We start from the raw sequence: 230,686 nt of genomic DNA on the forward strand, positions 1-230,686 counted from the left end.
TAACGAAGTTTGATGCAAATGTCAGATCGTATGCGCCTGTTAGGGCGCGGCTGGTAAGAGAGCCTTACAGGCGCATCTGAAAAACCTCCGGCTATGCCGGAGGATATTTATTATGGCTGTTTGCCGGAATGCGGCATCAATGCCTTATCGACCGCCGCCTTGTTTCGTTTACAGCGGATCTGCCATGTCTGGCATCTGAATCCGTACTCTTTGTTTCTGGGTTTATTCAGCATCTGTGCGAGTTTTTTGTAAGCAGAAAAAGGATGATGCAGCATATAATCACGCCATAAACGACAATAAGGATAGTTGTATGCGTTTTTCATCAATTTTAAAAATAATAATATTAAATATATTTATTTCAAAAATGGCTCACGCTGCTGTCTGCGAGGAGCGCTATCCCCCCGACTCGGAAGAATGCCAGTACGTTCAGGAATTAGAGCAAAAAGCGGAACAAGGAGATGAAAGCGCGCAGTTTTCGCTTGGAAGCTGGTATGCGGAGGGGCGATATGTTACGCCTGATTATAAGCTAGCCATTAAATGGCTGGAGAAAGCGGGTAAACAAGGTTCTGATTTTTCCTATTTCATCATTGGTTATCATTACAACTATGGTGAAAATTTTCCACTTAGTCGACAAAAAGCGCTGGAGTGGTATCGCAAGGCGGCAGAGCTAGGGGATAGTAGTACGCAAGAAATCCTCGGTGACGCCTATATGTATGGCGATGGGTTTCCCCAAAATACCCAGCTAGCGCTGGAGTGGTATCGAAAAGCCGCCTCGCCAACCAACGATGCTGGCGTTGTCCGCGGCCAGGGTTCAGCTTCGTCAGCACAATTTAAGCTTGGAGTAATGTACGCCCACGGTCAGGGCGTTCCTCAGGATTATCAGCAAACGGCGATCTTGATGCGTAAAGCGGCGGAAAATATGTACCACCCTGCGCAACTTTATCTCGGCGTTGCCTATTTTTATGGTGAAGGCGTGCCTCAGGATTATCGTCAGGCAGTTTACTGGCTTAATGAAGGTATACCAAGCAGCTATACGCCAGGCCACATTCCGCTGAATGCGCTCTATGATAAAGCGCATCCCGCTGACCGGGTTCACTCTCAGACGTGGTATCGAAAAACAGCGCAACGCGTGATGGCAAAGGTACAGTACAATTTTGGCGTATGGTATTACAACGGTTATCACTTATTGAAAGATCACAACCTGGCGCTGGAGTGGTATCGCAGAGCCGCAGCGCAGGGATTGGCCGAGGCGCAGGATGCGATCGGCGTGATGTTTATGCAGGGTGAGGGCGTTTCTCAGGACTACCAACAGGCGCTGGCGTGGTATCGCAAAGCCGCTCGCCAGGGGCTGCCTGCTGCGCAAACGCATCTGGGCATCATGTCTGCATTTGGTCGCGGCGTCGCGCAAAGCGACAGACAGGCTATCGCATGGTATCGAAAAGCAGCAAAACAGGATTTTGCGAAAGCGCAATATCAGCTTGGCGTAGCATATAGCACGGGAAGAGGCGTGCCTGAAAATAGCCGGAATGCGCTGAAGTGGTACCTCAAAGCGGCAGAGCAGGGGTTTACTCCGGCACAATCAGCGCTTGGGGAAATTTATGCTCATGGGCGCCAGGGTGTGCCTAAAGATAATAAGCAGGCCTATATTTGGTATTACATGGCAAGTATATATACGGAAAAATCTAAGGATGATTGTTCAGCGCTCATTGCCGAAAGAAACCGACTCAAGGGAACGCTCACCCCAGATCAACTTAGCGAGACATATGCCGCCTTTGATCTCATCAGGCGAAAAATCAACCAGTCAAAGGAGGCGAAAAAGATTGCCAGGAAGAAGTATTGATAAGATAGCCAATAAGCTATGGCGCCATGGTGTGAAGTCTGCCTGTGGGGTAAGGATATGGGGCATTGCTGATTGATTTGAAATTGGTGCTTTATGAAGTAATGGTGGTGGGGGAAGGATGACTCAGCGCTGCGCGCTTCGCCCTTCGGGTCGTTGCCTGCGGCAACGCTTTCTCGCTGCGCTCGAATCGAACCTTAGTCGAAGCTTCTCATCCTTCCCCGTACGGAGAGATATGAGACAGTGTGCTTAACGGGAATAAGATACGCGACGGAAGTGATGGTGGTGGGGGAAGGATTCGAACCTTCGAAGTCTGTGACGGCAGATTTACAGTCTGCTCCCTTTGGCCGCTCGGGAACCCCACCAGGGGTAATTCAAATTGTAGGTAAAGCTTGAAGATGGTGGTGGGGGAAGGATTATTCGTCGCTTCGCTCCTCACCCTACGGGCCGTTGCCGTTGGCAACGTTCTCTCGCTTTCGCTCGAGTCGAACCTTAATCGAAGGTTCTCACCCTTCCCCGACAAGTGCAAACATCTGCATTGCTCATCGAGTTAACTACATCGCTGTAGTGAATAATGGTGGTGGGGGAAGGATTCGAACCTTCGAAGTCGATGACGGCAGATTTACAGTCTGCTCCCTTTGGCCGCTCGGGAACCCCACCACGGGATAAATTCATTATGCTGCTTGCATTCTATAGCGGGAAGGATTATTCGGAGCTAAAGCTCCTCACCCTTCGGGCCGTTGCCTGCGGCAACGTTCTCTCACTATTGCTCGAGTCGAACCTTGAAGTCGATGACGGCAGATTTGCAGTCAGCTCCCTTATGATCGCTCGGGAACCCCACCACGGGGTAATGCTTAATACTGGCCCGCTTCCTTTCGGGAAGCGGGGCGCATCATATCAAATGACACGCCGCTGTAAAGTATTCCTTTGCCTGAAATGAACTGTTTGCGTACTTTTCATCCGTAACGGATTAAAGCTAATCAATTCATATTACTGACGATTAAAGAATAATCGTCCGATTGCCGTAAACAAAGACCCGCTGCGCCAGAACCTGATACAGCGCGCGGCTTAATACGTTTTTCTCAACGTCGCGCCCGGCACGCATCATATCTTCTGCGGTGTAAGTGTGATCGACATGAATCACGTCCTGCATAATGATTGGGCCTTCATCCAGATTATCATTCACATAGTGCGCGGTAGCGCCGATGATTTTCACGCCGCGCTCATAGGCCTGATGATAAGGGCGCGCGCCGATAAACGCCGGCAGGAATGAGTGGTGGATATTGATAATTTTGTTCGGGAAGCGCGCCACAAAACCTGGCGTCAAAACACGCATATACTTGGCCAGCACCACATAGTCCGGTTGATGGGCATCAATGGCGTCCGCCATCTTCGTGTCATGCTCTTCACGCGTTAATCCCTCATGGCTGACCAGTTCGAAAGGGATCTCAAAACGTTCAACCAGCGAGCGTAACGTTTCATGGTTGCCAATGACCGCGGCGATTTCAACATCCAGCCCGCCATAGTTGGCTTTCATTAGCAGGTCGCCCAGACAATGCGCCTCTTTGGTAACCAGAATCACTACCCGACGGCGTCCGGCGGGATTGAGTTCACGAACAGAGCCTTCCGGTAAGGCGCTGTCCAGATCGGCCAGAAGAGTGGAATCATTGAAGATGCCTTCCAGCTCGGTCCGCATAAAAAAGCGTCCGGTGCGATGGTCCACAAATTCATTGTTTTGCACAATATTAAGCTCGTGCTTATAGCAAATGTTGGTAATCCGCGCGATAAGGCCTTTTTGATCGGGACAAATAGTACGCAGAACTTTACGTTGTAGTGATTGCATTGCCGGAAAAATCCTGTTGAGAGTGTTTGCTGTATCGATACTGTCAGGCGTCACTGGCCGCAGCACTTTTTAAATTTTTTGCCTGAACCGCACGGGCAGGGATCATTTCGACCCAACTGCGGGCGGGTACCGTCAATATAATACCACTGACCGTTTTCTTTGATAAAACGAGAACGTTCGATAATCGCCCCGGTTTTCCCTTGTTCGGAAAAACGCGCGATAAAACTAACATACCCTGTATTTTCTGCTTCTGACCAGGTATGTTCAAAAATAGTCAGGCCGAGCCACCTGGTATTGGCAAATCCGGCGATGATATCATCACGAAACGCGGCCGCATTGCAGGTTGGATGCCAGCTCTTAATTAAGTAATCTGCGTCTTTCATCACAAAAGCGCAGTAACGAGAGCGCATGAGATGTGACGGATCGGGTGCTACTCGTTCTCCGGACACAATACGACCACAACATAGGCTATACTCGTCAGCGCTACCACAGGGACAAGGCTGAGACACAATAATCTCCCTGAATATAAAAAACGGCGTTGAACGCCAGGGTGGCATTATGTTAACTGAGCAGTGGCGATGTTGCTACGTCTTGAAGCCAGGGGAAGTCGTTAAGTACGATGAGAAAAATGAAAATAGGGCTGGCGCTGGGATCTGGCGCAGCGAGAGGATGGTCTCATATTGGGGTCATCAAAGCCCTCAAGCAAACAGGCATTGATATTGATATCGTTGCAGGATGCTCAATAGGTTCACTGGTCGGCGCCGCGTATGCCTGTAATAAATTATCGGCGCTTGAACAGTGGGTATGTTCATTCCGCTACTGGGATGTTTTACGCCTGATGGATGTATCCTGGGGCAGAGGAGGGTTGCTTCGCGGCGAACGCGTATTTAATCACTATCGGGATATTATGCCCGTCACGGATTTTGACCACTGTTCAAGACGTTTTGGCGCGGTCGCGACGAATCTTAGCACGGGACGAGAGCTATGGTTTACTGAAGGCGATCTACACCTTGCCGTACGCGCGTCGTGCAGTATGCCAGGGCTGATGTCTCCGGTTGAACATAACGGTTACTGGCTGGTAGATGGCGCAGTCGTTAATCCGGTACCTGTTTCGTTAACCAGGGCGCTGGGGGCTGATATCGTTATTGCGGTAGACCTGCAACATGATGCCCACCTCATGCAGCAAGATTTGCTCTCTGTAAATGTCGGGAATATCAATGAAGAGAGCGATGATGCGCTGCCCTGGCATAAGCGTTTAAAAGAACGTTTCAGTAGCCTGACTTCACGCCGTGGCGTGAGTTCGCCTGGGGCAATGGAAATCATGACAACCTCCATCCAGGTGTTGGAAAATCGTCTTAAACGTAACCGTATGGCTGGCGATCCGCCTGATATTCTCATTCAACCATTCTGTCCGCAAATCTCAACGCTGGATTTTCATCGCGCCCATGCCGCTATTGCGGCGGGTCAGTTAGCCGTAGAGAAAAAGATGGACGAACTTATACCCTTGGTGCGTACCGACGTTTAATGTACCTTTTACGATCACTTAAGCAAATTCTGACAGGCGCAAGCGGCAATACCATGCCACTATTGATTAAAGCCAGTCAGGGGAGAGAACATGACGCAGCCATTGGTCGGAAAACAGATTCTTATTGTTGAAGACGAGCCTGTATTTCGCTCGCTTCTGGATTCGTGGTTTTCCTCTTTGGGAGCGACAACGGCATTGGCAGGCGACGGGGTGGATGCCCTGGAGTTGATGGGGCGTTTTACCCCTGATCTCATGATATGTGATATCGCTATGCCGAGAATGAACGGTCTCAAACTGGTAGAAAACTTACGTAATCGCGGAGACCAGACGCCTATTCTGGTTATTTCCGCAACAGAAAATATGGCGGATATCGCCAAAGCGTTACGCCTTGGGGTTGAAGATGTCTTGCTGAAGCCGGTAAAAGATCTCAACCGCTTGCGGGAAACCGTATTCGCTTGCTTATACCCTAATATGTTTAACTCGCGGGTTGAAGAAGAAGAACGCCTGTTTCGTGACTGGGATGCAATGGTGAGTAATCCAACCGCCGCAGCGCAATTGTTGCAGGAATTGCAGCCCCCGGTACAGCAGGTGATTTCTCATTGCCGCATTAATTACCGGCAGCTCGTCTCCGCCGATCAGCCTGGACTGGTGCTGGATATTGCGCCGCTATCTGATAACGAACTGGCATTTTATTGCCTGGATGTCACCCGGGCGGGCGATAACGGCGTGTTAGCCGCATTGTTACTGCGGGCGCTATTTAACGGCTTATTGCAGGATCAGCTCGGCCAACAAAAGCACCGTTTACCGGAGTTAGGCGCGCTATTAAAACAGGTAAATCATCTGCTCAGACAAGCCAATTTACCTGGGCAATTCCCGCTATTTGTCGGCTACTATCACAGTGAGCTCAAAAATTTGATTCTCGTCTCCGCCGGATTGAACGCCACCTTAAATACGGGCGCTCATCAGGTTCAAATTAGCAGCGGCGTGCCGCTAGGAACATTGGGTAACGCCTACCTTAACCAATTAAGCCAGCGTTGCGACTCATGGCAGTGTCAAATATGGGGCGCAGGAGGGCGTCTGCGATTGATGTTGTCTGCGGAATGACCAAACGGAAGAGTGAGCGGAAATTGCTTTACCGGCCTTTCCCGACGAGTGTTACTATCTGCGGCAGATTTATAAGTATTTGTCTTAATTATACCAATATAAGTCCTTTTTGGACCTGAGGCTTGTTCTGGTACTGATATACTGGAACACGATACAGATTAATGAACACGTTCAATACATGAACAGTCCAGGAGAATTTTAAATGGCTGCCCTTAATTCGAAAGTCAAAAAAGCCGTTATCCCGGTCGCGGGATTGGGAACCAGGATGCTGCCAGCGACCAAAGCTATCCCGAAAGAGATGCTGCCGCTGGTTGATAAGCCATTAATTCAGTACGTCGTGAACGAATGTATCGCTGCTGGCATTACTGAAATCGTGCTTGTTACGCACTCGTCTAAAAACTCTATTGAAAACCACTTTGATACCAGTTTTGAGCTGGAAGCGATGCTGGAAAAACGCGTTAAGCGTCAGCTTCTGGAGGAGGTTCAGTCTATTTGCCCTCCGCATGTCACTATTATGCAGGTACGTCAAGGGCTGGCAAAAGGCCTGGGCCATGCCGTATTGTGCGCGCATCCCGTTGTCGGAAACGAACCTGTTGCTGTTATTCTGCCAGACGTTATTCTTGACGAATATGAGTCCGACCTGTCTCAGGATAACCTGGCTGAAATGATCCGCCGTTTCGATGAAACCGGCAATAGCCAGATTATGGTTGAGCCAGTAGAAGATGTGACTGCATACGGCGTGGTCGATTGTAAAGGCGTTGAGCTGGCGCCGGGCGAAAGTGTGCCGATGGTTGGCGTGGTTGAAAAACCAAAAGCGGATGTCGCGCCGTCTAACCTTGCGATTGTCGGGCGTTATGTGTTGAGCGCGGATATCTGGGCGTTGCTGGCGAAAACCCCTCCGGGCGCCGGGGATGAAATTCAGTTGACCGATGCTATCGATATGCTGATCGAAAAAGAAACGGTTGAAGCCTACCACATGAAGGGTAAAAGCCATGACTGTGGTAATAAGTTAGGATATATGCAGGCATTCGTTGAATATGGCATCCGTCATAATTCGCTGGGTGCTGAATTTAAAGCCTGGCTTGAAGAAGAAATGGGTATTAAGAAGTAACGATACGTTATAAATTTTTTAACAGAAGCGCTGGTAAATCCGGCGCTTTTTTTATGCCTGGGGTCGTCAGCGGAGAACTCAGGCAAAAAAAATCCCGCCAGCGGCGGGATTTTAAGCATCCAGGAAGTAAATTATTCCTTGATCAGGAAATCTTCCAGTTGCTTACCTTGTTCTTCCATTGCTTTTTTGATTACAGCCGGTGTACGACCCTGGCCAGTCCAGGTTTTAGTTTCACCGTTTTCGTCAACGTAGCTATATTTAGCCGGACGAGCTGCGCGTTTAGCTTTGGTGCCGGATTTAGCGGCAGCCATGCTATTCAGCAGTTCATTCGGGTCAATGCCGTCGGCAATTAACATTTCACGATACTGTTGCAGTTTACGAGTGCGTTCTTCCACTTCAGCAGCAGCAGCGCTTTCTTCTTCACGACGCTCATTAACGACAACTTCTAATTTTTCCAGCATTTCTTCAAGCGTTTCCAGAGTACATTCTCTTGCCTGCGCACGAAGAGTACGGATGTTGTTCAGAATTTTAAGTGCTTCGCTCATTGTAGTAATCTCAAACTTATATTGGGGTGGTTTGTTGAGCTAATAATAGAGCGATAAATTCAGTTGTGCAATAGCCAGGAATGTAAGGAATTCAAAATTACGCTTTATTAAGCACACGTTTTAATTATCTCAACTTAAATTTTCCTTGAGGCGCCGCACAAAAAAGAGCTTATTGGCAGGGGGGATACTCACCGTCTGTCGCTAAAAATTTAGGAGTCAGGTCACATTTTATCATGATGAAATACGATCTCATTGCTGAGATATCAATCTCTTGTATTAGATTTCCTTACAAGAAAACCCTATTACTTTGCACCGGGTATGAGTAACGGTAACAATAAGTACAAGGTTTTCATATTGGCGGGTGATGATAAGCATTGTTGATGAATTTTAACGGCATAATTTGTGAAGGAATGTGTATATACCCTTCATACTTCAAGTTGCTTATGCGTTGGCTACGCTCGCTCACTCCAGTCACATAGTTATCTATGCTCCTGGGGACTCACTCCCTTGCCGCCTTTAAGCAACGCGAATTATTTTGGGTATAGTGAGCGATGTTTGTACAATTCTTAATACTCACCGGAGCGCGAGCCGCGCCGTCGCGTCGGTAAATTATGGTACAATCCCGCCAATCTTTATTTCACTCAGGTGAGGTCCTGCGACCAATGGCACAGCTATATTTCTACTATTCGGCAATGAATGCGGGTAAGTCGACTGCACTGCTGCAATCTTCATACAATTATCAGGAACGCGGGATGCGTACCGTCGTATATACGGCGGAAATCGACGATCGTTTCGGCGCAGGCAAAGTCAGCTCTCGTATCGGTTTGTCGTCGCCGGCAAAATTGTTTAACCAAAATACATCCTTGTTTGAAGAGATTCGTGCCGAGAGCGCGCGGCAGACAATACATTGCGTGTTAGTCGACGAAAGCCAGTTTTTGACTCGCCAGCAGGTTTATCAATTATCCGAGGTTGTCGACAAATTAGATATTCCAGTACTTTGCTATGGGCTACGAACAGACTTTCGTGGGGAGCTCTTTGTCGGCAGCCAATACTTGCTGGCATGGTCAGATAAGCTGGTGGAATTAAAAACTATCTGTTTCTGCGGTCGTAAAGCCAGTATGGTTCTGCGCCTTGATCAGGACGGCAGGCCTTATAACGAAGGCGAACAGGTGGTTATTGGCGGGAATGAACGCTACGTTTCAGTTTGCCGTAAGCATTATAAGGACGCGCTGGAGGAGGGCTCACTGACGGCGATTCAGGAGCGCCATCGGCACATATGATACCTGAGGTAAAGATCGGCTTATAAAACGCCCTGTAGCGCTTTGGAGGTCATTATTCAGGCCTCCTGACGAAGGGCGTGCCGTGAGCGCGTAGGCCAGATGGTAAGCATAGCGCCTTCAGGCATCAGATAAACAGGTAAAACAAAAAAACGGCCTCAATTGAGGCCGTTATTGTCATGCTAAAACAGATAACGAATTAAGCGGATTTTTTCGCTTTTTTCTCTGCTTTCGGTGCGGCAACGACGTCTTTCTTCGCTGCAACTTCACCTTCGGTGAAATCACGACCGTAGTAGGTATCCAGCAGAATCTGTTTCAGTTCGGAGATCAGTGGATAACGCGGGTTAGCGCCGGTGCACTGGTCATCGAAGGCATCTTCAGACAGTTTGTCAACGTGTGCCAGGAAGTCAGCTTCCTGTACGCCTGCTTCACGGATAGACTTAGGAATACCCAACTCAGCTTTAATGCTTTCCAGCCATGCCAGCAGTTTTTCAATCTTAGCGGCGGTACGGTCGCCCGGCGCGCTCAGGCCCAGGTGGTCAGCAATTTCAGCGTAACGACGGCGTGCCTGCGGACGATCGTACTGGCTGAAAGCGGTCTGCTTGGTCGGGTTGTCATTCGCGTTGTAACGGATAACGTTACAAATCAGCAGGGCGTTCGCCAGACCGTGCGGAATGTGGAACTGAGAGCCCAGTTTGTGCGCCATGGAGTGACATACACCGAGGAAGGCGTTGGCAAACGCGATACCGGCGATAGTCGCTGCACTGTGAACACGTTCACGCGCAACCGGGTTCTTAGACCCTTCGTGGTAAGACGCCGGCAGGTTTTCTTTCAGCAGTTTCAGAGCCTGCAGAGCCTGACCGTCAGAGAACTCAGAAGCCAGTACGGAAACATAAGCTTCCAGAGCGTGAGTTACCGCATCCAGACCACCGAACGCACACAGGGACTTCGGCATATCCATCACCAGGTTGGCATCGACAATCGCCATATCCGGGGTCAGGGCGTAGTCAGCCAGCGGATATTTCTGACCGGTTGCATCGTCGGTCACAACCGCAAACGGTGTGACTTCAGAACCGGTACCGGAAGTGGTGGTGACGGCGATCATTTTCGCTTTCACGCCCATTTTCGGGAACTTGTAGATACGTTTACGGATGTCCATAAAGCGCAGCGCCAGTTCTTCGAAGTGAGTTTCCGGATGTTCGTACATGACCCACATGATTTTCGCGGCGTCCATCGGGGAACCGCCGCCCAGCGCGATGATCACGTCCGGTTTGAAGGAGTTAGCCAGCTCAGCGCCTTTGCGAACAACGGAAAGCGTCGGGTCTGCTTCAACTTCGAAGAAGACTTCGGTTTCAACGCCAGCCGCTTTCAGCACAGAGGTGATCTGGTCTGCATAGCCGTTGTTGAACAGGAAGCGGTCAGTCACGATGAGCGCACGTTTGTGGCCATCAGTAATCACTTCATCCAGCGCGATGGGCAGAGAGCCACGGCGGAAGTAGATAGATTTCGGAAGTTTGTGCCACAACATGTTTTCAGCTCGCTTAGCAACGGTTTTCTTGTTGATCAGGTGTTTCGGACCAACGTTTTCAGAGATGGAGTTACCACCCCAGGAACCACAACCCAACGTCAGGGAAGGTGCGAGTTTGAAGTTGTACAGGTCACCGATACCACCCTGAGAGGCCGGGGTGTTGATCAGGATACGCGCGGTTTTCATCATCTGACCGAAGTAAGCAACGCGTTCTGGCTGGTTATCCTGGTCAGTGTACAGGCAGGAGGTGTGACCGATACCGCCCATAGCGACCAGTTTTTCTGCTTTTTCTACCGCTTCTTCGAAATCTTTCGCACGATACATCGCCAGAGTCGGAGACAGTTTTTCGTGTGCGAACGGTTCGCTTTCGTCAACGACTGTAACTTCACCGATCAGAATCTTGGTGGTTTCTGGTACGGAGAAGCCTGCCAGTTCAGCGATTTTGTAGGCTGGCTGGCCGACGATGGCGGCGTTCAGAGCGCCATTTTTCAGGATAACGTTTTGAACCGCTTTCAGCTCCTGGCCCTGCAGCATGTAGCCGCCGTGGCTGGCGAAACGTTCGCGAACGGCATCATAGACGGAATCAACAACGACAACAGACTGTTCAGAAGCACAGATTACGCCGTTATCGAAGGTTTTAGACATCAGAACAGACGCCACAGCGCGTTTGATATCCGCGGTTTCATCAATGACAACCGGGGTGTTGCCTGCGCCTACGCCGATAGCAGGTTTACCGGAGCTGTATGCTGCTTTAACCATGCCTGGACCGCCAGTGGCGAGGATCAGGTTGATATCCGGGTGGTGCATCAGCGCATTAGACAGTTCTACGGAAGGTTGATCGATCCAGCCAATCAGATCTTTCGGCGCGCCGGCAGCGATAGCCGCTTGCAGAACGATGTCTGCCGCTTTGTTGGTTGCTTCTTTAGCGCGCGGATGCGGAGAAAAGATGATGGCGTTACGGGTCTTCAGGCTAATCAGCGATTTGAAGATCGCGGTAGAGGTCGGGTTAGTGGTTGGAACGATACCGCAAATAATGCCGATAGGTTCAGCAATGGTGATGGTTCCGAAGGTGTCGTCTTCAGACAGCACGCCGCAGGTTTTTTCATCTTTATAGGCATTGTAAATATATTCAGAAGCGAAGTGGTTTTTAATCACTTTGTCTTCCACGATACCCATACCAGATTCGGCGACGGCCATTTTGGCCAGCGGAATGCGGGCGTCAGCGGCTGCCAGAGCGGCGGCGCGGAAGATTTTGTCGACCTGTTCTTGAGTGAAACTGGCATATTCACGCTGGGCTTTTTTTACACGCTCTACGAGTGCGTTAAGTTCAGCGACATTAGTAACAGCCATAATGCTCTCCTGATAATGTTAAACTTTTTTAGTAAATCATCTGCGCGATACGTGAGTATAGACAGATCGACGATACTTTGTATAAATGCCTGAAATTCAGGTGGTTACTTAACGTCCGTTTCGCTCTGATTTACTAAAAGAGCTTCTGCGTTAGTATCATTTAACTCTAACGCGTTACGTCCAGGTGGCGTAAGCAAGATTACTCACTTCTGAGTAGCGATTGTGTGATCTAAATCAAGATTACGCAAAGCTGACACCTTTCAGCAGGCCATTTTAGCCTTTTATGTAAATTGTTAAGAGATCGTTGTCATGAAGAGTAAGTGGATTAGCATAACGAGTACATATAAATAACAGCGATGAATGGATGAAATTAGGTGTAGATAAGAGGTGAACTATGCGAATAAAAGGCGTATCTTCTGCGCGTTTTGATCATTAACGAACATTGACTTCATCCGGCTAACGCTTCGGAGCTAACCGTGATTCAACCGCTTTTTGATTTTCCTGTTTACTTTAAGTTCTTTATCGGGCTCTTTGCGCTGGTTAACCCGGTGGGGATTATCCCCGTTTTCATCAGCATGACCAGCTACCAGACGGCCACGGCGCGTAATAAAACTAACCTCACCGCGAATCTGTCGGTTGCGATTATCTTGTGGAGTTCCTTATTCCTCGGCGATGGCATCCTGCAGCTGTTTGGTATTTCTATTGACTCGTTCAGAATTGCGGGCGGTATCCTGGTTGTCACTATTGCAATGTCGATGATCAGCGGGAAGCTGGGGGAAGATAAACAAAACAAGCAAGAAAAGTCAGAGACGGCCATACGCGAGAGCATTGGCGTTGTGCCGTTAGCGCTACCGTTAATGGCGGGGCCAGGGGCGATTAGCTCCACTATCGTCTGGGGGACGCGTTATCACAGCATCGCGCATTTGCTTGGTTTTTCAGTTGCCATTGCGCTTTTTGCGCTTTGCTGCTGGGGCGTGTTCCGTATGGCGCCGTGGCTGGTTCGTTTGCTGGGGCAAACCGGTATCAACGTTATTACCCGAATCATGGGGTTGTTGTTAATGGCGCTCGGCATCGAATTTATTGTCACAGGAATAAAAGGCATTTTCCCCGGCTTGCTCAACTAAACTCCCACCTGCTGATTTACAGGCGGCGCCCTAAGGGGCCGCCTTGTGACATTCCCACGTAACACTTCTTACTTTGATAAGCATTCAGCGTTTAAATGATAAAAAATACTAATATAATCTAACGCTATTTATTTTTATTAATCAAACTATTATCAACATTACTGAGACCGTGAGAAGCGGTAGGTCTGTTATTTTATTCACACCATACTCTGGGGCTTGATGAAGGATTATTGAAATGTTATTAGTTGTTTCAGCTCCATCGTAGATGAATGTGCTAAATAATGAGCATTTGTTAAATTTGTGTGTGTTTTCTGGCGCAGGCATAACCTACGATGCGACAGAGAGATATTTTTCTTTCAACTTATTGATTATAAAGAATAAATCAAAGATTTTTAACATTGTTTAACTGTTTTTTTGGGCAGGGATTTTTCCATAAAAGAGAATTGGTTAACAAAATTGTAAAATGAATTGGCGGTTCAGAAACGCATTTGATACTTTTCGGCCAAACATTTTTGTAGAAGATTTCACATTGTTGATAACTATTTTCATTTAGATGGTTGTCAGAAATAACGTGCGACGTGGGCAGGTACGTCGTATACCGAATCGACGAAAGGCGATCGAACGAATCGTCAGAATAAATAAAGTCGGTGATAGCAAAAGCAGTGACAGACCTGGCAGTACACCACCAGTGCTGTACAGGAACCCTGACGGGATTAAACAGGCTGGTAAAAACCAGTAATTATAATGAGTGGAGTACAAACACAATGTCTAACATCACGAAAAAAAGTTTGATTGCAGCGGGAATACTCACTGCGCTCATCGCCGCCAGCGCCGCGACTGCGGCAGACGTGCCCGCCGGCGTTCAGTTAGCCGACAAGCAAACGTTGGTACGTAACAATGGATCAGAAGTGCAGTCTCTCGACCCGCATAAAATTGAAGGCGTGCCGGAATCGAACGTCAGCCGTGACCTCTTCGAAGGCTTATTAATTAGTGATGTTGAGGGGCATCCTTCACCGGGCGTCGCGGAAAAATGGGAAAATAAAGATTTTAAAGTCTGGACATTCCATCTACGTGAGAATGCGAAATGGTCAGATGGTACGCCCGTCACCGCCCATGATTTCGTTTATAGCTGGCAACGCCTGGCCGATCCTAATACGGCATCGCCGTACGCCAGCTATCTGCAATACGGTCATATCGCTAATATCGATGACATTATCGCCGGTAAAAAACCCGCCACCGATCTGGGGGTAAAAGCGCTTGATGATCACACCTTTGAAGTGACCTTAAGTGAGCCGGTGCCTTATTTCTACAAATTGTTGGTCCACCCTTCAGTGTCTCCTGTACCGAAATCAGCGGTCGAAAAATTTGGCGATAAGTGGACACAACCGGCCAATATTGTCACTAACGGCGCTTATAAGTTAAAAAACTGGGTGGTGAACGAACGTATCGTGCTGGAGCGTAACCCGCAATACTGGGATAACGCCAAAACCGTCATCAATCAGGTAACTTATTTGCCTATCTCTTCGGAGGTGACGGATGTGAACCGCTACCGCAGCGGCGAGATCGATATGACTTATAACAATATGCCGATCGAATTATTCCAGAAACTGAAGAAAGAGATCCCGAATGAAGTCCGCGTAGACCCTTATTTGTGTACCTATTATTACGAAATTAATAATCAAAAAGCGCCGTTTAACGATGTCCGCGTGCGTACCGCGCTGAAACTGGCGTTAGATCGCGACATTATTGTTAATAAGGTTAAAAATCAGGGCGATTTACCCGCTTATAGCTATACGCCGCCGTATACCGATGGCGCAAAACTGGTAGAGCCTGAGTGGTTCAAATGGTCCCAGCAAAAGCGTAATGAAGAAGCGAAGAAATTGTTAGCTGAAGCCGGCTTTACGGCGGATAAGCCCTTAACATTCGACCTGCTGTATAACACCTCCGATCTGCATAAAAAACTGGCCATTGCCGTGGCGTCTATCTGGAAGAAAAATCTGGGCGTCAATGTGAATCTGGAGAATCAGGAATGGAAAACCTTCCTGGATACCCGTCATCAGGGCACCTTTGATGTCGCCAGAGCCGGGTGGTGCGCAGATTATAATGAACCGACCTCGTTCCTGAATACCATGTTGTCCGACAGTTCAAATAACACCGCGCATTATAAGAGCCCGGCGTTTGATAAGCTGATTGCCGACACGCTGAAAGTGGCGGACGATACGCAGCGCAGCGAACTCTACGCTAAAGCGGAGCAGCAGTTAGATAAAGACTCGGCTATTGTGCCGGTGTATTACTACGTTAACGCGCGCCTGGTGAAACCCTGGGTGGGCGGGTATACCGGTAAAGACCCGCTGGATAATATTTATGTGAAAAACTTATATATTATCAAACATTAATGGCAAGACATGGGACAACTGCGGTTGTCCCATGGTGTCTTTTTTCATCGCACTATAACTTTCCCTGGCGGATCTTTTGTCACGTCCGGGAAGTAAAGGCACAGGCCAGAAGGTACGGGCAATGTTGAAATTTATTTTACGCCGCTGTCTGGAAGCGATTCCGACGCTGTTTATTCTTATTACCATCTCTTTCTTTATGATGCGCCTCGCGCCGGGTAGCCCTTTTACTGGCGAGCGCGCATTGCCGCCGGAAGTGCTGGCCAATATTGAAGCAAAATATCATCTGAACGATCCCATCATGACGCAGTACTTCAGCTACCTGAAGCAGCTGGCGCATGGCGATTTTGGACCATCGTTTAAATACAAAGATTACACGGTCAACGATCTGGTTGCCGCCAGCTTCCCCGTTTCGGCGAAACTTGGCGCTGCCGCTTTTTTGCTGGCGGTCATTATTGGTGTCAGTGCTGGCGTGATTGCCGCGCTAAAGCAAAATACGCGATGGGATTATACGGTGATGGGATTTGCCATGACCGGCGTCGTTATCCCCAGTTTTGTGGTGGCGCCGCTACTGGTGATGGTCTTTGCGATAACCTTGCAATGGCTGCCTGGCGGCGGCTGGAACGGCGGGGCGTTAAAATTTATGATCCTGCCGATGGTTGCGCTTTCACTGGCCTATATTGCCAGCATCGCTCGTATTACGCGCGGCTCAATGATTGAAGTTCTGCATTCGAACTTTATTCGTACCGCGCGGGCAAAAGGATTACCGATGCGCAGAATTATCTTCCGCCATGCGTTAAAACCTGCGCTGCTGCCGGTTTTATCCTATATGGGGCCAGCCTTTGTCGGCATTATTACCGGCTCAATGGTGATTGAAACTATTTATGGCTTACCGGGCATTGGGCAGCTTTTCGTTAATGGCGCGCTCAACCGCGATTACTCGCTGGTGTTAAGTTTGACCATTTTAGTCGGGGCGCTGACCATATTATTTAACGCCATTGTCGATGTGCTCTATGCCGTTATCGACCCGAAAATTCGCTATTGATACTGGAGCTCGCGATGATGTTAAGTAAGAAAAACAGCGAGACGCTGGAAAATTTCAGTGAAAAGCTAGAGGTGGAAGGTCGCAGCCTTTGGCAAGATGCCCGTCGGCGCTTTATGCATAACCGTGCGGCGGTGGCCAGTCTTATTGTCCTGTTTCTGATAGCCCTGTTCGTGACAGTGGCGCCTATGCTGTCGCAATTTACCTATTTCGATACCGACTGGGGCATGATGTCCAGCGCGCCGGATATGGCGTCCGGCCACTATTTCGGCACTGACTCTTCCGGGCGCGATCTGTTGGTGCGCGTTGCCATCGGCGGGCGTATCTCATTGATGGTCGGGATTGCCGCCGCGCTGGTGGCGGTCATTGTCGGAACGCTGTATGGCTCGCTGTCCGGGTATCTGGGCGGCAAAATTGATTCTGTGATGATGCGTTTGTTGGAGATCCTCAACTCGTTCCCGTTTATGTTCTTTGTGATTTTGCTGGTGACGTTTTTTGGGCAGAACATTCTGTTGATTTTCGTCGCCATCGGCATGGTCTCCTGGCTTGATATGGCGCGTATCGTGCGTGGCCAAACCCTAAGTCTTAAACGTAAAGAGTTCATCGAAGCCGCGCAGGTGGGTGGTGTGTCGACCGCCAGCATTGTGATCCGCCATATTGTGCCTAACGTCCTGGGCGTAGTGGTAGTGTATGCATCGTTGCTGGTGCCCAGCATGATTCTGTTTGAGTCTTTCCTCAGTTTCCTGGGGCTTGGGACGCAGGAACCGTTAAGCAGTTGGGGAGCGTTGTTGAGCGATGGCGCAAATTCAATGGAAGTCTCACCGTGGCTGCTGCTGTTTCCGGCTGGCTTTCTCGTGGTGACGTTATTCTGTTTTAACTTTATTGGCGATGGCCTGCGTGATGCCCTCGACCCAAAAGATCGTTAAGGAGTACAGCCATGAGCTTATCAGAAACCGCAACTCAGTCGCCGCAACCGGCGAATGTACTGCTGGAGGTAAACGATCTTCGTGTTACGTTCGCTACGCCTGATGGCGATGTGACGGCGGTCAACGATCTGAACTTTACGCTTCGCGCTGGAGAAACGTTAGGCATTGTTGGCGAGTCTGGATCGGGGAAATCGCAAACGGCGTTCGCATTAATGGGACTGCTGGCGACGAATGGTCGAATCGGCGGTTCCGCGACCTTTAACGGACGTGAAATTCTTAATCTACCTGAGCGCGAACTGAATACGCTGCGCGCAGAACAGATTTCGATGATTTTTCAGGATCCGATGACCTCGCTAAATCCTTATATGCGCGTTGGGGAGCAGTTAATGGAAGTCCTGATGCTGCATAAAGGAATGAGCAAAGCGGAAGCTTTTGAAGAGTCCGTCAGAATGCTGGATGCCGTAAAAATGCCGGAAGCGCGCAAACGGATGAAAATGTACCCGCACGAATTTTCCGGCGGAATGCGTCAACGTGTGATGATTGCGATGGCGCTGTTGTGCAGGCCGAAACTGCTTATTGCCGATGAGCCTACCACCGCGCTTGATGTTACCGTGCAGGCGCAGATTATGACCTTGCTTAATGAGCTAAAGCGCGAATTTAATACCGCCATTATCATGATTACCCACGATCTGGGCGTGGTCGCGGGTATTTGCGATAAGGTCCTGGTAATGTATGCCGGGCGTACCATGGAATACGGTAAGGCGCGCGATGTCTTTTATCAGCCCGTTCATCCGTATTCGATAGGCCTGCTTAATGCGGTGCCGCGTCTGGATAGCGAGGGGGCGGAAATGCTGACGATTCCGGGCAATCCTCCCAATTTATTGCGTTTGCCTAAAGGGTGTCCGTTCCAGCCGCGTTGTCCTCATGCGATGGAGATCTGCAATAATGCGCCGCCACTTGAAGCGTTCAGTCCTGGTCGCTTGCGCGCCTGTTTTAAACCGGTGGAGGAACTGCTATGAATGCTGTGATTGAACAACGTAAAGTTCTCCTCGAAATCGCCGATCTGAAAGTACATTTTGATATCAAAGAAGGGAAGCAGTGGTTCTGGCAACCGCCGAAAACCCTGAAAGCGGTGGACGGCGTTACGCTACGCCTGTATGAAGGCGAAACGCTGGGCGTGGTGGGCGAATCCGGCTGCGGCAAGTCGACGTTTGCGCGCGCCATTATTGGTCTGGTGAAGGCGACAGACGGTAAAGTCGCCTGGCTGGGAAAAGATCTGCTGGGCATGAAAGCGGATGAGTGGCGCGAGGTGCGCAGCGATATCCAGATGATTTTCCAGGACCCGCTGGCGTCACTCAACCCGCGAATGACGATTGGCGAAATTATCGCGGAACCGCTGCGCACTTATCATCCTAAACTTTCGCGCCAGGACGTGCGTGACCGCGTGAAAGCCATGATGCTGAAAGTGGGGCTGCTGCCGAACCTCATCAACCGTTATCCCCATGAATTTTCCGGGGGGCAGTGCCAGCGCATCGGTATCGCCCGGGCATTGATCCTGGAACCTAAGCTCATTATTTGCGATGAGCCGGTGTCGGCGCTGGACGTTTCTATTCAGGCGCAGGTGGTGAATTTGCTCCAGCAGTTACAGCGAGAGATGGGGCTGTCGTTGATTTTTATTGCGCACGATCTGGCGGTCGTAAAGCACATATCCGATCGTGTCCTGGTGATGTATCTCGGTCATGCGGTAGAATTGGGCACCTATGATGAGGTGTACCATAATCCACTGCATCCTTATACCAAAGCGCTGATGTCGGCGGTACCGATTCCCGATCCCGATCTGGAGCGAAATAAGAAGATACAATTGCTGGAGGGCGAATTACCTTCGCCCATTAACCCGCCTTCCGGCTGCGTGTTCCGTACACGCTGTCCGCTAGCCGGGCCAGAATGCGCGCAAACGCGACCAGTGCTGGAAGGGAGTTTTCGCCATGCCGTTTCCTGCCTTAAAGTAGACCCGTTATAATCGCAAGGGCTGACAATTCGTCAGCCCTTCTTTTAGGTGAGGTTACCGTGTCACTTTCTTTGTCGTCGGTTCGCCGTCGTCTTTATCATAATCTGTTCGATTTGACTACGCGCTCAGGTCGCCGTTTTGAAGGGTTATGCGCGCTGTTTGCGCTGCTTAGCGTACTGGTCATTTTTGTTGAATCAGGCGTAGGAACGGAATATCACCTGACATTTGATGAATGGCATATTTTTGTCTGGCTGGAGCTCTGCGTTACCCTGATATTTACCGGTGAATACTTGCTCAGACTGTTTAGCTGGCCCGAACCGGCAAAATACGTTTTTAGTTTCTGGGGATTTATTGATCTGGTGACGATTTTGCCGCTGTACGTCATGTGGCTGTGGCCGGAAATTAGCCTGAACTATATGTTTGCCTGGCGCGCTATGCGAGCGATTCGCGTGCTGCGTATTCTTAAACTGCTACGCTTTATGCCATCCCTGCGCGTATTCTGGAGCGCCATTATTAGCGCGCGTCATCAGCTTATTCTGTTCTATTCATTTATTGCGATCGTGATGATTATTTTCGGTGCCCTGATGTATCTTATTGAAGGACCGAAATATGGCTTCACGACGCTTAATGCCTCGGTGTATTGGGCGATAGTGACAGTCACAACCGTGGGGTACGGTGATATTACGCCGCATACGCCGCTGGGACGTATTGTCGCGTCGGTGCTTATTTTGATTGGTTATTCGGTGATTGCGATTCCTACAGGACTGATTACCACGCACATGAGCAGCGCGTTTCAAAAACGTCACTGGCAGCGAAAATGTCCGCAGTGCCAGCAAAGCCAGCATGAACATAGCGCGCAATATTGTAACCGATGCGGCAGTAAGCTACCGGATTAAACAGGCTTGCCGGAGGGCGCTATCAGACGCCATCCGGCCTGAACCGCTTATTCGCGCCAGAGAATATGGCACAGCTTGTGGTCCTTTTCCCGGCACAGCAGAACGCGGGCGAAAATGTCGTTAATTTCGCCGTCTTCGGTATCCGCCAGGCCAATTACCACCTCGGCAAAAAAGTCTGGATTCAGGTCAAAATCGACGTGCTCTTGCCAGTCTTCAGCGGGATCAAACAACTCCGCGCCGCCGCGCTCCTCGAATTGCAAATTGAACAGAATGATATCAGCCGGATCAAGATTATCCGCCGCCAGCTCAAGAAAAATATCGTAAGCCTGCTCAAGCGTTTCGTCTTCAGTCAGGCGATTGTTCAGATCCATTTCCATAGTGACTACCTGTTTACTCATGTTGGTCACGTTTTACAGCAATGGACTAAAGAAGTAAAACAATCGCTCGGTAATACGCTGCCATAACGGACGTTTTACCCACAAACGCGCATCTAAGAGACGGGAGCGCGAAATATAATCGTCCTGTACCGCAGCCAGATCGGCGCCGAAACCCGTATCATCAATGACCAGCGTAATCTCGAAATTAAGCCACAGGCTACGCATGTCGAGATTCACGGTACCGACCAGGCTCAGTTCGCCATCGACCAGCACGCTTTTAGTATGCAACAGCCCGCCTTCGAACTGATAGATTTTCACGCCCGCCGCCAGTAACTCGCTGAAAAAGGCGCGACTGGCCCAGCCGACGAGCAGTGAATCATTTTTACGGGGCAGGATAATACTGACATCCACGCCGCGCTGCGCAGCGGTACAAATGGCGTGCAGCAGATCGTCGCTGGGGACGAAATATGGCGTGGTCATAATTAAATATTCGCGCGCAGCATAGGTGGCGGTTAATAGTGCCTGGTGAATGAGATCTTCCGGAAAACCAGGACCGGAAGCAATGGTATGAATGGTATGCCCGCTGGCCTGCTCAAACGGCATAATATTCACATCCGGCGGGGGAGGCAGAATGCGTTTACCCGTCTCGATTTCCCAATCGCAGGAGTAAACAATCCCCATTGCTGTCGCCACGGGGCCTTCCATCCGCGCCATCAAATCGACCCATTGTCCAACGCCGGCATCCTGTTTGAAAAAACGCGGGTCCACCATATTCATACTACCGGTATAGGCGATGTAATTGTCAATCATCACCATTTTACGGTGCTGGCGAAGATCCATACGGCGTAAAAAGACGCGCATCAGATTCACCTTCAGCGCCTCTACGACTTCAATGCCAGCGTTACGCATCATGGCCGCCCAGGGGCTGCGGAAGAAAGCGACGCTACCCGCGGAGTCCAGCATAAGCCGGCAGTGGATGCCGCGGCGGGCGGCGGCCATTAGCGATTCAGCGACCTGATCCGCCATGCCGCCTGGCTGCCAGATGTAAAACACCATTTCGATATTATGCCGCGCCAGTTGGATATCGCGAATAAGCGCCTGCATGACATCATCGGAGTCGGTAAGCAATTGCAACTGGTTGCCTTTGACGCCCGCAATCCCCTGACGTCGTTCGCACAGCTTAAACAAGGACGATGCGACGCTACTGTTTTCTTGCGCGAAAATGTGTTTGCAGGCTTTGAGGTCATTCAACCATTTGGCGGTAGACGGCCACATGGCGCGGGCACGCTCGGCGCGACGTTTGCCTAAATGCAATTCGCCCACGGACAAATAGGCGATGATCCCGACCAGCGGAAGGATATAGATGATTAACAACCAGGCCATTGCGGAGGGAACTGCGCGCCGTTTCATTAGAATACGTAATGTGACGCCGGCAATGAGAACCCAGTATCCCAAAATGACCAGCCAACTCACCACGGTGTAGAAGGTTGTCATAACTTTAAAAATCCTTTAGAAAGCGTGTTGTTAAGAGTTTACGCGTCAGGATTCACATGGCAAATAAAAACACGGGAAAAGCGCTGGTCTGCATCCGGCGAGGGGGTATAATGGCGCTTCTGTTACAGTGAGAGTCGTAAACATGAAGCGTAGTAGAACGGAAGTGGGGCGCTGGCGAATGCTACGTCAGGCGAGCCGCCGTAAAGCGCGTTGGCTTGAAGGGCAATCACGCCGTAATATGCGTATCCATACCATCAGGAAATGCATCTTTAATCGTCAGCGTAATTCATTACTCTTTGCGATTCACGGTGTGTGAGCCAGAAAGGGCACCGTATGCGGTGCCCAACAGGCCATCCTTTTCAAAAGATCTTCTTATATGGTTTGACCGAAACCTGCGCATAGACGCCCGCTGCGACGTAGGGGTCCGCATCAGCCCAGGATTGCGCCGCTTCTAAAGATTCAAATTCAGCAATCACCGTTGACCCGGTAAATCCGGCTACCCCAGGATCGTTACTGTCCACTGCGGGCATCGGCCCGGCAGTTAATAATCGCCCTTCATCATGCAGAAGTTGCAGGCGCGCCAGATGCGCGGGCCGTACCGAGAGGCGTTTTTCAAGCGAGTTGGCATTGTCCTGAGCGTAAATAACATACAGCACGGGTAGAGCTCCTTAATCGGTAAAAGTTGCTGATTACGTTATTGGAAAGGGCATTTAACTGCAATGTAAAGATACCGACTTTGTTAAACATGCACATTTTGTGTGGTGTTTTTGCGCGATATCATCTTTTAAATGCCGCTATCGGCAATGCCTTATTGAATATGATTGCTATTTGCATTTAAAATTCAGCTCTGGTTTTTCAACTGAAACGATTATGACTTCAATGACCCTTGATTTACCTCGTCGCTTTCCCTGGCCGACATTCCTTTCCGTAGGCATTCATGGTGCTGTAGTGGCAGGTTTGCTCTATACCTCGGTACATCAGGTTATTGAATTGCCTGCGCCAGCGCAGCCTATCACGGTGACAATGGTTTCACCCGCCGACCTGGAGCCGCCCCAGGCGGTTCAGCCGCCGCCGGAGCCGGTGGTTGAACCCGAACCGGAGCCAGAGCCGATCCCTGAACCGCCTAAAGAAGCGCCCGTGGTGATTGAGAAACCCAAACCTAAGCCAAAACCCAAGCCGAAACCGAAACCGGTGAAAAAGGTTGAAGAGCAGCCGAAGCGCGAAGTCAAACCAGCCGCGCCGCGTCCTGCCTCACCGTTTGAAAATAGCGCCCCGGCGCGGCCAACAAGCAGCACCGCATCGGCGACCAGCAAGCCGGCGGTGAGCGTGCCCACTGGACCTCGCGCTCTGAGCCGTAACCAGCCGCAGTATCCGGCGCGAGCACAGGCGTTACGTATTGAAGGCCGCGTAAAGGTGAAGTTTGACGTGACCTCTGCTGGGCGAGTGGAAAATGTACAGATTCTGTCCGCGCAGCCAGCCAATATGTTTGAGCGTGAAGTTAAGAATGCGATGCGCAAATGGCGCTATGAAGCAGGCAAGCCGGGTTCCGGGCTGGTGGTCAATATTATCTTCCGTCTGAACGGCACGGCGCAGATTGAGTAATCTCTGGCGCCGCCAGCCAGGAATATACCATCACCTGCTGGCGGCGTAAGCGGGTATACTTAACCCTGAACCGGGAGCGGGCGAGGCTTACCGTCTGGATCGACGGCAACATAAATAAACAGCGCCTCGGTGGCCTTGTAGCGCTGTCCAATCGGTTCTGACGCGACTTTTTTCACCCAGACTTCAATATTGATGCTAATAGACGTCGTACCGCGTTTAACGCAGCGCGCGTAGCAACATACGACATCGCCAACCGCGACGGGGCGCAGAAATGTCATTCCTTCCACGCGTACGGTTACAACCCGACCGTGCGCGATCTCTTTGGCCAGTATCGCGCCGCCAATATCCATTTGCGACATCAGCCAGCCGCCAAAAATATCGCCGTTCGCATTGGTATCGGCAGGCATGGCCAATGTACGTAAAACCAGCTCGCCCTGAGGAGTATTATCCATTGTTGTCATTGTAAAACCGACTATCAGAAAAAATTACAGCCGCGATGCTACTATGAATTTTGTGTGGAGAATAGTGGGAATAAAGGTACTGACGGGAAAGCGCAGGGCGTAAAGGCGAAGAAAATATCGCCAGGCGTTCGCAGTCTGGCGATGATAAGTCACGGGAGGGTTATGATTTATCTTCCTGTGGCAGATGCCGGTAGATATAGACGCCGCTCAGCAGGGTAAAAATGAGCGTCAGCGCCGTGAGTCCAAAGACCTTAAAGTTGACCCAGATATTTTGCGGCAACCAGAAGGCGATATAAATGTTAGCCAGACCGCACGCAATAAAAAACAGCGCCCACGCCAGGTTCAGCTTTGACCAGACCTGCTGCGGCAACGCCAGTTCTTTACCTAACATACGTTGGATTAACGGTTTTTTCATCACCCACTGGCTTATTAACAGCGCGCCGGCGAACAGCGCATAAATAACCGTCACCTTCCATTTAATAAATTCATCGTTATGGAAGAAGAGCGTCAGACCGCCGAAGACGGCAACCAGAACAAAGGTAATCAGCGCCATCTTCTCTATTTTCCGATAGCGCACCCAGCTATAAATCAGCACGATTGCCGTCGCGACAATCAGTGCGGAGGTCGCCGCATAGATGTCATAAAGTTTATAAAACGCAAAAAAGACAACCAGCGGTAAAAAATCCAGAAACTGCTTCATTCTTCGATTCCATCATCAACGAGCGTCGAATGCGCCGCGTAACGGCGCATTGCGGATTATTGGCGAATCAACATATACAGGCGGAATAAGTAGATAAGCAATACTGCGGAAATCAGATTGCTCAACGTATTCGCCAGTACAGCGCCTACATTTGGGGTCAGTACAGCGAAGCTGGGCGCGAACAGCAATAGCAATGTTTTAGCCAGTAACCAGCCTATCACCGCGGGCGCGACCAGTCTCATGTTAGCCCAGGCTAAACGCATACTGCTGCGCATTGCGGCAAACACGCCCATTTTCTCTTCAACCAACATCACTGGCGCAAGCGCCAGCACAATGGCCATAATAATCCCCGGAACGACAATCAGCATTATACCGATTTGCACTAACAGGGTAGTCAGAAAAATGAGAATAAACAGTTTAGGCAATGCAGGGGCGCTGGCGCCGATAGCGCGCAGCGCGCTAACCCGATGTCCCGCTGAAACTAACTGAATCATCAGGATGATACCGCCGGCCAGAATAGCGTTGCCGATAAGCCCGGAAAACGTCGAGGCGGCAGAGGCGCGCAACAGGATCTGCTGCTGCTCCGGCGTCATATTTTGTACCAGCTCAAACAGGCCAGCGCTGCCTGCCAGATGTTCTCCTTCACTGAGTTGCGCGATTTGCGCATCGCTGGGTGAAAAGGCATGACCTAAGACCACCGTGATAAATGCGCACAGCAACGAAACCAGCAAGATAGTAATAAATTGATTTCGGAAAAAATTTCCGGCGTCACGGTAAACGGACTTCGCCGTGATAGACATGCACTCTCCTTGAGTTTTGCAGGTGTTAATTTGCGGGCAATTGTACCCTGGATAACTCTACAGTGGCAGCATCAGCAGTTGTATGGAAAAGCATATCTTTGTAAAGCGGCGGTAATCCGTATCGCGCGCGGGCGCGATTGCACGCCTCATTCACTTCGCCTCCTTCGCCCGATATCGAAAATTCGCGACAGGTTGAAGGGCGGTTTTCATAAATAGCGCAACTGACGTTTTCACCCGGCGTGCCAATTAGCGCTTTACAGTGCGGCTGTTTTTGGTTGGTACCGGCCATACAACGTAAAAAAGGGGTAACGGGCTCGGTTAATGACGCCGGAACGCGTCCGCTGGCGTCGTCGCCTTCAGCCCAATAAAAGGAGACACGAAAATAGGCACAACAGGCACCGCATGTCATGCATGGGTTAAGAACGCTCATGATTCACCTGCAAAAACTCACGTATCAATAGATTACAACGGAAATTAATCTGTCCCGCAGTGTTCGCGAATCTTAACGCCACGCGCCATTGCGGGACATTGATTACCTTAGCCAGCCTTTATCGCCAGGGCAACAGGAGCAGACAAATATTTGCATAGCGTGAATATGTCAAAATTGATCTGAATTCCTATAACCAGGATTTTCAATACAAGTTCTAAATTAATCTGGATCAATAAATGTTAAATTATAAGAACAAATGTGATCTGTGTTAGATCACTTATTACTTCATTGTGGGTATATTCATCACGCTTTTATAACCATAACGATGGAGCGGGTATGAAAAAATTTACAGTGGCGGCACTGGCGTTAACAACTCTTCTCTCAGGCAGCGCGTTCGCGCACGAAGCCGGAGAATTCTTTATGCGTGCAGGTCCGGCAACCGTCAGACCTACAGAAGGGGCGGGTGGTACGCTGGGGCATTTAAACGGGTTTGATGTGAGTAATAACACGCAACTCGGCCTGACATTCACTTACATGGCGACGGACAATATCGGGGTTGAATTGCTGGCGGCCACGCCGTTCCGCCATAAGGTGGGTACGGGCGCGACGGGTGATATCGCCACGGTCCACCTGTTACCGCCAACGTTAATGGCGCAGTGGTATTTCGGCGATTCCAGCAGCAAAGTGCGTCCTTATGTCGGCGTGGGGGTGAACTACACCACCTTCTTCGATAACGACTTTAACGATAATGGTAAAAATGCCGGGCTGTCCGATCTGAGCTTTAAGGATTCCTGGGGCGCGGCAGGGCAAGTTGGGGTAGATTACCTGATTAACCGCGACTGGTTAATTGGCGCCTCTGTCTGGTACATGGATATTGATACTACCGCCAATTATAAAATGGGCGGCGTTCAGCATCATGACAGCGTGCGTCTGGACCCATGGGTATTTATGTTCTCGGCAGGCTATCGTTTCTAATCGCCTGATGTTGTGACGAAAAAAGACCCCGCTATGCGGGGTCAAAAAAGGACATGACACACGGATTTTACTTGTCGGAACTCACTTGTCTTCTTTCGGTTCGCCGCAGCCTAGTTCTGCGCCAGTGAGAGGATCAACGGTGGGGTCCGATTTCGTTCTTTCTGCCATCGCTTTGAGCAGCGCCAACTGCTCGCGCGGCAATTTCACTGTCGCCAGGCCATCGCCGCCATCAACAGCAGGCATCGGTTCTGCGACATAGTTGAAGTTCTCATCACTATTCCAGCTACCTCGCGGATCGTCGCCTTGCGACATGTTGTAGTACACGTCGGTATACTGTTCTACCGGCGGTAATTTACCCGGCGGGAAGTTGTTACGAATCGAATACAGCGCCTTTTCAAAAGAGAGCTGGTGCGCGACTTCACGGGTCATTAAGAAACTGAGCGTGTCTTTTACGCCAGGATCGTCGGTCAGATTAATCAGGCGTTCATAAATAATCTTCGCTCGCGCCTCGGCCGCGATGTTTGAGCGTAGATCGGCTGTGACTTCGCCGATAGTATCAATATAAGCCGCGGTCCACGGTACGCCGCCGGAGTTCGTCAACGCAGGGCCGCCGCCATACAGCAGAGAGGTGATATGGCTGTCATTACCATTCTGCGTCAGCGAGCGATAAAGTTCCGCTTCGCTTTCGGTGCCTTCCGCCAGCTCGCCTTTAGCGCCTTTATTAAGCATTCCTACCAGTGAGCCGATAATTTCCAGATGACTCAGCTCCTCGGTGGCGATGTCCATTAACATCTCTCTACGACCGGCATCATCATCGCTTAAACCTTGCGTGAAGTAGCGGCAGGCGGCCGCCAGTTCGCCCTGAGGGCCGCCAAACTGTTCCAGCAGCAGGTTCGCTAATCCAGGATTAGGTTCGCTCACTCGCACAGTATATTGAAGTTGTTTTACGTGTCGAAACATATTGCCTCCTGCTTATTATTTATTTTTTGGCTTCAACGCCATCTGCTTCAGATCGCAGCAAAAATTGTTCCGTTGTCTGCGGAATATGTTTGATAAGCCAGTCAGCCATTTGCATTTCTTCTTTCAGAATGGCTTCAATCGTCGGAATTGAGGCAGTGTCGCCAGCTTTTTTTGCCGCCGCCAGCAGGGAGGTATAACAAGCAATTTCGAACTGCTCGAAAACATAACCGCTAATTGAGCCTTTGACAATTTCATCGGAAGGGAACATGCCACCGATAGATTGCCCCATCGCAGCCATTTTGCTCATGGAGTCTTTCAACACCGAACGGGAAATACCATTACGGTCCAACACTTCCTCGAGCATGGTAATTTGATGTTTGGTTTCACTAATATGTTGTTCAATTCTGGCTTTTATATCAGGATAATTTTCAATACGGCTGGCCATAGATTCAAGCATCGATTCTGCCTGTTTTTCCATGGCATGGGCGTCACGAAGCCAGTCATGATAATGTTCAGTATAATTCATTGTACATTCCTCAATGCGTGATAATCTGCTCCGATAATAAAATCGGAATCATGCAAGCTGATAATTAAAAATATTATTTCGATTTGCGTTCAGCACTTTTATTAACATTGCTGACTGCTAAATCGGTAAGTTTTAAATCAGTTTGTTTTTCCTCGTCGAGGGTTTCTTTGAGCAGTTTTAATGCCTTGCTATAGCCGAGCTGCTCGGCCAGGGTGGCTAGCGTGCCGTAGCTGGCGATTTCGTAATGCTCGACTTTTTGCGCCGCGGCGATAAGCGCTGCATCGCGTACTTCGTTTTTCTCCGTACTTTCGATGACTTCATTGGCTTCTTCAATCAGCCCTTCCATAGCGACGCATTTCATTCTTTTCAGTTTAATGCCAGATTCAGATTCGACGATCTGATCAATACGTTCAATCTGACCCTGGGTTTCTTCAAGATGAGATTGAAAGGCCTGGCTTAATTTTTCATTGGACGTGGCTCTGGCTAGTTTAGAAAGAGCCTTGGTTAATTGTTTTTCTGCACTATAGGTATCTGAAAGTAGATGGATAAAAAGGTCTTCAACGGTTTTGATATTCATAAATCTAATTCTCCTGGGCAAAATACTGCGAGCCAGAAGACTCGCAGATTGCTTGATAAAAGCATGTGTTGTATTTACATTACAGTAAATCAGGAATTATCGGATTTACGTCCGCCGTGACTATTCTGACCACCTTTTTTACCGGCTTCAGAAGCTCGTTGCGGATCGTTTTTGAAATTCCCACCGCTATGCTGACCGCCTTTGCGGCCCGCTTCAGATGCTTTTTCACGATTCTCGGCGAAATTTCCTGAACCACCACGATGTTCGGCCATATTATTTCTCCTGTCTCGTTGCTTGCTGAAAAAATCGGTTTTAACCGTGTCGACACCCTATTAAAATTAGTTGGTTAAACCGATTAGTCAAATTGACGGAAATAGTTGTGATTTACCGCGTAAATAACGCACAAAAAATGGTTTAGAGATAATATATTCTATATTTTCTTTTAGAATAAGCGATTTAACAGAAAATGCTTTGCATTGTTATTAATAACAAGAGTCACTATCTGCGGCCCTGGAAACGTTAATGCATTGTTTGTTGACATTTCTTTACATAAAGGCGGGGGAAATTGACGTGAAAACGCTAAATTTTTCGGCGTGATTAGGAGTTTTCTTAGCAAAAATTGACTTCAGACTTTTTGAAAGCTGGACGGGGAATAACACCAAAAAGATTGATGATGTACGCCTGAATCGTGATTCTGGTTTGGTGCCAACCTCTCATTAAGCCGCCAGCGTTATGCTGACGGCTTAACCCGTTATGCGCGGCTGGCGGCTTTCATCGCTGAGACAAAGGACCTGAGCTCCGCCAACATCTGTTCGGGAGACGCGAGGTTTTTCTCGATAATCTTGACAATGGCTGAGCCGGAGATAGCGCCAGCCGCCCCGGCACGCACGGCCGCAGACACCTGTTCCGGCGAGGAGATACCGAAGCCCTGTAACGCAGGCGCGGCATGGTACTCTTTAAGCTTCTCAATGAGATGATGCAACGGCAATGCGCCACGGTTTTCCGCGCCGGTGACGCCCGAACGCGAAAGCAGGTAGGTGTAACCGCGGCCGTAAGATGCGACCTGGCGCAGAAGATCGTCATCCGCATTTGGCGGGCAGATGAAGATCGGCGCGATATTATGCCGTAACGCCGCCTGGCGGAAGGGGGCCGATTCTTCAACCGGGACATCTGCGACCAGCACGGAATCTACGCCAACCTGTTCACAACGGGCATAGAACGCATCTATGCCGTTATTGAACACCAGATTCGCGTACATTAGCAGGCCAATCGGAATGGTTGGGTGTTTTTCACGAATCAGCGCCAGCATTTCAAAACACTGAGCCGGCGTGACGCCAGCGGCGAAGGCGCGTAAGTTCGCATTCTGGATGGTAGGGCCATCGGCCAGCGGATCGGAGAAGGGAACCCCCAGCTCCAGAGCGTCGGCGCCAGCGTCAATCAGTGTGTCGATAATTTTCAGTGACTGTTCAATGCCAGGGTCGCCCAGGGTCACGAAGGGGACAAAAGCGCCTTCCCGGCGATCGTTGAGCTGTGCAAATAAATTTTCGTAGCGTTCCATCAGATTTCCCCTCGCGCTTTCAGGATATCGTGTACGGTAAAGATGTCTTTATCTCCGCGGCCAGAGAGATTGACCACCAGCAGTTGCTCTTTTTCCGGCTGCTCGCGCATCATTTTCAGAGCGTGCGCCAACGCGTGGGAGGATTCCAGCGCCGGGATAATTCCCTCATGGCGGCACAACGTTTTGAAGGCTTCCAGCGCCTCATCATCGGTAATGGAGACATAATCCGCGCGTCCGATGCTGTTCAGGTACGCATGTTGCGGCCCAACGGATGGGAAATCGAGCCCGGCGGAAATGGAATAGGACTCTTCAATTTGCCCGTCCGCTGTTTGCATCATCGGCGCTTTCATCCCGAAATAGATGCCAACGCGACCATGTTTAAGCGGCGCGCCATGCTCGCCGGTTTCAATACCATGACCGCCAGGTTCAACGCCTATTAGCCCGACGCTGGTATCATTAATAAAATCCGCAAACATCCCGATAGCGTTTGAGCCGCCACCGACGCAAGCGATAACGGCATCTGGCAGACGGCCCTCTTTGTCAAGGATTTGCGCTTTCGTCTCTTCGCCAATCATGCGTTGGAACTCGCGAACGATGGTGGGATAGGGATGCGGTCCTGCCGCCGTGCCGAGCATATAGTGCGCGGTTTCGTAACTACCGGACCAGTCGCGCAGCGCCTCGTTACAGGCATCTTTTAGCGTAGCGGAGCCGCTATGAACCGGGATGACCTCAGCGCCCATCAGACGCATACGGAAAACGTTCGGCGACTGGCGCTCAACGTCTTTGGCACCCATATAGATACGGCATTTCAGACCCAGCAGGGCGCTGGCGAGCGCAGAGGCGACGCCGTGCTGACCGGCGCCGGTTTCAGCGATAATCTCGCTTTTCCCCATCCGTTTGGCCAGCAGCGCCTGCCCCAGTACCTGATTAGTTTTGTGCGCGCCGCCGTGCAGTAAATCTTCGCGCTTTAAATACAACGTGGTACGCGTACCGGCGGTAATGTTCTGGCATTTCGTCAGCGCGGTGGGGCGTCCCGCGTAGTTTTTTAGCAGATCGGCGAATTGCGCCTGAAATTCAGGATCTTTTTGCGCGCTGACGAAGGCCTCTTCAAGCTGGTTCAGCGCAGGCATCAGGATCTGCGGCACATACATGCCGCCGAATTCACCAAAGTAGGGGTTGAGAAGTGTTGTCATGTTTTTTCCTTAATATGCGCGCAGTGTCTGAAAAACCGAGGCCAGAAGACGAGCATCTTTGATGCCCGGCTGTGACTCCACACCTGAATTAAAATCGAGACCGGCACAGCCGACTTGCGCCGCCTGGACGCAGTTATCGGCCGCCAGCCCGCCCGCCAGTAACACATTATCCAGCGGTTGCCTCTGTAGCAGTGACCAGTCGAAGCGCTGCCCGCTGCCGCCTTGCCCATTGTCGAAAATGTATTTATCGACATGGTGATAATCGCGTGCGGGAAGGGCATCGCTAACGCTCAGCGCCTTCCAGATTTGCACCTGTTTGGGCAACGCCTCGCGCAGCGCGTTGACATACGCCTGGTCTTCGCTGCCATGTAGCTGTACGGCAGAAAGCGGCAGGACGGCAGCTTTCTGGCAAACATCGGCGATATCAGCGTCCTGGAAAACGCCGACGTACTGCAATGGCGCGGCGCTTATCACTTCTCGCGCCTGCTCAACGCTAACCGCGCGCGGAGATGAGGGCACAAAAATCAACCCGCCATATATTGCACCAGCGTCACAGGCAGCTTTAGCGTCCTGGGCGCGGGTCAGGCCGCAGACTTTATTCTCGCCAAGCAGCACGCGACGGACGGCGGCGTTAAGATCGTCATGCGCCATTAACGCCGAGCCAATTAAAAAACCGTTGGCGAAGTGGCTCAGTTCGCGTACCTGACCATAGGTGTTAATCCCGGACTCGCTGATGACAGTCACGCCGTGGCCCAGTTTTGGCGCCAGCTGGCGGGTGCGATTCAAATCAATCGACAGATCGCGCAGATCGCGATTGTTGATACCTACCACTTTTGCGCCTAACGCTATCGCGCGCTCCCGTTCTTCATCATTACTGACCTCCGTGAGCACGCCCATTTTCAGACTGTGCGCGACGGCGGAGAGTTGGCGATACTGTTCGTCATCCAGAACCGAGAGCATCAGTAAACAGGCATCGGCCTGATAGTAACGGGCAAGGTAGATCTGATAGGGATCGATAATAAAATCCTTACACAGAATCGGCTGCGGCGCGCTTTGGCTAACGACCGGCAGAAAATCGAAGCTCCCCTGAAAATATTTTTCGTCGGTGAGCACCGAGATCGCCGAGGCGTAATGTTGATAAATACTGGCAATACGCGTCGGATCGAAATCATCGCGAATCACGCCTTTTGATGGCGATGCTTTCTTACACTCCAGAATAAAGGCGGTACGCGCGCCCTGGAGCGCATCATAAAAATGGCGTGTACTTGGCTGGATCTCATTTTGAAAACTGGCCAGCGGCTGTTGCTGTTTGCGGGCTTCTACCCAAATCGCCTTGTCTGCGACGATTTTCGCTAAAACGGTTTGCATTATTTACCCTCTTGCCGCCAGTGCGGTGACTCTGTCATATGCGGTGCCGTTGCGCAGAACATCAAGCACGGTTTGCGCGTTGGCCTTGAGATCTTCCTGACCATGCAGACGCATCAGCATCGCCACGTTGGCGGCGACGGCGGCCTCATGCGCGGCATCGCCTTTACCTTGTAATAACCGCGTCAGAATGTCACGGTTTTCTTCCGGCGTGCCGCCAGCCAACTGATCCTGATGGTAAGGCGTCAGGCCAAAATCCTCCGCCGTCAGTTGATAGCTTTTAATTTCGCCGTCATGCAGCTCCGCGACAATCGTCGGCGCATGGAGCGAAACCTCATCCATGCCGCCGCTATGTACCACCGCCGCGCGCTGATAGCCCAGTACCCGTAAGGTTTCCGCAATCGGCAGCACCAGTTCCGGGCTATAGACGCCAATCAACGCCAGCGGCGGATGCGCCGGGTTGATCAGCGGGCCGAGTACGTTGAACAGGGTTCGCGTTTTTAACTGTTGGCGAACCGGCATCGCGTGACGGAATCCGGTGTGATATTTCGGCGCAAACAGGAAACAGACGCCCAGTTCATCTAACGCCTGACGTGATTTATCGGCGTTCATATCCAGATTAATACCGAACGCCGCCAGCAGATCGGATGACCCCGATTTGCTGGACACGCTACGGTTGCCGTGTTTCGCCACTTTCAGTCCACAGGCCGCCGCGACAAAGGCGCTGGCGGTAGAGATATTGATACTGTTGCTGCCATCGCCGCCGGTACCAACGATATCCGCAAACAGATACTCCGGGCGCGGGAACGGGGCGGCATTTTCCAGCAACGCAGTGGCGGCGCCGGCAATTTCATTGGGATGCTCGCCGCGAATTTTCATGCTCACCAGCGCGGCGGCGAGCTGTTCAGGCTTAAGTTCGCCGCGGACGACCGCCGAAAACAACTGATGGCTCTCTTGTTGCGTCAGTGTTTGCGCCTGATAGAGTTTCTCCAGAATCGGCTGTAGGGTGTTGGTCGGTTCCAGCTTTTGCTGCGCCCAGGCTAATGTTTGCTCCAGTAGACGCGCGCCCTGTGTCGTCAGGATGGACTCAGGATGAAATTGAAAACCGCAAACGCGATCCGCATCATGACGTACCGCCATCACCATGCCGTTGAAATGGGCGTTAATGGTCAGCCCGGCAGGAACATTACTGCCGACCAGCGAATGATAACGCGCGACCGGTAGCGGATTCGCCAGCCCGGCGAACATCGCCTGACCGTCATGCTCAATGCTGGAGGCTTTGCCATGCAGGATTTCTCCCGCCTGACCGACATAACCGCCGTAAGCTTCGACAATCGCCTGATGCCCCAGACAAATGCCGATGATCGGTAACTTGCCGCGTAGCCGGGTCAGCAGCTCCGGCATACAGCCTGCCTCGCTGGGAACGCCCGGACCGGGGGAGAGCATTAGCACCGGATTTTTCATTGTCGCCAGGCGATCGATAAGCGTCTGCGCCGGAATATGGTTACGGTAAATCACCACGTTATGACCGTTGGTCCGTAGCTGATCTGCCAGGTTCCAGGTAAACGAGTCGATGTTATCGAGCAGCAGAATATCAGCCATCAGAAGGTCTCCTGTGCATGATGCGCGGTGGCGATAGCACGCAATACGGCGCGCGCTTTATTACGGGTTTCATCGGCTTCAGACTGCGGAACCGAGTCCAGCACAATTCCGGCGCCCGCCTGTACGGTGGCGATACCGTTCTCCACCAGCGCGGAGCGGATAACAATACAGGTGTCCAGATCGCCGTGGGCGGTGAAGTAACCGACCGCGCCGCCATAGCTGCCGCGGCGCTGTCCTTCCGCATCGGCAATCAACTGCATGGCGCGTACTTTCGGCGCGCCGCTCAGGGTGCCCATGTTCATGCAGGCGCGATAGGCGTGCAGCGCGTCGAGATCGTGACGCAGTTCGCCCACTACCCGGGAAACCAGATGCATCACGTACGAATAGCGGTCAACTTTGGTCAGATCGGCAACGTAGCGACTGCCCGGCGTACAGATGCGCGCCAGGTCATTGCGCGCCAGATCGACCAGCATCAGATGTTCGGAAAGCTCTTTATGGTCGGTACGCATGTCCAGCTCAATACGGCTGTCGAGATCTCTGTCCAGCGTACCATCGGCGCGGCGACCGCGTGGACGGGTACCCGCGATGGGGTAAATCTCAATCTGACGGCTGGCGGCGTCATATTTCAGCGAGCTTTCCGGCGACGCGCCGAAAAGCGTGAAATCATTATCCTGCATAAAGAACATATACGGGCTGGGGTTGCTCTTTTTCAGCACGTAGTAGGCAGCCAACGGCGACGGGCAGGGCAGTGAAAAGCGGCGCGACGGCACCACCTGAAATATCTCCCCCGCGCGGATGGCTTTTTGCAACTGGCGTACCACCGCGCCGAACGCGTCATCGCTCTGATTACATTCGCAGCGCATGTCCGGCACCGGCGTCACCGGCAACGGCGGAGCAGGCTGGGTTAACTGTTGGCTAAGGTACGCCAGGCGGGCGTTCAGGCGCTGTTTTTCCCGGTCGCTGGCGGTGAACAGACTGGCCTGAATACGGGTGCTTTTTTTCTGATGATCTATCACCATCAGCGTTTCCGCTAAATAAAAGCAGTAGTCCGGGCAGTTATTGCCAGCCTCAAGGTGTGGCAGCGCTTCAAAGCCAGCGACCAGGTCGTAGGCAAACAGACCGCCGAAAAACATAGCCTCCCGCTCGTGCGTCGGTATGTTCACCACCCCCTGTAACAGGCGGAACGCATCAAATACCGATAGAGAGCATAAACGGGCGTCTTCATCTAATAATGGGCTGACGGGCGGGAAGCGTAGAACGCGACCGGCAGGCAGGGCTTCGTTCTCCACGCCAGCGGGCAGGGCGGTATCCAGTAGCGGCAATAACGAGGCGCCATTATCAGATAACGCCTGAATAGTGACAGTGTCACCTAAAGCGGTAATGCGCAGCGCGCTATCCACCAGCAGCAGGCTTTTTAAATCGTCTTTACTGTCGATATCCGCGGATTCCAGCAGCAGCGTTGCCGGGCGATCACCGCAGACCTGATGAAAAAGCGCCGTTGGGTTTTCCCGGTAGGCGGCATCGCAGGTCAATAGTTCGAGCGTGGGTTTTGGTGTTTGCATGGTTATTCTCATTATTTTGTTCAAAAAAAAGCCCGCTTAACAGGCGGGCCGGGTCTCGTTTGGCTGATTACAGCTGTTCATACACCGCCCGCTATCAGGAAGTGCGCCACCAACCGTGTAATGCAAATGTCGCTGCCATTTTAGATACCCTCTTCATGTGAACTTTCGTACTAGTTAACTAGTTCGATGGAATAATGTCAACACCTATTTCAGTATATTTGCCGGAACCGTTATGATGTACATGACATACCTTTATCTCTATGGGAGCCGCCTTGAGCGACACGAATTACGCAGTGATTTACGATCTGCACAGTCATACCACGGCGTCCGATGGACTGTTGACGCCAGAAACATTAGTACACCGTGCGGTAGAGATGCGAGTCGGCACGCTGGCGATTACCGATCATGACACCACAGCCGCGATTCCTGCGGCAAGAGAAGAAATTTCACGTTGCGGGCTGGCCCTGAATCTTATTCCCGGCGTGGAGATTTCAACGGTCTGGGAGAATCATGAGATTCACATTGTGGGTCTGAATATTGATATTGCGCACCCGGCAATGCGCGATTTTCTGGCGCAGCAGACAGAGCGGCGTCAGGCGCGCGGTCGGCTCATTGCGGAGCGTCTGGAAAAAGCCCATATTCCCGGCGCGTGGGAAGGGGCATTGAGACTGGCCAATGGCGGCGCGGTGACGCGCGGCCACTTCGCCCGCTTTCTGGTGGAGTGCGGCAAAGCCACGACCATGGCGGATGTTTTTAAAAAATATCTCGCGCGTGGGAAAACCGGTTACGTTCCGCCGCAGTGGTGTACAATAGAACAAGCTATTGATGTCATTCATCATTCTGGCGGTAAGGCGGTGTTGGCCCATCCGGGACGCTACGACCTTAGCGCTAAGTGGCTGAAAAGATTAGTGGCATATTTTGCCGACCATCACGGCGACGCGATGGAAGTGGCGCAGTGCCAACAATCGCCCAATGAACGCACCCAACTGGCGACGCTTGCGCGCCAGCATCATTTATGGGCATCGCTTGGATCTGATTTCCATCAGCCCTGCCCGTGGATTGAATTGGGGCGTAAACTCTGGCTGCCCGCTGGCGTTGAAGGCGTATGGCAGACATGGGAACAGCCGCAAATATCACAGTGAGGGAAGTATGAGCCAGTTTTTTTATATCCATCCGGATAACCCACAGCAACGGCTGATTAATCAGGCCGTCGACATTGTGCGTAAAGGCGGTGTTATTGTTTATCCAACCGATTCCGGCTATGCCCTTGGTTGTAAAATTGAAGACAAAGGCGCAATGGAGCGCATTTGCCGCATCCGTCATCTGCCGGACGGCCACAACTTCACGCTGATGTGCCGCGATTTGTCCGAGTTGTCGACTTACTCCTACGTCGACAACGTGGCGTTTCGTCTGATGAAAAACAATACGCCGGGTAACTACACCTTTATCCTGAAGGGGACAAAAGAGGTGCCGCGCCGTCTGTTGCAGGAAAAGCGTAAAACTATCGGCCTGCGCGTACCGTCAAACCCGATTGCGCTGGCGTTGTTGGATACGCTGGGCGAACCAATGCTCTCGACGTCGTTGATGCTGCCTGGCAGCGATTTTACCGAGTCGGACCCGGAGGAGATTAAAGATCGGCTGGAGAAGCAGGTGGATCTGATCATCCACGGCGGTTACCTCGGTCAACAGCCTACCACGGTAATCGATTTGACCAATGACTCCCCGGTGGTGCTGCGCGAAGGCGTCGGCGACGTTACACCTTTCTTATAAGGGCGTAAGCCTGTATACTACGCGGCCTTAAAATGGCGCGGCAACGCGCCGTTCATTCTCCTGTTCGACGCCTGTGAAGGCGACACCTGAAGGAAGCTCTATGAGCGAAAAGTTACAAAAAGTGCTGGCGCGCGCTGGCCACGGCTCTCGCCGTGAAATCGAATCCATTATTGAAGCGGGACGTGTCAGCGTTGACGGTAAAATCGCCACGCTTGGCGATCGTGTTGAAGTCACTCCCGGTTTGAAAATCCGTATCGACGGTCACCTGATTTCGGTGAAAGAGTCGGCGGAACAAATTTGCCGCGTTCTGGCCTATTACAAACCAGAAGGTGAACTGTGTACCCGCAATGACCCTGAAGGGCGACCAACCGTTTTTGATCGCTTACCGAAACTGCGCGGCGCGCGGTGGATTGCGGTAGGACGTCTGGATGTCAACACCTGCGGGCTATTGTTATTTACCACCGACGGTGAACTGGCGAACCGCCTGATGCACCCTAGTCGTGAAGTTGAACGTGAATATGCCGTGCGCGTGTTCGGTCAGGTGGATGAATCGAAACTGCGTGATTTAAGCCGTGGCGTACAGTTGGAAGATGGTCCGGCGGCATTTAAGACCATTAAATTCAGCGGCGGCGAAGGCATTAACCAGTGGTATAACGTGACGCTGACGGAAGGGCGCAACCGCGAAGTTCGCCGACTGTGGGAAGCGGTAGGCGTTCAGGTCAGCCGTCTGATCCGCGTTCGTTACGGCGATATCCCGCTGCCGAAAGGCCTGCCGCGCGGCGGCTGGACTGAGCTCGACCTCGCGCAAACGAACTATCTGCGTGGTCTGGTAGAGCTCCCGCCGGAAACCTCGTCGAAGGTTGCCGTCGAAAAAGACCGTCGTCGTATGAAAGCGAACCAGATCCGTCGGGCGGTAAAACGCCACAGCCAGATAGCTGGCGGACGCCGCTCCGGTGGGCGTAATAACAACGGGTAATCTCTACCGCGGTCTATAGGCCGAGAATCATCAGACAAGAGGGTTTGTGCCGGATGGCGGCGCAAACGCCTTAATCCGGCCTACGGTTAATAATCAATTCCCATCTGGGCTTTTACGCCCGCGTCGAAAGCATGTTTAACCGGACGCAGTTCGCTGACGGTATCCGCAAGATCAAGAATATCCCGGTGACAGCCGCGACCTGTAATAATCACCGTCTGGTGACCAGGGCGCGCGTTTAGCGCGCTTATGACCTCTTCCAGCGGCAAATAGTCATACGCCACCATATAGGTCAGCTCATCCAGTACCACCATATCAAGCAGCGGATCGGCCAGCATCCGTTTCCCATGCTGCCAAACGGCCATACATGCTGCGGTGTCTGCCTCGCGATTTTGCGTCTCCCAGGTAAATCCCGTTGCCATCACCTGAAATTCGACGCCATGCGGTTCCAGCAGATTACGCTCGCCGTTGGGCCAGGTGCCCTTAATAAATTGCACCACGCCTACGTTTTTACCGTGTCCTACGGCGCGGGCGGCAGTCCCGAAAGCCGCCGTAGTTTTGCCCTTACCATTGCCAGTAAACACGATAATAATACCGCGCTCTTCCTGTGCCTGGGCGACACGGGCGTCAACCCGATCTTTTACCTTCTGCTGGCGCTGCTGATAACGTTCATCACTCATTGGGCGATTCCTGGTTTACGGCCCGGTTGGGCGTCAAAGGTCATACCGGTTTTACGGCGACTGTCGTCGCCCATAAGCCACAGGTAAAGCGGCATAATATCGGCAGGCGTTTTTAATTTCTGTGGATCTTCCGTCGGAAAGGCGCTGGCGCGCATACTGGTGCGCGTGCCGCCCGGGTTAATGCAGTTAACACGCAGAGAACGGTTCTGGTATTCGTCCGCCAGCACCTGCATCATTCCTTCAGTAGCAAACTTCGAGGTGGCATAGGCGCCCCAGTTGGCGCGTCCCTGACGGCCAACGCTTGATGACGTAAAGACCAGCGAGCCGGCATCGGACTTCAATAATAACGGTAACAGCGCCTGGGTGAGCATAAAGGTGGCGTTAACGTTTACCTGCATGACATCCTGCCAGATCTGCGGATCTTGTTCGCTCATTGGACCGATTTCCCCCAGTAACCCGGCATTGTGCAGGACGCCATCCAGGCGGGGATAGTGTGCGGCGATGCGGTCGGCCACTTGCCGGCACTCTTCAGCGGTGCAGGTCAGCAGATCGAGCGTAAACCACTGTGGTTGGACATGTTGCTCGTCAGCAATGTGCTGCGCGACCCGACGCAGTTTCTCTTCGTTACGTCCCAGCAGAATCACCGTTGCGCCGTAACGCGCATACGTAAGCGCGGCTTCCCGCCCAATGCCATCGCTGGCGCCAGTGACCAGAATAATGCGGTTTTGCAATAGATCTTGTTTCGGTTGGTAATGCATGGCTACTCCTCAACGGTGTGGTGCACCGTCCTGCCAGGTTGTCTTATCTTCGCGTTAACTTTTCGGGTTTATGCCTGAAAGCGCCTTTTTTTTCAATCAGACAGGGGCGATAACGCCGTAAAATGAACGTCTTGTCATACTTTTTCTTCCTCAACAGGCACACGGATGAAGAGAGACTGACTTCGATGCCTGTTGTACACTGAGCGTAAGTCGCGTTATTTAATCAAGGTGGGAGTCGTGGAATTGTTGTCTGAATATGGCTTATTTTTGGCAAAAATCGTCACCGTTGTGGTGGCCATTGCCGTCATTGTGCTGCTGATCGTGAATGCTACGCAACGCAAACGTCAGCGCGGCGAGCTGCGCGTGACCAATTTGAGTGAGCAGTATCAGGAGATGAAGGATGACCTTGCTGCGGCGTTGATGGATGGCCATCAGCAAAAACTGTGGCATAAGGCGCAGAAAAAAAAGCATAAGCAGGAGGCGAAAGCCGCCAAAGCAAAAGCGAAGCTGGGGGACATTGCGACATCGGACAAACCGCGCGTATGGGTGATAGATTTCAAAGGCAGTATGGATGCTCACGAAGTTAATGCGTTACGCGAAGAGGTCACGGCGGTGCTGGCAGTGGCGAAACCCGGCGATCGGGCGGTTGTGCGTCTGGAAAGCCCCGGTGGCGTTGTGCATGGCTATGGCCTGGCGGCATCGCAATTGCAGCGCCTGCGCGATAAAAATATTCCGCTGACCGTGACGGTGGATAAAGTCGCGGCAAGCGGAGGCTACATGATGGCCTGCGTGGCGGAAAAAATTATCGCGGCGCCGTTCGCTATTGTGGGGTCAATTGGTGTTGTCGCGCAAATCCCGAACTTTAACCGCTTTCTCAAAAGTAAAGACATTGATATTGAACTGCATACCGCAGGGCAGTACAAACGTACCCTGACCTTGTTGGGCGAGAATACGGAAGAAGGGCGGCAGAAGTTTCGTGAAGATCTCAACGAAACGCACCATCTGTTCAAAGAGTTTGTGCAGCGGATGCGTCCGGCTCTGGACATTGAACAGGTCGCCACGGGCGAACACTGGTACGGTCAGCAGGCGCTGGAGAAGGGACTGGTTGATGAGATTAACACCAGCGATGAGGTTATCCTCGGCCTGATGGAAGGGCGCGAGGTGCTGAATGTGCGCTATATGCAGCGTAAAAAACTGATCGATCGTGTTACCGGCAGCGCGGCGGAAAGCGCGGATCGGCTGCTGCTGCGCTGGTGGCAGCGTGGACAAAAGCCGTTGATGTAAACCGCTATTGCCGGATGGCATTCAGCGCCATCCGGCATGGATTAATCAACCAGGTGATACTTCTCAGACAGCACATGCGCCAGGTGTTTAAACATGTTAAACACCGCGGTGCTTTTAGGGGTCGGTAACCCTTGCTCGTCTAAAAAGTAATCGCCGCTGAAAACCAGCACGCCATTTCTCTGCGTTACGCCGGTGGCGACAATACCTGCCATCGTGTCTTCATGTTCCCGAATAATTTTGTTGGCTTCAAGCAACAGTGTTTCGCGATCGATAGGTTGCGTCTCTTTATGCATTTTTTACTCCTTAAACAAGGAGATTAGTCTACGCTGAGCACTTCTGATGGGCAAATATTCTCACAGGAAATTGATGGATTTGTCATGTTGCGTTCACTGGCAAGATTTGTTTTTGCATGCTAATAAAGTTGCGTATCGAATTTTATCAGGTACAGTGTGACGCTTTCGTCAATCTGGCAACAGAATTGCTTGACATTCGACCAAAATTCCGTCGTGCTATAGCGCGTGTGTGCAAAAAAGCCTGTTAACTCAGTCACCTGAGGGTTACATTTCGTACACAAAGCCAGTACAAGGGGTTGATATCCGCAGACGCAGAGACCATATATCGTTGTCTCGTCGCCAGTGGAAGGTGAATCAACGTGCGACGCATTCCTGGAAGAATCAACTTAGGTAAAGGTGAATATGGGTAAAGCTCTTGTCATCGTTGAGTCCCCGGCAAAAGCCAAAACGATCAACAAGTATCTGGGTAATGACTACGTGGTGAAATCCAGCGTGGGTCATATCCGTGATTTGCCGACCAGTGGCTCAGCAGCTAAAAAGAGCGCCGACTCTACCTCCACCAAAACGGCTAAAAAGCCCAAAAAGGATGAACGTGGCGCTCTCGTCAACCGTATGGGGGTTGACCCGTGGCACAACTGGGATGCGCACTATGAAGTGCTGCCCGGTAAAGAGAAGGTCGTCTCTGAACTGAAACAGTTGGCGGAAAAAGCCGACCACATCTATCTCGCAACCGACCTTGACCGCGAAGGGGAAGCCATTGCATGGCACCTGCGGGAAGTGATCGGCGGCGATGACGCGCGCTACAGTCGCGTAGTCTTTAACGAAATAACCAAAAATGCCATTCGCCAGGCGTTTGAACAGCCGGGCGAGCTGAACATTAACAGGGTTAACGCCCAGCAAGCGCGCCGCTTTATGGACCGCGTGGTAGGCTATATGGTCTCGCCGCTGCTGTGGAAAAAGATCGCCCGTGGTTTGTCGGCAGGTCGCGTTCAGTCTGTCGCGGTCCGTCTGGTCGTTGAACGCGAGCGCGAGATTAAAGCGTTTGTTCCGGAAGAGTTCTGGGAAATTGACGCTAATACGACGACGCCGTCTGGCGAGGCGCTACCGCTACAGGTCACGCATCAGAACGACAAGCCATTCCGGCCGGTAAATCGCGAGCAGACGCTTGCCGCCGTCAGCTTGTTGGAAAAAGCGCGCTATAGCGTATTGGAGCGTGAAGACAAACCGACCAGCAGCAAACCTGGCGCGCCGTTTATCACCTCCACGCTACAACAGGCGGCCAGCACCCGGCTGGGCTTTGGCGTGAAGAAAACCATGATGATGGCGCAGCGTCTGTATGAGGCGGGCTACATCACCTACATGCGTACAGACTCCACCAACCTGAGTCAGGATGCGGTCAACATGGTGCGCGGTTATATTGGCGATAATTTCGGCAAGAAATACCTGCCGGATAACCCGAACCAGTACGCCAGCAAAGAAAACTCTCAGGAAGCGCACGAAGCGATCCGTCCTTCCGACGTTGCAGTCATGGCGGAATCGCTGAAAGACATGGAGGCTGACGCGCAGAAGTTGTATCAACTAATTTGGCGTCAGTTTGTCGCCTGTCAGATGACGCCAGCACAATATGACTCCACTACGCTTACCGTTGGCGCAGGCGAATTCCGTCTGAAAGCGCGTGGGCGTATTTTGCGCTTTGACGGCTGGACAAAAGTGATGCCGGCGCTGCGTAAAGGCGATGAAGATCGCACATTGCCTGCCGTGAATAAGGGCGATGCGCTGACGCTACTTGAATTGACGCCTGCTCAGCACTTTACTAAACCGCCAGCCCGTTTCAGCGAGGCTTCTCTGGTTAAAGAACTTGAGAAGCGCGGTATTGGTCGTCCGTCTACCTATGCGTCGATTATCTCGACCATTCAGGATCGCGGCTATGTTCGCGTTGAAAACCGTCGCTTCTATGCGGAAAAAATGGGTGAAATCGTCACCGACCGGCTGGAAGAAAACTTCCGCGAATTGATGAACTACGATTTTACCGCGCAGATGGAAGATAGTCTGGATCAGGTTGCGAATCACCAGGCCGAGTGGAAAGCGGTACTGGATAACTTCTTCAGCGATTTTACTCAGCAGCTCGATAAAGCCGAGAAAGATCCGGAAGAAGGGGGGATGCGTCCTAACCAGATGGTGCTGACCAGCATCGACTGTCCAACCTGTGGCCGTAAAATGGGAATTCGTACTGCCAGTACGGGAGTTTTCCTTGGATGTTCAGGTTATGCGCTTTCGCCGAAAGAGCGTTGTAAAACGACCATTAACTTGGTGCCGGAAAATGAAGTTCTGAACGTGCTGGAGGGCGACGACGCCGAAACCAACGCCCTGCGCGCCAAGCGGCGCTGTCAGAAGTGCGGTACGGCGATGGACAGCTATCTGATCGATCCGAAGCGTAAATTGCATGTGTGTGGTAATAACCCGACCTGTGACGGCTACGAGATTGAAGAAGGCGAGTTCCGCATCAAAGGGTATGACGGCCCGATCGTTGAGTGTGAGAAATGTGGTTCCGAAATGCACCTTAAAATGGGGCGTTTTGGTAAGTACATGGCCTGTACTAACGACGAATGTAAAAATACCCGTAAGATCTTGCGTAACGGCGAAGTTGCGCCGCCGAAGGAAGATCCTGTTCCATTGCCGGAACTGCCGTGTGAAAAATCGGACGCGTACTTTGTGCTGCGCGATGGCGCCGCAGGGATATTCCTGGCGGCCAATACGTTCCCGAAATCACGCGAAACGCGCGCGCCATTAGTCGAGGAGCTATACCGGTTCCGCGATCGCCTGCCGGAAAAACTGCGTTATCTGGCGGATGCGCCGCAGCAGGACCCGGAAGGTAATAAAACCGTTGTTCGCTTTAGCCGCAAAACAAAACAGCAGTACGTTGCGGCGGAAAAAGACGGGAAGGCGACGGGATGGTCAGCGTTCTTCGTCGACGGCAAGTGGGTTGAAGGCAAGAAATAACCCCTGCCTGTCGTCACTATAGTCAAGCGGGCCGCGTAAGCGGCCCTTTTTTATATACCCTTCATATTTAAAGTGGCTTATGTGTTGGCTACGGATTACCCGGCCCATCCATGGGCTTCGTCCTGACGGGCCGTCGCACGCGACGTTCAAATCTGCTCCCGGCAGATTTGTCGCTCACCCCAGTCACACCGTTATCTATGCTCCTGGGAACTCACTCCCTTGCCGCCTTTAAGCAACTCGAATTATTTTGGGTATAGCGGTCTTATTATTTTATCGCGCTGGCTATACAGTTCAGATATAAATGATATAGTGGTTATAGTTAACACCTTTTTTATTATTAAATCGTATTAGCAGCCCAATGATGTCTGCAGATAAACGATGGCCTGATGGCGCTAATCTGGATGATGTATTATGAAATTGCAGCAGCTTCGTTACATTGTTGAAGTGGTTAATCATAACCTTAACGTCTCCTCTACCGCTGAGGGGTTGTATACTTCCCAGCCGGGGATCAGCAAGCAGGTTAGGATGCTGGAAGATGAGCTTGGCATCCAGATTTTCGCCCGCAGCGGTAAGCATCTGACTCAGGTGACGCCCGCAGGCCAGGAGATTATTCGTATTGCGCGTGAGGTGCTTTCCAAAGTCGATGCCATTAAGTCGGTCGCCGGCGAGCACACCTGGCCGGATAAAGGCTCGCTCTATATTGCCACTACCCATACTCAGGCGCGTTACGCATTGCCAGGCGTGATTAAAGGCTTCATCGAGCGTTACCCGCGCGTTTCGCTGCATATGCACCAGGGGTCGCCAACGCAGATTGCGGAAGCGGTATCGAAAGGGAACGCCGATTTCGCGATTGCCACGGAAGCGCTGCATTTATATGACGATCTGGTGATGTTGCCATGCTATCACTGGAACCGTTCGATAGTGGTGACGCCGGATCATCCATTGGCGGCAACGTCTTCCATAACGATCGAAGCGCTGGCGCAGTATCCGCTGGTGACGTATACCTTCGGCTTTACCGGGCGTTCCGAACTGGATACCGCTTTTAATCGCGCAGGGTTAACGCCGCGGATCGTCTTTACTGCAACCGATGCGGATGTGATTAAAACGTATGTCAGGTTGGGGCTGGGCGTTGGCGTCATTGCCAGCATGGCGGTCGATCCGCTTACCGATCCTGATTTAGTGCGGATTGACGCGCACGATATTTTTAGCCACAGCACCACAAAAATTGGTTTTCGCCGTAGTACTTTTTTACGCAGCTATATGTATGATTTTATCCAGCGTTTTGCGCCACATCTGACGCGTGATGTGGTGGATACGGCGGTGGCGTTGCGTTCTAATGAAGAAATTGAAGCGATGTTTCAGGATATAAAGCTGCCTGAAAAGTAATATCACCGTGGGTTTGTGTCGTAGTGGCATGGCAGACAAAGCCGCCTTTTGCAATATCCCTCGAAGTATTACGGGTAATGATCAGCAAAATAGTGTTGAATTACCCGTCCCGCCAGTTTCTTTTTCCAAATAGTTATCTTGAGTCAAAAGATTGATTTATTCACTGGCAACGATTCGTAAATTGACTGGATTTTTGACTAAAGTTTATTTAGGATTTGTCTCATCTGATGATTAATTGTACCGATTGTTTGGTGCTGAAATGATAAGTGATACCGATAGCATGAGGTTAGTAATGCCTTCTGAAAACCAGGAACCGCGCCGCGACCCTGAGCTCAAACGTAAAGCATGGCTGGCGGTTTTTGTGGGTTCTGCGTTGTTCTGGGTAGTGGTAGCGCTTGTTATCTGGCATTGGTGGGGCTAAGTGAGCATTACGTCGGAACGCGAGCGCGTGGTCGCGCCCCCGATTCAACCTTGTGACGATGATAACACCCCGGATACGACCGTTTTTCGGTCTGTTCCGCAACACTGGACGCTCACACCGCAGCAGCGGGCATTTATTGATGCTTTTGCTGACGAGGTGTCACAAAAATAATATTCGTCTTTTTATTGGCGTTACTGTTTTATTAACGCTGTCTTATTACACCGCAGCAACCGTGTGCTGAGCGCTTCTCAGTATTGATTAAACACAGTTGGTGTCGCCTATGTTAACGTCAAATATAAAGTATTGGTCATGGACTGGCGCGTTTATATTATCGCTACTGTTCTGGGCCGAGTTAATCTGGATTGCCGTCTAATCTCGTCAAAGCCCGATAATGCGTTATTTATCGGGCTTTTTCATCTTCGTTCCTCGCCTGTTAGGTTTCTCCTCTTTTAGCAATTTGGGTTGTTATCAAAACGTTACATTTTGTTTGTGTTATCTTTAATACAACCCTGTGGAGAATCAGGGTAACGCAACCCTGTCATTTAAGGAGGAGCTATGTCGTCAACCCTACGAGAAGCCAGTAAGGATACATTGCAGGCCAAAGATAAAACGTATCATTACTACAGTCTGCCGCTGGCTGCCAAATCCCTGGGCGATATCGCCCGTTTGCCCAAATCACTTAAAGTGTTACTGGAAAACCTGTTGCGCTGGCAGGACGGCGAATCTGTGACTGATGAAGATATTCAGGCGCTGGCCGGTTGGCTTAAAAATGCCCATGCCGATCGTGAAATTGCCTGGCGGCCCGCCCGTGTCCTGATGCAGGACTTTACCGGCGTGCCTGCCGTTGTCGACCTGGCGGCGATGCGTGAAGCCGTTAAACGCCTCGGCGGCGATACGTCGAAAGTGAACCCGTTATCGCCGGTTGATCTGGTTATTGACCACTCTGTGACGGTCGATCATTTCGGCGATGATGATGCGTTTGAAGAAAACGTGCGGCTGGAAATGGAACGTAACCATGAGCGTTATATGTTCCTGAAATGGGGAAAGCAGGCATTCAGCCGTTTCAGCGTGGTGCCGCCCGGCACCGGCATTTGCCATCAGGTTAACCTGGAATACCTGGGTAAAGCCGTCTGGAGCGAATTACAGGACGGGGAGTGGATTGCTTACCCGGACTCGCTGGTGGGGACTGACTCCCATACGACCATGATTAATGGTCTGGGCGTATTGGGGTGGGGTGTGGGTGGTATTGAAGCGGAAGCGGCGATGCTTGGTCAGCCCGTGTCGATGCTTATCCCGGATGTCGTCGGCTTTAAGTTAACCGGTAAGCTTCGGGAGGGGATCACCGCCACTGACCTGGTGCTCACCGTCACGCAAATGCTGCGTAAGCATGGCGTCGTGGGTAAATTTGTTGAATTTTATGGTGATGGTCTGGATTCGCTGCCGTTGGCGGATCGCGCGACCATCGCTAATATGTCGCCGGAATATGGCGCCACCTGTGGTTTTTTCCCCATTGACGCCATCACCCTGGAATATATGCGATTAAGCGGGCGTAGCGACGATCTGGTCGAGCTGGTTGAAGCCTACGCGAAGGCGCAGGGAATGTGGCGCAATCCCGGAGACGAACCGGTATTTACCAGTACGCTGGAACTGGATATGGGCGATGTCGAAGCCAGTCTGGCCGGGCCGAAACGCCCGCAGGATCGCGTGGCGTTAGGCGATGTGCCGAAAGCCTTTGCCGCCAGCGCCGAGCTGGAGCTGAATACCGCGCAAAGAGATCGCCAGCCGGTTGACTATACGATGAACGGACAGCCATATCAGCTTCCGGATGGCGCTGTCGTCATTGCCGCCATCACCTCCTGCACGAATACCTCGAATCCCAGCGTGCTGATGGCGGCGGGATTACTGGCGAAAAAAGCAGTAACGCTGGGGTTGAAGCGTCAACCGTGGGTCAAGGCTTCTCTGGCGCCGGGGTCAAAAGTGGTATCTGACTATCTGGCGCAGGCCAAACTTACGCCTTATCTGGATGAGCTCGGTTTTAACCTGGTCGGTTATGGCTGTACGACCTGTATCGGGAACTCTGGTCCGTTGCCGGAGCCTATTGAGACCGCGATTAAAAAAGGCGATCTGACGGTAGGGGCCGTGCTTTCCGGTAACCGAAATTTTGAAGGGCGTATCCATCCGCTGGTGAAAACGAACTGGCTGGCGTCGCCGCCGCTGGTGGTCGCGTATGCGCTGGCCGGAAACATGAATATTAACCTCGCGACAGACCCGCTGGGGTACGATCGTAAAGGCGATCCGGTATACCTGAAGGATATCTGGCCTTCGGCGCAGGAAATTGCCCGCGCCGTTGAACTGGTATCATCGGATATGTTCCGTAAAGAGTATGCGGAAGTGTTTGAGGGCACGGAAGAATGGAAATCGATTCAGGTTGAATCGTCCGATACCTACGGCTGGCAGTCGGATTCAACCTATATTCGCCTGTCGCCTTTCTTTGATGAAATGCAGGCCCAGCCTGCGCCAGTCAAAGATATCCACGGCGCGCGTATCCTGGCGATGCTGGGGGATTCGGTAACGACCGATCATATTTCTCCGGCCGGCAGTATCAAGCCGGACAGTCCCGCCGGACGTTATCTGCAAAACCACGGCGTTGAGCGGAAGGATTTTAACTCTTATGGATCACGGCGCGGCAACCATGAAGTGATGATGCGCGGTACGTTCGCCAATATTCGTATTCGCAACGAAATGCTGCCCGGCGTCGAAGGTGGCATGACGCGGCATTTGCCGGGTACGGAAGCGATGTCGATTTATGATGCCGCGATGCTCTACCAGCAGGAAAAAACGCCGCTGGCGGTAATTGCCGGGAAAGAGTATGGGTCGGGATCGAGCCGTGACTGGGCGGCAAAAGGTCCGCGGCTGTTAGGTATTCGCGTGGTGATCGCCGAGTCGTTCGAACGTATCCACCGCTCAAACCTGATTGGGGTGGGGATCCTGCCGCTGGAGTTACCACAGGGCGTAACGCGTAAAACGCTGGGACTGACCGGGGAAGAGGTGATTGATGTCGCGGATCTGCAAAACCTGCGCCCTGGCGCGACCATTCCGGTGACGTTAACGAGATCGGACGGCAGCAAAGAAACGGTGCCTTGCCGCTGTCGCATTGATACCGCCACCGAGCTGACTTACTACCAGAATGACGGCATATTGCACTATGTCATTAGAAATATGCTGAACTAAAGCCGTTTATCGGGCCTGCCGTAAACAGGCAGGCCCGCGCTTTAATACAGGTGGCTTACTTGCTTAGCAGGTGGCCCATTTTGGCCGCTTTAGTATCGAGATAATGCTCATTATTTGGATTACGACCCACAATGAGCGGAACGCGTTCCACGATATTAATTCCCGCCTCGGTCAGTATTTCGACTTTCTTCGGATTATTGGTCAGCAGGCGAACTTCATCCACGCCGAGTAATTTGAACATATCCGCGCACAGGGTGAAATCACGCTCATCGGCGGCAAAGCCGAGCTGATGATTGGCCTCCACCGTGTCATAGCCTTGATCCTGTAACGCATAAGCGCGAATTTTATTAAGCAGGCCGATATTGCGGCCTTCCTGGCGGTGATAAATCAGAATACCGCGGCCTTCTTCCGCAATATGCGTCAGCGCGGCTTCCAGTTGAAAACCACAATCACAGCGCAGACTAAAAAGCGCGTCCCCGGTAAGACATTCGGAATGAACGCGAGCCAGTACTGGCGTTTTACCTGAAATATCGCCAAAAACCAGCGCGGCATGGTCGTGTCCGGTTGCCAGTTCTTCAAATCCCACCATCAGAAAGTCACCCAATGGGGTTGGCAGTTTGGCTTCTGCCACACGTTTAAGCTGCATGTATTTCTCCAGATTATGCTGACGCCTGCGGTGTCGTCGCCTGTTGGCCTGTATCCCGCTATTTTGCCATAAGGCAGCGGTCATCACCTAATCACTACCACGTAATTGCTCAGGAATGGCACAAATTTGTCAATTTTCCAGTCCGGCGAGAATTTTCAGTTATGATTGTGATACTTACTTATAAAAGGAGCATCCATGCTTTCAATTGCGAGGCGCACCGCGGCAGGCGCCGCCCTGTTGCTTATCATGCCGCTTGCCGTATGGGTATCAGGCTGGCAGTGGCAGCCAGGACATCAGGTCTGGTGGCTAAAAACGCTATTCTGGATAACGGAAACCGTGACCAAACCCTGGGGCGTTATCACGCATGTGATTCTTTGTGGATGGTTCTTATGGTGCCTGCGATTTCGCCTGCGCGCCGCCATTATGCTGTTTGCGATCCTCGGCGGGGCGATTATCGTCGGGCAGGGCGTGAAGTCATGGGTAAAGGAGCGCGTACAGGAGCCGCGGCCATTTGTGGTCTGGCTTGAAAAAACGCACCATATTCCCGTCGATGAGTTCTACACTTTAAAGCGTACAGAACGCGGACATTTAGTGAAAGAGCAGTTGGCCGGGCAACAGAACATCCCCGTTTTCCTGCGTCAGCACTGGCAAAAAGAGACGGGCTTTGCGTTTCCCTCCGGACACACCATGTTTGCAGCGAGCTGGGCGCTTTTGGCCGTGGGTCTGTTATGGCCGCGCAGACGGACTTTCACCATCGCGTTTTTGTTAGTCTGGGCGACCGGCGTAATGGGCAGCCGTTTGCTTCTGGGAATGCACTGGCCGCGAGATTTAGTGGTCGCCACGCTCATCTCCTGGCTATTAGTTACCCTGGCGACCTGGCTGGCGCAGCGAATTTGCGGGCCGCTTATGCCGCCTCGCGAAGAAGCGCAAGAAATTGCTGAACGCGAGCAGGAAAGCTGACAACGGTTGATTTTCTGACTATTGCCCTTAAATCATCTGATGGTGGGCGCATTTCCATTTCGCGCGAGGCGGGAAAATGGTAATTTAGAAGGCTGGATGCGGTAAGTTGGACACGATTTATTCGCGCAAACCACATAACGGGAAGTAATGTGAAATATTTACTCATTTTCTTACTGGTATTGGCGATTTTTGTTATTTCGGTGACGCTGGGCGCGCAGAATGATCAACAGGTGACGTTTAACTACCTGCTGGCGCAAGGGGAGTATCGTATCTCCACGTTGCTTGCTGTGCTGTTCGCCGTCGGTTTTGCGATTGGCTGGCTGATTTGCGGCCTGTTCTGGCTGCGGGTCCGCGTTTCCCTTGCCCGCGCTGAACGTAAAATTAAACGACTGGAAAACAAGCTCTCGCCAGCAACCGACGTTGCGGTCCCTGCCGATTCGTCGGTTGTAAAGGAATAATCATTTATGTTGGAGTTGTTATTTCTGTTGTTGCCTGTAGCCGCTGCCTATGGGTGGTATATGGGTCGCAGAAGTGCGCAACAAACAAAACAGGATGAAGCTAACCGCCTGTCGCGCGATTATGTCGCAGGGGTTAACTTCCTGCTGAGTAACCAACAAGATAAAGCGGTGGATCTGTTCCTCGATATGCTTAAAGAGGATACGGGCACCGTTGAGGCTCATCTCACTCTCGGTAATCTGTTTCGCTCACGCGGCGAAGTCGATCGCGCCATTCGTATTCATCAAACGCTCATGGAAAGCGCTTCATTGACCTATGAACAGCGTTTACTGGCTGTTCAGCAACTGGGGCGCGACTATATGGCCGCCGGTTTATATGACCGCGCGGAAGATATGTTTAACCAACTTACCGACGAAACGGAATTTCGCGTAGGCGCGTTACAGCAGCTCTTGCAAATCTATCAGCTAACCAGCGACTGGCAAAAGGCGATCGAAGTAGCAGAACGGCTGGTGAAACTGGGCAAAGATAAACAGCGTATCGAAATCGCCCATTTTTACTGTGAGTTAGCTTTACAGCAGATGGGCAACGACGACATGGATCGCGCGATGGCGTTGCTGAAAAAAGGTGCCGCCGCAGATAAAAATAGCGCCCGGGTGTCTATCATGATGGGGCGCGTTTATATGGCGAGAGGGGATTACGCCAAAGCGGTCGAAAGCCTGCAACGTGTGATCGTTCAGGATAAAGAGCTGGTCAGCGAAACGCTGGAGATGTTGCAAACCTGTTATCAACAGCTCGGTAAAAATGCCGAGTGGGCGGAGTTTTTACGTCGCGCCGTTGAGGAGAATACCGGTGCTGGCGCTGAGTTAATGCTTGCCGATATTCTGGAAGCACGTGAAGGTAGTGACGCAGCTCAAGTCTATATCACGCGTCAGCTACAGCGACATCCTACCATGCGGGTGTTCCATAAGCTGATGGATTACCATCTCAACGAGGCGGAAGAAGGGCGAGCGAAAGAAAGCTTGATGGTACTGCGTGATATGGTTGGCGAGCAGGTGCGCAGTAAACCGCGGTATCGTTGTCAGAAATGCGGTTTTACCGCCTATACCTTGTACTGGCACTGTCCGTCCTGCCGGGCATGGTCGACCATTAAACCTATTCGCGGACTTGATGGGCAGTAGTATATAAAAAAAGCTTCACTTTAGTTACAACATACTTAATGGCGTAAAGCTAGGAACGACGCTGGCATCGGCAGGCAGGGCTTATCAGGTTGTCAATCGAACCTGTTAATTTCCCTGCGCCGCAGGTAGAATGCACGCCGTTTATCCAATTTGCGCCACTTTCGGTGCCCATCATCAAGAAGGTCTGGTCATGACGTTTACTGCTTCATCTTCTTCCCGCGCTATTACTGAATCGCCTGTCGTTGTGGCGTTGGATTACCATGAACGCGATAAAGCCCTGGCGTTTGTCGATAAAATCGATCCTCGCGATTGTCGCTTAAAAGTGGGCAAAGAGATGTTCACGCTGTTTGGTCCACAGCTCGTTCGGGATCTCCAGCAACGTGGGTTTGATGTCTTTCTTGATCTAAAATTTCATGATATTCCCAACACCACGGCCCGGGCAGTCGCCGCAGCGGCAGACCTGGGCGTCTGGATGGTAAACGTTCACGCGTCTGGCGGGGCGAGAATGATGGCCGCAGCGCGCGACGCGCTGGCGCCATTCGGTAAAGATGCGCCGTTGCTCATTGCCGTGACCGTGTTGACCAGTATGGAAACCAGCGATCTACACGATATTGGCGTGACGTTGTCACCGGCGGAACATGCGGAGCGGCTGGCGCGCCTGACGCAGCAATGCGGGCTGGATGGCGTGGTCTGTTCCGCTCAGGAAGCGGTCAGATTTAAACAGGCCTTTGGCGCTGCATTTAAGCTGGTGACGCCGGGCATTCGGCCCGCAGGCAGCGAGGCAGGCGACCAACGACGCATTATGACGCCCGAACAGGCATTATCCGCCGGCGTCGACTATATGGTGATTGGCCGCCCGGTTACGCAATCGGTAGATCCGGCGCAAACGCTGAAGGATATTAACGCGTCACTGAAACGGGAGGCATAATGAGCGATTCCAATAGTCGTCTGGTTTATTCAACACAGACGGGGCGCATTGAAGAACCTAAAACGGCGCCGGTTCGTCCCAAAGGGGATGGTATCGTTCGCATTCAGCGTCAAACCAGTGGCCGTAAGGGTAAAGGCGTATGTTTGATTACCGGTATCGAGATGAATGATGCGGAATTAACCAAACTGGCGGCTGAATTGAAGAAAAAATGCGGCTGTGGCGGGGCAGTAAAAGAAGGAATTATTGAAATTCAGGGTGATAAACGCGACTTGATAAAATCATTGCTGGAAGCTAAAGGAATGAAAGTAAAATTAGCTGGCGGCTAATGAAAACGCCACGGTTGTAAATTACCGTGGCGTAAAAGTCAACTTTGTCTATTTTTGTAATCCAGACCTGAAAAGAATAAACGTATTATTTTGAGCCGTTCAATATTTAAACGTCTGGATTATTTTCCAACCTGGTGACCAATCACGCCGCCGACCGCCGCGCCGCCCAGGGTGCCTAATGTACTGCCGTCCGTTAACACTGCGCCGCCTAACGCCCCCGCACCTGCGCCAATAGCCGTGTTGCGATCGCGCTTGGACCAGTTTGAGCAGGCGCTCAGAGACATTGCTACGGTGATTGCCAGCACAGCAGCGGCCATTTTTTTGCTCGTCATAAACATAATACTCTCTCCTGAATTAACGATTCACGGAATTAAGCTCACTATAACTATAGTTAAAATAAAACCTGTTAAGAGATTTTCCGTAAAACCTGATTGCGCAGGGGTATATCACGCAGGTGATAGTCACTTCCTGTTATTTCGCTAATATTAATTTTACGACGTTACGCTCGTTACAACAGGTAAATAGTCTTAATTGGGATGTCAGAAAAGTCTTAGAGAGAGGATGATTTGCCATAGGGCAAACCATCGGGAAATATTTTAAACGGATGAGCCAATAACATTGACTAGCAGCCCCGCATGTTCTAACTGCATTTGAGCGCTGGCGGAAATTCTGGAATCCGTAATGACACGATGGAAGCGAGAAAGCGGGCCCAGGGGATAGGGATGCACACAGCCAAATTTGGAGCTGTCGGTGAGGACAATCGCTTCTGAACCTTTTTCCAGAACAGCGTTAACCACATCCGATCGCATCATATCGCGTCCGGTAAAGCCGGTATCAGCCTGCCAGCCATCAATACCGATAAATGCTTTGCTGAAATGCACTTGATGGATAAACTGTCGCGTCAACGGCCCTACCATGCTTTCACTTTTTTTCTGATAGATTCCACCGAGGAGAATGACTTCGCAAGGGGTTTCTTTCAGCAGGTGCGCGATATAACTGCTCACGGTGATGATCGTGACATCTTTTTGTTCCGCCAGCGTCCGGGCCAATAGCGCATTGCTACTGCCATTTTCAATAAAAACGGATTCCCCTGGACTGACCAGCGAGGCGGCGAACTCCGCCAGTCGGCGTTTTAGCGTGTAGTTCGTCATCATGCGAGTCTCTACGTCATCGCTCTCAAGCGAAACGGCGAAACCGTGCGCACGGCGTAAATAGCTCTGTTTTTCCAGGGTATTCAGATCCTGACGAATCGTGACTTCAGATACGCCGGTAATTTTCGCCAGTTCAGCAACGCTCATCTGGCCTTTATCAACCACCATTTGCAAAATTGATTGTTGTCGGGAGTTCATAGCATTAATTTTATACGTTAAGAGGAGTCAACAGACAGTCAGAGAGCCGGGAAGGGCTAACGGCCATCCCGGACAAATAATCGCTATCAGATTTCCCAGGGCGACCCGGGAGCCTGAGATGGCGAGATACCGTCTTTAACCTGATCTAACAGCTCTGCTCTCAATATTTCAAGGTTATTGATGGCCGAGTGGTAATCGCCAGCAACAAGGATATCCAGCACGGTATCAATGCGTGCGGCAATTCGTTGTGCTTCGATATCAGACATGTTTGTCATCCTTAATGTCAGAAAAGGTTTCAATTCATGATGCAGAAATTAATCTGAAAAGAGAAGGGAAAAATAGGGCTATGCCTGTCTGCACAGGCAGTTCTCCCTATTATCGCCGCCATTAACGCATTTTTTTCGTCTGATAACGTTTGTACCAGCGTTCAAAAGAAACGGCGGGCATAGGTTTGGCGAATAAAAAGCCCTGTCGTTCATTGACGCCGTTTTTTGTCAGGAAGGCATCTTCTTTAGCATTTTCTACGCCTTCGGCAATCACTTGTAAATTTAGCGCCTGAGCCACCGCGACAATCGCCCGAACCAGAGATTGCGACAGCGGTTGCTTATGGATATCTCTGACGAAAGCCTGATCCAGTTTAACGGCATCAATAGGGAACCGGGCGAGTTGAGAAAGCGAAGAATACCCGGTGCCAAAATCATCCAGATGAATCTGAGCGCCGAGCTGGCTAAATTGCTGGATAACCGATAGCGCCAGCGTGTCGTTTTCGATCAGGCAGCTTTCCGTTAGCTCGACATCGATCGGGCAATACTCAAAATTCAGATCGTACAAAGCCTGTTTAAGCGCAGTAAAAAGCGTCTGGTCGGCCAGTTGTCGCGCCGAAAAGTTAACGGCGACGCGCAAGTTAATCCCCTTATCGCGCCATTTCGCAATCTGGCGAACCACATCCAGAATCACCCAGCGGCCCAGCGGGACGATGAGTCCTGACTCTTCGGCATATGAGATGAACTCCAGCGGCGGAATTAATCCGCGTTCCGGCGATTGCCAGCGTACCAGCGCTTCCAGGCTACGTACTTCGCCGCGCCAGGTAATTTTGGGCTGATAGTGAATAAGTAACTGGTCGTTTTCCAGCGCTTTTCGCAGGTTTGTATCCAGCCAGTGATAGTCAAATACGCGCTGATTCATTTCCGGTGAAAAAACGCAGAACTGACCGCGGCCGCCTTCTTTGGCGTTATACATTGCGGTATCGGCAGTGCGAATGAGACTTTCGCTGTCCTGTCCGTGCCGGGGGGCCAACGAAATGCCAATGGCGCATCCCGTGTAAACTTCAATAAGTCCAATACGAAACGGTTGCCGCAGACGGGTAAGGATTCGTGAGGCTACTGCTTCCAGCGCGGCCTGAGACGTATGGGCAGCGAGGACAATGAATTCATCTCCCCCCAGTCTGGCCAGCAATTGATCTTCTTCCAGACAACTCAACAGCGCCAGCGAAACGGCCTGTAAGAGCTGATCGCCAAACATATGCCCATAGGCGTCATTAATTTTCTTGAAGTTATCCAGATCGAGATAAACGATACCCACCTGCGACTCGCCAGCCGAGGCAATAGCATGATTAATAAATTCATGGATAGCATTGCGATTGGGCAGGCCGGTGACGGTGTCTGTATTCGCCAGTATGCGTAAACGCTCCTGAGCCCGCCTCTCTTCGGTGATATCCGTGCCTGCGCAGATCAGGAAAATTTCGTTTTTTCCGCTACCGTTATGGACAAATTTATTACGAAATAAGAACAGGCGTTGGCCTTTACGGGTCTTTATCCAGCGTTCGATTTCATAGGCATTGCCATTGCGAAAAAAATTCTCAATGTAGTGCCGGGAGGCAACCGCCTCCCGGCGACTCATAAATAATTTAAAGACGCTTTGACCAATTACATCTCGCTCTTTTAAGCCCGTGTACTCTTCGCATAACCGATTAAATCGACAGATTTTTCCCCGACTATCCAGTATCGCAATGACTGAGTTGGCTTCTGATACGATTTGCTCGGCAAAAGAGAGCTCCTGCGCCTGCGTTGGCGAGACGGCAGGCGTATCAGGCCAGGTTGCCAGGCTGCCAGCCCATTCACGGTTATTAATCTTACGGCCTACCAGGTGCACAGCGGTAACCTGTTTTTCTATCAACAACGTTATCAGCAGACTGGACGTAATCGCCGTTATTTCCCGGATACGCCCGGCTTGTTCCGGCGATAGCTCAACCGTTTTTTCTGCATCCGTTTCACCTGTCGGGGAGAGATACAGCACGTTGCGGTCATCAGCCAGACGCCAGTGAGAGTGAAGGGGATTTAGCGCCGTTTGTTCCTGAATCTGTTTCATCATGCGTACCATCCCATTTAAGCGCCAGGTGCCCGAAAAGAAAGGTTAGCCATGTTATAAATAAGGGTAATTATGGCTGAACGTATTGTTTTATCTATGTATTCATATGTAATCCAGATTCTGGAAAAAGCATAGTCGCCAGCTAAAAATAACAAGAAATGGGGGCGCTTGAATAAGATTAAACTTAGAGCATGACGGAAGGGAGAAGAAGAAAAGAAACGGCCTTTGCCTTCTCAGCAAAGGCCGTTGAGCGAGCTAAGCGTGGTTACGCTGCCGGTCGGGCAATAATGCTGCGGGTTTCCATGCGAACTTCCGCAATAGTGACATCAATGACATCCGTCACTTTATAAACCGTCTCACCTTTAATCTGTACCGTACCGTTTTCCTGGCTGCATACCAGTTCATCGCGAACGGCGTGCAGGAACGGGGCAGGGATAAAGGCGATAGCGCCGTTATCGACCAGTCGCACACGCATACCACCGCGGCTGACGTCAATAATTTCTGCCGCGAAACGGGTATTTGTCCCCGCCTTATCGTTAAGGAAGCGTGCATATAACCAGTCGCCGACATCGCGCTCCGCCATGCGGTTCAGGCGACGGCGTTCCGCCATTTGCTGGGTGATATCTTCCTGCGGACGCGCAATAGCCTCCCCCTTGATGACCGCTTTCAGCAGGCGATGGTTAATCATATCGCCATACTTACGGATGGGAGAGGTCCAGGTGGCATAAGCCTCAAGACCAAGACCGAAATGCGGCCCCGGCTCGGTGCTGATTTCCGCAAAAGACTGGAAGCGACGAATGCGGCTGTCAAGGAAACCGGAGGGCTGCGCATCCAGTTCGCGACGCAGTTTACAGAAGCCTTCCAGCGTCAGCACCTCTTCGGCATCGACATGCAGACCATGCGTTTTCAGCAGCGCGGCCAGCGCGTCGGCATTCGCGGGATCGAAGCCCGTATGTACGTTGTAAATACCGAAACCGAGCTTATCGCGCAGTACGCGCGCGGCGCAAAGGTTAGCGGCGATCATCGATTCTTCTACGATACGGTTAGCGATACGGCGCGGTTCCGCCACAATATCCAGTACTTCGCCTTTTTCGCCAAGCACAAAGCGGTAATCCGGGCGGTCTTTAAAGACTAACGCATGATGATGACGCCACTCACTGCGGCTTAGACAAATACGGTGCAACAGACGAATCTGCTGGGCAATGCCTTCGCTATCCGGCTGCCAGGTGCCGTTATTTTCCAGCCAGTCGGAGACATTGTCGTACGCCAGCTTGGCCTTCGATTCGATGGTGGCCGCAAAAAAGGCGATATCATCGTCAATGGTGCCGTCTGCGGCGATGATCATGCGACAGGCGAGCGCCGGACGCACTTCGTTGGCGCGCAGTGAGCACAGATCGTCAGACAGCTCACGTGGCAGCATAGGAATATTGAAGCCCGGCAGGTAGTTGGTGAAGGCGCGAATTTTCGCGGCGTTATCCAGCTTACTGCCTTCGGCAATCCAGGCGGTAGGATCGGCGATAGCCACCGTAAGCTGGAGTCTGCCGTCCGCTAATTCCTCAGCATAAAGCGCGTCATCCATATCTTCAGTGCTGGCGCTATCGATAGTGACGAAATTCAGCGCGGTCAGATCCTGGCGCTCCAGCCCTTCGTCCAGCATCTCCGTCGCTACGCCGTTCGGCGCTTCTTTTTCCAGGTTGTGGCGGGCAAGCGTAACCCACCAGGGAACAAAGTGATCGTCGGCAAAGGTGATGTACTGCGTTAAATCAGCGTAAAACGAACGGTCGCCTTTAAGCGGATGGCGGCGCATTTCGGCAACCGCCCAGTCACCTTCTTTGAACTCATGCTGAACGCCGCGCGCGGCGCGGCAGGGAATCGCGTCTTTCAGCAACGGATGATCCGGCACGATGGACAGGCGGTCATTTTTACCCTGAACTTTTCCCACAAAACGCGTCAGGAATGGTTCGATCAGTTCTTCCGGCTCGGCAGACTCCCGTTCTTTTTCCGTGTGGATGACCGCGACGATACGATCGCCATGCATCACTTTTTTCATCTGCGGCGGAGGAATGAAGTAGCTTTTTTGCGCGTCAACCTCAAGGAAGCCAAAGCCTTTTTCCGTGGCTTTTACGACCCCTTCAGCGCGCGGCGTCTGGGAATGCAGTTGCTGTTTAAGCTGCGCTAGCAGCGGGTTGTCCTGAAACATATTCGTCTATTTTCGTAGCCAAAAGAGCGGCTGACAGTTTTACGCGATTCTGCCTGGCGCAGCAAGCGCTCTTTCAGTAATGGATGAGTTAATAGGTTTCGCCCAACGCGATTTTTAAACGATTTAACCATCCGCACACGCCACACCAGCCTAACATATTAATGGCCTGCTCCGATGAAACTCCCCTGGTGAGTAGCGGGAAAAAATGCGCGGCGCTAAAGCGATCGGGCGCTCTGGTGAGCCATTGTATCGCCTGTGTCAGCGCGGGCTCAAGTTCACAACGAGCGATGTCGTCGTCTTCCTGGCGTAACGTGATGACAGCACGGCGCCACGCGCCAGGTTGGGTTGCCTGTTCGTTAAAGCAGGCGGCGCTGCCGTTGATACGTGATGTGAGGAGCGTGATAAGTGGAAGTAAAGAAGGGGGCGACGCAGTGTGTAATGTGCTGGTCAGTATGCGTTCGAGTAACGCGAATGAAGACGGATCGCGCATGAGTACCGGCGCCATTATTTGGCATTGTGAAGACGAATATTGCCGCCGAACTTTGGTATGGGCTGGAGGATATTCTACCAGACTGGCGGCGGGCCGCCATGTCGTCTGGGGGTTTTGAAACCGCGCGGCCCTGGCAAAGCGCTGCATCTCCTGGCCGGGCAGCTCGCGCACGGGCAGACGGCAAAACGCCTGAAATATCGCCGCTACCCGCGCCTGAAAACCGATAAACCCAATGATCTGATTGATGAGTACGGTATCCCGGGCGGTTAATCCCACCTCTGCAAGCTGTTCGCGGGCCCGCGTATTGATAACGGAGGGGGAGCCGGCAAGCTGACGAGCGTATTGCGTAATTTGCGCCAGCCGTTGATTGCTCTCTCTTGAGGCGTCAGGGCCAGGTAGCGGCGCCAGACGCGCGGCATAATGGCGGCACAAACGCTGAACCCCAAATACCTGAGCGGCGGTCAGCGCGGTGCTCATACGTTCATAGGTGCTAAACGTATGAAGCCGGTCGTTGAGAACCGTGCGGGGAAATAAGACATCCGCCAACTGGCGAGCGGGCTTTAACCATGACTCAAAAGGCGTCAACGCGGTTTCTGCTACCGTTAAATCCAGTAAAAAACGATCGTTAACATACGCGGCTTCCGGCATCAGCGAAAGCGGGGTTTGTGACGACATAGTGGATTGTGTTTCATGATACCAGTGGCTTTTACCCGCTTTTCGGCATTGTTCCATAGGGTTTCCCGAGGATGAAATGGCGATCGATAATGATTCGGCGTCGGATCGTTTATGCTGGATTATCCTGGCGTATGCGGGAAAGGGATGAAAGATTGTTAGGTGATAACAAATATCAGAACGCTATATAACGAGATGAGCGGTGAGTGAGGGGAATGGGGCAGCACAGCCGTGCCGCCCGCTAATAAACTTAATGCGCTTACTTCAGTTCCAGTTCATTCATTGCCGCAATGCTGAACCCGCCGTCAACATGGACGACTTCGCCAGAAATGCCTGCCGAGAGATCGGAACACAGAAACGCCGCTGAGTTACCCACATCTTCAATGGTCACGGTGCGACGAATTGGCGTAACGGCTTCACAATGCGCCAGCATTTTACGGAAGTCTTTAATACCGGACGCCGCCAGCGTGCGGATTGGGCCCGCAGAGATGGCGTTGACGCGAACCCCTTCCGGTCCCATAGCGTTTGCCATATAACGCACGTTGGCTTCCAGAGAGGCTTTCGCCAGACCCATGACATTGTAGTTCGGGATGGCGCGCTCCGCTCCCAGATAAGACAAGGTCAACAGCGCAGAACCCGGATTCAGCATGGTGCGGCAGGCTTTCGCCATGGCAACAAAGCTGTAAGAGCTAATATCGTGAGCGATTTTAAAGCCTTCGCGGGTAACCGCATTAACATAATCGCCGTCCAGCTGATCGCCAGGCGCGAAACCAATCGAGTGTACAAAACCGTCAAATTTCGGCCAAACGTTACCCAGCTCCGCAAACATAGCGTCAATGCTGGCATCTTCAGCGACATCACACGGTAAAACGATGCTGGAACCCAGCTGGGCAGCAAATTCTTCTACGCGGCCTTTCAGTTTGTCGTTCTGGTAGGTGAACGCCAGTTCAGCTCCTTCGCGGTGCATCGCCTGTGCGATACCGTAGGCGATGGACAGTTTACTGGCCACGCCAGTGACCAGAATGCGCTTACCGGAAAGAAAACCCATAGCTTTAATCCTTATAGTCATTGCTTATTTTTTGCTTTTACGAACAATGGTTAACAGCAACTTTTCAACATTATTCGAAATTAGTCTGAAATTATATCCCACTCCTGGCCCCGTGTGTCACGCTATTTTTCCGCCGCTATCACCGGCAGGTGACGTTCTAAAACCACACGGTAACAAAGTCCTTGAGGATTTTGAGCACTCCCCAGGGCCAAACTGGCAAATCAAAGAGTCTAATGGGACAGGCCCTACGGTGCAGTATACCAGCTGGTGTAAGGTTCGCCTCATCCAACCAGAGATACCGGGACGGATAGCAAGTACGATAGCGATGCGCCTTCCACCAGACAAATAAAGGTTCTGTAGGAAGCCAGAATATTCATCCGAATGGTTTACCTCACCTATTAGCGATGTTATGGACATGTAATTTTAACCAGCAAATGCTTAACAAAAATAATTTCTTTTTTAGGCGCTGAAGGTTTTCTCTATTTATTGATGCAGAGTAATACTGAATATGAAAAATTTTGGAAATCAGGTGATTACAGTAGTTACAAATCAGGTTTTTATATGTTTGCATGTATATTATAATAAATTTCAGAGGATGAGACATATGCCGTTTACATTTCAGATCGGAAATCATAGTTGCCAGATATCAGAAAGGTATTTAAGAGATATCATTGATAATAAAAGAGAGCATGTTTTTTCAACGTATGAGAAATTCATAGATTTTTTCAGGAATATATTCACCAGGCGAAGTTTAATTTCTGACTATAGAGAAATATATAATCTACTGTGCCAAAAAAACGAGCATCCCGATATTAAAGGGCCTTTCTCTCCAGGACCATTTTCGAAGCGAGATGAAGACTGTACACGATGGCGCCCCCTTCTTGGATATATTAAACTTATTGATGCCTCCAGGCCTGAAACAAGAGATAAATACACTGTAGAGGTATTAGCACAACAAGAAAATATGTTACTACTACAGATGTTTTACGATGGAGTATTAGTGACCGAGACGGAGTGTTCTGAACATTGCGTCGATTTTTTAAAAGAAACGATGTTTAATTATAATAACGGGGAAATTACGCTTGCCGCTTTGGATAATGATCATCTGACGCCGAGCGAGGCAGGTAGTAATGGAATCTATGAGGCTTTTGAGCAACGTTTGATAGACTTCCTGACCACGCCCGCCACGGCGTCTGGTGATGAGAGCGGCGCTATTGATCAGACGGATGCATCACAACCAGCGGCAATAGAGGCGTTTATTAACTCGCCGGAGTTTCAGAAAAATATTCGCATGCGTGATATTGAAAAAAATAAAATAGGTAGCGGAAGTTATGGGACAGTCTATCGGTTACATGATGACTTTGTTGTTAAGATTCCAATTAATGAGCGGGGGATAAAAGTGGATGTTAACTCTCCAGAACATCGTAATTGTCATCCTGAGCGTGTCAGTAAGTATTTGAATATGGCCAATGACGACAAGAATTTTTCTCGTTCGGCCTCCATGAATATTAATGGTAAAGACGTTACAGTTTTAGTTTCAAAATATATTCAAGGTCAGGAGTTCGATATTGAAGATGAAGATAACTATCGAATGGCGGAGGCGCTTCTTGAATCCCGGGGGGTTTATATGCATGATATAGATAACGTAGGTAATATTCTGGTTAAAGAGGGGGTACTTTTCTTTGTCGATGGCGATCAAATCGTGCTGTCACAAGAATCCCGGCAACAGCGAAGCGTTTCTCTTGCAACAAGGCAACTGGAAGAGCAAATTAAGGCCCGTTACCTGGTAAAATTAAAGCAGTCCGAGACCGAAGGAAATACTGAAGATATTGAATATTATAAGTCACTTATTACAGAGCTTGATGAGTTAATCGGAGAGGAAGAACAGGCACCTGCGCCAGGAAGACGTTTTAAACTAGCCGCGCCTGAGGAGGGGACTCTTGTGGCTAAAGTATTAAAGAATGAATTAAAAAAATAGCATTTAGTTCCGTTCTTTTCTGCGAATCGCCGGGGGCACATTCGCTACAGATTTACCGATCAATTATTGAGAGTTGCTATTCGTTTAAAGGTCGTTCGGGGGATCTGGACAGCCTGCAGCGGAGATGCAACTCGCCATTAGGGTTGGCGATGCCGCGCTGCCATAGTGGGTGAAATGCCACGCGATGGTGCAACACCATTAACTCGCCTTGATTTTTCCCCTCTGCCTGACAAGAAAAACCTGGCTTTACGGATGGTCTCATGCCGTCGTATTAGCGTTGTTCGGCGTAGTATGTAAATTTCCTTATAGCAATAGAAGAACATTCTCAAAACATAAAATTAGCAAGTTATCATGAAGTTAACATATATTGTTTTTTTCGATCATTTTTTATATATTGATCGTTTTTATTGATTGATTTGCGTTAAAAGCGCATTATCAGGGAGTTAAGATCAAGTGGAGTGGTCACATGCGCTATTTTTTTATGGCAGAGCCGATAAGGGCAATGGAGGGGGATTTACTGGGTGTCGAAATCACTACCCATTTTGCATCGTCGCCCGCTCGTCCGCTACACCCTGAGTTTGTTATCTCGTCATGGGACAATTCGCAGAAGCGCCGTTTTCTGCTTGATCTGTTGCGGACAATCGCGGCCAAACATGGCTGGTTTCTACGCCACGGCCTGTTCTGTATCGTAAATATTGATCGGGGTATGGCGCAGCTTGTCCTTCAGGATAAAGATATTCGCGCATTACTACACGCCATGCTATTTGTGGAGCTGCAGGTCGCTGAACATTTTTCATGTCAAGATAACGTCTTAGTCGATCCTTTAATACACGCGCTTCATAAACAACCTAATCCATTATGGCTGGGCGACCTGGGCGTAGGGAATGCAACTGCTGCGCCATTAGTTTGCGGGTGTTTTAGCGGCGTAAAACTTGATCGCAGCTTTTTTGTCTCACAAATTGAAAAAATGACGTTTCCGCTGCTTGTCAAACATATCCGGCGTTATTGTGACAAGATCGTGGTGGGGGGCCAGGAAAACACACGCTATTTGCCGGTGTTAAAAACGGCAGGCATTTGGGCAACCCAGGGCTCGTTATTTCCTTCCGTTGCGTTAGAAGAGGTTGAAACATTGCTGTTGGGCAGTCGCATGAACACCCTCAGAGAATCGAACTGAGGGTATTTGTTTCGCTTAGCGATCCTTTCGCCATGCGTCAGCGGTCAGCGCCTCGCCAAAATGGCCTGCGATTAAACGGCGGGTAAGCTCATGTAGCGGAGAGGCGAGCACATCGGCGGTGCTGCCGCGTTCAACCACTTCCCCCTGATGCATCACTAATACCTGATCGCTAATATGTTTCATCATGCCGATATGCTGCGTGACATAGATATAGGAGATGCCTTGCTTTTCCTGCAATTCAAGCATCAGATTGATGAGCTGCGAGCGCATGGACATATCAAGCGAAGCCAGCGCTTCGTCCGCGATAATGACTTTAGGGCGTAAAATCAGCGCGCGGGCCAGGCCCAGACGCTGTTTCTGCCCCGGCGCCAGCATATGCGGGTAGTAGCTCACGTGATCGGGCAATAGCCCCACCATACGCATCGTCTCGACAATCTGTTTGCGCCGCTGTTCCGGCTCCAGATCGGTATTAAGGCGCAGGGGGAAGTCAAGAATCTGTGAAATACGTTGACGTGGATTCAGTGACGTTGAGGGGTCCTGAAAAATCATTCGAATACGTTGGCTTCGAAACGAATAGTCGCCGTAATGCAGGGGATGATCGTCAATAAGAAGCTCGCCGCTGGTGGGTTCAATCATGCCGGCCAGCATCTTTGCCAGCGTGGATTTGCCGGAACCGTTTTCGCCGATAATGGCCAGAGTCTGACGCTCACGAAGCGTAAAGCTTAATGGTTTCACGGCGTCGACGGTCTGGCGGCGAAACCATCCTGTCCGGTAGCGAAAGGTTTTACTCAGGTTGCGCACTTCAAGCAGAGTTTCCACCATATCACTCTCTCTCCATATTCAGCGGAAAATGACAGGCATAGAGATGATTTTTCGCGCCGGTTAAGCGTGGCGTGATAATGCATTCTCGTTGCGCGTAAGGGCAACGCGGCCCCAGACGACAGCCTATCGGTAACTGCTCCAGTAGCGGGATCGCGCCCGGCAGCGTATTGAGACGGCTTTTATGCGGCATCGCGCTGCCAAAATCCGGAATCGCACGGATAAGCGCCTGCGTATAAGGATGATGTGGCGTCGTCACCAGATCTTTACTTGGCGCGGTTTCTACCGTCTGGCCGCAGTATAAAACGTTGATTTTGTCAGCCCACTGACTCAGCATTTGCAGGTCGTGGCTAATCAACAGAATGGTGGTATTACTGTTTTGATTCAGTCGGGTCAGCAGGCGAAAAATTTGCGCCTGCGTCGTCGGTTCCATTGAGTTGGTGGGTTCATCAGCGATCAGGAGTCGCGGTTGATTCGCCAGCGCGATAGCGATCATAACTTTCTGACACTCGCCATCGGTCAGTTCATAGGGAAAACTGCGCATCGCGTCTTTATGATCTTTAATTCCCACCCGGTGCAGTAATTCAATTGCACGCCGTTTACGCCAGCCTAAACGCTGCCACCAGCGGCCTTTATAGGTCCAGGCGGGAATATTTTGCATTAACTGGCGGCCGACGCGTTCGGAAGGATCAAGGCACGACTGCGGCTCCTGGAAGATCATCGACACATTATGCCCGACCAGCTTACGCCGTTCACGAGAGGAGAGGCGCAGCAGATCGATATCATCAAAACGCATACGGTCGGCAGTGACTCGCCAGTTGTCTTTCGCGACGCCGCAAATAGCTTTAGCAATCAAGCTCTTTCCGGAACCCGATTCACCTACCAGGCCGCGAATTTCACCTTCGCTTAATGTCATACTGACGCGATCGACCGCTTTTACCCAACCTTCGCTGGTTTTAAATTCAATGGTGAGATTGCGGATATCCAGTAACGGCATTATTCCACCCCCGCAATAATCGCACGACGAATCCCATCTCCGAGCAGGTTTACCAGTAAAACACTGAGCGTTATCGCCGCGCCGGGTAGCATAACGGTCCACGGCGCGACATAGATTAGCTCCAGCGCATCCCCCAACATGGCCCCCCATTCAGGAGAGGGAAGCTGCGCGCCGAGATCTAAAAATCCCAGCGCGGCGATGTCCAGAATCGCCATCGACAGCGCCCGGGTAATTTCGGTGACCAGACCGGCGGTAATATTCGGTAAAATGGCGAACCACAGAATATTCAGCGTTGTCGCGCCATCCAGACGGGCGGCAATGACGTACTCTTTTTCCAGTTCATCATGCACCATGCTATAGACGGAACGTACCATTCGCGGCAACAGAGCCAGCCAGACGGCAAACATCGCGTGTGACAGATGTGGGCCGGCAAATGCCACGACGATAATCGCCAGCAAGAGCGAAGGGATGGAAAGCAGCGTGTCCAGAATATGGTTCAGTACGGCAGAGCGTAAACCGTGGGTCGCGCCTGCCACTACGCCGAGGACTAATCCACATAGCGTAGCCGCCAGCGTTACGATAAACGCGCCGCCGACCGTGGGCGCCGCGCCGCTTAACAGGCGGCTCAGCACATCGCGCCCCAGATCGTCAGTCCCCAGAAAAAAGGAGACTTCGCCATAGCGTGACCAGGAGGGTGGCAGTAGCTGATAGCCCAGAAATTGCTGATCGATACCATAGGGCGCGATCCAGCCGCCAAAAATACACAGCAACGCCAGACCGGCGCATCCATACAGACCCACCATCGCAGGCGCGTCGCTATAAAATTTACGCCAGGCAGTGCGCAGGGTGCCTGGCGGGCGCTTTTCGCTGTAGACGCTATCGTAAGGCATACCATTCCTTATGTTTCAGAGGGTTAGCCATAGCACCCAAAATATCGGAAATCACATTGACCACAATAACCAGCGACCCAATGACCATCACGCCAGCGGAAATAGCGGCATAGTCCTGCTGACGAATGGCGTGAATTAACCATCGTCCCAGTCCTGGCCAGCTGAAAACCATTTCGGTAATCATCGCCAGCGTTAACATGGTTGAAAACTGCAGACCAAGACGGGGAATGACCGGCGGCAGCGCATTATGCAACACGTGACGGCGTAAAATCGTAAAGCGCGACAAGCCGCGCGTGGCCGCCGCTTTAACGTAGTTCTGATCGTAGACCTCAATAGTGCTGATTCGCATCAGGCGGATCACTTCTGTGGTCGGCGCGACGGAAAGCGTGAGCACCGGTAAAACCATATGCCGTATGGCGCTCATTACCATTTCATCGCGCCACGGCGAATCTGAAATCCAGGCGTCAATGATGGCGAAACCGGTAACCGGTTTAACTTCATAAAGCAAGTCAAATCGCCCGGATACCGGCAGCCACCCCAGCGTGAGCGAAAAGAACAGTGTGAGTAGAAGGGCCAGCCAGAAAACCGGAATTGAGAAACCTAATAGCGCCAGCGCGCTGATAAAACGATCCGGCCATTTGCTACGCGTCACGCCAGCCAGCATCCCGACCGGGATGCCGACCATCAGCGCAAAACCAAAGGCGAGAATGCACAGCTCCATCGTGGCGGGAAACACCTCTTTAAGCTGCTCGGAGATCAGTTGGCCGTTAATGCTGGACACGCCAAAGTCCCAGTGCAGCAGACCGTTGAACCAGAAAACCCAGGCATTCCATAATGATGCGCCTTGTAGCGGCGCGTGCGGCGTAAAATAGCTCAGGCTAAAGCCGATAAAGGTCAGGAAGAATAGCGTCACCAGCAACAGCAATAACCGACGCAGGGTGAAGATAATCATGGTTTTTTCACCTCTTCGTGTTTTTCGCGGGAGACGCCGGCAAAAGACGCATTGCCGAACGGGCTTAACACCAGCCCTTTAATATCGTAGCGGTAAGCCTGCAGGCGTAGTGATGATGCCAGCGGCAGTATCGGCAGCTCTTTCTCCAGGATATTCTGCGCTTCCTCATATGCTTCTATGCGCGAAGCCAACTGCTGCGACGACAGTGCTTTACGCAGCACGCTGTCAAATTCAGGGTTACACCAGTGGGCGAAATTGGTTTGCGAATTGATGGCCGCACAGCTTAACAGCGGTCTGAAAAAGCTATCCGGATCGTTGCTGTCCGTGGCCCAGCCGGATAAGGTCAGATCGTGATTCATATCCATCAGGCGCGCCTCCTGAAAACGACCGTCAACCGGCACAATGACCACTTTTACGCCAACCTGCGCCATATCCGCCTGAATAAGCTCCGCCGTTTTTAGCGGACTTGGGTTCCAGGCCTGAGAACTGGTCGGCACCCAGAGATGCAGCGTAAGATTCTCAATGCCCAGCGCTTTTAGCTGTTCGCGCGATTTTTGCGGATTGTACTCCGTAATTTTGGCATCGTTATCGTAAGCCCATGAGGCTCTCGGTAAAATGGAGGCTGCGGTTTCCGCCGTGCCGTAATAAATCGACTGCATCAGACGCTGGTTGTTGATCGATAAGGCCAGCGCATGGCGCACTGCGGGATTATTCAACGGCGGCTTATCGGTGTTAAAGGCCAGATAGGCGATATTCATCCCCGGGCGCAACGTCAGACGTAAACGCGGATCGTCGCGTAAAATAGTTAGCTGGCTGGCGGCGGGCCAGGCCAGAACATCGCATTCACCGGTCAGTAATTTCGATAAACGCCCGGTACCGCCGGAGCCTAAATCCACCACCACTTGCGGCATCAGCGGTTTGCCGCGCCAAAACCCATCGTGGCGCTGGAGACGAATAAACTGCCCGGCACGGTACTCCGAAAGCTGGAAAGGACCGGTGCCGACCGGTTGCCGGTCTAGCAGTTCCTGACGATCTTTTCGGCTAAGCTGCGCGGCGTACTCAGCGGACATGACGGAAGCGTAGTGTGTGGCCAGATGCCATAAAAAGGAGGCGTCTGGCTGCGTCAGGCGAAACTCAACGGTGTTATTGTCCAGCTTACGCACGCTTTTTACATTGTCGGCGAACTGTAGGCTATCAAAGTAGGGGAAGCTACTGCCGTTGATGTTATGCCACGGATGCCGACGATCAAAAATCCGCTGAAAGGTAAAGACGACATCATCAGCATTGAGTTTTCGGGTCGGCGTAAACCAGGCGGTTTTTTGAAAGGAAACGTCGCGGCGCAGGTGAAAACGGTACGTTGCCCCGTTATCCAGCACTTCCCAGCTTTCTGCCAGCTCTGGGACTAAACGATAAGTATAGGGATCGACATCCAACAGGCGATCATATAACTGGGCGGCCAGGGTATCGACGATGAGGCCGCTGCTCGCTTTTTGCGGATTAAAGGTGTTGACCTGCCCGCTGACACAATACACAAAGCCGCTATCGCGAATATCTGCACTCGCAGTTTGTTCGGGCGCAGTCGCAGCCGTAGCCTGACTACTTAGTAGACCCGCTATCACGATCAGAGACGATAAAACCAGGCGCATAATAGTTAAGTTTTTGAAGTTCAATTTGCAAAGTGTATCGCACTTCGGCCCGCCACGTAAAAATGTCGGTGGATAACTGGCGTAAATGTCGTCAATTAGCCGGAGAAATAGCTAAAGCTGATGCTTTTTAAGCAAGGCGCGAAACTGGTGGTAGGTGAGCGCCAGCAAATCGGCGGCTCGTTTCTGGTTAAATTTCGCCTGCTGTAAGCTACGTTGCAGCAGCGCTTTTTCCTGTTGCAGTTGAAACTCCCGCAAGTTGAGCGGCAGGTCAGGCGTGGCGGATGCCGCTGGCAGGGCGGGCGCGGGCGGTTCGGCGGAATGGCGTTGAAAAGGATCGATAACAATTTCATCCAAAGGATGTTCACTGCTGCCGTGGCGATACACTGAACGTTCGACTACGTTTTTCAGCTCGCGGACATTACCCGGCCAGGCGTAATGCAACAACGTTTCTTTTGCCCGATCGGTAAAACCGGGAAATAAGGGCAAACGTAGCTCACGACACATCTGAATAGCAAAATGCTCGGCCATCAGCATGATATCGCTCTGGCGTTCGCGCAGCGGCGGCAGTTGTACAACATCAAAAGCCAGCCTGTCGAGCAGATCGGCACGAAATGTCCCTTCCTTCACCATGGCGGGTAAATCGGCATTAGTGGCGCATACTAATCGCACATTAACCTGTAACGGCTGGCTGCCGCCGACGCGCTCTAGCTCGCCATATTCAATCACCCGCAGCAGCTTTTCCTGTACCAGCATCGGCGCTGTCGCCAGTTCATCCAAAAATAGCGTGCCGCCATCGGCGCGTTCAAAGCGACCGGGATGGCGTTTTTGCGCCCCGGTAAAAGCCCCCGCTTCATGACCAAACAGTTCGGAGTCCAGCAGATTTTCGTTAAGCGCTGCGCAGTTAAGCGAGATAAGCGGCCCCTGCCAGCGTGAAGAGAGATAGTGCAGGCGATTGGCGATAAGTTCTTTACCCGTCCCGCGTTCGCCAATAATCAGCACTGGCTTATCCAGCGGCGCGAGCCGGGAGACTTGTTCCAGTACTTCAAGAAAACGGTTTGCCTCGCCGAGCAGGTTATCTTTAAATTCAGCCATGATGAAAATCGCCACTTGTTAGTGTTTTTCACCACTTTATCCTTTTTTGCTGGCGAGGTAAAACGAAACAATTTCTTTATTATCAGTGATATGAAAAGTTGGCACGCAAATTGTATTAATCATGTAGCAGGGCATCGCCCGTTATCAGAACATTATGTGAGGATTGAATTATGGGTATTTTTTCTCGTTTTGCCGACATCGTGAACGCCAATATCAATGCGTTGTTGGAAAAAGCGGAGGATCCGCAGAAGCTGGTGCGCCTGATGATTCAGGAGATGGAAGATACGCTGGTGGAGGTTCGCTCGAACTCCGCGCGTGCTTTAGCGGAAAAGAAACAGTTATCCCGTCGTATTGAACAGGCTACGGTTCAGCAGACCGAGTGGCAGGAAAAAGCGGAACTGGCTCTGCGCAAAGATAAAGACGATCTGGCGCGCGCCGCATTGATTGAAAAACAAAAGCTGACCGATTTAATTGCTACGCTTGAACAGGAAGTCACGCTGGTGGATGACACGCTGGCGCGCATGAAGAAAGAGATTGGCGAGCTGGAAAACAAACTCAGCGAAACACGCGCTCGCCAGCAGGCGCTGATGCTGCGTCATCAGGCGGCGAGTTCTTCCCGTGATGTCCGTCGTCAGCTTGACAGCGGCAAACTGGATGAAGCCATGGCGCGGTTTGAATCCTTTGAACGTCGTATCGATCAAATGGAAGCGGAAGCGGAAAGCCATCGTTTTGGTAAGCAGCAATCGCTGGACCAACAGTTTGCCAACCTGAAAGCCGATGATGAAATCAGCGAGCAGCTGGCGCAGTTGAAAGCCAAAATGAAGCAAGATAATCAATAATGACAATGGCGGCGCCGGTACGCGCCGTCGCTCATCAGCTTTAGGTGTAAGGAGAACGCATGAGCGCGCTATTTCTGGCCATCCCGTTAACCATTTTTGTGTTGTTTGTGTTACCGATTTGGCTGTGGCTGCATTACAGCAACCGCGCCGGTCGGGGAGAACTGTCGCAAAGCGAGCAGCAACGCTTACTGCAACTCACAGACGATGCGCAACGTATGCGCGAGCGCATTCAGGCGCTGGAAGACATTCTTGATGCAGAGCATCCGAACTGGAGAGAGCGCTAATGGGTGGAATCAATCTGAATAAAAAACTATGGCGTATGCCGCAAAAGGGCATGGTGCGTGGCGTTTGCGCCGGGATCGCCGACTACCTTGATGTACCGGTAAAACTGGTGCGTATTCTGGTCGTGCTGTCGATTTTCTTTGGGCTGGCGTTTTTTACCGTAGTGGCCTATATCGTTCTGTCTTTTGTACTGGACCCTATGCCGGATAATCTGGCCGCAGGGAAACCGCAGCCGACCAGCGGCGAACTGCTGGATACCGTAGACAGAGAGCTTGCCGCAGGCGAAAAGCGTTTGCGTGAAATGGAACGCTACGTCACGTCAGATACGTTCACACTGCGTAGTCGTTTCCGTCAACTGTAACTGATATATCGGGAAGGTGAAGATGAATACTCGCTGGCAACGCGTCGGGCAGAAGGTGAAGCCCGGCTTCAAAATAGCAGGTAAGCTGGTTCTGTTGACCGCGTTACGCTACGGGCCTGCCGGCGTGGCGGGATGGGCGGTAAAATCCGTCGCCCGTCGTCCGCTAAAAATGTTGCTGGCGTTTGCGCTGGAGCCAGTACTTCGTAAGGCGGCGAATAAAATTTCGCAGCGTTACAAATAGCGAGTCTGGTCATAATATTTCGTTAAGCTCTGGCGTATAGTGTGTGCGAAATACATTACGTGTCAGGACGGAAGTATGTTGAAAAAAGGAATATTTGCGTTAGCGTTATTCATAGCCATGCCGCTTTATGCCGCAGAATACTGGATAGATGTCCGCATTCCGGAACAATATCAGCGAGAGCATATTCAGGGCGCGATTAATATCCCATTGAAGGAGATTAAATCTCATATCGAAACGGTAGTTCCAGACAGGAACGATACGGTAAAGTTATATTGCAACTCCGGACGACAGTCGGGCATGGCAAAACAAATGTTGCTTGATATGGGGTATACGCACGCGATGAATATGGGCGGCATCAGTCGTCTTGATATGCCGAAAGTAAAAAAATAGATAATCTATTGCTCAATACTCATACTAACCGCGGCGCTTAATGCGCCGTTGTTGATCTCTCCGGGTAGTTGATAATAACGTTTTTGCACATATCTATAACGCAGGCTCGTTATTATTTTTTCTTCTCTTCAGGCTCAACAGGATGTCAATGAAGCGACTTAAAACTGAACTCAACGCGCTGGTCAATCGTGGGGTAGACAGGCATTTGCGTCTTGCCGTAACCGGGTTGAGCCGCAGCGGCAAAACGGCGTTTATCACGGCGATGGTTAACCAGTTGCTTAATGTCCACGCGGGCGCGCGCTTACCGTTGCTCAGCGCGGTACGTGAAGAACGCCTGCTTGGCGTAAAGCGTGTGCCTCAACGTGATTTTGGTATTCCCCGTTTTACCTACGACGAGGGGATACTTCAGCTTTATGGCAATCCTCCCGCCTGGCCCACACCGACGCGCGGCGTCAGTGAGATTCGGCTGGCGTTGCGCTATCGCTCAAACGACTCGCTGCTGCGCCATTTTAAAGATACCTCGACATTGTATCTGGAGATTGTGGACTATCCAGGGGAATGGTTACTCGATCTGCCCATGCTGGCTCAGGATTATTTAAGCTGGTCCCGTCAGATGAACGGCTTGTTGCAAGGGCAACGCGCTGAGTGGGCCGCAAAATGGCGGCAACTTTGCGACGGGCTCGATCCGCTGGCGCCCGCCGATGAAAACCGGCTGGCGGAGATTGCCGCCGCCTGGACGGATTATTTGCATCAGTGTAAATCGCAGGGATTGCACTTTATTCAGCCTGGACGGTTTGTTTTGCCGGGCGATATGGCGGGCGCGCCAGCGTTGCAGTTTTTCCCGTGGCCGGATGTGGACGCCTTCGGCGAGTCAAAACTGGCGCAGGCGGATAAACAGACCAACGCTGGAATGCTGCGCGAACGCTTTAACTACTATTGCGAAAAAGTGGTCAAAGGGTTCTATAAAAATCATTTTCTACGCTTTGATCGCCAGATTGTACTGGTCGACTGTCTGCAACCGCTTAATAGCGGGCCGCAGGCGTTTAATGATATGCGTCTCGCCTTAACGCAGTTGATGCAAAGTTTTCACTATGGCCAGCGGACTCTGTTTCGCCGCTTGTTTTCGCCGGTGATTGATAAATTGCTGTTCGCCGCGACGAAAGCCGACCATGTCACCCTCGACCAACATGCCAATATGGTGGCCTTGCTCCAGCAGCTTATTCAGGATGCCTGGCAAAATGCCGCGTTTGAAGGCATTAGTATGGATTGCCTGGGGCTGGCGTCGGTACAGGCGACCACCAGCGGCGTGATTGAGGTCAACGGTGAAAAAATCCCGGCTTTACGTGGAAACCGTTTGAGTGACGGCGCGCCGTTAACCGTGTACCCCGGCGAAGTGCCTTCGCGTTTGCCGGGACAAGCGTTTTGGGATAAGCAGGGCTTTCAGTTCGAAGCCTTTCGTCCTCAGGTGATGGATGTTGATAAACCATTACCACACATTCGTCTGGACGCTGCGCTGGAGTTTTTAATAGGAGATAAGCTGCGATGAGCGAACCGTTAAAACCGCGTATTGATTTTGCAGAACCGCTAAAGGAGGAGTCTACGTCGGCCTTCAAAGCGCAGCAAACTTTCAGCGAAGCGGAGTCGCGTACATTTGCGCCTGCGGCTATCGATGAGCGCCCGGAAGACGAAGGCGTGGCAGAAGCGGCGGTCGATGCCGCGCTGCGCCCCAAACGCAGCCTGTGGCGTAAAATGGTGATGGGAGGACTGGCGCTGTTTGGCGCGAGCGTGGTCGGGCAAGGCGTACAGTGGACAATGAATGCCTGGCAAACACAGGACTGGGTCGCTTTAGGCGGCTGTGCCGCAGGCGCGCTGATCGTTGGCGCTGGCGTGGGATCGGTGGTCACGGAGTGGCGGCGATTATGGCGCTTGCGCCAGCGGGCGCATGAACGCGATGAAGCGCGTGAACTGTTACATAGCCATAGCGTCGGGAAAGGTCGCGCATTTTGCGAAAAACTGGCGCAGCAGGCGGGGATTGATCAATCACATCCGGCATTACAACGTTGGTATGCCGCTATTCACGAAACGCAAAACGACAGGGAAATCGTCGGTTTGTATGCGAATCTGGTACAGCCGGTACTTGACGCGCAGGCGCGACGTGAGATTAGCCGTTTCGCCGCGGAATCGACTCTGATGATCGCCGTCAGCCCGTTAGCGTTGGTGGATATGGCGTTTATTGCCTGGCGTAATTTACGCCTGATTAACCGCATCGCAACGCTGTATGGCATTGAACTTGGTTATTACAGCCGCCTTCGTCTGTTCCGTCTGGTGTTGCTGAATATCGCGTTTGCGGGGGCCAGTGAGCTGGTGCGTGAAGTCGGTATGGACTGGATGTCTCAGGATCTGGCCGCACGCCTGTCTACGCGCGCGGCGCAGGGGATTGGAGCAGGCCTTCTTACCGCTCGACTGGGAATAAAAGCGATGGAGCTATGTCGGCCATTGCCGTGGATCGACAACGATAAACCACGTCTCGGTGATTTTCGTCGTCAGCTTATCGGTCAGCTAAAAGAGACCCTGCAAAAGAGTAAGTCGTCGCCTGAGAAATGACCTTCCACAGGGCGCTGATTGCCTGGCTTTACGCCGCAGCGCCCGTTTTTCCGCCATGCTGTCAATATTTGTTGACAGAATCCTTCCTGCCAGCCGAATAGTGGCTTATCATCTATTTAATGGTTCATTATTCAGGTGAAGGTTCCCATGCGTCTGGAAGTATTTTGTGAAGACCGACTTGGTCTGACCCGCGAATTACTTGATTTACTGGTGTTACGTAGCATTGATTTACGCGGAATCGAGATTGATCCCATTGGGCGAATTTATCTTAATTTTGCTGAGCTGGAATTCACCGACTTCAGCAGCCTGATGGCCGAAATCCGCCGTATTTCCGGCGTAACGGATGTCCGTACCGTTCCCTGGATGCCGTCCGAACGTGAACATCTGGCCCTGAGCGCGCTGCTTGAGGCGTTGCCGGAGCCGGTGCTCTCATTGGATATGAAGAGTAAAGTGGAGATGGCGAACCCGGCGAGTTGTCAGCTTTTTGCCCAGAACCAGGAGCGAATGCGGCACCATACCGCCGCACAATTAATCAACGGCTTCAATTTTCAGCGCTGGCTGGACGGTAATCCGCAAAGCTCCCATAACGAACATGTCGTGATCAACGGGCAAAACTTCCTGATGGAGATTACGCCGGTACATTTACAAAACGAAAATGACGAATACGTGTTGACCGGGGCGGTCGTGATGTTGCGTTCCACGATTCGTATGGGGCAGCAGCTACAGAATTTGTCCACGCAGGATCTGAGCGCGTTTAGTCAGATTATTGCCGTGAGCGCAAAGATGAAGCACGTCGTTGAGCAGGCGCGCAAACTGGCGATGCTCAGCGCGCCGCTGCTGATTACCGGCGATACGGGAACAGGCAAAGATCTTTTCGCCTATGCCTGTCACCAGGCAAGCCCTCGTTCAGCGAAACCGTATCTGGCGCTCAACTGCGCTTCAATCCCGGAAGATGCGGTAGAAAGCGAACTATTTGGCCATGCGCCGGAAGGTAAAAAAGGCTTTTTTGAACAGGCGAATGGCGGTTCGGTGCTGCTGGATGAAATTGGCGAAATGTCGCCGCGTATGCAGGCGAAGCTGCTGCGTTTTCTCAACGATGGTACGTTCCGTCGCGTCGGCGAAGATCACGAAATTCATGTTGATGTCCGCGTTATCTGCGCCACGCAGAAAAATCTGGTGGAGCTGGTGCAAAAAGGACTGTTCCGCGAAGATCTCTATTATCGACTTAACGTTCTGACGCTTAATTTGCCGCCGTTGCGCGATTGTCCGCAGGATATTATGCCGTTGACCGAACTGTTCGTGGCGCGTTTTGCCGACGAACAGGGCGTTCCACGACCGAAACTGTCTGCCGATCTGAGTACGGTCCTCACTCGTTACGGCTGGCCGGGTAACGTTCGCCAGCTTAAAAATGCGATTTATCGGGCGCTGACGCAACTGGAAGGGTATGAGCTGCGTCCGCAGGATATCCTGCTGCCTGACTACGATGCCGCGACGGTGGCAGTCGGCGAGGATGCGATGGAAGGCTCGCTGGATGACATTACCAGTCGTTTTGAACGTTCTGTCCTTACTCAGCTTTATCGTAGCTATCCGAGTACGCGTAAACTGGCGAAACGGTTGGGGGTATCACACACCGCGATTGCCAATAAGCTGCGTGAATATGGTCTGAGCCAGAAGAAGGGTGAAGAGTAGAAAAAAGAAGGCCTCCGGATAGAGGCCTTCTTGTGACAAAAGAGCACCGCCTGTAGCACTGACAAACGTAGCGCTTATGCCTTCAGGACATTAAGCGCGGCGTCGTAATCCGGCTCGTGGGTGATTTCATCCACCAACTGGCTGAAAATAACGTTGTCGTTTTCGTCAAGCACGATGACTGCGCGCGCCGCCAAACCTTTCAGCGGGCCGTCAACGATTTCGACGCCGTAGTTTTTCAGAAACTCGTTATTACGCAGAGTGGAAAGCGTAATAACATTGCTCAGGCCTTCCGCGCCGCAAAAACGCGACTGTGCAAAAGGCAGGTCAGCAGAAACGCACAATACGACGGTATTCTCCACTTCTGTGGCCAGTTGATTAAACTTACGAACTGATGCGGCGCATACGCCAGTATCAATGCTTGGGAAAATATTCAGCACCTTGCGTTTGCCTGCATATTGGCTGAGGGAAACGTCAGACAAATCTTTTGCGACAAGAGTAAAAGCCTGTGCTTTGCTACCAGCCTGCGGAATAACGTTGGCAACGGTGACCGGGTTACCCTGGAAATGTACAGTCTGTGACATAATTATGTTCCTATTTACTTATAGTTAACGTCGAAATCCAGTTTAAGTCATTATTCATTAACACGGCAAATACTATTTGTAGCAAGCCGCGTCCGGCGCTATCAGAGGGGAAGAGATGAGATCTGTTAAGGTATATGAGGAAACCTGGCCGTTGCATACGCCTTTCGTTATTGCGCGTGGTAGCCGAAGCGAAGCGCATGTTGTCGTTGTCGAACTGGAAGAAGAGGACGTAAAAGGCATCGGGGAATGTACGCCATATCCACGTTATGGTGAAAGTGATGCCTCGGTCATGGCGCAAATCATGAGTATTGTGCCTCAGTTGGAAAACGGGCTGACTCGCGAAGCATTGCAGAAACTGTTGCCGGCAGGCGCGGCGCGCAATGCGGTGGATAGCGCCTTATGGGATTTGCAGGCCCGCCAGCGGCAGCAAAGCCTTGCCGGGCTGCTCGGCGTGACGCTGGCGCCGGTTTTTACTACCGCGCAAACGGTAGTGATAGGTACGCCGGAACAGATGGCAGCCAGTGCGGCGGCACTATGGGAAAAAAGGGCGACGTTGCTGAAAATTAAACTCGATGCTCGTCTGATTAGCGAACGTATGGTGGCGATCCGCTCGGCGGTGCCGGAGGCGACGCTCATTGTGGACGCCAATGAATCGTGGCGTCCGGAGGGGCTGGCGGCGCGTTGCCAGTTACTGGCGGATCTGAATGTCGCGATGCTGGAGCAACCGCTGCCCGCGCAGGATGACGCCGCCCTGGAAAATTTTATTCATCCGTTGCCCATCTGTGCAGATGAGAGCTGCCATACTCGCAGTAGTCTGAAAGCCCTGACGGGGCGCTACGATATGATCAACATTAAGCTGGATAAAACCGGCGGTCTGACTGAGGCGCTGGCGCTGGCAACGGAGGCGCGGGAGCAAGGATTCGGCCTGATGCTGGGCTGTATGCTCTGTACATCAAGAGCGATTAGCGCCGCGCTGCCGCTTATGCCGCAGGTGAGCTTCGCCGATCTTGATGGCCCAACATGGCTGGCGGTTGATGTTGAGCCCGCGCTACGCTTTACGACGGGTCAACTCCATCTTTAGGATGCCAGCGGAGCAGATTCGACATCGCCAGCAAGTATTTTTCGCTGGCTTCATCGGCGGAAACAGGGGGAAACTCGGCGGTAATGCAGTGCAGGTTGAGGTCGGCGCACCAGCTGCCAAACGAACCGGGCGTTTCGTAACCTACGCTGGTCACCAGCGGCAACGCAAACGCATCGGCCAGCCACTCGCCTAGCTCGCTGCGACGTGGATCTTCAATGCAGGCTAGCGGATCGTGAAAAGAGACGACCCAGGCGGGTTGGAGTCGATGAATTAACTGGCAAAGCGCCTGGGTTTCCGGTTCTGAGCCGGGATGGTCGCCGGTTAGCAGCACGACATCACGCTCTTGCGCGCGGCTATTCCAGCGATAAACTGTCTCACCCGCTTTCCAGTTGGCGGCGGGAAAGTTACGGTTTAGATCAATGCCATTCGCATTTGCCCTTAACCCCAGTTGACAGCCATCAGGATTAACGGCAAGTACGACATGATGACGGCGAAGGGTTGGATTTAAGGTGCGTAACGCACAGGAGAGCGTCACCACGGATGAGGTTTCATCCCCGTGGGTGCCAGCCAGTATCAGACCGCTTTCGCGATTGGCGGCAGGCGCCGGAAACCAGATTAGCGGCGCGCCTAGTAGCGAACGTCCATAATGTTCAGTGCCTGGCGGAAATGCGCCGCGCTCGGCACGGGGGCGGGTGACAGTCATACGCGTTTCCCGAAGCTGAGACCAGTAGGGTAATCATCGTAGTGTTGTGTAAAACCCGCCGATTATCAAATGGTTTCTATTTACCCTCTTGTATGGCGCGATATCAACTTTCTGGCGGAAGATAATTGCATTTCTTTCTGCTGAAACAAATAATTACGTTGTCATTTAACTCATCTTTGAGGAACTTCTATGAGGCATTCTGTTTCAGTAACCTGTTGTGCGCTGTTGGTTAGCAGCTTTTCCCTGGCATATGCTGCGGATGTTCCCGGCGGAACGGTACTGGCAGAGAAACAAGAACTGGTGCGTCATATCAAAGATGAGCCCGCTTCGTTAGATCCAGCGAAAGCCGTTGGGCTGCCTGAAATTCAGGTGATCCGCGATCTGTTTGAAGGGCTGGTTAACCAGAACGAAAAGGGTGAAATTATCCCTGGCGTCGCCAGCCAGTGGAAGAGCAATGATAATCGTATCTGGACGTTTACGTTGCGGGATGATGCGCAATGGGCCGATGGAACGCCGGTGACCGCCCAGGATTTTGTCTATAGCTGGCAACGCCTCGTTGATCCCAAAACGCTTTCCCCCTTCGCCTGGTTTGCCGCTCTGGCTGGCATCACTAATGCGCAAGCCATTATCGACGGTAAAGTCACGCCGGATCAGCTTGGCGTCAGTGCCGTGGACGCGCACACTTTGCGTGTTCAGCTTGACAAGCCGTTGCCCTGGTTTGCCAGTCTGACCGCCAGTTTTGCCTTTTATCCGGTCCAAAAAGCGAATGTTGAAAGCGGCAAAGACTGGATGAAGCCGGGAAAACTGATTGGCAATGGCGCGTATGTGCTTAAAGAGCGCGTGGTAAATGAAAAACTGGTGGTCGTGCCTAATACGCATTACTGGGATAACGCGAAAACGGTACTGCAAAAAGTGACATTTTTACCCATTAACCAGGAGTCGGCTGCGACGAAACGTTATCTTGCCGGTGATATTGATATCACCGAATCTTTCCCTAAAAATATGTACCAGAAATTATTGAAGGATATTCCAGGGCAAGTTTATACGCCGCCGCAATTAGGGACTTATTATTATGCGTTTAATACGCAGAAAGGGCCGACGGCGGATTCCCGCGTTCGTCTGGCGCTAAGTATGACCATTGATCGCCGTTTGATGGCGGAAAAAGTCTTAGGTACCGGTGAAAAACCGGCCTGGCATTTTACACCGGATGTCACGGCAGGATTTAAGCCCGATCCTTCACCGTTTGAACAAATGAGCCAGGAAGAACTTAACGCCCAGGCGAAAACATTGCTGCGTGCAGCAGGCTACGGATCGCAGAAGCCGCTTAAATTAACTCTGCTTTACAATACCTCAGAAAACCATCAGAAAATCGCGATTGCGGTGGCGTCAATGTGGAAGAAAAATCTGGGGGTGGATGTGAAATTGCAAAACCAGGAGTGGAAAACGTATATCGACAGCCGGAATACCGGTAATTTTGATGTTATTCGTGCCTCCTGGGTGGGTGATTACAACGAACCGTCGACTTTCTTATCCTTATTAACGTCCACGCATACGGGGAATATTTCACGCTTTACTAATCCGACTTATGACAAAATCCTGACGCAAGCGACGATGGAAAATACCGCCGAAGCGCGTAACGCGGATTACAATGCAGCGGAGAAAATTTTAACGGAACAAGCGCCTATAGCGCCTATTTATCAGTATACCAATGGCCGGTTAATTAAACCGTGGGTAAAGGGATACCCCATTACTAACCCGGAAGATGTGGCCTATAGTCGCACAATGTATATCGTGAAGCACTGATGCGTACTGGTTTCTTGTTAACGCAAGGTAGCCATGCCCGCCGCCTGATGCCGCCGTTCTCATTGCTGTGTTTTCAGCCAGGCGGCAATATCCTGTGTCGGCAGATGATGTTGTGCATTCCAGGTGTCACTCATCGGCCACCACATACCGTCACCACGCGCGAAGGCGACGCGATAGCGCAGCATTGGATCATGCGGATGTAAACGGAGCTGCTCCTGTAAGTCAGGTAGCGTCAATACGCCTCGGGTAAAGGTTTGCTGCGTCACGCGTTCGACCGTTTCCGCCAGTTTTGCATAAGAGGTCGTTTCCCCCGCAACAAAGACGACTTCGTTAGTGATACGCGGCTGATGCAGATAAATTTCAGTGGTCAGGCGACCAATATCCGCAGGCGACGTGACGGTGACCTGCCTTTCCCATCCGCCGAGGGCATTGATGGTTTTTTGGGCTAAGTTGACCACATCAAAGGCCGGTTCGAAGAGAAAAGAGGTAAATAAACCGGTTGAAACAATCACCCACTCTGTGACGTTTTGCTCGCGCAAAAGCGTCCTGACGTCATACTGTTCGTCCCACACCGGCTGGCCGCTGCCTTTGCCGACCACATCGTAATTCACGCCAAACTGCCAGGGGAAATAGCGCTTAACGCCCGCCTCCAGTACCGCGCGGGTGATTTTTATCTGGGTACCCGCACCGGCGACAAACCCCATACAATTGATGATCGTATCAAAACCGTGGAATTGATCTTTTAACGCTGCAACCGAACTGCCTGCGATGTCGACCGGGATAAACCGCGCACCGGCATCCGCCAGTTGTTGATGAATGCTGGAACGTCGTTTGCTCTGTTTATCCCTGGATCGCCCTGACACAATAACGCAAACGGAACCATTACGCTGTGTGACCGCCGGAACCAACGACGCCAGCACTGACGCCCCCAGTTGTCCCGCGCCCAGCACCAATACTTTTTCACCTACCTGATTATTGGATTGTTTCATTTGCGCCTCTCTGTGTTGATTCACCTGTAGATAGAGATTACGGCAGGGTTCTGCGTTCGATAAGACGCCGAAGACGGGTTAGACTGTTCTGATAAATGGGATAATTGGCGGGGGGAAAATGGACAAGCTGGAAGCGATGCAGGTCTATGTTTGCGTGGTGGATACCCATAGTTTTATCAGAGCCGCCGAAGTGCTGGGCGTGCCGCGCTCAACGGTATCGCGGGTGGTTAAAGAACTGGAATCCTGGCTTAAGATTCAACTTTTGCAACGTACAACCCGCAAACTTAGCGTGACCGCAGAGGGGCGGCGTTACTACGAAGAGTGCAAAAGAGTACTGGCAGATATCGCGGCCATGGAGTCGTCATTTCCCGGCCGGGCGGCACAACCCAAAGGGCGTTTTAAAGTGGGGATGCCGCAATCTCTCGCCCGGCATTGCATTATTCCCATGCTCCCGGCCTTTTTGCGCCAGTATCCGGAGCTGGAGCTGATACTTTGTTCCAGCGATAGCGTGGAGGATATTATCCTGCAAGGGTATGACTGCGTGATTCGGGCCGGCAGGATCGATGATTCCACCACGCTGGTTGCCCGTCCGCTCGCCAGTTTTAACTGGGTGATAGCAGCATCGCCCACTTACATTGAGCGTTACGGTAGCCCTGAAAATTTAGATGATCTGCAAAAACACCATGCGGTCGGCTACCTGAACCACCGCACCGGGCGTACCACTGACTGGTTTTTTACGCGTGAGGGGAAGGATTACGCGATGCGGGTGCAGGAGACGCTGGTTGTCGATGATACGGACGCTTATATTCAGGCCGGAATACAGGGGCTGGGGTTAATTCGCGTCGCCAGCTATCTGGTTGCGCCGTATCTGCACAGTGGGGCGCTGGTGACCTGCATGGACAACCATTCTTACGATTTGCCGCTTGCGCTGGTCTATCCGCAAAACAGGTTTCTGCCGCCTGCGGTACGCGCTTTTTATGACTGGTGCAAAACGGCGCTGAGCCAGCCGGAGCCTCTTTGCTAAAAAATATTATTCCGGATATCGCATTGCCTGTTCAGAAAACTTTTTCACAAACGGTCAAAATGACGGTACTGGTTTTGACACATAAGAAAAGTCATTATCAAACAGGGTGCTACACGGCGAGGATATAGCAAGCACTGAACGTTTGGATGCAATAAAAAATCTGTACAACTGTTATTAATGAACTTTTTGTATAAATATAATCGGATTTAACAATACTCATTGTACCTGTATTTTGCTCTTATCATGGCGTCTTTACGACGAAAGGGTGCTTTAGCGTGGAATATTCAATATTAAGTAACAACCTTAAAATGCCTATGGTGGGTTTTGGCGTTTTTAAGGTAACCGACAAAGAAGAATGTCAGCAGTCAGTGTTAAGCGCTATTCGCAGCGGTTATCGTCTTATCGATACCGCTGCGGTATACGGCAATGAAGATGCCGTTGGTGACGCTGTTCGTGAAGCCATCGCGACAGGTCTGTGTACCCGTGAGGAGTTATTTATTACTTCTAAACTGTGGGTGCAAGATATGGCTAACTACGATCTGGCCAAAGCAGGTATTGAAGCGTCGCTGAAAAAATCCGGGTTAGATTATTTTGATCTCTATTTATTGCATCAGGCAATGGGCGATTATTTTAGCGCGTGGCGCGCACTGGAAGACGCTTATGAAGCCGGTAAACTAAAAGCCATTGGCGTGTCCAACTTCTATGCGCATGTGTTAGCCAACTTCTGTGAAACCGTCAGAATTACGCCAATGGTAAACCAGGTCGAATTGCATCCATACTTTGCACAACCCGCCGCGCTGGAAACCATGAAGCATTATAACGTTCAGCCTGAAGCGTGGGCGCCGTTAGGCGGCGGGAGACATAAACCGTATGAAAATGAAATGCTTCAAAGGATTGCCGATGCCCATCAAAAAACCATCGCGCAGGTTGTCCTGCGTTGGAACGTGCAGCGTGGTGTCACGGTTATTCCTAAATCCACTCGACAGGAACGTATTGAAGAGAACTTTGCCATCTGGGATTTCTCACTAACGGATAACGAAATGGCTCAAATCAACACACTTGATTTAGGCTATGTTGGCGAAGCGGTGAAGCATTTTAATCCTGAATTTGTTCGCGGTTGTCTTGGCGTTAAAATCCACGATTGATCGCGGCGCTTGCGGATGTTTTCTCACATGAACAGCTTCTAACACGGTTGCCGGAGCGTAGACGGCAACCGTATGATATTCGCCTGGCCGTCAGGCGCCGAAGGCACCATCGATGGTGTGCATCGCGCCGGTGACGAAAGAGGCTTCCGGGCCGGCAAGCCATGCCACCATTCCAGCCACTTCTTCAGGTCTTCCGTGTCGTTTGATCGCCATGAAACTGTGCATCAGCTCTTTCATGGGGCCATCTTCCGGATTGATGTCGGTATCAATCGGGCCCGGCTGCACCACATTTATCGTAATCCCGCGGGGGCCAAAATCACGGGCCAGGCCGCGCGCCAGCCCTTGCAGGGCTGATTTACTGGCGGCGTACGCGGCCATTCCCGGTACGGGCATCCGATCGCCATTCACGGAACCGATAATAATGATGCGTCCACCTTCCGGCATGTTGCGGGCTGCTTCGACTGACGCATGGTAAGGCGCATGGATATTAATGCGGAACAAACGATCTATCGCATCGCTATCTTGTTCCAGCGCATCGCCGAAGAGAGCGACGCCCGCATTGACGACCAGAATATCCAGCGGTCCGTACTCACGCACGAGGCTGATGACGGCATCCCGATCGGCGCTATCCGTCTGGATGGCGGTGCTTCCGGTTTCCGCTGCCAGTTTTTCGGCGGCTTCACGCGATCCGGCGTAGCTGAAAACGACCGATGCGCCGTCAGCGCTAAAGCGTCGTACAATAGCCGCGCCGATACCACGACTTCCCCCTAAAACCAGTACAGATTTGTTGCGAAATAGCGTCATCAGGATGTCCTTTATGATATTGTAGTAACCACTACAATATGCGTAATGAAATCATGCCGTCAAGGAGTTATGTAGTAATGACTACAAAACATAGCCGAACGCCGGGTCGCCCTCGCCAGTTCGATCCGGAACAAGCCATTGAAACCGCTCAACACTTATTTCATTCACACGGCTACGACGCGGTGAGCGTAGCGGATCTGACAAAAGCGTTCGGGATCAATCCTCCCAGTTTCTATGCGGCGTTTGGCAGCAAGCTGGGGCTGTATACTCGCGTATTAAAACGTTACAGGATGACCGACGCGATTCCGCTCGGGGCGCTTCTGCGTCACGATCGCCCGACCGCGAAGTGTCTTATCGATGTGCTGATGGAAGCGGCAAGACGTTACGCTGCCGATCCTGATGCCACCGGATGTCTGGTTCTGGAGGGCGCTCATTGTAACGATAAACCGGCACGAGAGGCCGCCTGCGAGTTTTACATCGCTGCTGAAAACCTGATTCGCACTTATGTCGCCATGCGGTATCCGCAAGAGGCTGACCGGATGACGGACTTTATGGGGACGCTAATGGCGGGGCTTTCCGCCAAGGCGCGAGCGGGGTATGGCCTGGAGCGTCTTCAGGAGAGCGTACTTCTGGCTGGAGATGTGCTGGAGCGATTACTGCCGGATTAACGCAGCGCATCAAAAAACCTGAGCCAATCAGATACGGGCAAACAGGGAGCAATAGCCCTAATCATCCATCTTGCCGTTGCGGTATTCGGTAAAGTACATCAAAAATAGAGGTGCCAGGGAAACGAGAAATGCAAAAATGTAGTCTTATTACGGTACTTAGCTTATCAGTGTTGATGCTAGCCGGATGTACAACGACCTATACCATGACGACCCGGACGGGAGAGATTATTGAAACGCAGGGTAAGCCGGAGGTTGACACCGCAACCGGAATGACGAAATACGCTGATGTTTATGGTTATCATCGCGTTATTAAAACCAGTGAAATAGTGCAGACGACAGAAGGCGCATCGAAGCTGGGCTGGTAATGCGCTAAAGCAGTTGGGAGGCCGTGTCCAGTATGGGTACCGGACTGTTTCTGGGCCTGAATTGAATAGAGCACCTGAATAGCCGAATACCGGGTCTCGGCTTGATTTGTGTTGTCAGTTATTTGGTTTTTCCCTGTATAGTGAAGATAAACAGTACTCATGGCTAACGGTCTGTTTTGGATTGCTAACTATCCCGGATTCTGCGCGTTTTATTTAGTCACAACCATGGTTAAGAATATTTTGGGTCAGACTTACACGCCGGGTATTAAGATAATCCGTCGCATAGAGAGCTTGATCGGCATCATTCGGTTCAAGAAGAAACGGCGTGACTTTAGGTATGAGATCAGCAAACAGGTTATATTGATCCACAGAGGCAAAATGCCGGGTAGCGCTGGCCCAGGGCATTCGCATCAGCTCTGCGTAAGAGGGGGATAGTTGAACAGGCAAATCAAATTCTTTCAGATTAGCAAGCATCTCCTTATTCATATAAAATGTGACCCTGCTTCGCGAAAAGGTGTTAAGCACTGCCTTCAGTCGTTTAACTTTTGCTTCTTTACTCATGCTATTATCAAAAAAACGTGGTGAAAGCATAATAGCAATCGATGCATTTGATGAAATAACATTATGTAGTGGTTTCAGGGCTACAACAATCTGATCGTTTGTGAAAATACGCTGCGTACCAGAAGAGGTAGTATAGTTTCCACCCAGCCAGATCACATAATCTGTTGTTTTGAGGGGAAGCGCTTTTTCCGGTATATTACCCCTGTCAGGTGCCACTGTTTCAATTGCTAGTGAGTCTTGTCCCCAGACATTATTTACTTTAGAACTCAAAAAATTATATTCTGAAATGTTCCTTAGTTTTAGCAGAGTTATCTGCGAGCGGGTAAAAAATAGATTGAATCTCACTTTTTTCTGCAATTGCCAAAGTAATCTGAGCGTGTTCTGATCGATCAGATGACTATACAGACCAACCGTTTTTCCGGAAAGTATTGCTGAGGCATTGTTCGCAAGAAGCATCTCTTTTATAGCTCCTTGCCCAATAATCAGTACGCAACGGTATTTTTCTGGTCTGATTTTATCTATGGGGATATCGGTAAGATTGACCAGGTCAGGAGTGCCATGCCGCCAATTATCATGAATGACTGTGGCTCCGGAGGCGTCTCCTCCGGCTCCCCTGGTGATAATAAGAGGAGGGTAGGTACTGGCATGTGCGATATACGAAAAACAAGCTACCATTGCTAGCGCTGTGTTTCTGATGGTTGTATACATATCGTCTGCCCTGATTTCGAAAATATGAATAATGTCTCCTCTTATAATGTACATCAAAAAGAGAGCATTTTAATTAAACGTTATCTCAACGAGATAAAAGGTTAGCACAGTAAAGTATAGAGAGAATGTAATCATACCAACATTGTAAATGTGGGAGCATGAAGGCCCCGCAAGCCGCCCGGCCAGCATACTCCCATTAATAGTTAAAGTATGGACTTTGCTTTTACCGTAAACTGTAGCCAATATTACCTGATCACTACACCGTACAGTACTGTCAGAAATCTGTCCCCGGTGTCGCGTGCACGCAATTTATTTTTTTCAATTCTTTCAAAACGTTAACTATATTAATAGTCACTTACTTTACCAGAATCAATACTGAGAGTTTTATTACCGTTCTGAAAAGAGAAGGCTTTTCAGATGAAATACGTGGATGGTACGAAGTCATTACAGTACAGGGATATAATAATAAAGATCGACAATGGATTCATTATTCTGTTGCTTTTGGACGGATGCCAAATGGAAGTATTCAATATCTTCTCCTTCTCTCCTGATAAGATTCAGTTTTGGCAATATACACATATATATTGTATTGGAAAATTGTTGATATTGTTCCTTATGACCAACGAAATGGAATTTTGCATATTTACCACATTTTATTACCCTCGACATGGGTATTTTGCCTCCATCGACGGAATTATGTTCCATACCAAAAAAACTGCTTACGGCGATGACCTGGTCTTTGGTATTATCCGGCTTAAAAGACGAGAGACAATAAACATTTTCGCCCCACGTTCTGAGCGTCTCATGAATGATTTTCCATTTTATAGGTGACGCTTTTTTAGGAAGGTCATTTGTTGCGATCTGATGAGATGTTTGAAATCCGAAAATTTCTTTTGACGTAAGCTGACAAATTTCGAACTGATAATGCTCATCACAGTCAAGCCAGTAGGGAGGCCGTAGGTTTCTGAGATCCCAGAAATCAGCCTTGCGATAGTTATTGGGATTGACGCCAAATGTTTTTTTGAACTCTCGACTATAGGACTGCACTGAATCAAACCCCATTCTGAACGCGATATCTGTGACCGACTGAGAGGTCAGCTTTAGCAGAGTGGCGCTTCTGCTCAACTTGCGTTGTCTGATATATTTTCCTATAGAGACGCCACACTTTTCTTTAAAAAAATCCTGCAAACTCCTTCGCGAATAACCTGTTATAACAACCAGCTTTTCAATATCAATCCTCTCTTCAAGATTTTTTTCTATTTGCTCTAATACTGAGATTATTATGGCTTTTTTCATCATCATTCCTCTTTATTGAAGCCGAAAATATAAACATTTAAGGTGTTTGACATACTCTGTTATTAAACTGGTGGGTGGTTGTTAGCTTTTCTGGCAAAACAAGAAAGATTTAAATTGCTTGACGTTTCTGAATAAACTTTACACTTGGAGATCGGCTTTTGCCAGTAAAGCTAAGTAATTAGCATGGCGAAGGGCATAATTTCACAGGCGGTTAAAATGATTGAATAACCCTGAGTTTTTAGCCCGTGAGATTATAAATCTCGTAATTATTTCTAATGATTTAATAAAAGGAAATTGTTTTGTACTTCAAAAGATCTTTATTAGCGTTAGCGATTTGTGCATCCGTGGTCTCAGTAGAGGCGGTGGCGAATACCAGAGCCAATGATATGGCTTCTTCTGCTACGCCTGCTTCTGTTGGTCACCGTCCTGTGGCAACGACTAATGCAAAAAAGATAGAAGTGTCTGGGGAACTGACGACCGGTTCAACCCTCCAGATAGCGGATGTTTTTATTAGGGATGAGGATGGGGATCCCTTATCGCTGGATAAAATGAATAATGCCGACGATATTAAATGGTATCTGGTGGATAATGAGGCCGCCGATCCTTCTGGAACCCCGGCGGCAACCGGGACGGCTTTTACCATTCCTGCTGATGCAGGCGGTAAAAAAATTAAAATCGTTTACCGAATTAAGACGGCAGCGGGGACGCCGGATAGTGCATTCTTGCCTGCCACTGTCTTATTAACTTCTGCATCTTCTGGGGTGGGCGGCGACGCCGCCGCAGACGGTACGATTTCTAATAAGCTACGTTCTGTCACTATCAATGTGGTGAATGAAAGTGGTAAACCGACTGATGAACTCAACGGTACCAATGACGCCAACACTCCAGTGGTAGGCGGCACCCTTGAAGCGGTACTGGAATGTGCCGCCACAGCGGCGGCTGAGTGTGAGGTCAGTAATTATAACTTTACCTGGCAGATGGCGGATGCCGGGACACCAGATAAGTTCACCGATCTGAATAATACCAACGCTGAAAAACATAAATATATTATTAAAGGAACCGAGCAGAATAAACTGTTCCGTGTCCACGTTACGCCTAAAACGACGAAAGCCACGCCGGAGAATAAACGCGCTATCCGTCGCTGATTTTTATCGCTAAATAAACATCTTATTTAAATACTCCCCCTGCCAGGCAGGTGGGTATAGCAGGAGGCAATAAAGTGGTTTTTTCTAAAAAACCTATTACTAAATATATAACCTGGGCCATTGTTAGCAGTCAGCTTTCACTCCCGGTTATCGCTGATAGCGATAATGAAATTCAGTCGTGGATTGCGGGGACGGCATCGTCTATTTCTCCGCACCTGCAGGAGGGGACGCTGGAGGATTATGCCAAAGGAAAAATAAAGGCATTACCAGGGCAAGCCGCTAATCATCTGGTGAACGAGGGGATGAAGAGCGCTTTTCCGGAGATTATTTTCCGTGGTGGCGTCAATCTTGAAGATGGCGCGAAATATCGCTCATCAGAGTTCGATATGTTTATTCCCGTCCAGGAAACAACATCGTCTTTACTCTTTGGTCAGCTTGGCTTTCGCGACCACGACAACAGCAGTTTCGATGGCCGCACCTATGTTAACGTTGGTATGGGTTACCGCCAGGAGGTCAATGGATGGCTGTTCGGCGTCAATACGTTTCTGGATGCCGACATCCGTTATTCCCACTTACGTGGCGGCATTGGCGGGGAAGTCTATAAAGACAGTCTGGCCTTTTCCGGCAACTATTACTTCCCTCTCACCGGCTGGAAAACGTCAGCAGCGCATGAGTTACATGATGAGCGTCCGGCATATGGCTTTGATCTGCGAACAAAAGGCACGCTTCCCGATTTTCCCTGGTTCAGTGGCGAGCTGACATATGAACAGTATTACGGGGATAAAGTTGATCTATTGGGTAACGGTACGTTAAGCCGGAATCCCCGCGCCGCAGGTGCGGCTCTGGTCTGGAATCCTGTCCCCTTGCTTGAGGTCAGAGCAGGATATCGGGACGCCGGTAATGGCGGATCGCAGGCAGAGGGCGGTCTGAGAGTCAACTATTCCTTCGGTACGCCGTTACATGAACAGCTTGATTACCGCAACGTTGGAGCGCCGTCGAATACGACTAATCGGCGTGCCTTTGTCGATCGTAATTACGATATCGTCATGGCGTATCGGGAGCAGGCCAGTAAAATCCGCATTACGGCAATGCCGGTGTCAGGCCTGTCCGGGACGCTGGTGACATTAATGGCGACGGTAGATAGCCGTTACCCGATTGAGAAGGTTGAGTGGTCGGGTGATGCGGAGCTTCTCGCCGGACTCCAGCTTCAGGGAAGTCTGGGCAGCGGCCTTATCCTTCCACAACTTCCGCTGACGGCGACCGACGGTCAGGAGTATAGCCTTTATTTAACGGTGACTGACAGCCGGGGTACTCGTGTGACCTCCGAGCGTATCCCGGTAAGGGTGACACAGGATGAGACCAGTTTCCGTTCATGGATAAATGTTATCAATGACGATGTTCAGGTTGAGGACGGCAACTTTGTTATCAGTACGCCGCTTCCTGCCGGAGAAGAGGGGAAGGTTATTGAGTGGCACTACGTGCGCGAGCGTTCTGAAGAGGAGTGGGCGTCGCTCAAACCACGTCATATTAAGTATCAATCAGATATGCCGGGTCTGGCATTTAAAGCGCTCGGTGGTACAGAGCGTGACGGCCATTGGGTTGAACGGGTTCTGGTGACCCATATCGGCGATGATGCCCGCTCGCTCAAATTACATATTGAAGCAAGCGGACCAGACGATAAACATCCGGTGAAGGGGACCGTACTACTACAAGCGCAGTCAGACAGTATTGCGCAGAAGGTCACTTCTGTGGAGGTGCTTTTTACGCCGGGTACTGAAGAAGCCAACGGAAGCGTTACTGCGCCAGTCGTCGGAACAGAAATGCGAGCCAGAACGCTTTGTGTAAATAACACGGACTGTACTGATGCGTTTAATTATCAGTGGGATATCTCGGATGAAATGAAATCCTGGCAATCCGTACCGGGGGCGACAAAGGCCACCTGGCTTATCCCTTATAGCCTTAACGGGGAATCGCTACAGAATAAATATATCCGCGTCAGAATTATTTCTGATAAAGAAAATGCCAAGAGTTCTACCGCAGCATCTGATGCGAATTAATGTTTTAAAAAGGATCAACAGTGCGTATGTCGAAACATAATCTTATTATCTATAGCCTGCTTCTGGCGGCTGCGCCGATAAGCGTCTTGGCGGATTCGTCGACAACGTCCGCGGCAACCGTCGGGATGTTTTCTCCTCCTACGGCGCCGAGCGTTGGGCACAGGCCTGGAACACCTCGTGATACCTACGAATTGCAGTTTAATGGACTTGGCTTTTCTATTGAAAAGTATACACCTTTTCCGGGAATGACTATTGCGAGGAATGCCAGAAATGTAGGCATCAGAGATCCGGATAATAACTATCAGTCTGCGGAAACGTTTACTACAGTATGTACGTATTATCAGATCAATAAAGATAACTCTCAGCATATACTTAAACGTGAAAAGCCATGTGAGCATAAATTTAATATCCAAAAGGAACATCGGGGTTCAAAGATTAAACTAGAAATTTATAATGAAACGGATATGGCTTCAGCGTCAGGGTACACGCCTGTGCCATCGGTATCTGAGTTCCAGTATATTGAAACAGAAACTATATCTAATACGCCAAGCCCAGATTTAACAGTTATGAGTATAGATAAGTCTGTATTATCGCCGGGTGAAAGTGCCACCATCACAACTATTGTTAAGGATATCGACGGGAATCCTGTAAATGAAGTTCACATTAATAAGACTGTAGCGCGTGAAAATTTAAAAGGCTTATGGGATTATGGCCCTCTTAAGAAAGAAAATGTTCCAGGTAAATATACACAAGTTATAACCTATCGTGGGCATAGTAATGAACGTATTGACATATCTTTTAAATATGCAATGAGTTTCACGAAAGAAATTTCCATCAGAGGAAGACTATAAAACTATATTAATTATTATGACTAATATAATTCTTTTTATCACCATCATCTTATTATGGATATTCACTTGGTTTTTTAGCGGATTGCTAAATAATTATTATGGCTAAAATAATACAAACGTTAAAAGGAGAAGTTTTTATGACACCAGCAACAACACAAGATTATATTTCATTGGGTCAGGAACACGCTGTCACCTTTGGCAAAACGCAACTGACCCTCAAACCCGGTATACTGGCTGAAGGCGAACCATTACCCTGCACAAAGGGGCTGGTGAGCCATAATTTATTACCGGGTTACTGTATCCCGGGGATAAAAAAGCGGATTATTGTCGTCCCGTCACTGGATACGCCGGTTTGTGAATGGCAGGTAAAAGACTATAGTGACCGCCTTAAATCAGCGGGTAGCCACTCAAACCGGGCGGTATATGTGCTGAGTATGGATACGCCATTTGCTCAGGCCCGTTTTATTCGGGAACATGATATTCATCCCGGCATAACCTTTGTTTCTGACTACGCTTGCCGCCAGTTTTTGGATAATTCTGGGCTGAAAATTAATGAGCTCAGTATTTTTGCCAGAGCGTTGATAGAGTGCGATGAAAATAATGTGGTTACGCGTGTTAGTGTACCACGAGATATCACTCATCTTCCTGTTTACTAATCACTTATATCAGTACCGTCCCTGCACAGAGAACCGAATAACCGGCAATGCAGGGGCGCAGGCATCCTCCTGTAGTGCCCCCACATTTAACACATATACTATTGCATCACGCATAAGGAACTGAAAATGATGCCAGCGGATGGGGCAGGTTAACGTTATGGCACCCCTGAATTTCTGCAATAATCGTCTGGTAACCGGAAAGCCACTTATGACTTTGTGATTTGGCCTGCTGGTGCTGTAAATTATTTATCAATAGCTCCATTGATTCGCGGGTCTGCCAGTAATAATTATTAACCATTCTTCCGCTGGCGGCATCGGTATAGCTTTCCATCCCAATATAGCCATCAATAGTCTGTGTATAGCGCTCAATCCAGCCATCCAGTTGATAAAATTCTTCGTCGTACTCTTTTTTTTCGAAAATAAAACTTGTCAGAAACAGCGACATGGTATTTCTCCTGTTACGCAATATCAATCAAACACCCATCAACGTGGATTCAAAACGTAAACCTGGCATCATTTTTTCAAGGCCGTCAGTCAGCATGTTTCCTGCCGCGTACAATTCATCAACCGGCATTTCCGGCAAGCTTTCAAGGATAAACCACATCGCTTTATCTGAAGCGCTTAGTCGGGTACGTACTCCCTGACGCCAGTTCCAGCGCCGACAGGTGACGCCTCTGTCATCGCGCCAGATAACTTCGCCCGGTTCTGGTGACTCGGTGACGGGTTGTCCTTCTTTCAGGGTATCAAATGTTTCACTTCCGTCTGCGAAAACCAGCCGCGGCGATCCACAATAAGCCGCGCTATTTTCGCCGCCTACCGGTACGGCATAGCGCAGGCTCACCGCGTTATAAAGATCAACGACCGGGTCCAGCGCCGCCATTGTTCCATCCTTCAACACGCGTTTTCGTAGCGCTTCAGCCGAGCAGGGGGTGCGCTTTGGTTTTGCGCCGAATGCTTTAAACACCGCATTCCAGGCGTCTATATGCGCCTGTGCCCACGCCGGTTGTCCGTTAATTACGGCCTGACAGGCCTCTTTTAGCGCGATTTCTCCGACCTGCGCATCGCGAACCGGAGCGGCAATAACATTAATACTTAATGCACGAAAGCCGGGAGCGATACGGGCCAGTTCCGGGCTGATTGACGGTAACATAGAAGACATCGCATAATCCTGTAATGACTATTTTCTTCTATGATATCGACCAATGACCAAAAAAGTCAACTTATCGACCACGGCGGGCGCCGACGTCAGCACAATAAATGAAGCTGTTTCCCAACGTATCAAACAATTTCGTAGCCAAAAAAAGATGTCGCTGGATGAGCTTGCGCGGCGTTCCGGCGTCAGTAAAGGAATGCTGGTGGAAATTGAAGGCTGTAAAGCCAATCCAAGCATTGCGCTGTTATGTAAGATCGCGGCGGCAATGGGAGTGTCCGTGGCGGATGTTGTCAACGTCGCCAGCGAGCCGATGGTCCATCTTATCGACCGGGATGCTATTCCGGTGTTGTGGCGCGGCGAGAAAGGCGGCAGCGCAAAACTGATGGCGGGAACCAGCGGGCCGGATATGCTGGAACTCTGGCAATGGATAATGCATCCTGGGGAACAGTTTGAATCGGCAGGGCATCCGGCAGACACTTGTGAATTACTGTTTGTTAATCAGGGAACACTGACATTAACAGTCAATGGTAGACGCTTTATTATTCGGGAGGGCTGCTCCGCTGTAGCCAGAACCGACATGCCTCATGCCTACGTTAACGACACTAATGAGGTGCTTGAATTTACCATGACGGTGAATGAAAAGAGCCGTTGATCACCGTAAGGCGCTAACAACCCGTCATCCGGACTGGGAAGCCTCGGTGCCCGATAAGCGTTATCGGGCACCGGCTATCTTTTATTTTGTCGCAGGCGCGGCCTCCGGGTCATCGATATAGAGCGTCTGGCTTGGGAAGGCGAAGTCAGCGCCGTTTTCCTGGACAATCGCAATAATTTTCAGGTAAACATCCTGCTGTACGGCAAGCCATTCCGGCCATACTGTTGTTTTGGTAAAGCAATACACCATAATATTCAGCGAAGAGTCGGCGAATTCATTAAAATAGACCAACAGCGTCTGTTTCTGATCGATATCTCTGTGCGCCTGCAACATGTTTCTGATAGCGTCAACAATGAGGCCAATTTTGTCGGCATCTTCGTAACGTAACCCAATAACCGTTTTTATTCGACGGTTGGTCATCCGTCCCGGATTCTCAACGCTAATGGATGAAAAGACGGAATTAGGCACGTACAACGGGCGGTGGTCGAATGTGTTAATTCGCGTAATTCGCCAGCCGATTTCGGCGACCGTACCTTCGATATTTCTGTCAGGAGAACGAATCCAGTCTCCGATACTGAAGGGGCGATCGAAATAGAGCATAATACCGGAGAAAAAATTGCTCAGGACATCTTTGCCCGCCATACCAACAGCGATACCGCCGATACCGCCAAAGGTCAGCAGACCGGACAGACTCATGCCAAAATGTTCGCCATACAGTAAGACAATCGCGACAATAATGGTTATTTTTATGACCCGTGCCAGAATACGGGTACTGGTGACATCTCTACCTTTATTGACCTGTGCTTTTTCAAATTGGTTAATAATCAGGAAAAGTTTTATCGTCAGAATAAGCGCAATGAGCGAGGTGCAGATAAAATCAATGACCCCGGAAGAGATAAAACGCAAATTATAATCTTCAATAGCATTATTCAGGATGCTCCCGATGGTCCCAATAATAATTGCATAAATAAAAAACTGTGCCGCATGGAACGTGAATCCTTTCTTCCACTGTACGTTACGGCTGAGCCAAAATCTCACGACCAGCAACGCCATACCGCAACTGAAAAGTATCGCCAGATTAAATGCGTTTTTGAGAAAAAATTCAGTGAACATTATTGTTTTCCGCTCCTTCCTACGATAACAGCTCAGAATGACCTGATTAACAGGTATTTTACCCAGGATAAACGCGTAGATCATCGATAAGTAAAAAGAAGAAATAGTGCTATCAGCTTTAATCTCAGCGGTTTACTTTTTATGTAAATACAATGTCACGTTTTATAGAGCAGACATCGCGTGAATGTCATGGTATTGTTGCTATCAGGTAACAAAGTCATCTGTAAAGGACAATACTATGATCATGATGAAGCTGAAATCGGCGAAGGGGAAAAAATTTCTGTTATGCCTGCTGGCAGTGTTTATCGTTGCGGCATCGGTGGTAACGCGCGCGACTATCGGCGGTGTGATTGAGCAATATCATATTCCACTGTCCGAGTGGACAAGCTCTATGTATGCCATTCAGTCGGCAATGATTTTCGTTTACAGTCTGGTGTTCACTATTCTGCTGGCGATTCCTTTGGGGATCTATTTCCTCGGCGGAGATGAGTAACAGGAATAGGGTATTGGCCGGATGGCAGCGCCATCCGGCAGGACACAAGAGGGATTAATCGTCCTCGTCGTCCAGTTCAACCGGTGTCTGGTACTCATCAGGCTTAATGACTAACAGGTCGCAGCGCAGATGGTCAATGACCTGTTCGGCCGTGTTCCCCAGAAACGCGGCCGAGAGTCCGGTACGTCCAACGGTGCCAAGCACAACGATCCCCGCCTGGAGATGTTCGGCAAGATCCGGGATAACTTCTTCCGGCAAGCCTTTTTCTACATGCGTAACTTTTTCATCGATGCTGAATTTCTGGCGCAGCGCTTTCATCGCCAGTAAATGCTGGCCTCTGATGGCGTCGTTATACACGCTGGGATCAAATTCCGGCAGCTCAATGGCGATATTGATTGGCGTAACGGGGTAGGCGCCGACCAGGTGCACTTCGGTATGATTAACCTGCTCCGCCAATTGTAAGGTCTCTTTTACCAGCTTTTCGTTGAGAGCATTGTGATAAGGCTCTTCGCTTGCCAGGTTCACGGCGACCAGGGCTTTGCCGCCCTCTGGCCACGGCTGATCTTTGACCATCCACACGGGGCTTGGGCATTTACGCAGCAAATGCCAGTCGGTAGGGGTAAAAATGACCGCTTCCAGTCGATCGTGCTGATGCGCCATTTTCAACACCAGATCGTGACTGCCGGCGATAACCTCCTGGATGATGGCCTCAAAGGGACGATTGTGCCAGACCACTTTAATTTCAATGGGGACACCGGCTTCAAGATAATATTTCGCCTGCTCACGTATCCAGGCTGTGCGTTGACTTATTACGCCCTGACGCATTGCGGTGCGTTCGTCAGGAGAAAGCAGGGTGGTCATCTCATACGAGAAATCGTAAATAGGCAGGAAAGCTTTAATTTTGCCGCCAATCCGTTGATGCAAATAAACTGCTCGCCGTAATGCGGGTTGGTCGTCCTGATTGGGATCGATGACCACCAGCATATTTTGATACATAGCCATACAGGGTCTCCTTACAACTGTCATCGCAGTTTGTAACTAAAGAGTAACTCAAATATGGTGAATGAAACAGAGGAAGCGCTTCTGCCAGATCAATAAATGAGAAAAATTTAACGATATGGCAGAAGATAACATCAATGGTTTAGCTGACGTTTAAGCGACGTTGCGGGTATGACCAGCGAGGGCCGCCAGCGCATCGCTGTTTTCAATAGTAATATACTTACCTTTCACCGCCAGCATGCCGCTTTTCTGGAAACGCCCCAGCAGACGGCTAATGGTTTCGACCGTTAAGCCAAGATAGTTGCCGATATCGCCACGGGTCATCGTCAGGCGGAATTCACGCGGTGAAAAACCACGCTGCGCAAAGCGGCGGGACAGGTTGTAAATAAACGCGGCCAGACGTTCTTCGGCGTTTTTCTTCGACAATAACAGGATCATATCCTGATCGCCTTTAATTTCACCGCTCATCAGACGCATCATTTGCTGACGCAGGTTAGGCATTTTGCCGGACAGGTCATCCAGCGTCTCAAAGGGAATTTCACATACCATTGAGGTTTCCAGCGCCTGTGCAAAGCTCGGATGATGACCGCTGCCAATGGCGTCAAAACCCACCAGGTCGCCTGCTAAATGGAATCCAGTAATCTGCTCATCGCCTTGCTCGGTAATGGTGTAGCTCTTAATCGTTCCGGAGCGGATAGCATAGAGCGATTTCAGTTCATCACCTGCTTTAAACAGAGTTTGCCCTTTCTGAATGGGCTTTTTGCGCTCGATGATATTATCAAGCTGATCAAGCTCATGCTCGTTAAGTGTGAACGGGATGCAAAGCTGGCTGATACTGCAATCCTGGCAATGGATAGCACAACCGCCAGACTGAATGCGCCGTATAATTCGCTTTTCCGGGATCATAGGTCTGCTCAAGCCGTAATTGATATTTGTCAATTTTAACATCTTTTTGGTGAGCGCGTAAGTCTGAGCTATCCCGGAGAAGGAATAATTCAAGTATAAGTTTGATGAATACTTTTATCTATTTGAAAACACGTAATTTATTTGTTGTTGCTTTACATAAAAGTGTGACCGATAAGGCACTTTTTGCCTGTATATTCATAATAAAAGATAGCCTTCATGGCGTAATAGCCACTCTTTTCGCTGCACGCCGCCAGCGTATCCGGTCAGAGTGCCGTTACGCCCGATGACGCGATGGCAGGGAACAACAATACTGATGGGGTTAGCGCCATTCGCAGCACCGACTGCGCGTGCGGCGCCCGGTCGTCCCAGTTGCGCCGCCAGTTGACCATAGTGCATCACCTGCCCGCAGGGGATAGTGCGCAAAGCCTGCCATACTTCCCGTTGAAAAGGTGTGCCCCCCGTGGCGGTTTCCAGGGTATCAATTACGGCGAGATTGCCTGCAAAATAATCTGCAAGCTTATCGCTGAGTCCACCGGGGTTAGTCGCAGAAACGCGTTCATAGCCTTCGTGACGGTAGTGGATATTTAGCAGTTGCTCCATACGATCGCGGTACTGTTCCCACTCAATGGCCCGCAGTCGAAACTGCTCATCGCAAACCACCCATAACGGACCTAATGGCGTGGCTATCTTCTCTTCAAGTAATCTCAGCATCCGTTCTCTCACATCGTCTTAATCTAACGTAAGAGACAAGATATCATGCCAGGAATACCCGCAACCATACTCCTTAAAAGATAGTCAGGGATAACACATTTAGCGACAGTAATATCGTTGGCGGAGAAAAAGGGAGCCTGGCGAGGCGGTTAATTGCCTTACATTGTCGCTGTTATTGGAAATAACTGTAAACCGTTGTCGGTATAACAGGGCGCGGTTATGATAACGACAGTCGCAAAAACGCTGGAGGATGAACCATGAACCTTGACGATAAAGCGCTGTTTCTTGACGCCATGGAAGATGTCCAGCCGCTGAAACGCCATACTGATGTACACTGGCAGCCAACGCGTAATCTTAAAACGCCCCAGCGTATCGACACGCTTCAGCTTGATAATTTCCTGACGACGGGCTTTCTGGATATTCTGCCGCTGAATGAACCGCTGGAATTTCGTCGGGAAGGATTGCAGCAGGGTGTCATCGACAAGTTACGCAGTGGGAAATATCCGCAGCAGGCCAGCCTCAATTTGTTACGCCAGCCGGTCGAAACGTGCCGAAAAATGCTGTTTCGTTTTATCCTGGAGGCGCAGAAAGAGGGGTTGCGTAATGTCCTGATCATTCATGGTAAAGGGCGAGAGGCGAAGTCACATGCCAATATCGTCCGAAGCTATGTGGCCCGCTGGTTGACAGAGTTTGAAGATGTACAGGCTTATTGTTCGGCGCTGCCGCACCATGGCGGCGGCGGGGCATGTTATGTCGCGTTACGTAAAACGGTGCAGGCTAAACAGGATAACTGGGAGCGCCATGCGAAGCGTAGTCGGTAAATCGTTGCTGCTGGCGGACAGGACCGCCAGCGCAAGCTCGCACGAACCCGATTTTATGCCTGATGCTCAGGATTCTGCAAGAGAACGGGCGATAACGCTGTCCACGGTAATAACACGGAGAAACAGTCATTCGCTTATTTAAGCGTCTATTAAAATATACTGGCTTTCGACTTAACTATTAAGCAGAAAATGGTGATAAGTACATCACTTGTCAATATGGCTGGATGAATATCCTGGCATAGCGAATATAGATGATTTTATCTGTTGCATTAAGGGAAATGGCGATGGTCTGGTATTGAATATGGAGAATGTCAAAGAAACGAATGGCAATAGATATCTGAAATGCTATAAAAATAAAACCTGTCTCCTATCCTGGTTGTAGGCCGTCAAAAATGTTGAGAAATATCAGCGTCAGAACATGCATTATTCTATTCATGGTATGTACGTTTCTTTTGGTGGATACTTTACAAATAGCTTTTCTGCACGATCTCCCTATTTTAATTACGTGTAATATCATTTATCTGATCTCGACATTACTGCTTTGGTGGTATATGACCTGCTATCTGGTAGTGCCGATTAATACCGTGAAGAAAAGTATTGAAGAGGTCGCAGCAGGAAACTTGTCTATTCATATCTCCGAATTTGGCAATAATTGCGCCGGGCGACTCATCCCCGGAATTAATAGCCTGTCGGAGAATATTTCCGCGCTGGTACGCGAAATCAGATCCTCTTCGCAAACGGCAATGACCCTTTCCGAACAACTGGCGGCGCGCAGTATGTCGCTATCCGTAAAGACGGAACAGCAGTCGGCCTCGTTAATTCAAACTGCCGCCAGTATGGATGAAATGGCGGCGAGTACCAAAAACAATGCGGATAATACCCGAATGGCGAGCATACAGGCGGATTGTGCAACCCAATGCGCCCGTAAAGGCGGTGAATTAATGGTGCGGGTTACAGAAAATATGCGTTCTATTACCGACTGTGCCTCGCAGATGACGGAGATTATTTCATTGATTGACGGTATCGCATTCCAGACTAATATTCTGGCGCTTAACGCGGCGGTAGAGGCTGCGCGGGCGGGCGATCATGGAAAAGGTTTCTCCGTGGTGGCCGGGGAAGTGCGTAATCTGGCGCATCGTAGCGCCGAGGCGGCAAAAAGTATCAAGGCGCTGATCGACGTTACGCATGACAATGTGCGGCAGGGGGCCGCCATAGTGCAGGAGGCTGAAAAAAATATGCAGGAGATTGTTGGCGGCTCCGGGCAATTAAACGTGCTGATGAGTGAAATTTCCACCACCACGCGGGAGCAGGAAAAAGGCATTAACCAGATAACCCTGGCGTTGAGCGATCTGGAAAGCGCAACCCATAGCAATGTCTTAATGGTTGAAGCGTTATCTGCTTCTTCGGATGTTTTAAAGGCGCAGGTGATCGAGTTACAGACTAAAACCGACAAATTTCGTTTAAGCCAGCCGGGTTACAGTGAACATGCGCTGTCGCGCTCTCATGTATCACCTCTTTCGACCATCGCCAGGCGCGGCCAGGCCTGATAATACATGTTTGGTAAGCGCCTGTTGCTAAGGCGCTTTTTTCGCACGCTCCCGTCATTCTTTTTGCGCAATGAGAAAATGAGAGATTGCTTAACCTTTCCCGAAAGCTAGACTAACGGCATAAGAGTTGTAACGAGGAGGCGCTGTGGAAGCCATTAAGGGATCGGATGTGAACGTGCCGGATGCCGTTTTCGCATGGCTACTGGATGGTCGTGGTGGAGTAAAACCGCTCGAAGATAATGATGTGATCGATAGTCAGCATCCTTGTTGGCTACATCTTAATTATACCCACCCGGACAGCGCCCGCTGGTTGGCTTCAACGCCTTTACTCCCCAATAACGTGCGTGATGCGCTGGCTGGTGAAAGCTCGCGCCCGCGCGTAAGTCGTATGGGGGAAGGGACGCTCATTACGCTGCGCTGTATTAATGGCAGTACTGACGAACGCCCGGATCAATTAGTAGCAATGCGTTTATATATGGACGAGCGATTCATTGTGTCTACCCGTCAGCGAAAGGTTCTGGCGCTGGACGATGTGGTCAGTGATTTGCAGGAGGGCACCGGGCCCGTAGATTGCGGCGGCTGGTTAGTAGATGTGTGCGATGCGTTAACCGATCACGCCAGTGAATTTATTGAAGAGCTACACGATAAAATTATCGATCTGGAAGATAATCTTCTCGACCAGCAAATCCCACCGCGCGGTTTCCTCGCATTGCTACGTAAACAGCTAATTGTTATGCGTCGCTATATGGCGCCGCAGCGCGACGTCTATGCCCGGCTTGCGAGTGAACGGCTGCCGTGGATGAGCGACGATCACCGGCGCAGAATGCAGGATATCGCCGACAGGCTGGGAAGGGGGTTGGATGAAATTGACGCTTGTATCGCGCGTACTGGCATCATGGCGGATGAAATTGCCCAGGTGATGCAGGAGTCTCTGGCGCGCAGAACTTATACCATGTCGCTTATGGCGATGGTTTTTCTGCCCAGCACCTTTTTAACAGGGTTATTTGGCGTTAACCTGGGCGGCATTCCTGGCGGCGGATGGCGATTCGGCTTTTCTCTGTTTTGTATTCTGTTAGTTGTCCTGATCGGTGGTGTTACTTTATGGTTGCATCGCAGTAAATGGTTGTAACAAAAGCGCTTTTCAGACCATTTCGGGTGAAAAAACGCCGAGAAATTTGAGCGAAGTCAATAAACCATCTACCTATTCGGGGCAATATCTCTCTCGCAGGTGAATGCAACGTCAAGCGATGGGCGTTGCGCTCCATATTGTCTTACTTCCTTTTTTGAATTACTGCATAGCACAATTGATTCGTACGACGCCGGCTTAGATTAGTCGGCTTTTTTTTGCCTGTAGACTATCTGCGTCTACCCTTTAAGAGTCTGAATGACATTCTGGAGGGTAATATGAGCTGTCTTTTGACCTTATTATATCTACACTCGTCCTTGTCGGACCCGATTCCCACTGACCCTGTTCCCATTCCTGAGCCGCTTCCCCGTCCTCAGCCGATGCCCGACCCGCCGCCGGACGAAGAACCGATTAAAATGTCGCATCAAACGCCCGGATCTGCGAGGATACGCGCCTGCTGACTATGAGTCGTTACCGCGAGAGTAAATTGTGACCGCTTTTTCAACCCTGAATGTTTTGCCCGCCGCCCAGCTCAATAACCTTACTGAGCTGGGCTATCTTGAGATGACGCCTGTTCAGGCCGCAGCATTACCCGTCATTCTGGCGGGAAATGATGTGCGTGTGCAGGCCAGGACCGGTAGCGGCAAAACGGCGGCGTTTGGTCTTGGGCTCTTGCATCGAATTGACGTCACTCTGTTCCAGACACAGGCGTTAGTGCTGTGTCCGACGCGGGAGCTGGCGGATCAGGTAGCCGGGGAGTTACGTCGCCTGGCCCGTTTTCTGCCAAATACCAAAATTCTGACCTTGTGTGGCAGGCAACCCTTTGGCGCACAGCGCGACTCGCTTCAGCACGCTCCGCATATCATTGTCGCGACGCCGGGGCGCCTGCTGGATCATTTACAAAAAGAAACCGTATCGCTGGATGCGCTGCATATTCTGGTAATGGATGAAGCAGACCGAATGCTGGACATGGGATTCAGTGACGCCATTGATGAGGTGATCCACTTTGCGCCTGCGACGCGCCAGACGTTATTGTTTTCAGCAACCTGGCCTGAGGCCATTGCGGCGATTAGCGGTCGTGTACAGCAGCAGCCAATACGTATTGAAATCGATACGGTAGATGCGCTACCGGCTATCGAACAACAGTTCTTCGAAACGTCTGCGCATGAAAAAATTTCGCTGCTACAAACGTTGCTTAGCCAGCATCAGCCAGCGTCCTGCGTGGTGTTTTGCAATACCAAAAAAGATTGTCAGGCCGTTTGTGATGCGCTTAATGCGGTAGGACAAAGCGCGTTGGCGCTCCACGGCGATCTGGAACAACGCGACCGCGACCAGACGTTGGTGCGTTTTGCAAATGGCAGCGCGCGCATTCTGGTTGCCACCGACGTTGCCGCGCGAGGGTTAGACATTAAATCGCTCGAACTGGTGGTTAACTATGAACTGGCCTGGGACCCGGAGGTGCATGTCCATCGTATTGGCCGTACGGCGCGCGCGGGAAGCAGCGGCCTGGCGATCAGTTTCTGCGCGCCGGAAGAGGCGCAGCGGGCGAATATTCTTTCAGAAATGCTGCAACTCAAGCTGAACTGGCTGAATGCGCCCGCCCGGCAGTCGTTGCTCCCTCTGGCCGCAGAGATGGCTACCCTATGTATTGACGGCGGCAAAAAAGCGAAAATGCGTCCGGGAGATATTTTAGGCGCGCTGACCGGCGATATTGGATTAGACGGGGCGGATATCGGCAAAATTAATGTGCATCCAATGCACGTTTACGTCGCCGTACGTCAAGCAGTAGCGCAAAAAGCCTGGAAGCAGTTGCAAAACGGGAAGATCAAAGGCAAGTCATGCCGGGTACGGCTATTAAAATGATCGATAGTATGGCGTCTCAGCGGAGTGCTGAGACGCCTGCAGATTATTTCACTTCGATAACATCAAGCCGCAACGCCTCTACGGAAGTGTCATCTTCTTCCGGCTGCCAGCCAGCGGGCTGCAAGGGAATCTCTTCACGATCGAACGCTAAATCGCCGCCGTCGACGACCTCGGAACCGTGAGTGATTCCTTTGAAATCGAACAGGTTAGTGTCACAAAGGTGAGACGGCACGACATTCTGCATGGCGCTAAACATCGTCTCTATCCGTCCAGGATAGCGCTTATCCCAGTCGCGTAGCATGTCGGCAATCACCTGGCGTTGCAGGTTGGGTTGCGAACCGCACAGATTACAAGGAATGATAGGGAAGGCTTTGGCCTCAGCAAAACGGACAATATCTTTCTCGCGGCAGTAAGCCAGCGGGCGAATCACGATATGTTTGCCGTCATCGCTCATCAGCTTCGGCGGCATCCCTTTTATTTTTCCGCCATAGAACATATTCAGAAACAGGGTTTGCAGAATATCGTCGCGGTGGTGGCCCAGGGCGATTTTGGTCGCGCCCAGTTCAGTCGCCGTACGATACAGGATACCCCGACGCAAACGCGAGCACAGCGAGCAGGTGGTTTTTCCTTCCGGAATCTTCTCTTTCACAATGCCGTAGGTGTTTTCTTCGACGATTTTATATTCCACGCCTAGCTGCTCAAGGTAGGCTGGCAGGATATGCTCCGGGAAACCTGGCTGCTTTTGATCGAGGTTGACGGCGACCAGTGAAAAATTGATCGGGGCGCTTTGCTGCAAATTACGTAAAATTTCCAGCATCGTATAGCTATCTTTGCCGCCAGAAAGGCAAACCATAATGCGATCGCCTTCTTCAATCATATTAAAATCGGCAATCGCTTCGCCAACGTTACGGCGCAGGCGCTTTTGCAACTTGTTGAGGTTGTATTGCTCTTTCTTTGTATTCTTTTGAATTTCTTGCATTATTTCAGTTCTCTGGTACTAAATGGGGCAAATTGGGGGCAAACTTTGCAACTACGATAACCGCGCATTCAACATCGCTACTTGTTCGTCGTTCATGTCATCAATCTACATACCGTAAATTTCATACACCATCTGCGCAGTTTCATGCCCCATTTGGCTGGCGATAAATGCCGGGTTCGCTCCTGCCGTCAACAGCCAGCAGGCAAAAGTATGTCGCGTATGGTACGGATTACGGCGACGAATGCCAGCACGTTTTAATAGAGATAGTACCTTCGGATATTGTCAACTGTATACATCATGTAGCCAGGCCCGTTAAGAAGTGACGGGCTCAACTGAAATTCAGGCGCTGCTGCGTCCTGATGATGGTACGTTTCAAGTGGTTCCGTGGGGTGAACCGGGACAGGTGTAAAATGATATTCGGCACACCCTTTTTGCTCTTTTATTGGTGATATAAAATAACGTATCAGTATTTTATTATCTAATAAGATAGTGCAGAGTGTTTAATTATCGTTGGGTAAGATCATTTTACCGTATACTATTTAAAATTTTCTTGTTTATTCTGGTGGTCGTATTGAATTAAAAATAGCCTGTATCATATGTACAGTTCAGACAAATTATTTGCGATGAGAATTGCTACCTGATATCTACATCTTATGATGTATACCATAATTCTGGCTGGAGAACGTAATGCGTATAACAGTAAGTGATATATCAACCAGAGAATCACAGCAGACGGTACAGATACAAGCTATCAGAAGTTGGGATACCATACCGTACCTTTCAATGTTGGATGGACTTTATCAGGACAATATCTTTCATGAGCAAATATCTAATTTACCAGAAGAATATATTAAGCTGGATGAGATAGCCAAAGATGAAGAAAAGAACAGCTTAAATATTTATGAATTCTTCTTTGAGCCAACACATGAAATTATATGTGAAGAAATCCAATCAACATTGGATTTTTATTATTCAAATAGCGCAACCTTCCGTAGGCTGGTTAATTATAAAGTAGAGCGCAGTATCAATGACGATGTAGATACCAATAAATGCGAGGTAAAGATATCTCTAAATTACAGTTACGAAAATATTGATGGGCGACGAGGATATTTATCGCTTCCATTTGATCAAAGCGGCTATCCAATTCCTCCTGACTTTCACAACTGTGCAAATGGAATTACATCAAAAAAATTGTTGTTAGATCTATTTCTAAAACATATTTTGCACGATCATTTAAATGCAAGTGGTGAAGTTGCAAACGTTTACGCCAATGTTATTTATAAAGAGATTGATCCCGCTGCAATTGCACATACATCGTCGTGTTTTTCTCAGGTAACGATGAGTGGGGAACATGAGCTATTTAATGTAGATAGCGTAACTGTTCCACCTAAAAGCACTGAGCAAATTATATTTGAGGGAAAGGAAATTCAAAAGCAAATTTTCTTATCTTCTCATAGCCGCAATCATCTTCAGCCAGTAACCATTCATAAAATGGACAGGAGTATTAAAAACATTGCAGTAACTGGTTTGTTATTATCATCAAGATTAGCAGTAACATCTGGTGATTATAGGATAAAAAATGGTAATTCAGAAGGTGAGAATAATTTTTTACCCGTTAAAGAATTACAGAGATATGAAAGGGCTCTCCCGGAGGATCATCCTGCCCCAACTACGGAGCCTAACCTGGCAGGTAAGGTGTTAGATGGCCTATTTGAACACTTTACATCTATGGCAGGGGGACGCCTTATCTCAATACTCAAACTACTGGTAAAAGAACAAGAGGCAAATAGTTATAAAAGAGGCTATCATGAATTACTTGCGTTTTCTCAAACTGGGCAGTGGACGCATGATGGAAGAGCTATTGCTGCTGAATATATGTTCAAAGGTCTTTTAGTTCATTTAAGTGATCGTCTCATTGTTCTCGGTGAGGGAAGTTTCATTTCTGTTCTATCTTTTGTAAGAGAAAATATTCAACATCAATATAAAATATATGAGCTAATGGCGCGTGATATGCTGGTTCATCCTATGCATTTCAGTACTGAGCCTGAACCACTCATGATAGACAGGCCTTTATGGACAAGGGAAAGCCACTATGCGAAAGTCCTGTATGAAAAGTTTCCTGCTATTTCTGGTTCAAGCTTTGACGTTTTCTATGGTAAGGATGCTATTATTACAGCATTAGAAATAGTATCTTTCAATAGACAAGAAAGAGGAAAGAGCGCTTTTAATAAAAAAAGGATGAATCATCTTTTTAAGCTGGTTCAATTAGTGATACACCATTTATCCAGCAATGGTGGTGATAGAGTATTGCTTAGCCCTGAAGGCATAAAAAATAATTTTATTATTATGCGTAATATTATTTTTTGGTGTGCAAAGATAACGGGGCCAGTTAATGATAAAAAAATAGACACAATAGCAAGAAAAATTGTGGTTAATAATAAATTTACCAAAGGTGTTAAATCAACACTTCCCAAAAGTAACGAGCCTTTAAGATTGTTAATGAAAGCCGCGATCAATAAGCAGCTAAACTGGGCGGAGAAATATTATCGAGCAGAGACTCATATGAAGGAACATATGCAGGAGTGTGATATCTTAGGACTAATGGACATCAACAAAATGGTGCAAGAGGCCGTTGTTGGGCTTATTCACGAGATCAGTGATATTGCGCAAAGCAGTTGGCTGACATTAGAAGAACAACATGAGAGACAGGCTCAGGCTCTCGAATCGTTCAAGGAGAAACTTTCCTCCATGAATGGCGGGCAAGAATTCGTTTATGCATTTAATAAGATTATTCAGGAGGGGTTGGGAGGCTTAATTGAGCTGAGTTTTGATCTTGATGATACTATACATCATCGCACAATTTCCTCATTAAGCCCGGCTGCAAGAGCAGGACTTCACCTCTTAGGAACGGTCTGGAATATTGTAATGGGGCTTATCCCTGGTTTTAACGCTCTGGCTGGTACCAGCAGTATTCTTAACCGGGCTGTTGTGGAAAACTCTGCGGATGTATGCGGTTACGTACAGGATATTATTCGTATCGGTATGGAGGCTGTTCCTGTTGCTGGAGCGAAGTTCACAGAAAGAGCGGCAAATGCAAAGTATACGGGCCTCCGATTTGTTGAAAATAAAATACAAAGAGGTGTAGTACGAGCGCCGATTCAAAAGGGGAGTAATTATAAAATTATAGAGTCAATAGAAAATACAGATTTTATTTATCAAAAAACTAATCAGAAAGTTCTTGAGTTAGGTCCAGCGGGAAACGATGGGCTCTATCGCGCTACCGGTTTTGATAAAGAAACGTATGGTTATTACAAACCGTCAGGAGAAGGCTTTTACAGAAAACAGGCCTCATATCCACCGCTGTCATCGGAAGCGCCTAATACGATAAAATATGGCGACAGAGAGCTCGTTTTAACTAAAGAACCAAATTCAGAAACGTATCAGGCAACCTATTCGGATAGCGGAAAAAATTCAGCCATGACATTTTACCGATCTTCTGATGGAAGATTTTATCAAGCGTCAGGGCTGAAAGGTGGGGGGCTTATTCGCCATATTGATAAGCCTTATTCAGAGTTAAGAGAAGGAGACGCGGGTTATGATGAAGAACTGCTGGATATAACGGATGATTCCCCCTTACTGGAAGATATACTGGCCTCCCTGTCAGAAGATTTATACCCTACAACAGAAGAAAATGTACAAAGTATTTATAAGAAATACCGGAGTGGGGATGTAGCAGCAGGGGAGACCGAAGTTGTATTATGCCGAGGTACAATAGGTCCGCAGGCTGAAAATATTGTTAGTTTTAAAACAGCAGGCGGTATTGAGGGGGGCGATGTAGAGGTATTGCCTGTCTCTGCTGAAATAGCCAAAGAGCAGGTTAGAAGTGGAAGAATCGTACCTGAATATACCACGGAACTTAGTGTTGCAGACAGGTTCAGCAGGGAGCATTTTCTTATTATCGTTAAGGTAAAAGTCAGATATCTTACACGAGGTAGTGTCAGTGAAAGTGGCTGGGTTATGCCAAAAAACACACCAGTGGACCCTGTTGGTATAATTGACAGGACATATGGTAAAGCAGAAAATACGGGGCAGGCAAACGCTTCTAAGTAATCATAAATCCTGAACAAGTTTATTGTTTTGATCTCTCGTGTATGAAAGATTGCTTTTATACTTTAATTAATTCGACTTGCAGGAAGGCGGCAAGCGAGCGGATCCCCAGGAGCTTACTCAAGTAAGTGACTGGGGTAAGGGAACGCAGCCGCAGCACATGCAACTTGAAGTAGGTTATGGCGAGATACGCAACGGGTCAAAAGCGTCTTTATTCTGTCATCCGTATTAATTAAGATGTCATCACGACCAAAAAAATATCGGAACGAAGAGATGTATGACTAAAGAAGCTGTAATCTTTCTATTTATCGCCATCGTGGTAGAAGTTATCGCCACGATCTCATTAAAATTATCGGATAGTTTTACGCGTCTGGTACCGAGCCTCGTTACCATCATCGGATATTGTATCGCGTTCTGGTGCCTTACCATCCCAATGCGAACCATCCCTGCGGGTATCATTTATGCCATTTGGTCTGGGGTAGGGATTGTTCTTATTGGATTGATAGGATGGTTGTTTCTTGGCCAAAAACTGGATGTGCCGGCTATTATTGGCATGTTGCTTATTATCTGCGGCGTAATCGTAATCAATCTGTTTTCAAAAAGCGTCAGTCACTAGGCGATGATGATGGTTGATTTGAGCCCGCACTCTCTTATGCGGGCTCGGGTATTTAGCGTACCACCAGTACGGAGCATTCCGCATGACGCACAACGGCTGCGGCGTTGGAACCCAACAGATAGGTAGTAATATCCGGACGATGCGAGGCGATAATCACCATATCGGCCGGTAATTTTTTTGCCATTTCCAGAATCTTATCTTTAGGAGAGCCTTCTGCCACGTGCGCCTGCACGCGGTCCGCGGGAAGGTTGAATTTCTTGATAATCGCTTCCAGTTGTGATTTGGCTTCGGCTTTCAAATCGTCCATTGCGGGGAGCTCTGCTGAATAAGCCAGTCCCAGTGAAGCGTAATAGGGCAAAGACGGGATTACAGTCAAAAAGTGCACTTTAGCGTCGTCAATCTTTGCTTCGGCTTCAACATGTGAAATCACGCGTTGAGTTAATTCTGAATCTGAAATATCGATGGGTACAAGAATCGTTCTGTTCATAAAACCTCCTGTTTAAGTATCCACTGAAATTCTACTCCCTAAAGGCACTTTATGTACAATGACATACGTCACATTTTAGGTGCTGCTCCACGATACTCTGCGGGGACTACCAACAGGGGAGGACGGCGTAATATTAAGCGCATTCCCCGTAAATAATCAGCGAGTTGACGTTAAAACGTTATTTATGCCTTGTCAGGAAAGACCTAAAAAGAGATGTTACCGTTTAATTCAATAATTAATGAAATAATTCGCAGTGAAATAGATATAATTTATACGAATGCTTTTGGGGGTATTATACGAAATAAAAATTATACAATATCATTCGGTTACGATATTCTACGCCTGTTATATGCCTTTATTGTCACATATTCATTTTGTCGCTGGGCCATTGCGTTAACCTTTGCTTTCCAGCGTATAAATTGACAAGCCCGAACGAATGTTCGGGCTTTTTTTGTTTCCAGGTTAATCCTTAGAATATTTTTTAATCTGCGCCGGGTTTTTCCGCTTTTCCTGCCAGCAAGGCAAGAAAGTCATAGCGTTTTTGCAAATCCAATGCGGCATCTCGCCATAATTGTTCAGCTACTTCAGGCTGTTGCGCATTCAGGCGACGGAAACGCTGTTCATTAAGCAACGTTTCCGCCAGGGCATCAGACGGTGGCCGAGAGTCCAGCGCCAGCGGCGGCTTGCCTTCATCCGCACGGCGGGGATCAAAGCGGTATAACGGCCAGAAACCGGTCGCCGTTAACTGGCGCATCTGGTCATGGCTTAGCGCCAGATCGTAACCATGTTCCTCACAGGGGCTATAGGCAATGATCAGCGACGGCCCTGGCCAGGCTTCGGCCTCCTGGATGGCTTTCACCGTCTGGTTTAACTGCGCGCCCAGCGAAATTTGTGCGACGTAAACATGACCATACATCATCATGCTGACGCCAAGATCTTTACGGGCTTTACGCTTGCCATGTTCGCCAAATTTAGTGACGGCGCCAAGCGGCGTCGCCTTCGACGCCTGGCCGCCAGTATTGGAATAACACTGCGTATCCAGAACCAGAATATTGACATTCTCCGTCAGGCTTAACACATGGTCTAAACCGCCAAAGCCGATGTCGTATGCCCAACCATCGCCGCCAATCAGCCAGATTGATTTTTCTACCAGCGCATCAGCATCCTTTAACAGTTCCTCTGCGCCCGCAACCGATTTCAGATGTTGGCGTAATGTGGCGACCTGCTCACGCCGAACGTCAGGCGTTGCTTCGGCATGCAGCGCATCGTTTAATTCCGCCGGAATGCGATCGGCGAATTGCGCCAGTAAACGCATGACGCGCGCCCGGTGCTGATCCACACTCAGACGGAAACCGAGACCAAATTCCGCGTTATCTTCAAATAACGAATTCGCCCATGCCGGGCCGCGTCCGTTGGCATCGGTGGTATAAGGCGTTGAGGGTAAGTTACCGCCGTAAATAGAGGAACACCCCGTGGCGTTAGCGATTAACATTCTGTCGCCATATAACTGAGTCAGCAGTTTAATATACGGCGTTTCACCGCAGCCGGAACAGGCGCCGGAATATTCAAACAGCGGCGTAATAAGCTGCGATGTGCGGATATCAATTCGTTCCAGTTTGCTGCGATCGATTTCCGGCAAGTCGAGGAAGAAGTCATAATTCACTTTCTCTTCTTCCACATGCTCAAGGCGCGACATCATGTTAATCGCCTTGATCTGTGGATTTTGCCGATCTTTAGCCGGGCAGACCTCTACGCATAAATTACAGCCAGTACAGTCTTCCGGCGCGACCTGCAGCACATATTTCTGGCCGCGCATATCGCGGGACTTCACGTCCAGCGAATGCAGACTGGCTGGCGCGTTCTCCATCGCCTGCGGGGAAACGACTTTCGCACGAATCGCCGAGTGAGGGCAGGCGGCGACGCAGTGATTACATTGTGTACACAGTTCCTCTTTCCAGACAGGAATCTCTTCGGCGATATTGCGTTTTTCCCAGCGGGTGGTGCCCATTGGCCATGTTCCGTCCGGCGGCAGGGCGGAAACAGGCAGTGCGTCGCCAAGGCCCGCCAACATGGCGGCGGTAACGGTTTTCACGAAATCCGGCGCGGCGTCGGAGACGACCGGCGGGCGATGCGCGCTGTGCGGATTAACCGCCTGCAACGGCACTTCCGCCAGCGATTCCTGCGCCAGAGCCAATGCCTGCCAGTTACGCTCAACCAGATCCTGACCTTTGCTGCTATAGCTTTTGACAATCGCGCCCTGCAGCTCAACCAGGGCGCTATCGCCCGGAAGAATATGCGTCAGGTGGAAGAAAGCCATTTGCATGACGGTATTGATGCGGGCGCCAAGTCCACATTCGCGGGCGATTTTCGCCGCGTTAACCACGTAAAAACGCGCCTTTTTCTGATTCAACACCGCCTGAACTTCTTGCGGCAGACGCGACCAGACCTCGTCGGCGCTGTACGGCGTATTAAGCAGAAAGATACCGCCTGGCTTCAGACGCTCCGCCATCTGATATTTATCGATAAACTGTAATTGATGGCAGCCGACAAAATCCGCCTGAGCAATTAAGTAAGCGGAACGAATGGGTTTTTCGCTGACGCGCAGGTGCGATACCGTGAGTCCGCCAGCTTTTTTAGAGTCATAAACGAAATAACCTTGCGCATACCACGGCGTAGAATTACCGATGATTTTAATATTATTTTTCGTGGCGGATACGCTACCGTCGCTTCCCAGACCGTAAAATAACGCTTCCAGTTTAGCGCTGCCGGGCAGGGTATTTTCCGGTAATGGCAGCGAGAGATTAGTGACGTCATCATAAATGCCCACCGTAAACCGTGGTTTGGGTTTCGCGCGGCTGAGTTCATTAAAGACCGCCAGTACGCACGCCGGGCCGAACTCTTTGGATGATAGCCCATAACGGCCGCCAATGGTGCGCGGCAATGTTTCGCGCTCGCCATTATTAAAGGCCTCCGCCAGTGCGGTCATCACGTCCAGATAAAGCGGCTCGGCCTGCGCGCCAGGCTCTTTGGTGCGATCCAGCACGGCGATAGCGCGAACGGTTTCCGGTAATGCCTGTAACAAATGTTTGGCGGAGAAGGGGCGGAACAGACGGACTTTCAGAACGCCGACCTTTTCTCCGCGTATCAGTAGCTCGTCCACGACCTCTTCGCAGGTGCCGAGGGCGGAGCCCATCATAATGATGACGCGTTCAGCCTGGGGATGGCCATAATATTCAAATGGCTGGTACTGACGGCCCGTAGCGTCGCCAAATGCCTTCATCGCCTCTTCAACATGATCATAAACGGCGTTGTACCACGGGTTGGTCGCTTCGCGAGACTGGAAGTAGGTGTCCGGATTCGCTGAAGTTCCACGAATCACCGGATGTTCCGGATTCAGCGCGCGGGCGCGGTGAGCGTCGATCTCCGCCTGCGGCATCAGGTTCAGAATGGTTTCATCCGTTAGCGGTATAATTTTGTTGATTTCATGCGATGTACGGAAGCCATCAAAAAAATGAATAAACGGAACGCGGCTTTTCAGCGTAGCCCTGTGTGCGATCAGCGCAAAATCCTGCGCTTCCTGAACGCTGGCGGCGCATAACATCGCGCAGCCTGTCTGGCGGACCGCCATCACATCGGAATGGTCGCCAAAAATAGAAAGCGCGTGTGTGGCGACGGTGCGCGCGGCAACGTGCAGTACAAACGGCGTGAGCTGCCCCGCCAGTTTATACAGCGTTGGAATCATCAGCAGCAGCCCCTGCGATGATGTAAATGACGTAGAAAGCGAACCGGTTTGTAACGCACCGTGAACGGCGGCGATCGCGCCGCCTTCCGACTGCATCTCTACCACACGCGGCGTATCGCCCCAGACATTTTTAAGCCCATTGCCGGCCCAGACATCCGCTTGTTCAGCCATTGTTGAACTGGGCGTAATCGGGTAAATGGCGATAACCTCGCTGGTACGGAACGCCACCGACGCTACTGCGCCATTACCGTCAATCGTTTGCATATGACACCCTTACATTGCGCAAAAAAGAGGGACACGCATAATCGTGAGCGTATCCTGTAGTTATCCTTTTATTTTAGCAAAGCCCTTCAAGCCCCATTTTCGCTTTTGTGTCCCTGGCGGGAGGAGAATGGCGATTTCTTGCCGAAAAGACGTAAAAAATTGCCAATAAATGTTAATGAAGCGCATAAATGCGCGCTTTGCCTCTCGACGCGTCAGTTTCTGCTGCCTATTATTTAGGGCGGTGTCGTTTGGATGAATAAACAGAGGGGAGAGAAATGCGCGCAGCGTTTTGGGTGGGATGTGCCGCGTTATTATTATCGGCTTGCAGTAGCGAACCTGTTCAGCAGGCAACCGCGGCGCATGTTTCGCCAGGGATGAAAGCGGCGATGTCCAGCGCCGGCGAAGCGAATTGCGCTATGATTGGCGGTTCGCTTTCAGCGGCCCGGCAGCTTGATGGTTCAGTAATTGGTATGTGCGCGCTACCCAACGGCAAACGTTGTAGCGAACAGTCGCTTGCCGCCGGAAACTGCGGGAGTTATTAAGCGCGGCGTTTCGCCTGACGCGTATAACTTTTCACTTAATGGCTTAGTGCGCTAAATCCGCCAGTTTATACATTAGCGTTGTTTCTGCCGTCGCCAGCGTTAATTGGTTCGCGGTTAAATCGACCTGCGCGCCTTTGCTGAAGAGCTCGCTGAGGGTGCCGTCCAGCGCATTAAGCTGCGGATCGGCGCACATCATTCGGGTCATCGCTAAATTTTTCACTTTTAATTCGCCGTCCGACAGTTTTCCTTCGCCGGTGAATTGATTGCACATTTTGCCGGATACCGTCATGTCCTCGCCAAAGCTGAGCTCCGGGCCGGTGACCGTTTTACCGTTTACGCTTTCCAGAACAAAGCGGTGGTGCTCCAGTTGCTCGCGTTTGACGGACACTTTTCCACTGCTCACACACCCTGTCATTATGATGCTCAGGGCGACCAGCGTGACGATTTTCTTCATTGATATTCTCTGTAATCTGATAGTTAACACTGACTATAGTAATGATATGACCGGATAGATCTTCAGGGGTTATCCGAAAATGCTCCCCTGAGCGCAGGGGAGCGACAGGATTAGAACAGCGCGTTCGGGCAGGCTTCGCCCTTCTCAAGCTGGCTTAAGTTTTGTAACGTGGTTTCAGAGATGCTGATCAGCGCTTCTGCGGTCAGGAATGCCTGGTGCCCCGTAAACAGTACGTTATGGCAGGCCGACAGACGGCGGAAAACATCATCCTGGATAACATCGTTTGACTTATCTTCAAAGAACAGGTCGCGTTCGTTTTCATACACATCCATCCCCAGCGAGCCGATTTTCTGATTCTTCAGAGCTTCGATAGCCGCCTGGGAATCAATCAGCGCGCCACGACTGGTATTAATGACCATAACGCCATTTTTCATTTGGTCGAATGCCGCATGGTTCAGTAAATGGTAGTTTTCCGGCGTGAGCGGGCAGTGCAGGGAAATGACATCCGATTCGGCAAACAACGTTTGCAGATCCACATACTCTACGCCGAGGTCAAGCGCGGCGGTGCTGGGATAGGGATCAAACGCCAGTAAACGCATTCCAAAGCCTTTCAGGATACGCAGCGCGGCGACGCCGATTTTACCGGTACCAATGACGCCAGCGGTTTTTCCGTGCATAGTAAAGCCGGTCAGTCCCTCAAGGGAAAAGTTAGCGTCGCGGGTGCGTTGATAAGCGCGGTGAATACGGCGGTTCAATGTCATCATCATGCCAATCGCATGTTCAGCGACGGCTTCCGGAGAATAAGCCGGCACGCGGACCACCTGCAAACCGAGCTCTTTAGCGGCATCCAGGTCGACATTATTAAATCCGGCGCAACGCAGCGCGATGTATTTCACGCCGTGTTTTTTCAGCTCTTCCAGTACCGGTCGGCTCCCGTCGTCATTCACGAAGATACAAACTGCTTCACATCCATTGGCGGTTTTCGCCGTTTTCTCGGTTAGCAGAAAATCAAAAAACTCCAGTTCAAAACCGAACGCTTCGTTCACTTGCTGTAGATATTTCTTGTCATACTGTTTGGTACTATAGACGGCGAGTTTCATATGACCTTCTCCAGTGATGTTAGAATCACACAAATATGCTTAAAATTATCTTACAAAAAATCAAAAATAATTGATAGTCATACATATAATGAATAATTTTAGGTTATCATTCTCCACAACGCCTCAAATAGCCGGAGGGCGCCCCTGCAACATGAACTATTAGGCTATGTACGGGCAATCATGCCAAAATAAAGAGATAGCCGACTGAATTTTTCGTTAAATCAGGAAATTAATGGCCCATGAAGGGTAAATATAAAGCCGCCCTTGCGCTACTGTTACTGCTGATTCTTGTCCCTCTGACGCTACTGATGACCCTCGGGCTGTGGGTTCCCACTCTGGCGGGAATTTGGCTACCCGTCGGTACCCGTATCGCTCTGGAACAAAGTCCACGCCTGACACGTCATGGGTTAGTGATTCCCGATCTTCGCTATCTGGTCAATGATTGTTCGTTAGCGCATATTACCCAGGCGGAACTGACGCATCCCAGCCGTTGGTTGCTGAATATTAAAAGCCTCAAACTGGATGCCGCGTGCCTGGCGAAACTGCCCGCTACGGAAGCTTCTCCCGCCGCGCCGCGTACGCTGGCGCAGTGGCAGTCAATGCTGCCCAATACCTGGATTAACATCGATAATGTCATTCTCGCGCCCTGGCCGGAATGGCAGGGCAAGCTGGCTATCTCCATGACGCCGGTCATTCAGCAGATACGTTATCAGGGCGAAAAAGTAAAATTTCAAGGGCAGCTACGCGGTCAGGCATTGACGGTGAGCCAACTGGAGATCGCCGCGCTGGCCAACCAGCCTCCCGTTAGCCTGGCGGGGGAGTTTATGTTGCCGCTGGTACCGGATGGCCTGCCGGTCAGCGGTCATGCGGCAGCGACCTTGCGTCTGCCGCAGGAACCGTCGCTGGTGGATGCGGAACTGGAGTGGCGTGATAACGCCGGACAGCTCATCGTGATGGCGCGAGGTAATCCTGACCCGATTCTCGATCTCCCCTGGGCGGTAACGCGTCAGCGGCTTACCATCAGCGATGGCCGCTGGAACTGGCCATATCAGGGATTCCCCTTGAGCGGACGTCTGGCTTTTAATATCGATAACTGGCAAGCCGGGCCGGATAATGCGCGAGTCAGCGGACGCCTGAATATTCTGACCCAGGGCGATGCCGGTAAAGCGAACGCTGTACTGACTATCGGCCCGGGAAAACTCAGCATGGATAGCAGTGAGATGCCTCTACAGCTTACCGGCGAGGCTAAACAGAAGGATTTAATCTTTTATGCCATATTGCCCGCTATGTTCCGCGGCAGTCTGGCCGATCCGCAGCTCACCTTTGCACCTGGCGCATTGCTACGCTCGCGCGGACGGGTGATTGATGCGTTAGATATTGATGAAATTCGTTGGCCGCTGGCGGGCGTTAAGGTGACGCCGCGCGGCGTTGATGGCCGATTACAGGCTATTTTACGGGCGCACGAAAATGAGATGGGCGATTTCGTTCTTCATCTTGATGGCCTGGCGAATGATTTTCTCCCTGATGCTGGTCGCTGGCGGTGGCGCTATTGGGGGCAAGGAAGCTTTACGCCAATGCGCGCCCACTGGGATATTGCCGGACAGGGCGAATGGCATGATAACACCATCAGGTTGACCAGTTTGTCCACCGGTTTTGATCAGTTGCACTATGGCGCAATGACCGTCACATCGCCAAGACTGGCGCTGAATAAACCTATTGTCTGGGTTCGCGACGCCACAACGCCGTCGCTACAGGGCGCGCTGTCTCTGGAGGCGGGAAAAACCGTATTTACCAGCGGGAGCGTGCTGCCGCCTTCTACCCTTAATTTTAGCGTTGAAGGGCGCGAGCCAACCCTGTTCCAGTTTAAAGGCGACCTTCGGGTGGGGGCGATAGGGCCGGTACGGCTGAATGGGCGCTGGGATGGCGAACGCCTTCGCGGACAGGCCTGGTGGCCGAAGCAGTCGCTTATCGTTTTCCAGCCGTTGCTTCCACCAGACTGGAAAATGACGCTGCGCGAAGGCTCACTGTATGCGCAGGTGGCTTTTTCCGCCGCACAGGGGCAGGGGTTTGAAGCGGGTGGACACGGCGTGTTAAAAGGCGGCAGTGCCTGGATGCCGGATAACAAAATCAACGGCGTCGATTTCATTCTGCCATTTCGCTTCCACAACGGCGCGTGGCAATTGGGGACGCGCGGGCCCGTCTCGCTGCGTATTGCCGGGATAGTTAACCAGGTCACGGCGAAAAATATCACTGCTGATTTACAGGGCGGTTATCCCTGGAGCGAGTCGAATCCATTACTGCTAAGCGATGTCAGCGTAGACGTGCTGGGCGGTCAAATCATTATGAAACAGTTGCGAATGCCGCAGCACGACCCGGCGCTTTTGCGGGTGCAAAATATTTCATCCAGCGAATTGATTAGCGCCATAAATCCAAAGCAATTCGCCATGTCTGGTCCGGTTAGCGGTGCGCTGCCGCTGTGGCTGAACAATGAAAAATGGATAATCAAAGATGGCTGGCTTACGAATCCCGGGCCAATGACGTTGCGTATCGATAAAGATACTGCGGATGCGGTGGTGAAGGATAATGTTACGGCAGGCTCGGCGATTAACTGGCTACGTTATATGGAGATTACGCATTCGTGGACGAAAATTAACGTTGATAACCTGGGCGTACTAACGATGCAGGCGGCCATTACCGGCAAAAGCCGGGTAGATGGTAAAACCGCGATCGTTAACTTGAACTATACCCATGAAGAAAATGTGTTTACGCTGTGGCGCAGTTTGCGTTTTGGCGACAATTTACAGGCATGGCTTGAACAAAATACAGCGTTGCCGCAACCTCCTTGCCGGAAAGACAAGGACTGTGAGGATAAATAATGAAAATGAGTATTGCCATGCTGTCAGCGCTTGCGTCATTTATCGTGGTGGGGTGCACGCCACGTATTGAAGTCGCCGCGCCGGAACAGCCGATTACCATCAACATGAATGTAAAGATCGAGCATGAAATACATATCAAAGTCGATAAAGACGTTGAAGAACTCCTGAAATCACGCAGCGATCTATTCTGAGGCCATAATGAAAAAGTATTTAATACTATGGGTGCTGACGCTGAGCTTGCTCACACCTTCTGTGTGGGCCTTAACCCTGGATGAAGCGCGCACGCAGGGCCGGGTTGGGGAAACGCTGAATGGCTATCTGGTGGCCTTAAAGAATGATGCCGAAACCCAGAAACTGGTGCTTGATATTAATCACGCCCGTCGCGCCAGTTATCAGCAGTTAGCGGATAGCAATCATCTCCCCGTAGACGAGGTGGCGAAGATGGCAGGGCAAAAACTGGTTGAGCGCGCCAGGCCGGGAGAATATGTCCAGGGAATTAATGGCAAATGGATGCGTAAATAACCGCTTCCCGACAATTTTTTTACCGCAAAATGCATTTTTATATGGGTAATTTTTGAATACGAAGGTCGTTTACATTAGGCGAACCGGAAGGCTATTTCTATACTGTTGGCTGGTATCACTATTCGCGAGAGTAACCAGGTATGACGTCTGAAAAGTTATCTGCTGCCTGCCATTGTGGCAGCGTCGTGTTTACCGTTCAACTTAGCGATGGGTTTCATACCGCCAGGCGCTGCAACTGTTCCTTTTGCCGGATGCGCGGAGCGGTGGCAGTGTCTGCGCCGCTATCGGGTATTAAAGTGCTAAAAGGGCAGGATAAGCTTACCGAATATCGCTTCAATACGGGCAAGGCGGTGCATTTTTTCTGTTCGGTATGCGGGATATATACTTTTCATCAGCGCCGATCCAATCCCGATCAATATGGGGTCAATGTGGCGTGCATCGAAAATGTGTCGCCTTTTGATTTCGCCTGCGTTGAAGTCAATGATGGGGTAACGCATCCCAGCGATGGCGGCAGTAGCGGCGTGGTAGGATATTTGCGCTACGAACCTAAGAAGTCACCTCCCGTCGAAACGGGAGGCAAAAATATTTAAGCGGCCACTACGCTGTCAATCGCGGCTTTTGCATCGGCCTGAGCTTTAGCCGCCACTTCCGGCCCGTAGGCGATGCCTTCGGCAAAGACAAAATTCACGTCGGTGATACCGATAAAACCAAGGAACACTTTCAGGTAAGGCGCAATCAAATCCGTCGGGGTGTCTTTATGGATACCGCCGCGGCTGGAGAGAACCACCGCGCGTTTGCCGGTTACCAGACCTTCCGGGCCTTTTTCGGTATAGCGGAAAGTGATACCGGCGCGGGCAATCAGATCAAAGTAGTTTTTCAGCTGCGTCGGGATATTGAAATTGTACATCGGCGCCGCAATAACGATGACGTCGTGGGCTTTCAGTTCAGCAATGAGTTCATCAGACAGCGCCAGAGCGTCCTGTTGACGTGGCGTTAAAGGCGCATCGCCCGGACGCATCGCGCCCACCAGCTCGCCATCCAGCACCGGAACAGGGTTGGCCGCCAGATCGCGGACAGTAATTTCATCTGCGACGTGTTTTTCGCGCCATTGTTCAATAAAATAGTCAGTCAACTGACCAGACTGAGAGTACCCTGCCAGAATACTGGATTTAAGAACTAATACCTTGCTCATGGGTGTTTCCTTTTATGTGTTTGAAGGGGCGTGCCCCGTTGCTTGTTGACACTTTATTCACAAATATGTCGCAGGGATAGCGCAATATATCGAACCCTTTGTTCGAAATTATTGAACAACACAAAAAAAGCCCCAATGTGGTACTCTATACCTATCATTTAAAACGATTTTAAACAGGCAGAATGCTGCCCAAGAGCTTTATGACTGAACAATCTACGTTGACGCTTCAGGTGTTACAGCAGCGGCTGGATGCACTGATGCTGCGCGACAAACAGCGCTTTTCGCGCCGCCTGCATGGCGTAAAGAAAGTAAAAAATCCTGATGCGCAACAGGCCATTTTCCAGACGATGGCGAAAGAAATTGAACAGGCTGCGACGCAGGTCGCTCTCCGCGAAGCGGCGCGCCCCTCAATCACTTATCCGCAAAATCTGCCTGTTAGCCAGAAGAAACAGGACATTCTGGAAGCGGTCCGCGATCATCAGGTGGTGATCGTGGCAGGGGAAACCGGTTCCGGTAAAACTACCCAGTTGCCGAAAATTTGTATGGAGCTGGGACGCGGAATTAAAGGACTTATTGGACATACTCAACCGCGTCGCCTGGCGGCGCGCACCGTCGCTAACCGCATTGCCGAAGAGTTGCAAACGGAGCCAGGCGGCTGCATCGGCTATAAAGTTCGTTTCAGCGATCATGTCAGTAGCAACACCATGGTCAAACTGATGACGGACGGTATCCTGCTGGCGGAAATCCAGCAGGACAGGCTATTGATGCAGTATGACACCATCATTATTGATGAAGCGCATGAACGCAGCCTGAATATTGACTTCTTGCTCGGCTATCTGAAAGAGCTTCTGCCGCGTCGTCCCGATCTGAAAGTGATTATTACCTCTGCGACCATCGACCCGGAACGCTTCTCGCGCCACTTTAATAACGCGCCGATTATCGAAGTCTCTGGCCGAACGTATCCCGTAGAAGTTCGTTATCGCCCCATCGTGGAAGAGGCTGACGACACTGAACGCGATCAGCTACAGGCAATTTTCGACGCTGTCGATGAACTGGGGCGTGAAAGTCCCGGCGATATTCTGATTTTTATGAGCGGAGAGCGGGAAATCCGCGATACCGCCGACGCCCTGAACAAGCTGAACTTACGGCATACCGAAGTGTTGCCGCTGTATGCACGCTTGTCGAACAGCGAACAGAACCGCGTTTTCCAGTCGCACAGCGGACGCCGTATCGTGCTGGCGACTAACGTGGCGGAAACCTCGCTGACGGTGCCGGGTATCAAGTATGTGATCGATCCTGGCACTGCGCGCATCAGCCGCTACAGCTACCGCACTAAAGTGCAGCGCCTGCCGATTGAACCGATCTCACAGGCTTCCGCCAACCAGCGTAAAGGGCGTTGCGGACGCGTATCGGAAGGGATTTGCATTCGTCTGTATTCGGAAGATGACTTTTTGTCACGTCCGGAATTTACCGACCCGGAAATTCTACGTACTAACCTGGCGTCGGTTATTTTGCAGATGACCGCCCTGGGGCTGGGTGACATCGCCGCCTTCCCGTTTGTCGAAGCGCCGGATAAGCGCAATATTCAGGATGGCGTGCGTTTGTTGGAAGAGCTGGGGGCGATTACCGCCGACGAACAGCAAACGGCATATAAGCTGACGCCGCTGGGCCGACAATTATCCCAGTTGCCGGTCGACCCGCGCCTGGCGCGTATGGTTCTGGAAGCGCAAAAGCATGGCTGTGTGCGCGAAGCGATGATCATTACTTCCGCACTCTCTATTCAGGATCCGCGCGAGCGCCCAGTGGATAAGCAGCAGGCTTCCGATGAGAAACACCGGCGTTTCCATGATAAGGAGTCCGATTTTCTGGCGTTTGTTAACCTGTGGAATTACCTCGGCGAGCAACAAAAGGCCCTGTCGTCGAATCAATTCCGCCGTCTGTGTCGCACCGACTATCTGAACTATTTACGCGTGCGTGAGTGGCAGGATATCTATACCCAACTGCGTCAGGTGGTAAAGGAACTGGGGATTCCGGTAAACAGCGAACCCGCAGCGTACCGGGAAATTCACGTTGCGTTGTTAACGGGGCTGTTGTCGCATATCGGGATGAAAGATGCCGATAAACAAGAGTACACCGGCGCGCGTAACGCCCGATTCTCTATTTTCCCCGGATCCGGTTTATTCAAAAAACCGCCGAAATGGACAATGGTCGCCGAGCTGGTGGAAACCAGCCGTTTGTGGGGGCGCATCGCTGCCCGCATTGAGCCAGAATGGGTGGAACCGGTAGCCCAGCACCTGATTAAACGTTCATATAGCGAACCGCACTGGGAGCGGGCGCAAGGCGCGGTGATGGCGACGGAAAAGGTTACTGTCTACGGTCTGCCGATTGTCGCCGCGCGCAAGGTGAATTATAGCCAGATTGACCCGGCGTTGTGTCGCGAGTTGTTTATCCGCCATGCGCTGGTGGAGGGGGACTGGCAAACCCGTCACGCCTTCTTCCGTGAGAATCTAAAATTGCGTGCGGAAGTCGAGGAACTTGAGCACAAATCTCGCCGCCGCGATATCCTGGTGGATGACGATACCCTGTTTGAGTTTTATGACCAGCGTATTAGCCATGACGTTATTTCCGCCCGCCACTTTGATAGTTGGTGGAAAAAAATCAGCCGCGAGACGCCGGATCTGCTCAACTTTGAAAAAAGTATGCTGATTAAAGAAGGCGCGGAAAAAATCAGCAAACTGGATTACCCGAATTTCTGGCACCAGGGCAATCTCAAGCTGCGTTTGAGCTATCAGTTTGAACCGGGCGCGGATGCTGACGGCGTGACCGTCCATATTCCGTTGCCGCTACTTAACCAGGTTGACGAGAGCGGTTTTGAATGGCAGATCCCAGGGCTGCGCCGTGAATTAGTTATTGCGCTGATTAAATCGTTGCCAAAACCGGTACGTCGCAACTTTGTTCCGGCGCCAAACTATGCTGAAGCGTTTTTAGGTCGCGTAACGCCGCTGGAGCTGCCGCTGCTGGACGCTCTGGAGCGTGAACTGCGCCGGATGACCGGCGTCACGGTCGATCGGGAAGACTGGCATTGGGATCAGGTGCCCGAGCATCTGAAAATCACGTTTCGCGTGGTGAATGACAAAAACAAGAAACTGCAGGAAGGGCGTTCGCTCGCCGAGCTTAAAAATGCGCTGAAAGGCAAAGTGCAGGAGACGCTCTCGGCGGTAGCGGATGACGGCATTGAGCAGAGCGGGCTGCATATCTGGAGTTTCGGCGAGCTGCCGGAAAGCTACGAACAGAAACGCGGTAATTATAAAGTGAAGGCGTGGCCGGCGTTAGTGGATGAGCGTGACAGCGTCGCTATCAAATTGTTTGATAATCCGCTGGAACAACAACAGGCGATGTGGTGCGGTTTACGCCGTCTGCTGTTGCTCAATATTCCTTCACCGATTAAGTATCTGCATGAGAAATTGCCGAATAAAGCCAAGCTGGGGCTGTACTTTAACCCGTACGGCAAAGTACTGGAATTGATTGATGACTGTATTGCCTGCGGGGTAGATAAACTGATAGATGCCAACGGCGGGCCGGTGTGGAGCGAAGCAGGTTTCACCGCGCTGCACGAAAAGGTACGCGCCGAGCTGAATGATACTGTGGTGGATATCGCGAAGCAGGTTGAGCGCATCCTGACGACCGTATTCAATATCAATAAGCGTCTGAAAGGGCGGGTGGATATGAGCATGGCGTTGGGGCTTTCCGATATCAAGGCGCAGATGAGCGGTCTGGTATACCGTGGTTTTGTGACTGGCAACGGCTTTAAACGTCTCGGCGATACGCTGCGTTATCTGCAGGCAATTGAAAAGCGGCTGGAGAAACTGGCTGTCGATCCGCACCGCGATCGGGCGCAAATGCTGAAAGTCGAAAGCGTCCAGCAGGCGTGGCAACAATGGATAAATAAATTGCCTCCAGCGCGTCGCGAAGATGATGATGTTAAAGAGATCCGTTGGATGATTGAAGAACTGCGTGTCAGTTATTTCGCCCAACAGCTCGGTACGCCTTATCCTATTTCCGATAAGCGTATTTTACAGGCCATGGATCAGATTACGGCCTAAAAAGCCAGGCGACGATGTCTTTCAAAGAGATCCGGTACAAGTTCGGAACAAAAAGGAGGAATTATGAATACAACGCCATTTCCGGCGCTCTCTGCGGAAACATTGCTGGCGGTGAATACCGTCGGACAGTGGCTGGCGCAAAATGATTTTTCCGGCGAACAACCTTATTCGTCGGATTGCGTCGTCCTGGCGGGCAATGCGGTGATCCCCACTATCGACGCGGCCTGTCGCATCGCCAAAGCGCAAGGCGTTCCTTTACTGATTAGCGGTGGTATAGGTCATTCGACGCCGTTTTTGTACGCCGTGATTGCCCGGCATCCGCGCTACCATACTATTCGCACAACCGGACGCGCTGAAGCCGCTATCCTCGCGGATATCGCGAACCAGTTCTGGCATATTCCGGCTGAGAAAATTTGGCTGGAAGATCGGTCAACTAATTGCGGCGAAAATGCCCGTTTCTCCTGCGCACTGATCCGTCAGGCGAAAGAAAACATTAACACGGCTATCGTTGTGCAAGACCCCACCATGCAGCGGCGCACTATCGCGGCGTTTCGGCGCGTGACAAACGACGACACCGATGCGCCGCGCTGGCTGAGTTTTCCTGGTTTTGTTCCGGTACTGCGCCACCTTAACGGCGGTACACGTTTTGCCAACGTTGAAGAGGGCATCTGGACGGTGGAGCGTTATCTGTCTCTGATTGCCGGCGAGCTGCCACGTTTGCGTGACGATGAAACAGGGTATGGACCGCGTGGTAAAGATTTTATCATTCACGTTGATATCCCACGCGATATTGAAAAGGCATGGCAGGTATTGCAGGCAGATACTACGTTGCGCAGTGCGTTAGAACAGAGAGCTTTACGCTAAAAATCGCCCGTTTGCGAGGGTGAACGGGCAAGTGCGACCACCATTTCATAAATTTGATGAATTATTTATAAAAGCTGGTTATGTTGTCGCTTTACGGTTTTCATTCAGGACGCGCTATGGGCAATAAGTATTCCGGCCTGCAAATTGGTATTCACTGGTTAGTCTTTTTTCTGGTTATTGTGACTTACGCCGCGATGGAGCTACGCGGTTTTGCGCCGCGTAGTTATCGGCCCTGGTTTAATATGACGCATGTTTCATGTGGTATCACTATTTTGCTTTTAATGGTGGCGCGCTTGATTATTCGGCTGAAATATCCCACGCCGCCCATTGTTCCTCGTCCAAAACCGATGATGACCGGAATGGCGCATTTAGGACATCTGGTGATTTACCTGTTATTTATCGTGCTGCCTGTTATTGGTCTGGTCATGATGTATAACCGCGGCAATCCCTGGGTCGCATTTGGCATTACTATGCCGCATGCCGCCGAAGCTAACTTTGAACGCGTAGATATGCTGAAATCCTGGCACGTCACGCTGGCGAATCTGGGCTATTTTGTTATTGGACTTCATGCCATCGCTGCTTTGATGCATCACTATTTCTGGAAAGACAATACGCTGTTACGGATGATGCCGCGTAAGCGTAACTGACCGTCCTGTATGACGTTTGCTACAGGCGGGGTTAACTGCTTTAGGCAAACAAGGCATCTATCAGAGGGGATGGCGTATTCCATACAGAAAACGCCTGCGTCTAACCAGGACCCGTGACGCAGGCGAAGGAGGACGGGTCTACATCGGAAGCGGGTATTATACTTATTTGTATGACAAATAAAATAAACAATTACTATTCCGTAATCCAATGTTTAATCAACGGGTTAAACCCACATGATCGCGCTGCCGACCGCCCGGAAGTGCCTACACTTACAATGAACGTGGCATAGTGGCGGAAAATAGCGCAACGGCGCCATGTTGCTCCAAAGTCACCTTAGCGAAATGTTCGTCCAACACGCTGCGTAACGTATCGGCTGAATCATTGGTATTACTGAATATTCCTTTCTTGTTATAAACAGCCATTAATTTCTTACCAAAAGCATTGTGAGGAACCTCTTTGCCCAGAATCGTGGCGCCAAAAAGTGTGCCGCCGGGTTTAAGCGCCATACCGGCATTTTTAATTGCCTTCGCTTTTGTTGTCATCTCACCGGGTAAGCAGTGCAGAAGATAGTACATCGAAACGGAATCGAAGCGCCCGTGCCAGTCCGCCGGGAACGTGTCGAAAACATCGTGTTGTAGTGTGGCGCGGATTTTCGTATTACCCACTCGGCTGGCGGCTATTTTCAGGCTATCCGGATTTAAATCCATCAGCGAAATGGCATGAGTCGCAGGTGCATGTTTCAGGTAATAACCTGTACCTACGCCAATATCCAGGTGAGTCTCGCCCATGTGATGCAGGAAGAAAGGAAGTAGTCGCGTATCAGTAGGACACTTCCATGCATATTTGTTTGAGATATTGAGTACCCACCAGTCATATAAGCTAAGCGTGAATGGGTTATAGACTTTTGCGCCTGATTGTTGTGTATGCTTCATTGTTCTCTCACTAAATAATTTCGCGCTGGAATTAAAACAACGAAGCAATCGTTAGGCAAGCATTAATCAGGTAAGTGAGTAATTTAATACGATGAATAAAGGCGATATTATGAATTAAGCAGCTATCTTAAAGAATATAGAGGATAATAATAGCTGATAAATGAATTGGACAGTCATATTATTATAAGCTGACGATTAATAATCGTTAATATAAATATATTAAGCCTTATGATAATAGCAATGCAATTAAATGCATGAGGAACAATATTTATTCATACACATAAAGCGATTATTGCACATTAATTGATATTTTAAATGTTACGCTGAGATAGCCATCTTTATTTAATATCACCTACCTGGAGGCGATATGATTGAGGTTTTTGAAGCGTTTGGCTGGACCTTACTTTTAGGCGGTCTGGCAGTGGCAGTACTGTTTATCACTGCACTGGATAGAAAACGGTAATCATTGCATTTGACGCGCCTGTTGAGTTGGTATTACAAATAATTGTACCTGAAATCTACCACTTTTGAAGTTTGCGATATTTTGCCATTCTGACGGCAAGGGGTAATCCTGACTGAAGTTACCGCCGCTTATCAACCAGACACGATGGTAACTTTTTGAAAGCGTTGTCAGAGTATCAATATATGTCTGATCGGCTTGCGCATAAAACAGTGAACCAAAGCCATAGGCATTCGGTCTGCCTGATGTTCCGTGTGCGTTAGGCGGTGTATAAAGAAACGTACGATAATCTCGCTTATTATAATACACATAACTTAAATAATCGAACATTTTACTGACTACCACGGCATCATTAGGCTGGTGGCGGGTATTAATATAGTTTACCAGTGGTTTAAACTCGTCTATGTGCTCAGGGTTATTATGATAGAAACCATAGCCGAATAATAAGGTGAATAAGATAAACCAGAAGCCACAAACCGCTTTTTTTGCGCGGGTAAGTAATACCGCGAGCAGGGGAGGAATGCTCAGCGATGAGAAGAAGAAATAACGATCGATAAATAACGGCATCCACCAGGAAATGATGAAGACCAGCATTACAGGGATGACCAGATTACAAAATAATATCAGCTGATATCTTTCATATTCTCCGTTGCATAAAGATATTCGCCCCACAGTACCGATAAAACCTCCCACAGCCAGCCACAGAATGAACGACGGAAAACCCTGTCCGTTGTTTCCGGTAAAAAAATGCCAGTACATCGCAGGCAGGTCACGCCATGTTACGGGGGGAATCCAACCGATATCATTACCGGCTCTCAACTGCGCCAGATGAGTCAGTAAATTAAACAATACGGGCAACCAGGGGAGATAAGCGACAGCAATCGCCAGGTTAGCAAACCACCAGCCAGGAAGTTTAAGGTAGCAGGCCGTTTTATGGCTTTGGCAGGATAATATTGTTACTGCGATCCAGTGGGCAATAAGTGCAAATAGGGTGAAATAATGGGTGTAAAAGCTGAACGTCATAAGTAAAGCATACGCGACAAGGTAGCGATTATGGGTGGGTGTTTTTATCCACATCATCAATGCTAACGCGGCAGCGAGCGTTAGCATTCCCATTAACGCGTACATGCGCGTTTCTTGACTGTAATGAACTGCCATCGGCATCAAGGCGGCGAACCATCCCGCCAATAAGGCTGTACGTTCATTTGCCAACCATCGCGTAAGCGCGATAACCAGCACAACTGTCAGGATCCCAAAGAGTAGACTGAGAGAGCGTACCGCTGCAATGCTATCACCCCATAATATCATCCAGTCATGCAGTAACAGATAATAAAGCGGGGGATGCACGTCAAAAGCGGCATGGAATAGCAGATTATCTACGCTATGTCGACTAATCAGCACGCTGGATGCTTCGTCACACCAAAGGTAGCGGTCAGTTAAAAACAGCAACCGTATAAGGACGGAGAATATGACAATGAGACAAACATGATATTTATACTTTATTTTTCTTAACCCATCGCCGGGCTGCCATATTGATAGTTGTGGTAGCGCCATAATATCCTCAATGGAGTAAGACTTAGACCAGAATGGACACCTAACGCAATAATGAAGGTTAAAATCTTAACCAACACTAAATAAAAATAACTTTGATAATGTCAGCGATGAATTAATCAGAATAGTGCAGTGCAACTCAGTAATCCTGACCGTAATGGCGAAGCAGTCTATGCTCTAAAAACCGGGTCAAACCGACGATAAAGGTAACGCCAATAAGATACACTATGGCGGCAAAAAGGTAAGCATGGAAGAATTTAAAGCTAGTTGCAGCAACCTCCTGAATTCGCGCGAAAAACTCAGTATATTGGATAAGAAAAACGATGGTGCTGTCTTTAAGGTTATTAATCACCTGATTCGTTAAGGCTGGAATGGAAGACAGCAATACCTGAGGCAGTATAATCCACAAAAAGACCTGCCGTTTGTTCAACCCCTGAACGACTGCTGCCTCCGTTTCATACTTATTCAATGCGTTATAGGCCGTTGTCATGTACGCGGCATTATATGCGCCGACATTCAAGGTAAACCCTGTAACCGCCACGGTAAAAGAGGACAGGTGAATGCCAGATTGAGGTAAACCATAATAGATAACAAACAGAATAAGAATGAGTGGCGTACCGATAAAGAAATCCATGTACAGCCGAGTTATGGCTTTTACCATGGGGCGATGGCTCAGGCTCAGAAAAAAAATGATAATTCCCCACAAAAAACCGGTGATGGAAACAATCAGCGCAAGTTTACAGGTTTCTTTAATACCGTCCACAACAAGTGGTAGTTGTTCAGTCAGATCATTAAAGAAGAGAGACCAGCCAGCGATCATCGTTGTGCCTCGCTAAAAAAACAGTGGATATCTGGATCCGTTTCTCGTAAGGCAAGATCGGTAAAAGCGCCTTCTGCACGAATCTTGCCATGATTAAGAAACGTTACGTTATCGCTTAGTAATCTGGCGAGGCGAATATCATGAGTGACGCATAATATAGTGACGCCATTGTCGTGAAGTTGCTTGATCAACATTCCGACTTCACGAGTCATGAGCGGATCAAGCGCAGACGTCGGCTCATCAAAAATAATGAGTTCTGGGTCGGTGACCATTGTACGGGCCAGGGCGACGCGCTGTTGCTGCCCGCCCGATAATTGCGAAGGGTATTTTGCGCTATGCGAGACCATATCAAGTTTTTGTAGCTCATGTAAGGCTTTTTCCCGAGCTAGTTGTCCCGGCATGCCAAACACTTTACATAGGGCAAGGGTAATGTTATCCATGACGTTAAGATGGCGATACAAAGCGTAATTCTGGAAGACACAACCGACTTTTTTTCTGAACTCAAGAATAGTAAATTCCTTGTCATAAATATTTCTCCCGTGAAAATAAATATCACCATAATCAGGCTCTTCTAATCGAAGCAGACAGCGTAAAAGCGTCGTTTTTCCACAACCTGATGGCCCCATGACTACTTTCATGTCTCCCGATTGAATTTTTAGACTAACCGTATCAAGAACCTTTTTTCCTGAATATTCCTTACTTATCTCTTTTAGTTTCAGTAAAGCCATGAGTATCACCTCTATTTTTATGCTTCAACTGATTCGATATTTTTTCTCAAACACTCCGGCCAGAAGAGTAAAAACTTTATAAATAATGAAATATAATACCCCGGCAAGAGTATAGATCTGTAACCCGTTCAGCGTGATGGCTGTCAGTGACATTGCCTGCTTCGTTATTTCAGCGATACCTACAGTATAAGCAAAGGGCGTCGCTTTTAATACAGAAGAAAACTCATTGATAATACCGGGCACAGAAAATCGCAACATCTGTGGCAGTTCAATATTTATTATAACCTGTAATTGACGCATTCCTGCTACTTTCGCTACCGTAATTTCGTATGGCTCAACTAATTTAAGCGCCCCTCTGAACACCTCGGCAAGATAGCTCCCACTGATTAAGCCGACGCTGAGGTTCATGGCCACCAGAGGTGAAACATATATGCCAATCGATGGCAATCCAAAATAAACAAGAAAAACAGCAATAAGTATTGGAATTCCCCGAAGAATAAAGACCAGTACGTCGAGTATCTTCTGTAGTGGAAGGGGGGATAGTCGCCGTAATACGGCGACTGTAAGCCCGAACAAAAACGCTGAGAGAAAACAGGTAAATGTTACAAGCAGCGTATTACCAATCCCTTCCAATAGGAAATAAAAGATAGCCAGCATATTACCTGATGACATAGCTTACTATTTCATCCAGCTATCGACAATGCCAGATATTTTTTGTGGCCCTTGCTCTTTAAGCCATAAGTTGAAATCATCGCGCACGGGAGAGCCTTTCTTAAAGGCAATGCCAAGCTGATCAACATTCTTGAAAACATAACGGCTTTCTATCGGCATCTTTTTCTTATTTTTGAAGGTAAAATAAACCGGCTCTTCTATAAAAGCCAGATCAAGATTGCCATTTTTTAGATCAGCCATCGTCTCATTATAGGTTGGATACAATTTTACTTTACTTAACGAGTAGTATCCTTTGGGCTCCAGATCGTTTTTGATAAGGTCGGAGTAAGCCATTCCTCGAGGGTATCCAATAGAATATTGATTTAATTCATTGAGGTTATTGAGCGTTATTTTATGATTGGCCATACTGACCAGATAAAAAGAGTTGATGTAATAAGGTTCAGAAAAATCAATAACTTTCTTACGTTTATCTGTGATTGAAATTCCCGAAAATGCTACATCTGCCTGACCACTCGCCACTGCGCCAAGCATTCCATCCCAGGCATATTCGGTGATGTTTAGCTTACAATGCCGTGACTGACAGTAAGACGAAAAAAGCTCCAGATCTATCCCCTGTAATTTGCCATCAGCACTTTTAAATAACATAGGTGGAGAGGCCGGTGATACTGCGACATTGAGTGTTCTCCCTTCAACGATGCTATCAGCAAAAGCTGAAGACGACATTATTCCCAACACTATCATCGATAAGCCAATTTTTTTGGATAACATGCTATCTATTTCCTGTGGTAAGGTAATGCGTATTATAAATTAAGCATTAGGGCGTGAACCTGACATTTGCAGGCGTAAAGTACTTAACGTTATGTATTCCATCGCTGTTAACTAATTTAATCAGGAGGTTTGACAGGAATCATCAAAGGGAATGAATTGAATATACCATGAGATATCAACTGGATATGAGTGCAGCGACCCCATGAAAGGTGAAAATGTAAAGATACCATAGACATTAGTATACTGGACATAGTTTATGCTCCATTTACGCATACATATTTACATGATAAGCAGATAAATGCTTCAGTGACGGTGTATTTAATGTCTCTAAGTATCATCTTACCACTCTATCCAGGGCCAATATAAAGACTTATCTTTGCTTGTCAAATACATTTTCTGAGCTAAGTTGATTTGCGTGCTATCTATATTTGCAAGCATATAAATTATTTATCCTATGAACAAACGACAACAAATCAGGAGTTCTGACGATGTTGTTATGTTTATCAAAACGTTAACTTGTTTTAATAGATAATAATCTTAATTCAGAAATATCTGAATGTATGCGGTTGTCGAGATAAAACTCTCAAATTAATATCGTACATCTTATGTAATAAATATAAATACGATAAATAAATCCAAAACTGGGACTGCCAACCGGATAACAAACAGCAATAAAGAGGATTCTCCATTAAGTTATCCTGGCAATGGTTAAGGTGGTAACATTTTCGGTGGCTTTACACATTTTAATCGTGTTCACAACACGTTAATTACCTTATGATTACCATGGTAATTAAAAATGAATCCTAGATGACTCGTTGGCTGAGTGAAAAGAAAATTCTGCATCACATAGGCGCATGTATCGCGTATAATGGGCTCCGATGACCCTAATCATTGCTATGACATAATAATATGTATCTTAACCGCTTTTGTTATTTACTCCTGATCTCCGCTGCGGTCGGAAGCATTTTTACATCGCATCCCGTCGTGATGTGGTTCCTGCTCGCCAATGTGCTAACGCTGGCGATCTACGGTATAGACAAAACGGCGGCACGTAAAACCTGGCGCAGAGTGCCGGAATCCACTTTGTTGGTGTTTGGGGTTGTCGGTGGGTGGCCTGGGGCGATTGTTGGTCAACAACTCTTCCGTCATAAAACGCAAAAGCAGCCATTCAAAACATACTTTATCGTCAGTGTGATAGTGAGTATTTTAGTTACGGTGGCGATTTATCGACTCTATCCATTTTTGTCTTACTGAACATAGACTATGTATCACTTATTGACCAATCGGCAGCAAAGACAACCTCATATTTTCATGCCACCGGCACTATGATATTGAGCTGTGTTTTGCTCAAGACGTACCGCAGTCGATGGAACTTTATTCAGTGGAATAATGATGAGCTATAAAACTTTCTAACATTATGGCAAAACAATGATGGACTTCCTGGGTTGGATGGACAAGGTCGTTGAAGACGTATTGCGGACATATATCTAGCTGAGGGTCTTTAGCCCCGGGAACATGTACATAGCCGTGGTGAGTATAAGGGTTTTCCGTATCATAACCAATATTACTGGCCGCCTCCATTATCACCTTAAATGCATCGGCAGTCTCGTAATAGCATATTTTATGCTGGGGGTATTTTTCTTTTAATTCTTCAACATTAGTTTTTAACAGGGCGTTGTGAGCGATGCTTTCATCCTTAAGCTTTCTTTTTTCATCAGAATGTTTGCCATAAGGTGTTAAAGACAAATCGGGAATCCCCATGACCAGAACATTATTAACTCCACCGGAAATTATTTTTTCAATATCATCAATTTGTTGCTCAACGACCATTATTACATTATCTTTGTGTAGTGTCATATAGTCATTAGCCCCCAATAAAAATATCGCCAGGTCCTGGTGAGAAGGGGTGTAAGATGCGACTTGTCTGTCCGTATTTGATACAAAGTCGCCGATGCAGTTAAAGCAGGAATAGCTTGCCGATGTACTTCCCCCTTCAGCAAAATTAAGCATCTCTTTACCTAAGAAGTGTGGAGATGATAAAAACTCAGTCCAGGTAAATCCATTAGTAAACCTTCCGCCAAAGTATTGACCATAGGAGGGTAAGATATGATGTGTTTTTTCAAACATACGCCCTAAGGAGTCAGACAAGCTGTCGCCAAAAAATACCAGTCTGGTAATATCACCCAAAGAAATATTTTTGGGCTTGGGATGTGATTTATTGATTTCTTTGGCAAGACCAAAAGCTTCCGGATGACATTCAACCTCAATAGATAAAATATTTTCACCATTATCATCTTTAATAATCAACTTATCGGCGTGTTCCTGTGATTCTATAATAAACTGTTCTTTACATCCCTGAGACGCTAAGGCTCGAAGTTTGATGTAGGCTCCGCGAACCTGTACCGGTGTTAGATTCAGTTCCTGATGGTGGTAAAGATTAAAGATACATTCGAGCGCCTCTGCATGGTGGGTGGTAAAGAAATATGCTTTGATTTTCTCCCATAAACTTAATTCCGGAAGGCGTGCGCTTTCTTTTATCGCATTAAATTTTTCAGAACTGATAGATGATGTGAAATAACCCTGTCCAACACTCAATGGCATAGTGTCCTCCTTACTTTATTAAACACGCTTTAGCAAAGCATTAATTAGCAAATATTAGCAAGAAAAGTAATCAGGTAAATGGTGTATATGGAATTGCGCCTTTTTCACAGTTTGTCGCCGTCAATAAAATGTATGCAGTGTTTATTATTTTTCAGCGAAGTAAATACATCATCAACAACGTGAGGTTAATACCGGGTACATATTATCTGACTGCTATCATTATTGAGTATGCGCTTGGCTAAGGCAAAGATCTAAAAAAGAAGCCACTCCTGATTTTAGTGTGCTGGCGTGAGTATGAGCTGGCTTGATACTCAGGAAAAACAGACAAACTTATCATCCGACTATTATTGCTAAAGTGCTAGTGTTTTATGTGACATTTTGATTTCTATTTTCATATTAAATATTTCTTAAGTGAGTTAACTATAATGAATGATGATTCAATTATTAAAAACTCTTCGATGCTTTTGGCCTATTTAGGTGGTTTGGGATGGGGAAGCGCCTATTTTTATGGCTGGGGCGTCTCCGCGTACTATGGTTTCCCGTGGTGGTATGTAGGCGTCGGCCCTGACAACATTGCCCGAAGTCTATTCCATGCGATTAGCCTGATGGCTATATTCATAATAGCGTGGGGAGTGGGTATTCTATTATTTTTTTTAGTAAAGCAAAAAGCACGTATCCACGACCTTAGCTTTTTACGTCTTTTTTTGGCAGCGGTTTTGTTCTTTATTCCAATTGTTATCGAGTTTTCTCTCTTAACAGAATCGTTTTTGTGGGAGCTTTTTTTTATCATTTTACTGGTGGCTTTATGCTTATCGGTGGGGATGCGTTTTTATAGTAAATTGATGCCAGTGATTTGTTTTACGCAACTCAGTTGGGTGCGAAGACATTGTTTCACTATAGTTATGATTGGTTTTATTATATATTTTTTTATATTTTCTTTTTTTGTTGGGATCTATAAGCCACAATTAAAGAAAGAATACGAAATGATATTGTATGATGGAGGCTGGTACTACGTCCTGGCCAGATATCATGATAGTTTTATTTTGTCGAAATCCTTTACTAAAAATAACAATAGATTTATTATTTTTAGACCAGAAGATGGACACTCTTATGAAATTACCTTGGTAAAAGTCAGACTTTAATAAAATACTGGTTGGCAAGAGCGTGAAATGACGCCAGAGCTTCCCATAGCAGAGATTAGAGAAAGAACTGAGCGCCCATATCTGTAGGCTGTGGAATAGCAATGCCGGGAAGGGCATGGCATGACACTTTATCTGACATTACCATTTGAGTGACAGGTTAGCAGATGTTTCAGGCCAAACCCAAGTTGAACTGGAGCGCTCAGAAGCCGATTACCTACATAACAAATATTGGCCGCAAGCTTATGCTGTGGGCGAAATATACGACCGCTATTATCCAGACTGGCTGTTAACTTATTTATTTTCCCAAAGTAGCCTATAACAGGCCTCCCTGAGGCATTGGCTAGCATCTGTGCATTGGAAAAACAGGCTCCATTTGCACTATAGCAACTTATAAATTTTATTGCCTCATGAGAGTTGCTAATATGGCGGATTGATTTTGAAAGTGATGATGACTGACTTGCCCCGGAACTGTACCGATTTTCATGTTGAACAACAAAAGGGGCACCATGTTTACAAATCGAAATAGGCATGGATTATTACCTGAGATTGATTTCAAATTAACAATAATGATGACGCTTTTGGGTATTAAAAAACTTTCAAATAACGCTCATTTGATTTTTTGTCCACATTGACTAAATCTGGAAAGATACAGGGTTGAGATATTTTCGCTACCCGTCGGCGGTGTATCGCAGTTGTGATGTTACGTTCTTACAAGACTGACATCTGCATATCATAACCTTTATTCATTACCCACCTGATGATTATATAAAAACTATTGAGCAAATATTTACTTCTGGGTAATGGGGCTGGATTCACCGGCATTACCTCTATGCCTCAGTCGGGCAGAACATTGCAGCTTAGAAAGGAAGCTTTGGCGTTTATTGTCTGTGGCCTGAAAAAGTTCCCCGTGAGCTGAATGTGAACTGATTCTTGATGACCTATGCCGACAAGTTATAAGTGATTGATTTTTATAATGTTTTTAATTTTACAATTACATAAACATAAAATTATGATAGTATACCCCCCTATAGTATATGGAGGTCGAATGCCGCATTCACCTGAAGATAAAAAACGTATTCTTACCCGTGTTCGTCGCATACGCGGGCAGGTTGAAGCGCTGGAGCGGGCGCTTGAGTCTGGCGAACCTTGTCTGGCGATTCTGCAACAGATTGCCGCCGTGCGCGGCGCGTCTAATGGCCTGATGAGTGAAATGGTTGAGATCCATCTGAAAGATGAGCTGGTCAGCGGGGAAACTACGCCAGATCAGCGCGCGGTTCGGATGGCGGAAATCGGCCATCTTCTTCGCGCTTATCTAAAATAACAATTTCCCTCACCGTAACAGGAAGAGATATATGAAATCACGTGCAGCAGTTGCTTTTGGTCCCGGTCAGCCGCTAAAAATTGTCGAGATTGACGTTGCGCCGCCGAAAAAAGGCGAAGTTCTGATCAAAATCACCCATACCGGCGTTTGCCATACCGATGCATTTACCCTTTCCGGCGATGATCCGGAAGGCGTATTTCCGGCAGTCCTGGGTCACGAAGGCGGCGGCGTGGTAGTTGAGGTTGGCGAGGGGGTAACCAGCCTGAAACCCGGCGACCATGTTATTCCACTGTATACGGCGGAATGCGGCGAGTGTAAGTTCTGTAAGTCCGGTAAAACTAACCTTTGCCAGGCCGTACGCGCCACTCAGGGAAAAGGGTTGATGCCGGATGGCACTACCCGCTTTTCTTATAACGGCGAACCCGTTTATCACTATATGGGAACCAGCACGTTCAGCGAATATACCGTTTGCGCGGAAATTTCTCTGGCGAAAGTGAACCCGCAGGCGCCGCTGGATAAAGTGTGTCTGTTGGGCTGCGGCGTGACGACGGGTATTGGCGCCGTCCATAACACCGCTAAAGTGAAAGCGGGCGACACCGTTGCCGTTTTTGGTTTAGGCGGTATTGGGCTGGCGGTTATTCAGGGCGCGGTTCAGGCTAAAGCCGGGCGTATTTTAGCTGTCGACACGAATCCGGAAAAATTTACGCTGGCGGGCGAAATGGGGGCTACGGACTTTATTAATCCGAATGATTACGACAAACCGATCCAGGACGTTATTGTTGAGCTTACTGATGGCGGCGTAGATTTCAGTTTTGAATGTATCGGCAACGTTAACGTGATGCGAGCAGCGCTGGAATGTTGTCATAAAGGCTGGGGCGAAAGCATTATTATTGGCGTAGCGGGGGCAGGGCAGGAAATCAAAACCCGTCCCTTCCAGCTAGTGACCGGTCGCGTCTGGCGTGGCTCCGCCTTTGGCGGCGTAAAAGGGCGCACGCAGTTGCCAGGGATGGTCGAAGATGCGATGAACGGTAAAATCCGTTTAGATCCTTTTATTACTCACCGCCTGCCGCTGGAGCAGATTAACGATGCCTTTGAACTGATGCATCAGGGTAAATCCATCCGTACTGTTATCCACTTTGGCGATAACTGATTCATCCGCCAGCGGATTTTCCGCTGGCGCTTTTCTGAATTTTCTGGAATGAATGTTGTGAAAATGTGACGAAGGCGATGCTTTTCGCGGTAAGCAAACGTCACGAAGTGCCGATGACTATCTAACGGGCGTGTTTTACGCATAAAACCTACAAGAGAGTCGACGGTCATGGGCAACACATTCTCGATGCAAGCCTCGCATAAACTGGGCTTCCTGCATCATATTCGGCTGGTTCCGCTGTTTTCCTCCATTCTCGGTGGCATCCTTCTTCTTTTTGCTTTGAGCGCCGGGCTGGCAGGCTATTTTCTGTTACAGGCCGATCGCGATCAGCGTGATGTCACGGACGAGATTCAGGTACGGATGGGATTATCCAACAGCGCTAACCACTTACGTACCGCACGTATCAATATGATCCACGCTGGCGCGGCGAGCCGGATTGCCGAAATGGATGAAATGAAAGCCAATATTGCCGCTGCGGAAACGCGGATCAAGCAGTCTCAGGACGGCTTTAACGCTTATATGTCCAGAGCGGTGAAAACACCCGCCGATGACGCATTGGATAACGAGTTAAACGCCCGCTACACCGCCTATATCAACGGTCTGCAACCGATGCTGAAATATGCCAAAAATGGCATGTTCGAAGCGATCATTAATCATGAAAACGAGCAGGCAAAACAACTGGATGCCGCATATAACCATATCCTGTTGAAAGCGATTGAACTGCGTACCGAGCGGGCGAGACTACTTAGCGAGCAGGCTTACCAACGAACCCGGCTCGGTATGATGTTTATGATTGGCGCATTTACGCTGGCGCTGGTATTAACGTTAATGACCTTCATGGCGCTGCGTCGCACGGTGATACAACCCTTGCAGCAGTCTGCGTCACGTATCGAACGCATTGCGGCGGGCGATCTGACCATGGCTGACGAGCCGACAGGACGCAGTGAAATAGGTCGCCTGAGTCATCATCTTCAGCAGATGCAGCATGCGTTGCAACAAACGGTAGGGGCGGTGCGTCAGGGGGCGGAGGAAATTTATCGAGGCACCAGCGAAATTACCGCCGGCAATACGGATTTATCTTCTCGTACTGAACAGCAGGCTGCCGCCATTGAACAGACCGCGGCCAGTATGGAACAGTTGACGGCAACCGTTAAGCAGAATGCGGATAATGCGCATCACGCCAGCAAACTGGCGGAAGATGCTTCCGGTAAAGCCAGTCGCGGAGGCCAGATGGTTTCCGGGGTCGTACAAACGATGGGGAATATCTCTACCAGCTCGAAAAAAATCTCGGAAATTACCGCCGTCATTAACAGTATCGCTTTCCAGACCAACATTCTGGCGCTGAACGCGGCGGTCGAGGCGGCACGCGCCGGGGAACAAGGACGCGGTTTTGCGGTGGTCGCCAGTGAGGTTCGTACCCTCGCCAGTCGCAGCGCGCAGGCGGCAAAAGAGATTGAAGGCTTGATCGGCGCATCGGTCAGCCTGATTGAACAAGGCTCTGAAGAGGTTATCGCTGCGGGGAGCACCATGAATGAGATTGTGGATGCTGTAAAACGCGTCACCGATATTATGCTCGACATCGCGGCAGCCTCTGATGAGCAAAGTCGCGGTATTGTTCAGGTCAGTCAGGCGATTTCTGAGATGGACAGGGTTACGCAACAAAACGCGTCGCTGGTCGAAGAGGCGTCCGCGGCGGCGGCTTCGCTTGAAGAACAGGCCGCCCGCTTGACGCAAGCCGTTGATGCGTTTCGTTTACAGGATACTGGCGCGACGATGCGATCATCCTTCCTTTAATAAGCGTCGCGCCTTCGGGCTATTTTAGCCGCCGGCGCGTTTATTGTTCCGACAGCCGCTATCACAGCGGCATCGATTTACGGATCGCCGCAATCAGCATTTGCGCCCCGGTTGAGAGCGGGATATCAACTCGCGTAAGAATACCTATCGGCTCGCTTGCGCTCTGGGTCGGCACGGGTAATGAGACCAGCGTCGCCTGGCGAAGATCTTCTTTAACCGCGCCAGAGGGGACGAACCAGACGTAATCGTAATCTACGGTCAGTTGTCGTGATAACGATGCGGATAGCGTTTCGATACATCCGGCAGGCATTTTACACCCCTGGCTTTGCAACAGGGCTTCCGCATTCTGGCGCGGTACCGTGCCTTTTGGTGAGACGACTACCGGCCATTCCATAACCCGACTGAGCGTGATCGTCTCCTGTAACAGGGGATGGCCGGGGCGTACCACTAATTTAAGCGATTCTAAAAACAGCAGTTCGTAATTTAAACCGCCCATTAATTCCGGGTCTGACATGCGGCCAATACCCAGATCGATCTCGCCTGATTTCAGACCCGCAAGCAACATCGTATTGTTCATGGTCGCGACCTGTAACGAGGTCGATTTTTGCTGTTGATGGAACCGCCCAATAGCCGCCGGGAGTATACCCAGCGCAGCGGTGGGGAGCGCGCCAACACGCACCACATCGGCGCTGGCGTCCTCTTTGCGATTCAGCGCCTGCCCGGCGGTATTCAATGCATCTAATACTTTTACCGCATGAGTCAAAAATTGTTCGCCAGGAACCGTTAATTGCGCGCCCAGTCGCCCGCGTTCAAACAGACGGGTTCCGGTGAGTTGTTCCAGTTCGTTCAGCGTTTTAGAAAGCGCTGGCTGGCTCAGGTTAAGAGTTTCAGCCGCGCGCCCCAGAGTTCCCTGTTGCGCAACGGCGACAAATGTATGAAGGTGGCGCAACCGAATGCGCTGACTAAACAGACCATTTTTTTCCATAAGCGATGTTAAAAACAGAGCCGTGCGGGTGACAAGTAAAGTTGTTTGTTTTTGATAACCTGATAGCAAAATATTATTAACATTTTACCATTTCAAGTTACAACTGTTTTATTTTACTGATGATTCAACTGCCGTTAAGCGTGTTAAGCCGCGATCTGGTCGGGGATATGCCAGCTCATGTCAATCCGTTCTGCATAATGAATTCAGACCGGATCACACTTTATAAATTCTTCTCCCCGGAATGGATGAGGTTTTCTACACTCCAGGTAACATTCACTGGAGGCATGACATTATGGCGAACACCATCACGGCAGATGAGATTCGGGAACACTTTTCGCAGGCAATGTCGGCAATGTACCAGCAGGAAGTTCCGCAGTACGGTACGTTACTGGAACTTGTGGCTGACGTGAATCTGGCGGTGCTGGAAAATAATCCCAAACTGCATGAGCAGTTGGCTAATGCCGATGAACTGGCGCGATTGAACGTGGAACGGCATGGCGCCATTCGTGTTGGCACCGCAGAAGAACTTTCTACCTTGCGTCGGATATTCGCCATCATGGGGATGTACCCAGTAAGTTATTACGATCTCTCTCAGGCGGGCGTGCCTGTGCACTCCACGGCATTTCGTCCCATTGACGAGGCTTCGCTCTCGCGTAATCCCTTTCGCATGTTCACTTCGCTATTACGCCTGGAGCTCATTGAAAACGCGGCATTACGCCAGCGGGCGGCGGAAATCTTATCGCAGCGGGATATTTTTACATCGCGCTGCCGACAATTGCTGGATGAGTACGACGAGCAGGGCGGTTTTAGTGCTGCTCAGGCCGAAGAGTTCGTCCGTGAAACGCTGGAGACTTTTCGCTGGCATCGTCAGGCTACCGTTGATGAAGAAACGTACCGCAGCCTGCATCGTGAGCATCGTTTAATTGCCGACGTGGTCTGTTTTCCGGGATGTCACATTAACCATCTGACGCCGCGTACTCTGGATATCGACCGGGTACAGGCCATGATGCCGGAGTGCGGCATTACGCCTAAAATTCTTATCGAAGGTCCGCCTCGCCGCGAAGTGCCTATTCTGTTGCGGCAAACCAGTTTCAAAGCTCTGGAAGAGCAGGTGCTCTTCGTTGATGAAAAGCAGGGTACGCACACGGCGCGCTTCGGCGAAATTGAGCAACGTGGCGTCGCGCTGACGCCAAAAGGTCGTCGATTATATGACGAACTGTTGCACAAGGCGGGAACGGGTAAGGATAACTTCACGCATCAACTCCATTTGCGGGAGGTCTTTAACGCCTTTCCGGATAGCGAATTTCTGCTTCGCCAGCAGGGGCTTGCCTGGTTCCGTTATCGCTTAACGCCTTCCGGCGAGGCGCATCGTCAGGCGATCCATCCTGGCGACGATCCGCAGCCGCTTATTGAGCGCGGTTGGGTGATCGCGCAGCCGATTACCTATGAAGATTTTCTTCCGGTCAGCGCAGCCGGCATTTTTCAGTCGAATTTGGGAAATGAAACGCTGGCCAGAAGCCACGGCAATGCCAGCCGCGACGCCTTTGAACAGGCGCTGGGATGTGCAGTACGGGATGAGTTTTCGTTATATCAGGAAGCGGAAGAACGCAGTAAACGCCGTTGCGGTCTGCTTTAAAAGCGGTAAGCTTCACAGGCTGTGAGGATACTGTAAAAGGAAGGCGTTATGTTGAATCCCTCCATCCCGTTGGTGGAGACGCGTCACGGTAAAATCGTGGGCGTCGTACAGGAAGAAATCCATATCTGGCGCGGTATACCTTATGCCGCGCCGCCAATAGGGGAGCTACGCTGGCGTGCGCCGCAGCCTGTTACGCCCTGGCACGACGTGCGCCAGGCGGATTGTTTCTCCTGCGCCAGTTGGCAGGATATTACCTGGTGTCGCGAACTCGGCGGCGGCGATCCGGGAAATTTTTCCGAAGACTGTCTCTATCTGAACGTCTGGGCTCCCGCCGTACGTCATGAACCGTTGCCGGTCATGGTCTGGCTACACGGCGGCGGTTACACCATTGGCGCGGGGAGTTTGCCGCCCTATGACGGTCAAGCGCTGGCGAAGCGCGGCGCGATCGTGGTGACGGTCAATTATCGGCTTGGCCATCTGGGATTTTTCGCGCATCCGGCGCTGGAAGGCGAAGGGGGGGAGTGTATCCATAATTTCGCTTTACTCGATCAAATCGCTGCGCTGCGTTGGGTGCAGGACAATATTGCCGCGTTTGGCGGCGATACGCAGAATGTGACGTTATTTGGCGAATCCGCCGGCGCCCGCAGCGTGCTGTCGTTGATGGCTTCGCCGTTGGCGAAGGGGCTTTTTCATAAAGCGATTATTCAGAGTGGTTATACGCTGCCGGATACGCCCCGCGAGGTGGCGCTAAAAAAAGGCGTTGCGCTGGCGGAACATCTTGGTTTAGCCCATGCCACTGCCGAACAGCTACGCGCTTTACCGGCAGAGACGTTTTGGCCGCTGGACGCGCCTTTTAAAATTGCGCCGACGCCGATTTCCGGTGACGTCGTGCTGCCGCATCCGATGCTGGAAACCTTCTTTGCGGCGAAACAGCATCCGATACCGGTGATGATCGGCTCGAATAGCGATGAAGCCAGCGTATTGGCCGTTTTTGGCGTCGATATTGCCGGTCAAATTCAAAAAATGCGCCGTGAGCGGCGTGTTGGTCTGGGGTTAATTCGGCTGCTTTATCCTGGAGTGAAAGGCGACGAAGCGCTAGGGCGGCAGGTCTGTCGGGATATGGTATTTACCACGTTGGGTTATGTCGTCATGCAAGCGCAGCAGCGGATCGGCGAACCGTGCTGGCGTTACTGGTTTGATTATGTCGCCGAAGCGGAGCATAACACCTACGCGAATGGCGCCTGTCATGGCAATGAAATACCGTATGTATTCGATACGTTAACGCGGGCTGAGCCCACATGCCATTATGTGAATGAGAATGACCTGGCCTTTGCCTCGCAGGTGGCGGATTACTGGGTGAATTTCGCTCGTCATGCCAGCCGCACGCGCGACGTGCTGCACGGGCCGGTTCGCTGGCCCGCCAGCATTCGGGGGCGAGATCGTCTGTTGCGGATTGGGCTGAACAAACTTGCCGGTTTTAAAGTGGAAAACCGCTTTATGCGTGCGCGTCTGGCGCTGTTTAAACGAGTCATGAAGCATCACGTTAGTCTGGAATAAACTTTTCATAACCTGAAGAATGCTGCGTGAGGTTTACATCCGATTAGGTCGGTTCTTATCGACATAAAATATTTACGCTTTTGCACAGTTTCCAGGCGACCAACAATTGGATTATTAATGAATTTTGTCTAGAGTGAGCGGTCAGAAACGGGCACATTCTTGCTGCTGAAAAAACCAGCGCGGGACCATTCACAAGACCAGAAGGACTCATTTTCAGGTATGAATCGTAGACGATTTATTAAAGGTTCAATGGCAATGGCCGCCGTGTGCGGTTCCAGCGGTATTGCTTCCCTCTTTTCTCAGGCGGCGTTTGCCGCGGAATCCGATATTGCGGATGGTAAAATTGTCCGTTTTGATTTTGCTGGTCTGCAATCAATGGCCCAGGCGTTAGCGAAAAAGCCCTGGGGTGGCGCGCCGGGACCCTTGCCGGATACGCTCGCCAATCTGACGCCGCAGGCCTATAACAGCATTCAGTATGACGCGGCGCATTCACTCTGGAACGGTGTTGCCAACCGGCAGCTCGATATTCAGTTTTTCCACGTAGGGATGGGCTTCCGTCGTCGCGTACGCATGTTTTCCGTTGATACGACGACGCATCTTGCTCGCGAGATTCATTTTCGCCCGGAACTGTTTAAATACAACGATGCCGGCGTTGATACGACGCAACTGGAAGGGCAGAGCGATCTCGGTTTCGCCGGTTTCCGTGTCTTTAAAGCGCCGGAACTGGCGCGGCGCGATGTCGTCTCCTTCCTGGGCGCCAGTTATTTCCGGGCGGTAGATGATACTTATCAGTATGGCCTATCGGCTCGCGGGCTGGCGATAGATACCTATACTGACGGTCAGGAAGAGTTCCCTGACTTCACCGCATTCTGGTTTGACACCGCGAAGCCGGGCGATACTACGTTTACCGTTTACGCTCTGCTGGACAGCGCTAGCGTGACGGGCGCGTATAAGTTTGTGATCCATTGCGAAAAAACGCAGGTGATCATGGATGTAGAAAACCATCTCTACGCCCGTAAAGATATAAAGCAACTTGGCATTGCGCCGATGACCAGTATGTTTAGCTGTGGGAATAATGAACGTCGGGTATGCGACACCATTCACCCGCAAATTCACGATTCCGATCGGCTGGCGATGTGGCGGGGTAACGGCGAGTGGATTTGCCGCCCGCTGAATAATCCGCAGAAATTGCAGTTCAATGCATATATGGACGATAACCCAAAAGGGTTCGGCCTGCTGCAACTCGATCGCGATTTCTCGCATTATCAGGATGTGATGGGCTGGTACAACAAACGTCCGAGCCTGTGGGTGGAGCCGCGCAGTAAGTGGGGGAAAGGTGCAGTTAGCCTGATGGAGATCCCAACCACTGGCGAAACTCTGGATAATGTGGTCTGTTTCTGGCAGCCGGAAAAAGCGATCAAAGCCGGGGATACGCTGGCGTTTAATTATCGTTTGTACTGGAGCGCGCAGCCGCCGGTACAATCTCCGCTTGCGCGGGTCATGGCGACCCGTACAGGGATGGGCGGCTTTCCCGAAGGCTGGGCGCCGGGCGAGCATTACCCGGATAAATGGGCGCGCCGTTTTGCTATTGATTTTGTCGGCGGCGATCTGAAAGCGGCCGCGCCAAAAGGCATTGAGCCGGTAATTACGCTCTCCAGCGGTGAGGCGAAGCAGGTTGAGATCCTCTACGTAGAGCCTTTCGACGGTTATCGTATCCAGTTTGACTGGTATCCGACCTCGGATTCTACGGCACCGGTGGATATGCGTATGTTCCTGCGCTGCCAGGGGGAGGCTATCAGCGAAACCTGGCTGTATCAGTATTTCCCGCCCGCGCCGGATAAGCGCCGTTATGTCGACGATCGTATCATGCGTTAGTCAGTTTGCCTTCTGTACCGCCACAAAGGCGGTACAGGTTGCGGAAATTGCCCTGACATAAACCCATTCGTGAGCCGCTGTTTTTGTGACACAACCTTTCCATCGTTCTATTTTTGCAACAGTCCTTCCTGTTTATCCCTCTCGATCCTGCGGACAGGGAACATTAAGATAACTTCACCTTATTTAAGATATAAAGTGAATATAATGAAAAAGAGTTTTCTTGGTGCTGCCCTGTCTCTGGGTTTATTAAGTGCTGCTCATGCAGATGTATATAAATTTGATAATACGCATACCAATGCGGTATTTAATATCGATCATTTCCAGACCTCAACCAATCATGGCGGGTTTTATGCTATTAGCGGCGAACTGAAATATCAGCCGGAAAAGCAAGTCGCAGAGATGCGTGTGACGATTCCCGTGAGCGCCTTAAATACCGGGGTGGATGCGTTTGATAACCATATTCGCAGTAGCGATATTCTGGATGCGGAAAAATATCCAGAAATAGTATTTAAATCGACAAAATGGCATTTTGACGATAATAAACCAGTTTCTATTGACGGTTTGTTAACAATGAAGGGAGTAACTAAGCCCGTCACCTTAACCACCACCAAGTTTGGCTGTTATATGAGCCCGATATTCAAGGCGCAGGTTTGCGGTGGTGATTTTGTCACGCAAATAGATCGCACCCAGTGGGGGATAGATTATCTGGTCGATATGGGGATGACGAAAGTTGTCGATATAAAAATCCAGGCAGAAGCGGTTAAGCAATAAAAGGAATAATGATGAAAACTCATCACCTCATTCGGGTAGTGGCCTCGCTGGCAATGTTGGCAACATCAGGCCTGGCTTATGCTGAAGAGTACAAAGCCAGCACGGACGAAAAAGCAATAAAAATGACGAACGTAGCCTCCCTGGAAGCGCGCGTTCAGGCCAGAATGGAGAAAGGGGCATTTGGTTATATTCGCGGCGGAGCCGAAGATGAGAATAACCTTCGCAGCAATACCGAAAGCTTTGACAAAAAATATATTATGCCGCGCGTATTACAGGGCATTGAGTTAAAAGAGATCGATTTATCAACGCAGCTACTGGGTATTCCGCTTAAAACGCCTATAATCCAGGCACCGATGGCGGCGCAGGGCCTGGCCCACGCCTCCGGAGAGTTGGCGACGGCGAAAGGCATGGCGCAGGTCGGTTCGATTTTCTCGTTGAGCACTTATGGCAACAAGACCATCGAAGAGGTGGCTAACGTTTCCGGGAAAAATCCGTTCTTCTTCCAGCTTTATATGAGTAAGAATAATCAATTTAACGAATTTATTCTTGCACAAGCGGTAAAACATGGCGCTAAAGCGATTATTCTGACCGTAGATTCGCCTGTAGGTGGCTATCGGGAAGAAGATATTAAAAATAACTTCCAGTTCCCGTTGGGCTTTGCAAACCTGGAAATGTTCGCCAGAAAAAATGACGATGGTTCAAAAACCGGAAAAGGGGCAGGGATAAGTGAAATTTACGCGCAGGCTAAACAAGCCTTTACGCCGGAGGATATTGCCTATGTACATCGTATTTCCGGTCTGCCGGTTATCGTAAAAGGCATTCAGTCGCCGGAGGATGCTGAAATTGCTATCCAGGCCGGAGCCGCAGGAATATGGGTTTCTAATCATGGTGGCCGTCAATTAGACAGCGGGCCGTCCTCATTCGACATGCTTCCTGCGATTGCAAAAGTTGTCAACAAGCGAGTGCCTGTTATTTTTGACAGTGGAGTACGCCGTGGTTCGCACATATTCAAAGCGTTAGCCAGCGGGGCGGATATTGTGGCGGTTGGCCGGCCTGTATTATACGGTCTTAATCTTGGCGGCGCTCAGGGTGTGGCATCAGTGATTGAACAGCTAAACAAAGAGCTGACAATTAACATGATGTTGGGTGGCGCCAGAAATATTGAACAAGTGAAAACGACACGCTTGTTAACTGAAAAAGATCTGCCCCAGTAATATAAAGGTCGGGTACTATACCCGACCTTTTCCTGTATGATTTTCCTCAACAACGCTTTCGGTAGAAAATGACGCGCTCTGTTTCCTCAAATCCTAACGCCAGGTGAACTTTCTGTGAAATTGTATTTTCCGGCGAGGTATCGGAAGCCATTTCCCGACACCCTTTATTCGTTCCCCATCGTTGCACTGCTGCAATCAATTGTTTCGCTACGCCGCGTTGACGGAACGAGGGGAGAACAAAAATACCTTCAAGGAAAGCCACGGGCGAACTGTCACAGCCATTGACATAATCGTGGCGGATTGAGGCATCCGCAAAGCCAATCGCCACCCCGTCTGCCATCGCAATAAATGATGCCAGATGATCGGCTTGCAGAATTTCTTCGCCGTCCGCCAGATGGGCGTCATCCGGGTGACCAGGCCAGAGCTGTTTTCGCAATCCGCGCCAGAGCTCCAGATGGGTTTTGTTCATTTGCCTGATGTCCATTAACGCGCTCCTGATGAGGGGTCTGGCATGATGAGACGGCAGCCCGCCTGCTGATAACGTCGGGCGATAGCAGACGGGAGCGCGCTGTCGCTAAGGATGGTAGTAATACAGGACAGCGTCGCCACCGCATGGGGTTCTACAGTATCAAACTTTGAATGATCGGCCATCAATATGACCTCGCGTGAGCGCTGAATAATGCGCGTTTTGACGCCTACTTCAAACATGGTAGCGTTGGTGATGCCCGTTTCAATCGACAGCGCATCGCAGGAGATAAAGGCGCGTTCAACGGCAAAGGCGTTAATCATCTCCAGCGCCAGACTCTCGCCCACCGAAAAGTAACCGGGGCGAATCAGTCCGCCGATAATGTAACTCTCTACGTGTGGGAAGCCACCCAGTTCGTTAGCGATTTTGATGTCATTGCAAATGACTTTTACTTTGGCGTCGACCAGACATTTTGCCAGTTCCAGACAGGTGGAGCCGGAGTCGAGAAAAAAGCAGTCTCCATCCTTGATGAACGTGCGGGCGAGGGCGGCGATTTCGCGTTTCGCCTCGCTTTGTAACGTTCGCTTAACGTCGAAAACATATTCTTTATCTTCCGTACTGTCGTCGAAGTCAATACAACCATGGCCGCGAACCATACCGGGATAACGGCTGGCGATATAGTGAAAATCCCGGCGCACGGTTGCCTCAGCATAGCCAAAAAGCTCAATGGCTTGCTGTGTTGAGAGGTGCCTGTGTTGCCAAAGGTAATGCAACATCTGTTTGATACGGTCGGGGCGCTGTTGACTCATCAGCATATGACTCCTTTATAGCGCGGTGAATTGTGACAACGTCACATCATAGTTCGCCGTCGTGAACAACGCCCGGCCAATCACCAGATGCTGTGCGCCTGCGGCGGCAAGCAGCCGTGCGGCGCGAAGTGTAATACCGCCGTCCGCCCAGCATTCCGCAGCAGGGAAATGCTCTCTGCTCTGACTCACTTTTTCACACATCGCGGCGATAAATTGCTGCCCGCGCCCGTCGGGTTCGCTGGTCATGATCATCAGCGCATCCAGTTGTAATGCCAGATAACGATAAGGCAATAGCGGCGTTGCCGGGTTAAGCGCCAGTCCTGCTTTCGCCCCGATAGCGCGAATATCCGCCAGAATCTCCGAGGGGTTTTGCACGCTTTCGGCATGAATGAAAATCCAGCCGGGGCGGATAGCTGCAAGCCAGGGTAACCAGCGTTGCGGCGATGAGACCATCAGGTGAAATGAGAGCGGATGGCGAGTGTATTGTGCGACTGCCTGAATGGTTTTCATACCGAAGGTAATATTGTTGATGAAACTGGTATCTTCGATATCCAGATGCAGCGAGCCGAGGGGCGCATCGTGTAAAGCGGTCAACGCCTCGGCATAGCGCAGCGGATCGGCGGAGGCCAGTGAAGGGTGCAGGATCATCGAAACCTCCATCAGCGCAATGCGGTTAATTGCGCGAAAAGCGCGGCGTCATTTGGCGCATCTTGCAGCATTGCGACGCTTTCCGGCGAGTCGAGCCACTGGCTGATGCGTTGAATGGTGCGAATATGTGCTTCGGCATCCGTGGCGCTGGCGCAAAGCAACAGCCAGATGGGATCGCAATCCGCATTGCCGAAAGCGACCGGCGTTGCTAACGTAGTGACGCTGATTTGATTATGGTTAGCGCCTTGCTCTGGTCTGGCATGGGGCAGCGCAATCCCCGGCGCGATAAGATAATATGGCCCCCATTTAAGGGTGTTCTCAATAATACCGTCCAGGTAGCAGGGGGCCGCCGCGCCGAAGGTAATCAGCGGACGAACGGCGATATCCAGCGCGTGTCGCCAGTCGCTGGCATGGCGTTGCGCCTGAACCCACTTAACATCATTAATCATCGATCGTTGACTCCTTGCCGGTTCGGGTTACTCTGGAACCGATCCCCGGCGTGTCTTTTGGCGAAGGCGACGGAGATCGGCAGAAGAGTTATCGCTCTCTGCAGGGGATAAGCGTTTTGCTTATCCCCATTTTATTGTCGGATATGGCGTACTTTCTCCATAAACTTCGCCACGCGCGCCTGGTCGACAAAGTTGGCGAAGACGCCGTCTTTTTTAAACGTGGTTGCCGTTACGCATCCGTCGGCAATGCAGAGCTGCTCCTCGACGTTTTCCAGACACACCCCGGTATTCGCCAGCACGACCGTGCCGGGGACGGTCTCTTTTACTCGCTTCAGTATGGCGCTATCCGTGCGAGCGCCCGCCGTCAGCCCCGAGACGCACAGGGCATCGGGGTTATTGTTAAATACGGTCGATTTCGCAATTGAACAGACATCGCGGTTTCCCAGATACACCGCCGCTTCCGGCACGATGTTAAACAACGTTTTCACGTGGCCTGCGCCGATGCGATGCTGATGGCGAATGGTTTCGCCGACATTCGTATCCCAGACGCCAAAATCGCTGGCGTAAGCGCCGGTGAAAATTTCGCGGATAAATTTTGCGTCGGTCGCCATCGCCAAATCAAACGAGGCCACAGGGTCCCACAACACGTTTACCCCAAACGGTACGCGAATTTCACTCATTAACTGACCGATGATTCGTGCCATCGCGGCAGTCGTTTCCGGTCTGACTTTCGTTAAATAAGGCAGACTAAATTCATTGGAGAACATCACCGCATCCACGCCGCCATTTTGTAGCGCCATTAAATCGTCATGGGCGCGGTCAATTACCCAGTTCATGCCTTTCTTTGTATCGAACCCGGGATCGCCCGGCAGCGCCCGTAAATGGCACATGGCGATAACGGCTTTTTCTGTTCCTATTACCTCTTTTAGCCAACTCATTCTGGGTTGCTCCTTATTCCGGTAGTTCACGTTTACGTAAGACAAGTATGATGCTGGCGACAATGCCGACCACAATAACCACGCCAATCATGCCCAGCGACATCAATTCAGATATTGACCAGCCAAACATATTTCCCACCGACAGCGCGGTAATTTGCGCGTTTTCAGCGGCGAAGCTAAAGCCGCCTTTGAGCGCCATATCGGTAAAGTACGGCGCGAACTGGGTGGCGATCAGCAAAACGGTAATCATGACAATGATGCCGCTGAGCAGAGTACGAATCAGATCGCCGCGATGAATAACCGTGGCCATGCAGATAAAAAATGGCGCGACCGGTAAATCAGCCAGCGGCAGGACTTTATTGCCCGGCAGTATGCTCGCCAGAATTAACATGATGGGAATTAACAGCAGTCCAACCGCGATGGTGGTCGGGTGGCCTAACGTCACTGCGGTATCCAGACCGATAAAGACTTCGCGCCCTTTAAAGTGTTTCTGGAAGAACTTACGCGCGCCGTCGGAAATGGGCATTAATCCCTCAACGATAAGGCGAATCATGCGCGGAAACAGCACCATAATCGCCGCCACGGTAATCATTAAGGTTGCGCATCCTTTAAAGCCTTCGCCTGCGGCAAGTCCGAAGATCAGCCCGAGAACAACGCCAATGATCACCGGGTCGCCGACCATCCCATACCGTTTTTGGATCTCCTGAGCGTCAATATTGCGTCCTTTCATAAACGGTATTTTTTCGTATATCGCATCCAGCAATACGAACAACGGCACGGAGCTGGAGCCATACCCTTGCGGAATAGAAATCCCTTCCAGACCCACAATGTTCTGTACTCGTTTCGCCGTCCAGTCGGCCATTTTCAACGACAAGGCGGCATGGCAAATCGCGCCCAGTACGCCATAAATCAGACTGCCGGTCATCAACTGGACGACCGTTCCGGTAATGGCGTAGTGCCAGTAGTTATAAATATCAACGTTCATGGTTTTGGTCAGACGAGTCACCAGCATACCGACGTTGAGCAGAAAGATAACGGGAATGATCATCGCGCCGATGGCCGTCGCATAGCCGACGCCGGATGCGGGTCCGGCGCCGACGTCAAACACATGCAGCGTCAGGCCAAAACGCTCAATCATCACTTTAATCGGCGGACTGAGACTGTCGATCGCCATGACGATCACCAACCCCATGCCGACAAAACCGATGCCGACCGTCACCCCGGCTTTCACCGCCTGCAGCCAGGGAATACGAAAGATTAAGCCGATGATAATCATAATGATGGGCACAAAAACGGTGCCGCCGAGAGACAGGATGTAATCAAACATAATGCCCCCTTTATTGTGTTAACAGCGCCTTGATTTCTTGTTTTAATGCGTCGTCGTTGATGCCTGTCAGCAGGGCGGCGCCGTTGAGCGTCGGGATGCCATAGTCACTGTGCGTACGCATGGACGTTACGATGAGATCCATACCGTTACAGTTCAACGGGATCTCATTCAGACAACATTGCGCCGTGGTTGCCGCAATGCCTTGCTCCGCAAGAAAGTCCTGCAGTTTTTGTGCAATCATGGTTGATGTCGACATGCCGGTACCACATGCCACAAGGATCTTCTTCATCATGGTCGTGCCTCTTGTGTAGCGCCTGTTTCAGGCTCAATGGGAAACTGTTCTGGCGACATATTGGCCAGCGCAGTCAGTAAACGGATACAATCAGCCAGGTCGCGCAGGCTGGCGACTTCGGCTGGCGAGTGGGTATAGCGGCAGGGAATAGAAAGACTGGCGCAGGGAATACCGTCCAGTTCAACCTGAATGTAGCCGGTTTCGGTGATGACGCCTGGCGCGACTTCTCGCTGTACGGGAATATTATTTTCGTGCGCGGTGGTCTCCAGCATCCGCAGCAAACGCGGCGGCGTAATCAGTCCCGCCAACGTACCGCGTCCGTGATAGTTCAGACAGGTGATGCCGACGCCGTGGTTGACCCGCACATCCGAGTAATCCTGCAGGTCAGGCGTGTCGCAGGATGGGGTGATATCAATACCAATCGCCAGGTCGGGGCGCACGCGTCGTAAAACGGGAACAATCCCGCGAATATTGAACTCTTCCTGCACCGACGCGACCAGGAACACCGCGATATCGAGCGGTGTGGAGGCGAGAGCCTCGGCGACGCCCAGTAGCGCCGTACACCCCAGTCTGTCATCCAGCGCCTTACTGCATACCAGGTCGTTGCCCAGACAGTGCGGCGGGTTGTAAAGGGTTACTGGCGTCCCCACCTGAATACCCATTCGTTCGGCATCCGCTTTATCTTTTGCGCCGATATCAATCCAGAGTTTATCGAGAGCGGGTGGCTGGGTGCGCTCGTCACCCTTCGCGAAGTGATATGCTTTAATACCGATACAGCCCATGATATCGCCTGAACGTCCGGCAAGCGTCACAATCGAACCGGGCATAGTAATTTGCGCCGGGCCGCCCACGCGTTCAAAACGTAAAAAACCGGAGGGTTCGATCTTGCGTACCATAAAACCCACTTCATCCATATGCGCAAAAATCATCAGGCGAAGCGCGTCGGGTTTATCGCTGCCATAACGGGCGACGACATTGCCTAAGCGATCCCGCCAGACGTCTTTGGCCTGCTGTTCAAACGCGTGCTGCATAACGTTTGCAATACTGCTTTCATGTCCTGAAATCCCGTTTAGCCGCAGTAAAGAAAAAAGCGTTTCCTGCACAGAAAAGGTCATTGGCGTCTCCGTGGTGATAAAACAATCAGTCGTTGAGCGTTTTATAGGCGGAGAATGGTTGGATAAGTGTGAAATGTGTCACGCGGAAATACGCTAAATATGGCCAATAAAAAATAATGTGATGGCGATACAATAAAAACGCTCATATCACCTGCGGGTTATCGGTAAACCAGGCTATTTATGTGATTACGACCAACAACGAAGAAGGGCAACGCGATGGTGGAAATTATTCCTGTTAGCACGACGCTGGAACTGCAAGCGGCAGATGAAAGTCATGTTCCGGCGCTGCACCAACTGGTACTCAAAAACAAAGCGTGGCTACAACAGTCGCTCGACTGGCCGCAATATGTCACGTCGCAGGAGGAAACGCGTAAGCATGTGCAGGGTAATATGCTGTTACACCAGCGTGGTTACGCCAAAATGTACCTGATTTTCTGCCAGGATGAGATGGCGGGCGTACTCTCATTTAATGCCATCGAACCGGTAAACAAAGCCGCCTATATCGGTTACTGGCTGGATGAGTCCCTCCAGGGACAAGGGATAATGTCGCAATCATTACAGGCGCTGATGACACATTATGCCCGGCGCGGCGATATTCGGCGCTTCGTCATTAAATGCCGCGTTGATAATCAGGCCAGTAACGCAGTCGCACGGCGCAACCATTTTACGCTGGAGGGCTGTATGAAGCAGGCGGAGTATCTTAACGGCGACTATCACGACGTTAATATGTATGCCCGCATTATTGATGCGGATTAAAGGGAACCGACTAAGGGGGTACGCGTAATACGATCCTCGCCATTGATCACTTTTGGGCCGCGCAGGTGAATAGTATTGCCGTCAAAGGCTATAACCGTCGCCCGTCCGCTAATCTCGACCTGGCGCTCAATCAGAATTTCGCCCTGTATACAGGCCTGGCCTTCAATCAGCACGCGGTCGTCCAGTAAAATCGGGCCTCCGCGTATCTCAGCATGTCCGCCTACCAGCACATGATGTTTTAACACACAGTTGCCTTCGATTAACGCATGTTCCGCTACCTGTGAGCTGTAGCGAAGGGTAGGGATCGCATCTTCCTCTGTGCCAGCGATAACCCGCGCATGGCCATAGACTTTGGCGCAGTCACAGATCCAGACATTATTGTCTTTGTTGCCTTCAATGAGCGCGAAATCAAAGACCTCCGCCCGGTGCTCAATAAAAGCGTGAGTGATAGTGGCGTCGCCATAAAGCTGTACCTGATGGACAATCCGCGAATGGTTCACGGTGGCGCGATCGTAAATTTGTAAAATCTGCGCATGTTCATGCGTTAGTCCCTGAACGGCGAGAATTTCTGACTGGTTTAACACGCGGGCATCGCCATAAATCGCACACTCTCCGCGCACGGAAGAGGACTGAATGGTGACGTTGTCACTTATCCGCGCGCCATCGCTGATATCAGCGCGATCAATCCAGACGTTATCGCCTATTCGCACGTTATTGTAGAGCGTGCACGGCTGCGTGATACGCGCGTTCCCCGTAATTTCCGTGCCCGCAAAGGCCATCGCGTTTTCATCATAAATCCAGCAATCCCCCTGTTGTGACAGCACATTATCGGCATCAACCCAGCCGCCGGAGGTTCCGGCTTTAACATCGTTAAAATCCGTTACGGCAATAACTTGTCGTAATAAGACGCTTTTCTTCTCACCGTCTACCTGATAAGTAAAAGCACGAGGTTCTTCACTCAGTCGATATTTGGTCATAGGGAAATTCCGTGTGAACGACTAAGATAACCGTAGCAAAGGTACTGGCGAAACAACCAGAAATTCCATAAAATGCATTTCAAATATACTTTATAAATTAAACAAAATGCGTAATCACAAGCAGAGCGATCGCGTGCTCAATCTGCCTGCGGGCTATTTTGGCATCGTCCTTGGCACTATCGGTATGGGATTCGCCTGGCGTTATGCCAGCCAGATATGGGCAATAAGCCACTGGCCCGGCGACATCATGGTGATCCTGGCGATGATTATTTGGGCACTCTTGACCCTGGCGTTCCTTAGCCGTCTGGCGCGCTTTCCCCATAGCGTGATGGCTGAAGTGCGACATCCGGTAATGAGCAGTTTTGTCAGCCTGTTTCCCGCCACCACGATGCTGGTCGCGATCGGTTTCGTTCCCTGGTATCGCCCGTTGGCCGTTGCGCTATTCAGCGTGGGGGTCGTCATACAACTGGCGTATGCCGCCTGGCAGACGGCGGGACTTTGGCGCGGAGCGCATCCGGAAGAAGCGACAACCCCAGGACTTTATCTGCCCACGGTAGCGAATAATTTTATCAGCGCTATGGCCTGTGGAGCGCTCGGTTACAATGATGCCGGACTGGTGTTTTTAGGCGCAGGCGTCTTTTCGTGGTTAAGTCTGGAGCCGGTTATTTTGCAGCGACTGCGTAGCTGCGGCGAATTACCGGCGGTGCTGCGTACGTCGCTGGGTATCCAACTGGCGCCCGCGCTGGTCGCCTGTAGCGCCTGGCTGAGCGTCAATGGCGGGGAGGGCGACACGCTGGCGAAAATGTTATTCGGCTACGGTCTGTTACAGCTTTTATTTATGCTGCGATTAATGCCCTGGTATTTATCACAACCGTTTAATGCTTCCTTCTGGAGTTTTTCGTTCGGCGTTTCCGCGCTGGCGACCACGGGGTTACATCTTGGTCACGGTAGTGAATCAGGGCTTTTCCATATTCTGGCCGTCCCGCTGTTTATTTTCACTAACGCTATTATCGCCTTATTGCTGGTTCGTACATTTCTATTGCTGGTGCAGGGGACGTTGCTTATTCGCACTGAGCGCGCTGCACTGTTGAAAACGGAGGAAAAAAATGACCGTTCGTGACGAAAATTATTTTACTGAGAAATACGGATTAACCCGCACGCATTCGGATGTGCTGGCGGCGGCAAAGGTTGTCGCGCCAGGCCGAACGCTGGATTTGGGATGTGGCAATGGCCGTAATAGTCTGTATCTGGCCGCGAACGGTTATGACGTTACCGCGTGGGATAAAAATCCGGCCAGTATGGCTAACCTTGAGCGTATTAAAGCGGCAGAGGGGCTGGATAATCTGCAAACCGACATTGTCGATCTGAATACACTGACCTTTGACGGCGAGTACGATTTTATTCTCTCGACAGTGGTTATGATGTTTCTTGAGGCGCAAACCATTCCCGGTTTAATTGCCAATATGCAACGCTGCACAAAACCCGGCGGGTATAATTTGATTGTTGCGGCAATGGATACGCCGGACTTTCCCTGTACGGTGGGATTCCCGTTTGCTTTTAAAGAAGGCGAATTACGCCGCTATTATGAAGGATGGGACATGCTGAAATACAACGAAGATGTCGGCGAGCTTCACCGCACGGACGAAAACGGCAACCGTATCAAACTGCGCTTTGCTACGATGCTGGCGAGAAAAACGGCCTGAGCGATGCAAGTTCTGTAAGTCTCGCTGCGTTCGGCATTTTTTTGTCGGGTGCCGCGTTCAAATTGTGCTGTCGTTACCATTTTTAGTGCATCCAGAATGATTTCGTTTTGCTATTATTTCCTTTGCATCATTGCGAAGACTAAAGGGATCGTTTCATGCGTACTCATACTTTATTTAAAGTTGCAGTGCTTACTGGCTTGCTGGCGTTATCCGGCTGTGCGTCTAAAGTCACACAGCCGGATAAGTATTCTGGATTCTTAAAAAATTATTCGGACCTGCAGGAAACTACCTCCGCCACGGGGAAACCGGTGTTGCGCTGGGTAGATCCACATTTCAATGACTCTAACTATGATAGTATTGTTTACAATCCGATAACATATTATCCCGTCCCCAAACCAACGACCCAGGTCGGGCAGCAAGTTCTTGATAAACTGCTGGCTTATACGAACACTAAAGTAAAATCAGCAATTGAACAGCGCAAACCGCTGGTCACGACGCCAGGGCCGCGCAGTTTGATTTTCCGCGGGGCGATTACGGGCGTGGATACCAGCAAAGAAGGGCTGCAATTCTATGAGGTAATCCCTGTAGCGCTGATTGTGGCGGGCACGCAAATGGCGACGGGCCACCGGACCATGGATACCCACCTCTATTTTGAAGGTGAGCTGATAGATGCCGCGACCAACAAGCCGGTCGTCAAGGTAGTACGCCAGGGTGAAGGTAAAGACCTGAGCAATTCCAGTACGCCAATGGCGTTTGAGACGTTGAAACAGGTCGTGGATGACATGGCGACGGATACCTCTATGTTTGACGTTAATAAAAAATAATTCTGCGGCGCCATCGCAAGATGGCGCAAACCCCGGCAGATTAGCGGCCACCATCAGCCAGACAACGATGGGCGGCGCGTTCTCGTTAATACTGCGTAGCCTATTCCGCCAGCGATCAACCCCCAGAATGCCGATCCGATGCCCATCAGCGTTAGCCCGCTGGCGGTGACGAGAAATGCGATAACTGCCGCGTCACGCTCACTTTCGTGAGTAAGCGCCTGATACAGGCTACCGCTAATCGTACTTAACAGTGCCAGACCAGCCAGCATTTGCACCCAGCTAACCGGCAGGGCGACCATCAGCTCGGTTATCGAACCGCCAAACCACCCGGCAAGTAAATAAAAAACGCCTGCGGCGGCGGCCGCTAACCAGCGACGCGTTGGATCGGGGTGCGCGTCCGGGCTTTGACAAATGGCGGCTGTAATGGCGGCAATACAGATAGAATAAACGCCAAATGGCGAAAGCAGCAGCGCCAGCAAGCCGGTAAAAATCATTAACGGAGAGACAGGAAGCTGATAGCCAGATGCCTTCATTGTGGCGACGCCGGGGGCGTTTTGCGATGCCATCGTCACCAGGAAGAGCGGTACCGCGACGCTCAGGCTTTGAGCGAATGAAAAGTGGGGGGGAACGAAGGTGGGCCACACCGGCGCGAAATGAATACCGCTCATCGCCACCTTACCCTAGATGAGCGCCACCGTTATTCCCATCACCATGGCAGCAATAACGGCATAGCGGGGCGCGAATACTTTAAAGAGTAGCCACGCCAATAGCATACCGCCGCACATGACAAACTCTCCGTTGAGCGTCCCGAACGCCTGCAGGCCGAAGCGTAGCAGTATTCCCGCCAGCATTGCAGCGGCAAGAGAATGGGGGATTATCCGCATCAAACGAGCAAACAATCCCGTGACGCCGCACAGCACAATCAGGGCATTGGCGACAATGAATATGCCCACGGCGTCTGGCAACGATAATCCCTGAAGCCCTGTCACCAACAGAGCGGCGCCAGGCGTTGACCAGGCGGTTAAAACCGGCGCACGATACCACAAGGTTAACGTTAGTGTGCTTATGCCCATGGCTATACCGAGGGCGGTCATCCAGCCGGCGATCTCTGTGGGTGTTGCGCCAGCGGCAAGCGCCGCCTGCCAGATAATGGCGGCGGAACTCGCATAGCCGACCAGAACGGCGACCAGACCAGATAATACAGTAGGTAACGGCAGTGATAACAGACGCATGATCGCCTCTTGTGCGTTATAACGGTCAGTCAATGTAGCATTGTGCGTTATAGCGTACAAGTGATACGCTATGGTCTTACTGGGGGGAAAAATGGATAACCTGACACACTATCTGGCGACCACGTTAAGAACGTTACGCCATCAGCGAGGCTGGAGTTTATCGCGTCTGGCGGAGATCTCCGGCGTCTCAAAAGCCATGTTGGGGCAGATAGAGCGTAATGAATCCAGTCCGACAGTCGCAACGCTGTGGAAAATTGCGACGGGCCTGAACGTTCCATTCTCAATGTTTATTTCGCCTCCGCAGGCCGAATTTCCTCCAACCTTCGATCCCCAGCAGCAAGCGATGGTAATTACACCGCTGTTTCCGTGGGATCCTGAACTCTGTTTTGACTATTTTTCTCTATTGCTGGCGCCTGGCGCGGTCAGTGAATCAACGCCGCATAAAGCCGGCGTTATCGAACATGTGGTGGTGATTCAGGGTCGGCTGGACATGTGTACTGGTGGGGTATGGCAAACAATAGACGCTGGTAAAGGTTTGCGTTTTGCCGGTGATACGGCGCATACCTATCGCAACAGCAGTGACCAGACGGTTCATTTTCACTCGCTGATCCATTACCCACGTGATTAAGCGGGAAAACTATTTCGTTAGTTTGCGCTTCTGACTACAATAGCCGCCATTTCGCTGCTATTGGATAAGAAAGACTGTATGCGCCAGCAACCTCACTATCTCGAATTGTTAAGTCCGGCCCGTGACGCCGCAATTGCTCGCGAAGCGATTTTGCATGGCGCAGATGCCGTCTACATCGGCGGACCCGGTTTTGGCGCGCGTCATAACGCCAGTAACAGTCTGCGCGATATCGCCGATCTGGTTCCGTTTGCTCACCGTTATGGCGCCAGGATTTTTGTCACGCTGAATACTATCCTGCATGATGATGAGCTGGAGCCCGCGCAGCGGTTAATCACCGATTTGTACAACACCGGGGTGGATGCGCTGATTGTGCAGGATATGGGCATTCTGGAACTGGATATCCCGCCGATTGAGCTTCACGCCAGTACACAGTGTGATATTCGCAGCGTGGAAAAAGCGAAATTTCTTGCCGATGTCGGTTTTTCACAGATTGTACTGGCGTGCGAGCTTAATTTGAGTCAGATAGCGGCTATTCATCAGGCTACTGACGCCACGATTGAGTTCTTCATTCATGGCGCGCTGTGTGTCGCTTATTCTGGGCAGTGTTATATCTCTCATGCGCAAACCGGGCGCAGCGCCAATCGGGGCGACTGTTCGCAGGCCTGTCGTTTACCGTATACGTTAAAAGACGATCAGGGGCGGGTGGTCTCTTACGAAAAACATTTGCTATCGATGAAAGATAACGATCAAACGGCTAACCTCGGCGCGTTGATCGATGCAGGCGTACGTTCCTTCAAGATTGAAGGGCGCTACAAAGACATGAGCTATGTCAAAAACATCACCGCGCATTATCGTCAGATGCTGGACGCGATTATCGAGCAACGTGGCGATCTGGCGCGTGCATCGGTTGGTCGGACCGAGCATTTTTTTGTTCCCTCCACGGAGAAAACCTTCCATCGCGGCAGCACCGACTATTTTGTTAACGCGCGGAAAGGCGATATTGGCGCATTTGATTCACCAAAATTTATTGGCTTGCCGGTAGGCGAGGTGCTGAATGTGGCGAAGGATTATCTCGACGTAGAAGCTACGGAGCCGTTGGCGAATGGCGATGGTCTGAACGTGTTGATTAAGCGTGAAGTGGTGGGTTTTCGCGCCAATACGGTGGAGAAAACCGGTCATAACCGCTACCGCGTTTGGCCAAATGATATGCCTGCCGACCTGCATAAAGTCCGTCCGCATCATCCGTTGAATCGTAATCTGGATCATAACTGGCAGCAAGCGCTGACAAAAACCTCCAGTGAGCGCCGTGTGGCGGTTGATATCATGCTGGGCGGCTGGCAGGAACAGCTTATTCTGACACTGACCAGTGAAGACGGTGTCTGCATCACGCATACGCTTGACGGGGTATTTGAGGAAGCCAACAACTCTGAAAAAGCGTTGAATAACCTAACAGCCGGACTGGCGAAGCTGGGACAGACGCCTTACTACGCGCGTGATATGCAGGTGACATTACCGGCGGCGTTGTTCGTGCCAAATAGCCTGCTCAATCAGTTCCGTCGGGAGGCGATTGATATGCTTGACGCGGCGCGGCTGGCCCATTATCAACGAGGTCGTCGGAAACCCGTGGCGCAGCCTGCGCCCGTCTATCCGCAAACGCATCTCAGCTTTCTCGCTAATGTCTACAACCACAAAGCGCGGGAATTTTATCACCGTTACGGCGTACAATTGATTGATGCGGCCTATGAGGCGCATCAGGAGAAGGGCGAGGTACCGGTCATGATCACCAAACACTGCCTGCGTTTTGCGTTCAACCTTTGTCCAAAGCAGGCGAAAGGAAATATTAAGAGTTGGAAAGCCACGCCGATGCAGTTGGTGCATGGCGATGAGGTACTGACGCTAAAATTCGACTGCCGCCCTTGCGAAATGCATGTCATTGGCAAAATTAAAAACCACATCTTAAAAATGCCCCAGCCCGGCAGCGTTGTCGCTTCAGTGAGCCCTGAAGCGCTGATGAAAACGCTGCCGAAGCGCAGGGGCGTTTAATTAACGAAAATAGCTCTCTGGTTTGCGCGATTTCTGCCAGTTGTGGTGCTCGCGCAAGCCTTCCGCTGATTCTTCCGCTGCCGCCCGTAATTCATCGCTGTCGGCTTCGTGTCTGAGCTGGTGCCCTCCCGTCGCAAACCATACGAATGCGTGGTCTTGCTGTTTCGCCAGTAACTGGCCTGAAAACAGCGCACAGGTCAGTAAAACTACTGATAACGTTTTTGTAAACATCATGCCACCTTCCAGTTACGTCGTGAGGCTATGATGCCAATAATTTCTTTGAGTTATTATTCAACACTTCAAATTAGCGAAAACGGTTTGTCAATAAGTGCGATAAGTTGTATGAGAAAATATACTTATACTCAGTATCTCAATTATAAAAATAACGAGCCAATTCGTTCCATGCGAAATTCATTATTTCCTAGAAGTAAATTTTAAAGGTATTGTATTAGATGGTTTTGGTATTGCCAGGGGATTGTAAGCCATAATAATTTATGGTGTGGTCAACTCTGGTGATGAGCCTCATTTTTTGTTGTTTCAACGAGTGAAGATAAATCTTCGGAAAAAAGGCTGTTATGAACTTGTAGCGCTACATATTCAGCAAGATCGTTTAAACATAGCAGGTCATGAGAGGAATTTTCCTCAAGCATATTCATTAATATCTCATTCTTAAACAAACATGAATAAACTAGTTGAGTAACTGAACTTTGTGTATGATTTGGCTCAAATATTGCATTCGTTAAGTTAGTATTCTCAATAACCTTTGCGGCTATTTTATTTTTGATAGCGTCGTCAATAGCTGTTACACCTGCCTGGGCGATGCCCAGATTAATCCTGGAGGAGATGGCGGCTTTTCTTTCCTGTTCCTTCCAGTCACATAAATTACCCTTTTCTGCCATGGCGATAAGCGTCTCTTCTATATTTTTTAGGTCAACGGGAAATGTTATACCGCCGGATAGCGAGAGTAGTAACCGTTCAGGGAACAAGCAACATAGCGGTTCACAAACATAAGTGCTAGCTTTTATATTAATATCAGAATATCTTTTCAGGTGGGCAGGCTGAGTATCAACACAGAGCACTGTTCTATTCATTATATTATAATAGTAGTGATCCTGACGTATCACAATGCATAACGGAATATCTTCGCCATCTTTAATAAATAGATTTGTATATTGACACTCAGCATCTTTATAGTGCTGAAAATGGAAATTTCCTCTGCATGACGGTGATGATAATTCATATAACGCGCAAAATAAATCAAATAAACGTTGCGCGTCAGGCGGAGAGGCAACATCACATAATTCCTTTATATATTGATCGGCAGCGGATCTTTGCGTGTCACAAAAAAAATCTTTAATCTTTTCCCATAGTAACGTAAAGAAGGAGCGTTGAGAGATGGCGCTTTGAGAAAACATCTCACTCTTTAAAAATCCTCTTCCGATAGTAATTGGCATAATGTAGACCACAAGTGATTATATAATACTTCATTACTGGAATAGGTGGTATTCGAAATATTATCCCATGTTGCCCATCGGTTTGCCTATCGGTGAAACACCTGATTTTTGTTTTGTCCTGAACCGTCAACATTATTGTTCAATTGTCCAATTGTTCAAATCGACCCGTAGCTTTAGTCATGCCCACGCCTCCTGACCATGAAATATGTCAGGTAAAACGAATGAAAGTAAAACGATTTTCTTAATTCTCACATCATCATGTACTATGAGTAATGATTAATTACGCGCTCTATTATTTTTAGAGAAAGTAAATAGTTGCTCAACCGTGTAGAAATTGTCTTATAAGAAGTTAAACTAAAAGTATTATTAGGCTAACAACAATGAGATGTTTAGCGGTAGGGCAGAAGGCCAATACTGATAGTGCTTATGATATAAATACCTTACTCTTTAGTTTTTGTCTTAATTATATTTGTTGTAACGATTAGCTGACGGCTTTATTTCCTGTTGGGCGATAAAATTATAAAAACCTGCGAGGAGGCTCAAAATGAAGAAATCAGATGGTGAAATTCACGGAAAGACAGCATCCTGGGGCATTATGCAGTCAGAATGGCTAAGAAAATGTGGACGGCTATTATTGCTGTTACTTTACCGTTTCGTTATCGGATGGGCTTTTTTTCAGTTACTTGCCATGATTGTGGCAGGGATATTTTTGTTAGGCGTCTTATTATTTCATCCCATAATATTTGTACAGACTATCGTAATCACCGAAAAGTTAAATCATGCTTCGCTTGATTTATGGCATATCCTTAAGTTATGCCTATGGCATTACGGTATCATCGCAGGGTTTATTTTTATGGCGGAGTGTACGGTAAGTAAAAGTATACGGCAGGTTCAGCGCTTGTCCAAAAAGTTTGGGGCACAGGATTTTTCTTCACGCCCGTGATCCGCCGTTGCAACCTGCGTTCTTACTGAATAATGGCTATGACCAGCAGACCGAGTTATCTCGGTTCGAGGGGGATTCTATGTGTTTGAACAACTGCGGTGAATCGTAATTTCAGAGGCATTATCGCCGACAATCGAAGCGTTCTAATTGCCTTCCTGACTATATAGTGGTCTTATCTTTGGCGAAACAATCTTATTTAGTTATGGAAGGCGACAACAACTGTACTACTGATTATCAAATGACCTTTCTGGTCAGGTAGACTCGCCTTTGTGAAAACACATCGTTATCTGTGCTCCTGGGACTCACTCCCTTGCCGCCTTTAAGCAACTCGAATTATTTTGGGTATAGAACAGGAGGCGCAGTGGTCGTATAAGCAAAATATAAACTCTCCGTTTGTGATAAGGCACAGATTACAGGGGGAATGATGTTTATTTTAACCATCTGTTTAAGCGGTGTCCGCTAATCTTTACCTGCTCAAATACATAATCACCCCTGTGACTCTCGCGAGGTGTAACATATGGTAAAATGCGTATCTTCTTTCCTCCTGTTCAGCCTGTTGTCCGTTCAGGCAATGTCAGCTGAAAACCATATTGATCTCCACCAGCCAAAAGACTTTGTCGATATTACTACGGTCGCCCCCGACGTACAGGTAGACATGCGATACTTCAGTTCCCATAACTTTATTGGTCGCCCCATTAAAGGCTATAACGCGCCTGTTTGCCTGTTAACACGACCAGCCGCAAACGCAGTGAAGCAGGTCGCCGATCGTTTACGCCCCTTCGGACTTACCTTAAAAATATATGATTGCTACCGTCCGCAAAGCGCAGTGAACGACTTTATCGCGTGGGCCAAAGATCCTTCTCAAAACCAAATGAAAAACGAATTTTATCCGCAGGTAGAGAAAAAGCGTCTGTTTGAGGAAGGTTATCTTGCCGCCAGATCCGGCCACAGTCGGGGAAGTACGCTTGATCTAACGATTGTTCCACTTGACAGTAAAATACCGATATACCATCCCGGACGACCACTGGTGAATTGTACTGCGCCCGCGGCGCAACGCTCGCCAGATAATAGTCTGGATTTTGGTACCGGCTTTGACTGTTTTAGTCCGTTATCCCATCCCGATAATGTCATGCTTACCGCTCAGCAACGCGCAAATAGGTTGTTATTACAAACATTGATGCGTGATGCGGGCTTTACGCCACTGGATACTGAATGGTGGCACTTCTCCCTTACTCATGAACCATACCCGAACACCTGGTTTGACTTTCCCGTTAAGCAGAGACCCTGAAACGGCGTTTTGTTGCGAAATCTAATCATTACGCCTGTTGGAAAGCACCATAACAGTTAGCAAATCATTGTTAATTTTAACAACTGATATACACTGCGGTTGCCACCTGCAAGCAGCGCTCAATGAGATCGAATAATGAAAAAATATCAACGTCTGGCGGAGCAAATTAGAGAACAAATCGCCTCTGGCGTTTGGCAACCCGGCGATCGATTACCCTCGCTGAGGGAGCAGGTCGCCAGTAGCGGCATGAGTTTTATGACTGTCGGTCATGCGTACCAGTTGCTGGAAAGTCAGGGACGGATTATCGCCCGTCCGCAATCTGGTTATTATGTCGCGCCGCATCCGGTTTGTCGGTCAGTCGCGACGGCAGCGCACGTTATTCGGGATGAAGCCGTAGATATCAATACCTATATTTTTGAGATGCTGCAGGCCAGCCGTGATACCTCAGTGGTGCCTTTTGCTTCAGCGTTTCCCGATCCGCGTCTGTTTCCCTTGCCGCAATTGAACCGCTCGCTGGCGCAGGTCAGTAAAACCGCGACGGCAATGAGCGTCATCGAAAACTTGCCGCCAGGTAATGCAGAATTGCGCTATGCGATAGCACGCCGTTACGCGCAGCAGGGGATTACCGTTTCTCCTGACGAGATTGTCATTACCGCCGGCGCGCTGGAAGCGTTGAATCTTAGTTTACAGGCGGTGACGGCGCCGGGAGACTGGGTGGTGGTGGAGAACCCCTGTTTCTACGGTGCGCTACAGGCCCTGGAGCGATTGCGCCTGAAAGCGTTGTCGATACCCACCGATGTTAAAGAAGGCATCGATCTTATGGCGCTGGAACAGGCGTTACAGGAATATCCGGTGAAAGCGTGCTGGTTAATGACCAACAGCCAGAATCCGTTAGGGTTCACGCTGAGTGCTGAGAAAAAAGCGCGGCTGGTTGCGTTACTCACGCATCATAACGTGACGCTAATTGAAGACGATGTTTATAGCGAACTCTACTTTGGCCGCGAGAAACCTCTGCCCGCCAAAGCATGGGATCGCGACGATACCGTGTTGCATTGTTCGTCTTTTTCCAAATGTCTGGTTCCCGGTTTTCGCATTGGCTGGGTTGCGGGAGGAAGCCATGCCAGACAAATTCAGCGTTTGCAGTTAATGAGCACATTATCCACCAGTTCCCCCATGCAATTGGCGTTAGTGGATTATCTCTCGACACGTCGATATGACGCGCATCTGCGCCGATTGCGAAGGCAGCTTGCCGAACGTAAACAGCAAGCCTGGCAAACCCTTTTGCGCCATCTCCCGGCGGAAGTAAAAATTCACCATAACGATAGCGGTTATTTTCTTTGGCTGGAGCTACCTGAGCAGCTTGATGCCGGTGAACTTAGCGCCAAAGCGCTTGAACACCTTATCAGTATCGCGCCGGGGAAAATGTTTTCAACGTCCGGCGCCTGGACGCGTTTCTTTCGTTTTAACACTGCATGGCATTGGGGAGAACGGGAAGAACAGGCCGTAAAACAGCTTGGCAGCCTGATTCGCGAGATGCTGCGCGCTAAAAGCCTTGTGTGAGGTGGAATGCGTGTCAGCTCACAACCTGACTAAATTTCCCGAGTGTGCCGAGTGAGCATCTGGCGCGCCGTCTATTTTTAGGAAAGCGGCGGCTCGTTCGCCGGAAATCGATTAATGACGATATGGGAAAATGCTATGCAATATCAATTACTGATTAATGGCGTGCTGGTGGACGGCGAGGGAGAAAGGCAGTCTGTTTATAACCCGGCGACAGGCGAGGTCATACTTGAGATTGCGGAAGCGTCGCCCGCGCAGGTTGACGCCGCAGTGCTGGCCGCCGATAGCGCGTTTGCCGAATGGGGGCAGACAACACCCAAAGCACGGGCGGAATGTCTGTTAAAACTGGCGGACAGCATCGAGCAAAACGCCCTTGAGTTCGCCCGGCTTGAATCGCAAAACTGCGGTAAGCCTTTGCACTGCGTAATTAATGATGAAATTCCGGCAATCGTGGATGTCTTTCGCTTTTTTGCCGGCGCGGCCCGTTGTTTGAGTGGGCTGGCGGCGGGCGAATATCTGGAAGGACATACGTCGATGATCCGCCGGGATCCGATTGGCGTGGTTGCCTCTATCGCGCCGTGGAATTATCCGCTCATGATGGCGGCCTGGAAGCTGGCGCCAGCGCTGGCGGCAGGTAACTGCGTGGTGATTAAGCCTTCTGAAATCACGCCGCTGACGGCGCTTAAACTTGCCGCGCTGGCGAAGGATATCTTTCCGCCGGGGGTGCTCAATGTCCTGTTCGGACGAGGGCAGACTGTTGGCGATGTATTGACCGGTCATGAAAAAGTACGCATGGTCTCTTTAACCGGTTCTATCGCGACCGGGGAACATATTCTGCGCCATACTGCGCCAGCGATAAAACGTACGCATATGGAACTCGGTGGTAAAGCCCCGGTGGTTGTTTTTGATGACGCCGATCTGGATGCGGTGGCGCAGGGCGTCCGGACTTTTGGTTTCTATAATGCCGGACAGGATTGTACTGCTGCGTGCCGTATATACGCGCAGCGCGGTATCTATGATGCGCTGGTCGAAAAGCTAGGGAACGCGGTGAGCAGCCTGAAAATGGGCGCGCCGGAGGATGAGTCGACAGAGCTGGGGCCGTTAAGTTCGCTGGCGCACCTGAAGCGCGTCACAGCGGCAGTAGAGGAGGCGAAGGCCCTCAGCCATATCCGTGTGATTACTGGCGGAAGTCAAACGGAAGGTAAAGGTTACTATTTCGCTCCAACGTTGCTGGCAGACGCAAAACAGGAAGATGCCATCGTGCAACGCGAAGTCTTCGGCCCGGTGGTCAGTATAACCGTCTTTGATGATGAAGATCAGGTTCTGAGGTGGGCCAACGATTCTCGCTATGGTCTGGCATCCTCCGTCTGGACTCAGGACGTCGGGCGGGCGCACCGGCTTAGCGCCAGATTGCAGTATGGCTGTACCTGGATTAATACCCATTTCATGTTGGTTAGCGAAATGCCGCATGGAGGGCAAAAACAGTCGGGATACGGCAAAGATATGTCATTGTATGGTCTGGAAGACTACACCCTTGTCCGCCACATCATGGTTAAGCATTAAGGATCATTTACTGTTCAGAAAAATCGTGAAAAAATAGGCGGGTGTCGGCGGAGAGGGGGACCTCCCCGCCAACATGCGCAGCAAGTACTCAAAGGTTGAACACCTCAAGCAAACCAGCCGAATCTCAACGAGATCAGACCCAAAAGTCCTGCAGCAGCAAAGACATTAATCAGCACGACGGTTTTACTGGAAACATTCATTTTCGCCACCTTTCATCATAACCCCTATGGGTATAGTACGGGTTGGCGAGATCCGCAATAATACGTAAACAGGATATTCTGTGAGCGGAGCCGTGCATTGAGAACGTTTTGCTGTTAAGGCTGATAAACCTTGATGTGTGTCAAATAAAAAGAGCATATTGCGCGCGTTTTTTCCTCTGGTTGGCGCGGATGCCTGATATGACCCTCTTTCAAAAGATATTAATTTTTTACGCCGTTATGGCGGTGATATCATCCCTGATCACCTGGTTTTTGACTCATGACAAAAAACGAATTCGTTTCCTGAGCGCCTTTTTGGTTGGCGCGACATGGCCGATAAGTTTCCCCGTCGCATTGCTGTTTTCGCTTTTCTGACCTCAAGCCCGATACAGGTTACCGGGCATGGTTTTTCCGCCAGGTCAGGCTATCAGGGCAATTAATTGCGCTCTGTCTACGTTGGTAACGTCCTGCGGATGCCGATATCCTGCGTTCTCATTGGCCAGGGTATACAGCGCAACAAGCCAGTCATAGACATAGCGGCTGGCGGCGTGAACGGGCTGTTCGTCAAGCTTTGTTAGACGCAACATTGTCGAACGCGGTGTTGCGGCGAAAATGGCTGCGCCTTTCTGAACGCGGCTGGCCGGGCGTTGGGCCTCCTCGATATTTGCGTAGCCGAGCCAGGCGATGAAGTTACCAATGATGGCATGAAGCTGCGCGCCGCTCACCTCCTCGCGCTGCATGGTTTTCTGTAACTGCTGAGGTAAACCGAGGCGATAGCTGGCGGTAATTAAAATCTCCGCCACGGCGTTGAGCATCTGCGGTTCCAGTCCCAGACGCTGCGCATTATCCCGGCAGTGGGCCCATTGGCGCAGATGATTGATCCACATTTTGTGCGCCTGGTAGCCTGTTTCGTGACCTTCTGACGCTGAAGCGCGCGTTGGTTCGTCGGCAAAGAGATCGATCGCGTCATTAAATAAACCGCTGACCTGTTCTTCTCGCGACTGTCGGGTGCGCAGCAACGCTTCGAAATTCTGTACTGGCGGTAACAGCCCGGCCAGCAGGTCGCCATGTCTGGCGGCCTGGGCCTGAAGACGCCGGATCACGGTTTCAACCGGTAGCCGCGCGTCATCAAACATCGGTAACAGATCGCGCACGCGGCCTCGTAGTTGTTCGCGTAACGCCTGTAAGCGCGCCTGTCGCTGTGGTGCCGATGTCGCCTGCGATAACCACTCCACCAAACGCTGCATACTGTGTTTATCCAGTGCCTGCAACGTTCCCCAATGCACGCCAGGTTTACCCATCAACTGCTGGACGGCCTCATCCAGATTTTGCTGGGTGGCAAAACGGGCATCCTGTGGAGTAATAGCCCAGACGACGCCGGGTAACGCTGATTCATGCTGCGGCTGCGTGGCGTTAACCCACTCCAGTAAGTGACGGGCGGCAGTGGACGTTTGCGAGCGAGATGCCAGAGCATTGCAAATCACCAGAACATCGGGCTGTATCTGCTGACGGTAATGGGCCAGCATCCAGCCTAATTTCGCCCGCCATAACGGATGAGGATGACTGTCTGGCGCGACCGGAATATCCAGTAAATCAACGTTATCCAGTACGCTATTTTCAACGGTTAGCACCAGTTCGCGGGTAAGCAGCGCCAGAGAATCAAGCGAAAGGCTGACCGCATTGAGCAGTCGGCCTTCCTTAACCGGATGCACCACCACATCGCTTTGCGTATCGCTGGCGGTTAGCGCCATTTGCGTCAGGAAGTTTTCCGCCGGTAAGCCAAAATGATCGACCAGCAGGCTGAGCGGCGCCGCCAGTTCCCCGGCATGGCCGGTTTGTTGCAACATATGCGCCAGCGCCAGCCATTGCTGGGTGATCTCTGGTTGCTCTCCCCACAGTAATGCCCAGGCGTGCGCCCGTGTAGTGAGATCCAGCGTAGGCAAGAGCGAGGCAAAGTGTTGCCATGTCGCATCATCAATATGTTGTCTGGCGGACGGCAGGCAAGAGCGCCAGAAACTCGCGATGGTCGCTACCTCTTCAGCGGTAACGCCGGGGACGGGCTGCGGTTGGCGAAGCGATTGCCATTTCTCCAGGCGTGATGTGATAATGGATTTTTCGACCTGGCGACAAACGGGGGACGCGCTGGTCCAGGCAATAAAGATCTGCACCAGTTCGGCTTCACTGATCAAGCGCAGGCGCAATGGCCAGCCGTTCTCGTTTGAAAAAATGTCGCGCGTAAAGCGAATAGCCATATTCGCTGGCGCATGACCCGGATTGATGTGGCTGAAATAATCATAGTCACGGTCCGGCGTGATAATTTCCAGCTTGCCATTCTCGTTACCGCATAGCGTCGTTAACAGATGCGCTTTTGCGGATTGCGCATACCCGTACAGACCAACGCAGCCATGTGACGCGCAGGCGGCGTTGAGCGCTGACTCATCCGCCGCGGCAAGCGTAAGTTGCGCCAGCAGAGCGTCGGCTTCGTCATCCAGTCGCGTTGCGTAACGGCGCGTGTTGTTAACCCACTCGATAACAGCCTGGGTGGTGTTTAACGGTTTTGTCATTTCAGGTATACACTCCCACTATCTATCCAGTAGTGGCTGCCGCTGTGGCGACGGTCAGCCAGCGTATTCAATTTTAATGTCAGCGCATCGGCGGCGACCGGCGTCCCGTCCTGAAGCCAGGCATCACTTAATATGAACGATTCCGGGGCGCTATCTTTGCTACTGTCGCGTAATTTCAGTCGGACATTCAGTACGCCGTCGCCAGCGATGGTTTTCGCCAGTTCGGCGGAATTAATACTCAGGCAATAGAGTGGGGTTGCCGGCCAGCGACTGTTCGCCAGTTGACGAAAGCCCAACGTCACGTTGCCGCGTAGCGGAAAATGCAGGCGTGCGTCCAGCGTTGCGCCGGGTTTATCCAAATCGATCTCGTGATACCAGATATTCTCATCGCGAAGGGTATTAACGGTATTATCCAGTACGCCGAGATAACGCACAGTCGAATACGCGCCGATATCAGCCGCTTTAAAATTGAATCGCGGCAGACGTAAGTCCAGCGCCAGGCTGCATAACATCGCGCCCACCGCGGCAGTGGATTTTGGATTGCCGATACGCCCTTGCTGACTGAAGGGATACCATTCATGTACCTGATATTTATCCATCCACACAATGCGATTAACCGGCACCGGTTGTAAGTGCCGGATGAGCGCCTGTACGCCGGGTAAACAGGCCGGTCTCCCCGTCACCAGCAAGATATCGCAGTGATAGTGGGAGATCGCTTCGCAGACCGCATGAAGCGGCGTTGTCAGCGTAAACTGACCGGCCAGCAGAGCCTCCTGAAGCTGGCTAAACTGGATTTGCAACGGCACATTGAATATATCAAATGTCGGCGAACCAGACGGTAAGGCATGATCGATCGCCTGCTGGATATAGTTCATCACGTTGCTCGTTGGGCGGCGGATCAGCAGATCGCCAAATGTCGCGTGTAAACCGGCAAACGGATCGTTAATGTCGCTTTGCTCCCAGGCGGAAAGTACCGCGTGGCCCAGCGGCATAAATAATTGCAGCGCCGTTTGCTGGCGCAAAATGGCCTGAGTATCAATTCGTCCCGAATCGCCAAATAAGGTCGCCAGCAGGGCGGCGGCATCCGTAACGCCTGCCCGTTGCAACGCCGTTTGCAGGGAAGGGAGTACGCAACGCTGAATGATATCCAATAGCAGATCGTCCCCGGCGACTTTAAAACCTTCGCGAAACAGGAGATGAGGCGTAATTTTTACATTGGCCCCCACGCCGTCATCTAACTGATAGTGAACGATCGCCATATCCGTCGTGCCGCCACCGATATCAATCGATGCCACGCGCAACGCGCGTCCGGGGACGACGCCGGGTTCAGGCTGGCGATCCGGTCTGGCCAGCGCATTAAAAAAGGATTCGGTACGCCCGGCGTAATGCGAAATGGCTTCGTTATAAAGCCATACCAGTTGGCCGCAACTTGCTTCGTCCCATTCCATCTGTATTTCTGGTACCGGCACTACGCTTTTTTCACGCTGCTTAGGCGTGGTGAAATCCTCATCCTGCGGATGCCAGCCCATGGCTTTCCAGACCAGCGCCAGCGCTTCAAACATTCGCTGGCGGAAAATTTCTCGCTCCTGTTTCGGCATGGCGGAAGGCAGCGTTAAAATCAGGGTGCGTAGCTGGCGCGGCGAGGCGGGAAAGCCGAGCCGCAGCCGGGTGGCGACGCTGTTAATTTGCCCCAGCGCCTGAGCCAGAATTTCGCACAACATATGCGTCATCAAGGTGCTACGGCTGTATTGCGGCGAAAAAACCGGTAGCCTTTCTTCATGCGGCAGGCGGAATAACGGCTGTCCATCGTCGTTCATCAGATTCATCAGCGGAAACGCGGTGGCAAGCGGTTCGCGCTGCGTTTTACCGTGGATCTGGCTAAAGCGCCAGTCCTGCAAGGCGGGGGTTTCATCCCACAGGTAGCGGCGCGGGCTGGAGATACCGCTGCTGCCTTCGGTGCCCACACGCTGCATAGCAAGGGCGCGAGCCTCGTCGCCCACACGCACAATGGAAGGCCAGACAAAGGCGTCGTCTCGTCCGCTTTCGACAGAAAAGTGTTGCTTGCCAAAGCGCGCTTCTGAGAATTCCACCCGGCTGGTAAATAAAGGATCGTTCAGATACTGCGGCTCGCTTAAAGAACGCACCTGAAGCTCTGCCGTCTGGCGTAACCCGTCATTCGCATCGCCATGATCCTCGATCAAGACGCCGCAGGTATGCGTATTGCCGACATCCAGAATCAGATCGACCGGGATTGCGGGCGTGCTTAACGTATGTGTCACAAACTTTACTTCCGGCACCGTAAGCTGTTCGCCTAACAGCGTCAGTAAATTCAACCAGTGCGCCTGATACTCAAAGCTACGCAGCGCTTGTTGTATGGCCTGTTCCGAACGGTTTTCCACCTGTGAGGCATACTGAAGAAACGACTCGCGCAGCCAGCCGTCAATCCATGTCTGGTCAAGAAAATCGGCAACTTCTTCATCGCGCCAGGCGAGCGCAAAACGTGTGCCATTGAGCAGATCGTTTTCGCAAGGCGCCAACGCCGCAGGCATATTTTTTGCCAGTTGACTGTCGAAGGCGAGGGTGATGCGGTGTGTGTTTCCGGCGCTATCTGGCTCGCTGAGTTTACGTACCTGAATGCGCGCCCAGTTATCCGGCCCGTCAATAAAGGTACGCGGCGGATTAAAACGCAGGAACGGCAGGGGAAGCCAGATCCCGTCGAGTACATCCAGAGAATAGTGCAGCGTCTGAGTGCTTTCCGGTTTCACGACTTCGGGTTGGCCGCCAGCACGTCCTGGCAACGTGTAGCGCCCGCTGGTCAGATCAAAATCGAGGCGCAGTAGCGGGCCGTTTGCCGTTTTGCGCACAAAACGTCCGTAGTGGGCCGACTCTTGCGGCGTTAAGCCAAAATCAAGAAACTGGACGCCGCTGTTTGCAATGAGCGTGACGCTCTGTTTGTAATCACACAGATTGACCAACATAAAATCAGGCACCTATCTTTTTAAACGTCAACGGAATTGCCGCGTGGTCGCCATAACGGGCGGTACAGGTTGCGACGTCATTGACGCCTGCTTTACAGGTAATTTCCGGCATCGGATAACGTGAACCGTCGGTGCAGCGCGCATTGCCGCGACTTTTAATCATCAGCTCGCCCGTTTGATGCAGACCAGAGAAAATTTCCGCCCGACAAACCACGTTATCGCCATGTACTACGCGCGCGATGCCTTTGTTATTTTGGATCTGATAACGCAGAGAGGGCGGCTTGCCGGTAATCGGATCTTTGACATCCACGCTGACCCGCCAGCTACCGTTTAAAAAGCGCGTGGTTCCAAGCTTCATCTGCGTATTGTCCATCACCAGCGCGTCTTTGGGGATAGCAGCAATGATAACAGGCGTTTCCGGCAGCGGCGCCGCTTTGGGGGCGGGCGTCACCTCAGCGCGATGCAGCGGCAAATGCGCGGTGAGTTCAGGCATTGGGGTAACATCAGTTTTCGCGGTAGCGACAGGCGCGGCGCGAACAGGAGAGGCCCCGTCAACGGATGAAGATGGCCAGAAAAAAGGCGTGGCGACGGCGGCGATAACCACGGCAGCGACAGGTAAGCTCCACAGCGGTAGACGGCGAGCTCTTTTCGCCTCAGCAACCGGGATAGGTGCGGCAGGCTTCGGCTCGCTAACGATAACGGGCGGCGCAGCAGGTTCCTCCGGCATTTTCGGCGGCTCAATGACAGACGTTAACAAGGGTTCATCCGCCTGACTAAATGCCGCCTCTACCAGCGGCTTTGCTTCGGGTTCCGGCTCCGGCTCGACCAGCGGGATGTCAGGGATTGCCTCGGTTATCCGCAGGCAGTCCAGCACATCATCGCGTGTATTTTCGTTGAGATTAACGAATCCCCAGAAGGTGATAACCGGTTTGCCGTTAACCAGGAAAACATGATTTTCGCCGGGAAATTGCGTCGCCTTCTCAAGTAGCGAACCAAATAGCTGGAGCGCTGTTTTACCGGATTGCAGACTTTTGCGACTGAGTGCAGCCGCGCTTTCAAAAGTGCTGGCTAAATAACGTAAAGCCCGAGAACGTGTCTCTTCGTCAGCCGCTTTCCACGCTATCGCCTGACCTTCAATCGGCGAATACCAGTCAACCCGATCGCCATTATCGTTAAGTTGCGGAATCGCCAGACAGTCAACCATCGCCTGCTGTTTACGCAGACGAAGCGTTTCGCGAATTTGCAATGCTGATTCAAATACGGCCTGACCGCCGCCGCCCACGGCCTGATAATCATCCAGATTGCCGCTGCGCAAGAGAGATTTTGCCACGTTGTTATCCCTTAGACTTCTTCACGCGTCTACTTTACGGGGTCTATACGCAAGCAAACGGCGGAAGAAAGGCAAAAAGGCGCGAATTCTCGGTCTATTAAGCCCCGTGTTTTCACTTGACGTAAGTTAAATCAGGATGGCGGCGGCGAATGACCGCATCGGGCGACAATAACGCGTATAATAGGCGAATCATGCTATTACAGAATAAAGAGTAGGAGAGCTTATGTCGCACCTGGAGGAAGTGAGCGCCCGCGTGGATGCCGCCATCGCGGAGAGCGTAATTGCCCATATGAATGAATTGCTGATTGCCTTGAGCGATGACGCTGAATTACGTCGTGAAGATCGTTATGTGCAGCAGCAGCGTTTGCGCACGGCTATCGCGCATCACGGCAGACAATATCAAGAAGATCGGGACGCGCGCCGCGAGCAGCTCACCAAAGGCGGCACGATCCTGTAACCCATTAAAACTGGCGCTTCGCAATCAGCCATGCGCCAATGACCAGCAACAGCGCGCCAAACGCCGGCCCGACCATTGCGCGTAACGTGACGCCGTGGCTACGCGCGATATCCAGCGCCAGTCCGCCGATTAACTGGCTGGCGACCAGTACCGCGATAGTCGTCGCGGCGCCAACGTTCTGATACCCGCTAATGCTGGCAAATACAAAAAATGACCCCAGCAGACCGGGGATCAATGTCCACCAGCGAACGCTGGCGACCAGCTCGCCGAAACCCGCAGCGCCTTGCTTAAACCACAATATCGTCACAAATAAAACGATCCCTACCAGCGAGTTCAACAGCATAGCGATCAGAATCGTCGATGATGTCTGCGTAATACGCACCATAATACTGTTTTGTACCACCAGCCCGACGCCGGCGGCGATCAAAAAGATAAGCGTCAAAGACTGGTTCATCAGCAGGCGTCCGGCGCGGCGTGTTCATCAAGCTGGAGCTGCATAAACGTAAGATCTAACCAACGGCCAAATTTTACGCCGACCTGCGGCATTTGCGCGGTAACGGTAAATCCCAGCGAATGATGCAGGCGTATCGAGGCGGCATTCTGTGACTCAATACCGGCCACCATCACATGCTTGCCGCAGCGTCGGGCTTCGTCGATCAGTCTGCTGAGCAGTTTTCGCCCCAGTCCTTTCCCCTGGTGCGCCGGATGAACATAAACCGAGTGCTCGACGGTATAGCGAAAACCGTCGAAACTGCGCCAGTCGCCAAATGATGCATAGCCAGTCACCACGCCATTTTCTTCGCTTACCAGCACCGGATAGCCCAGTAATTGACGGGCCTCATACCAGGCAAGGCGATTATCCGTATCGACCGTCCGATCGTTCCAGATGGCCGCAGTATGTAATACCGCATGGTTATAGATTTCGGTAATCGCGGCGCAGTCTGCTTTATCGGCAAAGCGAATCGTCATAGGGAACCCCAGGGAATGTTTACGATAGTGTTAGAAATACTATTGAAGGCGGCATAAATCAACGAATTAGCGCAAGAATTCATATTTAGCGAGAGGGGAAAGAAAGTCGTTCATAAAAGCGCACAGCCTGATATCTGAGAGTGTTTAACTCCCTCAGAAAGCTAATGTTCGACTATTATTGATGGATTATGCCAGGCATGAGGAGAATAGAATGAAGCAACAGACCAACCGAAATCGTCGTTGGGTTTTGGCCTCGCGTCCCCACGGCGCGCCGCAGATGGATAACTTCCGCCTCGAAGAAGATGACGTCGCGACGCCCGGTGAAGGGCAGGTGCTATTGCGTACCGTTTTTTTATCACTCGACCCTTATATGCGTGGCCGCATGAGCGATGAACCCTCTTATGCGCCGCCTGTTGAACCTGGCTGCGTTATGGTTGGCGGTACGGTCAGTCGCGTTGTCGCGTCAAACCATCCTGATTACCGACCAGACGAATGGGTGTTGAGTTACAATGGTTGGCAGGATTATGACATTTCAGATGGTGAAGGGTTGGTAAAGCTGGGTGATAATCCGCAACATCCTTCCTGGTCATTGGGTATTTTAGGAATGCCGGGGTTTACCGCCTATATGGGGTTACTGGATATCGGTCAGCCGAAAGAGGGCGAAACGCTGGTTGTCGCCGCCGCCACCGGCCCCGTAGGCGCAACGGTTGGGCAAATTGGCAAGCTGAAGGGCTGCCGGGTCGTGGGTATTGCTGGCGGCGCGGAAAAATGCCGTCATGCGACAGACGTTTTGGGATTTGATCTGTGCCTTGATCATCACACTGATAATTTCCCACAACAGCTTGCGCAGGCCTGCCCGCAGGGTATCGATATCTATTATGAGAATGTCGGTGGTAAAGTCTTTGACGCCGTCTTACCGCTACTGAATACGTCGGCGCGGATTCCGCTCTGCGGTCTGGTCAGCGGCTACAATGCGACAGCGTTGCCGGACGGTCCAGACAGACTGCCGCTGCTGATGGCGACATTACTTAAAAAGCGTATTCGCCTGCAAGGTTTTATCATCAACCAGGACTATGGTCACCGGATACATGAGTTTCAGCAAGAAATGGGGCGTTGGATCAAAGAAGGGAGAATACATTACCGGGAGCAGATTACTGATGGGCTGGAAAATGCGCCAGAAGCGTTTATGGGGCTGCTGGCGGGGAAGAACTTTGGCAAAGTCGTGATACGTTTAGCGGACGATGCGTAAAGAAAAAATGGCGGCATTATGTCGCCATAAAAATGTGCAAATTTTAAAATTGCGGCTTTACTTATATTCATCATTCAGATCGCGGTGGGGCAGCTTATCTTCCTCAGCGGCCTGAACCGGTCAAAAATCTCGATACATGAAGGAGTGACGGAGATAAAACGGTTGCCATAAAGAAACCTGTATTGTTGTAAAAGATGAGAATATCACGCAAGTAAATTATCACTTTTATTTATTTGGCCGTTCAGGCCTGGATTATCTTTTTTACAATTAAGTTCCGAAACTTCTTCGGGACTCGATTGCGATGTTGTTCTGCCAAGAGGTGAAGGAAGGAAAATGCCGGGTACGGAAAAAACACAACATATAAGCCTGACCACACAGGTTGAAAATCGGTTAAAGCATCAATTGTCTATTGGCGCATTAAAACCAGGCGCAAGGCTTATCACTAAAAATATCGCTCAAGAGTTAGGCGTCAGTATTACGCCAGTGCGTGAGGCCCTGTTAAGGCTGGTCTCTTCCAGTGCTTTGGCGGTGGCGCCAGCACAGGCGTTTATGGTGCCGGAGATCTCGCTGGAAAGTTTGCTGGAAATTAATACGATTCGTACTGCCCTGGAGGAGATGGCGGTGGTCGCCGCTGCGGGTAAGATTACCCCGGATCGCGAGCAGACGCTGAATGCGCTATTAGATGAATTTCAACAGGCGCTGGAAAGTGGCGTTATGGAGAAAATTCTTTTGGCCAACCGCGCATTCCGCTTTGAGATCTACCACTACGCGGATATGCCAACGCTGTATGCCATGATCGAGCAATTATGGGTACGCCTGGGGCCAAGCCTGCATTTTTTATATGATAATTTTAAACTTGATGATTATCAAAACGGCGTTAATCTGTACAGAAAATTGCTTAATGCGTTAGTGACAGGTGATAAAGAAGCCAGTCGCCACTGCCTACAGAACGTTTTGCAACAAAACGTAGCGACGATTAAAAATCAGTACTTCATGTAACCTTTATGAAACTATGACTTATCAATAGCGGGGATTCCCCGCTATTGCCGGATATTTGCCGGATATTTATTCAAATTGCCATGCCAGATTAATCCCCACGCCATAGTTACGTCCTGGCGCTGGCTCATAATATCGGCCATTAGATTCATTAACGATCACCGAACCGATATATTCTTTATCAAATAGATTATCTACCCGCCCAAAAATATCGACGGTAAGCTGACTGTAATTAAATTTATACCCTGTATTTAGTCCAACAACGGTATACGAAGGCGCTTTGGCGGTATTTTCATCATTGGCCATGATATCGCCCATATACCGAACGTCTGTTCCGGCGTACCACCCCTCATCCGGGATAAAACCTAATGAGGCGAATCCCATATTACGGGCGATGCCGGGCATTCGGTTTCCATCACAGTTTTGCCCCTGACAAACGTTACTGCGATAGGTCGCATCCAGCCAGGTCCATGATGCTTTCACCCGCCAGTCGCCGGCGAAGCGCTGGTCCAACGCAAGTTCTGCGCCCTGGCGGCGCGTTTTGCCCGCGTTTTTGTAGGTAGTGCGTCCTCCCATACTGCTGGCGACAACAATTTCATCATCGGTATCGGTTTGAAATAACGCGGCGGTCAACAAGCCATTGCCAATCCGCGTTTTACTGCCGACTTCCACCGTATCATTGGTCGACGGTTTGAGGTCAAAGTTGAACCCGCTTTGGCCGTCAGCGCGATAAGAAAGTTCATTGATAGTGGGAGTTTCAAATCCACGACCGGCAGCAAGATAGAGATTCCAGGCGTCAGTTAACGCATATTTTAGCGATCCGGCGGGTAGCCAGTGGTGATAGCTGGCGTCGCCGCTGTCATCGCCATTGCCGGGCGCGATATAGTGATCGTTAGAATCGAACCACACGGAACTGTAGCGCACGCCAGCATCCAGCGAGAGTTTTTGCGTAAGCTGCCACTGGGTTTGCAGATAAGGATCGACATTCCACATCAGGTTACGCTCATCCCGGCGTAAATCGCCTTTATGCCCAAACTCAGGGGTGCCGTTGTTGAGACGGAAATTATTGTAACCCTTGCGGTTTTCGCTCATGTTTTCATAGTTTACTCCGCCAGTGAAGGTGACCGGCACACCTAATTCTCCCCGGTGAGTCCAGCGGGAATCAATGCCCTGATAGTGGCGTTGCAGTGTAATTACGCCGCCAGCCTGAGCCGGTTTTAGCTGTGCTACCAGGGGAATAGACTGGTATTGCGTGGTTTCCCGCTCTCCGGCGTAGGCCATCACGCTGATATCATCCTGCGCGCTGAGCTGACGTTCATAACGCAATCCTGCCTGAGTTTGTTTGATGGTTTTACGCGTATTGTACTGTTCAGCGCGCGGCGCCTGTTGCGGATCGGCTTTCCATTCAGATTCGGTAAGTCCGCCGGGATCGTCCGCCTTAATGTCCACACTATTAAAAATCAGCGAGAGTTTACTGGCCTCGTCAAGGCGCACGCCCAGTTTGGCATTAGCCAGATTTTTTCGCGCGCCGCTGTGATCGCGGTAGCCGTGGGTAGTGAAACGGGTAGTTGATACCGTGTAATCCACGTCGCCAGGCTGTGTGCCGTCACCCATCGCGCCCGTGGCTTTTAGCCCATAGCGCCAGCTTCCATAACTGCCGTAGTAGCTGCTGGCCTCAAGGGTGGGCGGCTGTCTCCCGGTTTCGGTGGTGACATTTATTACGCCGCCGGAAGCATTGCCGTATAGCGCTGAGAAGGGGCCGCGTAACACTTCAACGTCTTGTATGCTGTTAATATCAATATTCGAAATCTGGCCTTGTCCATCCGGCATGGTGGCGGGAATGCCATCAACATACAGACGAATGCCGCGCACGCCAAAGGCGGAACGCGAGCCAAATCCGCGGATAGAGATTTGCAGATCCTGCGCGTAGTTCTGCCGGTTCTGCACCTGCAATCCCGGGACGCTGGTTAAAGTCTCAGATAAATTAACGCGCGGCGTCGCCAGACGCATGTCTTCTCCCTCAATGACGCTAACGGCGGCAGGTGTATCCAGTTCGGATACGGTTTGCGGCGTTGCGGTGACTATCATGGTTTGTTCATTGGACGCGCTGGCGGCCTGAAGGACCGGGGAGAAGGTCAGAGGCAATAAGAGGGCGGGATAAAGTCGCAGTCTAACGGAAATAATTTTCATGAAAATGCCGGATAATTGTAAGCGTATCAACGGAAAACGTGACATTAAGGGTAGTCAATATGTAAAGTTTTGAAATTTTAATCGCACATTAAGTTAAGAAAATGTGCGTTATTTAAGAGCCATGACATTCGCAGGCGAGGAAAAGCTCCACTTTCTGATAAATAATGATTATTATTCTCAACTTATAATAAGTGCGGAACGAAGATCCCGCGCAGTGAAGTAGTGTGAAGCAGCTATACACGTTTTTATCAAAGGGAGTCGTCATGCACTTACGTCATCTTTTTTCGCCGCGCCTGCGTGGTTCTTTATTGTTAGGTTCGCTCCTCGTCGCATCCTCATTTAGCACGCTGGCGGCGGAAGACATGCTGCGTAAAGCGGTAGGCAAAGGCGCTTATGAGATGGCCTGGAGTCAGCAAGAAAACGCGCTCTGGCTGGCTACATCGCAAAGCCGTAAACTGGATAAAGGCGGCGTAGTTTATCGTCTCGACCCGGTGACGCTGGAAATCACGCAAGCGATTCATAACGATCTCAAGCCGTTCGGCGCCACCATCAATGCCGCGACCCAAACGCTGTGGTTTGGCAATACCATTAACAGCGCTGTTACCGCGATTGATGCCAAAACGGGTGATGTAAAAGGTCGTCTGGTACTTGATGCGCGCAAACGTACTGAAGAGGTTCGTCCGTTACAGCCCCGTGAGCTGGTTGCCGATGCGTCTACCAACACGATCTACATTAGCGGTGTTGGTAAAGAGAGTGCTATTTGGGTAGTGGATGGCGAAACCATCAAACTGAAAACGACGATCGAAAATACCGGCAAAATGAGTACGGGTCTGGCGCTCGACAGTAAAGCGCAACGCCTGTACACCACCAATGCGGATGGCGAATTTATCACCATCGATACCGCCAGCAATAAAATTCTCAGTCGTAAGAAGTTGCTGGATGACGGTAAAGAACACTTCTTTATTAACCTGAGTCTCGATACCGCAGGTCATCGCGCGTTTATCACCGACTCGAAGGCGACTGAAGTCTTGGTTGTCGATACCCGTAATGGCAATATTCTTGCCAAAATCGCGGCGCCTGCCTCTTTGGCCGTCCTGTATAACCCGACACGTAACGAGGCGTATGTGACGCACCGTCAGGCAGGGCAGGTCAGCGTGATCGATGCGAAGACCTATAACGTTGTTAAAACGTTCGATACGCCGACGTACCCTAATAGTCTGGCGCTATCGGCAGACGGTAAAACGCTCTACGTCAGCGTGAAGCAGAAATCGACACGTGAACAGGAAGCGACGCAGCCGGATGATGTTATTCGCATTGCTCTGTAAATAGGGTATGGAGGGGGAAACCCCTCCAGTCATCTCTTTAAACGCACCGATACGCCTCGTTACACCCCGCCGATAGCCTGATGATTCTGTGAGAATTACACTGCCTTTTTGCTGTAGTTAACTCATTATATTCACGAGGAAAATATGAAAAAGTTATTTATATGCTCAGGTTTGGGCATGATGTTTTTTATGCTTGCGGGTTGCACAACCAACTATGTGATGACGACGAAGAATGGGCAAACGATCGTAACTCAGGGTAAGCCGCAGTTAGATAAAGAGACGGGAATGACCAGTTATACCGATCAGGAAGGCAACCAGCGGGAAATTAACAGCAATGATGTGGCGCAGTTGATTAAGGCTGACTAAGCATTGGGCGCGATGCGGTGTTGGCGGCAACGCGCATTAAACCCGGCAGGCCTGGGGCTGCCGGGGAAGGGTAATGTTATGTCGCTGCTTCTTCTTTCAATATGACACTCTCTGTCGAATCCGCCGTCACTGGCGCAGTGCGATGGATCTCCGCCACGCGACGTCGCACGCCAAACCAGCCGGCGACCAGCAGAATAGCGATCAGCGGCAACGAGGCGATAGTGTAAGTTCCATTCGGGTAGTCAAACGCCATGAGTACCAGCACGCTTAATAAAAACAGCAGCGTTAGCCAGGAGGTGAAAGGCGCGCCGGGCAGTTTAAAACTGACGTCTGCGGCTTTGCCTTCTTTTATCGCCTGGCGTAAACGCATCTGGCACACCATGATAAACGCCCACGACGCGATAATGCCAAGCGAGGCAAAATTAAGAACGATCTCAAACACGCGGGAGGGGACCAGGTAATTCAGGAACACGCCAACCACGTAAACCACCAGAGTCGCCAGAATACCCGCATAGGGCACATGCTGACGGCTCATTTTCGCCATGAATTTCGGCGCGGAACCCCCCATCGACATTGAACGTAAAATTCTCCCCGTACAGTAAAGCCCGGAGTTCAGGCTGGAAAGCGCGGCGGTTAACACCACGATATTCATAATACTGCCGATATAAGGCACGCCAAGTTTAGAAAAGAAGGTGACAAACGGACTTTGCCCCGCCTGGTAGGCGTTCCACGGCAGCAGCAAAACCAGCAATACGACCGATCCTACATAGAAAAGACCAATACGCCAGATAACGCTATTGATGGCTTTTGGCACCATCGTCTGTGGATCTTTGCACTCCCCAGCGGCGGTACCGACCAGTTCAATCGAAGCAAAGGCGAACACTACGCCCTGAATCAGTACCAGCGCGGGCAACAGGCCGTGCGGGAAAAAGCCGCCATTATCTGTAATCAGGTGAAAACCGGTGGCATTACCCTCAAGCGGTTGACCGGTACCGAGAAAAATCGTGCCTACCACCATGAAGATAACAATGGCGAGTACTTTTATCAGCGCGAACCAGAACTCCATTTCGGCAAACCATTTTACGCCGATCATGTTCATGGTACCGACAATGGTTAACGCGCCGAGCGCGAACACCCATTGCGGAACGTCGCCAAATGCGCCCCAGTAGTGCATATATAACGCCACTGCGGTGATATCGACGATCCCGGTCATCGCCCAGTTAATAAAGTACATCCAGCCTGCGACGTAGGCCGCTTTTTCACCCAAAAATTCACGGGCGTAGGAGACGAAGCTCCCGCTGGAAGGGCGATGCAATACCAGTTCGCCCAGCGCGCGTAAAATGAAAAAAGAAAAAATGCCGCATATCAGATAGACCAGCGCCAGTGCCGGTCCGGCCATTTGCAATCGGGCGCCTGCACCTAAAAATAAACCGGTGCCAATCGCGCCGCCGATAGCAATCATCTGAACCTGACGATTCCCCATCGCTTTGTGATACCCCTCTTCATGGGCGTTCAGCCAGCGTCGTTTCGCCGCATGTTGTTCTGCGGCGTGCGTAGTCTGTGTTTTCATTACGTTACCTGTTATAGCCTGTCCTGACAGAAAAATTCCTTATGCCGCGACGGGCGCTCACCAATCGATTGCCTGCAATGGCGAATGCCGCTTTTCCCTGATTCTGTGACAGGGATAAAACCGCCGGCGGAGCATCCTACCTGCAATTGTTAAATGACGCAAAACATACGGAAAGAAGAAAATGAGGATGTCGTGTTTATTTGTGCGGTCAGATGTGGTGCGGTGTGGTCACGATTCAGCCAGATAAGCTTTCAGCACAAATCCGCAGTGATTGCGTTGCGCAATAATTAATCAGGGTTAATCCCTGCAGGGATTTATGGTCATAGATATGACCTCGAACGATAAACCACCTGACGATATTGAAGCAGCATAAGATCAGGCCGTTGCGCCTGTTATTCTCATTTCCTCCTGAGAATGTATGCCTTTGAGCAATTTTGTTGATTGACATATCGTCATAATGAGAGAGGAGTAGGACATATAAAGCTATTGAGCAAAATTTGAAGGAGTAGGATATGCCACATACATCAGTTTCTACCTATGCCAGAGCTTTATCAGGAAATAAGCTACCTCATGTTGCTGCAGGAGATTATGAAAATAAATTATCAACAAAAATCCTGAAAGGCATCTTGTATGTGCTTACAGCAGGATTAGCCTACGGATTTACAAGAGTAATTGAACATTATTGTAATGTTACGCCTAAAGTTGCGGAGTTCTGTGCCAATGCAGGGAATATCCATAATCACCTTGCTGATGCTGTACGTGATGGACTGTTTACTATAGATGTCGAGCTTTCTGATGGTCGGATGTTAACATTCGAACAACTCTCGCTGATAGCTGAAGGTAAGCCAATCGTCAGGATATCGGATGGCAAGCATACCGTTGAGGTTGAGGGGACCTTTGAAGAGATTTGTATGAGACTGGAAGAGGGCTTTTTTGAAGCGCCAGCGTACTATGATTATGATATTGATGAAAAATATAAAACCGTCAGAGAGCGAATGGCAGCATATAATGCCTTACCTCAGGCATTAGGCGCCATTCCGTGTTTAGAATATTATATCGCTCGGGCCAGCAACATGCAGGAGGCGAAAGCGCAATGGGCGGCCGACATAAAAGCTTGCTACCATAACTATTTGGACAATTATTAAAAAGCGTTTATGTTTAGCCAGTTTTGTTAGAAATCAGACTCGCTGAGCCGGCGTTAAAAATTTTAACACGCCGCTATTTTGGCGGCGTGTCGCAAAGAGATTCTCAGAACCCGATTTCCGTTTGTACGCCAAAATTCCACGTACCTCCGGCGCGACAGCCGGCCTGTCTTATTTTTTTCAAAAGTATCCAACGCTATTCCACGGATAGGGTATCCTGTTGCGCAGCGATATCCGCCTCAGCCTGTGTGCCGAACGCAAGCATTAATGTTAATGGAAGCCTCAGATGACCTCTTTTTTACATGCTTATTTTACGCGATTACATTGTCAGCCGTTGGGGGTTCCTACGGTTGAAGCGCTCAGAACGCTTCACTTAGCGCACAACTGCGCGATTCCTTTTGAAAATCTGGATGTGCTACTGCCTCGTGAAATACAGCTCGATGAGACGGCATTAGAGGAGAAACTGCTTTATGCCCGACGCGGTGGATACTGTTTTGAACTGAATGGCCTGTTTGAACGCGCGTTACGCGACATCGGTTTTAATGTCCGAAGCTTATTAGGGCGGGTCATTCTGTCTCATCCCGCCAGTTTACCGCCGCGCACGCACCGTTTGCTGCTGGTTGATGTTGAGGACGAGCAGTGGATCGCTGACGTGGGGTTTGGCGGCCAAACGCTAACCGCGCCGCTTCGTCTGCAGGCTGAAATTGCTCAGCAAACGCCGCATGGCGAATACCGTCTGATGCAGGAGGGGAGCACATGGATTTTACAATTCCGCCACCATGAGCACTGGCAGTCGATGTACTGTTTTGATCTGGGGGTGCAGCAGCAGAGCGATCATGTGATGGGCAATTTCTGGTCGGCTCACTGGCCGCAATCCCATTTTCGTCATCATTTGTTGATGTGCCGCCATTTGCCTGATGGCGGCAAGCTGACATTAACGAATTTCCACTTCACGCGTTACCACCAGGGACATGCCGTTGAACAGGTCAATATACCGGATGTACCGTCGTTGTATCAGTTACTTCAGCAGCAGTTTGGTCTCGGCGTAAATGATGTAAAGCACGGTTTTACCGAGGCGGAGCTGGCCGCGGTAATGGCTGCATTTGATACCCATCCGGAGGCGGGAAAATAATTTTTTGCCGCGAGGATTTGCGGGCCTGACAAAGATTAAAAAGTAATGGCCCATTCGGCATGAAACAGAATGACCGCCTGGCCGGAGATGGTGACGTTTTCCGGCTGGTTATCGCGAATGGTGACGGTAACATCAACAGTACCCTCTTTGCCTAAAGCGCGCCCCTGATGGCCTTGAATCTGCAGCGTTTTACCGTCATGCGCCATCAGGCCATGATGGACGAGCCATGCCCCCATCGGGCCATTGGCGTTTCCCGTTACCGGATCTTCCACAATTCCTATCGCCGGGGAAAACATTCGCCCATCGGTTTCGTTTTTTCCCGGACGAATCTGGAAAGGAAAAAAGCCGTTACAGCCAATTTGCTGGCTGATTGCCGTCAGGGCTGCCAGATTCGGAGAAAGGGCATCAATATCAACGTCTGGTTTGAGCAGGATCATCACTTTTGCATGTCCTGTTGAAGCCACCTGAATTGGCGCTCCCGGCACGATATCATCTTCAGTCAGGTTCAGTGCGGTGATGATGGCAGCCCGAATCTCTCCGACTAACGGTGGTTCAAAAGAGGGCTGACCTTGTTCCAGCGTGATGCGATAGTCGTTGTGTTCGGCATGAATTTCAACGAGATGACGGCCCGCTAACGAGGTTTGCCAGACGGTGGTGTTTCCCAACCCCAGTACCGTTGCCCGAACATAATGCGCGGCCACGGTGGCATGACCACAGATGGGGACTTCTACTGTCGGTGTAAAGTAGCGTATGCGCACATCACTCTCTTCGCTTTTTAGCAAAAAGGCGGTTTCCGAGTGACGAAGTTCACGGGCAATCAGCTGCATCTGCGCGTCGCTTAGCGTATCCGCATGTAAGACAACGCCAGCAGAGTTGCCGCGAAAGGGTTCGCCGGTGAAGGCGTCAACATGGTAAATCTGCGGTTTCATTGATGTTCTCCTTTGACTGAAGAATCATCATAGCCTGTGCGTTGCCGAATGACGACGCCCAGGCGTTTTTCTTTGCCCGGTAAGCGTATCCCCGGGCAAAGAGAATTAGCGGCGGGTACGAACAATCTGGTAGCGACGGGTGAAATACTCAAACGGCGCGCTCCAGACATGAACCAGACGGGTGAACGGGAAGAGCAGGAAAATAGTCATTCCCAGCACCAGATGAACGCGGAAAACAAACGCCACACCGCTCAGCATTTCCGAAGACCCGCCGCGGAAGGTGACTATACTTTGCGCCCAGCCCACCAACTTCATCATTTCGCTGCCATCCGGATATTGCGCCGAAAACGGAATGGTGCTCAGGCCAAGCAGGCACTGAATCAGCAAAATGCTCATGATGATAATATCAGGTGTAGTGGATGTCGCCCGCACACGCTGATTGGTCAGACGACGCCACAGTAATCCCGCGCCGCCGATCAACGTTAATACGCCGCACACGCCGCCGAGGATCATCGCCATCTGCTGTTTTACCGCAATCGGCAGGAACCAGGCATACATCCAGTGTGGCGTCAGCATCCCGAACAGATGGCCAAAAAAGATCCCCAGAATGCCAATATGGAACAGATTCGACCATATCACCATCCCACGCTTATCCAGCATCTGGCTGGACGACGCGCGCCAGGTATATTGTCCGTAGTCATAGCGCAGCCAACTGCCGAGGAAGAATACCGTGGCGCAAATATAGGGGTAGATGTCGTAAAAAAAGACGTTCAGGTACTGTATCATTTCGGGCCTCCCGCGCTGACGTCGACGTACTGCGGCGCCGCGTCCTGGCTAAAGCGTCGTTGATAATGGTGTAACGGTGAACTGTCACAGGTCGTGGCGTTATCTTCGATAAACTTCACCTGTTCTTCTTCCCAGACGGCGTCCAGTGCCTGACGGGTATCATCCCGCGATTCCTGAACAATCTGCTTGGTGACACTGTCACTTGTAAGCGTACTGCCCGCCAGCGTCAGCAGGGCGTCAAACAGTTGATACCACGGCGCTCCTCGCTGTTTCAGACGACCGCCCAGCAGCGCCAGAATAGGGGCAATATTCTGTAATCCCTCGCGAGCTTCCGCTTCCGGCAACACGCTTAAGTACTCCAGATAGAGCGGCAGGTGATCCGGCAGTTCGCGGCAGTTGAGCTGCAGACCCACGGTTTCATACTGGCTTAACAAATCGACCATCGCCTGGCCGCGATCGCGGGACTCCGCATGAACATGCTCGAATAACAGCAATGAAGTGGCGCGCCCGCGGTCAAACACTTCACACCATTCTGCTTGTTTATCCAGTAACGGCGCATAAAGCAGCTCGCGAGTGAAGTCGGCCAGCATTGGCGCATCGTGTTGGATAAGGGCAAGCGCTTCATCCCGACATTCCCACAACTCGTCGTCCGGATACTCCATCAACAGGCCAATCGCTTTGAGGATTTGCATTATTCCCCCTCCGCTTTATCACGTACTTCGGTGATATTGATGGCATCAATACGGCTACTGTTGAACAGGTTGAATTTGGTATCCGAGCCGTGACAACCGTCGCCAAAAGTAAAGCCGCAGCCGTTGCGCTCCGGAAAGGCATCGCGCGCCATTTCCCGGTGGCTGGTGGGAATGACAAAACGATCTTCATAATTGGCAATCGCCAGGTAGCGATACATCTCTTCAACCTGTTGTACGCTCAGACCGACTTCGTCAATGGCGCGGGTATCCGTCACGCCTTCAACCGTCTGCGAGCGCATGTAGTGGCGCATCGCCATCATCCGCTTTAGCGCCCGAATGACGGGGCCGGTATCGCCCGCGCTGAGCATATTGGCCAGGTACTGGACCGGAATACGCAGCGTCTCCACCGCCGGCAGAATATTGCCATTGTGCGGCAACCCGCCCGCGTCGGCGTATGACTGGATGGGCGATAGCGGCGGTACGTACCAGACCATCGGCAGGGTACGGTATTCCGGGTGCAGCGGAAGCGCCAGCTTCCAGTCCATCGCCATTTTGTACACCGGCGACCGTTGGGCTGCGTCGATAACGTTTTGCGGGATGCCCTGTTTAAGCGCCTCTTCGATGACCGCCGGATCGTGCGGATTGAGAAACACATCGCACTGACGTTCATACAAATCTGTCTCGTGTTCGGTACTGGCCGCTTCTTCAATCCTGTCGGCGTCGTAGAGCAGAACGCCAAGATAACGGATGCGCCCGACGCAGGTTTCCGAGCAAACGGTCGGCTGGCCGGATTCAATACGCGGATAGCAAAATATGCATTTCTCAGACTTGCCGCTCTTCCAGTTAAAGTAGATTTTTTTGTACGGGCAGCCGCTGATACACAAACGCCAGCCCCGGCATTTATCCTGGTCGATTAGCACGATGCCGTCTTCTTCACGCTTATAAATAGCGCCACTTGGGCAGGTGGCGACACAACTGGGGTTCAGGCAGTGTTCGCACAGGCGCGGCAGGTACATCATGAAGGTGTTTTCGAACTGACCGTACATCTCCTTTTGTATGTTGTCGAAGTTACGGTCGCGGGCGCGTTTTTCAAATTCGCCGCCGAGCAGCTCTTCCCAGTTTGGCCCCCAGATCACCTTGTCCATCCGTTTTCCGTCGATCAGTGAACGCGGACGGGCAGTGGGCTGATGCTTACTCTCCGGCGCTGTATGTAAATGCTGATAATCGAAGGTAAAGGGTTCATAGTAATCATCGATTTGCGGAATCACCGGGTTGGCGAAAATTTTGCTAATTACCCCCATTTTGCCGCCCAGACGGGGCCTTATCTTGCCATTAACATCACGAACCCAACCGCCTTGCCACTCCTGCTGGTCCTCCCAGTTTTTGGGATAGCCGATGCCTGGTTTAGTTTCGACGTTATTGAACCATGCGTATTCCATCCCTTCACGTCCGGTCCAGACGTTTTTACAGGTGACGGAGCAGGTGTGACAGCCAATACATTTATCGAGATTCAGTACCATCCCAACCTGTGAGCGTATTTTCATTTTTTCGCCTCCTGTACCTGATCCCGGCCCTCATCATCCAGCCAGTTAATGTTTTTCATCTTCCTGATCATGATGAATTCATCGCGATTCGAACCCACGGTTCCGTAATAGTTGAAGCCGTAAGCCAGTTGCGCATAGCCGCCGATCATATGCGTCGGTTTTGGACAGACCCTGGTCACGGAGTTATGGATCCCGCCGCGCATCCCGGTCACTTCCGAACCCGGAATGTTCATAATCCGCTCCTGGGCGTGGTACATCATGGTCATACCCGGCGGGACGCGCTGGCTGACCACCGCACGAGCGGTAAGGGCGCCATTAGCGTTGAAGGCTTCAATCCAGTCGTTATCTTCAATACCCAGTTCACGGGCATCGGCTTCGCTGATCCAGACAATCGGCCCGCCGCGCGACAAGGTCAGCATCAGCAGGTTTTCGCTGTAGGTGGAGTGAATTCCCCATTTCTGGTGCGGCGTCAGGAAGTTAAGCGCTTTTTCCGGGAAACCGTTGGGCGGAATTTCTCGCATTTCGCTGACGCTGCGGGTATCAATCGGCGGGCGATATGCCACCAGGCTTTCGCCAAAAGCGCGCATCCACGCATGATCCTGATAGAGTTGTTGCCGCCCCGACAACGTGCGCCACGGGATCAGTTCATGTACGTTGGTATATCCGGCGTTATAAGAGACATGCTCGCTTTCCAGTCCTGACCAGGTCGGGCTGGAGATAATTTTGCGCGGTTGCGCCTGGATATCACGAAAGCGAATTTTCTCATCTTCTTTATTGATGGCCAGATGGGTGTGCTCGCGCCCGGTCATCTCGCCCAACGCCTGCCAGGCTTTCACCGCCACCTGGCCGTTAGTTTCCGGCGCTAAGGCAAGAATCACTTCCGAGGCATCCAGCGCGGTGTCGATGCGCGGACGTCCTTTCGCCGGACCATCGTGTTTGGTGTAATTGAGCTTACCGAGGAAATTGACTTCATCTTGCGTATTCCAGGCAATACCCTTACCGCCGTTGCCTAATTTATCCAGCAGGGGACCCAGCGAGGTAAAACGTTCATAGGTGGCCGGATAATCGCGTTCAACCACGACGATATTGGGGGCGGTTTTGCCCGGAATAAGTTCGCACTCGCCTTTACGCCAGTCGAGAATATCAAATGGCTGCGCCAGTTCCGCCGGGGAATCATGCTGGAGCGGGTGTAACACCACATCGGTTTCCTGTCCGAGATGTCCGACACACACTTCAGAAAAGACGCTGGCGATACCTTTGTAGATCTCCCAGTCGCTTTTGGATTCCCAGGCAGGATCGACCGCGGCGGAAAGGGGGTGGATAAACGGATGCATATCCGAGGTATTCATATCGTCTTTTTCATACCAGGTGGCGGTCGGCAAAACGATATCGGAAAACAGACAGGTACTGGACATACGGAAATCAAGCGTGACCAACAGATCGAGCTTGCCCTCAATCGCGGCGGACTGCCATTCCACCTCTTCAGGCTTAATTCCTTCGCTGGAGCCCAGCGCTTCGCCCTGGATACCGCTGTCTGTGCCCAGCAGATATTTGAGCATGTACTCATGACCTTTCCCGGAGGAGCCGAGCAGGTTAGAGCGCCAGACAAATAAATTTCGCGGGTGATTATGACCACTGTCAGGCTGTTCGCAGGCAAAACGGATAGCGCCTGATTTCAACGCTTGCACGGTATAATCCGCCGCAGACAGCCCGGCTTTATCGGCGCTCGCTTTCACGCTGAGCGGGTTAAGATTAAGCTGCGGCGCCGAGGGTAGCCAGCCCATACGTTCCGCGCGCACGTTGAAATCGATCAGGTGTCCGGAAAATTTAGCCGGATCGGCCAGCGGCGACAGCAACTCTTGCGCAGTCAGTTTTTCATAGCGCCACTGGCTGGCATGGTTGTAGAAAAACGAGGTACTGTTCATCTGACGCGGCGGGCGATTCCAGTCCAGCGCGAAGGCCAGCGGCAGCCAGCCGGTTTGCGGCCGCAGCTTTTCCTGGCCGACATAGTGCGCCCAGCCGCCGCCGGTTTGTCCAACACAGCCGCAGAACACCAGCATGTTAATCATCCCACGGTAATTCATATCCATGTGATACCAGTGATTCACTCCCGCGCCGAGGATGATCATTGAGCGACCGTGAGTTTTATGGGCGGTCTCGGCAAATTCACGCGCAATAGTTTCGATATGTCGACGCGGCACGCCGGTAATCTGTTCGCCCCAGGCCGGCGTGTAGGCTTTTACGTCGTTATAATTATTGGCGCTATGGCAGTCATCCAGACCACGATCCAGCCCATAATTCGCCAGCACCAGATCGTAAACGCTGACGACCATCCGCTCGCTACCGTCCGCCAGAGCCAGGCGTTTCACCGGTAACTGACGTACCAGCACCGGTTCCTGCCGCACGCTGCGGAAATGTGGGTTTTCGTTACCGCCAAAATAGGGGAAGGCGACACCCGCCACGTCATCATGCTGACCAAGTAAAGAGAGCGACAGTTCAGTTTCGACGCCTGCCGCCACCGGTTCCAGGTTCCATTTTCCCTTTTCTCCCCAGCGAAAACCGATAGAACCGTTGGGCGCGACCAGTTCGCCCGTACTGTTAAACGCGACGGTTTTCCATTCCGGATTATTGGCTTCTCCCAGTCCATCCACCAGATCCGACGCGCGCATCATACGCCCCGGTACATAACTACCGTCTGCGCGCTCATCCAACAGGACCAGCATTGGCATGTCGGTATAACGGCGGCAATAGTTAAGAAAATAGTCGCTGGGATTATCGAGATGAAACTCTTTTAAAATAACGTGACCCATAGCCATCGCCAGCGCGCTGTCGGTACCTTGCTTTGGCGCCAGCCACTGATCGCACAGTTTAGCGACTTCGGAATAGTCCGGGGTGATGGCGATCGTCTTAGTGCCTTTGTAGCGCACTTCGGTAAAGAAGTGGGCGTCCGGGGTACGCGTTTGCGGCACGTTAGAGCCCCAGGCAATAATGTAGGCTGAGTTATACCAGTCGGCGGACTCCGGCACGTCAGTCTGCTCGCCCCAGGTCATTGGCGACGCGGGCGGAAGATCGCAATACCAGTCATAGAAGCTCAGGCAAGTACCGCCAAGCAATGACAGATAGCGTGTTCCGGCGGCGTAAGAAACCATCGACATTGCCGGAATAGGTGAAAACCCCGCCACACGATCCGGACCATAGGTTTTGATTGTCCAGACGTTAGCGGCGGCAATGAGCTGATTCAGCTCTTTCCAGCTCGAACGAATAAAGCCGCCATGTCCGCGCACCTGTTTGTAACTTTGGCATTTTTGCGGGTCGTTCATTATAGATTCCCATGCCAGTACCGGATCGCTGTGCCGGGAAAGGGCCTCGCGCCACAGTTCTATCAGCCGCTTACGCACCAGAGGGTATTTCAGACGGTTGGCGCTATAGAGATACCAGGAGTAGCTGGCGCCGCGCGGGCAGCCGCGCGGTTCATGGTTCGGTAAATCGGGACGCGTGCGCGGGTAGTCGGTTTGCTGGGTTTCCCACGTCACCAGACCGTTTTTGACATAAATTTTCCAGCTACAGGAGCCCGTGCAGTTGACGCCGTGGGTTGAGCGTACGATCTTATCAAACTGCCAGCGCTGGCGATAACTGTCTTCCCAGTCGCGGTTGGTATGCATCACCTGACCATGGCCGTCGGCAAAGGTATCGCCTTTTTGTTTAAAGTAACGAAAGCGATCCAACAGTTTACTCATGACATTTCTCCTGCTTCGATAAATTTTCCGCCATCCTGTCGATTTGGCGTTAAACCATTGCCGGATGGCCGTCCTACAGGTGCGTATGTTGTTATTGTTGTTTAGGCTTACGACGCCCGTAGACCAGCCAGGTCAGCAGGACGCAAGCGATGTAAAACAGCAAAAAGATTTTCATGGCGCCCACCGGCGAGCCGGTCAAGGCCAAAGAGGTGCCAAACGCTTTTGGAATAAAGAAGCCGCCCACAGCGCCAATAGCGGAGATAAAACCGAGCGCGGCGGCGGTATCCGTCACCGCTTCGCGCTGCGCCTGCTCATCGCTCCCGCCGCGCAGTTTGACGTTGTAGAGCGTGATCTGACGGAAGATCACCGCAATCATCTGGAAGGTAGAACCGCTGCCGAGACCCGCTGTCAAAAACAGGCCCATAAAAACAAGATAGAACGCGCTAAAGCTGCCTGCGCCGGAGCCTGGCAGCGTGAGAAATAGCAGGGCGGTAAACAGCGCCATAAAGATAAAATTAATGAGCGTTACGCGAACGCCGCCGAATTTATCGGAGATCACGCCGCCTGCCGAACGCGCCAGCGCGCCGATAAAGGGGCCAAAGAACGCCAGTTGCAGAATGTTTACGTCGGGAAATTGCGTTTTGGCGAGCATGGCGAAACCTGCGGAAAAGCCGATGAATGACCCGAATGTCGCCAGGTACAGCAGGCTAAGCAGCCACAGGTGCAGACGTTTTAGCACCGGCAATTGCGAGGCGACAGACGCTTTTGAACTGCCGATATCGTTCATACCAAACCAGGCGGCAAGCGTCGCGACAGCCAGTAACGGCACCCAGATCCAGGCGGCGTTAGTGAGGGCGAGCAGGGAGCCATCAGGTTGCGACACGCCCCGGACGCCTAAAAAAGTAAATATCGGCAGAAAAATAACCAGCGGCGCAATCAACTGCATCACACTGACGCCAAGATTTCCCAGGCCGCCGTTAATACCCAACGCGCTACCTTGTCTGGCTTTTGGAAAGAAAAAACTGATGTTGCCCATACTGGACGCGAAGTTTGCCCCCGCAAAACCGCACAACAGAGCGATGAGCATAAATACCCCGAAAGGGGTGGCGGGATTTTGCACGGCGAATCCCAGCCAGGCGCAGGGAATAATCAATATTACGGTGCTTAATACGGTCCATTTACGCCCACCAAACAGTGGTACCATAAAGGAGTAGGGGACGCGTAATATTGCGCCGGAAAGAGAAGGTAATGCGGTTAATAAAAAGAGTTGGTCGGTGGTAAAATTAAATCCAATTTTATTGAGGTTGACGGCAACAGCGCTAAACAACATCCAGACGCAAAATGCCAGGAGCAAACAACTTACTGAAATCCATAAGTTTCTTCTGGCGATGCCTTTCCCTTTATTCTCCCAGAAGGCTGGATTTTCGGGTCGCCAGTCACTCAAGAGATAACGGTTATAATTCTCGTTTTGTCGTGTCATTTTACCCCTCACATGCGCATATCATTTGAAAAAAACACAAAAAAGAGACAGAGCGTCACGCGCTCTTTTGAGAACTTATTGAAGTTTTTTTAGAATATTGAGTGAAAGAATAGATAAAAAACCAGGCCAGCGCGGCGCGAAGAGGAGATATGATGTTTCTTAATTGTTACTATTTGTAAATTAAAAGTGATTTTTATTAAATTATTTGTAACTTTACGCAAAGAGTTCAAGCGTAATCATCCGATCCAGATGGTATTTAAACGCGGGATCGGCCATTTCCGGAATACCCAGCACATACATACCGTCCAGCCCGCACACCAGTGCGATAAGCCGCCAGGCGATATCCGTGGCGTTAGCAGTAAACGTAAATTCTCCTGCCTGTTTGCCCTGCTCGATAATTGTGACCGTTTCCTCATGCCACATCTGCATCGTGAGGAGATAAGCATCTCTGATGTGCGGATCCCGATCGGCCAGAATTTGCGCCTCTCGCCACAATTTTATGTAAGGCTCAAAGCCGCCGTCTTCGCTACCCAACATAGCGTGAAGCCGTGCACGCCAGGTGGCGGGCGGCGGAACTTGCCCGGCATCGAGCAGGGTGCGGATCAAATGGACAAAGGCCAGCGCTTTGAGCTCGCCCGCCGAGCTGAAGTGGTGATGCACCTGGCCGGCGGCGACATCGGCTTCTGATGCGATTCGTCGCACCGTCATGGCGGCAAACCCGTCTGCCAGCGCCACGCGCATCGCCGCTTGCAGGATCACTTCGCGGCGTTCATCCCGGTTAAGGTAACTCATATTTTCCCCACATTAGCCAATGCGCGCAGTGTAACAAAAAGCTGGACATTCGTTCAACTTACCGTAGGATCCTGAAACTGGACAGGCGTCCAAATTTGAGTTCTTGAAGGGAGAGTTATGTTTCGTCAGTGGTTAACGTTAGTCATTATTGTGCTGGTCTATATTCCTGTCGCCATTGATGCCACGGTCTTGCATGTCGCCGCCCCGACACTGAGTATGACCCTGGGGGCCAGCGGCAACGAGCTGCTGTGGATCATTGATATTTATTCTTTGGTCATGGCTGGCATGGTGTTGCCGATGGGCGCACTTGGCGATCGTATCGGTTTTAAACGCCTGCTGATGCTGGGCGGGACGCTCTTTGGCCTGGCGTCACTGGCGGCGGCGTTTTCGCATACCGCCAGTTGGCTTATCGCCACCAGGGTATTACTGGCTATTGGCGCGGCGATGATTGTACCGGCGACGCTGGCCGGGATACGCGCCACCTTTTGTGAAGAGAAGCATCGCAACATGGCGCTGGGCGTCTGGGCAGCGGTAGGTTCGGGCGGAGCGGCGTTTGGGCCGCTCATCGGCGGCATATTATTAGAGCATTTTTACTGGGGATCGGTTTTCCTGATCAACGTGCCGATTGTGCTGGTCGTCATGGGCTTAACCGCCCGCTATGTTCCTCGCCAGGCGGGCCGTCGCGATCAACCGCTCAATCTTGGCCATGCGGTGATGCTGATTATTGCCATTTTGCTGTTGGTCTATAGCGCTAAAACCGCGCTGAAAGGGAATTTGTCGCTGTGGGCCATCTCGCTTACCCTGCTTACCGGCGCGCTGCTCCTGGGACTCTTTATCCGCACACAGCTTGCGACATCGCGTCCGATGATTGATATGCGACTATTTACCCATCGCATTATCCTGAGCGGCGTCGTGATGGCGATGACCGCGATGATCACGCTGGTGGGTTTTGAGCTGCTGATGGCGCAAGAGCTACAATTTGTTCACGGGCTATCGCCTTATGAGGCCGGGGTATTTATGCTGCCGGTGATGGTCGCCAGTGGATTCAGCGGGCCGATTGCGGGCGCGCTGGTCTCGCGTCTGGGGTTACGGCTGGTCGCGACGGGCGGCATGGCGTTAAGCGCGCTGAGTTTTTATGGCCTGGCGATGACGGATTTCAGCACCCAACAATGGCAGGCCTGGGGGCTGATGGCGCTGCTGGGATTTAGCGCCGCCAGCGCATTGCTGGCTTCCACGTCGGCAATTATGGCCGCTGCGCCGGCAGAAAAAGCGGCGGCGGCCGGCGCGATAGAAACGATGGCTTATGAACTGGGCGCGGGACTGGGCATCGCCATTTTCGGCCTGTTGTTAAGCCGTAGCTTCTCCGCGTCTATCCGTCTGCCTGCCGGGCTTGAGGCGCAAGAGATTGCCAGAGCGTCATCTTCAATGGGAGAAGCCGTGCAGTTGGCGAATAGCCTGCCGCCCACGCAGGGGCAGGCAATACTGGACGCCGCCAGACACGCCTTTATCTGGTCGCATAGCGTGGCGTTAAGCAGCGCCGGGAGTATGCTTCTTTTGCTGGCGGTAGGGATGTGGTTCAGCCTGGCAAAAGCCCAACGCCGATAACATAACGCCTGATGAGATAAGCGCTTAATGCGCTAGCTGGCAGGGGGAGTCCATTTCCTCAACCTCTTTACCGCTGAGGCGTGCGTATTGCCCCGTCAGTCGCCAGAAGGCAGGCTGGGTTTCGGTATAAATTTCCGCAGCCAGAATCAGCCGACGGCGATCAACTTCGTTCAGTTCCAGTAAGGTCCAGGGAATAAAATAACGATCGGTATCGGTAAGCCGAAACCACAGCGGACACCCGCAGCCGGAACAGAAGTAGCGTTCGCCGCGCGAAGAGGATGAAAAGTATGGCGGTTCCGGGGAAAAGGGGGCTAGCTGTGGTTGCCCGCAGGCTTCCAGATACATGGCTATTCCACCCGACCATTTTTGACACAGCGTACAATGGCAGGCATAGACATCCAGCATTTCGACGTCAACGGTAAAATGGCTCTGTCCGCAAAGACAACGACCAGTGAACGTCTGCACGGCATACTCCTTATGACCGAGTCTACATCAAGAGAAAAAGCCAGCCCTGAAAGGACTGGCTTTGTATTCAGACTACAACAAAATTAGAACTGGTAGTTCAGACCAACAGCAACGATGTTGTCAGTGCTGATCTGCGCAACATTTTTAGTGAAGTTGGTGTCATCCAGCAGGTTGATTTTGTAATCAACGAAGGTGGACATGTTTTTGTTGAAGTAGTAGGTAGCACCGACATCGATGTACTCAACCAGATCCTGGTCGCCGTAAGCACCCAGATCTTTACCTTTGGATTTCAGGTAAGCAATGGACGGACGCAGACCGAAGTCGAACTGGTACTGAGCAACAGCTTCAAAGTTCTGAGTTTTGTTAGCAATACCGTCGATTTTACCGAATGTGGTCATATTCAGCGTTTCGGAGTAGGTGGTCGCCAGATAGATATTGTTCGCATCATATTTCAGACCAGCAGCCCACACTTCCGCATTCTGGCCAGAAGCATACAGGCCATTGGTGCCGTTGCGCACCTGACGGTCAGTACGGTCAGACTTCGCATAGGCCGCACCCACGCCAAAACCTTCGTACTCATACGTTGCGGACAGACCGAAACCGTCGCCGTTTGCTTCTACTTCATTGTCACGATCGTTTTTGCCCTGATACTGCGCGGCAAAGTTCAGACCTTCAACCAGACCGAAGAAATCGGTGTTACGGTAGGTTGCAACGCCGGTAGCACGCTGGGTCATGAATACGTCAGTCTGGGTCCAGGTATCGCCACCGAACTCTGGCAGAACGTCGGTCCATGCGCCGATGTCGTAAGCAACGCCGTAGTTACGACCGTAGTCGAAAGAACCGTATTCAGCGAATTTCAGACCAGCGAATGCCAGACGGGTTTTGTCTTTGTCGGAACCTTCAGATTCAGTACGGTTGCCTTTGAATTCATATTCCCACTGGCCAAAACCGGTTAACTGATCGTTGATCTGAGTTTCGCCTTTAAAGCCCAGACGCGCGTAAGTTTTGTCACCATCACTTCCGTTATCATCAGAGAAATAATGCTGAGCGTGAACTTTACCGTACAGATCCAGTTTATTGCCGTCTTTGTTATATACCTCGGCTGCATTTACAACGCCTGCTGCCAACAGGGAAGTCACTGCCACTGCCACTAACTTAAGTTTCATTTTAATAATCCTTATAATTTTCTTAGCGTGTTTCCTCAACCATTGTTAAACGAGGCGTTTGTCAATGGCAGACTATTTTTAAATGACGGAGTGGCATAAGTTCAATAATAAGTTTCATAAGATTACAAATTATTTTAATTTGTGTGATCGAGATCTCCTTAATACATTTGAGAGTATTAATTCAAATAGGGACTGTCTAATAAGATATATTTTCGGAGGGGACTATTGGGCTGTTTATGGTTTTATTTTTGGTAGTAACGACTGATTATTATATGCACTAATAACAGTTGCGAGCTAACGTTAATTATATATTTGTTAATATAATTATATCATTATATTAACATATTTAACGATTTTATAAAATTCATTTTTACCAGCGCAATCCTGGTATGGCGCAGGAGGAGCACGTGAAAATGGAAAATCGTCAAATACGCACAGGCGATAGATAAAAGCGTAGTTGTGTTATGAAGAGTGTCAAGGTGCAGCGGGTCGATTTAATATCAACATCGGCCCGCCCGTCGCTATTAGCGCCGCCGCGTTGCCAGCCAACAAAGTAGCGAACCTACGCAAACCATGACTGCGCCTTGCCAGAAGGAGAATGACAGTGGTGAGCTGAGTAACAGCGCTGCCAGAGCAGAGGACATGACGGGGGTAAAATAAGACCCTACGGCCATGATAGTCACATTGCCATGAAGTATGCCCACATTCCATGCTGCGTAGGCAAACCCCAACGTTAATGCCGCGGTAAAAAGTTTAGCAATCACCGGTAGGCTAAATATCATGGCAGGTTGCGGCGTAAGAAAATAGTGAAACCACAGCGCCACGGCGGTGAGTAGCACAAAGACGGTGATACCGTTAAAACCACGCGCATATTTATTGGTGACCGTGCAGTACGTCGCCCATATAAACGCCCCAAGAAATGCCAGTAAATAACTTAGCGGACTGGTGGCGACATTGCTGATAATTTTTCCTGGATTAAGACCATTCTCGCCCCCCAGAACCCAGCAAACGCCAGTAAGTGCAATAAGCAATCCAGGAACAATAAGCCAGTTAGTTTTTTGCCCATTAAAAAGAATGGCAAACAGAATAGTCAGGCTGGGCCATAAATAGTTAACCATGCCGACTTCGATAGCCTGATGGCGAGTGGCGGCATAACCGAGAGAAAGCGCCAGGCATATTTCATAACTGACAAACAGTACGCTGCCTGCGATGAGGTATCGCCCCGGGAAACGGCGGATATCAGGTAATCCGACGGTAAAAATCAGCAGCAGGCCGCTTAATGAATAGATCATGGCTGCGCCGCCTACCGGTCCGAGACCTTCGCTGACGCCGCGAATTAACCCAACCATCGTGCTCCACAGAACGATGGCAACAAGCCCTATTAGCGTTGCTTTTTGTGATGTCATGCTTTGTGACTGTCCTGAATACCGCGCAAAATAAACTGCCACTTATAGCACTTTTTCCGGGGGCGATGCCATGCAGTGTCATTTTTTAGTACCTCCCTGGAGTTATTGCAGTTTAAAAATAGGGCTATTTAGTAGCGGAACCGTTTCAATATTGATTTGACGCAAAAAAGTTATCGATTTTGCTGTTAGTTTCCTCGCGAAGTTATACACGCATCCTGGGCTGAGGTTTTGCTGCAGTTCGAAGGAGGCGTGCATCCGTGGAAAAAAGAGGAAAGCAATGGACGTCAGCCGCAGACAATTTTTTAAAATCTGCGCGGGCGGTATGGCGGGAACAACGGTGGCCGCACTGGGTTTTACCCCTAAAATGGCCCTGGCTCAGGCGCGAAACTATAAGCTGTTGCGCGCAAAAGAGATCCGTAACTCCTGCACATACTGTTCCGTAGGTTGCGGGCTATTAATGTATAGCCTGGGAGATGGGGCAAAAAACGCGAAAGAAGCGATTTACCATATTGAAGGCGACCCGGATCATCCGGTAAGCCGTGGCGCGCTGTGCCCGAAAGGGGCCGGTTTGCTGGACTATGTTCACAGTGAAGATCGCCTACGCTATCCGGAATACCGCGCGCCGGGTTCCGACAAGTGGCAGCGCATTAGCTGGGATGACGCTTTCACTCGTATTGCTAAATTAATGAAAGCCGACCGCGACGCCAACTTTATTGAAAAGAATGAGCAGGGCGTCACGGTTAACCGCTGGCTCTCTACCGGAATGCTGTGCGCCTCGGCGGCCAGCAATGAAACGGGTATGCTGACGCAGAAGTTTGCGCGTTCTCTCGGTATGCTGGCGGTAGATAACCAGGCGCGCGTTTGACACGGACCAACGGTAGCAAGTCTTGCTCCAACATTTGGTCGCGGTGCGATGACCAACCACTGGGTGGATATTAAAAACGCCAACGTCGTGATGGTGATGGGCGGCAATGCCGCAGAAGCGCATCCGGTGGGTTTCCGCTGGGCGATGGAAGCGAAAAACAATAACGATGCGACGCTGATTGTCGTTGATCCACGCTTTACGCGTACGGCGTCGGTGGCGGATATCTATGCGCCAATACGTTCCGGCACAGACATTACCTTTCTGTCCGGCGTTTTGCTGTACCTGATCGAAAATAACAAAATCAACGCTGAATACGTTAAGCATTACACCAACGCCAGCCTGCTGGTGCGGGATGATTTTGCCTTTGATGACGGTCTTTTCAGCGGCTATGACGCCCAAAAGCGTCAGTACGATAAATCCTCCTGGAACTACCAGTTTGATGAAAACGGCTATGCCAAACGTGATGAAACGTTGACGCACCCACGCTGTGTGTGGAATCTGCTGAAGCAGCACGTTTCGCGCTATACGCCGGACGTCGTGGAAAACATCTGCGGTACGCCGAAAGCAGACTTCCTGAAGGTGTGTGAGGTGTTGGCCTCTACCAGCGTTCCGGATCGCACTACGACCTTCCTGTATGCGCTGGGCTGGACGCAACATACCGTCGGGGCGCAGAACATCCGTACCATGGCGATGATCCAGTTGTTGCTCGGCAATATGGGGATGGCTGGCGGCGGTGTGAACGCTTTGCGCGGCCACTCTAATATTCAGGGTTTAACGGATTTAGGACTGCTCTCCACCAGCCTGCCGGGTTACCTGACGCTACCGTCAGAAAAACAGGCCGATCTGCAAACTTATCTGGCAGCGAATACCCCCAAAGCGACGCTGGCCGATCAGGTCAACTACTGGGGTAATTATCCTAAGTTCTTCGTCAGCCTGATGAAATCTTTCTATGGCGATGCGGCGCAGAAAGAGAATGACTGGGGCTTTGCCTGGCTGCCTAAGTGGGATCAGTCCTATGACGTGATCAAATATTTCAACATGATGGATAGCGGGAAAGTCACCGGCTATTTCTGTCAGGGCTTTAACCCGGTGGCGTCCTTCCCGGACAAAAACAAAGTGGTGCAAAGCTTAAGCAAACTGAAGTATCTGGTCGTTATCGATCCGCTGGTGACTGAAACGTCAACGTTCTGGCAGAACCACGGCGAATCTAATGATGTTGATCCGACAACGATTCAGACCGAAGTCTTCCGTCTGCCGTCTACCTGTTTTGCGGAAGAGGATGGCTCTATCGCTAACTCCGGTCGCTGGTTACAGTGGCACTGGAAAGGTCAGGACGCGCCGGGCGAAGCGCGTAACGACGGCGAGATTCTGGCCGGTATTTACCATCGTCTGCGTGAAATGTATCGCGCAGAAGGCGGTAAAGGCGCCGAACCACTATTGAAGATGAGCTGGAACTACAAGCAGCCGGATGAACCGCATTCGGAAGAAGTGGCGAAAGAGAACAACGGCTATGCGCTGGAAGATCTCTATGACGCCAACGGTACACTGCTTGCCAGGAAAGGCCAGTTGTTGAGCAGTTTTGCATTACTGCGCGATGACGGTACGACATCCTCCTCCTGCTGGATTTATACCGGTAGCTGGACGGAGCAGGGCAACCAGATGTCCAGACGTGATAACGCCGACCCGTCAGGGCTTGGCAATACACTGGGTTGGGCGTGGGCGTGGCCGCTAAACCGTCGCGTATTGTATAACCGCGCTTCGGCGGACCCGCAGGGTAAACCGTGGGATCCAAAACGGATGCTGATCCAGTGGAACGGCGCGAAGTGGACAGGGAACGATATTCCGGACTTTAACAACGCGGCGCCGGGGAGCGGGACCAATCCGTTTATCATGCAGCCGGAAGGGCTGGGACGTCTGTTTGCTATTGATAAAATGGCGGAAGGGCCGTTCCCTGAACACTACGAGCCGATGGAAACGCCGCTGGGCACTAACCCGCTGCACCCGAATGTGGTCTCGAACCCGGCGGCGCGTCTGTATGAAGAAGATGCGCTGCGCATGGGTAAGAAGGAGCAGTTTCCGTACGTGGGCACGACTTACCGCCTCACAGAGCATTTCCATACCTGGACCAAACATGCGCTACTTAACGCTATCGCTCAGCCGGAACAGTTTGTGGAGATCAGTGAGACGCTGGCGGCAGCGAAAGGTATTGCTAACGGCGACTATGTGAAGGTGAGCAGTAAACGCGGGTTTATTCGCGCGGTCGCGGTGGTAACTCGTCGTCTTCGCACCCTGCATGTCAACGATCAGCAGGTTGAAACAGTGGGGATCCCGATTCACTGGGGCTTTGAGGGTGTCGCGCGCAAAGGCTATATCGCCAATACTCTGACGCCAAATGTCGGTGATGCCAACTCGCAAACGCCGGAATACAAAGCGTTTTTAGTTAACATCGAGAAGGCGTAAGGGAGGCGAACATATGTCTATGGAAACGCAGGACATTATTAAACGGTCCGCAACAAACGCCATCACGCCGCCTCCGCAGGCGCGTGATTACAAAGCCGAAGTCGCGAAACTGATCGACGTCTCCTCCTGTGTCGGCTGTAAAGCCTGCCAGGTAGCCTGTTCTGAATGGAACGATATTCGCGATAACGTTGGCCATTGTGTCGGGGTGTACGATAACCCTGCCGATCTCAGCGCCAAGTCCTGGACGGTGATGCGCTTTACCGAAACCGAGCAGAACGGCAAGCTGGAGTGGCTGATTCGTAAAGATGGTTGTATGCACTGTGAAGATCCAGGCTGTCTTAAAGCCTGTCCGTCTGCCGGGGCTATCATCCAGTACGCGAACGGGATTGTTGATTTTCAATCTGAACACTGTATCGGCTGTGGTTACTGTATCGCCGGGTGTCCGTTTAATATTCCGCGCCTCAACAAAGAGGACAACCGCGTTTATAAATGTACGCTTTGCGTCGATCGCGTCAGCGTGGGCCAGGAACCGGCCTGCGTCAAAACTTGTCCGACCTGGGCTATTCATTTCGGCACCAAAAAAGAGATGCTGGAACTGGGTGAGCAACGCGTGGAGAAGTTAAAAGCGCGCGGCTTTGAACATGCCGGTATCTACAACCCGCAGGGCGTTGGCGGTACGCACGTCATGTATGTGCTGCACCATGCCAATCAGCCGGAGTTGTACCACGGCTTGCCGAAAGATCCGCAGATCGATACCTCAATCAATCTGTGGAAAGGGGCGCTAAAACCGCTGGCCGCAGCGGGCTTTATCGCCACTTTCGCCGGTCTGATTTACCACTACATCGGTATTGGCCCGAATAAAGAAACGGACGACGATGAGGAGGATCATCATGAGTAAGTCGAAAATGATTGTGCGCACGAAATTTGTCGACCGCGCCTGTCACTGGACGGTGGTGATCTGCTTCTTCCTGGTAGCGCTGTCGGGGATTTCGTTTTTCTTCCCGACGCTACAATGGCTGACGCAAACCTTCGGCACGCCGCAGATGGGACGTATTTTGCACCCGTTCTTCGGTATTGCCATCTTCATCGCGCTGATGTTTATGTTCGTGCGTTTCGTCCACCACAACATCCCGGATAAAAAAGACATTCCGTGGCTGAAAAATATTGTCGAAGTATTGAAAGGCAATGAGCATAAGGTGGCGGATGTCGGCAAATACAATGCCGGACAGAAGATGATGTTCTGGTCCATTATGAGCATGATTTTTGTGCTGCTGGTGACTGGCGTGATTATCTGGCGTCCGTATTTCGCGCAGTATTTCCCCATGCAGGTGGTGCGTTATAGCCTGTTAATTCATGCGGCGGCGGGCATTATTTTAATGCACGCGATCCTCATCCATATGTATATGGCGTTTTGGGTGAAAGGCTCGATTAAAGGCATGATCGAAGGGAAGGTCAGCCGTCGCTGGGCGAAGAAACATCATCCACGCTGGTATCGTGAAATCGAGAAGGCGGAAGCAAAAAAAGAGAGCGAAAAAGGTATTCAGTAATTCTTTCGCGATCTGATAAACAAGGCGCTATCCTCGTAGCGCCTTGTTTTCATCTGCTGTCTGTATACTCAGACGACCACAGCAAATCGTTTAACGACGGAAATCGATGACCATACGGCCACGAATTTGCCCTTGTTCCATCTCTTTAAAAATAACGTTGATATCTTCAAGCGGACGTAAAGCGACTTTTGGCACGACTTTTCCTTCCGCCGCGAACTGGAAGGCTTCGGTCAGATCCTGGCGTGTTCCCACCAACGAACCGACAACCTGAATGCCATCCAGCACCAGGCGAGGGATATCAAGGTTCATGGCTTCTGGCGGCAGCCCGACTGCCACCACGCGGCCTCCGGCGCGAACGGCATCTACTGCGGAATTAAACGCCGCCTTAGCGACCGCGGTAACCACCGCTGCGTGCGCGCCACCGGTTTTATCCTGCACAATTTTAGCCGCATCTTCCGTGCGTGAATTAATGGTCAGATCTGCGCCCATTTCCTCGGCCAGTTTCAGTTGTCCATCATTGACATCAATGGCGATCACTTTCGCATTGAAAACGTTTTTCGCGTACTGCAAGGCCAGATTACCCAGACCGCCCAGACCGTAGATGGCAATCCACTGGCCAGGTTTAATATGAGAAATCTTCACCGCTTTATAGGTGGTAACGCCCGCGCAGGTAATACTACTTGCCGCCGCAGAGTCCAGACCTTCCGGTACTTTCACCGCATAATCCGCGACGACAATACACTCTTCGGCCATGCCGCCATCTACCGTGTAACCGGCATTTTTCACGTTGCGGCATAAGGTTTCATTGCCCGTATTGCAATACTCACAGTGTCCGCATCCTTCATAAAACCACGCGACACTCGCGCGATCGCCGGGTTTCAGCGAGGTGACACCGGGACCGACTTCCGCCACGACGCCAATGCCTTCGTGTCCCAGAATGACGCCGGTTTTGTCACCGAAATCGCCGTTTTTCACGTGTAGATCGGTATGGCATACGCCGCAGCACTCCATTTTTAGCAAAGCTTCACCGTGGCGAAGGGGACGCAGCGTTTTCTCAGTAACATCAACCTGATGATCTTGTGTGACAACAGCAGCTTTCATAACCTTCTCCTTTTATTAATAGTGAACTGCATAGCAGGTAAGTAATAGCAGGTAAGTAATAGCAGGTAAGTAATAGCAGGTAAGTAATAGCAGGTAAGTAATAGCAGGTAAGGCGCTATTACCTCTTTAGGATTAATATTTCTGATGAGTTATGCAAGGCGGCAGAAATACAATGTAATAGTTTAGCCAGGATTATCCTGATAAATCCCCGTTCAATACATAAAGGTGGCTAATATTAGTAGCTTGACAAATAAGCAGGAAAAGGAATTCAGGTGTGTCGACAGACTCGCCAAAACTAAAGAAGAAAGTGATATCCGGCGGCATTCACCGCCGGGTACGTATTAAATGGAAGTCCGACGGTAGTCGCGGTATTCCGGTTTCCAGAAGTTATCGTCAATCGCCTGTTGCAGCGCTTCCGCAGAGGTTTTCACCGCTACGCCTTGTTGCTGCGCCATTTTGCCTACGGCAAAAGCGATAGCGCGCGACACGACCTGGATGTCTTTAAGCGCTGGCAACACTAATCCTTCGCCGTTATTCACCAGCGGAGAATGTTTCGCCAGCGTCTCACTGGCTGACATCAGCATTTCATCAGTAATGCGCGATGCGCCGGAAGCGATAACCCCCAGACCGATGCCGGGGAAAATATAGGCGTTATTACATTGTGCGATCGGATAAACCTTATCTTTCCAGATGACCGGCGAGAATGGACTGCCAGTTGCCACCAGCGCGTTGCCTTCCGTCCAGGCGATAATGTCCTGTGGCGTGGCCTCCACGCGAGAGGTGGGATTAGAGAGTGGCATGACGATCGGGCGAGGGCAATGCTTATGCATCTCGCGGATGATCTCTTCAGTAAAGAGCCCAGTCTGGCCGGAAACCCCGATCAGAATATCCGGCTTCACGTTACGCACCACATCCAGCAGCGACAGCACGTCATTTTCGGTATCCCAGTGCTGGAGATTGTCGCATTTCTGCACCAGTTTTGCCTGGAACGGCAATAAATTAGGCATCCGGTCCGTCAACAGGCCGAAGCGATCGACCATAAAAACGTTCTGTCGAGCGGCATCTTCGCTTAAACCTTCACGCTGAGTCTGCGCGATGATCTGTTCAGCAATCCCACATCCGGCGGAACCCGCGCCGAGGAAAACGATTTTCTGCTCGCTAAGCTGACTGCCGGCAGCGCGGCTGGCGGCGATCAACGTACCGACGGTCACGGCTGCGGTGCCCTGAATATCATCGTTAAAGGAGCAAATCTCATCACGATAGCGCGTCAACAGCGGCATTGCGTTTTTCTGCGCGAAATCTTCGAACTGTAGCAGGATATCTGGCCAGCGCTGCTTAACGGCCTGAATAAACTCATCGACAAACGCATAATACTCATCGTCGGTAATGCGCGGATGACGCCAGCCCATGTAGAGCGGATCGTTGAGTAACTGTTGATTGTTGGTGCCGACATCCAGCACAACGGGAAGGGTATAGGCCGGACTAATGCCGCCGCAGGCGGTGTATAATGACAGCTTACCGATAGGTATCCCCATTCCGCCGATGCCCTGATCGCCAAGCCCCAGAATCCGCTCGCCATCCGTCACCACAATAACTTTAATGTTGTGGTTAGGCACATTCTGCAAAATGTCGTCCATATTGTGACGGTTCGGATAAGAGATAAATACGCCGCGCGCCCGGCGATAAATCTCAGAGAAGCGCTCACAGGCCGCGCCCACGGTCGGGGTATAGATAACCGGCATCATCTCTTCAAGATGGTTTTGCACCAGTCGATAAAAGAGCGTTTCGTTGGTATCCTGGATGTTACGCAGGTAAATATGCTTATCGATTTCTGTTTTAAACCCCTGATACTGGAGCCAGGCGCGTTCGGCCTGTTCTTCAATCGACTCGACGACCTCCGGCAGCAGTCCTGACAAATTGAAGTTGCGGCGCTCTTCTACGCTAAAAGCGCTGCCTTTGTTTAACAGGGGGAATTCCAGCAATACAGGGCCAGCGTAAGGGATATAAAGGGAACGTGCTTTCTTGGTTGTAGTTTCCATGTTACTCACTCTTTTTCGAATAACTGTCCCTGGCACCGTCGTTTATCATCATATATTGCCTTCCACCAGGGAACCGACCCTGAGTATAAAGCATTGTGAGACGTTAAGGTCATTCCTATAAACAAAAACACCATTGCAGATGCAATGGTGTTTAACGTCATTTCAGGACTGTACGATTACTTTTGGCTATCGGCGCGGCGCTTTCTGCCGGTTGGGTTATTCACCACGCTGCTGGTGTCGCCTTCAGTAACAACCTTACGCTGGTTGGAAATTCTGTAATCCAGTCCAAGTATATGACGAGCCTGACGGTTCGATTTCATGTTAACTCCTCAATCCTGTTGCTAGTTTTAAGGACAAATTCGCTTACGCGAAAGAAACGTAACCCCTAAGGTTGCCGATACAGCATAGCAGGTTTTACAGAGTCGGGTGCTGCCCGCTTACCACATAGTTGATGGTCTGCTGGTAGATGTCACTGAGGATGTCATTGTCGGAAGCCTCAACCCATTTGGTCAGCTCCATTAAAATATCATCTTCAGTGACAACGCCTAACTCCGCGCGTAATCCTTGTTCAATCGCGTTGACCAGGGCCGGTTGTGCTGCTGAGGTATTTGCTGAGTGATAAGTAAACATATAATGCCTCCGTGAACATGTATTTATTTAGTACGGCTCGCAGAAAATTAATTCGTATTCAGCATGGCAAATATTTTTGCGGCTGTGGTTAAGATTAGTCCTGGAGTTATTTTAACGCAAGGCGGAACTCTAATTGTTTACCCCTGAAGAAAATATATTACGTTTGCCAATTACATATCCTCATACAAATAGTGGTCAATTAATATACATTTAAAAGGCTACTTATTGTGATTTTTATCCTTTATTACAATGGGATAGGATAAATCTCAATATACATATAAAATATACATAATGGAATACGCCTCCAGAAGAAAAAGTAAGGACAAAAGGAGGGATATATTCTTTAAAGAAAGGGAGCCCTGTTGGTTTAATATTCATCACTGAAAAAGCATACAACTATTTTCTATATCTGAAGTGCGGGTAATCGACAACATGCTACCTCCATCGGCATGGACAACGCAGATTAGCAGCATGGTCTATACTTTATTTTTTGAGCCAACAGGAGAGCAAAAATGACAATCCATAAGAAAGGTCAGGCACACTGGGAAGGCGACATCAAACGGGGTAAAGGTACTGTATCAACAGAAAGCGGCGTGCTTAATCAACAACCGTATGGATTCAATACCCGGTTCGAAGGCGCGCAGGGAACCAACCCGGAAGAGTTAATTGGCGCCGCACATGCGGCCTGTTTCTCCATGGCGCTATCACTCATGCTGGGAGAGGCTGGATTTACGCCGACATCCATTGACACCACCGCTGACGTATCGCTTGATAAGGTGGAGGCGGGCTTCGCCATTACCAAAATTGCGCTACAAAGCAAAGTCGCGGTAGCAGATATTGATGCTTCAACTTTCGATCAAATCATCCAGAAAGCAAAAGCCGGGTGTCCGGTTTCGCAGGTTCTGAATGCGGAAATCACCCTCGACTACCAGCTTAACGCCTGATAACCTCGCCAGCCCGGTAACGATGGGTTGATCGGGCTGATGAATATACTTTCAGACGGAGGGCTCGCTCCCGGTCTATCTGAGATCCTGCCGTATTTCTATCACCTCAACGCGCCGTAGACCACGTCTGCGGCTATTGTCGTGGCCTACTTTTTCGCCTTAAAATCTGCTCGCCATGTTGCTTTATTCATCAAACATCAAAATCAGTCAACGTAAATATCAATAATAGCCATATCACGGAGGGTGATCTTTATTCCTGAGAGAGGAGGGGTATTATTTTCTGTGTTCTACATTAACGGGTTAACGCGCAGATGTAGAGGTTATTTATATAATTATTGGAGCAACAACAATGAATAAATTCTCCCTTGCTACAGCAGGTATTATCGTGGCAGCGCTGGTAACCAGTGTTAGCGTGAATGCGGCAACAGATACTACTAAAACAAACGTTACGCCTAAAGGTATGAGCTGCCAGGAGTTTGTTGACCTCAATCCGCAGACGATGGCGCCAGTCGCTTTCTGGGTGCTGAATGAAGATGAAGATTTTAAAGGCGGGGACTACGTAGATTTCCAGGAAACTGAGACGACAGCAGTGCCGCTAGCCGTTGAGCTTTGTAAGAAAAACCCGCAGAGTGAATTAAGCAAAATAAAAGACGAAATCAAGAAAGAACTCTCAAAATAAGAGTAAACTGATATCAAAACCCGGCCTGTGTGTCGGGTTTTACTATTTGTGACACCGTCACAAATAACATCTTCCATTTCTTCTACCAATCACGTGGTATTGCACTATTTTCATTAGAGCCCTTTCACTATATGGAGACCTAATGAAAATTTTACCGCTGGCACTCTTTATCATTCCTTTTCTGGCCGGATGCGGCGCCAATAATACGCCGCCGCAAACACCTATTCCCGGGGAAAAAACCTCTGCCAAATTACGTACCCTGGAAACAGGCGCGGCGGCTATTCAATCCAGACCACCTGTCGATGCCATCAGTACCTACCTTGACGGGTTCCATTTTTATAGCGGTGATAAAAACGGACAGATGGAAGCGCACCATTACGTTACCGTCCTGAACGAAGATGTCATGCAGGCGGTGATTTACGACGGCAATACGAAAAACGCGCGCCTGATGGGGGTGGAGTACATTATCAGCGAACGTTTATTTAAAACGCTTCCTCCCGAGGAGAAAAAACTGTGGCACAGCCACCAGTACGAGGTGAAATCCGGTAGCCTGGTGGCGCCTGGCTTACCGCAGGTCGCTGATAAAGCGTTGATGAGTAAGATTGTTAATACTTATGGCAAGACCTGGCACACCTGGCATACCGACCGGGATAAAACCCTGCCAATGGGTATCCCTGCGCTGATGATGGGCTTTACTGGCGACGGGCAGCTTGACCCCGCGCTGCTGGCCGATCGGGATCGCCGTCTGGGAATTGATACCCAGGCCATTAAACGCGAGCGGCAGGATCTGCCTGAACATCCCGTTGTTAAGGGGGCTAACGCCTGGGAGCAGGGGGAGGTTATCCAGCTACAGCGTGTTCAGGGCTCTGGCGAACACGGGCGAGGCGATACCGCGCACTTCGGTACATCTGAGCAATCCCGACAATAATTCCACGGTTTTACACGCAGATAGGAAAAAGAATGCCTGTTAAGTGACAGTGTCACGTAAAAATTAGCCCCATAGTCTATGCTTGTTTTTCGGATGCTGTAGAGGTTATGGGTTAAACGGAGCGACAAATGAGTTCAAAAATTTTTTGCAAAAGCTGGGGGGCTGAATATATCGCCGCTGATGTTGTCCGCTTTCGTCTTTGGGCCACCGGTCAGCAAAAGGTTATGCTCAGGCTTGCGGGTAAAGACCAGGAAATGCAGGCGAGCGGTGACGGCTGGTTTACGCTGGACGTCTCCGGGGTGACGCCAGGTACGGAGTATAACTTTGTACTCAACGATGGCATGGTGGTCCCCGATCCGGCTTCCCGCGCCCAAAAAACTGACGTCAACGGTCCGTCATATGTGGTTGATCCAGGCAGCTACACGTGGCGCAACACCGGGTGGAAAGGTAGCCGTTGGGAGCAGGCCGTGGTGTATGAGATGCATACAGGCACGTTCACTCCGGAAGGCACTTTCCGCGCCGCAATAGCAAAGCTGCCTTATCTCGCTGAACTCGGCGTTACCGTTATTGAAGTGATGCCCGTTGCGCAATTTGGCGGCGAGCGCGGCTGGGGCTATGACGGCGTACTGCTTTACGCGCCGCATTCTGCCTATGGGACGCCGGATGATTTCAAAGCGTTTATTGACGCCGCGCATGGGTATGGTCTTTCCGTCGTCCTGGATATTGTGCTGAACCATTTCGGCCCGGAGGGAAATTATTTACCGCTATTGGCGCCGGCGTTTTTCCACAAAGAGCGCATGACGCCGTGGGGAAATGGTATCGCCTATGATGTCGACGCCGTGCGGCGCTATATCATCGAGGCGCCGTTATACTGGCTGACAGAATACCATCTCGACGGCTTACGCTTTGACGCTATCGATCAGATTGAGGACAGTAGCGCCAGGCATGTGCTGGTTGAAATCGCACAACGTATTCGGGAAGACATTACCGACAGACCCATTCATCTGACTACCGAAGATAGCCGCAATATTATTTCTCTGCATCCCCGTGATCAGGATGGCAATGCGCCGCTGTTTACCGCCGAATGGAATGACGATTTTCATAATGCCGTCCACGTTTTTGCGACCGGAGAGACCCAGGCCTACTACAATGATTTTGCTGATGCCCCGGAAAAACACCTCGCAAGAGCGCTGGCCGAAGGATTCGCTTATCAGGGAGAAATTTCCCCCCAAACCGGCGAACCTCGCGGCGTAAAAAGTACCGGACAACCTCCGGTCGCCTTTGTGGATTTTATTCAGAATCACGATCAGGTCGGTAACCGCGCCCAGGGCGACAGACTGATAACCCTGGCGGGCGCTGAACGAACAAAAGTATTGCTCGCCACGTTGCTGCTTTCACCGCATATTCCGCTGCTTTTTATGGGCGAAGAGTATGGCGAAAGCCGTCCTTTTCTTTTTTTTACCGATTTCCATGGGGATTTAGCCCGCGCCGTTCGTGAAGGTCGCGCAAAAGAGTTTGCCGATCATGCAGGGGAAAATGTTCCGGACCCGAATGCGCCAGAGACCTTTCAACGCTCAAAACTTAACTGGAAGCAACAGCACAGTGAAGAGGGTAAAGCGTGGCTGGCATTTACCCGCGAACTACTGCTTTTGCGCCAGAAGCATATTGTGCCGCTGTTGTCCGCTGCCCGTGAGAGCTCAGGAACGGTATTGCAAACCGCGCCCGGGTTTATTGCCGTTAGCTGGCGTTTTCCGGGAGGAACACTGTCACTGGCGCTGAATATTAGCGCCACGACGGTATTACTGCCCGATTTACCGGGTAAGACCCTCTTCGCCTGGCCGAATGAATCCACCGGGTCGCTTTCCCAACATTCTCTTATTGTCCGCTTAGCCCAGGGAGAGTCTGCATCATGATCCCAACTGCAACGTATCGCCTTCAGTTTCGCAATGGCATGACCTTCGATCGCGCTGCGGCGCTGGTGCCTTACCTTAAAAATCTGGGTATCAGCCATCTTTATGCCTCACCCATCTTTACCGCCACCAAAGCGTCAACGCATGGTTATGATGTCACCGATGCTAATGAGATTGAGCCTTCTATTGGCGGGCGCGAAGGATTTGAAAGACTGGTGGCTGAACTTAAAGCACAAGGTCTGGGATTGATCATCGATATTGTGCCTAATCACATGGCCAGCTCGCTGGAAAACGCCTGGTGGCGCGACGTGCTTGAATATGGCAAGGAGAGCCGTTACGCGCGTCATTTCGATATTGACTGGTCGCGCCGACTGACGCTGCCTTTTTTAGGCGACACGTTTGACGCCGTGCTGGAAAACGGAGAAATTGCGATCAAGCCCGATCCCGCTACGGGTAAACCCGCGTTCGCCTATTATGATAACTATTATCCGCTTGCGCCGGCGACATGGCAGGGGCGCGAGGCCGAAATACTGGCGCTTACCGATAAAGCCGCTATTGCTGATTTGCATGAGCGCCAGCCGTGGAAATTAATGTCCTGGCGCGAGGCCGCTCGCTCGCTTTCATATCGGCGTTTCTTTGAGGTCACAGGGCTGGTAGGAATGCGGGTGGAAGATAAAACCGTCTTCGACGATACACATCGGCTGATTCTGGAGCTGGTCAGAACGGGGGCGGTTGACGGTTTACGTATCGATCATATCGACGGCCTTGCCGATCCGAAAGCCTATCTTGCGCGTTTACGTCAGGAAGTGGGGCCGGCGTGCTATATCACCGTGGAAAAAATTCTCGCTAAAGGCGAGCAACTTCCTGATGACTGGCCGGTTTCCGGCACCACAGGCTATGAATTTATCGCCTCGCTGGCGGAGGTGCTGGTTGACGATGAGCAGATAGACAATTTGCGCCAGGCTTACGAGACCGTTAAAGGCGCGCCAGTGGATATGCGGGCGGAATTACGGGCGGCTAAATTGCTGATGGTCGATCGCAATTTCGAGGGGGAATTTACCCGGCTGCTCGCGCTTGCGCTGTCGATTGCCAGCGAGCTACAGATCGCACAGGAAGAGAGCGTCGTTCGGCAGGCGTTACGCGAGTTATTAATTGCCTTTCCTGTATATCGCACTTACGGCACGGCAGAAGGGCTACCGCCGACCGATATTTGCCTGTTACACCGTATTGTGGAACGGGTAAAGACGCTTGAAAACCCTCCGCAGCCAGAAGCGCTTACATTTCTGAGCCGTCTTCTTACCGGCGATGTTCCCGCCTCCAGCCAGGAGGAGGCGACACAGTTTCGCGTTCGGTTCCAGCAACTCACCGGTCCGCTGATGGCGAAATCGGTAGAGGATACGCTTTTCTTTCGTCAAAACATGGGACTGGCGTTAAATGAAGTCGGCGCCGAGCCCGTCACGCATCACTTCTCCATCGAACGCTTTCACCATGAGATGAAAACCCGACAGGCGCGACAGCCTGATGCGTTATCCGGTACGTCGACCCACGATACCAAGCGAGGCGAGGATGCGCGAGCACGGCTGTATACGCTTACCGAAGCGCCGGAGCAGTGGAGCGAATGCCTTGCCCGCTGGCGGCAGATGAACCAGACCCATGTCAAATTTTTGAATGATGGCACTGCGCCAAAATCGGCGGATACGTGGATGTTATATCAGGCGCTGACCGGCGTCTGGCCCCCGACGCTACAACCACAGGACGAAACAGGTTTAAACGCGCTGAAAACACGCTTTGAAGCCTTTGTGGAGAAAGCGCTACGCGAAGCGAAGCTGCGTACCGATTGGGTGGACAGTAATGAGGCTTACGAAACGGCAATGCTTGATTACGCCCGTTATTTACTGGCGCCGGATAATCAGACATTTTTGCAGGATTTTTATCGTTCCTTGCAACCCTTCATCCGCGCAGGGCTGGTTAACAGCCTGACGCAGACCGTTATCAAATTAACCGCGCCGGGAGTACCTGATATCTATCAGGGAAGCGAGGCGTTGAATTTTAGTCTTGTCGATCCCGACAACCGCCGCGAACCGGATTTCGCCACGCTGGCGCAGCAGTTAGACCAACTGACGCCGGGAGTTTTCTCGCGCGAAGAGAGTTGGCTGAACGGGCAGGTGAATCAGTATGCCACCGCCGCCTTACTGCGTTTGCGTCAGCAGAATCATGAGCTCTTCCGTTTTGGCGACTATATACCGCTGCGGGCTGTTGGTCAGCGTGCTGACAAGGTCATCGCTTACGCCAGAGTCAATCATGATGATGCGCTGATCGTTGTTGCGCCCCGACTGGTGTTCGCCGAATGTGACGGCTTATTGTCACAATCGCATAGCGGTTTCTGGGCAGGAACCGACATTATTATACCCGGACAGCTTAATCAGCATCGTTATCGCAATGTGCTTACCCAAGAGAGGTTAATGCCTGGTGAACGCCTGTCGTTGGCCTCACATCAGGGCGGCGTACTGGTTTTAATGAGCGACTGAGTTTATGTGTTGATGTGCCGTGACAGGACAACGTTTACCGTGGGTGGAGAAAGAGAATGACAACAAACAGGGCTTTTGAAATCAGATCAGGATACAGCCATACGCTTGGCGCGAATTATGATGGCGAAGGCGTGAATTTCGCTATTTTTTCCGCCCATGCGGAACGCGTCGAGCTTTGCCTTTACGATCCGAGCGGGGAGCATGAAGTCGCTCGTCTGGAGTTACCGGAATATACCGACGAAATATGGCACGGCTATGTCCCGAAGTTGCAGCCCGGCGCGCTGTATGGGTACCGCGTTTACGGTCCTTATGACCCGGAAAATGGTCATCGTTTTAACCCCAATAAGCTGCTTATTGACCCTTATGCCCGTGAGCTGGTGGGCGATATTCAGTGGAACGATGCGCATTTCGCGTATCAATTACTTCATGACGATAAAGATTTGACCTTTGATGACCAGGATAGCGCGCCATTTACGCCTAAATGCCGGGTGATTGATCCGGCTGAGGCTAACTGGGAGGATAGACAACGGCCTTCCATACCGTGGTCGAACGCCATTATTTATGAAACGCATGTAAAAGGCTTTACCCAGCTTAATTCCGCGATCCCTGAGCCTCTACGCGGTACGTTTGAGGGCATGGGACATAAAGCCAGCGTGGATTACATTAAAAGTCTGGGTATTACCTCCGTCGAGCTTTTACCCGTTCACTGGTTCCCGGACGATCAGCATCTGCTCGATAAAGGACTGAAAAATTTCTGGGGATACAACTCGCTGGGCTTTTTTGCGCCGGCGACGCGCTACTATGGTCCAAAAGGTATTCAGGGATTCCGCGATATGGTGCGCGCTTTCCATGATGCCGGCGTCGAAGTGATACTGGACGTGGTCTATAACCATACGGCAGAAGGGAATGAGCTTGGCCCCACGCTGTCATTTAAAGGTATCGATAACTTCTCTTACTATCGCACCATGCCCGATCAGCATCGCTATTACATTAACGATACAGGGACAGGTAATACCGTCAATACCTCTCATCCACGGGTACTGCAAATGGTGATGGATTCCCTTCGCTATTGGGCGGAGTCAATGCATGTCGACGGCTTTCGTTTTGATTTGGGCACCATTCTTGGTCGTGAGCCGGAAGGCTTTGATCAGAGAGGCGGCTTTTTTGATGCGGTAACGCAAGACCCGGTGCTGGCAAAACTGAAACTGATTGGCGAACCCTGGGATATCGGACCGGGCGGCTATCAGGTTGGCGGCTTTCCACCAGGGTGGGGCGAATGGAATGATAAATACCGCGATACGGTACGCGAATACTGGAAAGGTGACAACGTCACAAATGATTTCGCCGCACGCCTGCTGGGTTCCGGCGATCTCTATGATTTGCGCGGCCGTCGCCCCTGGTCAAGCGTTAACTTTATTACAGCCCATGACGGCTTCACGCTGAACGATCTGGTGTCTTATAACGACAAACATAATGAAGCCAATGGCGAAGATAATAATGACGGGCATAATGATAACCGCTCCTGTAACTATGGCGCAGAAGGGCCAACCGACGACGAAGGCATCAATGCGATACGCGAGCAACAGAAACGTAATTTCCTGACTACCTTGCTTTTCTCGCACGGTACGCCAATGTTATTAGCGGGCGATGAGTTTGGCCGCAGTCAGATGGGCAATAACAATGGCTACTGTCAGGACAGTGAAATATCGTGGGTCCACTGGGATAATTTGCCGGAAACCGCCAATGCGCTACGGGAGTTTACCCGTCATCTGATTCAACTGCGCGCCACGCAACCGCTGCTGCGCCGGGAAAGCTGGCGTGACGGTCTGGAGATCCGCTGGTTTAACGCCGGCGGAGGAGCGCAGCAATCCGAACAATGGGATGAGGGATCGACGATAGGCGTATGCATTAGTCGTCCCGATCTTCAGCCGGAAGCGGGGATCTGGCATGACGCCTTACTGCTTTTCAATCCGTTTGAAGGCAGCGTACCGTTCCGTATTCCGATGTGGGGAGAAGGCGGCTGGGTACTTGAACTGACGACTGCCGATAACGCGCAGCAGGGAATACGGATTACCGAAGAAATGGATTTCGATCTGGCCGGGCGCAGTATCGTGTTATTCAGACGCCCCTGATAGTAAAACCGCGCTCCGGACCCAACCGGCCTTGATGGCCGGTTTTTTACTGGCGCTCAGGCGATATCATGCCGCAGAAATAACACCGGTGTCAGTTTACCGCCCGAAAAATTCATCCGCCTGTTGGTATTCCTTTGATTGTCTTCACCGATATTCGCTTCAGGCCGTCTATTGCCATTTTAAGGTAGGTACGTGGACATCCCAGATTTAAACGGATAAATCCGCTGCCCGCCGGGCCAAAGCCGCTGCCCATTGAAGGAGCAATACCCGCGACATCCGCCATTACCCATTTTAGCTGTTCGTCATCCAGTCCCAGTTTTTTACAATCCATCCATAATAAATAGGTTCCCTGCGCCGGGACAATTCTTGCCCAGGGAAGGTGCTCTGTCGCCTGTTCAACAAACCAGCGGCGGTTTTCCGCCAGGTAATCCAGTAGCGAATCCAGCCACTGTCTGCTTTCATTCCATGCGGTAGTCGCCGCCTGAACGGAGAGGGCGTTAAAGACATCCAGCCCATGAGCGTCCAGACGAGACAGGAAACGCTGGCGAAGCGTAGGATCGGGAATGAGAAAATTAGAAATTCGCAACGACGATAAGCCAAACGTTTTGCTGGCCGCAGTGGCGGAGATGACCCGTTTATGCCAGCGCTCCCCTAAATGCAGTACCGAGGTAAAGGTTTCGCCGGGCAGCAATAGATCGGCCCATATTTCATCCGAGATGAGAGTGACATCATAAGCTTCACATAATAAAAGCAGTTGCTCCAGCTCGTTGGCCGACCAGCAACGCCCGGTTGGATTATGTGGATTACACAAAATCATCAGCGGAGGGCGCTCATGGCGAAACAGCCTTTCCAGTTGGCAAAAATCCATCTGGTAGCCATCGTCCGGCGACTCACTAAGGGGATTCTCCAGCAGTTTTCTACCATTAAGCGTGATTATTTTGGCGAAGGAGCCATAGTATGGTCCCTGTACCACTACGCCGTCGCCTGGATGCGTCAACATTTGCACTAAGAGCGCCAACCCTGGTACGACGCCTTCCACGCTGCATACCCATTCCTGTTTTAACGTGAGCTGGTGGCGTGACGAAAACCAGTGAAGCAGGGCGTTAAAATAGGCCTCATCACGTTCACTATAGCCAAATACGCCGTGCTCGATTCGCTGATGCAATGCCGCCTGAACCTCAGGCGGGCAGGCAAAATCGAAATCAGAAACCCACATCGGCAGCAGTTTCCCTGCGCCATCGCCAAAGTGACGCTCAATAAAATCCCACTTTACCGAACCAGTATTGTTGCGATTGATAATCTGGTTAAAATCCATCTTGTTTCCTTATTATTCCGTCACTGACGATTGCGGCGACTTTTCTGAGGCGGAGGCAGTTCTGGCAATACCAATTCCGCTAAAACCATAAATTAATGCGAAGAAGATTGCCGCATAGCATTGGATAGCCCAGGGCAGAAGATCAAGCGTGCTAACGCCCAGCGTGGTTGCCATGTAGACGCCAGCCGAGGTCCACGGCAGGAGAGGTTCGATAACGGTACCGGCATCTTCTATCGTCCGTGAAAGGTTTTTAGTATCCAGCCCCATACGACGATAGGCATCTTTAAACAGTTCGGCGGGAACTAACAATGCCAGTTTACCGTCGCTGGTCGCTCCTGTGACCAAAATTGTGGTGCCGATAGTGGCGGCAATGAGTTGACCAACGCTATGAATAATGGTCAGCAGTCGGTTAATGATGATCGTTAACGCGCCGGTTAACGTTAGCGCTCCGGCAAATGAAAAAGCGCAGAAAACTAACAGTATTGTTCCCATCATCGAGAACATTCCGCCCCGGTTTAGCAGTCGCGGAACATCGGCCACGACACCTTCTGCGCCTTGTGGGAACATGGCGATATCAAATCCATCAATGAAAGCGTCCAGTCCCTGTTTGATGCTCAGTCCCTGCATGATGACGCCGAGGAACAAGGCAAGTACGCAGGCGCTTAACATTAATGGGATGACAGGCTTCTTGCGAATTGCGCCCCACAGTACGATCACCGGCGGCAAAATAAGAACAATATTAAAATGGTATAGCGACTCCAGCGAGTGGATGATGTCCGTAACGCGCTGCGGCGTGGCCACCTCGCCCAGCATATTACTGTGTCCGGCGATAAGATAAACCACGGCGGCAAGCAGGAAACTTGGCAGGGTCGTCCAAAGTAAATGCTGAATATGCTCAAACAGAGTAGTGTCTGCGACAATCGCGGCAAAGTTAGTCGAGTCGGACAACGGTGAGATTTTGTCGCCGAAATAAGCGCCAGAAACGACGGCGCCAGCTGCTGCTGCAAGCGACACGTCCAGCCCGGCGGCAACCCCCATTAACGCAACGCCAACCGTCCCGGCGGACCCCCACGATGTACCGGTACAGACGGAGACCACGCTGGTTAAAAAGAAGGCTGCAATCAAAATATATTCCGGGCTTATCAGTTTTAGCCCCCAGTACACCATGTAGGGAATGGTGCCACTAAACATCCAGGTGCCAATCAAACCGCCCACGCAGATCAGGATCATGATAACCGGCATTGCTTTAGCCAGTTTATCCACCACTGAGTTGATGATGTCTTCCCAACAGTATCCTTGCCACCATGCAATGCCTGCCGCTACCGCCGCAGAGCACAGAAGGAGCGGTTCGATACGTAGCCCCATGATGCCGTAACCGATAATCAACAATAACAACATGGAGATGACTGGGATTAGCGCTAAACCCAATGACAGCGTTTTCTTCTTGTTTTGTGATGCACTCATAATGGAGCTCCGGTCAGTAAGGTAGCTCAAGGGTAGGGGGATACGCTTCCCACTACTGTGATCCATTACTTTCGTCCATGTAACCGATTACATGAGAAGGGTTAATTTGACAGCCATCACAGTTTTTACTGTTGACGACGCATTCACCGTGAAAAATAGGGCGCGACAGAATCGCGGATCACCAGTTCGGCATTGAAATGATTACTACTGGGCGGCGGCGTAATGCCCTGGTATAACTGTATCGCCAGTTGCGCGGCACAACGCGCCATTTGTTCGACCGGATAATGCATTGTTGTTAACGCCGGATAAAGATACCGGGCCAGCACTACATCATCAAAGCCGACAATAGAGAGCTGTTGCGGAAGCTGAACGCCGCGTTGATGAAGAATACGCATAATGCCAGCGGCCATCACATCGTTAAACGTGACCGCTGCCGTAAGGGGAAGCCCGCTATTAATAAGTTGATGCGCGGCCCGCTCGCCGCCTTCTTCGTTAAACGGAACGCTAATCACCCAGCGAGGGTCTGGAGAAATACCATATTCTTCCAGCGCCTGACGGTAACCATCAAGGCGTTCCTGACGATCGATAATTGGCAAGTCAGATGTCACACAGGCGATGCGCCGATGCCCGTTCGCCAGGAGATATCGGGTCGCTTCCCTGGCGGCGCTGCGATTTTCCAGCCAGATACACCGGTTGGCCATACCGGCGATATAACGATTAACAACAACCAGCGCTGGAAAGTGGGCTGCGTAGCGCAGCAGCTCTTTATCCGGTAATCGGCTGGCGTGTACAACAATAGCCTCACAGCCTTGATTAACCAGAAAATCCAGTCCCGCTTTTTCCATTTCTTCATCGTGGCCGCCGCTACATACCATCAAGCGATACTGCTGCTTACGAGAAACATCTTCTACGCCGCGAGCAAGGCGGGCAAAAAAAGGATCAGCCAGATTGCCGGTTAACAATCCGAGCATATCGCCGCTACGTTTCGCCAGCGCGATAGCGGCGGCATTCCGGCGATAATTGAGATCGCGCATGGCTTTCTCTACACGTTCGCGCGTGACGGGTTCAACCCACGCGGTCTGGTTAATGACACGTGATACAGTCGCGGTTGATACACCGGCCAAAGATGCAACATCCTTTATTGTCGCCATGTTAAGCTCATATTTGTTCGTTTAAAGGGTATCAAAGCCATTGATTATCATGTTACGTGGAAATCTGTGCAATCACTGCGGCGCAGCCTGAATTTATAAACATTTTTAAAATCATCCTAAATCCTGGTAACTGCAAATTTTAGTAGCTACCTCAATGAGTTATTGACCACTGAATTTTCTACGATAACATGACTAACAATATACACATGATAAGAACCACTACACTGGGAAATCGTTGCGTGGTGGTTCGGAGATAGATGATGAGTAGTATTACAAAAAGCATACAGAATGAATATGTTTTATTGATGGAAAACGCTTTTTCTGAAAAATATAAATATGCATTTAGAAATTTAGAACTGAAAGAATTACGTAGATTCATCCTGAAAGAGCTAATTAGCTCTCCCGAGTTAGATAATCAACTTACAAACCTAATGGTGTTGCTAAATAAATTTTGGGATACTCACGCCGCGGCGCTTATAACAGAAGTGCGGGCGTCTAAAAGTTATCGATTATTACTTCCGATTCAACGCTTTGGTTATAACATATCTAATCACCTTAGATCCCTGGGGATTTATTTTGATAGCATCATAATGGTTGATCCATTACATTTTCCTTCTCTTAGCTCTCTGCATTCATTTTTGTCATTGCCACCAGATAATAGTTATGTCCGCATGCGCAGGTTGGTATTACTTGAACATGTTTCCAATCTATTTCGCGCCATCCCATTTATGACTATTGATGATGATTATCCAATTTTTCTAATCGTTCCTGAATTACTGGATTTTGATAAAGAACGCAATCATGAACAATCTGCCGCTTTTCTAAGTCAGCTCTTTTTTAAAGATAGAAAAATGGATTACGCTACTTATTTAGCGTTTCTTGAGCACTTTGGGAGAAATGAAGAAACTTTCCAGAAAATCCTAATAAATAAAGAATTATTAAAAACATTGCTTAATAATTTCAATAACATCGAAAAAGAAGTCTGGGTTTACGATACAGATTTAAAGAGTTTTACAACAAGAGAGGTAGATCTTCTGGATTACGATCTGCCGTCAGCTATAGGAACCTTACTGGGTAAGGTTGAAGGTGCAATTTATGCACAGCGATCAACTCAATTATCGGCAACACTATTAGGTATTGATCCGGTTATTTATAGTAACCATATGTTTTTACATGAATGGACTACGGAGCAGTTGGTCAAGGATTATGGTAAATTAAATCCTCTTTCTTCTGAAGAGCAAGCGATTACAATGGGACTATCAGCCGCGGAAGTAAAATTCCTTACTGCGCTTTCCGATCTGGAATTAAAAAAGATTAGAGAAAGAGGTCAACTGGAAACCTTAAGGCATGAACTAAGAATCTCAAGGAATGACTTGCAAGGAAAAACACCAGATCAAATGCAAGATGCGGCAAATAATTTTTCAAAACATTTAATCAATGTGGTCGAAGAGTATGGAAAGTCGCATGAATCAGCCATTAAGAATTCAAAGAAAAAAAAGATCTCATCTGGATTAATTTTTGCAGGAACAGCCACGTTAGGTATAGCTTCACTTGCCATGCCGCAATTGACATTACTTTCAGCAGCAGCAACGGGAATTGGCCTGGCCTTTGGAGGTAAAAGTCTGGCAGATATTTTTAGTGAACATAAAGCACATAAAAATGAAATCCAGATATTAGAAAAAACACCCGTATCGCTTTTGTATGGGGCATATAAAAAGAAATAGTAATACTGTGTATACCGTCTGGTAGCGGAAGTCTGGCATTTGATAGTTTTTGAAGCAATTGTCGTAAAGTTACTCAAACAATCACATTGTTCAGAAAAGCCTGTGAGGAGATGGTTGAGAATAGGGGGTCTTCCGCTGATTCCCCGAACTATCCACCAGTTCATGCAAACGCTGTGCTAACTGGCCACTGTTTTTCCCCGGTTGCTGCTTTGACCGTCATATTTTCCAGTGTATTGTCAGTATCATAACGACCTGGACGCCGGCGAATTATGGCGGGTGAAATGGAAGTGGCCAAAGGGATGCTGCGCACGCTGATTAAAGTCACGTTCGGTTATCCTGCGATTTTTGACGAGGTTCGGCAGGAATGCCAAATCAACAATGCGCATGTTGTCGCCGGATGTGGATCCGGGTATCAAAGCGTTTATAGCCGTTGTCAGAGCTGCAGAACATCAGTCAGAAAAAGCAGCGGACCAGGGTAAAACCCACTGAGCCAAAAACCTGCGCGACGAACCGGTCACAGTGGCCGGTTTTTTTATGCCTGCGTGGCGTGTGCTGCGTGAAATCGTGTGCAGGATAAGCGGGTGCAAATCAACAGAATTCGCGCAGCGTCACGGCAGGGAAGGGATCAAACTTATGGGCCAGAAGTTTTTTGGCATGCACGAATCTAGCCGCCTTAACATGTCTTTTAAATGTCCTGGTGCATTTAACATAATATACATTATGCGCACTATAATAGCGAAAGGCGAAAAGCAGCCCCCAAGCGTGAATCAGTCATACAACCAGCGACCAGCCCTGGCAGACGCAATGAGCATACCTATCGTGAAATCCGGCACCTGAGGAATATCCTTTTTGCGAAACGGATTAAGCAAATGCTTTAGCGGTGGTTCTGGCGGATAGTATGTTGTGATCGAGAAATTCCCTCTATCTACATTAAATGTCGTAAAAAAATCATCCATCAATGCCAGTGCTTCATCATCTTCCAGCCGTAGATCTGAATCCAAATCTGTTGACGGTGTCAGTTCTTTTTTCTTAAAGAGGTAAATTCCATCATGGCTTCTTACCAGTTCATAAATCCGCTGTTCAAGAGTATCACTTACCATATTTTATCGCTTCCTCTGGCAATACGGTTGTAATCCCTGACTGTACGATATGCAATCTGCGACACGTCAGAGGCCAGAATAATCCATCCGACAACAGGTATAGCACGACCGGTAAACGCGCTAATTTTCGCAACCATTTTTATTTTTAACGTTGATGGCGGGTATCCACCTATCACAGATGGCAACTGTATTCCCCAAGGAAATTAAGCTCTTCAACTGTATCCATACTCTAATTTACTGATTAAATTAACTTTATGTATTGGCAATGCAACCACTTTATAGGATTGTTATAACACATTTGTTCGTCGTGTGCTTGAATTAGACAATGGCAAGCTGGTGCGCACGCTGTTAACGTTCCTGGTAATCGATACAAGCAGTTAGGTTCTGGACATCTGAACTTAGCCTTGAAAAAACCGTCAGCAGCCCGCATCCCTGACTGGGCTGGCGCTGAATCTCTTTCGGGAAGGGTGCTTTTATTAGTACTATTAAAGGTGCTATATTCAGTCATCAACCAGGAGGTAAATTATGGCATTTCAAATTTTAACGACTACTGCAGCAAGCATTACAGAACTGAAACGTGACCCAATGGGAACTTTTAATGCCGGAGATGGCGCTCCAGTTGCCATTCTTAACCGTAATGAACCGGCTTTCTACTGTGTGCCTCCGGCACTTTATGCTCATCTTATGGATATTCTTGAGGATGAAGAACTCGGTCGTATTATCGATGAGCGTGCG

Annotated in this window: 211 protein-coding genes, 2 tRNA genes, 3 other RNA genes, 5 pseudogenes and 1 other annotated feature (1 of these 222 cut by a window edge); of the genes and pseudogenes, 108 read left to right on the forward strand and 113 right to left on the reverse strand. The window is 50.5% G+C overall.

Annotated elements, in window-relative coordinates:
• Window positions 1-310 precede the first annotated feature (310 nt).
• A complete protein-coding gene (locus tag NA197_RS00005) occupies window positions 311-1,840 on the forward strand; it encodes a tetratricopeptide repeat protein (RefSeq protein WP_064043536.1) in 1,530 nt (509 codons plus the stop codon).
• Between the two features lie 102 nt (window positions 1,841-1,942).
• Here the strand turns inward: NA197_RS00005 and NA197_RS00010 are convergent.
• From NA197_RS00010 to NA197_RS00040, 7 genes are all read right to left on the reverse strand, one after another.
• Window positions 1,943-2,073: non-coding RNA, RtT sRNA (locus NA197_RS00010), on the reverse strand.
• A gap of 44 nt (window positions 2,074-2,117) precedes the next feature.
• Window positions 2,118-2,202 (reverse strand) — tRNA-Tyr (locus NA197_RS00015).
• 34 nt (window positions 2,203-2,236) lie between these two features.
• A non-coding RNA gene (locus NA197_RS00020) (RtT sRNA) lies at window positions 2,237-2,368 on the reverse strand.
• 44 nt (window positions 2,369-2,412) lie between these two features.
• Window positions 2,413-2,497 (reverse strand) — tRNA-Tyr (locus NA197_RS00025).
• Between the two features lie 28 nt (window positions 2,498-2,525).
• Window positions 2,526-2,667, reverse strand: a non-coding RNA gene (locus tag NA197_RS00030) — RtT sRNA.
• Window positions 2,668-2,837: 170 nt separating this feature from the next.
• Window positions 2,838-3,680 (reverse strand): formyltetrahydrofolate deformylase, encoded by an 843-nt coding sequence (purU, locus tag NA197_RS00035; protein ID WP_001191156.1) that lies wholly within the window; start codon window positions 3,678-3,680, stop codon window positions 2,838-2,840.
• A gap of 50 nt (window positions 3,681-3,730) precedes the next feature.
• A complete protein-coding gene (locus NA197_RS00040; RefSeq protein ID WP_001540172.1) occupies window positions 3,731-4,189 on the reverse strand; it encodes a YchJ family protein in 459 nt (152 codons plus the stop codon).
• 110 nt (window positions 4,190-4,299) lie between these two features.
• Here NA197_RS00040 and rssA point away from each other — a divergent pair, with 110 nt between their 5' ends.
• The 3 genes from rssA (at window position 4,300) to galU (ending at window position 7,420) form a co-directional block, all read left to right on the forward strand.
• Entirely contained in the window at window positions 4,300-5,205 is a 906-nt protein-coding gene (gene rssA, locus NA197_RS00045) for a patatin-like phospholipase RssA (protein WP_001230575.1), read from the forward strand.
• A gap of 90 nt (window positions 5,206-5,295) precedes the next feature.
• Entirely contained in the window at window positions 5,296-6,309 is a 1,014-nt protein-coding gene (rssB, locus tag NA197_RS00050) for a two-component system response regulator RssB (RefSeq protein ID WP_000193432.1), read from the forward strand.
• Between the two features lie 202 nt (window positions 6,310-6,511).
• Window positions 6,512-7,420, forward strand: a complete 909-nt coding sequence (gene galU / locus NA197_RS00055; RefSeq protein WP_000729450.1) for a UTP--glucose-1-phosphate uridylyltransferase GalU — start codon at window positions 6,512-6,514, stop codon at window positions 7,418-7,420.
• A 131-nt stretch (window positions 7,421-7,551) separates the two neighbouring features.
• Here galU and hns read toward each other — a convergent pair whose 3' ends face one another.
• Window positions 7,552-7,965: a histone-like nucleoid-structuring protein H-NS gene (gene hns, locus NA197_RS00060; protein ID WP_001287383.1), complete on the reverse strand. Its 414-nt coding sequence runs from the start codon at window positions 7,963-7,965 to the stop codon at window positions 7,552-7,554.
• Window positions 7,966-8,627: 662 nt separating this feature from the next.
• Here hns and tdk point away from each other — a divergent pair.
• Window positions 8,628-9,245 carry a thymidine kinase gene (tdk, locus tag NA197_RS00065; RefSeq protein ID WP_000068097.1) on the forward strand — a complete coding sequence of 206 codons (618 nt, stop codon included), beginning with the start codon at window positions 8,628-8,630 and terminating at the stop codon, window positions 9,243-9,245.
• A 196-nt stretch (window positions 9,246-9,441) separates the two neighbouring features.
• Here tdk and adhE read toward each other — a convergent pair whose 3' ends face one another.
• Window positions 9,442-12,120, reverse strand: a complete 2,679-nt coding sequence (gene adhE, locus NA197_RS00070; RefSeq protein WP_000301678.1) for a bifunctional acetaldehyde-CoA/alcohol dehydrogenase — start codon at window positions 12,118-12,120, stop codon at window positions 9,442-9,444.
• Between the two features lie 476 nt (window positions 12,121-12,596).
• On the opposite strand from adhE, the gene NA197_RS00075 reads away from it, so the two are divergent.
• The 7 genes from NA197_RS00075 to NA197_RS00105 all read left to right on the forward strand — a co-directional run bounded on the left by NA197_RS00075 (window position 12,597) and on the right by NA197_RS00105 (window position 20,509).
• On the forward strand, window positions 12,597-13,244 hold the full coding sequence (locus tag NA197_RS00075; RefSeq protein WP_000615840.1) for a YchE family NAAT transporter: 648 nt from the start codon (window positions 12,597-12,599) through the stop codon (window positions 13,242-13,244).
• A 764-nt stretch (window positions 13,245-14,008) separates the two neighbouring features.
• Window positions 14,009-15,640: an oligopeptide ABC transporter substrate-binding protein OppA gene (oppA, locus tag NA197_RS00080; protein WP_001521098.1), complete on the forward strand. Its 1,632-nt coding sequence runs from the start codon at window positions 14,009-14,011 to the stop codon at window positions 15,638-15,640.
• A 121-nt stretch (window positions 15,641-15,761) separates the two neighbouring features.
• The gene (oppB, locus tag NA197_RS00085; RefSeq protein WP_000911097.1) at window positions 15,762-16,682 is read left to right on the forward strand and encodes an oligopeptide ABC transporter permease OppB; all 921 of its coding nucleotides are present in this window, start codon (window positions 15,762-15,764) and stop codon (window positions 16,680-16,682) included.
• Window positions 16,683-16,696: 14 nt separating this feature from the next.
• The gene (gene oppC / locus NA197_RS00090) at window positions 16,697-17,605 is read left to right on the forward strand and encodes an oligopeptide ABC transporter permease OppC (protein WP_000979653.1); all 909 of its coding nucleotides are present in this window, start codon (window positions 16,697-16,699) and stop codon (window positions 17,603-17,605) included.
• Between the two features lie 11 nt (window positions 17,606-17,616).
• The gene (locus tag NA197_RS00095) at window positions 17,617-18,624 is read left to right on the forward strand and encodes an ABC transporter ATP-binding protein (protein WP_023234047.1); all 1,008 of its coding nucleotides are present in this window, start codon (window positions 17,617-17,619) and stop codon (window positions 18,622-18,624) included.
• Window positions 18,621-19,625: a murein tripeptide/oligopeptide ABC transporter ATP-binding protein OppF gene (gene oppF / locus NA197_RS00100; RefSeq protein ID WP_000994698.1), complete on the forward strand. Its 1,005-nt coding sequence runs from the start codon at window positions 18,621-18,623 to the stop codon at window positions 19,623-19,625. The genes NA197_RS00095 and oppF overlap by 4 nt, the downstream gene beginning before the upstream one ends.
• 47 nt (window positions 19,626-19,672) lie before the next feature.
• Window positions 19,673-20,509, forward strand: a complete 837-nt coding sequence (locus tag NA197_RS00105) for an ion transporter (RefSeq protein WP_000059074.1) — start codon at window positions 19,673-19,675, stop codon at window positions 20,507-20,509.
• A gap of 47 nt (window positions 20,510-20,556) precedes the next feature.
• Here NA197_RS00105 and NA197_RS00110 read toward each other — a convergent pair whose 3' ends face one another.
• Window positions 20,557-20,886 carry an HI1450 family dsDNA-mimic protein gene (locus tag NA197_RS00110; protein ID WP_000425070.1) on the reverse strand — a complete coding sequence of 110 codons (330 nt, stop codon included), beginning with the start codon at window positions 20,884-20,886 and terminating at the stop codon, window positions 20,557-20,559.
• Between the two features lie 33 nt (window positions 20,887-20,919).
• Complete coding sequence (gene cls / locus NA197_RS00115) at window positions 20,920-22,380, reverse strand: cardiolipin synthase (RefSeq protein ID WP_000206886.1); 1,461 nt, start codon at window positions 22,378-22,380, stop codon at window positions 20,920-20,922.
• A gap of 142 nt (window positions 22,381-22,522) precedes the next feature.
• On the opposite strand from cls, the gene NA197_RS00120 reads away from it, so the two are divergent.
• Window positions 22,523-22,696 carry a YciY family protein gene (locus tag NA197_RS00120; RefSeq protein WP_001531561.1) on the forward strand — a complete coding sequence of 58 codons (174 nt, stop codon included), beginning with the start codon at window positions 22,523-22,525 and terminating at the stop codon, window positions 22,694-22,696.
• Window positions 22,697-22,739: 43 nt separating this feature from the next.
• Here the strand turns inward: NA197_RS00120 and NA197_RS00125 are convergent, their stop codons facing one another.
• Entirely contained in the window at window positions 22,740-23,036 is a 297-nt protein-coding gene (locus tag NA197_RS00125; RefSeq protein ID WP_000967605.1) for a YciI family protein, read from the reverse strand.
• A 223-nt stretch (window positions 23,037-23,259) separates the two neighbouring features.
• Here NA197_RS00125 and tonB point away from each other — a divergent pair, with 223 nt between their 5' ends.
• Window positions 23,260-23,982 carry a TonB system transport protein TonB gene (tonB, locus tag NA197_RS00130; RefSeq protein WP_058110741.1) on the forward strand — a complete coding sequence of 241 codons (723 nt, stop codon included), beginning with the start codon at window positions 23,260-23,262 and terminating at the stop codon, window positions 23,980-23,982.
• A gap of 59 nt (window positions 23,983-24,041) precedes the next feature.
• On the opposite strand, the gene yciA is transcribed toward tonB, so the two are convergent.
• The 4 genes from yciA to NA197_RS00150 all read right to left on the reverse strand — a co-directional run bounded on the left by yciA (window position 24,042) and on the right by NA197_RS00150 (window position 26,373).
• On the reverse strand, window positions 24,042-24,443 hold the full coding sequence (yciA, locus tag NA197_RS00135; protein WP_000210317.1) for an acyl-CoA thioester hydrolase YciA: 402 nt from the start codon (window positions 24,441-24,443) through the stop codon (window positions 24,042-24,044).
• 160 nt (window positions 24,444-24,603) lie between these two features.
• Window positions 24,604-25,143, reverse strand: a complete 540-nt coding sequence (locus NA197_RS00140; protein WP_000808682.1) for a septation protein A — start codon at window positions 25,141-25,143, stop codon at window positions 24,604-24,606.
• A 56-nt stretch (window positions 25,144-25,199) separates the two neighbouring features.
• On the reverse strand, window positions 25,200-25,943 hold the full coding sequence (locus NA197_RS00145) for a YciC family protein (RefSeq protein WP_000028507.1): 744 nt from the start codon (window positions 25,941-25,943) through the stop codon (window positions 25,200-25,202).
• A 25-nt stretch (window positions 25,944-25,968) separates the two neighbouring features.
• A complete protein-coding gene (locus NA197_RS00150; RefSeq protein ID WP_000114955.1) occupies window positions 25,969-26,373 on the reverse strand; it encodes a YkgJ family cysteine cluster protein in 405 nt (134 codons plus the stop codon).
• 336 nt (window positions 26,374-26,709) lie between these two features.
• On the opposite strand from NA197_RS00150, the gene ompW reads away from it, so the two are divergent.
• Complete coding sequence (gene ompW, locus NA197_RS00155; RefSeq protein WP_000714799.1) at window positions 26,710-27,348, forward strand: outer membrane protein OmpW; 639 nt, start codon at window positions 26,710-26,712, stop codon at window positions 27,346-27,348.
• An 81-nt stretch (window positions 27,349-27,429) separates the two neighbouring features.
• On the opposite strand, the gene NA197_RS00160 is transcribed toward ompW, so the two are convergent.
• The 10 genes from NA197_RS00160 to trpL all read right to left on the reverse strand — a co-directional run bounded on the left by NA197_RS00160 (window position 27,430) and on the right by trpL (window position 36,830).
• Window positions 27,430-28,308, reverse strand: a complete 879-nt coding sequence (locus NA197_RS00160; RefSeq protein ID WP_000488353.1) for a manganese catalase family protein — start codon at window positions 28,306-28,308, stop codon at window positions 27,430-27,432.
• A gap of 19 nt (window positions 28,309-28,327) precedes the next feature.
• Window positions 28,328-28,834, reverse strand: a complete 507-nt coding sequence (locus NA197_RS00165; RefSeq protein WP_001109977.1) for a ferritin-like domain-containing protein — start codon at window positions 28,832-28,834, stop codon at window positions 28,328-28,330.
• Window positions 28,835-28,907: 73 nt separating this feature from the next.
• Complete coding sequence (locus tag NA197_RS00170) at window positions 28,908-29,411, reverse strand: YciE/YciF ferroxidase family protein (protein ID WP_001022826.1); 504 nt, start codon at window positions 29,409-29,411, stop codon at window positions 28,908-28,910.
• An 89-nt stretch (window positions 29,412-29,500) separates the two neighbouring features.
• A complete protein-coding gene (locus tag NA197_RS00175) occupies window positions 29,501-29,683 on the reverse strand; it encodes a general stress protein (protein ID WP_000807657.1) in 183 nt (60 codons plus the stop codon).
• 479 nt (window positions 29,684-30,162) lie between these two features.
• Complete coding sequence (gene trpA / locus NA197_RS00180; RefSeq protein ID WP_000443029.1) at window positions 30,163-30,969, reverse strand: tryptophan synthase subunit alpha; 807 nt, start codon at window positions 30,967-30,969, stop codon at window positions 30,163-30,165.
• On the reverse strand, window positions 30,969-32,162 hold the full coding sequence (gene trpB, locus NA197_RS00185; RefSeq protein ID WP_000209485.1) for a tryptophan synthase subunit beta: 1,194 nt from the start codon (window positions 32,160-32,162) through the stop codon (window positions 30,969-30,971). Before trpB ends, trpA begins: the two co-directional genes overlap by 1 nt.
• A 9-nt stretch (window positions 32,163-32,171) precedes the next feature.
• A complete protein-coding gene (trpCF, locus tag NA197_RS00190) occupies window positions 32,172-33,530 on the reverse strand; it encodes a bifunctional indole-3-glycerol-phosphate synthase TrpC/phosphoribosylanthranilate isomerase TrpF (RefSeq protein WP_064042877.1) in 1,359 nt (452 codons plus the stop codon).
• 3 nt (window positions 33,531-33,533) lie between these two features.
• Entirely contained in the window at window positions 33,534-35,129 is a 1,596-nt protein-coding gene (gene trpD / locus NA197_RS00195; protein ID WP_000763492.1) for a bifunctional anthranilate synthase glutamate amidotransferase component TrpG/anthranilate phosphoribosyltransferase TrpD, read from the reverse strand.
• Complete coding sequence (gene trpE / locus NA197_RS00200) at window positions 35,129-36,691, reverse strand: anthranilate synthase component I (RefSeq protein WP_064042878.1); 1,563 nt, start codon at window positions 36,689-36,691, stop codon at window positions 35,129-35,131. Before trpE ends, trpD begins: the two co-directional genes overlap by 1 nt.
• Before the next feature lie 22 nt (window positions 36,692-36,713).
• Window positions 36,714-36,809 (reverse strand) — a sequence feature (Trp leader region).
• On the reverse strand, window positions 36,786-36,830 hold the full coding sequence (gene trpL, locus NA197_RS00205) for a trp operon leader peptide (protein ID WP_010989026.1): 45 nt from the start codon (window positions 36,828-36,830) through the stop codon (window positions 36,786-36,788). Its footprint overlaps the feature before it by 24 nt.
• 121 nt (window positions 36,831-36,951) lie before the next feature.
• On the opposite strand from trpL, the gene rnm reads away from it, so the two are divergent.
• From rnm to rluB, 3 genes are all read left to right on the forward strand, one after another.
• The gene (gene rnm, locus NA197_RS00210; RefSeq protein ID WP_064042879.1) at window positions 36,952-37,833 is read left to right on the forward strand and encodes an RNase RNM; all 882 of its coding nucleotides are present in this window, start codon (window positions 36,952-36,954) and stop codon (window positions 37,831-37,833) included.
• 7 nt (window positions 37,834-37,840) lie between these two features.
• Window positions 37,841-38,461, forward strand: a complete 621-nt coding sequence (locus tag NA197_RS00215; RefSeq protein WP_000077250.1) for an L-threonylcarbamoyladenylate synthase — start codon at window positions 37,841-37,843, stop codon at window positions 38,459-38,461.
• Window positions 38,462-38,561: 100 nt separating this feature from the next.
• Entirely contained in the window at window positions 38,562-39,437 is an 876-nt protein-coding gene (rluB, locus tag NA197_RS00220; protein WP_001291233.1) for a 23S rRNA pseudouridine(2605) synthase RluB, read from the forward strand.
• Window positions 39,438-39,523: 86 nt separating this feature from the next.
• Here the strand turns inward: rluB and cobO are convergent, their stop codons facing one another.
• Together cobO and NA197_RS00230 are read right to left on the reverse strand one after the other, a co-directional pair.
• Complete coding sequence (cobO, locus tag NA197_RS00225) at window positions 39,524-40,114, reverse strand: cob(I)yrinic acid a,c-diamide adenosyltransferase (RefSeq protein ID WP_001278856.1); 591 nt, start codon at window positions 40,112-40,114, stop codon at window positions 39,524-39,526.
• Window positions 40,111-40,872 (reverse strand): YciK family oxidoreductase, encoded by a 762-nt coding sequence (locus tag NA197_RS00230; RefSeq protein WP_000559310.1) that lies wholly within the window; start codon window positions 40,870-40,872, stop codon window positions 40,111-40,113. Before NA197_RS00230 ends, cobO begins: the two co-directional genes overlap by 4 nt.
• Before the next feature lie 237 nt (window positions 40,873-41,109).
• On the opposite strand from NA197_RS00230, the gene sohB reads away from it, so the two are divergent.
• Window positions 41,110-42,156 carry a protease SohB gene (gene sohB / locus NA197_RS00235; protein WP_000422082.1) on the forward strand — a complete coding sequence of 349 codons (1,047 nt, stop codon included), beginning with the start codon at window positions 41,110-41,112 and terminating at the stop codon, window positions 42,154-42,156.
• 41 nt (window positions 42,157-42,197) lie between these two features.
• On the opposite strand, the gene NA197_RS00240 is transcribed toward sohB, so the two are convergent.
• Window positions 42,198-42,449, reverse strand: coding sequence for a YciN family protein (locus NA197_RS00240; RefSeq protein ID WP_000548616.1), 252 nt, complete (start codon window positions 42,447-42,449; stop codon window positions 42,198-42,200).
• A gap of 402 nt (window positions 42,450-42,851) precedes the next feature.
• On the opposite strand from NA197_RS00240, the gene topA reads away from it, so the two are divergent.
• The 6 genes from topA to acnA all read left to right on the forward strand — a co-directional run bounded on the left by topA (window position 42,852) and on the right by acnA (window position 50,487).
• Entirely contained in the window at window positions 42,852-45,449 is a 2,598-nt protein-coding gene (topA, locus tag NA197_RS00245) for a type I DNA topoisomerase (protein WP_000513593.1), read from the forward strand.
• 411 nt (window positions 45,450-45,860) lie between these two features.
• Window positions 45,861-46,835, forward strand: a complete 975-nt coding sequence (cysB, locus tag NA197_RS00250; RefSeq protein WP_000776231.1) for an HTH-type transcriptional regulator CysB — start codon at window positions 45,861-45,863, stop codon at window positions 46,833-46,835.
• Window positions 46,836-47,115: 280 nt separating this feature from the next.
• A complete protein-coding gene (locus tag NA197_RS00255; RefSeq protein ID WP_213083417.1) occupies window positions 47,116-47,256 on the forward strand; it encodes a YmiA family putative membrane protein in 141 nt (46 codons plus the stop codon).
• Window positions 47,257-47,427, forward strand: a complete 171-nt coding sequence (locus tag NA197_RS00260; protein ID WP_074181594.1) for a hypothetical protein — start codon at window positions 47,257-47,259, stop codon at window positions 47,425-47,427. It begins immediately after the preceding gene.
• Window positions 47,428-47,536: 109 nt separating this feature from the next.
• The gene (ymiC, locus tag NA197_RS00265) at window positions 47,537-47,629 is read left to right on the forward strand and encodes a small membrane protein YmiC (RefSeq protein WP_223148964.1); all 93 of its coding nucleotides are present in this window, start codon (window positions 47,537-47,539) and stop codon (window positions 47,627-47,629) included.
• Between the two features lie 182 nt (window positions 47,630-47,811).
• A complete protein-coding gene (gene acnA / locus NA197_RS00270) occupies window positions 47,812-50,487 on the forward strand; it encodes an aconitate hydratase AcnA (RefSeq protein ID WP_438796674.1) in 2,676 nt (891 codons plus the stop codon).
• Window positions 50,488-50,542: 55 nt separating this feature from the next.
• Here acnA and ribA read toward each other — a convergent pair whose 3' ends face one another.
• On the reverse strand, window positions 50,543-51,133 hold the full coding sequence (gene ribA / locus NA197_RS00275; protein WP_001176284.1) for a GTP cyclohydrolase II: 591 nt from the start codon (window positions 51,131-51,133) through the stop codon (window positions 50,543-50,545).
• Between the two features lie 195 nt (window positions 51,134-51,328).
• Here ribA and pgpB point away from each other — a divergent pair, with 195 nt between their 5' ends.
• The 5 genes from pgpB to yciH all read left to right on the forward strand — a co-directional run bounded on the left by pgpB (window position 51,329) and on the right by yciH (window position 54,981).
• Window positions 51,329-52,093 (forward strand): phosphatidylglycerophosphatase B, encoded by a 765-nt coding sequence (pgpB, locus tag NA197_RS00280; protein WP_000948651.1) that lies wholly within the window; start codon window positions 51,329-51,331, stop codon window positions 52,091-52,093.
• A 149-nt stretch (window positions 52,094-52,242) separates the two neighbouring features.
• Window positions 52,243-52,551 (forward strand): LapA family protein, encoded by a 309-nt coding sequence (locus NA197_RS00285; protein ID WP_000876301.1) that lies wholly within the window; start codon window positions 52,243-52,245, stop codon window positions 52,549-52,551.
• 6 nt (window positions 52,552-52,557) lie between these two features.
• On the forward strand, window positions 52,558-53,727 hold the full coding sequence (gene lapB, locus NA197_RS00290; RefSeq protein ID WP_000891378.1) for a lipopolysaccharide assembly protein LapB: 1,170 nt from the start codon (window positions 52,558-52,560) through the stop codon (window positions 53,725-53,727).
• Window positions 53,728-53,917: 190 nt separating this feature from the next.
• The gene (gene pyrF, locus NA197_RS00295) at window positions 53,918-54,655 is read left to right on the forward strand and encodes an orotidine-5'-phosphate decarboxylase (protein WP_074181595.1); all 738 of its coding nucleotides are present in this window, start codon (window positions 53,918-53,920) and stop codon (window positions 54,653-54,655) included.
• Window positions 54,655-54,981, forward strand: coding sequence for a stress response translation initiation inhibitor YciH (gene yciH / locus NA197_RS00300; RefSeq protein WP_001285199.1), 327 nt, complete (start codon window positions 54,655-54,657; stop codon window positions 54,979-54,981). Before pyrF ends, yciH begins: the two co-directional genes overlap by 1 nt.
• 119 nt (window positions 54,982-55,100) lie before the next feature.
• Here yciH and osmB read toward each other — a convergent pair whose 3' ends face one another.
• From osmB to NA197_RS00345, 9 genes and pseudogenes are all read right to left on the reverse strand, one after another.
• On the reverse strand, window positions 55,101-55,319 hold the full coding sequence (gene osmB, locus NA197_RS00305) for an osmotically-inducible lipoprotein OsmB (protein WP_000481166.1): 219 nt from the start codon (window positions 55,317-55,319) through the stop codon (window positions 55,101-55,103).
• A 258-nt stretch (window positions 55,320-55,577) separates the two neighbouring features.
• Window positions 55,578-56,330, reverse strand: a complete 753-nt coding sequence (gene yciT, locus NA197_RS00310; protein ID WP_017441289.1) for a DNA-binding transcriptional regulator YciT — start codon at window positions 56,328-56,330, stop codon at window positions 55,578-55,580.
• 86 nt (window positions 56,331-56,416) lie between these two features.
• Window positions 56,417-56,596, reverse strand: coding sequence for a YciZ family protein (locus NA197_RS00315; protein WP_001279854.1), 180 nt, complete (start codon window positions 56,594-56,596; stop codon window positions 56,417-56,419).
• 121 nt (window positions 56,597-56,717) lie between these two features.
• Window positions 56,718-58,700, reverse strand: coding sequence for a cyclic di-GMP phosphodiesterase (gene pdeR, locus NA197_RS00320; RefSeq protein WP_001623919.1), 1,983 nt, complete (start codon window positions 58,698-58,700; stop codon window positions 56,718-56,720).
• Window positions 58,701-58,962: 262 nt separating this feature from the next.
• Window positions 58,963-60,897 carry an exoribonuclease II gene (locus NA197_RS00325; protein ID WP_064000570.1) on the reverse strand — a complete coding sequence of 645 codons (1,935 nt, stop codon included), beginning with the start codon at window positions 60,895-60,897 and terminating at the stop codon, window positions 58,963-58,965.
• 244 nt (window positions 60,898-61,141) lie between these two features.
• Window positions 61,142-62,119 (reverse strand): annotated as a pseudogene (locus NA197_RS00330) (carboxymuconolactone decarboxylase family protein); the annotation flags it as partial.
• A gap of 199 nt (window positions 62,120-62,318) precedes the next feature.
• Window positions 62,319-63,107 (reverse strand): enoyl-ACP reductase FabI, encoded by a 789-nt coding sequence (fabI, locus tag NA197_RS00335; protein WP_000506501.1) that lies wholly within the window; start codon window positions 63,105-63,107, stop codon window positions 62,319-62,321.
• A gap of 117 nt (window positions 63,108-63,224) precedes the next feature.
• Window positions 63,225-63,524 carry a hypothetical protein gene (locus NA197_RS00340; RefSeq protein ID WP_064043110.1) on the reverse strand — a complete coding sequence of 100 codons (300 nt, stop codon included), beginning with the start codon at window positions 63,522-63,524 and terminating at the stop codon, window positions 63,225-63,227.
• Window positions 63,499-63,678, reverse strand: a complete 180-nt coding sequence (locus NA197_RS00345; protein WP_001532376.1) for a hypothetical protein — start codon at window positions 63,676-63,678, stop codon at window positions 63,499-63,501. The genes NA197_RS00340 and NA197_RS00345 overlap by 26 nt, the downstream gene beginning before the upstream one ends.
• 33 nt (window positions 63,679-63,711) lie before the next feature.
• Between NA197_RS00345 and steC the strand changes: the two genes are divergently transcribed.
• Both steC and NA197_RS00355 read left to right on the forward strand, forming a co-directional pair.
• A complete protein-coding gene (gene steC / locus NA197_RS00350; RefSeq protein ID WP_064043111.1) occupies window positions 63,712-65,085 on the forward strand; it encodes an SPI-2 type III secretion system effector kinase SteC in 1,374 nt (457 codons plus the stop codon).
• 466 nt (window positions 65,086-65,551) lie between these two features.
• Window positions 65,552-66,259: an EAL domain-containing protein gene (locus tag NA197_RS00355; RefSeq protein ID WP_064043112.1), complete on the forward strand. Its 708-nt coding sequence runs from the start codon at window positions 65,552-65,554 to the stop codon at window positions 66,257-66,259.
• A 15-nt stretch (window positions 66,260-66,274) separates the two neighbouring features.
• On the opposite strand, the gene sapF is transcribed toward NA197_RS00355, so the two are convergent.
• From sapF to pspF, 6 genes are all read right to left on the reverse strand, one after another.
• The gene (sapF, locus tag NA197_RS00360; RefSeq protein WP_000230462.1) at window positions 66,275-67,081 is read right to left on the reverse strand and encodes a peptide ABC transporter ATP-binding protein SapF; all 807 of its coding nucleotides are present in this window, start codon (window positions 67,079-67,081) and stop codon (window positions 66,275-66,277) included.
• Window position 67,082: 1 nt separating this feature from the next.
• Window positions 67,083-68,075 carry a peptide ABC transporter ATP-binding protein SapD gene (gene sapD, locus NA197_RS00365; RefSeq protein ID WP_001128869.1) on the reverse strand — a complete coding sequence of 331 codons (993 nt, stop codon included), beginning with the start codon at window positions 68,073-68,075 and terminating at the stop codon, window positions 67,083-67,085.
• Window positions 68,075-68,965, reverse strand: a complete 891-nt coding sequence (sapC, locus tag NA197_RS00370; RefSeq protein ID WP_001146150.1) for a peptide ABC transporter permease SapC — start codon at window positions 68,963-68,965, stop codon at window positions 68,075-68,077. The genes sapD and sapC overlap by 1 nt, the downstream gene beginning before the upstream one ends.
• Entirely contained in the window at window positions 68,952-69,917 is a 966-nt protein-coding gene (sapB, locus tag NA197_RS00375; protein WP_000583298.1) for a peptide ABC transporter permease SapB, read from the reverse strand. Before sapB ends, sapC begins: the two co-directional genes overlap by 14 nt.
• Window positions 69,914-71,563, reverse strand: a complete 1,650-nt coding sequence (gene sapA / locus NA197_RS00380; protein WP_064043113.1) for a peptide ABC transporter substrate-binding protein SapA — start codon at window positions 71,561-71,563, stop codon at window positions 69,914-69,916. Before sapA ends, sapB begins: the two co-directional genes overlap by 4 nt.
• Window positions 71,564-71,674: 111 nt before the next feature.
• On the reverse strand, window positions 71,675-72,655 hold the full coding sequence (gene pspF, locus NA197_RS00385) for a phage shock protein operon transcriptional activator (protein WP_024158023.1): 981 nt from the start codon (window positions 72,653-72,655) through the stop codon (window positions 71,675-71,677).
• A 170-nt stretch (window positions 72,656-72,825) separates the two neighbouring features.
• Between pspF and pspA the strand changes: the two genes are divergently transcribed.
• The 8 genes from pspA to tyrR all read left to right on the forward strand — a co-directional run bounded on the left by pspA (window position 72,826) and on the right by tyrR (window position 79,061).
• Window positions 72,826-73,494 (forward strand): phage shock protein PspA, encoded by a 669-nt coding sequence (gene pspA, locus NA197_RS00390; RefSeq protein ID WP_000511010.1) that lies wholly within the window; start codon window positions 72,826-72,828, stop codon window positions 73,492-73,494.
• Between the two features lie 59 nt (window positions 73,495-73,553).
• Window positions 73,554-73,778 (forward strand): envelope stress response membrane protein PspB, encoded by a 225-nt coding sequence (gene pspB, locus NA197_RS00395; protein WP_001274953.1) that lies wholly within the window; start codon window positions 73,554-73,556, stop codon window positions 73,776-73,778.
• On the forward strand, window positions 73,778-74,137 hold the full coding sequence (gene pspC / locus NA197_RS00400; protein ID WP_000508938.1) for an envelope stress response membrane protein PspC: 360 nt from the start codon (window positions 73,778-73,780) through the stop codon (window positions 74,135-74,137). Before pspB ends, pspC begins: the two co-directional genes overlap by 1 nt.
• 22 nt (window positions 74,138-74,159) lie before the next feature.
• Window positions 74,160-74,378 (forward strand): phage shock protein PspD, encoded by a 219-nt coding sequence (gene pspD, locus NA197_RS00405; RefSeq protein ID WP_001097610.1) that lies wholly within the window; start codon window positions 74,160-74,162, stop codon window positions 74,376-74,378.
• Window positions 74,379-74,453: 75 nt separating this feature from the next.
• Window positions 74,454-74,768 carry a thiosulfate sulfurtransferase PspE gene (pspE, locus tag NA197_RS00410; protein WP_000913428.1) on the forward strand — a complete coding sequence of 105 codons (315 nt, stop codon included), beginning with the start codon at window positions 74,454-74,456 and terminating at the stop codon, window positions 74,766-74,768.
• A gap of 148 nt (window positions 74,769-74,916) precedes the next feature.
• Window positions 74,917-76,314 (forward strand): YcjX family protein, encoded by a 1,398-nt coding sequence (locus NA197_RS00415; protein WP_000825858.1) that lies wholly within the window; start codon window positions 74,917-74,919, stop codon window positions 76,312-76,314.
• Entirely contained in the window at window positions 76,311-77,372 is a 1,062-nt protein-coding gene (locus NA197_RS00420) for a YcjF family protein (RefSeq protein ID WP_064043114.1), read from the forward strand. The genes NA197_RS00415 and NA197_RS00420 overlap by 4 nt, the downstream gene beginning before the upstream one ends.
• Before the next feature lie 147 nt (window positions 77,373-77,519).
• Window positions 77,520-79,061, forward strand: a complete 1,542-nt coding sequence (gene tyrR, locus NA197_RS00425; protein ID WP_001235484.1) for a transcriptional regulator TyrR — start codon at window positions 77,520-77,522, stop codon at window positions 79,059-79,061.
• Between the two features lie 74 nt (window positions 79,062-79,135).
• Here tyrR and tpx read toward each other — a convergent pair whose 3' ends face one another.
• Window positions 79,136-79,642 carry a thiol peroxidase gene (tpx, locus tag NA197_RS00430; RefSeq protein WP_000084401.1) on the reverse strand — a complete coding sequence of 169 codons (507 nt, stop codon included), beginning with the start codon at window positions 79,640-79,642 and terminating at the stop codon, window positions 79,136-79,138.
• Between the two features lie 115 nt (window positions 79,643-79,757).
• On the opposite strand from tpx, the gene ycjG reads away from it, so the two are divergent.
• Complete coding sequence (gene ycjG, locus NA197_RS00435; protein ID WP_064043115.1) at window positions 79,758-80,723, forward strand: L-Ala-D/L-Glu epimerase; 966 nt, start codon at window positions 79,758-79,760, stop codon at window positions 80,721-80,723.
• Here ycjG and mpaA read toward each other — a convergent pair.
• Complete coding sequence (mpaA, locus tag NA197_RS00440) at window positions 80,698-81,426, reverse strand: murein tripeptide amidase MpaA (protein ID WP_000219108.1); 729 nt, start codon at window positions 81,424-81,426, stop codon at window positions 80,698-80,700. The two genes, ycjG and mpaA, sit on opposite strands and share 26 nt — an antisense overlap.
• 189 nt (window positions 81,427-81,615) lie before the next feature.
• Between mpaA and NA197_RS00445 the strand changes: the two genes are divergently transcribed.
• Window positions 81,616-83,229 (forward strand): peptide ABC transporter substrate-binding protein, encoded by a 1,614-nt coding sequence (locus NA197_RS00445; RefSeq protein WP_001216553.1) that lies wholly within the window; start codon window positions 81,616-81,618, stop codon window positions 83,227-83,229.
• 59 nt (window positions 83,230-83,288) lie between these two features.
• On the opposite strand, the gene NA197_RS00450 is transcribed toward NA197_RS00445, so the two are convergent.
• Window positions 83,289-84,218, reverse strand: a complete 930-nt coding sequence (locus NA197_RS00450; protein ID WP_064043116.1) for an aromatic alcohol reductase — start codon at window positions 84,216-84,218, stop codon at window positions 83,289-83,291.
• A 118-nt stretch (window positions 84,219-84,336) separates the two neighbouring features.
• Here NA197_RS00450 and NA197_RS00455 point away from each other — a divergent pair, with 118 nt between their 5' ends.
• Window positions 84,337-85,242: a LysR family transcriptional regulator gene (locus NA197_RS00455; RefSeq protein WP_064000575.1), complete on the forward strand. Its 906-nt coding sequence runs from the start codon at window positions 84,337-84,339 to the stop codon at window positions 85,240-85,242.
• Window positions 85,243-85,517: 275 nt separating this feature from the next.
• On the forward strand, window positions 85,518-86,387 hold the full coding sequence (locus NA197_RS00460; RefSeq protein ID WP_000456772.1) for an aldo/keto reductase: 870 nt from the start codon (window positions 85,518-85,520) through the stop codon (window positions 86,385-86,387).
• Window positions 86,388-86,477: 90 nt separating this feature from the next.
• On the opposite strand, the gene bdcA is transcribed toward NA197_RS00460, so the two are convergent.
• Complete coding sequence (gene bdcA / locus NA197_RS00465; RefSeq protein WP_020839314.1) at window positions 86,478-87,191, reverse strand: SDR family oxidoreductase; 714 nt, start codon at window positions 87,189-87,191, stop codon at window positions 86,478-86,480.
• Window positions 87,192-87,268: 77 nt separating this feature from the next.
• On the opposite strand from bdcA, the gene NA197_RS00470 reads away from it, so the two are divergent.
• The gene (locus NA197_RS00470) at window positions 87,269-87,859 is read left to right on the forward strand and encodes a TetR/AcrR family transcriptional regulator (protein WP_064043117.1); all 591 of its coding nucleotides are present in this window, start codon (window positions 87,269-87,271) and stop codon (window positions 87,857-87,859) included.
• A 128-nt stretch (window positions 87,860-87,987) separates the two neighbouring features.
• A complete protein-coding gene (locus tag NA197_RS00475; protein ID WP_023234064.1) occupies window positions 87,988-88,224 on the forward strand; it encodes a YgdI/YgdR family lipoprotein in 237 nt (78 codons plus the stop codon).
• A 213-nt stretch (window positions 88,225-88,437) separates the two neighbouring features.
• Here NA197_RS00475 and NA197_RS00480 read toward each other — a convergent pair whose 3' ends face one another.
• Both NA197_RS00480 and NA197_RS00485 read right to left on the reverse strand, forming a co-directional pair.
• Window positions 88,438-89,547 carry a hypothetical protein gene (locus NA197_RS00480; RefSeq protein WP_064043118.1) on the reverse strand — a complete coding sequence of 370 codons (1,110 nt, stop codon included), beginning with the start codon at window positions 89,545-89,547 and terminating at the stop codon, window positions 88,438-88,440.
• 390 nt (window positions 89,548-89,937) lie between these two features.
• Window positions 89,938-90,795 (reverse strand): GyrI-like domain-containing protein, encoded by an 858-nt coding sequence (locus NA197_RS00485; RefSeq protein ID WP_010989022.1) that lies wholly within the window; start codon window positions 90,793-90,795, stop codon window positions 89,938-89,940.
• Window positions 90,796-91,088: 293 nt separating this feature from the next.
• Here NA197_RS00485 and zirU point away from each other — a divergent pair, with 293 nt between their 5' ends.
• The 4 genes from zirU to NA197_RS00505 all read left to right on the forward strand — a co-directional run bounded on the left by zirU (window position 91,089) and on the right by NA197_RS00505 (window position 95,498).
• Window positions 91,089-91,934, forward strand: a complete 846-nt coding sequence (gene zirU, locus NA197_RS00490) for a two-partner-like secretion system exoprotein ZirU (RefSeq protein ID WP_064043119.1) — start codon at window positions 91,089-91,091, stop codon at window positions 91,932-91,934.
• A 74-nt stretch (window positions 91,935-92,008) separates the two neighbouring features.
• A complete protein-coding gene (gene zirT / locus NA197_RS00495; RefSeq protein ID WP_064043120.1) occupies window positions 92,009-93,991 on the forward strand; it encodes a two-partner secretion translocator ZirT in 1,983 nt (660 codons plus the stop codon).
• A gap of 20 nt (window positions 93,992-94,011) precedes the next feature.
• Complete coding sequence (gene zirS, locus NA197_RS00500; RefSeq protein ID WP_001242918.1) at window positions 94,012-94,842, forward strand: two-partner-like secretion system exoprotein ZirS; 831 nt, start codon at window positions 94,012-94,014, stop codon at window positions 94,840-94,842.
• Window positions 94,843-94,940: 98 nt separating this feature from the next.
• The gene (locus NA197_RS00505) at window positions 94,941-95,498 is read left to right on the forward strand and encodes a redoxin family protein (protein WP_023201115.1); all 558 of its coding nucleotides are present in this window, start codon (window positions 94,941-94,943) and stop codon (window positions 95,496-95,498) included.
• Between the two features lie 106 nt (window positions 95,499-95,604).
• On the opposite strand, the gene NA197_RS00510 is transcribed toward NA197_RS00505, so the two are convergent.
• Entirely contained in the window at window positions 95,605-95,943 is a 339-nt protein-coding gene (locus tag NA197_RS00510; protein ID WP_000051816.1) for an antibiotic biosynthesis monooxygenase family protein, read from the reverse strand.
• 27 nt (window positions 95,944-95,970) lie between these two features.
• A complete protein-coding gene (locus NA197_RS00515) occupies window positions 95,971-96,657 on the reverse strand; it encodes a B3/B4 domain-containing protein (RefSeq protein ID WP_000097263.1) in 687 nt (228 codons plus the stop codon).
• Between the two features lie 43 nt (window positions 96,658-96,700).
• Here NA197_RS00515 and NA197_RS00520 point away from each other — a divergent pair, with 43 nt between their 5' ends.
• A complete protein-coding gene (locus tag NA197_RS00520) occupies window positions 96,701-97,303 on the forward strand; it encodes a helix-turn-helix domain-containing protein (protein WP_000163372.1) in 603 nt (200 codons plus the stop codon).
• Window positions 97,304-97,384: 81 nt separating this feature from the next.
• Here NA197_RS00520 and NA197_RS00525 read toward each other — a convergent pair whose 3' ends face one another.
• Entirely contained in the window at window positions 97,385-98,416 is a 1,032-nt protein-coding gene (locus NA197_RS00525) for a mechanosensitive ion channel family protein (protein ID WP_064043121.1), read from the reverse strand.
• 238 nt (window positions 98,417-98,654) lie between these two features.
• On the opposite strand from NA197_RS00525, the gene NA197_RS00530 reads away from it, so the two are divergent.
• On the forward strand, window positions 98,655-98,909 hold the full coding sequence (locus NA197_RS00530) for a DUF2534 family protein (protein ID WP_000605645.1): 255 nt from the start codon (window positions 98,655-98,657) through the stop codon (window positions 98,907-98,909).
• A gap of 54 nt (window positions 98,910-98,963) precedes the next feature.
• On the opposite strand, the gene uspE is transcribed toward NA197_RS00530, so the two are convergent.
• The 3 genes from uspE to ogt form a co-directional block, all read right to left on the reverse strand.
• On the reverse strand, window positions 98,964-99,911 hold the full coding sequence (gene uspE / locus NA197_RS00535) for a universal stress protein UspE (protein ID WP_001262138.1): 948 nt from the start codon (window positions 99,909-99,911) through the stop codon (window positions 98,964-98,966).
• Window positions 99,912-100,061: 150 nt separating this feature from the next.
• Window positions 100,062-100,814, reverse strand: coding sequence for a fumarate/nitrate reduction transcriptional regulator Fnr (gene fnr, locus NA197_RS00540; RefSeq protein ID WP_000611914.1), 753 nt, complete (start codon window positions 100,812-100,814; stop codon window positions 100,062-100,064).
• Window positions 100,815-101,009: 195 nt separating this feature from the next.
• The gene (ogt, locus tag NA197_RS00545) at window positions 101,010-101,525 is read right to left on the reverse strand and encodes a methylated-DNA--[protein]-cysteine S-methyltransferase (protein WP_000945037.1); all 516 of its coding nucleotides are present in this window, start codon (window positions 101,523-101,525) and stop codon (window positions 101,010-101,012) included.
• A gap of 257 nt (window positions 101,526-101,782) precedes the next feature.
• Here ogt and smrA point away from each other — a divergent pair, with 257 nt between their 5' ends.
• The 5 genes from smrA (at window position 101,783) to dbpA (ending at window position 106,882) form a co-directional block, all read left to right on the forward strand.
• Complete coding sequence (gene smrA, locus NA197_RS00550; protein WP_001046799.1) at window positions 101,783-102,346, forward strand: DNA endonuclease SmrA; 564 nt, start codon at window positions 101,783-101,785, stop codon at window positions 102,344-102,346.
• Between the two features lie 392 nt (window positions 102,347-102,738).
• On the forward strand, window positions 102,739-103,893 hold the full coding sequence (locus tag NA197_RS00555) for a methyl-accepting chemotaxis protein (protein ID WP_064043122.1): 1,155 nt from the start codon (window positions 102,739-102,741) through the stop codon (window positions 103,891-103,893).
• A 145-nt stretch (window positions 103,894-104,038) separates the two neighbouring features.
• Window positions 104,039-105,022 (forward strand): zinc transporter ZntB, encoded by a 984-nt coding sequence (gene zntB, locus NA197_RS00560; RefSeq protein ID WP_000387373.1) that lies wholly within the window; start codon window positions 104,039-104,041, stop codon window positions 105,020-105,022.
• A 275-nt stretch (window positions 105,023-105,297) separates the two neighbouring features.
• The gene (gene ynaL, locus NA197_RS00565) at window positions 105,298-105,480 is read left to right on the forward strand and encodes a proline-rich small protein YnaL (protein WP_001670836.1); all 183 of its coding nucleotides are present in this window, start codon (window positions 105,298-105,300) and stop codon (window positions 105,478-105,480) included.
• A gap of 28 nt (window positions 105,481-105,508) precedes the next feature.
• Entirely contained in the window at window positions 105,509-106,882 is a 1,374-nt protein-coding gene (gene dbpA / locus NA197_RS00570) for an ATP-dependent RNA helicase DbpA (protein WP_064043123.1), read from the forward strand.
• Between the two features lie 43 nt (window positions 106,883-106,925).
• On the opposite strand, the gene ttcA is transcribed toward dbpA, so the two are convergent.
• Window positions 106,926-107,861 carry a tRNA 2-thiocytidine(32) synthetase TtcA gene (gene ttcA / locus NA197_RS00575; protein WP_064043124.1) on the reverse strand — a complete coding sequence of 312 codons (936 nt, stop codon included), beginning with the start codon at window positions 107,859-107,861 and terminating at the stop codon, window positions 106,926-106,928.
• 105 nt (window positions 107,862-107,966) lie between these two features.
• Window positions 107,967-108,119: pseudogene (locus NA197_RS00580) on the reverse strand (tyrosine-type recombinase/integrase); the annotation flags it as partial.
• Between the two features lie 429 nt (window positions 108,120-108,548).
• On the opposite strand from NA197_RS00580, the gene NA197_RS00585 reads away from it, so the two are divergent.
• Window positions 108,549-111,971, forward strand: a complete 3,423-nt coding sequence (locus tag NA197_RS00585) for a DUF4765 family protein (protein ID WP_064043125.1) — start codon at window positions 108,549-108,551, stop codon at window positions 111,969-111,971.
• Between the two features lie 274 nt (window positions 111,972-112,245).
• Window positions 112,246-112,584 carry an SMR family transporter gene (locus NA197_RS00590; RefSeq protein WP_000159242.1) on the forward strand — a complete coding sequence of 113 codons (339 nt, stop codon included), beginning with the start codon at window positions 112,246-112,248 and terminating at the stop codon, window positions 112,582-112,584.
• 52 nt (window positions 112,585-112,636) lie between these two features.
• Here NA197_RS00590 and uspF read toward each other — a convergent pair whose 3' ends face one another.
• From uspF to NA197_RS00605, 3 genes are all read right to left on the reverse strand, one after another.
• On the reverse strand, window positions 112,637-113,071 hold the full coding sequence (gene uspF, locus NA197_RS00595; RefSeq protein WP_001082296.1) for a universal stress protein UspF: 435 nt from the start codon (window positions 113,069-113,071) through the stop codon (window positions 112,637-112,639).
• 481 nt (window positions 113,072-113,552) lie between these two features.
• Window positions 113,553-117,077 carry a pyruvate:ferredoxin (flavodoxin) oxidoreductase gene (gene nifJ / locus NA197_RS00600; RefSeq protein ID WP_079849409.1) on the reverse strand — a complete coding sequence of 1,175 codons (3,525 nt, stop codon included), beginning with the start codon at window positions 117,075-117,077 and terminating at the stop codon, window positions 113,553-113,555.
• A gap of 60 nt (window positions 117,078-117,137) precedes the next feature.
• Window positions 117,138-117,449, reverse strand: coding sequence for a hypothetical protein (locus tag NA197_RS00605; RefSeq protein WP_031606699.1), 312 nt, complete (start codon window positions 117,447-117,449; stop codon window positions 117,138-117,140).
• Between NA197_RS00605 and NA197_RS00610 the strand changes: the two genes are divergently transcribed.
• The gene (locus NA197_RS00610; protein ID WP_001200679.1) at window positions 117,353-117,619 is read left to right on the forward strand and encodes a putative hemolysin; all 267 of its coding nucleotides are present in this window, start codon (window positions 117,353-117,355) and stop codon (window positions 117,617-117,619) included. The genes NA197_RS00605 and NA197_RS00610 overlap by 97 nt on opposite strands.
• Before the next feature lie 43 nt (window positions 117,620-117,662).
• Here the strand turns inward: NA197_RS00610 and hslJ are convergent, their stop codons facing one another.
• Complete coding sequence (gene hslJ, locus NA197_RS00615; protein ID WP_000725242.1) at window positions 117,663-118,073, reverse strand: heat shock protein HslJ; 411 nt, start codon at window positions 118,071-118,073, stop codon at window positions 117,663-117,665.
• Window positions 118,074-118,183: 110 nt separating this feature from the next.
• Window positions 118,184-119,173 carry a D-lactate dehydrogenase gene (ldhA, locus tag NA197_RS00620; RefSeq protein ID WP_000762206.1) on the reverse strand — a complete coding sequence of 330 codons (990 nt, stop codon included), beginning with the start codon at window positions 119,171-119,173 and terminating at the stop codon, window positions 118,184-118,186.
• Between the two features lie 239 nt (window positions 119,174-119,412).
• On the opposite strand from ldhA, the gene NA197_RS00625 reads away from it, so the two are divergent.
• The 4 genes from NA197_RS00625 to NA197_RS00640 all read left to right on the forward strand — a co-directional run bounded on the left by NA197_RS00625 (window position 119,413) and on the right by NA197_RS00640 (window position 123,161).
• Window positions 119,413-122,049 carry a YdbH family protein gene (locus NA197_RS00625; protein ID WP_064043127.1) on the forward strand — a complete coding sequence of 879 codons (2,637 nt, stop codon included), beginning with the start codon at window positions 119,413-119,415 and terminating at the stop codon, window positions 122,047-122,049.
• Window positions 122,049-122,240, forward strand: coding sequence for a YnbE family lipoprotein (locus NA197_RS00630; RefSeq protein ID WP_000784063.1), 192 nt, complete (start codon window positions 122,049-122,051; stop codon window positions 122,238-122,240). The genes NA197_RS00625 and NA197_RS00630 overlap by 1 nt, the downstream gene beginning before the upstream one ends.
• A 7-nt stretch (window positions 122,241-122,247) precedes the next feature.
• On the forward strand, window positions 122,248-122,571 hold the full coding sequence (locus NA197_RS00635) for a YdbL family protein (protein WP_000760345.1): 324 nt from the start codon (window positions 122,248-122,250) through the stop codon (window positions 122,569-122,571).
• Between the two features lie 140 nt (window positions 122,572-122,711).
• The gene (locus tag NA197_RS00640) at window positions 122,712-123,161 is read left to right on the forward strand and encodes a GFA family protein (protein ID WP_001518898.1); all 450 of its coding nucleotides are present in this window, start codon (window positions 122,712-122,714) and stop codon (window positions 123,159-123,161) included.
• Here NA197_RS00640 and azoR read toward each other — a convergent pair.
• Complete coding sequence (gene azoR, locus NA197_RS00645; RefSeq protein ID WP_000048924.1) at window positions 123,158-123,763, reverse strand: FMN-dependent NADH-azoreductase; 606 nt, start codon at window positions 123,761-123,763, stop codon at window positions 123,158-123,160. The genes NA197_RS00640 and azoR overlap by 4 nt on opposite strands.
• 200 nt (window positions 123,764-123,963) lie before the next feature.
• Here azoR and hrpA point away from each other — a divergent pair, with 200 nt between their 5' ends.
• The 3 genes from hrpA (at window position 123,964) to cybB (ending at window position 129,377) form a co-directional block, all read left to right on the forward strand.
• Window positions 123,964-127,866, forward strand: a complete 3,903-nt coding sequence (gene hrpA / locus NA197_RS00650; protein WP_024148217.1) for an ATP-dependent RNA helicase HrpA — start codon at window positions 123,964-123,966, stop codon at window positions 127,864-127,866.
• Window positions 127,867-127,929: 63 nt separating this feature from the next.
• A complete protein-coding gene (locus tag NA197_RS00655) occupies window positions 127,930-128,730 on the forward strand; it encodes a YdcF family protein (RefSeq protein ID WP_001098505.1) in 801 nt (266 codons plus the stop codon).
• Between the two features lie 116 nt (window positions 128,731-128,846).
• Window positions 128,847-129,377 carry a cytochrome b561 gene (gene cybB, locus NA197_RS00660; protein ID WP_023227541.1) on the forward strand — a complete coding sequence of 177 codons (531 nt, stop codon included), beginning with the start codon at window positions 128,847-128,849 and terminating at the stop codon, window positions 129,375-129,377.
• 270 nt (window positions 129,378-129,647) lie between these two features.
• On the opposite strand, the gene NA197_RS00665 is transcribed toward cybB, so the two are convergent.
• From NA197_RS00665 to NA197_RS00690, 6 genes are all read right to left on the reverse strand, one after another.
• Window positions 129,648-130,310, reverse strand: coding sequence for a class I SAM-dependent methyltransferase (locus tag NA197_RS00665; protein WP_000683309.1), 663 nt, complete (start codon window positions 130,308-130,310; stop codon window positions 129,648-129,650).
• Between the two features lie 463 nt (window positions 130,311-130,773).
• Window positions 130,774-132,324: a glycosyltransferase family 39 protein gene (locus tag NA197_RS00670; RefSeq protein WP_023227540.1), complete on the reverse strand. Its 1,551-nt coding sequence runs from the start codon at window positions 132,322-132,324 to the stop codon at window positions 130,774-130,776.
• A 136-nt stretch (window positions 132,325-132,460) separates the two neighbouring features.
• The gene (locus NA197_RS00675) at window positions 132,461-133,141 is read right to left on the reverse strand and encodes an amino acid ABC transporter permease (RefSeq protein ID WP_023227539.1); all 681 of its coding nucleotides are present in this window, start codon (window positions 133,139-133,141) and stop codon (window positions 132,461-132,463) included.
• Complete coding sequence (locus tag NA197_RS00680) at window positions 133,138-133,869, reverse strand: amino acid ABC transporter ATP-binding protein (protein ID WP_001196336.1); 732 nt, start codon at window positions 133,867-133,869, stop codon at window positions 133,138-133,140. Before NA197_RS00680 ends, NA197_RS00675 begins: the two co-directional genes overlap by 4 nt.
• 24 nt (window positions 133,870-133,893) lie before the next feature.
• Window positions 133,894-134,541 carry an amino acid ABC transporter permease gene (locus NA197_RS00685; RefSeq protein WP_000094446.1) on the reverse strand — a complete coding sequence of 216 codons (648 nt, stop codon included), beginning with the start codon at window positions 134,539-134,541 and terminating at the stop codon, window positions 133,894-133,896.
• Window positions 134,542-134,547: 6 nt separating this feature from the next.
• Entirely contained in the window at window positions 134,548-135,309 is a 762-nt protein-coding gene (locus tag NA197_RS00690; RefSeq protein ID WP_000949380.1) for a transporter substrate-binding domain-containing protein, read from the reverse strand.
• Window positions 135,310-136,218: 909 nt separating this feature from the next.
• Here NA197_RS00690 and NA197_RS00695 point away from each other — a divergent pair.
• On the forward strand, window positions 136,219-136,563 hold the full coding sequence (locus tag NA197_RS00695; protein WP_023227538.1) for a DUF1294 domain-containing protein: 345 nt from the start codon (window positions 136,219-136,221) through the stop codon (window positions 136,561-136,563).
• Between the two features lie 120 nt (window positions 136,564-136,683).
• Here the strand turns inward: NA197_RS00695 and sseJ are convergent, their stop codons facing one another.
• Window positions 136,684-137,910 carry an SPI-2 type III secretion system effector SseJ gene (sseJ, locus tag NA197_RS00700; protein ID WP_001131430.1) on the reverse strand — a complete coding sequence of 409 codons (1,227 nt, stop codon included), beginning with the start codon at window positions 137,908-137,910 and terminating at the stop codon, window positions 136,684-136,686.
• Window positions 137,911-138,335: 425 nt separating this feature from the next.
• Between sseJ and NA197_RS00705 the strand changes: the two genes are divergently transcribed.
• Window positions 138,336-139,052, forward strand: coding sequence for a hypothetical protein (locus tag NA197_RS00705; RefSeq protein WP_001579849.1), 717 nt, complete (start codon window positions 138,336-138,338; stop codon window positions 139,050-139,052).
• Between the two features lie 128 nt (window positions 139,053-139,180).
• Here NA197_RS00705 and steB read toward each other — a convergent pair whose 3' ends face one another.
• Entirely contained in the window at window positions 139,181-139,582 is a 402-nt protein-coding gene (gene steB, locus NA197_RS00710; protein ID WP_077464089.1) for a type III secretion system effector SteB, read from the reverse strand.
• Window positions 139,583-140,097: 515 nt separating this feature from the next.
• Here steB and NA197_RS00715 point away from each other — a divergent pair.
• From NA197_RS00715 to NA197_RS00725, 3 genes are all read left to right on the forward strand, one after another.
• Window positions 140,098-140,373, forward strand: a complete 276-nt coding sequence (locus tag NA197_RS00715; RefSeq protein WP_001120770.1) for a metal/formaldehyde-sensitive transcriptional repressor — start codon at window positions 140,098-140,100, stop codon at window positions 140,371-140,373.
• A gap of 31 nt (window positions 140,374-140,404) precedes the next feature.
• Window positions 140,405-141,523, forward strand: a complete 1,119-nt coding sequence (locus NA197_RS00720) for an S-(hydroxymethyl)glutathione dehydrogenase/class III alcohol dehydrogenase (RefSeq protein ID WP_023227537.1) — start codon at window positions 140,405-140,407, stop codon at window positions 141,521-141,523.
• Between the two features lie 168 nt (window positions 141,524-141,691).
• Window positions 141,692-143,317, forward strand: coding sequence for a methyl-accepting chemotaxis protein (locus NA197_RS00725; protein WP_064043128.1), 1,626 nt, complete (start codon window positions 141,692-141,694; stop codon window positions 143,315-143,317).
• A gap of 61 nt (window positions 143,318-143,378) precedes the next feature.
• Here the strand turns inward: NA197_RS00725 and NA197_RS00730 are convergent, their stop codons facing one another.
• Window positions 143,379-144,302, reverse strand: a complete 924-nt coding sequence (locus NA197_RS00730; protein WP_064043129.1) for a LysR substrate-binding domain-containing protein — start codon at window positions 144,300-144,302, stop codon at window positions 143,379-143,381.
• A 292-nt stretch (window positions 144,303-144,594) separates the two neighbouring features.
• Between NA197_RS00730 and hglS the strand changes: the two genes are divergently transcribed.
• The 5 genes from hglS to NA197_RS00755 all read left to right on the forward strand — a co-directional run bounded on the left by hglS (window position 144,595) and on the right by NA197_RS00755 (window position 151,355).
• Window positions 144,595-145,938, forward strand: a complete 1,344-nt coding sequence (gene hglS, locus NA197_RS00735; RefSeq protein ID WP_000024092.1) for a 2-oxoadipate dioxygenase/decarboxylase HglS — start codon at window positions 144,595-144,597, stop codon at window positions 145,936-145,938.
• 48 nt (window positions 145,939-145,986) lie between these two features.
• Window positions 145,987-147,495 carry a carboxylesterase/lipase family protein gene (locus NA197_RS00740; RefSeq protein WP_023227535.1) on the forward strand — a complete coding sequence of 503 codons (1,509 nt, stop codon included), beginning with the start codon at window positions 145,987-145,989 and terminating at the stop codon, window positions 147,493-147,495.
• A gap of 219 nt (window positions 147,496-147,714) precedes the next feature.
• Window positions 147,715-149,370, forward strand: coding sequence for a glucan biosynthesis protein D (locus NA197_RS00745; RefSeq protein WP_001081955.1), 1,656 nt, complete (start codon window positions 147,715-147,717; stop codon window positions 149,368-149,370).
• 195 nt (window positions 149,371-149,565) lie between these two features.
• The gene (locus NA197_RS00750; protein WP_074181596.1) at window positions 149,566-150,141 is read left to right on the forward strand and encodes a YceI family protein; all 576 of its coding nucleotides are present in this window, start codon (window positions 149,566-149,568) and stop codon (window positions 150,139-150,141) included.
• Window positions 150,142-150,152: 11 nt separating this feature from the next.
• Complete coding sequence (locus NA197_RS00755) at window positions 150,153-151,355, forward strand: lactate oxidase (RefSeq protein WP_023240774.1); 1,203 nt, start codon at window positions 150,153-150,155, stop codon at window positions 151,353-151,355.
• Between the two features lie 46 nt (window positions 151,356-151,401).
• On the opposite strand, the gene aac(6') is transcribed toward NA197_RS00755, so the two are convergent.
• The 8 genes from aac(6') to NA197_RS00795 form a co-directional block, all read right to left on the reverse strand.
• A complete protein-coding gene (aac(6'), locus tag NA197_RS00760) occupies window positions 151,402-151,839 on the reverse strand; it encodes a cryptic aminoglycoside N-acetyltransferase AAC(6')-Iy/Iaa (RefSeq protein WP_064043131.1) in 438 nt (145 codons plus the stop codon).
• The gene (locus NA197_RS00765; RefSeq protein ID WP_001682390.1) at window positions 151,839-152,630 is read right to left on the reverse strand and encodes a DeoR/GlpR family DNA-binding transcription regulator; all 792 of its coding nucleotides are present in this window, start codon (window positions 152,628-152,630) and stop codon (window positions 151,839-151,841) included. Before NA197_RS00765 ends, aac(6') begins: the two co-directional genes overlap by 1 nt.
• Before the next feature lie 15 nt (window positions 152,631-152,645).
• Window positions 152,646-153,278, reverse strand: coding sequence for a ribulose-phosphate 3 epimerase family protein (locus NA197_RS00770; protein ID WP_023195772.1), 633 nt, complete (start codon window positions 153,276-153,278; stop codon window positions 152,646-152,648).
• Between the two features lie 11 nt (window positions 153,279-153,289).
• Complete coding sequence (sgcA, locus tag NA197_RS00775) at window positions 153,290-153,727, reverse strand: SgcA family PTS sugar transporter subunit IIA (RefSeq protein WP_000606454.1); 438 nt, start codon at window positions 153,725-153,727, stop codon at window positions 153,290-153,292.
• A gap of 131 nt (window positions 153,728-153,858) precedes the next feature.
• Window positions 153,859-154,665, reverse strand: a complete 807-nt coding sequence (gene sgcQ, locus NA197_RS00780; RefSeq protein ID WP_064043132.1) for a BtpA family protein SgcQ — start codon at window positions 154,663-154,665, stop codon at window positions 153,859-153,861.
• 13 nt (window positions 154,666-154,678) lie between these two features.
• On the reverse strand, window positions 154,679-155,992 hold the full coding sequence (gene sgcC, locus NA197_RS00785; RefSeq protein WP_000460835.1) for a PTS sugar transporter subunit IIC SgcC: 1,314 nt from the start codon (window positions 155,990-155,992) through the stop codon (window positions 154,679-154,681).
• Between the two features lie 10 nt (window positions 155,993-156,002).
• Complete coding sequence (sgcB, locus tag NA197_RS00790) at window positions 156,003-156,284, reverse strand: PTS sugar transporter subunit IIB SgcB (RefSeq protein ID WP_000976132.1); 282 nt, start codon at window positions 156,282-156,284, stop codon at window positions 156,003-156,005.
• Complete coding sequence (locus NA197_RS00795) at window positions 156,281-157,399, reverse strand: M42 family metallopeptidase (RefSeq protein ID WP_000144621.1); 1,119 nt, start codon at window positions 157,397-157,399, stop codon at window positions 156,281-156,283. Before NA197_RS00795 ends, sgcB begins: the two co-directional genes overlap by 4 nt.
• A gap of 216 nt (window positions 157,400-157,615) precedes the next feature.
• Between NA197_RS00795 and rimL the strand changes: the two genes are divergently transcribed.
• On the forward strand, window positions 157,616-158,155 hold the full coding sequence (gene rimL, locus NA197_RS00800) for a 50S ribosomal protein L7/L12-serine acetyltransferase (RefSeq protein WP_064043133.1): 540 nt from the start codon (window positions 157,616-157,618) through the stop codon (window positions 158,153-158,155).
• On the opposite strand, the gene ydcK is transcribed toward rimL, so the two are convergent.
• Window positions 158,152-159,132 (reverse strand): YdcK family protein, encoded by a 981-nt coding sequence (gene ydcK, locus NA197_RS00805; protein ID WP_064043134.1) that lies wholly within the window; start codon window positions 159,130-159,132, stop codon window positions 158,152-158,154. The genes rimL and ydcK overlap by 4 nt on opposite strands.
• A gap of 106 nt (window positions 159,133-159,238) precedes the next feature.
• Between ydcK and tehA the strand changes: the two genes are divergently transcribed.
• The 3 genes from tehA to NA197_RS00820 all read left to right on the forward strand — a co-directional run bounded on the left by tehA (window position 159,239) and on the right by NA197_RS00820 (window position 161,659).
• Complete coding sequence (tehA, locus tag NA197_RS00810; protein ID WP_001243994.1) at window positions 159,239-160,252, forward strand: dicarboxylate transporter/tellurite-resistance protein TehA; 1,014 nt, start codon at window positions 159,239-159,241, stop codon at window positions 160,250-160,252.
• Entirely contained in the window at window positions 160,239-160,835 is a 597-nt protein-coding gene (gene tehB / locus NA197_RS00815; RefSeq protein ID WP_000218276.1) for a tellurite resistance methyltransferase TehB, read from the forward strand. Before tehA ends, tehB begins: the two co-directional genes overlap by 14 nt.
• Before the next feature lie 155 nt (window positions 160,836-160,990).
• A complete protein-coding gene (locus tag NA197_RS00820; protein WP_001259025.1) occupies window positions 160,991-161,659 on the forward strand; it encodes a DUF3313 domain-containing protein in 669 nt (222 codons plus the stop codon).
• 53 nt (window positions 161,660-161,712) lie between these two features.
• On the opposite strand, the pseudogene NA197_RS00825 reads toward NA197_RS00820, so the two are convergent.
• Window positions 161,713-162,891, reverse strand: a pseudogene (locus NA197_RS00825) (benzoate/H(+) symporter BenE family transporter).
• Between the two features lie 91 nt (window positions 162,892-162,982).
• Here NA197_RS00825 and NA197_RS00830 point away from each other — a divergent pair.
• Window positions 162,983-163,519 (forward strand): helix-turn-helix domain-containing protein, encoded by a 537-nt coding sequence (locus tag NA197_RS00830; RefSeq protein WP_000369547.1) that lies wholly within the window; start codon window positions 162,983-162,985, stop codon window positions 163,517-163,519.
• A 78-nt stretch (window positions 163,520-163,597) separates the two neighbouring features.
• Window positions 163,598-165,562, forward strand: a complete 1,965-nt coding sequence (locus NA197_RS00835; RefSeq protein WP_438796675.1) for a peptidase U32 family protein — start codon at window positions 163,598-163,600, stop codon at window positions 165,560-165,562.
• Here the strand turns inward: NA197_RS00835 and NA197_RS00840 are convergent, their stop codons facing one another.
• On the reverse strand, window positions 165,563-165,793 hold the full coding sequence (locus NA197_RS00840; RefSeq protein ID WP_001537894.1) for a YncJ family protein: 231 nt from the start codon (window positions 165,791-165,793) through the stop codon (window positions 165,563-165,565).
• Between the two features lie 272 nt (window positions 165,794-166,065).
• Window positions 166,066-167,016 (reverse strand): SPI-2 type III secretion system effector SifB, encoded by a 951-nt coding sequence (gene sifB / locus NA197_RS00845; RefSeq protein ID WP_064043135.1) that lies wholly within the window; start codon window positions 167,014-167,016, stop codon window positions 166,066-166,068.
• A gap of 544 nt (window positions 167,017-167,560) precedes the next feature.
• On the opposite strand from sifB, the gene ugtL reads away from it, so the two are divergent.
• The 5 genes and pseudogenes from ugtL to patD all read left to right on the forward strand — a co-directional run bounded on the left by ugtL (window position 167,561) and on the right by patD (window position 172,367).
• Entirely contained in the window at window positions 167,561-167,959 is a 399-nt protein-coding gene (ugtL, locus tag NA197_RS00850; protein WP_045900218.1) for a hypothetical protein, read from the forward strand.
• 32 nt (window positions 167,960-167,991) lie between these two features.
• Window positions 167,992-168,218, forward strand: a pseudogene (locus NA197_RS00855) (hypothetical protein).
• 258 nt (window positions 168,219-168,476) lie between these two features.
• Window positions 168,477-169,247 (forward strand): M15 family metallopeptidase, encoded by a 771-nt coding sequence (locus NA197_RS00860; RefSeq protein ID WP_001579893.1) that lies wholly within the window; start codon window positions 168,477-168,479, stop codon window positions 169,245-169,247.
• Between the two features lie 135 nt (window positions 169,248-169,382).
• The gene (ycdR, locus tag NA197_RS00865) at window positions 169,383-170,807 is read left to right on the forward strand and encodes a GntR family transcriptional regulator YdcR (protein ID WP_000760691.1); all 1,425 of its coding nucleotides are present in this window, start codon (window positions 169,383-169,385) and stop codon (window positions 170,805-170,807) included.
• A 114-nt stretch (window positions 170,808-170,921) separates the two neighbouring features.
• Complete coding sequence (gene patD, locus NA197_RS00870; RefSeq protein WP_072158820.1) at window positions 170,922-172,367, forward strand: aminobutyraldehyde dehydrogenase; 1,446 nt, start codon at window positions 170,922-170,924, stop codon at window positions 172,365-172,367.
• Window positions 172,368-172,471: 104 nt separating this feature from the next.
• Here patD and yncL read toward each other — a convergent pair whose 3' ends face one another.
• Window positions 172,472-172,567, reverse strand: coding sequence for a stress response membrane protein YncL (yncL, locus tag NA197_RS00875; RefSeq protein ID WP_001103198.1), 96 nt, complete (start codon window positions 172,565-172,567; stop codon window positions 172,472-172,474).
• A 198-nt stretch (window positions 172,568-172,765) separates the two neighbouring features.
• Between yncL and NA197_RS00880 the strand changes: the two genes are divergently transcribed.
• The gene (locus tag NA197_RS00880; RefSeq protein WP_000171943.1) at window positions 172,766-172,939 is read left to right on the forward strand and encodes a GhoT/OrtT family toxin; all 174 of its coding nucleotides are present in this window, start codon (window positions 172,766-172,768) and stop codon (window positions 172,937-172,939) included.
• A 44-nt stretch (window positions 172,940-172,983) separates the two neighbouring features.
• On the opposite strand, the gene srfC is transcribed toward NA197_RS00880, so the two are convergent.
• From srfC to srfA, 3 genes are read right to left on the reverse strand one after another with little or no spacing between them, the layout of a single operon-like run.
• The gene (srfC, locus tag NA197_RS00885) at window positions 172,984-175,128 is read right to left on the reverse strand and encodes a virulence-associated effector SrfC (RefSeq protein ID WP_064043445.1); all 2,145 of its coding nucleotides are present in this window, start codon (window positions 175,126-175,128) and stop codon (window positions 172,984-172,986) included.
• On the reverse strand, window positions 175,125-178,106 hold the full coding sequence (locus NA197_RS00890; RefSeq protein WP_064043446.1) for a virulence factor SrfB: 2,982 nt from the start codon (window positions 178,104-178,106) through the stop codon (window positions 175,125-175,127). The genes srfC and NA197_RS00890 overlap by 4 nt, the downstream gene beginning before the upstream one ends.
• Window positions 178,107-178,110: 4 nt before the next feature.
• Window positions 178,111-179,436 (reverse strand): virulence-associated effector SrfA, encoded by a 1,326-nt coding sequence (gene srfA, locus NA197_RS00895; RefSeq protein ID WP_064001029.1) that lies wholly within the window; start codon window positions 179,434-179,436, stop codon window positions 178,111-178,113.
• Between the two features lie 223 nt (window positions 179,437-179,659).
• Here srfA and NA197_RS00900 point away from each other — a divergent pair, with 223 nt between their 5' ends.
• Window positions 179,660-179,893 (forward strand): YdcY family protein, encoded by a 234-nt coding sequence (locus NA197_RS00900; RefSeq protein ID WP_000018720.1) that lies wholly within the window; start codon window positions 179,660-179,662, stop codon window positions 179,891-179,893.
• A gap of 4 nt (window positions 179,894-179,897) precedes the next feature.
• On the opposite strand, the gene NA197_RS00905 is transcribed toward NA197_RS00900, so the two are convergent.
• Window positions 179,898-180,347, reverse strand: coding sequence for a DMT family transporter (locus NA197_RS00905; RefSeq protein WP_001076565.1), 450 nt, complete (start codon window positions 180,345-180,347; stop codon window positions 179,898-179,900).
• Complete coding sequence (mddA, locus tag NA197_RS00910; RefSeq protein ID WP_000155373.1) at window positions 180,347-180,862, reverse strand: L-methionine sulfoximine/L-methionine sulfone acetyltransferase; 516 nt, start codon at window positions 180,860-180,862, stop codon at window positions 180,347-180,349. The genes NA197_RS00905 and mddA overlap by 1 nt, the downstream gene beginning before the upstream one ends.
• 211 nt (window positions 180,863-181,073) lie before the next feature.
• Between mddA and NA197_RS00915 the strand changes: the two genes are divergently transcribed.
• Window positions 181,074-182,111 (forward strand): NADP-dependent oxidoreductase, encoded by a 1,038-nt coding sequence (locus NA197_RS00915; protein ID WP_064043447.1) that lies wholly within the window; start codon window positions 181,074-181,076, stop codon window positions 182,109-182,111.
• Between the two features lie 333 nt (window positions 182,112-182,444).
• Window positions 182,445-183,110, forward strand: a complete 666-nt coding sequence (mcbR, locus tag NA197_RS00920; protein ID WP_001119592.1) for a colanic acid/biofilm transcriptional regulator McbR — start codon at window positions 182,445-182,447, stop codon at window positions 183,108-183,110.
• Between the two features lie 66 nt (window positions 183,111-183,176).
• Here the strand turns inward: mcbR and pqqU are convergent, their stop codons facing one another.
• Entirely contained in the window at window positions 183,177-185,297 is a 2,121-nt protein-coding gene (gene pqqU / locus NA197_RS00925) for a TonB-dependent receptor PqqU (protein WP_064043448.1), read from the reverse strand.
• A gap of 263 nt (window positions 185,298-185,560) precedes the next feature.
• Between pqqU and NA197_RS00930 the strand changes: the two genes are divergently transcribed.
• The gene (locus NA197_RS00930) at window positions 185,561-186,622 is read left to right on the forward strand and encodes a YncE family protein (RefSeq protein ID WP_000550642.1); all 1,062 of its coding nucleotides are present in this window, start codon (window positions 185,561-185,563) and stop codon (window positions 186,620-186,622) included.
• Window positions 186,623-186,766: 144 nt separating this feature from the next.
• Window positions 186,767-186,988, forward strand: coding sequence for a YgdI/YgdR family lipoprotein (locus NA197_RS00935; RefSeq protein WP_000732362.1), 222 nt, complete (start codon window positions 186,767-186,769; stop codon window positions 186,986-186,988).
• A gap of 76 nt (window positions 186,989-187,064) precedes the next feature.
• Here the strand turns inward: NA197_RS00935 and ansP are convergent, their stop codons facing one another.
• A complete protein-coding gene (gene ansP / locus NA197_RS00940; RefSeq protein WP_064043449.1) occupies window positions 187,065-188,558 on the reverse strand; it encodes an L-asparagine permease in 1,494 nt (497 codons plus the stop codon).
• Between the two features lie 512 nt (window positions 188,559-189,070).
• Here ansP and steA point away from each other — a divergent pair.
• Both steA and nhoA read left to right on the forward strand, forming a co-directional pair.
• On the forward strand, window positions 189,071-189,703 hold the full coding sequence (steA, locus tag NA197_RS00945; protein ID WP_064043450.1) for a type III secretion system effector SteA: 633 nt from the start codon (window positions 189,071-189,073) through the stop codon (window positions 189,701-189,703).
• 283 nt (window positions 189,704-189,986) lie between these two features.
• Window positions 189,987-190,832: an N-hydroxyarylamine O-acetyltransferase gene (gene nhoA / locus NA197_RS00950; RefSeq protein ID WP_000200327.1), complete on the forward strand. Its 846-nt coding sequence runs from the start codon at window positions 189,987-189,989 to the stop codon at window positions 190,830-190,832.
• Window positions 190,833-190,867: 35 nt separating this feature from the next.
• On the opposite strand, the gene NA197_RS00955 is transcribed toward nhoA, so the two are convergent.
• The 7 genes from NA197_RS00955 to NA197_RS00985 all read right to left on the reverse strand — a co-directional run bounded on the left by NA197_RS00955 (window position 190,868) and on the right by NA197_RS00985 (window position 200,792).
• A complete protein-coding gene (locus NA197_RS00955) occupies window positions 190,868-191,761 on the reverse strand; it encodes a PhzF family isomerase (protein ID WP_079849410.1) in 894 nt (297 codons plus the stop codon).
• Between the two features lie 105 nt (window positions 191,762-191,866).
• Window positions 191,867-192,547: a respiratory nitrate reductase subunit gamma gene (gene narI / locus NA197_RS00960; protein WP_000617106.1), complete on the reverse strand. Its 681-nt coding sequence runs from the start codon at window positions 192,545-192,547 to the stop codon at window positions 191,867-191,869.
• The gene (gene narW / locus NA197_RS00965; RefSeq protein ID WP_001166287.1) at window positions 192,544-193,239 is read right to left on the reverse strand and encodes a nitrate reductase molybdenum cofactor assembly chaperone; all 696 of its coding nucleotides are present in this window, start codon (window positions 193,237-193,239) and stop codon (window positions 192,544-192,546) included. The genes narI and narW overlap by 4 nt, the downstream gene beginning before the upstream one ends.
• A complete protein-coding gene (narH, locus tag NA197_RS00970; RefSeq protein WP_000702603.1) occupies window positions 193,239-194,783 on the reverse strand; it encodes a nitrate reductase subunit beta in 1,545 nt (514 codons plus the stop codon). Before narH ends, narW begins: the two co-directional genes overlap by 1 nt.
• Window positions 194,780-198,520: a nitrate reductase subunit alpha gene (locus tag NA197_RS00975; protein ID WP_079849411.1), complete on the reverse strand. Its 3,741-nt coding sequence runs from the start codon at window positions 198,518-198,520 to the stop codon at window positions 194,780-194,782. Before NA197_RS00975 ends, narH begins: the two co-directional genes overlap by 4 nt.
• 91 nt (window positions 198,521-198,611) lie before the next feature.
• Window positions 198,612-200,000, reverse strand: coding sequence for a NarK family nitrate/nitrite MFS transporter (locus NA197_RS00980; RefSeq protein WP_064043591.1), 1,389 nt, complete (start codon window positions 199,998-200,000; stop codon window positions 198,612-198,614).
• Window positions 200,001-200,213: 213 nt separating this feature from the next.
• Window positions 200,214-200,792 (reverse strand): TetR family transcriptional regulator, encoded by a 579-nt coding sequence (locus NA197_RS00985; RefSeq protein ID WP_000121038.1) that lies wholly within the window; start codon window positions 200,790-200,792, stop codon window positions 200,214-200,216.
• A 117-nt stretch (window positions 200,793-200,909) separates the two neighbouring features.
• On the opposite strand from NA197_RS00985, the gene smvA reads away from it, so the two are divergent.
• On the forward strand, window positions 200,910-202,397 hold the full coding sequence (smvA, locus tag NA197_RS00990; protein ID WP_023227512.1) for a methyl viologen efflux MFS transporter SmvA: 1,488 nt from the start codon (window positions 200,910-200,912) through the stop codon (window positions 202,395-202,397).
• A 24-nt stretch (window positions 202,398-202,421) separates the two neighbouring features.
• Here smvA and NA197_RS00995 read toward each other — a convergent pair whose 3' ends face one another.
• The 3 genes from NA197_RS00995 to yddG form a co-directional block, all read right to left on the reverse strand.
• Window positions 202,422-202,802 carry a GFA family protein gene (locus NA197_RS00995; protein ID WP_077464068.1) on the reverse strand — a complete coding sequence of 127 codons (381 nt, stop codon included), beginning with the start codon at window positions 202,800-202,802 and terminating at the stop codon, window positions 202,422-202,424.
• Window positions 202,803-202,945: 143 nt separating this feature from the next.
• Window positions 202,946-204,028, reverse strand: a complete 1,083-nt coding sequence (gene ompD, locus NA197_RS01000) for a porin OmpD (protein ID WP_031605333.1) — start codon at window positions 204,026-204,028, stop codon at window positions 202,946-202,948.
• Window positions 204,029-204,552: 524 nt separating this feature from the next.
• Complete coding sequence (gene yddG, locus NA197_RS01005) at window positions 204,553-205,434, reverse strand: aromatic amino acid efflux DMT transporter YddG (RefSeq protein ID WP_064043590.1); 882 nt, start codon at window positions 205,432-205,434, stop codon at window positions 204,553-204,555.
• A 277-nt stretch (window positions 205,435-205,711) separates the two neighbouring features.
• On the opposite strand from yddG, the gene fdnG reads away from it, so the two are divergent.
• From fdnG to fdnI, 3 genes are read left to right on the forward strand one after another with little or no spacing between them, the layout of a single operon-like run.
• A complete protein-coding gene (gene fdnG / locus NA197_RS01010) occupies window positions 205,712-208,759 on the forward strand; it encodes a formate dehydrogenase-N subunit alpha (RefSeq protein WP_077905258.1) in 3,048 nt (1,015 codons plus the stop codon).
• A gap of 13 nt (window positions 208,760-208,772) precedes the next feature.
• A complete protein-coding gene (fdxH, locus tag NA197_RS01015; RefSeq protein WP_064043558.1) occupies window positions 208,773-209,657 on the forward strand; it encodes a formate dehydrogenase subunit beta in 885 nt (294 codons plus the stop codon).
• Window positions 209,650-210,306, forward strand: a complete 657-nt coding sequence (gene fdnI, locus NA197_RS01020; protein WP_000045658.1) for a formate dehydrogenase-N subunit gamma — start codon at window positions 209,650-209,652, stop codon at window positions 210,304-210,306. The genes fdxH and fdnI overlap by 8 nt, the downstream gene beginning before the upstream one ends.
• A gap of 90 nt (window positions 210,307-210,396) precedes the next feature.
• On the opposite strand, the gene adhP is transcribed toward fdnI, so the two are convergent.
• The 4 genes from adhP to bdm form a co-directional block, all read right to left on the reverse strand.
• Window positions 210,397-211,407, reverse strand: coding sequence for an alcohol dehydrogenase AdhP (gene adhP, locus NA197_RS01025; RefSeq protein ID WP_064043557.1), 1,011 nt, complete (start codon window positions 211,405-211,407; stop codon window positions 210,397-210,399).
• 341 nt (window positions 211,408-211,748) lie between these two features.
• Window positions 211,749-213,446 (reverse strand): NAD-dependent malic enzyme, encoded by a 1,698-nt coding sequence (locus NA197_RS01030; protein WP_000450511.1) that lies wholly within the window; start codon window positions 213,444-213,446, stop codon window positions 211,749-211,751.
• Between the two features lie 176 nt (window positions 213,447-213,622).
• Window positions 213,623-213,766: a stationary-phase-induced ribosome-associated protein gene (gene sra, locus NA197_RS01035; protein ID WP_000841559.1), complete on the reverse strand. Its 144-nt coding sequence runs from the start codon at window positions 213,764-213,766 to the stop codon at window positions 213,623-213,625.
• Window positions 213,767-213,860: 94 nt separating this feature from the next.
• Window positions 213,861-214,076, reverse strand: coding sequence for a biofilm-dependent modulation protein (bdm, locus tag NA197_RS01040; RefSeq protein WP_000495700.1), 216 nt, complete (start codon window positions 214,074-214,076; stop codon window positions 213,861-213,863).
• A 512-nt stretch (window positions 214,077-214,588) separates the two neighbouring features.
• On the opposite strand from bdm, the gene NA197_RS01045 reads away from it, so the two are divergent.
• The 6 genes from NA197_RS01045 (at window position 214,589) to glgX (ending at window position 223,197) form a co-directional block, all read left to right on the forward strand.
• Entirely contained in the window at window positions 214,589-215,020 is a 432-nt protein-coding gene (locus NA197_RS01045; RefSeq protein WP_000152297.1) for an OsmC family protein, read from the forward strand.
• A gap of 349 nt (window positions 215,021-215,369) precedes the next feature.
• Window positions 215,370-215,699 carry an acid-activated periplasmic chaperone HdeB gene (hdeB, locus tag NA197_RS01050; protein WP_001032161.1) on the forward strand — a complete coding sequence of 110 codons (330 nt, stop codon included), beginning with the start codon at window positions 215,370-215,372 and terminating at the stop codon, window positions 215,697-215,699.
• A gap of 142 nt (window positions 215,700-215,841) precedes the next feature.
• Window positions 215,842-216,627, forward strand: a complete 786-nt coding sequence (locus tag NA197_RS01055) for an OBAP family protein (RefSeq protein WP_000698598.1) — start codon at window positions 215,842-215,844, stop codon at window positions 216,625-216,627.
• Window positions 216,628-216,755: 128 nt separating this feature from the next.
• A complete protein-coding gene (gene treZ / locus NA197_RS01060) occupies window positions 216,756-218,540 on the forward strand; it encodes a malto-oligosyltrehalose trehalohydrolase (protein WP_023194048.1) in 1,785 nt (594 codons plus the stop codon).
• Window positions 218,537-221,065, forward strand: a complete 2,529-nt coding sequence (gene treY, locus NA197_RS01065; RefSeq protein WP_023227509.1) for a malto-oligosyltrehalose synthase — start codon at window positions 218,537-218,539, stop codon at window positions 221,063-221,065. Before treZ ends, treY begins: the two co-directional genes overlap by 4 nt.
• Window positions 221,066-221,121: 56 nt before the next feature.
• Window positions 221,122-223,197, forward strand: coding sequence for a glycogen debranching protein GlgX (glgX, locus tag NA197_RS01070; RefSeq protein ID WP_064043556.1), 2,076 nt, complete (start codon window positions 221,122-221,124; stop codon window positions 223,195-223,197).
• Window positions 223,198-223,309: 112 nt separating this feature from the next.
• Here the strand turns inward: glgX and NA197_RS01075 are convergent, their stop codons facing one another.
• The 3 genes from NA197_RS01075 to NA197_RS01085 all read right to left on the reverse strand — a co-directional run bounded on the left by NA197_RS01075 (window position 223,310) and on the right by NA197_RS01085 (window position 227,127).
• Window positions 223,310-224,512 (reverse strand): MalY/PatB family protein, encoded by a 1,203-nt coding sequence (locus NA197_RS01075; RefSeq protein WP_064043555.1) that lies wholly within the window; start codon window positions 224,510-224,512, stop codon window positions 223,310-223,312.
• 12 nt (window positions 224,513-224,524) lie between these two features.
• Window positions 224,525-225,976, reverse strand: coding sequence for a Na+/H+ antiporter NhaC (nhaC, locus tag NA197_RS01080; protein ID WP_001276631.1), 1,452 nt, complete (start codon window positions 225,974-225,976; stop codon window positions 224,525-224,527).
• A 143-nt stretch (window positions 225,977-226,119) separates the two neighbouring features.
• A complete protein-coding gene (locus tag NA197_RS01085) occupies window positions 226,120-227,127 on the reverse strand; it encodes a LacI family DNA-binding transcriptional regulator (RefSeq protein WP_000201076.1) in 1,008 nt (335 codons plus the stop codon).
• A gap of 257 nt (window positions 227,128-227,384) precedes the next feature.
• Between NA197_RS01085 and NA197_RS01090 the strand changes: the two genes are divergently transcribed.
• Window positions 227,385-228,851, forward strand: a complete 1,467-nt coding sequence (locus NA197_RS01090; RefSeq protein WP_371062081.1) for a hypothetical protein — start codon at window positions 227,385-227,387, stop codon at window positions 228,849-228,851.
• Window positions 228,852-229,618: 767 nt separating this feature from the next.
• On the opposite strand, the gene NA197_RS01095 is transcribed toward NA197_RS01090, so the two are convergent.
• Both NA197_RS01095 and NA197_RS01100 read right to left on the reverse strand, forming a co-directional pair.
• Window positions 229,619-229,951 (reverse strand): DUF1493 family protein, encoded by a 333-nt coding sequence (locus NA197_RS01095; protein ID WP_064043554.1) that lies wholly within the window; start codon window positions 229,949-229,951, stop codon window positions 229,619-229,621.
• A pseudogene (locus NA197_RS01100) lies at window positions 229,945-230,154 on the reverse strand (STM2901 family protein); the annotation flags it as partial. The pseudogene NA197_RS01100 and the gene NA197_RS01095, both read right to left, overlap by 7 nt.
• Window positions 230,155-230,476: 322 nt before the next feature.
• Between NA197_RS01100 and NA197_RS01105 the strand changes: the two are divergent.
• On the forward strand, window positions 230,477-230,686 hold the 5' portion of the coding sequence (locus tag NA197_RS01105) for a type II toxin-antitoxin system Phd/YefM family antitoxin (RefSeq protein WP_000885424.1). The gene runs 39 nt beyond the window's last position; the window shows 210 of its 249 coding nt (coding positions 1-210); its start codon is at window positions 230,477-230,479; its stop codon lies off the right edge, out of view.

The sequence above is a fragment of the Salmonella sp. NW884 genome (genome assembly GCF_051700745.1).
Classification (GTDB): domain Bacteria; phylum Pseudomonadota; class Gammaproteobacteria; order Enterobacterales; family Enterobacteriaceae; genus Salmonella; species Salmonella enterica.

Bases quoted from the DNA above. Each gene is read 5' to 3' on its own strand.
- NA197_RS00005 (WP_064043536.1), top strand. From the start codon at position 311: ATGCGTTTTTCATCAATTTTAAAAATAATAATATTAAATATATTTATT.
- purU (WP_001191156.1), bottom strand. From the start codon at position 3,680: ATGCAATCACTACAACGTAAAGTTCTGCGTACTATTTGTCCCGATCAA.
- rssA (WP_001230575.1), top strand. From the start codon at position 4,300: ATGAGAAAAATGAAAATAGGGCTGGCGCTGGGATCTGGCGCAGCGAGA.
- rssB (WP_000193432.1), top strand. From the start codon at position 5,296: ATGACGCAGCCATTGGTCGGAAAACAGATTCTTATTGTTGAAGACGAG.
- galU (WP_000729450.1), top strand. From the start codon at position 6,512: ATGGCTGCCCTTAATTCGAAAGTCAAAAAAGCCGTTATCCCGGTCGCG.
- hns (WP_001287383.1), bottom strand. From the start codon at position 7,965: ATGAGCGAAGCACTTAAAATTCTGAACAACATCCGTACTCTTCGTGCG.
- tdk (WP_000068097.1), top strand. From the start codon at position 8,628: ATGGCACAGCTATATTTCTACTATTCGGCAATGAATGCGGGTAAGTCG.
- adhE (WP_000301678.1), bottom strand. From the start codon at position 12,120: ATGGCTGTTACTAATGTCGCTGAACTTAACGCACTCGTAGAGCGTGTA.
- oppA (WP_001521098.1), top strand. From the start codon at position 14,009: ATGTCTAACATCACGAAAAAAAGTTTGATTGCAGCGGGAATACTCACT.
- oppB (WP_000911097.1), top strand. From the start codon at position 15,762: ATGTTGAAATTTATTTTACGCCGCTGTCTGGAAGCGATTCCGACGCTG.
- oppC (WP_000979653.1), top strand. From the start codon at position 16,697: ATGATGTTAAGTAAGAAAAACAGCGAGACGCTGGAAAATTTCAGTGAA.
- NA197_RS00095 (WP_023234047.1), top strand. From the start codon at position 17,617: ATGAGCTTATCAGAAACCGCAACTCAGTCGCCGCAACCGGCGAATGTA.
- oppF (WP_000994698.1), top strand. From the start codon at position 18,621: ATGAATGCTGTGATTGAACAACGTAAAGTTCTCCTCGAAATCGCCGAT.
- NA197_RS00110 (WP_000425070.1), bottom strand. From the start codon at position 20,886: ATGGAAATGGATCTGAACAATCGCCTGACTGAAGACGAAACGCTTGAG.
- cls (WP_000206886.1), bottom strand. From the start codon at position 22,380: ATGACAACCTTCTACACCGTGGTGAGTTGGCTGGTCATTTTGGGATAC.
- NA197_RS00120 (WP_001531561.1), top strand. From the start codon at position 22,523: ATGAAGCGTAGTAGAACGGAAGTGGGGCGCTGGCGAATGCTACGTCAG.
- tonB (WP_058110741.1), top strand. From the start codon at position 23,260: ATGACCCTTGATTTACCTCGTCGCTTTCCCTGGCCGACATTCCTTTCC.
- yciA (WP_000210317.1), bottom strand. From the start codon at position 24,443: ATGACAACAATGGATAATACTCCTCAGGGCGAGCTGGTTTTACGTACA.
- NA197_RS00140 (WP_000808682.1), bottom strand. From the start codon at position 25,143: ATGAAGCAGTTTCTGGATTTTTTACCGCTGGTTGTCTTTTTTGCGTTT.
- NA197_RS00145 (WP_000028507.1), bottom strand. From the start codon at position 25,943: ATGTCTATCACGGCGAAGTCCGTTTACCGTGACGCCGGAAATTTTTTC.
- NA197_RS00150 (WP_000114955.1), bottom strand. From the start codon at position 26,373: ATGAGCGTTCTTAACCCATGCATGACATGCGGTGCCTGTTGTGCCTAT.
- ompW (WP_000714799.1), top strand. From the start codon at position 26,710: ATGAAAAAATTTACAGTGGCGGCACTGGCGTTAACAACTCTTCTCTCA.
- NA197_RS00160 (WP_000488353.1), bottom strand. From the start codon at position 28,308: ATGTTTCGACACGTAAAACAACTTCAATATACTGTGCGAGTGAGCGAA.
- NA197_RS00165 (WP_001109977.1), bottom strand. From the start codon at position 28,834: ATGAATTATACTGAACATTATCATGACTGGCTTCGTGACGCCCATGCC.
- NA197_RS00170 (WP_001022826.1), bottom strand. From the start codon at position 29,411: ATGAATATCAAAACCGTTGAAGACCTTTTTATCCATCTACTTTCAGAT.
- NA197_RS00175 (WP_000807657.1), bottom strand. From the start codon at position 29,683: ATGGCCGAACATCGTGGTGGTTCAGGAAATTTCGCCGAGAATCGTGAA.
- trpA (WP_000443029.1), bottom strand. From the start codon at position 30,969: ATGGAACGCTACGAAAATTTATTTGCACAGCTCAACGATCGCCGGGAA.
- trpB (WP_000209485.1), bottom strand. From the start codon at position 32,162: ATGACAACACTTCTCAACCCCTACTTTGGTGAATTCGGCGGCATGTAT.
- trpCF (WP_064042877.1), bottom strand. From the start codon at position 33,530: ATGCAAACCGTTTTAGCGAAAATCGTCGCAGACAAGGCGATTTGGGTA.
- trpD (WP_000763492.1), bottom strand. From the start codon at position 35,129: ATGGCTGATATTCTGCTGCTCGATAACATCGACTCGTTTACCTGGAAC.
- trpE (WP_064042878.1), bottom strand. From the start codon at position 36,691: ATGCAAACACCAAAACCCACGCTCGAACTATTGACCTGCGATGCCGCC.
- rnm (WP_064042879.1), top strand. From the start codon at position 36,952: ATGGGAGCCGCCTTGAGCGACACGAATTACGCAGTGATTTACGATCTG.
- NA197_RS00215 (WP_000077250.1), top strand. From the start codon at position 37,841: ATGAGCCAGTTTTTTTATATCCATCCGGATAACCCACAGCAACGGCTG.
- rluB (WP_001291233.1), top strand. From the start codon at position 38,562: ATGAGCGAAAAGTTACAAAAAGTGCTGGCGCGCGCTGGCCACGGCTCT.
- cobO (WP_001278856.1), bottom strand. From the start codon at position 40,114: ATGAGTGATGAACGTTATCAGCAGCGCCAGCAGAAGGTAAAAGATCGG.
- NA197_RS00230 (WP_000559310.1), bottom strand. From the start codon at position 40,872: ATGCATTACCAACCGAAACAAGATCTATTGCAAAACCGCATTATTCTG.
- NA197_RS00240 (WP_000548616.1), bottom strand. From the start codon at position 42,449: ATGCATAAAGAGACGCAACCTATCGATCGCGAAACACTGTTGCTTGAA.
- topA (WP_000513593.1), top strand. From the start codon at position 42,852: ATGGGTAAAGCTCTTGTCATCGTTGAGTCCCCGGCAAAAGCCAAAACG.
- cysB (WP_000776231.1), top strand. From the start codon at position 45,861: ATGAAATTGCAGCAGCTTCGTTACATTGTTGAAGTGGTTAATCATAAC.
- NA197_RS00255 (WP_213083417.1), top strand. From the start codon at position 47,116: ATGAGGTTAGTAATGCCTTCTGAAAACCAGGAACCGCGCCGCGACCCT.
- ymiC (WP_223148964.1), top strand. From the start codon at position 47,537: ATGTTAACGTCAAATATAAAGTATTGGTCATGGACTGGCGCGTTTATA.
- acnA (WP_438796674.1), top strand. From the start codon at position 47,812: ATGTCGTCAACCCTACGAGAAGCCAGTAAGGATACATTGCAGGCCAAA.
- ribA (WP_001176284.1), bottom strand. From the start codon at position 51,133: ATGCAGCTTAAACGTGTGGCAGAAGCCAAACTGCCAACCCCATTGGGT.
- pgpB (WP_000948651.1), top strand. From the start codon at position 51,329: ATGCTTTCAATTGCGAGGCGCACCGCGGCAGGCGCCGCCCTGTTGCTT.
- lapB (WP_000891378.1), top strand. From the start codon at position 52,558: ATGTTGGAGTTGTTATTTCTGTTGTTGCCTGTAGCCGCTGCCTATGGG.
- pyrF (WP_074181595.1), top strand. From the start codon at position 53,918: ATGACGTTTACTGCTTCATCTTCTTCCCGCGCTATTACTGAATCGCCT.
- yciH (WP_001285199.1), top strand. From the start codon at position 54,655: ATGAGCGATTCCAATAGTCGTCTGGTTTATTCAACACAGACGGGGCGC.
- osmB (WP_000481166.1), bottom strand. From the start codon at position 55,319: ATGTTTATGACGAGCAAAAAAATGGCCGCTGCTGTGCTGGCAATCACC.
- yciT (WP_017441289.1), bottom strand. From the start codon at position 56,330: ATGAACTCCCGACAACAATCAATTTTGCAAATGGTGGTTGATAAAGGC.
- NA197_RS00315 (WP_001279854.1), bottom strand. From the start codon at position 56,596: ATGTCTGATATCGAAGCACAACGAATTGCCGCACGCATTGATACCGTG.
- pdeR (WP_001623919.1), bottom strand. From the start codon at position 58,700: ATGATGAAACAGATTCAGGAACAAACGGCGCTAAATCCCCTTCACTCT.
- NA197_RS00325 (WP_064000570.1), bottom strand. From the start codon at position 60,897: ATGTTTCAGGACAACCCGCTGCTAGCGCAGCTTAAACAGCAACTGCAT.
- fabI (WP_000506501.1), bottom strand. From the start codon at position 63,107: ATGGGTTTTCTTTCCGGTAAGCGCATTCTGGTCACTGGCGTGGCCAGT.
- NA197_RS00340 (WP_064043110.1), bottom strand. From the start codon at position 63,524: ATGTCCATAACATCGCTAATAGGTGAGGTAAACCATTCGGATGAATAT.
- NA197_RS00345 (WP_001532376.1), bottom strand. From the start codon at position 63,678: ATGCAAACATATAAAAACCTGATTTGTAACTACTGTAATCACCTGATT.
- steC (WP_064043111.1), top strand. From the start codon at position 63,712: ATGCCGTTTACATTTCAGATCGGAAATCATAGTTGCCAGATATCAGAA.
- NA197_RS00355 (WP_064043112.1), top strand. From the start codon at position 65,552: ATGCGCTATTTTTTTATGGCAGAGCCGATAAGGGCAATGGAGGGGGAT.
- sapF (WP_000230462.1), bottom strand. From the start codon at position 67,081: ATGGTGGAAACTCTGCTTGAAGTGCGCAACCTGAGTAAAACCTTTCGC.
- sapD (WP_001128869.1), bottom strand. From the start codon at position 68,075: ATGCCGTTACTGGATATCCGCAATCTCACCATTGAATTTAAAACCAGC.
- sapC (WP_001146150.1), bottom strand. From the start codon at position 68,965: ATGCCTTACGATAGCGTCTACAGCGAAAAGCGCCCGCCAGGCACCCTG.
- sapB (WP_000583298.1), bottom strand. From the start codon at position 69,917: ATGATTATCTTCACCCTGCGTCGGTTATTGCTGTTGCTGGTGACGCTA.
- sapA (WP_064043113.1), bottom strand. From the start codon at position 71,563: ATGCGCCTGGTTTTATCGTCTCTGATCGTGATAGCGGGTCTACTAAGT.
- pspF (WP_024158023.1), bottom strand. From the start codon at position 72,655: ATGGCTGAATTTAAAGATAACCTGCTCGGCGAGGCAAACCGTTTTCTT.
- pspA (WP_000511010.1), top strand. From the start codon at position 72,826: ATGGGTATTTTTTCTCGTTTTGCCGACATCGTGAACGCCAATATCAAT.
- pspB (WP_001274953.1), top strand. From the start codon at position 73,554: ATGAGCGCGCTATTTCTGGCCATCCCGTTAACCATTTTTGTGTTGTTT.
- pspC (WP_000508938.1), top strand. From the start codon at position 73,778: ATGGGTGGAATCAATCTGAATAAAAAACTATGGCGTATGCCGCAAAAG.
- pspD (WP_001097610.1), top strand. From the start codon at position 74,160: ATGAATACTCGCTGGCAACGCGTCGGGCAGAAGGTGAAGCCCGGCTTC.
- pspE (WP_000913428.1), top strand. From the start codon at position 74,454: ATGTTGAAAAAAGGAATATTTGCGTTAGCGTTATTCATAGCCATGCCG.
- NA197_RS00415 (WP_000825858.1), top strand. From the start codon at position 74,917: ATGAAGCGACTTAAAACTGAACTCAACGCGCTGGTCAATCGTGGGGTA.
- NA197_RS00420 (WP_064043114.1), top strand. From the start codon at position 76,311: ATGAGCGAACCGTTAAAACCGCGTATTGATTTTGCAGAACCGCTAAAG.
- tyrR (WP_001235484.1), top strand. From the start codon at position 77,520: ATGCGTCTGGAAGTATTTTGTGAAGACCGACTTGGTCTGACCCGCGAA.
- tpx (WP_000084401.1), bottom strand. From the start codon at position 79,642: ATGTCACAGACTGTACATTTCCAGGGTAACCCGGTCACCGTTGCCAAC.
- ycjG (WP_064043115.1), top strand. From the start codon at position 79,758: ATGAGATCTGTTAAGGTATATGAGGAAACCTGGCCGTTGCATACGCCT.
- mpaA (WP_000219108.1), bottom strand. From the start codon at position 81,426: ATGACTGTCACCCGCCCCCGTGCCGAGCGCGGCGCATTTCCGCCAGGC.
- NA197_RS00445 (WP_001216553.1), top strand. From the start codon at position 81,616: ATGAGGCATTCTGTTTCAGTAACCTGTTGTGCGCTGTTGGTTAGCAGC.
- NA197_RS00450 (WP_064043116.1), bottom strand. From the start codon at position 84,218: ATGAAACAATCCAATAATCAGGTAGGTGAAAAAGTATTGGTGCTGGGC.
- NA197_RS00455 (WP_064000575.1), top strand. From the start codon at position 84,337: ATGGACAAGCTGGAAGCGATGCAGGTCTATGTTTGCGTGGTGGATACC.
- bdcA (WP_020839314.1), bottom strand. From the start codon at position 87,191: ATGACGCTATTTCGCAACAAATCTGTACTGGTTTTAGGGGGAAGTCGT.
- NA197_RS00470 (WP_064043117.1), top strand. From the start codon at position 87,269: ATGACTACAAAACATAGCCGAACGCCGGGTCGCCCTCGCCAGTTCGAT.
- NA197_RS00475 (WP_023234064.1), top strand. From the start codon at position 87,988: ATGCAAAAATGTAGTCTTATTACGGTACTTAGCTTATCAGTGTTGATG.
- NA197_RS00480 (WP_064043118.1), bottom strand. From the start codon at position 89,547: ATGTACATTATAAGAGGAGACATTATTCATATTTTCGAAATCAGGGCA.
- NA197_RS00485 (WP_010989022.1), bottom strand. From the start codon at position 90,795: ATGATGATGAAAAAAGCCATAATAATCTCAGTATTAGAGCAAATAGAA.
- NA197_RS00505 (WP_023201115.1), top strand. From the start codon at position 94,941: ATGGCTAAAATAATACAAACGTTAAAAGGAGAAGTTTTTATGACACCA.
- NA197_RS00510 (WP_000051816.1), bottom strand. From the start codon at position 95,943: ATGTCGCTGTTTCTGACAAGTTTTATTTTCGAAAAAAAAGAGTACGAC.
- NA197_RS00515 (WP_000097263.1), bottom strand. From the start codon at position 96,657: ATGTCTTCTATGTTACCGTCAATCAGCCCGGAACTGGCCCGTATCGCT.
- NA197_RS00520 (WP_000163372.1), top strand. From the start codon at position 96,701: ATGACCAAAAAAGTCAACTTATCGACCACGGCGGGCGCCGACGTCAGC.
- NA197_RS00525 (WP_064043121.1), bottom strand. From the start codon at position 98,416: ATGTTCACTGAATTTTTTCTCAAAAACGCATTTAATCTGGCGATACTT.
- NA197_RS00530 (WP_000605645.1), top strand. From the start codon at position 98,655: ATGATCATGATGAAGCTGAAATCGGCGAAGGGGAAAAAATTTCTGTTA.
- uspE (WP_001262138.1), bottom strand. From the start codon at position 99,911: ATGGCTATGTATCAAAATATGCTGGTGGTCATCGATCCCAATCAGGAC.
- fnr (WP_000611914.1), bottom strand. From the start codon at position 100,814: ATGATCCCGGAAAAGCGAATTATACGGCGCATTCAGTCTGGCGGTTGT.
- ogt (WP_000945037.1), bottom strand. From the start codon at position 101,525: ATGCTGAGATTACTTGAAGAGAAGATAGCCACGCCATTAGGTCCGTTA.
- smrA (WP_001046799.1), top strand. From the start codon at position 101,783: ATGAACCTTGACGATAAAGCGCTGTTTCTTGACGCCATGGAAGATGTC.
- NA197_RS00555 (WP_064043122.1), top strand. From the start codon at position 102,739: ATGTTGAGAAATATCAGCGTCAGAACATGCATTATTCTATTCATGGTA.
- ynaL (WP_001670836.1), top strand. From the start codon at position 105,298: ATGAGCTGTCTTTTGACCTTATTATATCTACACTCGTCCTTGTCGGAC.
- ttcA (WP_064043124.1), bottom strand. From the start codon at position 107,861: ATGCAAGAAATTCAAAAGAATACAAAGAAAGAGCAATACAACCTCAAC.
- NA197_RS00585 (WP_064043125.1), top strand. From the start codon at position 108,549: ATGCGTATAACAGTAAGTGATATATCAACCAGAGAATCACAGCAGACG.
- NA197_RS00590 (WP_000159242.1), top strand. From the start codon at position 112,246: ATGACTAAAGAAGCTGTAATCTTTCTATTTATCGCCATCGTGGTAGAA.
- uspF (WP_001082296.1), bottom strand. From the start codon at position 113,071: ATGAACAGAACGATTCTTGTACCCATCGATATTTCAGATTCAGAATTA.
- nifJ (WP_079849409.1), bottom strand. From the start codon at position 117,077: ATGCAAACGATTGACGGTAATGGCGCAGTAGCGTCGGTGGCGTTCCGT.
- NA197_RS00610 (WP_001200679.1), top strand. From the start codon at position 117,353: ATGCGCGCAGCGTTTTGGGTGGGATGTGCCGCGTTATTATTATCGGCT.
- hslJ (WP_000725242.1), bottom strand. From the start codon at position 118,073: ATGAAGAAAATCGTCACGCTGGTCGCCCTGAGCATCATAATGACAGGG.
- ldhA (WP_000762206.1), bottom strand. From the start codon at position 119,173: ATGAAACTCGCCGTCTATAGTACCAAACAGTATGACAAGAAATATCTA.
- NA197_RS00625 (WP_064043127.1), top strand. From the start codon at position 119,413: ATGAAGGGTAAATATAAAGCCGCCCTTGCGCTACTGTTACTGCTGATT.
- NA197_RS00630 (WP_000784063.1), top strand. From the start codon at position 122,049: ATGAAAATGAGTATTGCCATGCTGTCAGCGCTTGCGTCATTTATCGTG.
- NA197_RS00635 (WP_000760345.1), top strand. From the start codon at position 122,248: ATGAAAAAGTATTTAATACTATGGGTGCTGACGCTGAGCTTGCTCACA.
- NA197_RS00640 (WP_001518898.1), top strand. From the start codon at position 122,712: ATGACGTCTGAAAAGTTATCTGCTGCCTGCCATTGTGGCAGCGTCGTG.
- azoR (WP_000048924.1), bottom strand. From the start codon at position 123,763: ATGAGCAAGGTATTAGTTCTTAAATCCAGTATTCTGGCAGGGTACTCT.
- hrpA (WP_024148217.1), top strand. From the start codon at position 123,964: ATGACTGAACAATCTACGTTGACGCTTCAGGTGTTACAGCAGCGGCTG.
- NA197_RS00655 (WP_001098505.1), top strand. From the start codon at position 127,930: ATGAATACAACGCCATTTCCGGCGCTCTCTGCGGAAACATTGCTGGCG.
- cybB (WP_023227541.1), top strand. From the start codon at position 128,847: ATGGGCAATAAGTATTCCGGCCTGCAAATTGGTATTCACTGGTTAGTC.
- NA197_RS00665 (WP_000683309.1), bottom strand. From the start codon at position 130,310: ATGAAGCATACACAACAATCAGGCGCAAAAGTCTATAACCCATTCACG.
- NA197_RS00670 (WP_023227540.1), bottom strand. From the start codon at position 132,324: ATGGCGCTACCACAACTATCAATATGGCAGCCCGGCGATGGGTTAAGA.
- NA197_RS00675 (WP_023227539.1), bottom strand. From the start codon at position 133,141: ATGATCGCTGGCTGGTCTCTCTTCTTTAATGATCTGACTGAACAACTA.
- NA197_RS00680 (WP_001196336.1), bottom strand. From the start codon at position 133,869: ATGGCTTTACTGAAACTAAAAGAGATAAGTAAGGAATATTCAGGAAAA.
- NA197_RS00685 (WP_000094446.1), bottom strand. From the start codon at position 134,541: ATGTCATCAGGTAATATGCTGGCTATCTTTTATTTCCTATTGGAAGGG.
- NA197_RS00690 (WP_000949380.1), bottom strand. From the start codon at position 135,309: ATGTTATCCAAAAAAATTGGCTTATCGATGATAGTGTTGGGAATAATG.
- NA197_RS00695 (WP_023227538.1), top strand. From the start codon at position 136,219: ATGTATCTTAACCGCTTTTGTTATTTACTCCTGATCTCCGCTGCGGTC.
- sseJ (WP_001131430.1), bottom strand. From the start codon at position 137,910: ATGCCATTGAGTGTTGGACAGGGTTATTTCACATCATCTATCAGTTCT.
- NA197_RS00705 (WP_001579849.1), top strand. From the start codon at position 138,336: ATGAATGATGATTCAATTATTAAAAACTCTTCGATGCTTTTGGCCTAT.
- steB (WP_077464089.1), bottom strand. From the start codon at position 139,582: ATGCCTATTTCGATTTGTAAACATGGTGCCCCTTTTGTTGTTCAACAT.
- NA197_RS00715 (WP_001120770.1), top strand. From the start codon at position 140,098: ATGCCGCATTCACCTGAAGATAAAAAACGTATTCTTACCCGTGTTCGT.
- NA197_RS00720 (WP_023227537.1), top strand. From the start codon at position 140,405: ATGAAATCACGTGCAGCAGTTGCTTTTGGTCCCGGTCAGCCGCTAAAA.
- NA197_RS00725 (WP_064043128.1), top strand. From the start codon at position 141,692: ATGGGCAACACATTCTCGATGCAAGCCTCGCATAAACTGGGCTTCCTG.
- NA197_RS00730 (WP_064043129.1), bottom strand. From the start codon at position 144,302: ATGGAAAAAAATGGTCTGTTTAGTCAGCGCATTCGGTTGCGCCACCTT.
- hglS (WP_000024092.1), top strand. From the start codon at position 144,595: ATGGCGAACACCATCACGGCAGATGAGATTCGGGAACACTTTTCGCAG.
- NA197_RS00740 (WP_023227535.1), top strand. From the start codon at position 145,987: ATGTTGAATCCCTCCATCCCGTTGGTGGAGACGCGTCACGGTAAAATC.
- NA197_RS00745 (WP_001081955.1), top strand. From the start codon at position 147,715: ATGAATCGTAGACGATTTATTAAAGGTTCAATGGCAATGGCCGCCGTG.
- NA197_RS00755 (WP_023240774.1), top strand. From the start codon at position 150,153: ATGAAAACTCATCACCTCATTCGGGTAGTGGCCTCGCTGGCAATGTTG.
- NA197_RS00765 (WP_001682390.1), bottom strand. From the start codon at position 152,630: ATGAGTCAACAGCGCCCCGACCGTATCAAACAGATGTTGCATTACCTT.
- NA197_RS00770 (WP_023195772.1), bottom strand. From the start codon at position 153,278: ATGATCCTGCACCCTTCACTGGCCTCCGCCGATCCGCTGCGCTATGCC.
- sgcA (WP_000606454.1), bottom strand. From the start codon at position 153,727: ATGATTAATGATGTTAAGTGGGTTCAGGCGCAACGCCATGCCAGCGAC.
- sgcQ (WP_064043132.1), bottom strand. From the start codon at position 154,665: ATGAGTTGGCTAAAAGAGGTAATAGGAACAGAAAAAGCCGTTATCGCC.
- sgcC (WP_000460835.1), bottom strand. From the start codon at position 155,992: ATGTTTGATTACATCCTGTCTCTCGGCGGCACCGTTTTTGTGCCCATC.
- sgcB (WP_000976132.1), bottom strand. From the start codon at position 156,284: ATGATGAAGAAGATCCTTGTGGCATGTGGTACCGGCATGTCGACATCA.
- NA197_RS00795 (WP_000144621.1), bottom strand. From the start codon at position 157,399: ATGACCTTTTCTGTGCAGGAAACGCTTTTTTCTTTACTGCGGCTAAAC.
- rimL (WP_064043133.1), top strand. From the start codon at position 157,616: ATGGTGGAAATTATTCCTGTTAGCACGACGCTGGAACTGCAAGCGGCA.
- ydcK (WP_064043134.1), bottom strand. From the start codon at position 159,132: ATGACCAAATATCGACTGAGTGAAGAACCTCGTGCTTTTACTTATCAG.
- tehA (WP_001243994.1), top strand. From the start codon at position 159,239: ATGCGTAATCACAAGCAGAGCGATCGCGTGCTCAATCTGCCTGCGGGC.
- tehB (WP_000218276.1), top strand. From the start codon at position 160,239: ATGACCGTTCGTGACGAAAATTATTTTACTGAGAAATACGGATTAACC.
- NA197_RS00820 (WP_001259025.1), top strand. From the start codon at position 160,991: ATGCGTACTCATACTTTATTTAAAGTTGCAGTGCTTACTGGCTTGCTG.
- NA197_RS00830 (WP_000369547.1), top strand. From the start codon at position 162,983: ATGGATAACCTGACACACTATCTGGCGACCACGTTAAGAACGTTACGC.
- NA197_RS00835 (WP_438796675.1), top strand. From the start codon at position 163,598: ATGCGCCAGCAACCTCACTATCTCGAATTGTTAAGTCCGGCCCGTGAC.
- NA197_RS00840 (WP_001537894.1), bottom strand. From the start codon at position 165,793: ATGTTTACAAAAACGTTATCAGTAGTTTTACTGACCTGTGCGCTGTTT.
- sifB (WP_064043135.1), bottom strand. From the start codon at position 167,016: ATGCCAATTACTATCGGAAGAGGATTTTTAAAGAGTGAGATGTTTTCT.
- ugtL (WP_045900218.1), top strand. From the start codon at position 167,561: ATGAAGAAATCAGATGGTGAAATTCACGGAAAGACAGCATCCTGGGGC.
- NA197_RS00860 (WP_001579893.1), top strand. From the start codon at position 168,477: ATGGTAAAATGCGTATCTTCTTTCCTCCTGTTCAGCCTGTTGTCCGTT.
- ycdR (WP_000760691.1), top strand. From the start codon at position 169,383: ATGAAAAAATATCAACGTCTGGCGGAGCAAATTAGAGAACAAATCGCC.
- patD (WP_072158820.1), top strand. From the start codon at position 170,922: ATGACGATATGGGAAAATGCTATGCAATATCAATTACTGATTAATGGC.
- yncL (WP_001103198.1), bottom strand. From the start codon at position 172,567: ATGAATGTTTCCAGTAAAACCGTCGTGCTGATTAATGTCTTTGCTGCT.
- NA197_RS00880 (WP_000171943.1), top strand. From the start codon at position 172,766: ATGACCCTCTTTCAAAAGATATTAATTTTTTACGCCGTTATGGCGGTG.
- srfC (WP_064043445.1), bottom strand. From the start codon at position 175,128: ATGACAAAACCGTTAAACACCACCCAGGCTGTTATCGAGTGGGTTAAC.
- NA197_RS00890 (WP_064043446.1), bottom strand. From the start codon at position 178,106: ATGTTGGTCAATCTGTGTGATTACAAACAGAGCGTCACGCTCATTGCA.
- NA197_RS00900 (WP_000018720.1), top strand. From the start codon at position 179,660: ATGTCGCACCTGGAGGAAGTGAGCGCCCGCGTGGATGCCGCCATCGCG.
- NA197_RS00905 (WP_001076565.1), bottom strand. From the start codon at position 180,347: ATGAACCAGTCTTTGACGCTTATCTTTTTGATCGCCGCCGGCGTCGGG.
- mddA (WP_000155373.1), bottom strand. From the start codon at position 180,862: ATGACGATTCGCTTTGCCGATAAAGCAGACTGCGCCGCGATTACCGAA.
- NA197_RS00915 (WP_064043447.1), top strand. From the start codon at position 181,074: ATGAAGCAACAGACCAACCGAAATCGTCGTTGGGTTTTGGCCTCGCGT.
- mcbR (WP_001119592.1), top strand. From the start codon at position 182,445: ATGCCGGGTACGGAAAAAACACAACATATAAGCCTGACCACACAGGTT.
- pqqU (WP_064043448.1), bottom strand. From the start codon at position 185,297: ATGAAAATTATTTCCGTTAGACTGCGACTTTATCCCGCCCTCTTATTG.
- NA197_RS00930 (WP_000550642.1), top strand. From the start codon at position 185,561: ATGCACTTACGTCATCTTTTTTCGCCGCGCCTGCGTGGTTCTTTATTG.
- NA197_RS00935 (WP_000732362.1), top strand. From the start codon at position 186,767: ATGAAAAAGTTATTTATATGCTCAGGTTTGGGCATGATGTTTTTTATG.
- ansP (WP_064043449.1), bottom strand. From the start codon at position 188,558: ATGAAAACACAGACTACGCACGCCGCAGAACAACATGCGGCGAAACGA.
- steA (WP_064043450.1), top strand. From the start codon at position 189,071: ATGCCACATACATCAGTTTCTACCTATGCCAGAGCTTTATCAGGAAAT.
- nhoA (WP_000200327.1), top strand. From the start codon at position 189,987: ATGACCTCTTTTTTACATGCTTATTTTACGCGATTACATTGTCAGCCG.
- NA197_RS00955 (WP_079849410.1), bottom strand. From the start codon at position 191,761: ATGAAACCGCAGATTTACCATGTTGACGCCTTCACCGGCGAACCCTTT.
- narI (WP_000617106.1), bottom strand. From the start codon at position 192,547: ATGATACAGTACCTGAACGTCTTTTTTTACGACATCTACCCCTATATT.
- narW (WP_001166287.1), bottom strand. From the start codon at position 193,239: ATGCAAATCCTCAAAGCGATTGGCCTGTTGATGGAGTATCCGGACGAC.
- narH (WP_000702603.1), bottom strand. From the start codon at position 194,783: ATGAAAATACGCTCACAGGTTGGGATGGTACTGAATCTCGATAAATGT.
- NA197_RS00975 (WP_079849411.1), bottom strand. From the start codon at position 198,520: ATGAGTAAACTGTTGGATCGCTTTCGTTACTTTAAACAAAAAGGCGAT.
- NA197_RS00980 (WP_064043591.1), bottom strand. From the start codon at position 200,000: ATGACACGACAAAACGAGAATTATAACCGTTATCTCTTGAGTGACTGG.
- NA197_RS00985 (WP_000121038.1), bottom strand. From the start codon at position 200,792: ATGAGTTACCTTAACCGGGATGAACGCCGCGAAGTGATCCTGCAAGCG.
- smvA (WP_023227512.1), top strand. From the start codon at position 200,910: ATGTTTCGTCAGTGGTTAACGTTAGTCATTATTGTGCTGGTCTATATT.
- NA197_RS00995 (WP_077464068.1), bottom strand. From the start codon at position 202,802: ATGCTGGATGTCTATGCCTGCCATTGTACGCTGTGTCAAAAATGGTCG.
- ompD (WP_031605333.1), bottom strand. From the start codon at position 204,028: ATGAAACTTAAGTTAGTGGCAGTGGCAGTGACTTCCCTGTTGGCAGCA.
- yddG (WP_064043590.1), bottom strand. From the start codon at position 205,434: ATGACATCACAAAAAGCAACGCTAATAGGGCTTGTTGCCATCGTTCTG.
- fdxH (WP_064043558.1), top strand. From the start codon at position 208,773: ATGTCTATGGAAACGCAGGACATTATTAAACGGTCCGCAACAAACGCC.
- fdnI (WP_000045658.1), top strand. From the start codon at position 209,650: ATGAGTAAGTCGAAAATGATTGTGCGCACGAAATTTGTCGACCGCGCC.
- adhP (WP_064043557.1), bottom strand. From the start codon at position 211,407: ATGAAAGCTGCTGTTGTCACACAAGATCATCAGGTTGATGTTACTGAG.
- NA197_RS01030 (WP_000450511.1), bottom strand. From the start codon at position 213,446: ATGGAAACTACAACCAAGAAAGCACGTTCCCTTTATATCCCTTACGCT.
- sra (WP_000841559.1), bottom strand. From the start codon at position 213,766: ATGAAATCGAACCGTCAGGCTCGTCATATACTTGGACTGGATTACAGA.
- bdm (WP_000495700.1), bottom strand. From the start codon at position 214,076: ATGTTTACTTATCACTCAGCAAATACCTCAGCAGCACAACCGGCCCTG.
- NA197_RS01045 (WP_000152297.1), top strand. From the start codon at position 214,589: ATGACAATCCATAAGAAAGGTCAGGCACACTGGGAAGGCGACATCAAA.
- hdeB (WP_001032161.1), top strand. From the start codon at position 215,370: ATGAATAAATTCTCCCTTGCTACAGCAGGTATTATCGTGGCAGCGCTG.
- NA197_RS01055 (WP_000698598.1), top strand. From the start codon at position 215,842: ATGAAAATTTTACCGCTGGCACTCTTTATCATTCCTTTTCTGGCCGGA.
- treZ (WP_023194048.1), top strand. From the start codon at position 216,756: ATGAGTTCAAAAATTTTTTGCAAAAGCTGGGGGGCTGAATATATCGCC.
- treY (WP_023227509.1), top strand. From the start codon at position 218,537: ATGATCCCAACTGCAACGTATCGCCTTCAGTTTCGCAATGGCATGACC.
- glgX (WP_064043556.1), top strand. From the start codon at position 221,122: ATGACAACAAACAGGGCTTTTGAAATCAGATCAGGATACAGCCATACG.
- NA197_RS01075 (WP_064043555.1), bottom strand. From the start codon at position 224,512: ATGGATTTTAACCAGATTATCAATCGCAACAATACTGGTTCGGTAAAG.
- nhaC (WP_001276631.1), bottom strand. From the start codon at position 225,976: ATGAGTGCATCACAAAACAAGAAGAAAACGCTGTCATTGGGTTTAGCG.
- NA197_RS01085 (WP_000201076.1), bottom strand. From the start codon at position 227,127: ATGGCGACAATAAAGGATGTTGCATCTTTGGCCGGTGTATCAACCGCG.
- NA197_RS01090 (WP_371062081.1), top strand. From the start codon at position 227,385: ATGATGAGTAGTATTACAAAAAGCATACAGAATGAATATGTTTTATTG.
- NA197_RS01095 (WP_064043554.1), bottom strand. From the start codon at position 229,951: ATGGTAAGTGATACTCTTGAACAGCGGATTTATGAACTGGTAAGAAGC.